Here is a 230,686-nt window from a genome sequence, read left to right as displayed (position 1 = left end):
CATTATCAGCTTTGGCAAAAACAAAATTTGCTATGGTAGAGCAGGTGAAACCGTCACCATCACTAATAAGCGCAGCGATGATGTGTGGATAGTAAAAAATAGCAAGCAAATAGTATTTGCCGTAAAGCCATCACAAGTAAAAGAGCAAACCAATGAACCAAAAGCATCTTAACCCCACCTTACCAAAAGGGCTTTCTACGCTAGACCAAATGCGTCGCAACCAATGCACTGCACGTAGGCTTAACGAGCAAGAAAGTTTGGATATTCTAAATGCTACCATAGCAGTATTGGCTTTGCAAGATTTTTTGCAAAAGCTAGAACGTACTAGCATGTACAAGCATGATATTAAAAAGAATGCCAAAGCCTTGTTTAAAAGCCTGGATAGTATTTCACTAGTAGCAGGTGCAGAGTTGCTAGGCAACGATGAAATTGAAGACTCGATGGCTGAAATTATTGCCAACAGGGTAGATTTTATCAATAGGCTTAGCCAGCTACACCCAGAGCAATGGCAAATTGCTAGCTACATATTACGCTGGGCCGAAAATCCCAACAGCTATTTTTTCAGAGCCATTTCTGCCCTATGCATTCAGCAAGATGCAGAAGATGCAAAAAACAAACCACAATGCTAGAAGATTTATATAAACCCAACTGCATACGCACCTACACAGGCTTATACATGAATGTATTTGACCCCACACCAGAAATGATTTGCATAGAAGATATTGCCCATGCACTTAGCCATCAATGTAGGTTTAGTGGGCATACTAAGCAGTTTTATTCTGTAGCGCAACATAGTTACCATGTAGCAGCATTAGTACCTAAATAGTTTGTGCTGCAAGCATTAATGCACGATGCAAGCGAGGCATATTTAATGGATATACCTACACCTATAAAAGCACATTTACCAGATTACAAAGCCATAGAAAATAATCTGATGAAAGTGATTGCTGCCAAGTTTGGCTTTGATTATCCACTAAGCAAAGCAGTAAAAGAAGCAGATACTTTAATGCTTAGGCACGAATGGGCTGCTATCATGCTAGGGCGCAAAGTTTTTCCTATATGGGAAAACCTTACTAGTGCTAAGGCTAAAAGTGTGTTTTTAGAGTGCTTTCACCTGATTGATTAATTTTTTCATTATGCACATTGTACCAGAGTTATCAAAAGAAGAAGAACAATTTGTAGCTTTAATATCCTCAATCATTATTTCATCAGCAAAAACTAAAGCACAAAGCCATGAACAAAACAGCCATTCGCTACCTGAGAATAAGCACCGACAAGCAGAGCCACTTCAGCATCAAGGGGCAGGATATGCGCACCTTAGAGTGGTGCCAGCGCAATAATGTAACCATTATAGATACGTTTATAGATAATGGCGAAAGCGCAAGAACGCTAGATAGACCAGATTTTAATAAGCTATTGGCATTTATAAAAAAGTACCACAAGCAGGTAGATTACCTAGTAGTACAAGAGTTTGACCGCTTTAGCCGCAACGCAGGCGAAGCAATGGTAATGATAAAAGACCTGCAAAAAACCTACAAAATACAAGTAGTAGGTGTAAATGAAGGCATCACGTTTGACTATAACACACCTGGTAGTTTGTTTCGCACAGGCTTGCAACTGCTACTTGCAGAAGATGATAATATACGTAGGGCTGGCAAAATAAACGCTGGTATTTACACAGCCAAAGTACGTGATGGGCGCTACATAGGTGCAGCACCATTTGGCTATACCAAGCAGCGCAATGCTAATAATGTACCTATTATGGTTATCAACCCACCACAGGCTGCTATTGTGCGCTACATCTTCAATGCTTTCTTGGCAGATACACCTATGCAAGTAATTGCGCAAACGGCTTTTAAAATGGGTATGCCACAGCGTAGCCACAGCATTATTCGCAAAATGCTTACCCGACATGCCTATACAGGTTTGCTTACGGTAAATGCCTACCAAAACAACCCTGCCAAAATAGTAGAAGCAGCCCACGAGCCTATTATTAGCCGCACACAATGGCTAGAGGTACAGGCAAAGCTGAGCAAAGGCACGGTAAAGCAATTGCTAAACGAGAATTTTCCGCTACGTGGCGTGTTAAAATGCCATTGTGGTAAAGCCGTAACCGGTGCAGCAAGTAGTGGTAAGTATGGGCGCAAGTTTAACTACTACAAATGCCACGGCCCTAAGCATTTAAACCTTAGTGCCACCAAAGCGCATGATCAGTTGCAACAAGTGTTTACTTATTTAAGCATACCAAAGCGCTTAATTACCGCTATTGTAAGCAAAGTAGAAATAGACCTAAAAGCCACCGAGCAAGAAGCCATAGTGCAGCAAAAGCAACTAAAAAAAGATTTAGAAAAGTGCTTGCAGCAAATAACTAGCGTAGAAGAAAAGTTTATTAATAACCAATTGAATAGCGATAGCTATAACCGTTGGCAAAAAGAACTAACCAACCAGCGCCTAGCCATCACAGCACAACTAGAAGCCCTAACCAATCAGCAAACACATTTATTTAATACCGTAAAAGACGAATTAATGAGCCTCAGCAACTTAAATAGCATATACAACCAAGCCAATTTACAGCAAAAACAACAGTTCATCAAGCTAGTGTTCGACAGCCGTTTATACTATTCTAACAATACCTATCGAACACCGTACTTACTACCAATCTTTACACATAACACATTGATACTAAAAGAAAAAGGGCTACTCATCATAGACGAGCAACCCTTTAAAAACGGTGAAAATTTGGGTGGTGGAGCTGAGGGGAGTCGAACCCCTGTCCAAACAAATCCGCCATAAGTCTTCTACATGCTTAGTTCATTATTAATTGTCGAGATAAAACCGGGAGTGAACAAACCAATTTCATCCTTAGCTGAATTCCCGATAGCTATCGGGACTATTTGCTTCAGTCACAGCCTTCTGAAACAGCATCCTGTGTTTAGTTTGAGTCGGCGGCGGAACTTGGTAACAGAACAACCTGTTCGGCGGCCCGAATGGTTACTTAATCACTGATTAAGCAGCCATGGCATACTGTGTATTGCCATTTGAGTTTTGAATATTCAGATTTAAGTGCTAATTATCCAACGCACTGCATGCTTATACCTACAAAGAACTTTGCTGTCGAAACCAGTACAGCCCCATTTAAACTAGACTTACCAAGTTTTAAAAACTTGGTAAGTCTAGTTTAAAATCAGTGGGCAAAAATAGGTACAAATTTCTTTCTACACTAATCAATCATTACCTACTTTCAACGCCTATAACATTTACTATGCCTGCAACTACCTATCAGCAATATTTACAAGCACACACAGCTACTTTACAAGCCTTACAAAAAACTAAAACAAAGTTTGCTTGGCTTAGGTTTATCACAGTTGTTTTCACAGCTATTGGTGCCTTCAAAGGCTTTGAAACTGACATATTATTTGGCATCATTGCAATTATCCTTGGCATTAGTATTTTTTTATTCTTTATTGCTAAAGATGTTGCCAATAACAAAGCCATCAATCATACCAAGACACTCATTGATATCAACCATCAAGAGTTGGCTATACTGAACCACCAATATCTTCACAGAGACTCTGGTGAGCAATTTGCGCAGCCTACCCATTCTTATACTAACGATTTAGACATATTTGGCAAAGCATCTTTATTTCAATACATCAATCGCTGCAATACCGAACAAGGCAAAGCACTATTAGCAGATAATTTACAAAAAGTCATTACCAAAAAAGCAATACAAAATAGGCAATCTGCTATTAAAGCACTGCAACAACAAACACAATGGCAGCAGCAGTTTGAAGCCATTAGTCTACAATCACCAATAACAATTAATACAGAACAGAAAATCAACCAATGGTTACAAACCGATGAACAACATTTACAAGCCGACTATTGGAAAATACTATTGCCATTGTATGGCATTTTTACCACTACTTGCGTGATACTTTATGCTATTGATATTCTATCAACAGCTATATTCTCAGGTATCCTTATACTGTGTTTGGTATTTGCTTTTGCGCAAAGTAAAAAAGTAATGGCATCATATACCTTACTTAACAATATTGTAAAAGAATTAACCGTAGCAGAACAATTAATTACCACCATAGAGCAATCGAATTTTGAAGTAGCTGCATTAAAAAGTTTACAATCACAGCTCAATATTAATAACATAAAAGCATCAAAAGCTATTAATGAATTGAAGCAAATTCTTAACCGCTTTGATGTAAGATTAAACGTGTATTTATTTCTTGCATTAAACACCTTATTCCTATGGGATATTTGGCAAATAAGAGCACTAAACAAATGGAAAGCAACTCATAAACAGCATGTAAAAACATGGTTTGAAGTGATTGCAGAGATGGAAGTAATCAATACGCTAGCAGTGCTAGCATTCAACCACCCAAATTGGTGTGTACCAACGATTACTGATACACATTTTATATTTAGCGCTAACAAACTTGGTCATCCACTGATTGTAGATGATAAGTGTATCACCAATAACTTTACAACAACTGGCTCAGCCAATATTACCCTTATTACAGGTAGTAATATGGCTGGCAAAAGTACTTTTTTGAGAAGTATTGGTTGTAACACCGTACTAGCATTAATGGGCAGTGTTGTATGCGCTGAAAGCTTTACTACATCACACATTCGCTTAATGAGTAGTATGCGCATTGCTGATAATTTAGCCGAAAACACCTCTACTTTTTATGCAGAATTAAAAAAGCTACAAAGCATTATTGAAGCTGTTAACAACCACGAAAAACTCTTTATTTTACTAGATGAAATTTTACGTGGTACCAACTCTTTAGATAGACATACAGGTAGTAAGGCATTAATACAACAACTTATCAAACAAAATGCTGTAGCCATACTAGCCACACACGATGTAGAACTAGCAAAAGAAGCAAATAATCATCCACAAAACATTACTAATTACCATTTTGATGTACAAGTAGCTAATGATGAATTGTACTTTGATTACAAACTGAAAGACGGCATTTGTAAAAGCCTAAATGCGTCTATTTTAATGCGCAAAATAGGTATTGATATGGAAGCTTAATTCAGGTGAGTCCTATCTCTTGCAAAAAATATTCAAAAATTATTGTATCCAAATCATTCTAGTTTAAAAAAAGTTACAATAAGTTGATTTAATGTTTTACACAGTATAAACTCACTTCACTAGCTCATTGGCATCTAGGCCGATATTCGTTAAAACTTCCGCTATCCTTGCTTTATCAGCTTCTTGCCTGTTTTGGCTTAACTTAAACACATGCTGTATATCAGTTAGCACTATCTCAAAAGCTACAATAGCTTTCATATTATCAGCTATATATTTTTCATCCATATGCTTTACTGCAGCAGGACTGTCGTTTGTGCCTTCAAAATGATTGGTCAATTTTACTAATACTTCATACAAACCTTTATCATCTAGAAATTTAATAATACCTTTTGCATGTACTGCTTTATAATTCCAAGTACTTGCTACGTGTTTATTGTTGTACCAACTAGCACTTATATAAGCATTTTCACCACTAAAAATAGCCAGTACATGTGGGTTTTCTGCAAAAGCAAGGGTATGATTTTGCTTGCGCATAGCATGAGCCAATAAAATTACTTCACCATCTCTTTCTTCCAGCAATATTGGTAAATGTGTAGCTACTGGCATATTATTTTCATCAATACCACAAAGCGTAATAAAAGGATGCGCTTTCATAAAAGCCAATACTTCTTGGTCGCTTTCAGCTTTAAAATGTTTAAGATGGTACATACACTAGCTTAGAATTTGTAGTTTAAATGAGTCAATCATCAAATAAAAAAGTTTCCATCAAAACTAATAATGCTTCAATGGAAACTTCAAAATTATTTACACAACAAAAAACTTACGCCGTCACTTCTATCATCTTTGTTTTAGGCACATTGGCATTGCGCATGGCAATATTTCTTACGGCAGTAGCAGTCACATCTCTAAATGCTTGTTGAGACAAGGTATCCGTACCAACCATTGCAGGCACGCCTGCATCGCCACCCTCTCTGATACTTTGTACCAAAGGCACTTGACCTAAAAATGGCAAGTCGTATTCGTCAGCTAAGCGCTTACCACCTTCCTTACCAAACAAATAATATTTATTATTTGGTAATTCTTCTGGTGTGAAGTAAGCCATATTTTCTACTAGCCCTATAATTGGCACATTTATTTGCGCTTGGGCAAACATCGCAATACCTTTTTTTGCGTCTGCAAGGGCTACAGCTTGTGGCGTAGTTACTATTACCACACCCGTCACAGGCACTGTCTGCATCAACGTGAGGTGAATATCACCTGTACCTGGCGGCATATCTATTACCAAATAATCTAATTCGCTCCAATCAACATCGGTTACAAATTGCTTAATGGCGCTGCTTGCCATTGGACCACGCCAAACCACGGCATTTCTTTCATCCACCAACAAGCCAATGCTCATCAATTTAATACCGTATTTTTCCAAAGGGATAATCACGCCTTTACCGTTTACGTCTTTCATCATGGGTCTTTCGCCACGTACACCAAACATAATTGGCACACTTGGCCCATAAATATCAGCATCCATCAAGCCTACACTCGCACCACCTTCTGCCAATGCTAAAGCCAAATTAGCCGATACCGTACTTTTACCTACACCACCTTTGCCACTTACTACTGCAATGATGTTTTTTACACCACCCAATACTTGTTGCGCATCTTTTCGATTGCTTGTTGTATTTGACGTAAAACTGACCGTCACAACCGCTTCCTTGTTCACCAATAATTTCACTGCATTCTCGCTTGCCTTACGCATCATGTCTTTCATTGGGCAAGCAGGTGTGGTTAAAATAATGGTAAAAGCTACATTGTTACCATCAATTTTGATATCCTTCACCATATTTAGCGTCACCAAATCTTTACCTAAATCCGGCTCTTGTACATTACTCAAAGCTTGTAGTATCGCTGCTTCTGTCATCACGCAAGTTTTTGTTAAAAAAGATAATAGGTAGCAAAATTAGCGGCTCACCGCTTTACTTTGTTGCGAAATGCAAAAGCTTATCAACAAAAATTGCCTAGCCCTGTTTTGTATTTTAGTAGAAACTTCCGTAATTTTATACCGCATGAAACAAAGTATACGCATCATTTTGTTGTTGGTTAGCCTTGCCACTATCACAACTATTAAAGCGCAGCAAACACAGCCATCAAAAGATTCTGTGATTCAACTATTTGGTGTGGTTATGACAGCCGATAGCTTACGTGGTGTACCTTCTGCGAGTGTGGTTGTTTTAGGTAAAGGTCGAGGTACCATTACAAATAACGATGGTATTTTCTCAATTGCGGTGCTTAAAGGCGACAGAATTATGTTTTCATCTATTGGCTTCAAAGAAAAAATCATCGATATTCCTACCAACCTTACCGACAATCAATATAGTGTCATTCAATTATTAGTAAACGATACCACTTATTTACCTGCCACGATTTTAAAACCAAGACCATCACGTGAACAGTTTGAGCGTGACTTCGTAAATACCCGTGTACCAGATGATGCCTACGAAATTGCACGACAAAATACCAACGAAGCTGCACGCAGAATTTTGCTTGCAACTTTACCTGCCGATGGTAAAGAAGCTGTAAATTACCAACTGCGTCAGCAAGCAACTAAGGCTTATTACGCAGGCCAAACTGCCCCAATGAATATTCTTAATCCATTTGCATGGGCAGATTTTATTAAAGCATGGAAAAGAGGAGACTTCAAGAGCAAACAATAATAGCAAAATTGTCAACAGCGTATTAGCCTGAGATGCTAATATTTTAAAGTAATATTTATTTATAAAAAATTTATACAACCAGATTTAGTACTCATATGCCGCTGTTCTATCACCACGCTATGATAGCCTGCTATATACATTTTTACTTATATATAATTTTACCTAAGCAAACCTATAAAGGACTTTTCTATACCTACTTAGTAAAAGATAAACCCTTACTTTAGAGTCATGATTCAACAATGGCTTAATTGGCGCACTATATTAGGATTAGTTGCGGTATTTATTATAAGTGGTACTATTTTGTACTCCCAATTCTTAGCCAAAAAAATAGCCATACAAGAGCGTAAAAATGTAGAAATATTGGTTGAGGCCCAACACACTATCCTAAATGCGTCAGATACTGCGAGCATTAACTTAGCCACAAAAATAGCTAGCGAAAATAAAAGTATTCCTATTATAGAAACCAACGAAAAAGATAGCCTTACTTATAACTATTTAAATCTCGATACCATAGCTATCAAGCAAGATAAAAATTATCTTGCCACAACATTAGAAACATTTAAAGCTTACGCACCACCTGTAATACTCGTTATAAAAGAAAAGCCATATACCGCTAATAAATACTATTATGGCGAAAGTCAATTACTGAAAGAAGTAAAATATTATCCCATAGTACAGCTTGTTATAGTAGCCTTATTTATCATCATTTTAGTAATGGCGCAACGAGCCAATTTTAAAAGTACACAAAATCAAATATGGGCAGGCCTGGCAAAAGAAACGGCTCACCAGTTAGGTACACCTGTAAGCAGTTTACAAGGCTGGATAGAAATGATGCGAGATATTGAAGGCAATGAAAAAATTGTACCTGAAATTGAAAAAGATGTACAACGTTTACTATTGATTACCGACCGTTTTGGTAAAATAGGTAGTATACCAAACCTTGAAGAAAAAAATATCATTGAGCAGGTGCAAAACATGATAGACTACATAAAAAAACGTGCTAGTGGCAAAGTAATATTTGAACTTGAAGCTTTTGATGAAACCAATATTCCTTCGCTTATTTGTCCGCCATTGTTCGATTGGGTGATTGAAAACTTGCTTAAAAATGCCCTTGATGCGATAGAAGGCAAAGGCAAAATAGCTGTTAGTATTAAAGATACTGCTTCACAAATAATTATAGATGTTTCAGATACAGGAAAAGGCATTACAAAAGCCAATATCGCCAAAGTATTTAAGCCAGGTTTTTCAACAAAAAAACGTGGTTGGGGTCTTGGTTTAACACTTACCAAACGCATTATAGAACAATATCATAAGGGACAAATATTTGTTCTACATAGCGAAGTGAACAAAGGCACGACTTTCAGAGTCATATTAAACAAATAATCTTTGAAAATAACGCAGATTGAATGACGTTACACTGATTTTTTCACTTCAGAATTCCTGCCAATAGAGTAATTGTAAATAATTCGTGAGCTGCAATTAAAGTAATTTCTGTATCATTGCTTCAGAATATAGCTTACAATGATTTTTCTCCGTCAGAATTTAGATTTATTAGCGCACCCCAGATACTAAGGCAATTTGTTTGCCATTGGTTGCAAAGTTATTTTATTGAATAACTTACTAACTACTAACGATTTCCAATTTTATATTTTACTCCTGATAGCTATCGGGATCACTTCTCACAATCCACGTTTATGAACACGCATACTTTATCTGAGCGTAGCTCTTATTATTTACATTTAGAAGAACAATTTGGTGCACACAATTACCACCCTTTACCAGTAGTGCTTGACCGTGGTGAGGGTGTCTTTTTGTACGATGTGGATGGCAAACGTTATTACGATTTTTTAAGTGGTTATTCTGCTGTCAATCAAGGGCATTGTCACCCGAAAATAATAGCCGCCTTAACCACACAAGCCAGTAAGCTAACCCTCACCAGCCGTGCTTTTCACAACAATTTACTAGGTGAATATTCAAAGTTTATTACGAGCTATTTTGGTTACGACAAAGTGCTGCCAATGAATACCGGCGTGGAAGGTGGTGAAACGGCCATTAAATTGGCAAGACGCTGGGCTTACGATAGAAAAGGTGTTCTAGAAAATCAAGCAAAAATCATTTTTGCGGAAGGAAATTTTTGGGGCAGAACACTTGCAGCCATTTCATCCTCTACCGACCCAAGTAGTTATAAGGGATTTGGGCCCTTTATGCCCGGTTTTGGTTTAGTTCCTTACAACGATATTGCTGCTTTAGAAGCTGCTTTACAAGACAGTAATGTGGCAGCATTTATGGTAGAACCTATACAAGGTGAAGCTGGTGTAGTATTGCCAGATGATGGTTATTTACAACAAGTGAGAGCACTTTGTACAAAATACAATGTGTTGTTTATTGCCGATGAAATTCAAACGGGGCTTTGTAGAACAGGTAAATTATTAGCCTGCGATTATGAAGCCGTAAGACCAGATATTTTAATATTGGGCAAAGCATTAAGCGGTGGAACCATGCCTGTAGCAGCCATACTTGCGGATGATGACATCATGCTAAATATTAAGCCAGGTGAACATGGTAGCACATACGGTGGTAATCCTTTGGCTTGTGCAGTTGCGATGGCTTCTTTGCAAGTATTAAAAGATGAACAAATGGCTGAAAACGCAACAGCTATGGGCATTTTATTAAGAGCGGAATTAGCAAAAATTCAATCGCCTTTAATAAAAACCATCAGAGGTAGAGGTTTATTAAATGCCATTGTAATTCAACATGAAAACCCGGAAGCAGCTTGGGATATTTGCCTTGCGATGAAAGACAATGGCTTGCTTGCAAAACCTACGCATGGAGATAAAATTCGCTTTGCGCCACCGTTAATTATTAATAAAGAGCAGGTGTTAGAAAGCGTAGAAATAATAGCTAAATCACTAAAAGGATTTTAAGTTGCTGCTGAAAGTTCGAAACGAGCTTACTGATAGCTATCGGTAGTGCGACGCAACAGAAACTCAATAGTAGTCAAAGCGCTGGCTGAATAGAAATAAAACAGTATTGGTTTGCCTTTTAAAAAGGCAAACCAATACCTAATTGAAAGGCATAATTTTTAATTTTTACACCATTCAATCTTGTATCCGTCCATTCAAAATTTCTGAAATCAGTCCAGCCATTGTTGGCTACTCTAGCCGGATCTTTGAGCTTGTAGGCAAAATCTACCCGTATTAAAAAGAAAGAAAAATCTAAGCGCACACCTGTACCCACGCCTATTGCTAAATCTCGTCCAAAGTTTTTGAGGCTTAAAGTAGCATCTGCATTATTGGGATCTTGCCGAATATTCCACACATTACCAATATCTGCAAATAAAGCACTGCCCACTTTTACACCAGCAATAGTGGCTAATAAAAAACGATATTCTGTATTGAATTCAAGGTTAAAATCGCCAAATCTATCCGTATAACCTGAGGTACTTGTATCTGCACTGAGCGAAGAACCAAGCCCTAACTGACGAAGTCCCCATGCCCGCATACTATTGGGGCCACCTACGAAATATTGTTTGAAAACAGGAATGGTTTGTCCATTTTTAGGCAAAGCAGCACCTACAAAAGCCCTCAAAGCCAACTCATCTTTGGTGTATTTTTTTAAGTAGCGATACTCGCCTTCAAGCTTTAAATATGAAAATATTTGATCGCTTATATTGGGTAAAAAACTTGTAAGCAAACCACTTTCCTCGGCAAATAATCTGATATTATGAATCTTAGATTTATCGTCGCCACTAAACAATATATTTTTTGCCAAACTTACCCCAACTACATTCCCATTTCTGAAGGAATTGCGCAAAAAAGGATTGTCCTTGAATAACTGAATTAACCCAGCCAAAGTATCTACCTTATACAATTCTATATTAGGAAAGCGAAACTGCGTAGAGACATTACCCTTGGTATAATCAAAGCCAAAATTGAGGTTCAACGAACGTAGTTGATAATAATCAATGCGATTGGTATAAGACCCTTGCGCACTGAAAATGGTTTTCTTATTATCAAGATTATTAATCTTATCGTTCAGCCATTTCCAGTTTTTAAATGGCTGAATAATTCTGGGGAAACTATAACTGTGAGATACTGTTAACTGTTGGGTTTGCACAAAAGGCTTTGGCGCAGCATTCGCTACTTGCTTATCAATATTGAACTCAAAGCCAAACCTTGCTTGTGTTATCGATTGTATGGCTTGTTTCCATACGTTTCTATTTTTATAAGTTAAATTAGTTGCTAGGCCCAATAAATTGCCCGAACCTATGTCACCAGTGTTTCTACTACCTTCAAAATCTATTCCCCAACTTTGTTTTGGTGCTGGCAATAAAAAAAAGTGAATATCAATACTGTCTGTATTTGGTCGCACAACGGCTTTTGCGTCTACTTGCTTCCAAGACCCAATTTGATTGAGTTTATTAATGCTTTTGTAATAGGCGTTTTCATCATATAATCCGCCACGAGACAAATAAGTGTGTTCGCGCAAAGGCCTAAATCCAAACTTGTCTTCATCAAAGCGCATAACGCCATTTTTATAAACAGACGTTTTGAAGTTTTTTCTTGCTATCAAGGAATCGGCATTGTAATACACATTTTTAATATCTGGGTAATAGTACAAATTACCTATATGATATTGCTTCAATTTTAGCGTATCATTGCTGTTTTTTAGCATTATTGTAAAGCGCCATTTGGGGTCTTCTTTACGAGCTTTGGCAGCTTCATTGATAAGTTGTACCTGCGCTAATGGATCGATTGAAAGCGTTAATAATTTAGTATCTAAAGTATCTGCAAGCGCATAAATATCTTCTCTATTTAAATTATAATACCCATTGCTTCGATATAAGTATGCCAATCTATCCAACTCATCACTTACTAATTGCTTGGAGTAAGGATTACCTTTTTTCAACAAACTATACGTTGCTTGTGCCAATGTAATATTTTGCAAGGTTGAGTCTATTGGCTTGTGTAAGGTATCTATCATGGCAAAGCCTACTGAATCGATTGTTATACGTTTACCCACATCTATCAAAAACTCAATATTGGTTCGCAATTGTACCATTGGTACACGCTTGCTTAAAATGCCGCTGATTCTTTCTTTTACATGAACAGAATCGATGGTTACCGAATCTTTAAACGTGGCATAGTAATAGCCTTGGGAGTTTAAATAGGCGTTCATGAATCCACGACTGCGGCTTATATTGGCGCTATCGTAAACGGGTGGCGTTTTTAAACGATATATAAAGCCAAATTGCTGTACTTTTCTAGCTTTCAAACTATCATCCCAATAATTATCAAGTTCTAATGTTAGCCGTTTTTTCTCATCTTTACCCACGTTATTTTTAAGCGATATTTTGTTTGAGAAAACAAAAGGTTTGTCTATAGGAAATTCTTTCACACTACTGCAAGCAGCAAATAGTAAGGTGATACCGACTAAACCAAGTATTTTTTGACGCGAAATGCTGTTGCTAACAAAAATCATAAATGATGCTAAGTAAGAATGAAGTCAAATATATTCAAAGTTTGTACCACAAAAAGCAAAGACAGCAAGAAGGCTTGTTTATTGCCGAAGGTCCGAAGCTAGTAAACGAACTGCTAACAAGTGATTTTACCATTAACACTATTTACGCTACTGAACAATGGCAAGCCAATAATTCAGCCAAACAGGTAGAAATTATTACCATCACTGAGCAAGAATTAGCCCGGATTAGTAACTTACAAAGCCCTAATCAGGTACTGGCAATTGTTAAACAACAAGTAGCCAATACTGCAGCAAATTTTTCAAACGGCCTTAGTTTGGTATTGGACGGTATTCAAGATCCAGGTAATTTAGGTACCATTATTCGCATTGCAGATTGGTTTGGTATCACACAAATTATTTGCAGTTTAGATACAGTGGAATTGTACAACCCTAAAGTGATTCAAAGTACTATGGGTAGTTTTTTACGTACCAAATTGTGGTATCAAGACCTTGCTACCACGCTTACAACAGCTCAAGTACCTGTATTTGGCGCCTTGCTTGCGGGCAAATCTATTTACCAAATACAAAAGCCAACAGCAGGTATTTTGGTAATAGGCAGCGAAGGCAATGGCATTAGTAATGACTTATTACCATTTATTTCTCACCCAGTAACCATCCCAAGAATTGGTGGCGCTGAAAGCCTCAATGCAGCAGTAGCAACAGGTATTATTGTATCGCATTTAATCGTCTAAACTGGGATTTGGAAGGAAGGATTTTTTGGATTTGCAGAATAATGCCATCAACGCTTAAATCCCTTTAATCAATTTAATCCTATCAAATCAAGGTTCAGACAGATAGCTTACCTAAACTGTATCGCTTTTACAGGCTTAATATTTTTTACGATGAGGGTTGGAATAATGAGCGCTAAAAAGCATACCACCGCAGCTACCAAACATACCGTGGCTACTTGCCACCAAATAATATGAATGGGCGCATACGCAACATAGTACAAGGCTTCGTCCATATGAATAAAATGCGTAGATTGTTGCAGCAAGCAAAGCCCCACCCCTATCAGTAAGCCCAAACCTATTCCTGCCAAAGAAATAAAACTAGCATAGTACAAAAATATCTCCTGAATAGCGGTATTGGTAGCGCCGATAGCTTTCAATATACCAATCATGCGGGTACGTTCTAGTACCAATATCAGCAGGCAAGTAACCAAATTGATAATGGCCACAATACCCATAATAATAAACACCACATACTTATTGGTGTCTTGCACATTTAGCCAATCGAAAATATTAGGATAGGTTTCTTTGATGGTTCTACTTAGCCATTCGGTAGGCAGTTGGTCTTTTAGTTGCGCATTAAACGCATTCATTTTTGAGTAATCGCTCATCAATATTTCATAACCACCTATTTGGTTGGGCTGCCAGTTGTTCAAACGTTGAATTAATCGCAAATCGCCAACAGCAAATATTTTATCATACTCTTCTATACCAGTGTTAAAAATACCTACTACCACTAGCTTTCTAGCAGCATTGGCAATACTTGCGTCTTGCGATATAAAATGAATTTTAATCGTATCGTTTACCGCTATTTGCAAGGCTTTAGCCATAGGCATAGAGACGATAATCTCCTTCGCATAGCTACTATCTCCAAAGTGTAGCCATCGACCTTGCTTTAAAAATTGACGAAACGTGACACTGTCGTAGTTTGCTTCCACACCTTTAAACAAGACGCCTTCTATTTCTTTATTTTTTTCTAGCACCGCACTTTTGGTGGCAAAAGCTTGCACAGATCTAAAGAAGAGTTGTTGGCTTATGATGCGTAACACGGTGTCATTTTTGTCGATAGGTGTTTCTTCGCTAATGAGATTTTTAGCATTAGAATAATGCTGTACCCTTACATGTCCCCAAAAACTAAATACCTTTTCGCTTACGGTTTTTTCAAAGCCATTTACAAAAGCCAAAGTCATAATCATAGCAGCCACACTTAAAGCCGTAGCAGCAATAGATAAGCGAATAATAAAGCGAGAAAAAGATTGCTGTTGGTTAAAAGCAATCCGCTTTGCAATAGTAATAGCAATACTCAAAATAGTGGGATTATTTAGTGGCTAAAACTACAAATGTTTTGGATGTTGTGGGTTGTAAAAAGCTACAAATAACACAACAGCCTGTTATGTAACATAACAGGCTGTTGTAAAAGCTTCATAGCATTAAGGTATTAACCTTTGTTTGCTTTGCGTATTTGGCGTTCAGCTCTTTTTATTGGATGCTTTACACCATCTTTTTTCAAATCTTTTGCGTCAGCCGCAACATCTTTTTTGTCAGCTTTTATTTCTTTGGTTTCTGCTTTTGCAGCTGCTTTATTGCCTGCTTTAAGATCAGCGGCACGTTCACGCTTCTCTTTACGTTCTGCACGAATGTCTTTACGTAAATCCTTCATGTCGGCTTTTTTGTCGGTAGAAGGTGTAGTCGTTTGCGCCATTGATGCTACACTTAACAAAAGGCCTGTGGCTGCGATTAAAATTACTTTTTTCATGGTTTGTTTGTTTTTTTTATTTGGTAATGTAGTAAAGACTCGGTGCTTTTCTTTAAGTTTAAATACGATAACATTTAGAAATAACGATAACATTTTTTTAGCAAAGTAAAATACGCCTAGGGTATAAAGCTAAGAATTGAAAAAAGTTAGGCTGTAGCAAAAATGACATAGAAATATTAGAAAAGACAATAGCTTGCTTAAGTTACAGTGAGTTAAAAGAGTTGCAACAACCTCTTGGCGACATAGAGAGAAACCATTTAGAAATAACCATTTATAATTTAATTGAAGGCTTTATGAAAATATTGTTATTGAGTTTTGTACTACTTATTGCGACTCTTATGGGCTTTTCACAAGATATAGCATCATTTGTGGGGAGCTATAAAAGTGGCAATGATGGTGGATTATATGTAAAAATATGTAGAACCAACATAGGTGATTATTTTCTAGAAATCGCTTCAAAGAAAATATATAGAACGCCAATTTATTGTGGCTTTCTTTTCAATGACAAGGGGAAGGTGTTTTGTATAATAAACACTGTAACAGCGTCCGAATTTCTCTCTAATTCATCCTACTATTCCAAGAAACCAAACGGATTCGATGGTTTACGACACGGTGAATTAAAAATTGAATTATCTCTAAAAGGTAAAAATTTAGTTTTAGATCCATGGTCAGGTGCAGGTTGTCGATTTTGTTACAGTTATACAAATGTGAGCAAACAAAATATGCCTGCCGCAACATTTGAACCCAAACCAGATGATATAGTTGGGCCTACTATTGTTTCAATCAAAAAAAACGGGTATTTCAAATCTATGCCTGATGATAGATACAAGACTTTTAACAGATATAGCATCGGTGAGAAAGCATACGTTTTTGATATGTGTGGAAATTATTTATTAGTGAGTATTAGGAATAAGAAAAAGATAAAAAAGTATGGCTGGATAAATATTGCTGACATAAAATATGAAAATCAATAACACCAAATTTGGTTGTTCTTAGTTCTAGTTTATTGATAACTAAAGATATAAAGACAAACATTGCTATCTTAAAGCCAAAAAGCGACCTTTTACCTTTATGCAAATTGACTTGGGCTCAAACGGCGACCGTTTACTTTCATGCAGATTTACTTGGACTCAAAAGGCGGCCGTTTACCTTCATGCAAATTGACTTAACCCCAAACGGCGACCGTTTACTTTCATGCAGATTTACTTGGACTCAAAAGGCAGCCGTTTGAGAAAGCATATTATCCTCTTCAATATAGAAGCAGGTATTTGGCACTAAAAAGAAGCAAAAATTTGAGACAAAGAATATATCTTGCATAGGTACTAGTTTAATAATATTAAACCTCCTAGTAACAAGTTGAAACATCATAAAGATTGGCCATTTTTAATAATACTTAAACAATAAGAAATCAACTAAGGAATTAATATGCTTGAAAATTATTACTTTGACACAGACAAGCAAAGATTCAAACCTTTAGATAGAATTTGTAGCTATTGCGGTAACGCAACAGTCAATAACGAAGATGAAAGTTTTTATTTTAAAATTTTCAAAGAAAAAAGTAGGCTTGATTTAATAGTCTATCGTAATGTAAAATACAGCGAAATAAATCTTGGTATTCCAAGGTGTACCTCATGTAAAGATTTACACAAAAAGATTGAAAGACAATCGATTCTAACTTTAATAGCTTTTCATTTGTTTTGTATTGGTTATATACTTGTTTCAATTTCTTACATAAATCGAATGCCCTTAGGTCTGATTGTGTTCAGCTGTATTATATATCTTATCTATTTTCTAATTATATCATATAGTAGTTTTTCATCTTCAAATTCTGATTTATTGAAACTTATTCAAATAGTTTTAAGTCTAAAATATAAAATTCTAAGCCCGTATGAAGCTTTAGATAAAAATGAATTTATTAAAAAATTATTAGAGAATGGATGGAAAGTTGAGAGTCCTAATCCTTGATTTTTTAAGTATTTCAAAAGAAATAATAATCTAGCTCTTAAATCAAATCTAGGTTGATAAACCATCCTCACCCTTTACTTTTACCAAATGAAACGCCTATTCTTTTGTAGCATATTATTGTGGTCTATTAGTGTATCAGCACAAACAAATACAGATAATGTTGTAATGCCCTGCATTAAAACGGTAAAACTATTTCAAGAAAATAACCAAGAAAGTCTGCCTATTATCAACCTTAATTCTACCGATTTATTGGAGCTGCATTTTGATGATATGGATGGCTATGTAAAAAACTATTACTACACCTTTACTTTGTGCAATGCTAATTGGGAACCTGCTGACTTGAGTGGTTTTGACTACTTAAAAGGCTACCAACAACAACGCTTGAATCAATACAGACCATCATCAATTGCACAAACCAATTATGTACATTACCAAGCCACGCTACCCGACAGAAATTGTATGCCTACCAAAAGCGGCAACTATTTACTGAAAGTTTTTTTAAACGGTGATACCACAGAACTTGCTTTTACCAAACGCTTGTATGTGCTTGATAGTCGTGCCAATGTGGGTGGGCAAATAATGGTGCCATTTGACAACCAGATAGGTAGAACGCACCAAAAAGTACAGTTTAGTGTAGATGTATCGCGGCTAAATGCGCAAAACCCCATGCAGCAACTCACCACTTGCATCATGCAAAACAATCGTACTGATAATATGCATTACAATGTGCCAATAGCTTTTGTACGTGGTAATTTGCTAGAATACGATGGCGAACATGGTGGTATTTTTGAAGCAGGTAAAGAGTACCGTTGGGTGGATTTACGAAGCTTTCGTTTTGAAAGCGAACGCATTGCAAGCATTGATAAAAATGTGCAACCCAATAACGTGCTTGTAAAACCCGATGGGCCAAGAATTGCACAGCGCTATTTGTATTACAAAGACTATAATGGCTGGATGAATATTGTAAGCACTGAAAATGTGAACAATTGGTGGCAGACAGATTATGCCAATGTTACCTTCACGTTTGTGCCTGAAGGTAACCAACCATATGCAGACAAAGAGCTATACCTATTGGGCGAATTAACCGATAACAAACTCAATAGCAATAGTGCGCTTGTGTACAACGCAACCAAAGGCGTGTACGAAAAAACACTCTACTTAAAGCAAGGCTATTACGATTATGCTTTTGTGGCTAAAGACAAAGCCACAAAAAAAACCGAAGCATCGTTTACAGAAGGCAACTATTGGGAAACAGAAAATGACTATACCATATTTGTATATTATCGCAGCTACAGCGCACGCCACGATGAATTAGTAGGCATTGCTACCGTTAATTCTAGAACTGGTAGAGTTGGGTATTAGTTTTTTCACCACATAGTCACAATAGAAAGTAATGCATTTTACAAATAAATTTATGTATGTATCTGTCTATTTGGTAAATCAAAAACAAGCAAGGTTTAGCTTTAAATTTTCTCACCTTATAGCTACAAAGGCTCAATAGAAAGTAATGTCCTTTACAAACATATTTATGTGTCTTTCTGTCTATTTGGTGATGGATAAAATCAATTACTTTCGTTGCAAATAATAGGATGAATATGAAGGTGAATACAATGGCAGAAATGATGGCTTCTGGACAAACACCAGATGTATTATTTTGGGTAGGCTGTGCTGGTAGTTTTGACCAAAGAGCCCAAAAAATAACCAAGGCATTTGCCACCATTTTAAATAAAGTGGGTATTAACTACGCCATTTTGGGCAAAGAAGAAGCTTGCACTGGCGACCCTGCGAGACGGGCTGGTAACGAGTTTTTGTTTCAAATGATGGCTTACCAAAACATACAAGTGTTGAATGGCTATGGCATTAAGAAAATTGTAACTACTTGCCCACACTGCTTTAATACACTTAAAAACGAGTACCCAGAATTAGGCGGACATTACGAGGTGATACACCACACCACTTTTTTACAACAATTGATTAATGAAGGTAAAGTAGTGTTACAAGGCGGTGGCACTTTTAAGGGTAAAAAAATATCGTACCACGATAGCTGCTACCTAGGTCGTGCCAATGATATATACGAAGCACCAAGACAAGTATTAGAAGCGTTAGACGCAGAATTGATAGAAATGAAACGTTGCCGTACCAATGGTTTGTGCTGTGGTGCTGGTGGTGCGCAAATGTTTAAAGAAGACGAACCTGGCGATAAAAGAATAAATATAGAACGAGCCGATGAAGCCTTAGCTACAGGCGCTAGTATTATTGCTGCTGCTTGCCCTTTTTGCAATACTATGATGAGCGACGGCGTTAAAAACCGAGAGAAAGAAAATGAGGTAGTGGTAATGGATGTCGCAGAATTGATAGCTGAAAGTTTGGGTTAACTAGTATTATCATTCAGACCTGTCAGGTTTTAAAACCTGACAGGTGTTGCAAACAAATAATGTATGAAACAATCCATCAACTGGAAGAAATTGGCAACTTGGTTTATAATACTATTGCCTATTTTATTATTGATAGATATAGGTTTTGATACCATAAAAGGCAAATTAATTTGGACTGAAATATGGGCAATGAAAAACTTGTTTTTTAAGGTAGCAGCGGCCTTGGTCGGTGCTTATTTCATTAGTACTTTTAATAGCGAACCAAAGAAAGACGATAGTCGATAGACTATTTACCATTGCCTGTTTGCCATGGACTATTGACTACTCACCATTGACTTTTCACAATTCACTTTTCACAACTATGAACTTAGATTTTCAACAATACTTACCAGCAGATTTTCACGATAATTCAAGAGTTTGGATTTACCAAAGTAGCCGTTTGTTTAGCATGAGCGAAGCTTTTGAAATAGAACCCATGCTCAACAGTTTTGTAGCGGATTGGAAAACGCATGGCACACCTGTGAAAGGCTATGCCAATTTATTTTTTGGGCAGTTTATAGTAATCATGGCCGATGAAACGGCTGCAGGTGTAAGTGGCTGTAGTACAGATAGTAGTGTACGATTGATAAAAGACATCGAACAACGCTTTAAGGTGGATATGTTTAACCGCCAAAACTTAGCTTTTATATTGAAAGACAAGGTTGAATTGCTGCCATTGGCACATTTAAATCACGCCATTACTAATGGGTTTATCAAACCAGAAACCTTGTATTTTAATAACCTTGTAGCTACAAAGCAAGAACTTGAAAGCAAATGGATTGCACCCGCTAATAACAGTTGGTTGGCCAGCAAATTTGCGATAGCAAGCCAAGGCTAGCAAAAGCCTCATTCAATTCAACAACATGCAAATATGCGATGCAACGGAAGCATCATTGTAGTAGAGCACAACTGTTGGTGACATTAAAAATCTACGCTTTCTTTTTCAGTTTATCTAAGGCAGCTTGGCGCTCTTTATCACTTAGGGCGCTTTTTTTGATGATTTTACTAAGCTGATAACTAATACTTAAACGATAATTTCGGGTGTTTGTACTGCTGTAATTTTCTATGTTAAAGTTGCTGCCGTAAGTGTAGGTGGTGTATTGTTGTGTGGTAAATGGATCGAAAATATTAAAGCTAACAATCACACGTTTATTAAAAAATTTACGCTGCACACCTAGATTCATGGTTATGTTGCTACGGCTGCGTCCTTGAGGGTCAGCATAACTATTATACCTGGTATTACCTTCAAATGTGAGCAAATTGGTAGGTGTAAAACTGTAGTTGAAACTGGTGTAAAAGCTGCCTCCGTCCTTGTATTTAAACAATTGTTTTTCGGCATCGCTATATTTATTAAATGTGTAACCTACACTTGCATTAACACGTAGTTTTTTTGTGAACGTGTAGCCACCCCAAATGCTCGCCTCATACTCTTGACGGTTAGCAATATTTTGGTAAGTGAGTTGCGTTTTGCCAGCATCTAATAAGGTGCGAATTAGATAAACCACATTTTTTACATTGTTATACCCAAGGGATGTATTGATGTAATATTTACCCTTAATTAAGCTAAGGTTCCAATCGAAATTATCAGCCAAAGAAGGCGACAAAAAAGGATTACCAAAACGAATATTGTATGGGTCGCTATAATCGATATTTGGATTGAGTTGCCCCAAATCTGGCCTACGAATACTTGCCCTATAAACCAATGCCGTATTGAATGTTCGGTTAAATTCTTTACGAATGGTAACGTTGGGCAACACATTCCAATATTTATTACCGACATCGGTTGAGTTGCCTTTGATGAAATTAAAATTAGTGGTGGTATTTTCTGCTTGGGCGCCTGCAATTATGCGCAACGATTGGTTAAACAGATAAGTAAATCCAAGACGGACTGTGAAAATGCCTTGCTTAAATCTAAAATCATTACTCAACAAATCGTTGGGTACAAAACTACTGTCTTGCTTACTGAAAAATTTAGTGTTCAAGCTATTATGGTAACTAGCAATTTGATAAGTAGCACCTGTGGTTAAGAAGAGTTTACCAGAATCTATTGGTTTATCGTATCCTAAACGAGCTTGTAACGATTTGCTATAAGAATTATAGAACTGCGATTGTGTAGAATCTACACCAGTTGGTTGGTAAAAAGGATCTAAAAACTGTTGAAAATAGTCTTTGCCATTATCATTTTTACCAAAGCCACCAATTACAGACACACGTAATATTTCTGCTGGATTAGCAGCTTTATGGGTATAACTAAATGTAAGATTATGATTATAGCCTGTACCATCACTACTATTTTCTCGGGTGCTAATTTTATAAGGCGTTAAAAAACGGTTGATATTGGTATATTGGGTATTAGAAATATTGTCAAAAAAATTGAGATTACCTTGATACACCAGATTTAATTGATTGAATTTATTAATTTCATAATCAAATTGTGATCGTACATTGGGTCTTAGATTTTTGGTTTTCCAATTGGTTTCGGTATTGAAATAATTGGTTGAATCGGCATATATATTTTGACGTTTTGAATAGCTATTACCTGCAAGTTCACTACCAGAAATACCTAATATATTATTGGTAGAAAACTTCTGATTACGATAACTTGCATTTGCGGCCAAACTCTCCTCGCCTCTAGTACCAGCGCTGATAGTTATTTTTCCAGTAAGACCAATTTTACCTTTTTTTGTAATAATATTAATAACGCCACCTTGTTCGGTGGCATATTGTGGTGGCGGATTGGTCATCAACTCAATTTTTTCAATGCTACTGGCTTGCAAACTTTCCAGTAAATCTTTCAATTGATCGGTTGTTAAATCGGTTGGCTTATCATCAATTAATATTTTAGGCTCTTTACCTTTTAAAAGTATTTTTCCATCAGGGTCATTACTAATTAAGGGCATGTTTTTTAAAATCTCTGCTGTAGAAGAGCCATTACTTAAAGCACTTTCACCCACATTATACGTAATTTTACCATCTGTATTTTCTATCAATGGTTTTTCTGAGTATACAATGATTTCTTCTAGATTAGATGAACTTGCTGACTTCATTTTTATATCCCCAAAATTAAAATCGTACCGCTCGCTACGAATATTGATACTATCTAAAATATTATTAGCAAAGCCAGTAGCAGAAATAGTGAGGCGATAATAGCCAAAAGCTAATTTTTCAAATTCAAAAGCGCCATTTTTATCGGCTACTTGCACCATCTTTTTAGTAGAATCTCCTTTATAGGACAGTATTAAAGTGGCAAATGCAATCGGTTTTTCATTTTGTATATCTACCACATTACCAATGATAAGACCTAAATCTTTTTTTGTACCGACCGTAGTATTTTGCACTGTTTGAGCTTTTAGATGCATAATTGATAGAACGGCGAACAAAACCAAAATAAATCTGTTCATTAAGCTTGCTTTGGTTTGAAAATATATTAAACTGTTTTTAATAGTCAATTTATTTTTTTGAACGGTAAAAATACTATTTTTAAAAGCCAATAATACGCAACAACACACCAAAACTAAATACACACATGCTTACATTGTATGGAATTCCTAACTGTAATACGGTTAAAAAAGCTATTGATTGGCTGAAAAAAAATGAGATTGAATTTCAGTTTCACGACTACAAAAAGAAAGGCATCGATGAAACAAAATTAAAAGAATGGATTGCCCAAATTGGCTGGGAGAAATTAGTTAATAAACGTGGCACCACTTGGAAAGGCCTAGACGAGACAATACAAAATTCTATTATAAGTGAAACAACGGCAATAGCATTAATGATGAGTAAAACAAGCGTAATTAAACGTCCACTTATTGAATCTAATAATACGATTGCGGCACTCGGCTACGACGAGAAAGAATACGAAAACGCCTTTTATGAGTAAAACTAAAAGTGCGGTTGCAATTGCAACCGCGCTTTTAGTTATTTTAATAATTCTTTTAGTTTTTGTTGTAATTCCTCGCCTCGCAAATCTTTACCAATAATTTTTCCGTCTGGCCCTATCAGCATATTTGCAGGAATGCTTTGAATACCATACAACTTAGCGACCGCATTACTCCAATATTGCAAATCGCTTACATGTGTCCACGTTAATTTATCGGCAGCAATGGCTTTCAACCAATTGTCTTTTGCTTGATCTAGCGACACACTTAGCACCGTGAAATTTTTATCTTTATACGTTTGATAAGCAGCTACTACATTAGGATTTTCCATCCTGCATGGTCTGCACCAGCTAGCCCAAAAATCTACCAATACATATTTGCCTTTAAACTGTGATAAACTCACAGGTTTGTTGGCCGTATCTGCTTGTGTAAAATCAACAGCCATCGAACCAATGGCACCAATTTTAGCCGTTGAAATAATACGTTCTAATTCTTTTGCATACACAATATTTTTAGCTGAAGGCAACAAACTATTGTATCTTTCTTCGAGTGCGTTTGCGTCGCCATATAACTTGTTTAGCTGAAATAATACAAAAGAACTTACCGCTGAACCTGGTTTAGTTTTCAAATAAGTATCTGTATAAACCATGAGTTTTGTGCGTGTTGAGTTAAACACATTAATCAGGCTATCACGCTTCTTTCCTTCCTTTTCTGCATTAATTGTACCAGCCAATTTGCCCAATTTTTCACTTAATGGCGTAAACCCTTTTACAAAACTAATATAATCTGAATGCAATTGAGAGCCAGTAACAGCCGCAGCTTTTAGGTTAGTAGCATCGCCATTTACCACAATATTATCATTATCCATGAAGAGTTCTACCCCTTCTTTATAGCCAATAAAACTAAGTTGGTACAAATCTGCACCATCTAATTTCCCTGCCAAAGTAAAGCTACCATTCTTAGCATAATCTTGCGACAAGGTATTGCCTTGATTAGTTTGTAAAAATACTAACGTACTATCTTTCAGGCCTTTAATATTGCCCTTTATGGCATAGTTTTTTTGTGCAATAACTGTTGCAGGCAATAGCAACGCAAATAATAATTTCTTCATTTTATTTCTTATGTCTTTTTTGTAAAACTTCTAATACCTCTTGCAATTTATAGCCTTTCGCTTTTAGCAACAGCAAATAATGAAACATTAAATCCGCTGCTTCCCCCAAAAATAACTCCTTGTTATCATCTTTTGCCTCAATTACCAATTCTACAGCCTCTTCACCTACTTTTTGCGCCACTTTATTAATGCCTTTACCAAGCATTTTAGCTGTATACGATTCATCGGGCGAAACCTTACTGCGCTGCTCAATTATTTGCTCTAAGTACAACAAAAAATCTTTCTGTTCATTGGTTTCGTTCCAGCAAGTATCTGCACCAGTGTGGCAAGTTGGCCCAATAGGATGCGCTTTTATTAACAAAGAATCCTTATCACAGTCTACAGCAATGCTTACCAAATTTAAAAAGTGACCACTTTGCTCGCCTTTTGTCCACAAACGTTGTTTGCTACGACTAAAAAACGTTACATGTTTGGTATTTTTAGTCACTTCCAAAGCTGCTTCATTCATAAAACCAAGCATTAACACTTTATAAGTGACCGCATCTTGCACGATTGCAGGCACCAAACCATCAGCGTATTTCTTAAAATCAATTATCATATAAATCAAGAATTAAAGGCAATTGCACCAATTACACGAATTGAGCTAACCACACGAATTATTTTTTCTTTTTGTAACAACTTCTGTACTAATATCAAACATCCTTCGCTTCAGGCGGTCGCACTTGTACGGTTGGATACTTTATTCATCTTTGTCTGAACCAAGATTTGGGAAGATTATTGGGATTCGGAGGATGAAATTTTCGGCAATAAGATCCTTCTTAATCAAATAAATCCTACAAAATCCAGGTTCAAACTATAATCTCACATTGATATCTCTCGCCTTCAAGTATTCTTTCAGGTCAGGTATTGCCACTTCTTTAAAGTGAAAAATACTTGCAGCTAATGCTGCGTCTGCCTTACCAGTTGTAAACACATCTACAAAATGAGGCATAGTACCACCACCACCACTTGCAATAATTGGCACGGGCAATACTTCACTCAACCTGCTTGTAATGTCAAGCGCAAAACCTTGTTTAGTGCCATCATGATTCATCGATGTCAATAAAATTTCACCTGCGCCTAAAGCCACCGCTTGCTTTGCCCAATCAATACATTTGGTATCAGTTTTTACTCTGCCACCGTTCAAATATACATACCACTCACCATCTAGTTCTTGTTTGGTGTCTATTGCAAGCACAACAAACTGACTACCAAACTCACGAGCCAAGTCTTTTATCAGTTGGGGATTTTTATAAGCAGCCGTATTAATGCTCACTTTATCAGCACCATTTTTTAACAAAACAGACGCATCTTCAACCGAGCTAACACCACCACCTACAGTAAAAGGTATGTTGATATTACGAGCTATGCGTCTTACTAATTCACTCAATGTTTTACGCTTTTCATTGGTAGCAGTAATATCCAAAAACACTAGTTCATCAGCACCTTGTTCAGCATAAAAAGCACCTAATTCTACTGGGTCGCCAGCGTCACGTATATTTTCAAAATTCACACCTTTCACCGTACGTCCATCACGTATATCAAGACAAGGAATGATTCTTTTTGTAAGCATTTATTATTTCTAATTTGAAATTTATGATTTGAAATTGGGTCTATTATTTTCGGTCTTTGAACTTTTGTCCTTTCACTTCTGATTGGTTTAAATAATTGATAAATCCAGCAATATTACATGCCAATTTATCATAAGCATTATATGTTTCTAAAAACTCATCTTCCGAAATATATAACTGATCTTTTGCCCGATACAGTTGTGACTTCACCACAAGAACCCTTTGATATACTTAGAAAATTAATAAATTCAAGCCTACTTGAACGTTCAAAGCCCTCTGCAATATTATCCATTACAGAACCAGCTGCGGCTTTAATTTGGTCTCTGAATCTAAAATCCTTGCTAAACCATTGGTTTGAAGAAAAAGTAAAAATTATATAAGAAAGTCTACGAGACTCTTTCCAAATTTCTAAATCTTCAAACTTAGTAATGGTTGCCATAATTTCAAATGAAAGATTTCAAATCAGAAATAGATATCCTATTCTCATAAATGGCTTTACCCACAATTACACCGCTACAACCTATTTCTTGCAAAACTTCTAAATCTTCTACACAAGAAACACCACCGCTTGCTATAAAATTTAACTCAGGAAACTTCGCAATAATATTTTTATACAGTTCATTGGAAGGCCCTTCAAGCTTGCCATCTTTATTGACATCGGTACAAAATATCTGCTGAACACCTTGCTGTACATAGCTTTCAATAAAATCATAAATCCATACATCGGTTGTTTCTAGCCAGCCACCAACAGCTATTTTCTCATCTTTTACATCTGCGCCCAATAAAAATTTATCCGCACCATATTGTTGTAACCAATTGACAAATGTGGCTTTATCTTTTACAGCAATACTACCAACAGTAGCTAAAGCAGCACCAGAGTTAAACACAATATCTACATCAAGATTGGTTTTAATGCCGCCACCAAAATCAATCGTCAATTTTGTTTTAGACGCGATTGTTTCTAAAACCTTCCAGTTTTTAACAGCACCTGCTTTTGCACCATCTAAATCTACCAAATGCAAGCGCTGTAAGCCTGCATCTTCAAACATTTTTGCTACTTCTAGCGGCTGTTCGTTATAGATTTTTTTTTGGGCATAATCACCCTGTGTTAAGCGCACACACTTACCATCAATTATATCTATAGCAGGAATAATAATCATTAGGGGGCTTTAGATTTTTAAGAAATTTTGTAAGATTTGTTCGCCTACAGTCGAAGACTTTTCCGCATGAAACTGAACACCGTAAAAATTGTTTTTATGAATGGCAGCACTATAAGGTTGTACATAGTTTGCTGTAGCAATACCATGTTCTGTTAAAGGCACATAATAACTGTGTACAAAATAGCAGAAGCTATTTTCATCAATGCCTTGCATTAGAGGCGATTTTAAATCATAAATATTGTTCCAACCAATCTTTGGTACTTTTAAATTATCCTCAGCATTTGGTTTAAACAATTTTACAGGTTCATCAAAAATGCCAAGGCAATCTGTATTATTTTCTTCAGAATATTTACATAACAATTGCATACCTACACAAATACCTAAAACAGGTTGTTTAAGCGTAGGTATTAACTGATGCAAGTTGCTTTCTTTCAAGCTATTCATGGCGCTATTTGCTTCGCCCACACCTGGAAAAATGACTTTGTCTGCTGCTAAAATTGCTTCGTGATTGGCGGTAACAGTTGCGTTTACCCCAATTCGTTCTAAGGCATACAACACACTTTGAATATTGCCTGCATTATATTTAATGATGACAGTATCCATTATTGTAAAATAGTTTGTAAAAATTCTTTAGTAACAGCTGCAACATCTGTTTTGCCTTCTAATGCTTTAATGTATGCTGAACCGATAATGGCACCATTAGCGTACTTACAAGCGCTCGTAAAAGTAGCTTTGTCTTTAATACCAAAACCTACCAAAACAGGGTTTTGTAAATTCATGCTTTGTAGGCGTTGTAAATATTGTTCTACAGCATGAAAGTCTTTCTCGTTACCTGTGGTTGATGATGAAGACACTGCATACAAAAAGCCTGTGCTTAAACTATCTAGTTTGCGTAATCTTTCTTCACTTGTTTCTGGTGTTACTAGAAAGATAAAGTCTAGCCCATTTTCTTTGATGATAGCACCGTATTCTGTTTCAAATTCGTACTCTGGTAAGTCTGGTAAAATCAAGCCATCTACACCTACTGCCGCTGCATCTTTACAAAACTGCTCAAAGCCATATTGCAAAACAGGATTCATATAACCCATTAAAATAACTGGTACTGTAATATTGGGTCGTAATTGTTGTAATTGCTGAAATAATACAGCTATGGTCATGCCATTTTCTAAAGCTACAGCACCACTAGCTTGTATTACAGGCCCATCTGCTAAAGGGTCGCTGTAAGGCATACCTAGTTCTATCAAATCTGCACCATTGCTTTGCAATGCTTGCATAATAGATAATGTGCTATCTAATTTTGGATAACCTGCTGTACAATAAACGTTTAGAACATTTTGTTTTTTGAGAGAAAACAAGGTTTTAATTCGGCTCATAATTTTTTGCTACTAAGGCAGAAAGGCAATAAGTTTCACTAAGATTTGTGCAGCTTTGTGTCTTTGTGCTTTTGTGGCTATTTATTTTTTGAAAAATGTTATATCAGTTCCGGTGTGCGACGCAACAGTAGCTAAATAGCATTATAACTGCTGGTTACATAAATTTCCAAGTCCCCCCTAGGGGGATTTAGGGAGCTACATCACTTTCATATAAGTAGCTAGGTCTTTGTCGCCACGGCCGCTTAAACAAATTACCACCGTATCTTTTGGTGTTAACTGCATTTGGTGCAATGCTGAAAAGGCGTGTGCCGTTTCAAGTGCAGGAATAATGCCTTCGGTTTTAGATACATGAAATGCTGCTGCCAATGCATCGTCATCGGTAACACTTAAAAATGTACCACGACCACTTTTGTACAAGTTAGCATGCATTGGACCAATACCAGGATAATCTAAACCCGCTGAAATACTGTGTGGCTCTACCACTTGCCCATCCTCGGTTTGCATTACCAAGCTTTTGCTACCATGCAGCACCCCTGGCTTACCGAGTTGCGATGTAGCAGCACTCATACCGCTATTGACACCATGACCAGCCGCTTCTACAGCCACTAATTGCACCGATAATTCATCTAGAAAATGATAAAATGCACCTGCTGCATTACTACCACCACCAACGCAAGCAATTACATGTGTTGGTAGTTCTGAGCCTGTTTTTTCTAATAATTGCGCTCTAATTTCTTTGCTGATAACGCTTTGAAAACGTGCCACCATATCTGGATATGGGTGCGGACCAACCACTGAACCAATGATATAATGCGTATCGTTAGGATTATTAATCCAATCTCTAATAGCTTCGTTGGTAGCGTCTTTTAAGGTTTTGCTCCCGCTTGTTGCAGGGATAACCGTTGCGCCTAACATGCGCATTCTTGCCACATTTGGTGCTTGGCGTTCAATATCTTTTTCGCCCATATACACAATGCATTCCATGCCTTTTAAAGCACAAACGGTTGCTGTGGCTACACCATGCTGACCAGCGCCTGTTTCGGCAATAATTCTGGTTTTGCCCAAGCGACGAGCTAATAATATTTGCCCAATGGTATTGTTAATTTTATGCGCACCAGTATGGCATAAATCTTCACGCTTTAGGTAAATGTTGGTGTTAAATTCTTCACTTAACCTTTCGGCATAAAACAGCGGTGTAGGACGACCTACATAATCTGTAAGTAGTTGTTGAAATTCTTCTTGAAAACTGTCTTCGTACATTATTTCTAAGTACTTAGCTTTCAATTCTTCTACATTTCTATGTAGCATTTCTGGTATATAAGCACCACCAAATTTGCCATAGTAACCTTGTGCATTGGGATTTTGAAATGATTCGTATACTGTTTCTTTCACTTCTAATGTTGCTTCACTTATCATATCGCTGCGAATTTTTATTACGTTTCATATTGTTTGGATTAGCAATTTTATGCCACCAAACTAATTATATTTTTATTAAATAATTGATGATTAAATGACACACTACCAGTTACAGTTTGCCTTACTGGTTTTAAAAACGTCTTTTTGAACTTATTTTTTACTGGCTGTTGTACTGCTGTGTTTGCTGGCTTGGTTGCTGCTTTTGTAGCTGTTGATTTAGGCGCTGTTTTCTTATACTTTGTGTAAATAGGTTTACTTGCAACTGCTGGCTTCCCCCTATAATTTTCGTCAAAAATATTGGGTTGAGACGAAAGGGATGGCGCATTTGCAGTCGCATTATTATTGCTAGAACTATTTATAGGGCTATTATTGGTCTGTGCAGGCGGTTCTTGATATACCAAACCACTACCGCTTGCCTGCTGACCACTAGTTGGTTCTGGAGGTACAGGCATTAAAATCATTGGATTATTTTTACTTGCAACATAAGCGCCTTGAATTTTCGGCGAACGCAAGTTGGCAGCCGTAGCTGGCGCAGGTACCGTATAATTTAGAGGCGGATACAAATCCTCAACAGATTTTGGCTGTTCAACTACTTTGGCTGTTGGTTCTGTTTCTTTCTTTTTAGGTACCCCATCTTCTAAATCATCTGGCGACATTGGTACTAATAAAATTGGCTTTTTTAAAGCAGGCTTATATACACCTTTAAACTTTGGCGAACGCAAATTTGACTTTTTATCGCCTACTGTATTATCATTTGAGGGCGAAGATGTAGTTGTATTGGCTACAGGTGGCGGTCCATACACTAATGGTTCTAGCTTAGCTGGCGACACATTAGTTGGCGGCGCAGACCATGAGCCCGTACCAGCTGGCGGCTCTTCGTATTTTAAAGGCTCGTTACTTGCTTTTGTAGCAGTAGTCGATAAAGAATTAGTAGCCGCAACAAACTGTGATTGTGCAGCAGATACTGTTATAGCAGGTTTAGCTACTGTATTAGATTTTGGTATATCCACAGGCTTTGATTCATCAATAGAAAGCGGTATTGCTGGCGCAGCGGTTGGTGTATTGTTAGCGCCTTGCACTACTGGCAGATTAAAAATAAACCCTTTTGGAATGGGTGCTTTGGTGGCTGGAACTTTTGTTTTCACAACTGGTTTTTCGTTGCCAGAATGTATTGTTTTTTTTGCAGCTATTTTCTTAACTGAAGTATCTTGTTGAGCTTTTGGAGCTTGTTGCAAGGGTTCTTGCTTGTTTGCACCTGACTTTTGGCTGTCTGTTGCTTTGGGTAAATACGTTACTGATTCTCCTTTTTTTGGCAATAAAGTACCAGTGATTATTTGCGATTGTGCATCTACAAATAACACACTGATGGTACAAAATATCAATAAAAAGAGTAGCTTCATTGCGTTTATAACGTATTATCCTTGTTTTAATTGCGATACAAATGTCCTTACTTTTTCCATATCCTTATAGCCAGGTGTAATTTCAAACTTACTATTAACATCTACAGCAAATAAATCTTTACCTACCTTGTTTTTACTGAAAGCTTGTAAAGCTGCCACATCTTCTGGTTGGATACCGCCACTAATAAAAAATGGCTTGTTAATATTCAAATCCATCAACGCTTCCCAATTAAATTTTTTTCCTGTTCCGCCATAACCTACGCCTTCGGTGTCAAACAAAAACATATCTACAACATCTTGAAAGTCTTTTATTTTCCACAAAATATTGTCATCATCCGACAATCGAAATGCTTTGATAACCGATACATAGTCAGAAATACGTTCGCAGGCTCTTGGACTTTCATCACCATGCAATTGTACGAGGTACAAACCACAGTCGTCCACTGTTTGCAAAATATCTTCTGTATTAGCATTTACAAACACACCAACTTTATTTATGTTGCTTTTTATTTTTTTAATACTTACCGCTGGCATATGCTTAAACACATACCTCGGGCTTTTAGGATAAAAAATAAACCCACAAAACTCTACACCTATTTCGCTTAACTGATGTATTTGATCTAAATCAGTCATACCGCATACTTTTATTCTCATGGCAGTTTTGTTTTCAGTTCATGCACAAAGTCGGCAAAAGCAATAGAAGGTTGGGGTTGCTTCATAAAATTCTCGCCAATTAAAAAGCCCCTAAAACCAGCTTGACGTAAAGTTACGATAGTATCGGTGCTGTTGATACCACTTTCTGCTACAGCTACTTTACTAGTAGGAATACTTTTTATCAGCTCTATAGAGGCATCAATATTCACTATAAAATCTTTTAAGTTGCGGTTGTTTACGCCTACCAAATCTACTTCATCGCAAATATGTGCTAGTTCTTGTTCGTTGTGTATTTCTAGCAATACTTCTAGGCCAATATTTTGGGCAAATGTGGCAAAATGCTGCACCTCTTTAGGCGTTAAGCAAGCTGCTATTAATAATACCACTGCTGCACCGTGGGCTTTGGCTTCTATAAATTGATACTCATCAATCATAAAATCTTTGCGTAGCAAAGGCACTTGATTAAAGGTTGCTTTTTGTAAATCTACTAAGCTACCACCAAAAAAATTAGTATCAGTTAATACAGAAATACCCGAAGCACCATATTGTGCATAAGCGGCCGTAACATCTTCTACAGTTGCCGTGGCGTTAATAATGCCTTTTGAGGGTGATTGTCTTTTATATTCTGCAATAATGCCTGTTTTGGCATCATCAAGCAAAAATTGCTTTAGCGATAGTACAGGTTTTGAGAATAACGGCATTTTTTCTAGCTCGGCAATACTTTTATTGGCTTTTGCTGCAGCCACTTCACCTTTTTTATAGGCAACTATTTTATCAAGAATATTCATAAATATTTTGTGTTCTTTTCTACTTGTTCAATATTATTTCGTTTTCAATGACAGTTTTCTAACGCATTACGTTTTCGCCAACTACACAATTTTAATTTTCTACACGCTCGCCAAAGCTTCTACACAGTTAAATGCTATTTCTATATACTCGCCAGACCTTCTACACAGTTAAAATTCATTTCTACACGCTCGCCAGAGCTTCTACATGGTCAAAATTCGTTTCTACACGCTCGCCAGAGCTTCTACATGGTCAAAACTTGCTCTACGAAGTCTCTGACTTTGTAGTTTCTATGTTCTTTATAGTCTGCGACTATTTATAATAATAAAACATCAATAATCCCTTTTCTCAAAGCATAATTTGCTGCGCTTGAATCTTGCTCTACGAAGTCTCTGACTTCGTAGTTTCTATGTTCTTTATAGTCTGCGACTATTTATAATAATGAAACATCAATAATCCCTTTTCTCAAAGCATAGTTTGCTGCGCTTGAATAAATATAATCCTCTGCATTTGCAACTATCCCAGCCCTCACAGGATTTCGATGAATGTAATTCAGTTTCGTTAAAGTAAAATCTTCTGTAAAACATTCTTCTGGATGGTTATCATTTGTCCAAATTTGGTAATTTTCATTACGACTATGTCTACTTGCATAAAACTTAAACTGGTGCAACATCCATAATCTTCTACTTTCTTTGTCACTTTCTATAATTTTCATCATAGAGCGATGGGTAAACTTTTTAAAATCTCTGACAATGTCACTTAGTGTATCTTGCTTTGTTGCTCTTGCTATCAAATGCACATGATTACTCATTATAACATAAGCATTTAACTCTAATCCTTTTTCCTTTATGCAATAGTTAAAAGATTCAACCAGAATATCCTTGTACTCTTTTCGTGTAAACAAATCTATCCAGCCACAAACCGTTAGTGTTAAAAAGTGCCTTGCTTGTGGGTTGCGTATCTGGTAACCGCCTTTGGCTACAATATCTTCCATTTTAATCTCTATTAAAACTTCAAATCATTCTAAATACTCTACGAAGTTTCTGACTTCGCAGTTTTTGTGTTCTTTATAGTCTGCAACTATGTTTAAGAAAGTCAGAAACTTAAAAGAACATAGAACATTCGAAGTCAGAGACTTCGAACAGCATAAAACAGCATAAGTAAAATTTTAATCTACATTAAAACTTCAAATCATCCTAAATGCTCTACGAAGTCTCTGACTTCGCAGTTTTTATGTTCTTTATAGTCTGCAACTATGTTTAAGAAAGTCAGAAACTTAAAAGAATTTAGGGCATTCGAAATCAGAGACTTCGAACAGCATAAAACAGCATAAGTAAAATTTTAATCTACATTAAAACTTCAAATCATCCTAAATGCTCTGCGAAGTCTCTGACTTCGCAGTTTTTATGTTCTTTGTAGTCTGTGATTATGTTTAAGAAAGTCAGAGACTTAAAAGAACATAGAGCATTCGAAGTCAGAGACTTCGAACAGCATAAAACGAGACTTCGAACAGCATAAAACAGCATAATTAAAATTTTACTGCAAGGCTATCAACGTTTGCAAACAATGGTAAGCCGCTTTACTTTCTAAGCTAATAACGGCTGCATTATAAGCATCATCATAGCTTGTAAAACGGCCTGTACAATACAAAGCCATCGCACTATTGGCCAATACCACTGCATTTTGGGCCCATGTACCTTGACCTTTAATAATGGTTTCGAATATTTTAGCAGCTTCTTCTACCGTATTGCCGCCATAAATATCTTGGGGCATTACCATGCGTTTGCCCAATTGCTGCGGCGTCTTGATGCTTTCACCTTCGTTAGTAATTACTTTAGTATCGTTGGTTAACGAAATTTCATCGTAGCCATCCAAGCTGTGAATAACTGTAAATGGCTTGCCCGTTTGTTGTAGCAAATAATTGTAAATGCGTGCCATTTCTAAATTGTACACACCTACTAGTTGATAACTCGGATTGGCAGGATTTACCATTGGCCCAAGCATGTTGAAAAAGGTACGCACACCCAAATTTTTACGGATTGTTCCTACTGCTTTTAACGCAGGGTGAAACAATGGTGCATGTAAAAAACAAATATTGGCCTCTTTTACTTCTTGTTGCAATTTGGCAATATCGTTTTTATGCTTGTACCCAAGTTGTTCCATGACATTACTTGCACCACTGATAGAGGATGCACCATAGTTACCATGTTTCGCTACTTTTTGGCCTGCACCAGCTACGATGAAACAACTTAGTGTAGAAATGTTGAAGGTATTTTTACCATCACCACCTGTACCTACTATATCCATCACTTTATAGTCGCCTAAATCTACTTTTACGCAAAGTTCTAACAAAGCATCTCTAAAGCCTTGTAACTCTTCTATGGTGATGCTGCGCATTAAATACACCGTCATAAAAGCTGTTACTTCATGTTCGTTGTATAAACTTCTACCTATGCCTAGCAATACATCTTTGGCTTGCTGATAACTAAGTGTTTTATGTTCGAATAAGTATTGTAGTATCTTTTTCATTGTCTTTTATAATCGCTTTCAGTAAAATATTTTAATGCAATACCTTCCTTTAAAATTTCATCAGCATCATGTCTGAATAACTGATAAACTTCTGCATTTTGATTTCTAAGTCTTGCAAGCCAAGTACAAATAATAGAGAATTGCTCCCCAACTGTTCCACCAATACCAAATTCTGTAATCATGTCATCAATAACATATGAACGGTTATTTTCTCTAAGAATTTGATAAACGTTTTGAATTCTCTCATTCCAAGACATAACTATAAGTTTAACCAATTTCTCATAATCTTTTCGCCATCTGGTGTTAATACACTTTCTGGATGAAATTGCACCCCTTGTACATCGTAGGTTTTGTGCTGCAATGCCATGATGAAATTATGTTCATCACGTGCAGTAACTTCTAGTTCTGAAGGAAAATCCTCATCGCTAACAACCCAACTATGATAACGACCAACAGTGAATTCGTTAGGAAAACCTGCGAATAAATTGTTTCGTGAACGGTGCGTAATGAATGGTGAATGATTGACTACTGACGACTCACTATTGACTAACTGTATTGGCGTTGCGATACCATGATATACCGAAGATAAATTGGTAAGCTTACCACCAAACGCCTGACCAATAGCTTGGTGCCCTAAACAAACACCCAAAATAGATTTGGTAGCCGCATATTGCTTAATGAGAGGCAATAGTAAACCTGCTTCTTCTGGAATGCCTGGTCCTGGCGATAAAATGATTTTATCGTATTGGTTCACATCTTCTAAAGCAATTTCATCGTTACGAAAAACAGCTACTTTTTGATGGGTAATTTTTTCTACCAAATGCACCAAGTTGTAGGTAAAAGAATCGTAATTATCAAAAACCAAAATTTTCATCATTGTTATTTTTAAAACCAAACGAATACTTGTTCATTGCTTCGCTTAGGTTGCCGATTAAAGATTAAACCGCCGCAGTGTGCGACGCAACAACAGCTACATAGCAGTACTGATGCTGGTTACATAAAACAATTATGCACCAATATCGTTGGCGAATTCAATAGCTTTTTTAAGTGCATTGAGTTTGTTATTGACTTCTTGCAACTCGCTTTCAGGATTAGAAGCAGCTACCACACCTGCACCTGCTTGGTAAAACAGTGTATTGTTTTTGCTTAAAAAAGTGCGAATCATAATAGCGTGATTGCAATTGCCATCAAAACCCATAAAGCCAATCCCGCCTCCATAATAGCTGCGATTGGTAGTTTCGAAACTGTCTATTAAATGCATGGCTTTGATTTTAGGCGCACCGCTTAAAGTGCCAGCAGGAAAGGTTTTCGCCAATAACTCAAAAGGATTGCTATTAGGGCGAACGGTTGCGTTTACCTCGCTTACCAAATGAATCACATGGCTATAATATTGCACCTCACGGTAGTGACTTACACGCACATCATCGCACACACGGCTAAGGTCGTTACGAGCCAAATCAACCAACATTACATGTTCTGCATTTTCTTTAGGGTCAAGCAATAGACGTTCTGCGGCTTCATGGTCGGTAGCATCGTTACCAGTGCGCTTAAATGTACCAGCAATTGGGTGAACAGTAGCTTTGCCATTGGCAATTACCAACTGACTTTCAGGCGAAGAACCCATTAATTTATAATCACCATAATCGAAGAAAAACAAGTAAGGCGAAGGATTGATATTGCGTAAAGCTCGGTACACATTAAATTCATCGCCTGTAAAACTTTGCTGAAAGCGGCGGCTCAATACAATCTGAAACACATCGCCTCTAAAGCAACTTTGAATGCCTTTTTTCACCATCTCAACATAAGCCTCGTTGGTAATATTGGACGTTTCTACACCGCTTACCGCAAAAGGATAAGTAGGTACATCTTTACTTTTAATCAAGCTTTCTACTACTTGCACATCGCTATCTAGGCCAACAATTTTGTTCTCGCACAAGTACAATTCATCTTTAAAATGATTGATAGCAATAACATACTGGTACAAGCGATAGCGCATTAAAGGAATGGCTGTATGTTGAGTATCGTGGGTGGTTAATTTTACAGAATCAAAAAATTGTACCGCATCGTAAGTGGTATAGCCATATAAGCCTTGGGCAAATTTGGCAGCTTTATCGACAGATTCAGACGCTTCAAAGCGGTTCATAAAATGCCAGAGATGCGTAGGCACTTCGTTAATTTTATTAATCAACATACGTTCTGGCTGCTGCGCTGGCAATTTAAATTCAATGCTTTTGGTATCGGTAATTTCTATACCTGCAATGGCATTAATCCCAATAAAACTGTAACTATTTTCTGCTACATGGTTATCGGTACTTTCTAGCAAAATGGTATCGCGAAATTTATCACGAACGCGCAAGAAAATACCTACTGGTGTATACACATCAGCAAGCATTTTTTTAACCTTGGTTTCTATTACTATCTTTTTCATTTGCCCTAGCCCCAAAGGGAATTATTATGTTTTGTTCTAAATATGTTTCCTTCTTAAATCTTTTTAATCAAAAAAATCTTACACAATCTTGGTTCAGACAACTACTAATGAAAAAAGCCCCAACATGCTGTCGGGGCTTTCTTTGAAATATATTTTTTCAAATCAGTAATGTTCATGACATTACAATACCCCTATTAGGTTTGTATGCCACCACCACTGATTATTTGAAGTTGTTTGTTTCATTTGAGATGCAAATATGGGTTGATGAATTGTAAGTGCCAAAAAAAGTTACAAAATCCCCTTCGTACTCGGTAAATAATTACTCAAAGGATCACGTTTTACAGCCATTTTAATGGCTTTGGCAAAAGCTTTAAAAATGGCTTCAATTTTATGATGTTCATTATCGCCTCTACATTCAATATTCAAATTGCATTTGGCGGCATCGCTGAACGATTTAAAAAAGTGACAAAACATTTCAGTTGGCATTTCACCAATTTTTTCTCGTTTAAATTCAGCGTCCCATACCAGCCAATTTCTACCACCGAAATCAATCAATACTTTCGCTTCGGCTTCATCCATTGGCAATGCAAAACCATAACGCTCCATGCCACGTTTGTCTGCCAAAGCTTTGGCAAAAGCTTCACCTAAAGCCAAGCCTGTATCTTCAATGGTGTGGTGTTCATCGATATGTAAATCGCCTTTGGTAACAATGTTTAAATCCATTTTGCCATGACGCGCAATTTGGTCTAGCATATGATCGAAAAAGCCCAAGCCTGTTTCTATATGCGCATTACCACTGCCATCTAAATTCAGTTCTACGCGTATTTTGGTTTCATTGGTGTTGCGTTCATGGATGACATGCCGCAGACCCAACTTGAGAAACTTATAAATCTCATCCCAATGGATGGATTCTAAAGCAATAGTCGCTTGCAAATCTTTTACGGCATCACTTATTTCTGCGCCACCAAGGTTAGGATCGTTGTTTAACCAAATGGCCTTGCAACCTAGATTTTTGGCCAATTGCACATCGGTAATTCTATCGCCAATAACATAGCTATTAGCAATATCGTAGGCATCATTGTTTAAGTATTTCGTTAGCATAGCAATACCTGGTTTACGCGTCGGTAAATTTTCGGCCGGTAAAGATTTGTCGATATACACAGCAGAAAACACAACACCTTCATTCTCGAAAGCCTGCATGATAAACTGCTGTATTGGCCAAAAAGTTTCTTCTGGAAAACTAGCAGTACCAAGCCCGTCCTGATTGGTAACCATTACCAGCTCGTACTCAAATTCTTTGGCAATACGAGCCATATACTGAAAGGCATTTGGGTAAAATTCTACTTTATCCCAACTATCAATTTGATAGGTAGGTGGCTTTTCTTTTATTAACGTACCGTCTCTGTCTATAAATAAAATTCGTTTCATAATAAGCTTAGGGGAACTATTTTGTGTAATGGTATTTACATTGTGCAATGTAAACATGTGTATCATCTACTTTATACACTAACCGATGTTCATCAGTAATTATTCTGCTCCAATAGCCTTTATATAAATGCTTTAAGCTTCTGGTTTACCAATGCCTTCAAAAGGATTTCTTTGGATATCTTTTATCAATTCGCCTATTCGAATAGCTATTTTCTTGTCTAGAGTTACCCATTCTTGATACTGTTGAAAGGCTAATACGTCGAAACAAATTAGCCTCATAATAAGTCGTTGGCATTAACTGTTACTAGATCTGATTGATTGTCAATACGGTGGATTGCATCAAGCAATTGCTGATGATTTTCTTTTGATTGCATGAGGTATTCTGTAGCATCTTCCTGCAAAGCATTAGATGTTTCCTCTTCTTCTCTCACGCTTATTAAAACCTGTTTACCTTGTACAAATGCCTTAAGTTTATGAAAGAATTCAAGTGTAAAATCATCATCGTGTAATGTTATTGTTGCTTCCATCACTTATAATTTTACTCAAAAATAGCAAATTAAATCTATTTCTTTTTTACGCCTCGCACAGCTTGAACTTCTGCGGGTGTAACAGCGCTCGCTTTATTGCCCCAACTAGCGCGAATAAAGGTTAATACATCTGCAATTTGCAGGTTGGATAATTCTTGATGCGGAGCCATATTATTGCTATAATATTCACCATCAATAGGTACTCTATCTGTCATACCTCTTAGCACAATTGATATAATTTTTTTCTTATCACCTACTACATCTGTGCTCTCGTACAACGGTGGATTTAAATGTGGTACACCACCTCCATCTGCTTGGTGGCAGCTTAAACACTCTTTTTGATAAACAACTTTACCTCTTTCTATAGACGTAGCTGCATTGTTGACTACCACTTTTGGTTGTGGCTTTTTCACCTGCGCCACTACACAAAATAAAACGGTTACTGAAAAGAAGCTGAGTAATAACACTTTTTTCATGTGTAATTTTTTAATGATTGGTATTACTTGAAATGCAATAATAAAATAAAAAAAGCTCCGTTGCGAACAAACCATGCAGTGTGCAACGCAACGAAACTTATTAATAATCTACAGCTGGTAACCAAAAATTATTTACCAGAATATACAATACGATAAATAGTACCTTTTGAATCGTCGCTTACATACAACGAACCGTCTGGACCTTGAGATAAACCACAAGGACGATGCTCGGCGCTGCGTGTTGAGGTTACCACTTCTTTACCTGAAAAACCATCAGCAAAAATTTCCCAATCACCATTTGGCTTACCATCTTTAAACGGCTGAAATACAATAAAATAGCCTTTTTGTGGCAATGGTGCACGATTCCAGCTGCCATGAAATGCAATAAAAGCGCCATTTTTATACTTTTCTGGAAACTGATTGCCTGTGTAAAATAAGATATCATTTGGTGCCATATGACCAGGATATGCCGCCACTGGATCTTGAAAAGCTGGGTCGGTTGATACTTTTTTGCCATCACCACCATATTCTGGTGCTACCATTTTTTTACCTATCAAATGGTTATAGTAGGTAAACGGCCAGCCGCAATTAGAACCTTGTTTTAATTCAAACATACATTCTGAAGGTAACTCTGCACTTGCAATACTATCATAAAATTGAGGCCAGTTTTGATACAATTGGTCACGACCATGTTGCATTACGAATAATGAATTGGTTTGGGTGTTCCAACGTAAACCAACCACATTACGTAAGCCTGTTGCATAGCGCACGCCATCGCTATAGGTTTGGTTAAGCTTATCGGCTTTAAATTTCCAAATACCGCCTGCAGAATCTAAAATTGGACAAGGCATCATACCTTTAGAACTATTGGTTCTATCTTTTTCTTGACAAGAATTTGAATAGGCACCAATATTTACATATATATTACCAGCATCGTCAAGCGCAACAGTTTTATTTTCGTGTTGGTGACGGTTTAATAAGCCAGTGATAACCACTTCGGGTGCATTTGGATTAATCACTTCGTTATTTGCATCAAGCTTATAGCGAAACACTTGTTCATCGCTGCAAGCATACAAATAACCATTTTTAATGGTGATACCAGTACCTGTGAATGTGCCGAAAGACTTTACAATTTCGCCCTTACCATTGGCATTTACTTTTAGTTCTAGTATACCTTTACCATCTACGAGCTTACTACTTTTTACGTAAACATTACCCTGTGGCGTAACGGTTAAATGTCTTGCTCTACCTACATTTTCTGCTACTGTTAATGCACCAAAGCCAGATGGCAATTTCAAGCCTGCATTGTCGGCGTCGGCAACTACAGTTGTATTGGGTTTTACCGCCTTAGTACTATCACCGCCGGAACAATTGGCAAATGATGCAGTAGCTGCAAGCAATAAAACACTAGTTACATACATTTTCATTTATTACTATTTTAGAGGTTAAAGTTATTGGTTTGAATGGCAACAAACAATACCGTTAATAACATGCAATAAAACACAAAACTGCCATCAACGGTTGGATTGATGGCAAAAAAAATTTAATCGCCCTATTTTACAGTAGTAGTTGTTATTGTTGAAATACTAACTGGCGCCTCATTGCCCATAGCTAATACAGTACCTGACATTTCAGTTTTTGTGGCATCTGCTTTTAAAATAGCAGTGGCTGCATCGTAAACACGCACCGAAGTGGTAGTTCCAGTGAGGTTTTGCTTTACATCCATTCCCATTTGTTGAACAGTGCCTTCTACTTTCATATTAGTGGTTGCAGTAACTTCAATTTCAGTGGCTGTTACTTTAGTAACTGTATAAATGGTATTTGTTTTTGAGCCATCATTGCTTATTTCCTCTGTCCATTTATAGCCTTCTTTAATATTTGCAGCACCAAGTGTTAAAAATACCATTTTCGCTAATTCAGCATTTGTAGGTAAGCCACTCATTCCAACATTAGCTTTCCCTTTTATTTTACCATCTTCTAAGGCAACATCTTCTTCTTTATTAAGATTTTTCATCAACTCTGCTGCCTGTGGGATAGATGCAACACTTTTATCATCACTACTAAATGTCATTTCCTGCCCCATCATACTACTGCTTCCAAACACTTTACGAAGCGTTACACCTGTATTTAGGGTATTTGCGTCAATAGATTTTGGCACTAAATCTACCATTAATGTAGTGGTTGCGGGTATTTCCATTTCTTGCCCCATCATATTTACTTTCGTAGATAGTTTGGAACTACTTTCAAGGTGTACTATTTTACCCAAAGGTATTTTGCTTACTTGGGCTTTAGCTACTATAGCAATTAACAGCGTTGCACTAACAATTATTTGTTTCATTTATATTTATTATTAATTAAAAAAAATTACCAGCTACCACTTGCGCCACCCCCGCCACTGTCGCCACCACCAAAACCACCAAAACCGCCACCACTGTCACCACCGCCATCACTCCAACCGCCACCACCGCCTCTTACACCACCAAGCATGCTACCAATGATGAACGGTGTAATAAAATCGCCACCACGTCCCCCACTACCGCCACCTCTACTAGACAACACAATAATAATGATAACAATGAGGATAATCCCCAAAATAGTACCACCGCCACCATTACCTTTTATTGCTTTTTTCTCCCTAGCTACATGGTATTCACCGGCTGCGGCTTTACTCAAATTATCAACTGCAGTATTCAAGCCATCAAAATAATTGCCTAGTTTAAAGTTGGGTTTTATATCATTGTCAATAATATCATTTGCCGTAATATCGGGTATAGCGCCTTCTAAACCGTAGCCAACTTCTATGCGTATTTTTCTATCTTCAATTGCTACTAAAACAAGTATACCATTTTTTGTTTTTTTATTTCCAATGCCCCATTCTCTAAAAGTAGCATTCGCAACATCCTCAATTGACTCGCCATTTAAAGATTTGACAGTAAGTATTGCAATCTGATTACTAGTACTATCATCTAATGCAATTAGCTTTCGCTCAAGTGTTTCCTGCTCTGTGGAAGATAAAATATTCGCGTTATCTACCACCAACCTTTGTGGAACAGGTTTAGGAATAAACTTTTGTGCCGAGGTATTGAACACGGCAATAACTACCAGTATAAAGAGAAGAATTTTTTTAATCATTATACGAATTAAAAATACATGACTCTAATTATGAACAATTTCACGAATTACACAAAAAAATCAGCAGAAATCAACTTTATCTGCGTCACCAGCGTTCCTATTAAATACCAAATACAATATCGTCAGGCAATTCGTTAACATCGTTTACCTTATCGTAAGGAAAATGTGTGGCTAAAGCATCACCTATTGAAAGCACCACTTCGCAAATACCTTCCACATAATCGCTACTATTAAAGTGGCTAATCATAGTTTTTACCTGTTCGTTCCAGAAAGTAGCCCCCGTTTTTTGATAAATACCAACATCGCCATATATAGCTAATTGACGATGAGACATCGCTATATAAACCAACACCGCATTTCGTTCTGCGGTGTTGTACATATTTAGTTCATCAAATATTTCTTTGGCACGGTCTATTGGGTTTACAAAACGGCATTTACTTTCTATAAAAATCCGCACCTCGCCACTTGTTTGTAGCTCGGCTGTTTTTACAGCGTTTACAATGCGTTCTTTCTGCTCAATAGTAAATAAATCTGCCGCCTTACGCTTAAAGAATTGAAACATGATGAGATTTTAAAATTTCACTTCAGGTGCTTTTTCGCTACCAGCTTCTGCTTGGAAATAAGATTTGTCTTTAAAGCCAAACCAGCCACTATAAATATTGTTGGGGAACGATTTAATTTTCGAATTGTAATCTTTTACAGTTTCGTTGTAATCGTTTCTAGCAATATTAATTCGGTTTTCAGTGCCTTCTAACTGTGCTTGCAAACCTCTAAACGCTTCGTTTGCTTTAAGGTTTGGATAGTTTTCTGTGATACTTAACAACTTGCCCAAAGCTTGTGAAATTTGTCCTTGTGCCTGTTGAAACTGTTGCAATTTCTCAGGGGTTAAATCACTTGCATTTACTTGCATTTGTGTTGCTTTTGCTCTTGCTTCTACCACATTGGTAAGGGTTGTTTGCTCAAAGTTTGCCTCGCCTTTTACAGTGTTTACAAGGTTTGGTATCAAATCACTTCTACGTTGATAAGCACTTTGTACCTTGCCCCATTTTTCGTTTACATTTTCTTGTAAGGCTGTAGCACTTTTTTGAAAATTAATAGATCCACAACCTACGCAGCCACCCAAAAGCAGTATAAAACCTAAAATACTAATTAAAACCAAGTTCGATGTTTTCATGATGTTTTAAAATTTTCGTGTTAAAGATATAGCAAACCAAATACCGATAAATTTTCAAGTCGTTCTGTCAGTAAAATATTTTTCATGATACAAACATAAGTACTGCTATGAAACTTTTCTTGCGTCGCACTCTTGCACGTTGAGTTCTCTTCTGAGCTTTTACCGAATCGAATATTGAACCATAAGAACAGATCGATACAAAGTTTCTTAAACAGATACCATATTTTCTAATCTCATATATCTCAAAATGTTACAGCCGCTAAAATGTTTATTTTGCAGCTATGCAACTACAACAAAACGTCTCGTTAAAGCCATACAACACCTTTGGCATCAATGTATTAGCAAAATATTTTGCTAGCTTTTCCAACATTGATGAATTGTCTGAATTATTAAGTCATCATACATCTCAAATCTCAAATCATAAATTGATACTCGGTGGCGGCAGCAATATTTTATTTACGCAAAACTTCGATGGTCTTGTATTAAAAAACGAACTCAAAGGCATTAGTTTAATAAATGAAGACGCAGATTATTATTACGTAAAAGCCGCTGCAGGCGAGGTATGGCAACAATTTGTGCAGCACTGCATTGCTAATAATTATGCAGGCATCGAAAACCTAAGCCTAATACCCGGTAATGTAGGCGCAAGCCCCATGCAAAATATTGGCGCTTATGGTGTAGAAATTAAAGACATCTTCCACAGTTTGGAGGCTTATCATATACAAGATCGAAAAATTGTAATATTTTCTTTAAACGATTGCCAATTTGGCTATCGAGAAAGTGTTTTTAAGCGACAATACAAAGGGCAGTTTGTCATTTTAAGCGTCACCTATAAACTGCATAAGCAACCAGTTTTCAATACAAGCTATGGCGCCATTAATGCTGAATTGGAACAAATGGGGGTGAAAGAATTGTCTATACAAACAATTTCACAAGCTATCATCAATATTCGAAGTAGCAAATTGCCAGACCCTAAAAAAATAGGTAACGCAGGCAGCTTTTTTAAAAACCCACAAATTTCTAAGTTTAGGCTACATGTAATGAAAGAAGATTATGAAAAAATTCCAGCTTATCCCGTAGATGATACCTACTTTAAAATCGCAGCAGGTTGGTTAATAGAGCAATGTGGCTGGAAAGGCTTTCGCAAGGGCGATGCAGGTTGTAATCCTCTACAGGCTTTGGTGTTAGTAAATTATGGCAACGCTACTGGCAAAGAAATATTTGATTTATCTACAGAAATCATCCAATCAGTAGAAGCCAAATTTGGTATTACACTAGAGAGAGAAGTGAATATTATGTAAACATACTCAACCCCAAAAAATAGTTTGTAAAAAAGCCCATACAGCAGCATACTATGTGGGCTTTGTTTATACTTACCAAGTTTCTAAAACTTGGTAAGTATAAACAAACTATTTAAAATCTTCCTCATTAAAATCATCATCATCGCTAAAGTTGATATTACCAAGATTTATCATACTACCCATTAAATCTTTGAATTCAATTTTACCGTCAATTGTCTTTTTACTAATTAATGAGTAAGACGCCAAACCATGCAGAACAAATTCCATCAGCAGTGCATTTTCTTTATCGTTAGCTGCATGGAAATGTTTTTTTACAAAACCATACAGTCCATCTACTTTGTACAAAGCTGCAATTTTATCAGCATCAGTCATGTCTAAAAATAAGTCTAAATGATTACCTGCATCAAACCAGCGTGTTATTTGCTTATATGGATTTTCAGGTTCTTTTTCTTCTACCGAGCGCTTGCCAGTTGAACGCTTTTTCTTGGCTTGTTCAGGGTTAGGAAAATATTGTACAAACTGCGTTCTGATGGCCTTTTCTAAGAGATTTACAGATACTTGGTAAGGTCCTTCTTGCTCACCTTCATACACCAATTCTATCTTACCCGTAATACTTGGTATAATGCCCATTAAATCACTAATCCACACTTGCGTATGCTTTTCGGCATGAATAATGGCACGTCGTTCTGCACTACTCACCGCATTCTCAAATGCAGCAATGGTCAACCTTGCACTTACACCACTTTTCTTATCTACATATTCGTTGGTTCTCGCTTCAAAGGCTATTTGTTCTATCAAACGCTTTACCAAGTCGCTCACATCTACTAAGTCTTTTTGGGCATCTAGCAGGTTGGCTTCTTGTTCGGTAATAGCTAAAGATGTTTCTAAAGTTTTAGGATAATGGGTTAAAATCTGACTTTCAATTCTGTCTTTAAGTGGCGTTACAATACTACCACGATTGGTATAATCTTCTGGATTGGCAGTAAATACAAACAAAATATCCAAAGGCATGCGCAACTTAAAGCCGCGTATCTGAATATCGCCTTCTTGTAGAATATTAAATAAGGCAACTTGTATTCTTGCTTGCAAATCGGGCAATTCGTTAATTACAAAAATGCAACGGTTACTTCGTGGAATAATACCGTAATGAATCACTCGTTCATCTGCAAAATTTAGTCTCAAGTTGGCAGCTTTTATTGGGTCAATATCACCAATTAAATCAGCCACACTTACATCAGGCGTAGCCAATTTTTCGCCATAGCGTTCACTGCGGTGAATCCATTCTATCGGTGTATCATCACCTTTTTCAGCTATCAAATCCTTGGCATATTTGCTCATTGGCTTCAACGGGTCATCGTTTATTTCGCTACCAGCAACTACAGGTATGTGTTCGTCTAGCAGGTCTACCATTTGCCTTGCCATACGTGTTTTTGCTTGCCCACGCAAGCCCAAAAACAAAATATTATGGCGGCTCAATAATGCCCTTTCTGTATCAGGGATTACGGTGTCTTCATAGCCTAGAATACCAGTGAATGCATTTTCTTTATGTTTTATTTTCTCAATTAAATTTTTACGAACTTCTTCTTTAATACTTAGTGATTTGTAACCACTTGCCTTTAATTTGCCTAAGGTGGTGATGTTTTTTATATTCATTGCTTGCTAATGTTGAAATAGATGTTCGTTATTGCTGTGTAAAAGCAATATTTGTTTATTTTCTTTATGTAAGATGAACGTTAAAACATACTAACAAAAAATAATTGCATTAGTTGTTTGCGGGGCAATGTAAAAGATAAACGCACAGCCACCAAAGTTGTAAGTTGCTAAAAGAGGAAAAAATGATTGAACTACACATTCCTAAAATAAAATCATAATAACAAACAAAAACTACTTTCTTAGTTCAATATCTTTACCAACTGCTATGCATCAAAATTCTAACCCTTGCTTACTAAGTTATAATATTTACAAAAAGCCAAAAACCACCCAATGGGTTACTTTTATTCATGGTGCAGGCGGCAGTTCTATTATTTGGTATAAACAAATTAAAGCCTTTCATGAACATTATAATATATTATTAATCGATTTAAGAGGTCATGGTAACTCAAAACAGCAACCCACTACCGATACACTGTCATTTAACGAAGTAGTTGAAGATATTATTAATGTTATCAATTATTTAAATATTCCAACCTCACATTTTGTAGGTATTTCTTTAGGCACCATTATCATCAGGCAATTGGCCGATATGCATCCAAGTCGTGTATATAGTTTAACCATGGCAGGGGCTATTATGCGATTAAATGTACGCTCTCAGATATTGATGCGCTTTGGGATGCTTTCAAAATCACTTATTCCTTATATGTGGCTATATCGATTTTTTGCTTTTATCATTATGCCTAGAAAGAATCATAAAACATCCAGGCAATTATTTATCCGAGAAGCTAAAAAACTTTCACAGCAAGAATTTATCAGATGGTTTCGTTTATCTGTTCAAGTAAACCCACTGTTAAGAAAACTACGCACCGCAAAAAATGCTATTCCCATGCTTTATTTAATGGGCAGTGAAGATGCCATGTTTCTACCTTCTATACAAAAGCTAGTGCTGCAAAACCCTAGTAATAGCTGTTTGATGATTGCAGCCAATTGTGGGCATGTTGTAAATATTGATAACCCTGATTTTTTCAATGAGCAATGCATTTCCTTTATTGGAAGTGTTATTAAATATGGTACAGCAAGCCTTAGCTAGTAAATGATGTTATCATGGGCAAACTTCTTATTACTTTAACACAAATTATTTGCCCATTCACCATATTCTAGGGATAGCGAGAACCCTAAATTTCCCCTTTTAAATAAGCTTGTAAAGCACAGTGATATACCGTTTGTTTAGGTTTTGCCTTAGCGCCATAAACCGCTTTTAAGTTTACATCTCTTACGACTTGCTTGGCAAAAGCAACCGCCTCTTTAAACTTATTGCGACTTTCCTTTTGCAAATCGCTTGGTACAATATGGCTCATATCTGGGTAAGCCGTTACTACGGTTTTATCACCATATTGTTTAAATACCAATTGCTTTCCCAATGTACCTTGAAGACTTTTACCAATAATATCTTTTGCAATTGCCATTATCAATAGTTTAAGAAATGCTAATATACTAAGTACCTGTGGTTAATATATCTCAGCTATATTCATCCTTCGTTAATCTTTCGTTATAAACGTATCCAATACATATCATTATAGCCTCGTATAGCCTTACTTAAAGCAAGGCTATATAGTTTTACAACCAAGTAGTATTTGGTAGACCATAAATCAATGCCAATAGGAATACATATATTTTAAAAAATGTATTAGCTTGCTTTTTTGCAATACACCATGTTATTGAAGGCTAACTCTTAATTTTCAACTTTAAATTATTGAATATGACACATCAACACATAATAACCACAACCGTTAACTATGTGAAAAAGACTTTGGCGGATGCAGAAGGTGGTCATGATTGGTGGCATATTTATAGAGTTTGGCAAGTGGCTAAGCAAATAGCAAAAGGTGAGAATGCTGATTTACTAATCGTAGAACTAGGTGCTTTGTTGCATGATATCGCAGACTCAAAATTTAATAATGGGGATGAAAACATTGGCCCTGCAAAAGCCCAAGCATTTTTAGAAACTCTGCCATTAGCACCAAATACTATTGACCATGTGGTACAAATAGTAGCCAATATTTCGTTTAAAGGTGGTAAAGAATTACAAAAATTCAGATCGATTGAATTAGACATTGTACAAGATGCAGACAGATTAGATGCCATTGGGGCTATTGGTATTGCCAGGGCTTTTAATTATGGAGGTTTCAAAAACAGACCTTTGTATGACCCAAATTTGCCCCCAAATTTAAATAAAACTAAGGAAGCCTACAAGCATAATAACGACCCTACTATTAATCATTTCTACGAAAAACTATTGTTACTAAAAGATAGAATGAATACCAAAACAGGTAAACAGCTAGCTCAAGAACGTCACCAATTTATGGAACAATATCTAACACAATTTTATAAAGAATGGGAAGGACAATAGTTTGGGGATTTATGATTGGAGATTTAGAATTATTAAAATAAGATGATATAGGGCAAGTAATATGTAAAAGCTGCCCATTACTTTATTAATTTGAGCCAAATTGAGCTTAAAATAATGAATCAGTTTACCTCCTAGAATCATGTAGCTAAACATTACTAAAATTGTTCCAAGCGCATTAAAACCAACAAAGGGTAATAAGATTTTCCAACCATCACTAAACTTTAATACACCATTAAGCAATACGCCAGCTACCATCCAAAATGGAATCTGTTGAGGATGAATAATACTACTTAATAAGCCTCTATAAACTGTATTATTACTTGTAGTTTTGGTACTTGCTTTTTTTTCCAACACCATCCAAAAACCCATGAACAAGACCATCGTATAAGAAATTACCTCTACAACATGATACCATCCAGTTTGTTTTTGTAACGCCTGCAAACTATACAATACAGCAGCACAATACAAGCTTTCAAAAAAAGCAATAGAAGCAAGCATTAACCATAAGAGTTTGTACTGTTTGCTTGTGTATAAATGTACTACCATCAAGTTGATATTACCGGGAAATAAATACCCATAAAAACCTACTAAAATACCGATGCTACTCATGCTTGTTGTACTTGTAATTTAAAAGCTTTTTCTAGCTGCTTGGTTTGCTTATAAGATTGATAAGACATATACGGCACGCCTTTTTGTTGATTCGCTTTGGCAGCATCAAACAACATTTTAAAATGCTGCATCAGTACTTTTTGTGCCTCAATAAAAGAAAAACCAGGATGATAAATATGCGCAGGCTCAGCACCTGCACCATTCAATTCTAAAATTGCAAAATTTTTTCCTTCCTTCAAATCATCAATACTTGCACAACGCAAATCGAATCTGCCAAAATAAAATCCTTCAATATTTTTACTAATTGTATCGATAGAAGTAGTTAATGCATCGTCAATAATATGGTTAAAGTTAATAAACATGGTACCAAGCACATGATTGCCATAAGGCACCAATATTCGTTCTTCCCCAAATGGCAATATTTCATTGAGGTTAATCAAAGACTCTTTTTTTAGTCTTAAATATTGCAGGAATGCACGGTTATTTTTACGAATTAATCCATCGATACTAGTAACACCATCACCTACTACCGATAATAATTTTTTGTAAGTAACAGATGTAACCTTGCCCTTTACGCTCTTAGGATGACGATAGTAAAATATACTCAATTCTACTGGATAATCAACATAAGATTGAATTAAAAAAGGAACTGGTGTTTGCGTTTTATAATCTATTAGTGCTTGTAAATGGTTTAGCTTCTTTACACGCCAGCCCCGCTCGCCTCTATCAGGTTTCGCAATTATTGGAAAATGAATTTTAGCAGCAATTAATTTGGCCTCAATAATGGTATAATCATCTTGCGGCTCAACCAAAATAGTGGAGGGATAATAATGACAGGGCATTAATTTAAAAATGCTCCACTTACTTTCAAAAAACATACCACCTGTTTCAATACTTGGATTTGAGGCGGAAAAGAAGAAAAGAGATCGTGCTTTTATAGCAAGATAAACATAATAAAAAGCTAGCGGGAAATACACTACCCACATAGGCCAATATTCCCAACTACCCAATTTAATGAAAAATATTTTTAGCCTAAATAGCATGCATTATAATGATTAAAAAGCCACAGATAATTGCTTGATGAGTAATTGTTGAGTGCTATTATTTGAGTTTGAAAAATCATGGTAATAGCAAGTAGTAGCATTATTATCTTGCACCAACAAAGTATAGCTAAGAGTTTTCATTGTAGGCGCACGATTAATAATAAAACCATCCTGTTCATCCTTTAACGACCTAAAAAAATCTAAAATAGAATGTTTGGAAAGGTTTGGTTGTGTAGCCCACCATTGTTGAAACGCAGCTTTACGTTGTTGCTTAGCCGCCGTATTATATAAAGTAGATGATGACCAAATATGTGGTGTAGTAATGGCTAACTGTTGACAATATTTTTGCACACCATCCCAAACCAATTCAAACAATTGCTGCTTCTGCCATACTACCAACGTGAAAGGCTCAACCCCAAGTAAATCTATCTGGTGCCACGCATTTACAGGTGCTTCTTCAAGTAATAGTGCCTTCACTATTAAACCCCTACTTAATCGATAAACTTTGGCTCTAAAATGATTCTCAAAACCACCATTTAATAATACGATTATATTACCAAAATGATTAGTACCAACCCAAGTACCGCCAGCAAGTCCATCGAAAGGTGCCATAATATCTATACCATCCGTATTGTAAATAGCTGGAGGTAACGCTGACTTACGCAGTGGGTTCTCATCACGCAAAGAAGCAAAATAATATTTGTTTTTATTAGGCAAAAAGGCAACTGTACACATATTATTATCTCTCTTTTAAGGCACTATTTTAATGTAGCTTTATAAGCAATTGTGGAATACGCCATACCAAAATTATCGTCCACTACATGTAACTGCATTTCTATTAAAGCTACTTTTATTAATGCTAAATGATGAATAGCATGTTCGGTATTGTACACTATTTCCCTAAAATAGGTAGTACTTATGCTAGGTATCGCGGCATCTCCAATTTCATCAACCACCATTGTTAGTAATTTATCTGGCAATACCATAACTTCTTGTATTGCTAGCAATGTTTCTAAGGCAAATTGTTTATCGTTTTCTAAAGCAAGATTCCTTTTTCTATTTACATAATCTACCCTACCTATTTGGTAGCCGTCTATAGCACATTGCAATAATTCTATGATATGCCTTGTGTGGCCACCAATACTTGCCTTACCTAAATGGTCAATTTTGTGCGTGTATTGCTCGTGCTCTAATGATTGCAGCAACTTAATAAGTGCTTGCAATTGTTGTGTTAATTGAATAAAAATCATAAGCTAGTAACAATGTGATTTAAACTAGAAAAACTGTTTATGAAGTATTACCTTTTAAAAAATTGATGATAGAGCTTTAAGCCTTGTTGTCTATGCAAAACCGCTATAACTAAACAGCATACCAGTACAACAATTGCAAGCATAAATAATTGTCCACCATCGCCTTTAGATACAATACCAATTACTGTTAGATGCGATAATATCGCTCCACTCATTAAACCGATACCTAAAAAAGCACCAATAAACGCAGTTGCAGGAATCAACAATAAAATACCAGTAAATAATTCTATAACACCAGTACCAATACGCCCCCATGGTTCCACACCTAATTTAGTAAATAGTTCAACAGATTCTGGATGACCAGTAAATTTAAAATATAAGGTTTGCAGTAAAATAATTGCGGCTGTAATGCGCAATAGCCAAGAAATAATTGTTGTGACTTTATTCATGGTAATAATTGTGGTTGAAATGATAAAAATAAGAAGTCTAAAAGGGGTTTGTTTATTTAAATTTAGCTGTCCAGTTAGCATCAGCTTTTGGCTTTAATGTGGCTTCGTCTTTATTCCATTTGGTAAGCGTATTATTTACCCAACTGTGATAAAACAAATACAATTTACCACCAACTATTTTAAAAGTTTCTGGGTCTATTTCTACTTTTTCATTAGTTGCCCCCATAGCATAAGCACACCAACCTCCATATTGCGGCTCATACTTCTTAGGATCTTTTACAAATAGCTCTTTATTGGCTGCACTAGAAAAATGGTAGGTAACACCTTCTACTGTTTCAGTAAATTGCTTATTGCCTTTTACAGCTTTGTTTTGTGTAAAATAGGCAACCGGGTCGTAGCCTTGGATGGCCACTCCTTTTTCTAGGTTAAATTGTTTGATCCTTGTGTCGGTTTGCGATTGCACATGTAGAGCAAATACGGTAGCTATTATAGCTATAACAATTGATTTCATTTTGTAATGGTTTATTTTGTTTGATAAGATTATTTATTGAGTAAAGGCCAAAGGCTATCGGCCTTTTTTATAAGGATGGACGTGTCTTTTATCCAATAATCTTTAACTTTTAAATTGTAGTTAAGGTATAATTTATTATTCACAATGGTCCAAGCATTTGGGTCAGTTGGGGCAAGGTGATTATCGCTGCAACCATAAGCGCAAAAACCACCATATTGAGGAGCATATCTTGAAGGTGCAAGTTTAAAACTATCTAAATTAGCTTTGCTTGCAAATTGCCACTTACTACCGCTCCATTCTGTTGTAAATGCATCGCTCCCAACAATAGCTTTATGCTGAGTAAAGTAGGCAACAACGTCATAGCCCTTGATCGCTATACCATCTGAGTTGTAAAACTTTGTCTGTTGTGCTTTGGTAATACTAATGGATGCTATCATAAAAACTAGTATCGCTAAAATCTGTTTCATTATTTTATTAATTTGCTACTAAGTACGATTTGGGCCAATAATCCTTACAATGTTTTATATTTTTATTTTATTAATACAAATCCCCTTTTAATTTAGGATTTTTGTAAGGATTGTTGCTTAATAACGTCCTTTAAAATTAATGTTATGGCTATTTATTACTTTTTACCCTTAAAAAGTACTTACAATGCTATTAGAGACACAAAAAATTTTATTACTAGTAGAACTAGATTCACTTTAGGCCTGTTTGTAAAATTATACATTCACTTAAAAAAACAATTAATGCCGCTATTTAAAAAGTCTGTATTAAGAATTTCAATAATAATTTTTGCTTGGGTAATATTTGCTCAAAGCTGTATGAAAATGCGTATTAGCGATAGTAAAGCTCAAGCCGAGTTTAAAGCCGCAAATATTCCATTACAATTGCATACAATTACCAGTAAAGGTTTCCAGCTACATTATGCACAAACAGGTAATGACACGCTACCGACCTTATTTTTTGTCCATGGTTCTCCAGGAAGTTGGGATGCTTTTAAAACTTATCTACAAGATACCGATCTTCTTAAAAAGTTTAGAATGGTATCAATCGATAGACCTGGCTTTGGGTATAGCGAATTTGGCAATGCTAAAAATCTTCAACAACAATCTGATATCATTAGCCCGCTATTACAGCAAATAAATAATGGGCGAGCAGTGTATATCGTAGGTCACTCACTCGGTGGACCTATGGCAGTAAAATTGGTAGCTGATAATCCCAATACTTTTGCTGGCATGGTACTACTTGCGGCAGCGCTCGATCCTGCACAAGAACCAAAAGAACCTTGGCGGGGATTTTTATTACATTCTTCACTGCAAATCATATTACCTGGTGCATTTAAACCAAGCAACGAAGAATTGTGGTATTTAAAAACTGATCTTATTCCTCTTACCAATCAATTTGCCAGTATTACTTGCCCCGTATGGATTATTCATGGTGACAAAGACAGTTTTGTACCTGTAGGTAATGTTACATATGCCAACAAAAAATTAGTATATGCAAAATTTGTAAAAACCATCATTTTACATAACGCACCACATTTTATTCCTTGGGCACCTTGGTACAAAGATGTAAAAAAAGTGTTGTTGGATATTAAGTAGTAATCACATACTATACTTGGTAAAAGGCTTTGATCGTATTTGCTATATAATCAATTTGCTCTGTCGTTAATTCTGGGTAAATAGGCAAGGACAAAATTTGATGCTGGAAGGCACTACAAATGGGTATTTCTTCTTCTTGGTACTTTAAATAATCGTAAGCAGGCAATAAGGGTAAGGGAGTTGGATAGTGAATAGCAGTTGCAATACCATTTTCTTTTAAATAATTCACCAAAGCATCTCTTTGCTCACATCGAATTACATATAAATGAAACGTGTGTTTGGTAAATTCTCTTATTGCAGGTAATATAATTTGCTTGATACCTGTAAGTACTTTTGTGTAATAAGTGGCATGGGCAATTCGTTGCTCTGTCCATAGGTGTAAATAAGGCAATTTAGCCAGTAATATTGCCGCCTGTAGGCCATCCATTCTTGAATTAATGCCTTCCATTTGATGGTTGTGTTTTACTAATGCACCATGCCTAGCATACATCCTACATTTTTCAGCAAGAACAGCATCATTTGTAAGTATACAGCCCGCATCACCATAAGCACCTAAATTTTTGCCCGGATAAAAACTAAATGCAGCAGCATGACCAAAAGTACCCGCAAGCTGTCCATTAAAAGCTGATAAATGCGCTTGCGCACAATCTTCAATAATAAATAAATGGTGCTTAGTTGCTAAGTTTTTTATGGCTAACATATTGCACATCTGCCCATGTAAGTGCACTGGTAAAATAGCTTTTGTTTTTGTTGTGATTTTCGCCTCTATTAATGTCTCATCGATAGCATAATAATCAGCATCGCAATCAATAAAAACAGGTGTTGCGCCAGTTTGGGAAATGGTTTCACTACTGCTTATCCAGCTATTTGATGCGGTAATTACTTCATCCCCATTGCCAATACCAAGCATTTTCATAATAATGTATAGGGCATCAGTACCATTTGCACAGCTAATACAATGTGTTACCCCATGCAATGCAGCAAAAGCCGCTTCAAATTGCTGTACATATTTTCCGCCTATAAATGCAGTTTCTGAAATTACAGATGCAATGGCTGCATCAATATCATGTTGAATAGACTGGTATTGCGCTTTTAAATCTACAAAAGGAATATGCATATCGTTAATAGTTGGCGATAATATTTTATACATACACGCTGCATAAAGCGAAGTATTTATACTTCTTTTAAAAACTTGGCAGGATTACCAGCATAAATACCAGGCTTTGTGATATTTTTTGTTACCACAGCACCTGCGCCTATTACCACATTATCACAAATAGATATGGGTAAAATGGTCGCATTACTCCCAATGGATACATGGTTACCAATGGTTGTGGTTTTCCATAATGACTTGTCGCCACTCGCAGGACTACCATTTGCAAAAAGGTCATTAATAAACATGACACCATGACCAATAAAACAATGTTTGCCAATAGTTACTAGCTCACAAATAAAACTGTGCGATTGAATTTTACAATAATCGCCTACTTTGACTTGCTTTTGAATTTCTACAAATGGTCCAATAAAACAATGATTACCAATATTACAGCCGTATAAATTAACAGGTTGAACAATTGTTACATTTTCGCCAAACTCTACATCCTTAATGGCGATGGTTAATTCTTTCAAAGGCATACACTAAGCTTTATTGGTAAATGTAGCTGCTTTGTAAATTTTATCAATAATCTCAACAGTTTTCATCGCTTCAAATGCTGTCGTGTACATAGGCGCTCCATTTTGCAATACATCAACCACATTTTCGTACACTTTATCATGGTTACTCATACTGCCTTCGTAAGTGCCGTAATTGTTAGCTGTATTGCCTTTTGGCAAATTCTCTATTGAAAAATCTTGGATATTTTGATACTCAAGCTCGTTCAAGTATTGGCCACCAATCTTCACTGTTCCTTTTTCTGCAAAAATGGTCAACGAGCCTTCCATGTTTTTTTGATAACTATTAACCGTATAATTAACGGTTCCAATTGCCCCATTATCAAATTCTAATGCAATTACGCCAGTATCTTCAAAGTCAATAATACCTTTATGTGCTAGATTTTTAGTGATGACTTTCACTTGCTTTACATCACCAATCATCCAATACAACAAGTCAATAAAGTGGCTGAATTGTGTAAATAATGTACCCCCATCAAGCGGCATTGTGCCTTTCCAAGAATTTTGGTAATAATCAGCATTTCTGTTCCAAAAGCAGCTAAGTTGTATGCTGTAAATACGACCCAACTGATGAGCATCGATTGCTTTTTTTACAGCAACTACAGGAGGATTATATCGATTTTGTTTAATGGCAAATAGGTGTTTGTTAGCTATTTTTGCGGCAGTAATCATGGCTTCGCAATCTGCAACGGTTATCGCCATAGGTTTTTCAACTAAGGCATGACAACCTGCTTGCAATACTTGAATAGCATGCATTGCGTGTAACCCATTAGGTGTACAAATAGCTACTACATCTACAGCATTTTCAGAAGAAAGTAAAACTGAAATATCTGTATAATAATGAGTATTGTAGTTTATTGCAAGGGCTTTCGCTTTGGCTTCCACATTGTCACAAACAGCCACTAAATTGCCAAAACGAACCATATGCTTTGCATGACGTTCAGCAATTCTTCCACAGCCAATAATAGCAAAGTTAATTTTAGTCATGGGCATATAAAACTAAGGCAAGCATCTGACACTTGGCAACATAAGCAGATTTAGGGTGCTATTTCGTCTAAAATCATATCAATAAACTCTCTTACAGCGCCTTCACCACCTTTCTTTTGCAGGTGAATAATGCCTTCAATAGCTTTTACTTTTTTTGTCGCATTGGCTGGGCAAGCCGCTACACCAACGGCTTTTAAGAGTTCAATACAATTTACATCATCGCCAATATAGGCTACTTCTTTAATGGTAATACCTTCTTTTTTGCAAATATCTAAAGCCGATTCTAATTTGCCACCAAAACCTTTGCCTTGGTATAAGTAATCCATCTTAAGCTTGGCGGCTCTGCGCTCAACCATTTTAGTATTTTCTGTAGTAACAATACCTATTTTGATACCTGCTTTTTGTATCAAATTGAAACCCATACCGTCATGAGTATTAAATTTTTTAAATTCGTCACCGTTTTCTGTGTAATACATCCCAGCATCAGTCATCACACCATCCACATCACTTAAAAAAACCTTAATATTTTTAAACATCTACAGTTTATATTACACAATTATTAATTATTTTAGACAGCTATCAAAGCTGCAGCTGGAAATTCCACTACCATTACTTGACCCAAAGTTCTTAACTGAACATACACTTTGCGTTTACCAGTACGCAACACTGTACCTTCTTGATCTTGAAACACACCATTATTTACGCGTACTTTTGTATCTTGTTTAAAGCCATCGGCTGAGACAATATTTATGGTAATATCTACTTCATCCAGGTAACGTTTAATGATGTCTATTTCTTCATTTTTAACAACGGCAGGCTTGCCTAGATAGTATACAAAATTTAATACACCATCTGTCATTGCTACTTTAGTGCGCTCTGTTATATAGTTAATATTTACAAACACATATGATTTGAAAAGTGGCTCATGCACTATTTTCTTTCTATCGCTCCATTGCTTTTGTACTTTTTGAATTGGGCACCAAACATCGATACCTTTTTTTAATAATGCCGTGTTTACCTTTTTCTCCCAACGCGGTTTTGTGTAAATAACAAACCATTTTTTTTCTTCTTGGGTTACGCATTCCATTGTTGCATCTGTTGTTTCCATAGTACCGTTTTAATTTTGTATCATATATAATCGGTAGCAAACTTTCCAAGAGTAGGGGTATTCTATTGGTTCGGCAATTTAAGGTAGTTTGGGGTTTAAAAAATAAAAATACCTTAAGTAGTCAGATATATTTTGTAAATAAGCGATTCGGTTATAGAAAAAAGCATTCACTTCGAGTGAATGCTTTTAAAAATGATACAAATATTAACTATTTAGTTATAGCCACTTGATTTTGTGCTGCAATCATATTGCTAACAATCTTAACTGTTTCGTTGATATACAAATCAGTTTTAATTCTTTTTAACCAATCTTGATATACATCTTGCTTGGTTTTGTATGGATTATTGTAAAACTTGTCATAATCGGGTTTTAAAACAGAAATGTCTAACGAATCTTTGAGCTTAATAAGATTATTAATATGGGTTGATGTGGCACGCAATTGTGCTTGAGCTGCTTTGTATTTATCTAATTGCAAATTAATTGGCGCGTCATTACTTTTTGCCAACTGCTCTACATTTGTTTTAATAAGATTAAATGTTGTATCAAATTGAAGCTTTTGTTTCTCAGCTTCAATAACACTTGCATAACCTGCATAAGGTTGAATGGGGGCTTTGTTAATTTCATCCCAAGGCAAAGCAGATTTATTTTCTTTCTCTCTGTATTTAGATAGTTCGTAAATATCTGGTAAAACTATGTCTGACTCAACACCTTTTAATTGCGTAGAACCGCCATTTACACGGTAGAATTTTTGAAAAGTTAATTTGACTGAACCAAACTCTGTCCGATCTGAGAAATAATCTAATCTTTTGCCCAATGGTACACTACGCTGTACAGTGCCTTTACCATAGGTAGAGGTACTACCTACGATAACACCACGCTTATAATCTTGTATTGCTGCTGCAAAAATTTCGCTGGCACTTGCGCTAAATTCATTTACCATTACAGCCAAAGGTCCATCATACAAAACATTTTGATCTCTATCATCCATCACCATACTTTTCCCATCTCTATCGCGTACTTGTACCACAGGACCTTCCTTAATAAATAAGCCTACCATTTGTATTACTTCGTATAAAGAACCTCCTCCGTTGTTACGCAAATCAATAACAATACCATCTACTTTTTCTTCTTTCAACTTTTCAACTTCTTTAGCCACATCTACACTACATCTTGCGCCTTTAGGGTCTTCAAAATTTGCATAGAAATCTGGTAATACAATATACCCAATTTTCTTATCACCGTTTTTAACCACTACGCTGCGAGCAAAGCCTTCATCTTGTACAATTTCATCCCTTAAAATAGATACTGTTTTAAAAGTACCATCAGCTTTTTTCAGTGCCAATTTTACCTCTGTACCTTTATTGCCACGAATTAATTTTACCGCATCTGTAACCTCATAACCAGAAATATCTACCATTTCATCTTTACCACCTTGACCCACTTTTACTATCACATCATTTACCATTATTTCACCGCTTTTAAAAGCAGGACCGCCTGGTACCAAACTCATAATTTTAATACTACCATCTTGTTGTTCTTGTAACTGCGCACCTATACCATAAAAACGACCACTCATTTGCTCGTCAAAGGCGCGCTTTTCTACTGGCGCAAAATAATCTGAGTGCGGATCCATCGCATTGGTAATAACGTTGATAAAAGTATTAAAGCGCTCATCTTCTGTAAACTTCACTTTAATACGATTATACGTCCTATCTAGAGCTCTTAACACACTTGTTCTAGCTTCCGCTTCTAACTGTGCGTCAGTTTTGTTACTGATACTATCAACTTTGCTTTTATTTCTATCTTCTTGCAAATTCGTAAAACGCTCTAATGTTAATAATTTTAAGCGCTTACGCCATCTGTCTTTACGTTCTGCATCTGTAGTTGGGTAGGCCAGTTTTTCTGGGTCTGTAACCAAGGTTTCATCTACCTTAAAATCAAAAGGCTTACTTAAAATATTTTTGTAAATAGCAACTACTTCAGCTGTTCTTTTATCGTAAATAGCATCAACAGCTGGTAAAAATTTTAATTCTGACGCAGCTTTAATTTCATCGTCAATATTTGTTTCATATTTTTTTAAAGCATCAATATCACTTTTTAAAAACAAGCTCTTGTCGCCATCTAGTTCTTCAATAAATTTCTTGAATACCTCTTTAGAAAAAGCATCATTTATAGGCTTAGGGCTATAATGTTGTTCCTGCAACAACTGACCAATAGCAGCCAATAACTTTTGTTTTTGTGTGGTAGGTACAGGATTAGGATTGATTCCTCTAAATGCAAAAAATGCCCCTGCAAACGCTAGTACTATAAAAAGCACCCAACCTTTTTTCTGTATCATAAAAGCAACTATTTTATTCATAACAATGCATCAAATGTAAACTAATAAAAGTTTAGGTTATTGATAAAGAAACGCTAAGATATAGCAATGGCAAATAGCTGACATGAACGAGTTATTTTAGATGATAAAAAAAACTTGACTGTTAAACAAAGCCAATCATCATTTACATTCGCTGCTATTAAAACCAATTAAGTATGGATGTAAAAATAGAAGCTAGCTGGAAGGAGATGCTAAAATCTGAGTTTACCAAACCGTATTTTTTGCAAATAGCCACCCATTTAAAAACGGAGAAACTAACAGGTGCAACCATTTTTCCACCAGGGCAACTGATATTTAATGCTTTTAATCATACCCCGTTTGATGCGGTAAAAGTGGTAATTCTTGGACAAGATCCTTATCACAATCCCGGCCAAGCAATGGGTTTAAGTTTTAGCGTACCAGATGGTGTAACACCCCCCCCATCTCTGGTAAATATTTACAAAGAATTGCATACAGATATTGGCATACCAATACCCAAAACTGGTAATATTTCCCCTTGGGCAAATCAAGGAGTATTATTATTAAACGCCATACTTACTGTAAGAGCAAATGAACCAGCCAGCCACTCAAAAATTGGTTGGATGCATTTTACAGACGCAGTGATTAAAAAAATATCTGACGAAAAAACAAACGTTGTATTTGTTTTGTGGGGCAAATTTGCCCAGGACAAGCAAGTACTTATCGATGCTACCAAACACTATATTCTTAAAGCAGCACATCCCTCGCCTTTAAGTGCACACAATGGTTTTTTGGGCTGTAAGCATTTTAGCAGAATTAATCAACTATTGATAAAAGATGGCTTAGACCCGATAGATTGGAATTTGAGTTCAACAATAACTAATTAAAATTATTTTATGGCTGCAAAAAAAGACAATATTTTTATAGAAATCTTTGCCCGCATTTGGGCTTTTTGGGGGCTTTTAAGCTTTACTGTCACTTTTCTAATTATTGTTATTCCGTCGCTAGCTACCAAACTGATCCCTAATCCAAAAGGTATGTATTGGTTTATAAAAGTATCAAAGTTTTGGGTTACTTTTTGGTTGTATATGGTAGGTTGCCCTATGAAAGTAGTAGGCAAACAAAACTTTAAAAAAGGCAAAACTTACATTATTACTTACAACCATAATGCTTTACTTGATGTACCACTGTCTGCACCTTTTGTGCCTGGGGCTAATCAAACCATTGCTAAAGATAGTTTTGCTAAAGTGCCAATATTCGGATGGTTTTATGCACGTGGGTCTGTATTGGTAAACAGAAAAAGCCTTGCAAGTAGAAAGAAAAGTTACGACTTAATGAAAGCAGCTTTGCAACAAACCTTTCATATGTGTATTTATCCTGAAGGTTCAAGAAATAAAACCAATAAGCCATTAGCACCTTTTCACGATGGGGCATTTAAATTGGCAGTAGATACACAAAACGAAATAATGCCATCTATCATTTTTGGTACTAAAGAGGCCATGCCTATCCACAAAACATTTTATTTATTACCAAAGAAATTGGAAATACATTTTTTACCACCTATTGCAGCAGGTACAGACGCAGATGCTTTGAAGCAACAAGTATTTGAAACCATGTGGAACTATTATGAAAGCAGGGCGTAAACAATTAATTCTTTTACAGCTTAGGTACGTGTAGTAAATACTTTTCTTGAAAATAGTCTTCGTTGAAGATATCGTAGATAGGGAGCATTTTCGGCCTTGTTAAGCTTTCAGAAATTTCTTGGTGCAAATCGCCACCTTTTAAACATATCAAGCCATTGGGCAATTCTGCTGTATGCCCTTTTCGAATTAATGGGCTTGCCCATTGCCACAATTCTTTTAAAGGCGCAACAGCCCTGCTCACAGCAAAATGAAATTTGCGCCCTTTAATATCTTCAGCCCTTGTGTGCTGTGTGGTGATATTGGTGATGCCTGCAGCCTCACAAACGCCCTCTACAACTTTAAGCTTTTTACCAATACTATCCACTAAGTGAAATGTTACTTCTGGGAAAAAAATAGCTAATGGCACGCCTGGAAAACCGCCACCACAACCAATATCTATAATTTCCATACCTTCTTTAAAATCAGCCACTGCAGCTATAGTAAGGCTGTGTAATACATGGTGTAAATAAATACTATCAATATCTTTACGAGACACCACATTGATCTTTTCATTCCACTCTTTATACAACCCTTCTAAAGCCTGAAACTGTTGTATTTGCTGTGGAGAAAAGTCTGCAAAGTATTTTAAAATTGTTTCCATTACCTATGATTGAAAGGATGCGATTGAAGTGATTTTATTATTTGGGTTGAATGTTGTCAAAAACGAATGATCGTAAATCACACCAATTATGGTTAACCAACTCTTTTAATTCCAAGTTTGTTTGGGCTTTTTCCATAAAGCAGGAACCGTAATTAAAAAGTAAAAAAACATCCAAATATCAAACAAAATAAAGAACGGCCACAAGTCTTTCTCGTTCAGTTTTTTCATAGTTTTATACAAAATAATGGCTTGTATTAATAGGCGCAAACCCATTACAGATAAAGCTAACCACCAAGTATGCATCACTACACTAGCTGCAAATAATGGATAAAACAATACCAAGCTAAGGGAATAAAGCCCCAACAAAAACTTATGAATGGGCTTGTAATATTTTGATGTGGTATAGTGGCGATACTTTTGGCGCATCCATTCGTTCCAAGTTTTTTTGGCTTCGCTTAATGTGTGTGATGCAGGGTCAATCATAATAGCGGTATTGTGTTTATTTGCCACTTTATTGATAAACAGGTCATCATCACCGCTTGGTATCATGTTCATAGATGAGAAGCCTTTATTGCGCATAAATACCTCTCTTTTATAACTCAAGTTTCTACCTACACCCATATATGGTATTCCTGCTAAGGCATAAGAAAAGTATTGTAACGCACTATGAAATGTCTCAAAACGAATTAACTTATTCAGCAAGCCTGGTTTTTTATGATACGCACCATAACCAAGCACCACTTCTGTATTCTCATGATAAGCTTGTTGTACATGGTCTACCCAAAATTCTGAGGCAGGTACACAATCAGCATCAGTTAAAATTAAAGTTTCGTATTTAGCGCTTTTGATACCCATTGATAATGGAAATTTTTTACCCATTATCAATTTCGCTTCTTGCGTTAGTTCAATATTTACCAAGTTTTTAAACGATTTTTTATATTCGTCTATCACATACTTGGTTTCATCGGTTGAATTATCGTTTACCACAATAATTTCGTGGGTAGTTTTATAATCTTGTACCAAAATACCAGGAAGATTTTTTGCCAAATTATCTGCTTCATCTCTTGCACAGATAATAACCGAGACGGGCTGCGAAATATTTGCTGTTTTTAAAGGTGGCTCATAAAAAGCCAAACGTCTGAAAAAGAATAAATAATAAAAAATCTGTACGGCAGCCACAACACAGAACACAATAAAAATAATCTGTCCTATTAAATAAAAATACGCACTCATGCTGCAAATGTAACATATCGTACATGCCTTTACCCTAGCATTGTGTGTATGTGGAAAAAAGGGAAGCAATTGGTTGATGGATTGCTGGTTATCGATTAATTGGTTTCTTGGTTCTTAAATCTAGCAACTAGAAACTGGTAGCTGGTTTTCTTTATTTTTGCCCGATGGCATCACTTGAGTTTATATTAGAACACACCGATAGCAACAGCAAAGCCAGGGCTGGCACAATTACTACCGACCATGGCAACATTAAAACGCCCATATTTATGCCCGTGGGTACTGTCGGCAGCGTAAAAGCTGTTAACCAACAGCAGCTTAAAAACGATGTCAATGCACAAATTATTCTTGGCAATACTTATCATTTATACCTTAGGCCAGGTACAGATGTATTAGAAGCCGCAGGCGGCCTGCATCAATTTAATGGTTGGCATAAACCGATATTAACAGACAGTGGTGGCTACCAAGTTTTCTCGCTTGCAGCAAATAGAAAAATTACAGAAGAAGGTGTCTTGTTTCAAAGCCATATTGATGGCAGTAAACATTTGTTTACACCAGAAAAAGTAATGGATATAGAACGCAGCATTGGTGCCGATATTATTATGGCATTTGACGAATGCCCGCCATATCCCAGCGATTATACCTATGCCAAAAAAAGCATGGAATTAACGCACCGTTGGCTAGACAGGTGTTTCAACCAAATCCATGAAACGCCTGATAAATATGGTTATACCCAAAACTTATTTCCTATTGTACAAGGTAGCACTTACAAAGATTTACGTACCGCATCTAGCGAATACATTGCTAGCAAAAATGCCGTAGGTAATGCAATTGGTGGCTTAAGTGTAGGAGAAAGCGAAGAGCTGATGTACGAGTTTTCGGCTTTGTGTTGTGATATTTTACCTGCTGATAAACCACGTTACTTAATGGGTGTGGGTACGCCTTGGAATATTTTAGAAAATATTGCGCTAGGCGTAGATATGTTTGACTGTGTAATGCCTACCCGTAATGGCAGAAATGGCATGTTATTCACCTCGAAGGGCATTATTAATATTAGGAACAAGAAATGGGCAACAGATTTTAGCCCAATTGATACTGGTTTTACCTGCGAAACAAGTAACTATTATTCTAAAGCGTATTTACGCCATCTGTTTGTGGCAGGTGAAATCTTGGCTTTGCAATTGGCAAGTATCCACAATCTAGCCTTTTATTTATGGCTTGTGGGAGAAGCAAGACAACACATTATCAATAACACCTTTAATAATTGGAAGAACGAGATGATTAAAATCTTAAAAACAAGGTTGTAAAATATTGCTAGAATGCGCTAGGGACGGGCTTTTTGTGGATAAGCAAAGAAGCCCATTTTTATTTATTCACGATACCAACTATTAGTTCTTTCAGATAAAAAGACCTGCTACTTTTACAATACTTACTAATCCGTTTACCTTTTAAGAACCATAATTCGTACATCCTTCTATAAGGATGTTTTTTTTGCCCATTATCACAGGAATTATTTTTAAGTTCAACTACTTTATAATCGAAGCTGTGAAGTCTATTAGTAACCATTCCATTTTTCACATTTCACTTTCGCAACACCAATTATCTTTGTTGCTACGTTTTCAACAATGAAGAAACTAGACTGGTACATACTTAAAAACTTTTTAACCACATTCTTTTTTGCCATTTTCTTATTTACGGTAATTGCTGTGGTTGTAGATGTGAGCGAAAAAACAGATGATTTCGTAAAATCTAAACTTGGTTTTATCAGAATTATTACCATGTACTATTATGGTTTTGTACCACATATCATCGCTTTGCTATTCCCTTTATTTGTATTTATTGCAGTTATATTTTTCACATCAAAAATGGCAGGTCGTAGCGAAGTAATTGCGATACTTGCGAGTGGTACAAGCTTTGCTCGCTTTTTACGTCCTTATTGGATGGGTGGTGTTATGTTGGCAACGTTATTGTTTTTTGCAAATAGATTCATTATCCCAAAAGCCAATCAAATTAGAGGAAGTTTTGAAGCAAGGTATATTGACAACAACAACTCATATAACGCGCTTGTGCGTGAACAAAACAACAATTTATACATCCGTGTAGATAGTTTTTCTTTTGCGGGCATTAATAATTATGATACACTAAGCAAGCGCGGTGGTCCATTTTTTATGCACCGCATTATCGGCAATAAACTTACCATTAATACACGAGCTGATAACTTACATTGGGATACTGCCACTAGAAAATGGATTCTTGAGAATGTGGTTGAACGTAAGTTAAATACGCTTGGCGAATCGGTAGTGATGGAACAAAAACGTGTAGTGAATTTTAACTTTAAACCGCTTGATTTAAGCCGAGACAAGTACACAAAAGATAAACTTACATCAGATGATTTAAGTAGGTTTATAAAATTAGAAGAACAGCGTGGTGCCGAAAATCTCAATGAACTAAAAATAGAATTATATAGACGCGATGCCACATGTATTACAGTGCTATTACTCACCTTGATTGGTGCCGTAGTGGCTGGTCGCAAAGTGAGAGGTGGTAGTGGTGGTCACTTAGCACTTGGGTTTATTATTGCAGCATTGTTTATAGTGGTCGGTCAGTTCTCAACTGTATTCTCTACAAAGGGTAACTTACCACCAGTTATTGCCGCTTGGATACCCAATACCATTTTTATGTTTGTAGCAATTTATTTGTACCAAAAAGCACCGAAATAATTGAGAAAAAAATACAAAAAAGGCAGGTTCACTAACCTGCCCTTAGAAAAATTGCTCTCAAAAAAATCTGTTTATAAAGTCTTTATTTTAATGCTTTTAAAACTTACAGCATCGCCATGGTCTTGCAGTAAAATATGACCTTGCTTTGCTTGGCCAAAATTTGGCCAAACATGGTATTTACTGATAGCAACTAGTTGCTTAAATTCTTCTGATCCGCGCACATAAGACAACACTTTTACACCATTTAAATAGTGTTCTACACGGTTGTCGGGATATACAATAATTCTACCGATATTCCACTCACCTATTTTATGTAAAAAACGTTTTTGTTTATTAGCGGTAATCAAATCGTAGAGAGAAGCAAGTGTGCGGTTACCATTTCTACCCAATTTCGCATCAGGATGCAACGAATCATCTAGTACTTGATACTCTAAACCAATAGCAGAACCAGTTGTTTTTTCAGCCAAGGTTACAAAATATTTTACACCACTATTTGCACCAGGTGTTAATCTAAAATTGAAAGATAAATCGAATGCTGTGTATTCTTTATCTGTTACAATATCACCGCCGTTATTGGCTTCTTTACCCTCTGAAGAGAGTACATTCAAGCAACCATCTGTAATTGTCCAGCCTTTTGCAGGGAAGGCTGAGCCTTTGGCACTTCTCCAACCTTTACTGGTTGTACCATCAAATAATAATTGCCAACCCTCTTTTTTTTCATATGTTGTTAAACTATTGTCAGTAAGATTGACAACATAAACGCGTTTATTGAAACTTGCAGGTTTTAAATTCTCTGTTTGTATAGTGATATTTTTAAAAAACACACGTTTATTTGCATGAGCTGCGTTATTAATAGCATGAACTTGCAAGCCGATAAAACCTGTTGCATCAAGTGTATCTACCACATACGAAGTTGCTATATTGTTGACCCAAGTTTTGGTCTCATTGCCAATGCACTCAATACGTAAATGATTGAATGTTCCGTTTTTAAATGCCTTTTTTGCAGATTCGTTTAAATCCATTGGGTACAGCCATTCACGTCTAGCTTCATCGTACACACCGCCAGTCCACGCTCTAGAAGATGGGTCAATTTCTATTTGCCTGCCATATACCCTGCCTTTTGCTGCGTCAAAGTGGCTACGTGTTTGCACACCAGAATTATTACTCGTGTCTTCAATCATCACATCCAATTCAATAATGCAATCGCCGTATTCTTTTTCAGTTGTTAAAAAAGTATTTCCGCTACCCATAACAGTTGTGCCTACTATCATACCATTATCTACAGTAAAAGTAGCAGTACCGCCTAATTGCTTCCAGCCAACTAAATCTTTACCATTAAACAAAGGTATTTTCCCTTTTTGTGCGAATAAACAAGAAGATAGTGTGACACTGATAATAAACAGCATAAGCTGTAACTTGAGATGTTGTTTTTCCATAGCAAACAATATTTAAACATCCAAATATAACGCTAACCAATTGTATTTTGTATTTTGCCACTGTCATAGTCTCAAATGCTTATATGCAAGATGTATTAGAACAATTAACGACGCTTCTCTCCCAAGAAAAAAAATTTGTAGCTACTGATGGTCAATTACTTAAAAGCAGTATTCTAACTGCTACAAAGCAATTAGAACCACATCTACTCACTTTGTTGTTATCGCAACCTACTATTAAAGCGTACTTTTTTCAAAAAGTATATGATATTTGGGTATTTGATACTATAAAATTTCAACAATATATCAATAATGAGTTATTCTATAAGGATAATGAAATCGAAACGGCATTTAAACCTAGAGAAAAGCTAATCATTCCGACTAACCATCCCACAACGAAAATAGTATTTAAGGGATTCAAAAAGTATGCTATAAGTGGTAGCTACATACCTGATATACTTTCTGCGAAAGATAATTTTATTATACGTGGTAATAATATTACGGTATTACGCAGCTTGCAAACAATGTATCGCAATCGCATAAAACTTATTTATATAGATCCGCCTTACAATACCGGCTCTGATGTTTTTTTATACAACGATACGTTCAACAGTAGTACATGGCTAACGTTTATGAAAAATAGGTTACTAATTGCTTGGCAATTATTAGCGAGTGATGGCAGTATATTTATTCAAGTTGACGATACTGAATTTGCCTATTTAAAAGTGCTATGTGATGAGATATTCGGCAGAGATAATTTTAAAGAACATATTGTACTAAAGTCAAGCACAGAGAGTGGTGTAAATGCTATTAACGTTAAACGCGGTGAACGCTTGTTTAAAGTAAAAGAACATATTTTATTTTATGCTAAATCACCATCGTTTCGGTTTAAACCTTTTTACGTAAAAGCTAGTTTTAATACCCATTACAAATACGAGGTAAAGCAGACCAATAACAGCTTAACAATAGAAGACATTAACAAGACTATCACCGAAAAATATCTGCAAGGAAAAAAAAAGAAAACCCTTACTGACATTGAATTACATAGTATTAAGTTAGCAGTAGAAACTTATGCATTACAACATGCTACAAACATCTATTCGTTAGAAAGAAACATCAAAAAAGCAGGTAAAAAGTTTAAAGCATTTGCTGCTGCCAACAAAGCAAAAGGTATAGTAGAAATTTTTGAAACTACGAATAAACAAATCGCTTTAGTATATGATGGTGGCATGCTCATACCGCTGCAAGAACGATTGGTTATTGAAAATGGCAAAACTTATTTTGGTGTTCTTGCTTCCGATTTATGGGTAGATATTAGCACCACCACGGCAAGTGAGGGAGGCGTTAGTTTTAACAATGGCAAAAAGCCCGAAAAGCTATTAAAGCGCATTATAGAAATGGCTACGGAACCTGGGGATATTGTTCTTGATTATTACTTGGGTAGTGGTACTACAGCCGCCGTAGCACATAAATTAAATAGGCGTTATATTGGGATAGAACAATTAAATTATGGTGACAACGACAGCCTTGTAAGACTACAAAACGTAATACATGGTGACGATACAGGCATTAGCAAAACCATAAACTGGCAAGGCGGAGGAAGTTTTATCTATTGCGAATTACAGCAGACTAATCAATTATGGGCAGAACAAATTGCTAAGGTTACTACCAAAAAAAGAACAACTGCTTTGATAAAACAACTCATTTCTAATCCTACTATTTTCGCAGATGCTAATGAGTTAGCGCAAAAACAAACACAACAGACTTTTTTGAATTTAGACTTAGCGTTGCAGAAAAAAATATTATTGCAGTTACTTGAGTCGGATGATAGTATTTATACCCTAAGTGGTGCTATACAATTATCACCTCAAGAACTTAAACTAAATCAACAATTTTATGATATGCTACCATAAAAACTGCTAATCTTTCATCGGTAAAAGATTAGCAGTTTGAAGAGATGTATTAACGCAAATTGGAAAGATTATTTTAAGAACCAATAGCCAGAAACATAGTGAATATATCTAAGGAACTTGAACTTCGAAAATTTTATTGATGCCATTTGAATATTTGTTATTAATACCGATACTATTTTTCAGGGTGTCGTTTTCATTTATTTGATTATCTACAGGTTTTGGATTTATAATTGTTGTCCACCATTTTCTTTTTGAATATTCTTCATTGGTTTTTTTGAAGTTCTCTTTTGTAAATAAATAAACGTTATTCATCATTGACGAAGCATTAGGAAAGCCTTTTTTTAATACATCATAGTCAGCATAACCAACAAAATCAGTATACGCATATTTAGATAACTCTGCTTTAGATACAAGTTTATTATCTACACAAACTGTGTTTCTGTCTTTTGTTAGCCAGTCATTCCATTGTGTTTTCGTTGGGACTTTCTTAATAATTTTTGGTGTAACAATAAAACTAATTCTTGCTTTTGCTTTTTGTTCAGATGTCATTTTTTGGTAAATACTAAATAACCATTCTCTATCCGCATCAGTTATACTATGACCTGCGTATGGGTTAAATTTTTCAACAAATGCATCATATTTCTCTAGTTCTTCAGGAGTGACACCAGATATAACACTTTTTTTCTCTTTCAAAACTGCTACTTCCTGCTTATTTTCTTTACTCACCAAATAAGTTTCAATACCTTTTAAAATATTGGTGGCAATTATTTGTTGATTCGAAAGATTCTTTAGCATCTTCAAATCTTCTTTGCTAGACACATAACCACATTCTATAAGCGTTGCAGGGCAGTTCGTCGCTTGAAGTACCCAAATACCAACTTTCTTCTGTACTACTTGACCTACTGCAAAACTGCTACTATTAAACACTGAATTAATACTTGAAGCCAATAACTTACAATCTTCCATGCCTGGCCTTTCTCTACTTGGAATTACTACTTCGTAGCCTCTAGCTGGGCTTGCTTTATAGCCATTTGAAGTTTTAATTGGAGCATCACTATTACAGTGCAAACTCACAAATAAATCTGCACCAAGTTTATTTACATAATCCACTCTTTGCGGTGGTGTTAAAAACACATCATTATCTCTCGTCAACACAATATTAATATTGGCATTGGCATTTTGCGCTTTTACCAATTTGGCGATGCTTAGTGCAATGTCTTTTTCAAAACTTTTGCCATCAATACCAGGTGCACCAGCATCAGTACCTCCATGGCCTGCATCTATCACTACAGTATAGGTTTTAGTCAGCTTACCTATAACAGTAGCATTAGAACCAGTAGTAGCAATACTTTCAGAGTTTGTTACCGCATCAACTACATTTTCTAAAGCACTAGCTACAGATAAGGTAATAGGCTTGATTTCTTTTTTTCTAAAGGCAAATAATAAGGTTATAACCACTAGCAAAGGCAGTACCACTAATCGTCTAGCATAGGAGAACCTTGGATTTTTGTTGTTGGTAAGCATGGCAATTCTTCGTTTTATTGGTGAATAAAAAAATGGATTGGTTAATGCAAAACGCTGTTGTGGATAAGCTGCCGCCAATAGCATCGTAGCCAATGCTGCAGTATCACCATTGTCTATAGCTTTATTATCTGCAATAAATTCATGGATGGTTTCTAACTCACGTTTTAGAAGCCAGAAAATAGGATTTGGCCAACCAACAATCAATACTATTTGCAACAACAATTTATCTGCACTATGTTTTTCGTACACATGTGTCAATTCATGCCTTAGCATTTGCTTGCCAGTACTTGTTGTTACATCAATATCAGTATGCCAAAAAATAAATTTAAAAAATGAGAAAGGCGTACCATTTGCCTGCGTTAATACTAAATATACATCGTCTAAATTTTCACAAGAATTAGTCTTTAAGAGCTTGTAAATTTTCACCATCGCTATCAACAACATGGTAAGTAACACACCTGACACTGCTATATACATGGTAACAATCAATGTTTCCCAAGTAAACTGAAAGCCTTTATCAGCAACGGTTTTCTCAAATTCAGAATTCGTGTCGGCTATTACTGAAAACAATTGAATAGGTATAGAAACAGCCTCTTTCGGTTTGTTAATGTCTATTTTTATCAAAGGCATTAACCAAGGTAAAATAGCAACACTCAACAAATAAAATCGATTGTACTGATGAAAGCGTTTGTTACGCAATATCAATGCGTAATACAACATCATTAAGGCGCTACAAAGCGATACTTGCAGAAAGTAGTAAGCAATTGACAGCATACAAACTATTTTTTAGATTTTTTAATTTCGTTTAAAAGCAATTCCAATTCTTTTACACTTAGCTTTTGCTGTTGCACCATAAAAGAAACCACATCGCTAAATGAACCTTCGAAATAGCTTTCTACCAAGGCGCCGATACTATTGCTAGAATACTCTTGCTTTGAAACCAAAGGATAGTATTGGTGCATACGACCAATCACATTAATGCCCACAAAACCTTTATCTACCAATATTTTTAAAATGGTAGCTACGGTGTTGCTATGTGGTTTGGGTTCAGGCTGAGCGTCAACTATGTCTTTTAAAAAAGCAGATTCTAATTTCCAAATGCTTTGCATAATCTGTTCTTCTGCTTTGGTGAGTGGCTTTGTCATTATAACTAAATCTTTAGTTGAACAAATGTAATAACTAATTTCTTAGTTTACCAACTATTTTTTTAGTTTTAATGAAAATAGTTTTCCAACTTACATTCAAACAAAAACGCCCAAAACCTTTCGGCTTTGGACGCGTGGTTAACTACAGGGGGTATTTAACGAATTTATAACAAATTTATACGATTGGTATCTCGACAATTATTTCACATCCCTTACCAATGTTGGTGTTAATCATACATTTACCAGAAAAAGCTTCCGCTCTTTTTTTAATATTACTTAGGCCAATACCTTTTCTAATATCTTTGAAATTAAAGCCCTTACCATTATCTGATACCCGCATGGTAAGTAAATTATGTATTAGTTCTAACGATACGTCAACTATAGTGGCTTCGGCATACTTTAGAATATTTTTAAAACTTTCCTGCAAAATCCTATAGAGATTTATTTGTACATCATGCTTAATAAGATTGTTTTCAGATATATTGCAATCGAAATTAATATTTAAGGCGTTATTTAAATTGACAGATGCAAACAAATCTTCGCACATTTCTTTTAAGTTACGTTCCTCAAAAGATGAAGGCACAAGCTGATGAGATAATTTTCTAAGTTCTAGAATGGCATTGCTAATATGCCCTTTGGTAATTTGGTAATATTGGTTAAAACTATCGTTACCATCTGATTTGTCTTTTGCAATGCCAAGGCTTAATAGTGCTCCTACAAGTATTTGGTTTACATTATCATGTAGTTCTGCACCGATATATCTACGTTCTAATTCTTGTGCAGCAATCATGGCATTTGTAATACGCATTTCCTCTGCTTTCTCGTAGCTGATATCCTGCATAGCGCCAATTATTCTGGTTGGCTTGCCTTCAGCATTGTATAGCACAAATGCTCGATCGTAAATATATTTATAATCGCCATCTGTACATCTAAATCTGTATTCAAGTTGTAGGTTCACCGTTTTATTGGCATTTAGTTCGTTTAATGCCGACACTACAACTTCCAAATCATCGGGATGAATTTTTTCCTGCCACCAGTTTACTACATTGTCAACTTCAGATTTTTGATATCCAAACATTTTTGTTACACCTTCATTATACAACATTTTATCGTTAATAATATCCCAATCCCAAATAGTATCGCTTGTAGCTTTTGCCAAAATTTCATAGCGTTCAATCGCTTTCAAGGTTATTTCTTCAGCTAATTTTCGCTCGGTAATATCGTGATGTTCAATAACTGCTAAAGTTTCTGAACTTTCAAATTTCATAACACGCATATAAAACCAACGCATCTGATTAGCAGAGTGGCATGGATATTCCAGATAAAACGACTCTATAGAACCATTTAATACATTTTGGATGCCTTCCAACGTTTGAAGAGCTATGGCATCTCCGTTATCGCTTTGTTTTTGACATATGGAAAAGTAATTACTACCAATACTATTTGCAACCGCAGGATCTACGCCATTTTCTAAAGCAAATTTTTCCCAAGGTTTATTAACGTTTATAATTGTACCAGCAGTATTAACGATAGCAATATGTGAACTAACAGAATCTATTACCCCACGATTAAACAGTTCGCTATCGATTAATGCTTTTTCTATTTTCTTCCGCTCGGTGATATCGTTAAAAACCAATACAGCCCCCGATATCTTACCATTACTATCAAATATGGGTGAACCACTATTGCTAATAATTAATTGTTTATTCTGTTTAGTATGTAATACGGTGTTATTCTCAAAATCTATGGTTCGCCCGTTTTTTAAAATACGACTTACCACATTCTCAAAATGTAAACCTGTACTTTCATTGACGATATTATATACGGTTTCTAATGCCAAGCCATTGGCTTCTTTATTAGTCCATTGGGTTAACTTTTCGGCCGCTGCGTTCATGTATAATATAACGCCACTTTTATCTGTCGCTATTAAACCTTCGCCGATGCTATTGATAGTAATTGTAAAATATTCTTTTTGTTGTTTCAAAGCTTCGTTAAGTTTTTTTCTAGAAATAACTTCCGTAATTAAAAGATAAAAAACACCAGACAACAACGCTATTGCAGTACCAATACTTATATAAGCTAATGTGTTGTAGAAAGAATTGGCTGCTATCAGATCTTGTTTAGATTTTGTGATATTCTGCTCTAAAATATGTCCATAAAGTTGTACGGTTGTATCACCCATGCGCATGGCTTCACTACTAGAGATGAGCAATTTTACCTCGCTATTTTTGTTGGCATCGCAAAGTAATTTTATCTGCGTTAGCAAGGTTACTTTACTTAATAACCAATTATTATATTTAATAAACTCAGATAAATTACTGCTATTATTGAAAGATTTGAACTGGCTGTAGATATTAGCAACAGAGTCAATAGATGTAATGTAATTTCCTAAAAATCGTTTATCACCAGAGATGATATAAGCTTTAATAGAAGATTCTGCAGTGATAAGTGTAAAGTTTAAATGTTCATATGCAACTTTTTCTTCTACTAACGCTAGGTGCGTTTTAAATTGACGTTCTAAAACAACATTTTGTTTTAGAAAATGGTATAACGATGTACCCAGGAGGATAATGGCGAAAAAAAGGACAAACAGCAAAACAACTTTTCTACTAAGCCAATTTACCACGTGTTTTAACTGTTTGTTCATTTTTTGGTTTTTCGTAATTGTTATAATGTTGGTACAACCTGTAATTTAATAATTGAGATATGCCTAATAATGGCAGGTATGGTAGTAAAGTCTAGATATTTATCTAATATATAATCTACACCCATACTTAAATATCGACTTCTCATACAATCATCGTTACAATTTTGTAATATAATGATATTTGTATCAGTATATTGTTTGATTTCTTTTACTAATTGTAGGGATAAATTATTAGGTAAATAACCGTCGAGCAATATAATGTCGGGTAGCGCCTGTTGTAAAATAGCCACTGCTTCTAGGTAACAAGTAGCTGATACTACTGACAAATTACTAACCGTGTCTAACAGTAGTTCTTCTATCCGTTCAATTATTGCTATCGAATTGTCAACTATTAATACCTGCATTATTATTATTTGATAGTGCAAAGAACTACCAGTAGCAGTAGGTATACAATAGCATTTTACACCTTACTATAATAGTAGTACCTGTAGTATTGGTGATAGTAGTATTACTACAAAAATGGTAACGGTGTAATGCAAAAGCTAATCGTAACCCTTTCTAAAGAGAATATATTTTGTGGGGCGAGATGTGTAGAATCAACGCTAACGGTCTTTTTTTCTATTTGATATGCCGTCAGCATAATTATTTTCGAAGCTAATCGAGCAGATAAATATGAAACTTAAAAGCTATTAAAGGGATGAACTAAAAGTCAGGACGGTTAATATGTATTTTACAATTCTATATCAGAAATAATTTGGTGTGCAATAGCATAACGTGTAAGCTCGGAGTTGGTAGTAAGTACTAATTTTTCTAATATGCGACTTCGATGTGTACTGATGGTTGTGAGGGCTAAAGAAAGTGATTCACTAATTTGTGTTATCGTTTTGCCATAAGCTAATAATTTAAAAATTTCAAACTCACGATTACTCAATAGCTCATGTGGTTTTTTATCCGTGCTTGTACTACTCAATAATTTTTCTGCTATTTCCGGAGTAATGTACTTTTTACCTAACAGCACACGTTGCACAGCCGTAATTAATTCATAAGGTGCAGCATTTTTGTTAAGATAGCCTGAAGCGCCCGCTTTGAGTATACGTACTGCATATAAATCTTCAGTGTAAATACTTAAAATTATGACTGGCAAATTTGGCTTACTAATTTTAATTTGTTCCAATGCTTCTAAGCCACTTCGACCAGGCATGTCCAAATCCGATATTACTAAATCAAAATCGTTTTTTATTACCTCTTGAACCAATGATTCGCCGTCGGACACCTCTGTAATATCAACGCTTGGATATTCATCTTTTAAAATTTGAATAAGTCCTAAGCGAATAAAACTATGATCATCAGCTAAAATTATTTTTTTCATGGCAAGTTAATTTTATCTTCTTGTAATCTATTTAATGGCAAGTTAATAACGATTGTTGTACCTGTGCCAATTTTAGAGGTTACTTCGCAAACACCGCCAAGCGCATGTACTCTTTCTCTCATACCCAATAATCCAAAAGATAATTTATTATGCAGCGCCTTTGGATCAAAACCCACACCGTTATCCTCTATCATCACCACCAAATTATCATCCAGCACGTTTAGTGATGTACTTACTTTAGTTGCTTTTGCGTAGCGTATAATATTGGTAAATGCTTCTTGATAGGCTCTGAAAATAGTGTTAGCAATAGCTTCATTTACTTGTAAATTTTCTTCGTTTGTTGTGAATGAAACAGGAATACCAGTATTGGTAATAAATTGGCGACGTAGCCATTGTATTGCATCTATTAAGCCATTATTATCTAATACACCTGTACGTAATTCATTCAATATGCGTCTTATAGATTGGTTGCTACCATCTAATAAAGTAATGACATTTTGCAATTTACTTTTTACCAGTGTCTGCGCTTCGGGTGTTTTTTTATCAATCCAAACAATATCCATTTTTATAGCTGTTAATTGTTGACCAAGCTCGTCGTGTATTTCTCTACCAATGCGTTTACGCTCCTCTTCACGTATGTTTTGTAAATGGCCAGCAAGCTGACGTAACTGCTCAGTAGTTTGTTTAATTTTTTCTTGTGCTTCTACAATCTCTGACATATCTATACCTACCCCCATTAAGCATTGCTCCCCCTCATAATCGATAGCAATACCTGTGAAGTAGTAAGGTATTTTTTCGTTGGTCTTCAGTAAAAAATTAGCTCTTACATTGTCTTCGCCTTTGGCAAAAACATTTTGTATTTTATCTGCCAATAATTGTTGTTCATCTTTATCAAATAGAGTCAGTGGACTAATATTTTTAATTTCAGCCGCATCATATTTGGTTACTTTTTCAAAATTTTTGTTCCACCGCAAAAACTTCCCTTTATTATTATATAAATAAAATACGCCAGGTAAGCTATTAATAATTTGATCAGATAAAATTTTCTCTTTTATAATCTCATCATTTGCCTTTTTTAATGATGTAAAATCTATCATCGAACCTACCATTTTGTAAGTTTTACCTGCCGTATTTTGCACAGCAAAAGCTCTGTCATAAACAAACAAAACATCACCATTTTGGGATACGCATCGGTATTCGTCATCCCATGTTTTATCGCCAGACTCTATCACCTTATAAATACCTTTTAATACCCGCTCTAAATCGTCCGGGTGTATATGTGTTGTCCAAGAAGTAATATCATGTGGCATACTGGCTGTATACCCAAATAGATTGTAAAAACTGCTATTCCACCATATGGTATTATTTTGCAAATTCCATTCCCAAATAACGTTATTGGTAGCTTTTGCCACTAGTTCAAAACGCTCATTCGCTTCTGCAATGGCTATTTCTGCATGTTTACGGGCAGATATATCGGTATAAAAAATAGTAAGTCCATCTTCAGAAGGATATAATTTTACAGAAAACCAAATATTCATTGGTTCGTAAAAACTATCTAGTTCTATTACTTTTTGTGTTTGCATTGCTTCGTGGTACTTGCTGTAAAAAACTGTACCTCGCATTTCTGGGTGCACGTCCCATATAACTTTACCTAATGTATTTGATCTACCTAAAGGATGAGTTGCAAGTGCAGCATCATTGATAAAAGTATAACGCCAATTTTTATCTAGCGACACCATCGCATCATTAATACGATTTAAAACCGTTTCTTTCTCTTTATTTAGTTTAGCAATCGTCTCTTCAGCAAGCTTACGCTCAGTAATATTAGTAGTTGTACCTATATAACCAACTATCTCACCTGCGGTATTTTTTTCAGGAATTGCTTGGCCAATAACCCATATGATACTGCCATCTTTTTTAACAAATCGATATTCAGATGTAGAAATTTTGACGTTGGCAGTTGCAGTAGCCCAGCCGCTTGCAAGCATTTCTTTGTCATCTTTATGTACATTTTCTAGCCAGCCATTGCCATTGGCTTCTTCTGCTAAAAGACCTGTCATTTGGCACCAGTAAGGGTTTACGTAAGTAGTTAATCCTTTTATATCGGTATGAAAAATGCCAACGGGTGCGCCCTCGGTTAATGTTTGATAACGTTTCTTACTTTCTTCAACTGCTTTTTCAGCCTCCTTCCGGAGCTTTTCTTTTTCAAATAATTCGAGCGCAAATGCCACATCGCCAGTAGCCTCTAACAATAAGTCAATTTCTGCTGTATCAAAAAAGTTCTTTTCCGATGCATAAAAAGTAAATGCACCTATTACCTTGCCGAAAGTAATAATAGGTAGCGACATAGATGCTGCATAACCCCTATCTAATGCTGCTTCACGCCATGGCAGCATATAAGGCTCATTTGCAATATCATTACAAACGAAATATTTACCATCTCGTAATGCTTTTCCAGTAGGGCCATTGCCCTCTGGCATATTAGCGTCTAAGGAAATAGGTGTTATTTTAGATAAATAACTTTGCTCCTCACCGTCGTGCATGACTGGCACTACAATTTTTGTAGCGTCGTCTATCATACCTATCCATGCCATTCTAAATTTTCCTAAATGCACTGCAATACTGCATGCCTCTTTAAACAAGGTTTTTTTATCAGTAGTACGAACAATCATTTGGTTGATTTGACTGATAAAAAAATATAACCTACTGGTTTTAACTAATTGTTGTGTGCGCTGCTCTACTTTGTTTTCTAATTCAGCATTTAGTTTTTTTAATGCCAACGCACTATCCTTCTTCGCCAATAAATCAATTCGCACTTTAATAATAAGCATTACCAATAGCACTACCACGCTAATAAATAAGATGGTGAAAACATTTGTTAATATGAGTGTTTCAGATTTTTTTCTGGCTTGTCTTTTTGCCAATAAGGTATTTTCTAAGGTATCAATATTGTCGATAATACGCCTTATACTGTCTGTATAAATCTTTCCATCACCGTTTTTAACAAGCATTGTAGCTGCAACTTGTCCATTAGTTCTGTAAGTTGAAACCAACAAATTGGAGAGGACAATACGCTTATTTACTAAATCCCTCAAAACACGTACTTTTTGCTGTTGCGTAGGGTTATCGCTAACAAGATCATTCAGAATTTGAAGATGTTGAAATATAGATGCTTGTGCTAGTTTAAGCGGTAGCAAATAAGCGGTATCGTTAGTAATAATAAAACCTCTAGCACTGGTTTCATTGTCTACTACTAGGGATAAAATTTTTTGAGAACTTGCTAAAGTTTCATGTGTATGTACTACCCAATCAGTTGCGGATCGCAATTGTTTAGACGAATAAAAAGTATAACCAACCACAATCACAAGTGTGGATAGTAGTAATATAATACCAATAATTAAAGCATTGTCTACACTAGGCTTTAGTTTTAATCTCATAACAAGATTTTTAGTTGGTTTGATAATACCTACACCTAAAAACTTGAAGATAATAAAAATTTGTTAAGTAATCCAAAAACGCATCAAGCCATTTAAATTTGAATATGCAACAACAAAAAATAGGCTATTTGATTAATAAAATAACTGCGAGAGAACGTTAGTTGGTGTATTGGTGGCTGGCTTTAAACCTAAAAATTTATTCATTTGATTTTGTAATAAAATGCCTGTCAGCTTTGTTTTTAAATTACTAAACAGAGAGGTTTGTTTGGCTGTATAATCGGTTTTATTACTTTGTAACAAAGGCATTATCTGTGCTTTTGCAGCTAAGAAAGTGCTAATTGCTGTAGTAACTCTTGGTTTCTGTTCAGCAGTCAAATTAAGGCTTGGTGTAAGTTTACCCATGATGCTAGTAGTTAATTTATTAGCATCAAAACCTACAGCCCCAGCTGCTGCTTTTGCTTTATCTAACATGCCGCTAAATTGTGCATGCGTTGTAGCAACTGCTAGTAAAATAGCAGAGGCAAGAATCATTTTTTTCATTTGTTGTATTATTTAGTTTTAGTCATTCGAAGTTAGCGTTTAAAAAGGCTATCAACAAATTCGTGTTTATCAAATACCAATAAGTCATCTATTTTTTCACCAACACCTATAAATTTTACAGGTATTTTAAATTGATTGGCAATAGCCAATACTACACCACCTTTTGCAGTACCATCTAGCTTGGTAATAGTAAGTGATGTAACATCTGTAGCTGCTGTAAAATGCCTCGCTTGTTCAATGGCATTTTGCCCAGTAGAACCGTCTAACACTAGCATTACTTCGTTTGGAGCAGTTGGTAATACTTTTTTTATTACCCGTTTAATCTTAGTCAATTCGTCCATTAAGTAGGCCTTATTGTGCAACCTACCTGCAGTATCAATAATTACAATATCGCTACCTTTTGCTACAGCACTTGTAACGGTGTCAAAAGCCACTGCGCTTGGGTCGCTGCCCATAGCTTGCTTTACAATAGACACACCTACCCTTTCGCTCCAAATGGTCAATTGGTCTACTGCCGCAGCTCTAAAAGTATCAGCAGCGCCCAATATCACATTATGACCAGCTTTTTTATAATTGTGGGCAAGCTTACCAATTGTAGTGGTTTTGCCTACACCATTTACCCCTACTACTAAAATTACATAAGGCTTTTGTCCCTCGGGTATTTCAAAGTTTTTATATGATGTGTTATCAGCATCTACTAATACTGCTTCAATTTCTTCTTGTAGCAAGGCATTTAATTCGCCGGTGCTTATATATTTATCTTTGGCTACTCTTGCTTCTATGCGTTTAATAATGGCTAGTGTAGTTTCAATACCTACATCCGCACCTACCAATGCTTCTTCCAAATTATCTAACACTTCCTCATCAATAGAAGCTTTACCTGCAATGGCTTTGGTTATTTTGGCAAAAAAACCTTCTTTGGTTTTCTGCAGTCCTTCGTCTAAGCTTTCTTTTTCTTTTTTGCCAAATAATTTATCGAAGAAACCCATATATCCGCTGTTTTATAATTGTTATTGCGGACGAAAGTACTTAAAGTTTTAGGATTGTTGTGGTGCATTTGTAGATGTACTGCTTTAAATATAGTTGTAACGCAGTATTATTTCTATGTCTACTGTTTAATCAATTGGTAGGTTACAAGTTTATTCTGCTTATTAAACAGGAGTATTTTACTTATTGTTCAGATTAAAACCGCAAATGTCACCTATTAAATAGATATTTTGTACTTAATAAACAGGTGTTTTACACCCATTAAACAGGCATAATACACCTATTAAACAGTCATGTTACACCTATTTATCACACAAATTACACCCAATAAATAGGCATAATACACCTATTAAATTAACATTTTGTACCTAATAAATAGGCATGTTATACCTATATACCACAGGAATTATACACAATAATTATAATTTAAGTACCTGATTTACCTACAATAGCCTTTGTAATCATGTCTGCATGTACCCTAGAATTTTCTATAAACCATTTATGCGTGTTCATGCCGCCACAAACCACACCTGCTAGATATACATTGGGCTGATTTGTTTCCATTGTTTCAGGGTTGTAAACAGGTTGTTTAATCGCATCATCACTTAGGGCTACACCTAAATTTTCGAGTACAGTAAAATTTGGTTGATAGCCCGTCATAGCCATTACAAAATCGTTATCAATAGTTACCAAGCCATCAGGCGTTTGTATGGTCACTGTTTTTTCTGTTATTGCTGTTATAGACGATTGAAAATAAGCTTTAATACTCCCTTCTTTGATGCGATTAATAATATCAGGCCTTGCCCAATATTTTACCCTTGTGCCTATTTCTTCATCACGAATCACCATAGTTACATCGGCGCTTTTACGCCAAGTTTCCAATGCCACATCTACTGATGAATTATTAGCGCCAACCACCACCAATTTTTGAAAGGCATAAAAATGTGGGTCTTTGTAATAATGTGTTACTTTAGGTAAATGCTCCCCGGTCACATTTAACAATACTGGTATATCATAAAAACCTGTAGAAATAATAATATTTGTAGCTTGATAAATGTTTTTCGAAGTCGTAATACTAAACCTACTATCAGGCAAACGTTCGGTGCTAGTCACGGCTTCAAATAACCTCACGTTGAGTTGGTGTAATTGCGTTACACGTCTATAATATTCCAAAGCCTCGGCCCTTGTGGGCTTTGCATTGAGGCTCATAAAAGGTACATTACCAATTTCTAATTTTTCTGGTGTAGAAAAAAAAGTCATGTTTAAAGGATAGTTGTATAAACTATTTGTTAAGCACCCTTTTTCTAATATCACATAACTTAAACCTGCTTGCTTGGCTGCAATACCGCAAGCCAATCCTATAGGCCCACCACCAATAATTGCTATATCAAATTGCGTCATAATTTTTGTGTTAGCGCTCGCGTAAAACGCAGATTTTGCAGAATTTCAAATATTTCTTCAAATACAAATGCATTATCTTGATTAAGGCAAATCAAATAGACATATTTTTAAATGCCTAAGAGAAATGTTTTTAAACAAAATCTTTAACAATGCAATTTAACAGCTATTCACTTGCTTTTTCTACCTTCATGTCAAAATTATGATTTGGTCAGGCATCAAACATAATTCGTAAGGCATCTAGTCTTATTCGTGTACATCTTAAAACCACTATACCCCTTGACTGAACACGAACTTATTAAAGGTTGTGTAAATGACAATGCGACTTGTCAGCGTATGCTATTTGACCAATACGCTGGCAAATTTATGTCTATATGTATGCGCTACGCAAATGATGCGATGGAGGCAGAAGATATGTTACAGGAAGGTTTTATTCGTATATTCAAACACATGCATCAATTTAAGTTTGAAGGTTCTTTCGAGGGCTGGATGCGCCGCGTTGTGGTAAATGTTGCTTTGAAGCATTTACAAAAAAAACGGATCCATTTTGCAGAAATAAAAGACGATAGTAACAACGACCCACAACTACCATCCTATGCGTATAGTAGTTTAGGGCAAGAAGAATTAATGAAATTAATTAATGCACTACCTGACGGCTACAGAATAGTATTTAATTTAAATGTGATAGAAGGTTATAGCCACGAAGAAATAGCCGACATGCTTGGTATTCAAGCTAGTACAAGCCGTAGCCAACTAGTAAAAGCAAGAAAAATGCTACAAAGCCAAATTTTACAATTAGAAAAAATTGCAGTGTAATGCAGAACGAGATAAATTTTGATGACTTTGTGAAGGACATGCTTCACAACCACAAAAGCCCGGTACCCAATGGCTTGTGGGATAAAATTGTGGCTGAGAAAGAAACCAAAAAGCCCATCGTATATTGGTGGACCGATAAGCGGTGGTACATGGTAGCAGCAGCCTGCCTGATACTGATTTGCGGCACTTGCTTCTACATTAACAACAAAAACAAAACAGAAGAAGTTGCCACGAAAAGCCAAATACCAAGCAAACAACTCAACCATAACCCATCTCAACCACTAAAAACAAACACTATAGATAACAACGCTACATTAAATGAAAATAACGACAACAACGAAAATGCAAGCCTAAATACTGTAACAAACAATACTTATGATGATAATAATAATTGCAACAATGCAAGCAACATTATTTCAAATAAAGTGCGTAATATAGATATCAAGGCATTAAACAACAAGCGCACTAAAAAGCCTGGCATCGTAACTGACAAAAATGGTTATTTTTCTAATAGGATAGGTCAACAAGAACAATTACCATTCACACAAACCGATGCTTTAACGCAGGATAATTCAGAGCATTTAGTATCAAAATTTGAACAAGCCAATACCATCTCATTATCAAAATTATTTAACTATCATACAAAAGATATCACGTCACTAAAGTTAAATAACCAAAATAAAATTTTTGGTTTAGACTGCCCAAATTACAAACCTGCTACTTGGTATTTAGAAGCCTATGGTTCAGCTGATTATACTATGAAACATGTATTTGCGTATGGCGTTAGTAATAATTATTTGAAACGTATAGACAGTACAACCAAAATGAATGGTGGCTTTACATTTGGTTTAAGAGTAAGCAAAACCATAAGCGATAATTTTTTACTAAAGTCGGGCATTCAATATACACAACGCAACGAGCAGTTTAGCAGTAAATCAGACAGTATTATTACTACTACAAGCGTGGTTACCGTTCGTACCATTGTGCGGGGTGGCGGCCTTAGCGATACAACTGTAAGAGACACTGCAACAGTTCAGCAAATTGGCTATAGAAAACGCATTACTAATAATCATTACAAAAGCTTAGAAATACCATTGTTATTAAGCTATGAAAATGGTAATGAACAATGGCATTATGCAATCAATGGCGGAATTATTGCCAATCTTACATCTTGGTATCAAGGCGAAACCTTAGATACGTCCTTTCAACTAGTGCCACTTGGTGCAAAAAACGCCAATGGTTTTTATAAAAGCAATTTAAACCTGAGTTTATATGCAGGTGTGAGTATTATTCGCAATATCAGCGAGCGCTTAGATATGTTTGCGGAACCATATTTTAGATATGGTATTTCGAACACCAATACTTCTGTGGCGGGTTACAATCAGCGCTTTAATGCAGCAGGTTTAACATTCGGTATACGTTTTAAACTTAACAATAAAGGCAGCGGTGTAGGTAATTAATGCATCATCTACACAAACCATTCATACATAGTATTTGCAAAACTGATAGCAATAACGATTGCAAAAAAGAAGTTAACATGAAACCATTTCTCAAATATATTGTCGTCTCACTAACAGTTGTAATCGCCTTTTGCGCTTGCAACAAAGCTATATCAGACGAATTTGTATCATACGCCAACAACCCACTTAACGATACAACTTGGTCTAATGTGGCTTACACTTCAACTGTTCTCAATAAGATCATTTTTCCAGAAATAACCAAGGGTACAACTGTAATAGACAGTTTTGATTGTTTAGGGGATAGTAAATTAATTTTTGGCGATAGTTTACAAATCCTTGTTCCAGCTAATAGTTGCATGACTATCAATGGCAGCCCAATTACAAACAACGGCAGTAAGATAACAGCAGAAATAAGTTGGCTTAAAAATAAAGGTGATTTTATTAAATATGCAATGCCTACTACCAACGTTTTTTCACTGCTAGAAGCAAGTAATTATTGCGATATTAGACTAACAAAAGATGGTCAAGAAGTAGCAATAGTGCCAAATGCGCAAGTAAAGATTAGATGTAAAGACACTACTGCCAATAGTAACATGAAGTTTTTTGTTGGCAATGCTATTCAGTATGCAAGAGATAGTGTATTTGCATGGTCACCATCAAGCGATGGTAAAATAGCGCTTTTACAAGATAACAGTACAGGTAAAATTTGGGGTTATGAATTTACCACAAGTAGAATTAGATGGTTTGGTGCGGCCAATTACGCAGACAGTAGTGTACCAAAAACCAAATTAAATATAATTCTACCGCCTAATTTCACTAATAAAAATACAGTTGTTTATGCAGTCTTAAAAAATACACAAACAATTATTAGCTTATTAAGTAACCCTGATAACAGAACTTTTTTCACGTTGAATATTCCAGTAAATACTGAATTTACTTTGGTGGCTGTTTCAAAAATTAATGACGATTATTATTTTGATAGTAGAATTATTAAAAATGCAAGTGCCAACCCTATTGGCCTTCTACCTTACAAAAAACCATTACCTGATATTTTGGAAATTATCAACAAGTTGTAAATAAAAAATATTCAAATTTCAAAAGCGGCAGTCACAACACAGTGAACTGCCGTTTTTATTGTATTAAAGTAACTACTAGTAATTAGAGAAAGTTCTACTTCTATTAATTTTCAAATCGCGTAAAATACCTGACTTAGGGCTTAGGGTAATGTTAAATGAACGATATAACCCTATTGGGCTTACATTAATAGCTAGTTGCCAGCAGTGCATTTCTCTAGTTACAAACATGCTAAACTGTTGCAGGCTGCTCGTTTTAAAATCATAGTAGCCATTACCCCCTACCTTCCATTTTTCAGTTAAGCTAAAATCGCCTGAGAAGTTGACACTGCTATACACTTGTGTTACATATTGATAATTAGCTGCAAATGTTTTGGTATAATTGAGTGAGTAACTAAGGTTTAAACTCCATGGGATATTAAAATCGGTAAACTCTGCCGGATTGCTGCGTGCATATTGCAACTGACGCTGCTGCTCATCAGGTGTTAAAAACGGGTCTACTGGAATGCGTTCGCTATCTTTTTTGCCGTCTTTTGGCTTGCTTTTAAACTGTGTTGATAACGCAATATTACCCGATGTAAGTCTACCTAAACTTGGTTTGCTTGCTGCCCAAGTATATATATTTCTTCTAAAGCCAGTTGAATCTACTTGGTAGGGATCTAAGGTAAACCCACCCGTAATATTTACAACGCTGAACAAAGTAGTACGGGCATAAAACTGAAAAGGTGCTAGCTTAAAACTATCTGCCAACAAGTTATAGGATGAATTAAAACCAAAACCATCAATGAGTTTTACTTTTTTAGTAGCTTTCGGTTTTGTAGAATCTGACCGATCTCTGACTTTCATTTCCAGTAAATTATCTATACCAAAACTAATACTACCTGCATTGGTGCCTCCGAAGCCACTAGAACCAAATTGAGATAAACGCGCAGTGTGCCCAAATGTATCAACCTGTGTTGTATAAAAGAATTTGCTAGACAAATCTGGCGTATATGTAAAGCCGATGGTTGGTCTTATCTCGTGCCTAATGGCTACGATATTTTTCGATTTTTTAAATTGATACGTTCCAAATATTCTCGTGTTGGCACTCACCCCAAAACTCATTTGCGAAGAGCGATACAAGCCTTTTACCATAGACGTATCAAGGCGCTTATTCGAATTGTTCCAGTTTAAAATCGTTTTTTGGGCATACCAGTTTTCAGAATATGAAACACTAGGACTAATGGTAACTGGTCCTAAAGCTGGTAATGCTATGCTAATGGGAATATTATGTGTAGCTGCCCATCTTGTTGTATCCAATAGCTTTTTGAGTGTTACACCTGCAGTATCGTAGTAAGAAATTTGGTTGCTAAATGAGCCGCTATAGCCAATGCCCAATTTCTCGTACCATTTGCTAGCACCCACACTTTCTTTCTTTTGAAAAGGATAAAAGGTATTAACGTTGAATCCAATATTTGGCAAACTCAAATTTACCAAACGTGTTCTATTGTTTTGGTTATGATTGGCCGAAATAGAGAGATTGGCTTTGCCTCTAAAATCTTTACTATAGTTGATGGTAGAACTTAATTGGTTTTGAAAGTTCAAGTAAGGATTATTTAGCACTGTTTGATTATACTTACTGCTGGCAAAGTTCACGCTTGCAGAAAAATTGGTTCCTGGTCGTACACGCGCATCTTGCGAGTGCTGCCAGTTAATACTGTACGATTTGGTACTGTTAAATTCATCTGCGGGAAAGCTAGAAGCGCTATAACCATAGCTTCTATTCAATGCTTTGGTATTTTGAAATGTAATATTTAAGCCACCGTTAAAGCGATAGCGCTTTTGGTATTTCGGGCTCACATTCAAACTCCAGCCACCATAGCTGTATAAATTTGCCCTTGTAACCACATCTATATATTCATTAATCACTTTATAATAACCCAAGCCTTCTAACCCCAAACCATAATCTTCGCTGACGTTAAAAGCAGGAGGCAAGATACCAGAATGCCTGCCTTGCACCAAGGGATAAATACCAAAAGGAATACCAATGGGTATGGGAACACCTTCAAATTCGGGTGCTGCAGGCCCACTTACCGCTAGCTTATTGCTAATCATTTTTATTCGGCGTGAGCTAATGGAAAAGTGCGGCGTATCGAGGTTACAAGTGGTAAAGCGGTTTCTATAACCATAATATTCCGTAGCACTCACTTTTTTAGACACATCAGAATGCACAAACATTTCGCCTTGTTGTACATAGGTATTTTTAGTAAGCCCTTTAAACGTTTTTAGGCTAAATAATATAGAATCGCTAATGGTTGTCATATCAGCCTGCTTCAAGTTGGGCTTGCTGTAAGGATTGCCTGTGGTATCTCTTGCACCATAAGCTTTTACCATTTGGCCAGTTTGGTCGTACTGTATCGTAGCGGCATCAAGCGATACATCTTTATTACTCACATTGGCTTTACCATATAAAATGAACTCTTTGGTAGGTATTATTAACACACCAGAATCTGATGCTTTGTACTTGATAGGTGCGTCTAACGAGTCTTTTGAGATGGTTAATGTATCAATGGTATGAATGCTATCCGCTTGCGCTTTTGCGGCGCTATCTATGGCAGATAATTTTTTAGTAGTATCAACTGTTTTCGGTAATGCAGTGCCAATTGGTTTTCTTCTATTTTTGGGTACGGTATCTAATATGCTTCTTGATTCTGAAAAATGAAATTTATTAGCTACACTTGCACTTACATGCATTGTTAAAATAAACAAACCAACCAAGGCCACAATAGCCCAAACCTTTTTTTCGTTAATTTTACCTTGTTTGTTCATATAAGATGATGGCAAAAATAGGTGCTGAAATGTAAATGACCTCTTAATTAAAATGCTTTAACTTTTTAGATATGATTGTAAGAAAATATGCTGCGTTGTTTTTGTTAAGCTTTCTAACCATTATTTGTACTTCCTTCACTACGTATGCACCCAATTTACAAAAATCTCGTTTACGAAAAATAGTGATTGACCCTGGTCATGGCGGTGCGGATAGTGGTGCGCCTGGCAAATATTCTTACGAAAAAAATATAGCTTTAGCTATTTCTTTAAAGCTAGAAGAATTACTGCGTGACCAAATGCCAGAAGTAGAATTAGTGGTAACACGTAGAAGTGATATTTTCCACTCGCCAGTAACCAAGGCTAATATTGCCAACCAAGCCAAGGGCGATTTGTTTGTATGCATTCACTGCAATAGTGCCGATCCAACACGCCACAGCGAGTTTATAGGCTATGAAACTGTAACCGTAGGCAAAGGCAAAAAGAAACACAAAGTTCAGAAAAAGCAATACCATACGTATTACACGCCCAACCCCGCCAAAGGCACAGAAACCTATATTTGGGGAGCGCATAAAAACGATGATAAGCAACTAGCCATGCGAGAGAATCAGAGTTTGTACTTAGATAGTACGTCTGCCCAAAGCGTGCGAGAATTTACCAAAGGCTCGGTAGAAGAAATGACAGCCATCAATCTAAGAACAAGATTGTACTTTGATAGAAGCAAATCATTAGCCGAAACCATTGAAGAAGAACTAGAAAAAGCAGGCCGCGTAAATAGACAAGCCCTACAACGCCAAAAAGGCATTTGGGTATTACAAGCCGTAGCCATGCCCGCTGTATTAGTAGAGACAGGCTATATCAGCAACCCAGAAGAGGAAGATTACCTCAACAGCAAAGAAGGCCAAGAAACCATCGCACAATCTATTGTAAACGCTATTAAACGCTACAAATACTCTTTAGATAATAAAACCATAGGTACGTCTACAGGTAAATAATATAGAACCTTATGTTGGGGATATTCTCGTTTTCTCAACTATCTGTCCGCTTTTTATTCTAAAAGGTTATTGCATATATAGAAGAATAATATATCTTCTCACAAGGTCGCCGTTTCGGTCCAAGTAAAATTGCAAGAGGCTAGAAGGTCGCCGCTTGGGTTTAAGTAAATTTGCACGAGGCTAGAAGGTCGCCGTTTGGGTTCAAGTAAATTTGCATGAGGCTAGAAGGCCGCCGTTTGGGTCCAAGTAAAATTGCATGAGGCTAGAAGGCCGCCGTTTGGGTCCAAGTAAAATTGCATGAGGCTAGAAGGCCGCCGTTTGGGTTAATAAATTTTGAGTTAGATATTGTTAGTACGTCAGAGATACATTTTATCTGTTGTTCGAGATGCCCTTTGAGATACTTCGCAAAAGGAAAAATAATAACATCGATTTAGTGGAAATTAAAATAGTTTAATTAAATGCTTATTTCTGAATGCAATACTTTCAATTAATTTTTCATCTATTTCAATTAAAGTAGACAAATTAGTCCCACACCAAGGGCAATATTTAATTGCTATATCAATAACAGTGTGAATTCCTGTTTTATTTTCTTCATCAATATTTCTAGACTGTAAGAAAAATATATAATTAAATGGCTTATAAGGGCTTTTAAATGGAATTACTGCTAAGCCTCTTTTGCCTGCTGTTTCTATTTTAGATTCTAAAATTTCGCAGCAAATATTTTTGTTAGACATATTTTTATTTTTTCTCTTTTCGAGATGCTCACTTGCGGCTTCTCGCACTAAAGATAAAGCAGATATCTGTCTGATACTCGTAACTAAACATCAAAAAATAGTTTACTCAAAACCATCCCTATTTAATTACTACCGCTAATCATTTATGTAAATAAAAAATCCCAGCTACAGACGTAGCCGGGATACTTGATACCCCATAAACCCAAAACCAAGTGAGTTTATTGTTTCAGTATTTGCTGTGTGGCAATGATGCCATATGAAATATCTGTAACCGTTATAATGTATGCGCCGTTCATTAAACCGCCTGTATTAAAGTTAGCTGTCACGCTAGCCCCAGCCGCACTTGGCATCACAGTTTGGGTTTGAATGATTCGGCCTGCTAGGTCTATAATTCTTACCGTTGTAGGTGTGGTAGACGCCGCTTTAAAAGCAACGTTTAAACTACCACCCACAGGATTTGGATAAATACTCAAATTACTTGCGATGATTTGGTTAATGGTTTGCACCGCTTCAGATTTGCAAGTGCCAATACCGCTCACTGTTAGTTTTACAATATAAGTACCAGGTGTAAAAGTGACAGAAGGATTGACCAAAGTAGAGGTAGCGCCATTACCAAAATCCCACAAATAACTCATATTGCCAGCCGCTATGGTGCTTGAGCTGATAAAGGTGGTGCTACTGCCACTACCAGTATTGTACAGTACCGTAAAGCTAGCTGAAGGCTTAGCCCCTACTACAATATGTAGCGCACTCGCATCACTTTCGCAACCATTCGCATCTTTTACTTTTAGTTGTACATCTCTTTCGCCATAAGTACCATACACCTTGGTAACATTTGCAGTGGTAGCGGTACTACCATCGCCCAATTGCCATAAGTAAGTAAATGGTGCAGTGCCGCCGCTAGTAGTATTGGTAAATACAAACTGATTATCGGTAATACATTGGTTCGTATTATTTGCGGTAAAGCTTGCCGTAAACTTACATGGTGAACTAACCGCAATAACTGTAACCACCATGCTTACACTTGATGCACCGCAGTTATTACTTGTTGTATAAGTAATCGTGGTAATGCCAGGCGCAATAGCCGTAACCACACCTGTGGCAGCATCTACAGTGGCGATAGCCATGTTGCTACTTGTAAATACGCCGTTAGGTGTAGCACTCGCAAATGTATAAGTACTGCCCACTTGCATATTGCTAAGACCAACAATGGCCGCAGGAGGTTCGGGTGCATTGCCTACTGAAAGTATTAATGTTGCAGCGCTATCGCAGCCAGCCGCATTGGTAAGATGCACCACAAAGCTACCAGCACTAGTAAACACCGTATTGTTCCAAGTATAGGGCAATGATGCGCCGCAGATATTTACAGTAGTAATAGAACTAGTCGGTATTTTTTCAGTGATGATTAACGTAGCTACACTATCGCAACCTGCTGCATTGGTAAGATGTGTTACATAAGTACCAGCAGTAGTATAGCTATTACCATTAAACCAATAGAAACTACCAGCGCAAATAGCTGCATAAGTAGTAGAGTTTGTAACCGTTTTTGCAGTGAGTACCAATGTAGCCACACTATCGCAACCCGCAGCATTGGTAAGGTGTGCAGTATAATTACCTATTGCTGAACAAGTAATGCCATTCCAAGTAATAGGTAAGCTACTTGCACATATGGCCATATTAGTGGTAGATGTTGTAATGGCTTTGGTAGTTAATATCAGCGTAGCAATACTATCGCAACCTACCGCATTTGTCAATATTACCGTATAAGTGCCAGCAGCATTGTAACTAATACCATTAAATACATAGCTACTGCCTGCACACATACTAGCAGTGGTGGTAGAAGTAGACACCGCTTTTACCGTAACAAGCGCAGTTTTAGTACTTACACCACAAGCATTAACGGCTGTAAGTGTTACTGTAAAATTACCAGAAGCCGTATAGTTGTGTGTAGGATTATTACCACTAGCGGTAGCAGAACCATCACCAAAATTCCAAACATACACAGGGGTATTGCCTGTCGTAGCATTGGTAAATATGAAGGCATTATTGGTAAAACACTGTGTTGCAGTATTAACCGTAAAGTCTGCCTTAGGTGCAGTACAAGGCGCACCAATATTAGATACTGCAATGGTTACAGGCACGGTGGTAAAGGCAGTGCCACAACTATTGCTAACTGTATATTGAATAGTAGTAGTACCAGCCGTAATACCAGTAAGTAAGCCACTTGCATTTATCATTGCCACGCTACTATTGGCGCTTGACCAAATACCGCCTGGGGTAGCGCTTGTTAGTTGAGAGGTAACGCCAACCATAATCGCCGTCGTACCATTAATAGCCAATGGCTGATCAGGCAGGTCGGTAATGGTTACTTGTTGTGAAGTAGCGCTACTGCCACATGCATTGGTTACAGTAAGTGTAGCAGTATACGTGCCAGTAACAAGATAGCTATGCGCTACTGAATTGTTAGATGTGCCAGCAGCACCATCACCAAAAGCCCAATCGTAGATGACATTAGGGTCGGTATTAGTACTCGTGAACATCACTTTATTAGTAGCCAAACATTGTGTAGCAGAATTAACTGTAAAGTTTGCATTTGGCAAAACGCAATAATTACTATCAGCGCCTACTTTAATTACTTTGGTTACGGTATCGCTGCAACCAAAATTGCCGGTAGCAATTAATTTAATGGTATAGGTACCTGGTGTAAATGTAACACTAGGGTTTACCAAAGTAGAGCTAGTGCCATTTCCAAAATCCCAATAGTAATTTAGCCAACCACCACTAATGGTAGATGCGCTGATGAAGGTATAACTATTGCCATTACCAGTATTCGTAATAATATTGAAAGAAGCAGCAGGTTTTGCACCGATATAAATTTGTTTGGTATTGGCGTGGCTTACACAGCCTTTTGCATCAGTCACTACAAGCGTAACATCGTGTTCGCCAGAAGCGGCATAAGTATGTGTTACATCTTTAGTATAAGCTAAATTACCATCATTTAAATCCCACAAGTAAGTAAATGGTGCTGTACCACCTGTACTTGTATTGGTAAGTACGTATTGGTTACTTGTAACACATTGTGCCAATTTGTTTACAGCAAAATCTGCTTTCAACGTACAGTTTTGAGAACAGATATTGATAACAGGTAAAGTGATGTGCGTTTGATTAAAGCTACAAGCACTTAAAGGATTGGTATTGTCTATAATTTCCTGACCATTGGTAACACCGTCACCATCGCAGTCTAAGGCATTCCATGCAGCACTAGGTGTTAAAGTTCTAGATGTAGGCACAAAAGAACATGGGTCAGCGGCATCCGTACCATCCATGATTTCTTGACCATTGGTAACACCGTCACCATCACAGTCTAAGGTATTCCACGCAGCACTAGCAGCTAAGGTTTTATGCGCTTGTACAAATGAGCAGCCATCAGTAGGGTTAGTACCATCAATTAATTCTTGGCCGTTCGTAACGCCATCACCATCGCAGTCTAAGGCTTTCCATGCGCTGCTTTGAGGCAAACTAAATGATGCAGGATTAAATGAGCAAGCATCTTTAGGGTTGGTGCCATCTATCAATTCTTGACCATTGGTAACGCCATCCCCATCGCAGTCGCCATTTTTCCAATCGCTTGAAACAGGTAAAATTTGGTGAGCCGCATTATAAGAGCAACCATCAAAAGGGTTCGTTCCATCCAATACTTCTTGGGTATCTGGAACGCCATCTCCATCTGAGTCATTTGGTGATACCACTTTAATGGTATCTGTTACCGTATTACAAGTTGAAGGTGTTAAGGCATCGCATAATTGATAAACGATAGGATAATTACCTAAATCGATACCTGCAGCAACGGTTACTTCACCTGTAGTGGTGTTAAGTGCTATGCCAGTGGGCCATATACCTACTGGTGCTATGGTTGCATTGCCGCTTGTACCAAGCGTCGCTTGATTACCATTTACGATATCATTTGCTACAATATTTACAATAGCTGTACCACCAGTTTTAGTAACTGTGCCAGTTTCGCTTACTGGCGTTACTACGGCTGTAACAATCACCGTATCTACCACTGTTGCGCAGTTGTTAGGTGTTAAGGTATCGCATAACTGATAGGTAATTGGATAGGTTCTTGGTGTTACGCCTCCCAACACCGTAATAGCGCCCGTTGCTGTATTTAAAGTGATGCCAGTAGGCCAAGTATTTACCACACTAATACTGCTATTATTGGTAGTTGCAGTAACGCCATTTACCACATCGTTATTTCTAATATTGGTAATAGCAATACCACCAGTGGCTGGCACAGTTCCTTTTTCAGTAATAGGTGTTACCTGCGGTGTTACTTTGATCGTATCAACTACCGTAGCACAAGTGGTAGGTGATAGTTTATCGCACAATTGGTAAACCACAGGATAGTTACCTGGCGCCGTGCCAGTGGCTACTATAACAGCACCAGTTGTGGTATTTAAGCTAATGCCAGAAGGCCATACACCTGATGGTGAGATAGTCGCATTGCCACCAGACCCCAAAATAGCAGTGCTACCATTCATAATATCGTTGCTAGCAATATTATTAATAGCTGTACCACCTGCTGTGGTAACTGTACCATTTTCACTGAGTGGTGTTACACATGAAGTCACAACAACTGACATAGTATCCGTACAGCCTACTGAGAAAATGAAATAGTAAGTACCAAGGGTAGCATTGGTAAATGTGGCTGTGGCAATATTGTTATTCGTATTAGATAAAGTAGCACCACTTGGGTTATTACTTTGTGCAATCCATGCGCCATTACTTGCGGGTGATGTACCAGTTAAAGTAATATTACCATTTAAACAAGCTACTACATCTGCGCCAGCATTAGGTCTTGCATTTACCACCACCGTTGGCGATTGTAAAGTGGTACCACAAGAAGCACTAGTGCCTGTAACGGTGTAATTACCAACATTAGCGGCACTATAAACTTGTGCAACAGCCCCGTTTACCGCCACACCATCTTTGTACCATTGGTAGCTATCAAAGCCAGATTGTGCGGTTAAAGTAGTAGGCAAACAGCTAGCATTAGTTGCCGTTGCAGCGGGTGGTGGTAAGGCATTACTTATAGAAGAAATAAATGCACTCATCGAATACCCTGCGCCACTTTCTATAAGCGCCACATTCATACGAGCGGTTGATGTAAATCGGATATTTTCTGGGTTACCCAATTGAGAGTTGGTATAACGTATTATATAAAAACCAGTTGTACCAATGGCAGTTCTATTGGCAGTAATAGATTCTAAGCTAGTGCTTCCGTTAAAATAAACTTTAGCGGTATCGCTTTGCACCAATACATACCCAAAATAAGGAAACGCAGCATTGTTGCCATTAATATTATTTAAAAAGCGATCGGTTTGTACATCAAAAGAACCAGAACAACCATTTACAGGTGGCTGCACAATCATATCAATTTCACAACCATCTGCAGAGCCAGAATAAACAGCCACAGGATTATTCGTAGTAATATAACTGGTTGAATAAGGTGTAGTACCATCGCCATTGGCAATGGTTACAAAATCACCTGCATTGGTCAATGTATAATTCGTAGTGGCGTTGGTAGAAGGGACTTTTACCGTAACGGTGGTATTGGCTTGAGAGGCTACAATAGTAGTGCGCTCATAACCAGCATTACCATTAGACCTTACTACCACATAAATATTACCCAATCTATTAACAGGTATTACTTGGCTTTGCACGCCATCAGCGCAGCCAGAACTTCCATCAGATCTTGCGCCCGCATTACATACAATGGATTTGGTGGCAGTTACCAAACTACCTAAAGCCGTTTGAAACAAGTAACTCTGACCAGCATTTAACGTGGTTAAAACTGTGCCATTTACAGACACCACCGTATTATCTGCAATAGCTAACACGCTATAAAGTGGTGCGCTATTTTCGCCAGCAGCACCAGTAACATTGACATTGGCATAATACCCTACTCTAAAAGCTGTTCCAATCCCTTCATCGCCCAAACTAGTAAAGGCGGTATTCCCTTTTTGCACTGTTGGATCTAAATCGCCAGGGCTACTACCATTGATGGTGTATTTATCTGATGCAATATTACGCACTTGCACCCCTACAGGCACACTAGCAGTAATCTTTAAGCCTTTCCCATTTAGTATGGTTTTTGAAGGATTGGCAATAGCATCTCTATCTGCAAAACGAAAACGGAGTGGTGTACCAGCAACAGTTGTAAGTGAGCTGGTATAAATAGTACCATCGCTACCAGCGATGGTAACGGCTACAGGCGTTGTACTTAACGTAGTCACTACTAATTCGTTGTAGCGATTAAAATAATTCCATGGGCTTGGTGCTATATAGTGCGTAGTGGTGTACTGTGCTAATGAAACGCTTGAACTGATTAACAGTATCAATAGCAAGTAATAATTGCGAAGTTTCATAAAATTGGTTTTAGGATATGGGCTTTACGCATGTCTTACATACGCAAAAAATGGGGATATCTTGGGGTTTTCACAAAGTGCTTTTATGAGCAATATCTTCATTATGAGGATTGCTGCACTTGTAAGTGATGTACAAATTTTGCTGCACTTTTATTAATACGTGCAATCAGATAAGCAATGTGCAATCGTTTTGTAATATTCACAACGATAAAAGTTGTTAGAAGAATGATGGCGAGTAGATTGGTAATCATGGTTTTGGATTTTAAAAAAGGATTATTAGGAATGTTTAACAAAGCTATGGCACATCTACAACTACCAAGTAGTAGTATGAGACTGTCTACATTTGAACAAACTACTACAAAACGTGGCTACTTGTTTATGCATTAACCCTAGCTCTTACAAAAGCGTGCCACAAATATGGGCAACAAAAAAGCCATTGACTCTTCGTCAATGGCTTTTGAAACTATTACAAAATGGCGGTTACCATTTATCTACTTCTTCTATAGAATTGGCAGAAGGTACTGCACTCACAATGGGTTCAGTTACAGTAACTGTTGGGGTTACAATTTCAGCATTTTCAGCTATATAACCACCTTCATTGTCTTCTGGATATTCATGATTAAAGGCATCAAAGTCAAAATCAGGCATCAAATCCGTTTTCACATATTCAACAGCCTCGTTTAATGCTTTGATAAATTTGTTGAAATCTTCTTTGTATACAAAAATTTTATGTCTGTCGTAGCCATCACTATCAAAACGTTTACGACTTTCAGTAATCGTTAGGTAAAAATCATTACCTCTTGTTTCTCTTACATCAAAAAAGTAAGTTCTTCTTTTACCTGCTCTTATGCGTTTACTATAAACACTTTCTTTCTGCTTGTCGTTGTTCTCGTACGCCACTGTTAAAATAAGTTTTTGTTGTGCGAATGTTGTGAGTTACAAATATAGTATTGTTTGTGAATTACAAAAATTTTGCTCCATGCAATGAAAAAGATGCGTTTAATCTTCTACAACCATTGCCATTACTACATCGTCATCGCTATTGGCAGTAAGCTGCAAGCGATACAATTCGGCATAATACCCTTCTTTTTGCATTAATTCATCATGCGTGCCTTGCTCAAGAATACGCCCTTCGTCTAATACCACAATTTTATCGAATCTAAACGTAGAAAAGATGCGGTGTGTGATAATGATAGCCGTTTTCTGCTGTAAATATTGGTATAAATTGGTCACAATTTCATTTTCTGTTTTGGCATCTACCGCACTTAAACAATCGTCAAATACCACAATTTCAGGATTTTTAATCAACCCTCTAGCAATAGCTATGCGTTGTTTTTGCCCGCCACTTAAAGTAACGCCTCGCTCACCTATCATCGTTTCGTATTGCTTCTCAAATCCTAAAATTTCCTTATGTACACTGGCAAATTTAGCTGCCGATTCGATGACTTCTTGCGGCGCTTTTGCAGGCAAACCAAAACTGATATTATTAGCAACCGTATCGCTAAACAAAAACACATCTTGCGGCACATAACTTACCTGTTCCCTTAATTGGTGCAAATTAATAGTTGCCAAAGCTTGACCATTGATGGTAATACCACCGTCGTTTGGATTGTAAAAGCGCAATAATAACTGGGCTAATGTACTTTTTCCACTACCAGTTTTACCAATCACCAATATTTTCTCACCTTCTTTAATGGTAAGGCTAAAGTTTTTGATGGCTGTAATGCCCGTGTGGTCATAGGTAAAAGTGACATTATCAAAAACAATATCGCCATTCAAAGTGTCTGCCTGCCTTGGTGCTTGGTCTACAATATTGGGTTTCGTATCTAAAAACTCGTTCAGTCTTTTTTGCGATGCCGCGGCACGTTGAATCATGCTAGCCGTCCACCCAATTGCACTAAATGGAAAAGTAAGCAAGTTTACATACACCACAAATTCTGTAATAGTACCTGCTGTTACGGTATAACTTTTTTGTAAGCCAGCAGCTATTCTTACTGTTTCAGTTGAATGGTACCAACCACCAATAGCAATGGTTAATAATGTACTAATGCCAATTAGCAAGGCCATGGTAGGAAAATAAACCGCTTCCAATTTGGCAAGACTAATCGCACTTTGCTTATATTTCTCACTATTGGTATCAAAAAAGCGCAGCATGGCTTTTTCTTGCACAAATGATTTAATCACTCTAATACCCGAATAGCTTTCCTGCGCCGTAGTGGTTAGGTCGGATAGTAAGCCTTGAATGGCCGTACTTTTCTTGTGAATCATGGTATTTACCGAGTAAATCGCAATGGCTAGAATGGGCAATGGCGCTAGAACGTATAAAGTTAGTTTTTCATTAGCACGCCACATAAAGAATACACAAAACGCAATGGTAGATGTTAAATTAATCACATACATCAACGCAGGGCCTGTATACATACGCACACGGCTTACATCCTCAGCTATCCGGTTCATCAAATCACCCGTACTGTGTACTTTGTAAAAGCTCACATCCAGTTTTTGGTAATGTTTGTAAATATCATTTTTTTGGTCAAACTCAATATGGCGACTCATCACAATAATGGTTTGACGCATTAAAAACATAAAAAAGCCGCCCAACAATGCCAATACCAATAAGGTAATGCCACTTAAAATAATCATATTACCAAACGAAATCTCTCGACCTTCAACTTCTCTAATCAGTTTTTGCACCAGCAAATCGTAGCTCACGTTATGCGCATGTGGTACAGCCTTGGTATTACCATTTTGTAGATTAATTACCTGTGTTACCCTATCAATAACATAACCAGACACTTGCGGCGCCAAAATGCGGAAGTAGTTAGAGAAAAGAATAAACAAAATGCCTAAAAATAAGCGGGTTTTGTACCGCCATAAATATTTGTTAACTGCTGCTAAATGCTTCAAGGGGTAGTTTTTGGCAAAGGTAATTGTTGCCAGCTAGCAATTAGGCAGGCATATTTGCGAAATTGTAAATTAATATACAATTGGTAGGTTTCACGCAAAGCCACAAAGAAGGCAAAGGGCGCAACGGTTTTCTTTGCTATATACCAAATGTGCTATTGAAGACAAGTAAAAGAAGCGCCAAAGTAGTCAAGTTTCGCATTAAATTAATACACAATAACAAACGCTTTTTTCGCCAAATCTGGGTTGTTCATTTCATACACTCCCCATACACTATCCATACTTCGGGTATACCTCGGCTATACCTCGGCTTGGGCTAGGGATTATTACAAATAATATACAACTTATTAAACATACATTAGTAGTTAATAGACCTATTCCAAGCTTTTAATAATATGTCGATTAGCTTATTCATATATTGTTGTAACGATATTTTAAACCATCTAAAGTTGCCGCATGCTATAGTAGGTGTAGAATGATCTAACGTATTTTCAATAATACACAATACTACATTAATCAATTACAGGTAGTAGTTTTTAAGATTGGTTGGGGATGTTTAATTGATAATGCATCTATCTTAATCTTTGATATAATATTTAAAAAGTGCCACACTACTGTTCATTTACAAGTGCATGGTAGAGATTAGCAGTGGCTTGCTCGTCTTTAAATATTTGTTGGTAGGTTTTCAGCGCATTTTCAGACATTAATTGCCGCTCAATGGCATCGGCACTCATCCATTTGGTTAACAATTCTACACAGCCAGCCACATTATCATTTTCAACAAATCCACAATGGCCATCCAGTATCTCTTGATAAATATTTATTTTATTGGTAATTAACACAGGCTTCTCGCATGCCATAGCCTCCACCACCGAGATGCCAAAACTCTCGTGGTGACTGGGTGATATAAAGCTTTCACACCCGTAGAAAGCGCCCCATTTGACAGCACCTGACAGCATACCAGCAAAATAAATATTGTCTACCAAACAAGCCGATTGCGCCACACGTTTTAAGAGTAGCTGTCCATACTTGGTATCAATACCTGGACCAGCAATGACGAGTTTAGGTAAATTTTTGCGCTGTGCCCAAAACTTATTATATACCAAATCATAGGCATCAAGCAATTCCTCAATGCCTTTTTTAATATCTATTCTTCCAAGAAATAAGAGATATCGGGTGTCAGCAAGATTTGGATGCTGTAACAAAAAAGCGTTCGTCGGTTCTTTTTTGGGCGGTTCTGGTACGCCTAAGCCGATATCCAACACTTTTTTAGGTTTATAGCCCCAAAAAGTTTTACTAGAAGCCAGCATTTCTTCTTTAGAAGTGTATAAAACGCATGCCGCCTCATTGATCACCTGTTTTTGCACCAGCTGCCAATAAATAAAATTTCGAATGGCTTTAAGTAGTCTTTTTTTGCTTTTCTGAAAGTAGGGATCCAGCATACCATGCGGCATTACAAATAGTTTGGGTACGCTTTTATTGCCTTTGGCGTATTTTTTAATAACTTTCAGCAAAGCATAATCTTGGTAGAGCCAAATACCATGTAGCATAACAATATCATAGTCTAAAATATGGTTTTCTAGCCATGGCTTGTACAAAGCAGAATAGCGCCAAAACTGAGACGAGGGTCCTAACGTAACAAGATTGGCTGCCACATAGAAATCTACATTTTGGGGATCTACCGTTACGATAGTGCTACTAATATTAAAACGATTCAAATGCTTTGAATAGGTATTAACGGCATGAGATACGCCCCCGAGTTTAGGGTTCATGCTTGAAATACAGTGTAAAACTCTCATAAATAGGTATAGGGTTGTAGTTATTAGGATTGCTATTTCTATTCTTATGAAAGCACACATTAGAATGATAAAACTAATTTACGCAATATGAAACACAAATTAAATTTCCATTAAATTAAACTATTTTCATACAGTTAAACCCATCCCACTGTCGATTAATATTAGGGTATAGTGATACAAAATCTGGTAATTAATAAAACAATCCCACTGTAGAAACAGTGTGAAATTTGATATTATGAAACAAACCTCCTTCTGAGGAATGTATCACGTTTAAGCTATTGATAGCTAATATTTTAAAATAACTGATTAGTAAATAATTATTCTTTGTAAAAAAACTTATATAGGTGTTGTCTTGCAAGTTCATTCAATGAAAAGCAGAAAAACGCGCATGAACAACCATATTTTCATATTTATGGCTAGGAATGCTTGGTTATTTTTAATTAGCTGTAAAGGAATGAATAGTTATAGAGCTGTCAGCTTTTGTTGCGCTAGTAGGCTAGTTGTATGCAAGCGTATTTAGGGCTACACAACAAATATTATCTTGAGCCACTCAAAGCATATAAATAGACCTACCGACAGCGTGCCTCAAAAAGCAGACGCTGCAATTAAACAGTAGTGAGGGGCTAGTGAGCTAGATTTCTTGACTCCATTAGCTATCTCTATAGCGCCCATTATAGATACCCTAAAGGCAGTTGAAAAAACAACGCTATACAAACCAATCATAAAATAACAACATACACTACCTTAAACAATATTGCCACTATTTTACAATTTGGCTTAGTTTTATGCATGCTTCAAAAGTCAACGGTGCAATTGTTGCGCTTGCCATTTTCTTATTTTTTAATGCCATTGTATTGGTTTGCTCTGTCTTTTGTACCAAATATCAATTGGTGTAGGGCGGCGCTTATTTTTGGCTTGCTACATCTTTTGCTCTACCCTGCTAGCAATGGCTATAATAGTTATATGGATAGAGATGAAGCCAGTATTGGCGGCGTAGAAAAGCCCATGCCACCTACCAAACAACTATTTTGGGTAAGTATGGGTATGGATGTGCTTGGCATGGCCTTAGCATTTTGTATTTCCCTTCCCTTTTTTGTGGCATATAGTTGTTATATCCTTTGTTCAAGATTGTATAGCTATAGAGGTATTCGCTTAAAACAATACCCCATTATTGGGTTTGCAACGGTGATTATTAACCAAGGGGCACTCACTTTTTTTATGGTTTATCATGGCGCAAGTAGTGATCTCACAACTACCATGCCTTGGCAACCTGCATTAGCAGCTGCTTTTTTAATTGGCGGCTTCTACCCTATTACACAAGTGTACCAGCATCGGCAAGATGCCGACGACGGCGTTACCACTATTAGTATTTTATTAGGTATTAGGGGTACATTTTTATTTTGTGGCGCCATGTATGGCATTGTGGCGGGGTTATTGTTAAGTTATTTTTCAAGTATTCATCAATTAGCTGTTTTTGCCCTGCTACTCATCTTTTTTACGCCAATTATCGTTTATGTGAGTAAATGGCTAAATATGGTGTGGCAAGATGCCACAAAAGCCGATTTTAAACATACCATGCAGTTAAATTGGCTAGCTAGTACTTGTACCAATTTGGCTTTTATTACACTTTTAATGATGCACCAACTTTGACAAATATTGTTTCTATAGCAACAGCAGTACCGAGTTATCAGCACCAACAGGAAAGCATTTTGCAGTTTATGCAAAACATGTATGGGTTAGATGCGGAAGGTAAACGCAAATTGGCATTTTTGTACCACCAAAGCCATATTCGTACGCGGTATTCCTGTGTAGCAGACTATGGTGCACCAAAAGCAGATTGGACCTTTATACCACCAACAGAAGACATTGATTTTCCGAGTATTGATGTGCGCATGCAACGCTATCAGGCGGCAGCGTTGCCATTATCGGTAAATGCCATTACCCAATGCATTGAAGGTATTATTACGCCTCAAGATATCACGCATTTAATTACGGTTAGTTGTACAGGTATGAGTGCACCCGGCCTGGACCTACAAGTGGCTGAAGCCATGCAATTATCGCCTAATATTTTCCGTACTTCAGTGAACTTTATGGGTTGTTATGCCGCCATTCATGGGTTAAAATTAGCCAAAATGATTTGCGATAGTACCACCACCAAAGCCAATGTGGTTGTGGTTTGTACCGAATTGTGTACACTACATTTTCAAAAAGCATTTACACCTGACAATGCCGCTAGCAGCTTGTTATTTGCAGATGGCAGTGCAGCAGTTCTATTGTCAAATACCATTACAACAGATAAGCACTTAACGCTACAAAACTTTTATTCACAAATTGCCTATCAGGGTAAAAAAGATATGGCTTGGGAAATCAGTAGCAATGGCTTTTTAATGACGCTTAGTGGCTATATACCACAATTAATAGAGCAGGATATTGAAACATTATTACACAATGCTTTGCAGCAAAATCACCTCAAAAAAGATAATATCACGCATTGGTGTGTGCATCCCGGTGGAAGAAAAATTGTAGATGTGATAGAACAAAAATTACAGCTAGCAGCAAGCGACCTACAATATTCAAGACAGGTATTAAGAGATTATGGCAACATGAGTAGCCCTACTATATTATTCGTATTAAAAGCCATGATGGATGAGCCAATAGCAACAGGCGCTACTATTTTTGGCGTCGCTTTTGGCCCTGGCCTTACCATGGAAACTTTTATCGCAACAAAATCATGACATTTATACAACGTTCCTATCAACCTGAATTACTAGACGCACCAGATATTCCTTTTGCAGACATAAAAAGGAATATGCAAGAACTGAATACCATCAATACTTTGCTTGGGGGGCATGCCATTACTGTAAAAGGAATTGCGCAATTAATTGGCAACCTGAAAGAAATTCATGTGTGTGAAATAGGCTGTGGCGGGGGTGATAATTTAATCGCCATCAATAATTACTGCCAACAACACCACATTAAAGTGCATTTTGCTGGTATTGATATCAAGCAGGCTTGTATTGACTTTGCTGCTACCAAAACGGCCTTACAATTCAACACGGATTGGATTGTAAGCGATTATGAACTGGTTTATTTTGACAGTAAACCTGATATTATTTTTTCAAGTTTATTCTGCCATCATTTTACTGATGAACAGTTGATTACACAGCTACAATGGATGCAAGCAAATAGTAAGCTAGGTTTTTTTATCAATGATTTACAGCGTAATAGCATCGCCTATTATGCCATCAAAGCCATTACCAGTCTATTTTCTAAATCTTACCTCGTAAAAAATGATGCGCCATTAAGTGTATTAAGAGGTTTTACCAAGCAAGAGTGGATCCGCTTGTTTGCCAAAGCGGGGTTTAGAACTTTTAGCATTAGCTGGCAATGGGCATTTCGTTATTTAATCATTTACCAACACTAATGGACTCAATTACCAAATACGATGTGGCCATTATTGGTGGCGGCCTTGCAGGCTTAACATTAGCTATCCAATGTGCTAGAGCGGGGTTTATTACGGCACTTTACGAAAAAGAGCACTACCCGTTCCATAGGGTTTGCGGGGAGTATATTAGCTTAGAAAGTAAGGATTTTTTAAAAAATATGGGGGTGGATATTGAAGCGTTACAATTACCCATCATTAATACCTTGCATATTACAGATAGCTACGGTCATTTATACCATTTTACACTCCCGCTTGGTGGTTTTGGCATCAGTCGATTTATGCTAGATGATATTTTGTACCAGCAAGCGCAACAAGCAGGTGTGCATATTTTTACAGCAACCAAAGTACAAAATGTGGTGTTTAACAACCAACAGTTTGCCATTAGTACCAGCCATCACCAACACAAAGCCACCGTTGCTGTGGGTAGTTTTGGCAAGCGCAGTAATCTAGATGTAAAACTACAACGCCCCTTTATTAACCAAAATAAAGGTCGGCTACACAACTATATTGGCATTAAGTACCATATTAAACATGCGCATCCAGTAGATACCATTGCCTTGCACAATTTTAAAAATGGGTACTGTGGTATTTCTAAAATTGAGGGCGATACTTATTGCCTTTGCTACTTAACCACTGCTGATAATTTAAAAGCTAATGATGGGTCTATTAAGCAAATGGAAGCCACTGTTTTACAAAAAAATCCTAAGCTAAAAGACATATTAACCCAAGCTGAATTTTTATACGAAGCGCCACTAGCCATTTCGCAAATCAGTTTCAGCCCTAAGGCTACAGTAGAAAATCACATGCTGATGGTAGGTGATGCGGCTGGCTTGATCACGCCGCTCTGTGGCAATGGGATGAGTATGGCCTTGCATGGCAGCAAATTAGCCTTTACCCAAATACAAGCTTATTTGCAAAAAGATATTTCAAGAAAAGACATGGAAGAAAATTTTACCAACGAATGGAAAGCACATTTTGGTAAACGCTTATGGATAGGGCGCATGGTACAAAGGCTATTTGGTGGCAATTATGTAACGTATTTGTTTCTAAAAACCATGCAACAAAGTAAGTGGCTGTCTACCAAATTGATTAAAGCCACGCATGGCCAGCCATTTTAATACCCACCACTTCCAAATTAATTTTTAAGCCAAATTTTATGCTACAAATTAGTTTGTTATCAAAATATCTGTATATTAGTTGTCTAAAAAAACAACTAATATGAAAAAAATTCTTGCCACAGTGTTAGCATTTGCTTGCTTTGCTACTGTATCTTTTGCACAACCAAAAAAGGCTGAAAAAGCTAAACCAGAAGCGAAAAAAGAAGCTGCTGCACCAGCAAAGAAAGAGGCCGCTAAAACAGCCGCCGCTCCTGCCCCCAAAAAAACAGTAGTAGCACCAACTGCTAAACCTGCAATGCCTGCAGCACCTGCTAAAAAAGAAGCTGCTACCAAACTAAAAGCAGATGGCACGCCTGATAAACGCTTTAAAGACAATAAAGCAGCAGCACCAGCTGCGCCTGCTGGTCCTCTTAAAAAAGATGGTACACCAGATATGCGTTATAAAGTAAACAAAGAAGCCGCTAAAAAGAAAGCGTAGTTTTTACCTTAATACTGTTTTAAAGCCCGCAATTATTGCGGGTTTTTTATTGTCTGCGCCCTAGAAAAATTAACAGCCTCAGCATAAATTGTTGAAAAGCTTGTGTTTTAGCTGTGGTTTTACCTAGTAATTTAACTATTTTTACCGCCAAATTACAACCGACATACTATGACTATTGAACACTTTAAAACACTTACCCACGCTGAAAAATTGTCTGAAATAAAATACCACGGTACTTTATTGGGTAGCTATGATAGACCAAATGAAGAAGGCGGCAGTAAAGTGCCTGGCGATATTTTTGAATTACACGATTTTTGGGTATATCTAAGTGATGAAGAAGATATGGTAATACCAACCAGAAGAAACCCATTGCCACCAGTAGAAGAAGCTTAATACCAAACAGCAATAACGGATAAAAGCACTTAAACGAACCTAAGTTTAGGTGCTTTTCTTTTTAAGAAAGAAAATAACGAGCATTGCCACAAACATAACAATGGTAAAGCCGCTAATAACCGTTTGGATAGTCATGTGCCGAAAATTTAAACCTTACTATACTAAAAGCTTGCCATACTAATATAGGATAAATATATTGACAAAAATTTAAGATAGCATTACCGTTTCATCATTTCCAAACAACAACTGCAATTTTGGTAAACACCTAAGTCAAATGCATCATTTTCCTAATGATACTGCTACTAAAAAAGCGCCGCCACTGATACATTTCAGTATACAGCGCCATATTTCGCTGAGATAAACCCAATGCTAGGCTGAGTTTCGACCAGCATTGATAATACCAAAGCTACAACGCATGGCCAATTTTTCGTAAGTGGCTTTTATGGGCGCATTGGTAATTAATCCTTCTTCTAATTGGCGCACTTTGGTAATGGCGTATTGCTGTATGGTTACCAATGGCAACACAATGCGTTCACGCATTTGTACCGATAATTGGTCAACAGGAAAATCTTCCATCAATGTTGTATTACCAGATAATTTTAACAGGTATTTTTTGGTGAGTTCATACTCATCGTGCACCATATTCCAAATTTCACCATATTGTTTGTGGTCTTTTAAAAAGGCGGTTAATGGGAAAAAGCATTTTTGCATGGCCATTTCACAATTGTCTAGCAAGGTTTTGAAGAATAGTGATTTACGATAGAGCGATACTAATTCGTCCCACTTATCTTCTGCTTCTATTTGTTGCATGGCTGTACCTACCCCATAGTAGCCTGTTACATTTTGTTTTAATTGGCTCCAAGCACCTACAAATGGGATGGCTCTGAGGTCTTTTAAGCTGAGTTTGGTACCACCGCCGCGCTTAGCTGGGCGGCTTCCAATATTGGTTTGTGCATAAAATCGCAAAGCACTCGCATGGCTTAAATAGTCAGCAAAATAGGGGTGTTCTTTTAGTTGGATATAGCTTTGAAAGCTTTTCTCGGCAAGTGATTTTACCAAAGCCTCCGATTTTTCAGAGATGGTAATTTCATTGGCCGCAGTGATATTATTGCTTAAGCCAGCATTCAGTAATTGCTCCATGTTAAATTGGGCAGTATCTACTGTACCAAAATTGCTACTTACTGTTTGCCCTTGGATGGTCAATTGAATTTCTTTATTGGCAATATTTTTACCCATAGAAGCGTAGAACTGGTGCGTTTTACCACCACCGCGCGCTGGCGGACCACCACGACCATCGAAAAACACCACATCAATGTTGTATTTTTTAGATATGGCAGAAAGTTCTTCTTTGGCTTTATAAATACTCCAGTTGGCCATTAAATAACCACCATCTTTTGTACCGTCGCTAAAGCCTACCATAATGGTTTGCTTATTGCCACGCCGTTGTAAATGCTGGCTATACAAAGGATGCTCGTACAAGGTTTTCATAATGTCGGCTGCAGCTTGTAAGTCATCAATGGTTTCAAACAATGGCACAATATCTACACTTAATGCATCCGCTTTCCAACCGCCCATCAACAATAAGCCATATACTTCTATCACGTTCAGAGCGCTATTACATTGGCTGATGATATAGCGGTTACAACCTTCTTCACCATTGGCTTTTTGAATGTCTTTAATGGTACTCACTACTTTTAGTGTGTCTATATGTACACTATCTGTTAACACACTGCTGTCAGGTTGTTCGGTAATGGCAAATAATGCATCTATTTTTTCGGCCTCACTTAAGCTAGCATAATTGCTAGGCAATATATTGGTTTTCTTCGCCAAAATATCTATGACTTCAACATGAATTTTACTATCCTGACGGATATCTAAAGAAGCAAAATGCAACCCAAACACTTGTACTTTATTGATGAAGTTTTCAGCCCACTCAATAAATAAGTTATTATGCTCATAAATTAACAAGTGGCGTACTTTTTCCATCACGTCTAAAATGTCTTTTTTAGTAAGCGTGGATTGGTAGCCTGGAACAATTAAATGATCGTATAAGGTTTTTTCTAAATTATTCAACAAGACATCGACACCTCTAAATGTTAAGCGACGTTTTAATCTGCGCACATCTAAATAGTAACATCGAATAATACCAATACGTAAGGCATCGGCTACTTGTGCCGTAATCTCTGCCGTTACAAAAGGATTGCCATCTCTATCGCCCCCTGGCCAAAAGCCCATCTTGATGACAGGATTTTCGGCAGGTATCATGCCCGGATAAGTGCGTTTGAGATTGCTAATAATTTTACCTGTAGCTGGGTAAAAAATATTTTCTAAATACCACAACAAACTCATCGCTTCATCGTATGGTGTGGGCTTGGCTTTTTGGAAAAATGGGGTACGACCTAGCTGTTGTAGATAGGTATAAATATTGGTTTCGTCGTTGGTATTAACCGCTTTAGAAATATCGTTGATGATGCCCAAAACCGCACCTGTATAAAACTGTGTGGGATGCGCTGTGAGTACCAACTGAATATTAAAGTCTTGTAGTTTTTTTGCAAGCGCTTCTTCTGCGCCACGTTCTTGGTCTACCAAAAACTCAAGGTTTTTAAGCGTCCCCTTGCCATTCATATCGTTGACTTGCGTAAAAGCAGCGTCTTCAAGGGCGTCAAACAATACCACTTGGCGCTCGATGTATTGCACAAAACGAAATAATTGGTCAGCCTTTTCTTCGTCTTTTACAAAACTGGTTTGCTTCGCAAAAAATTCGTCGATAATTTCAACTGGGCTTTGCTTTTTGTTATAGCCTTCTTCGCAATTTACTAATAAGAGCGAAGCGAGAATACCTGTTTTTTCAATTCGATGAAAGGGCAATGAGCCGAATAAGCTATTGTACAGCTGAAATTTAATACCTACTAGGTTTTTAAACGGTTGCAGTCCTGATGCACTGTGCATAGAAATAGTGTTTAATCTTGGTTTTAATAATAATGGCTGCAATAATCGAGGCTATAAAAATAATAAAAATTATTGACGATTATTGTATAATCTCTTACCTTAGCAGCGTTTACATGAAAAAACAGCAAAAAATATCGTTTTTCTTTAGAGCAATTGCAACAATTGCTACCACATCTATTGTTACTACGACGATCCGTTAAAGCGGATTGAAAATTGTCATATCACCCCATGGGCTTAACGCTGTTACATCTTACAAGAATATACCTTTTCGCAACACTCATTTTTCAAAAAAATATTGAATGAAAGTTATAAAATTTGGCGGCTCGTCTGTAGCCAATGCAGAGAACATCAAAAAAGTAGTCAATATTATTAATCAACCGCAATACCAATCTACCATAGTCGTTGTTTCGGCTTTAGGTGGGGTAACAGATTTACTTATTTCAGTTGGTACTGATGCTGCAAATGCCAAAGAGCAATACAAAGAAACCCTGCTTAACCTTGAGAAAAGACATATAGAAACGGTTCAAGCATTGTTACCAATTAATAATCAAAGTGCTTGCATTAGCAGTGTTAAACAAAGCTTTAACGAACTTGAAGATATTTGCGAAGGGGTTTTTCGCTTGGGCGAATTATCTGGCCGCACCAAAGACCGCATCATCAGTTTTGGCGAACTGTTATCTTCAAAAATTATCTACTTTTATATACAGTCAACTGGTAGTAAAATAGGTTGGATTGATAGTAGAAAAGCCATTAAAACCAATAGCAATTTTGGTTTTGCAGCGGTTGATTTTGCAGCTACTACCGAAAGTATTAAAGCAATTGTTGCTGCATCAAGCAATACCCTATTCATAGCGCCAGGTTTTATAGCAAGCGATAGCAATGGTTTTACCACAACCTTAGGCCGTGGTGGTAGCGATTATACCGCTTCGATATATGCAGCGGCTGTACATGCAGAAGCGGTAGAAATTTGGACAGATGTCACTGGTATGATGACGGCTGACCCTCGTTGGGTAGCCAATGCAAGAACGATTCCTCACACATCTTACAGAGAAGCCATGGAATTATCCCATTTTGGCGCTAAGGTTATCTATCCACCTACGATTCAGCCTGCCATGGATCAAAATATTCCGATTTGGATAAAAAATACATTTGCTCCAAGTGAAGCCGGTACTTTAATTGAGAATAAACCATCAGAAGAAGGCGAGATAATTACAGGTATTTCTAGCATTAATCAAATAGCGCTATTAAGCCTAGAAGGTAGTGGCATGGTGGGCATCCCAGGTTTTTCTAAAAGGTTGTTTGAAGCTTTGGCCAATGAACAAGTGAACGTGATTTTAATTACCCAAAGTTCATCGGAGCATTCAATTTGTGTAGCGGTAAATACTGTTGATGTAGCAAAAGCCAAAGCCGCTGTAGACAATGCTTTCGAGATAGAATTAATGAGCAAAAAAGTAGAGCCCCTTAAGGTTGAAAAAGAACTCTCTATTATTGCTTTGGTGGGAGATAAAATGAAAAGTCACCCTGGTATTGCAGGCAGGATGTTTAGTGCCTTGGGTAGAAATGGTATTAATATCCGTGCTATTGCACAAGGTTCTTCTGAACGCAATATTTCGGCAGTGGTATCATTCAATGATATCAAAAAAGCAGTCAATGTTTTACATGAGGCTTTCTTTGAAACGTCACACAAACAACTAAATGTATTTATTTGCGGCGCAGGTAATGTTGGTGGTAAATTAATAGATCAAATACAACAACAGCAAGCGTATCTGTTACAAAACTTAAACTTACAAGTACGTGTTACAGGTATTGCAACTAGCAAAAAAATGTTGTTTGTAGATAATGGTAACGAAATAGATGTAAGCCATTGGAAAGATGCTTTGGTTAACGCTGAAACGATGAGTTTGCAAGGCTTTGTAGATGGTATTATTGCCAAAAACTTACGTAACAGCGTATTTGTAGACGTGACTGCCAATGCTGAAGTGGCAGGTGTTTATGCGCAATTGTTATCAAAAAGTATTGCCGTAGTGGCCTGTAATAAAATTGCTGCTTCAAGTGTATATACCAACTATCAACATTTAAAATCTTTAGCTAAAGAATACAACGTACCCTATTTGTTCGAAACCAATGTGGGCGCAGGTTTGCCAGTCATTGGCACTTTGAATGATTTAATTAAAAGTGGCGATAGAATTAATAAAATACAAGCGGTTTTATCAGGTACTTTAAATTTTGTTTTTAATAATTACGATGGCACCAAACCATTTGCACAGGTGGTAAAACAAGCACAAGATGAAGGCTATACCGAACCAGATCCACGTTTAGATTTAGGTGGCACTGATGTGATGCGTAAGATTATGATTTTGGCAAGAGAAGCTGGCAACAAAATGGAAATGGAAGACATTACCAACAATGGTTTTTTACCAGCAGCATGTTTTGAAGGTAGCGTTGCTGATTTTTATATAGCGATGGAAAAACATGAAGCACATTTTAAGGCTTTGTATGATGCAGCCGCTGCAAAAAATTGCAAGCTAAAATTTGTGGCTCAGTTTGAGAATGGCAAAGCTTCTGTGGGCTTGCAACACATCCCTTCTAACAGCGATTTCTATCACTTGTATGGCAAAGACAATATTGTATTATTTTACACCCAACGATACCCTGAGCAACCAATGGTGGTAAAAGGTGCAGGTGCTGGTGCAGATGTTACAGCAAGTGGCGTTTTTGCAGATATTATGAGAGTAACCGCCCCCTAATCCCCAAAGGGGGGACATAAAAACCTAACAAATGAGAACATTTATAAAGTATTACGAACCTTCTTTGAACCCCCTTTCGGGGGGAAAGGGGGCTGTCTCTGTTCTATCACCTGCCACTGTAGCTAATGTGGTTTGTGGCTTCGATATATTGGGATTTGCGCTCAACAATCCTACTGATGAATTTACCGTTTCATTAAGCGATGAAGTGGGCGTACATATCATCAACGACGATGATTTTAACTTGCCAACCAATCCTGAGATAAATGTATCTGGTGCGGCTTTGCTGGCAATGTTAGAGGAATGCCCTGATGTTAAAGGCTTTACAGTCATCAGTAAGAAAGTGGTCAAACCAGGTAGCGGTATAGGTTCTAGTGCGGCTAGTGCTGCTGGGCCTGTCGTGGCCGCTAATATATTGTTGGGAAATCGCTTTTCAAAAAGCGATTTGGTTCGTTTTGCGATGTTTGGCGAAAAGGTAGCAAGCGGTGTCAAACATGCCGATAATATTGCACCTGCCATTTACGGTGGCGTTACCTTAATTCGTTCAATTTTCCCATTAGATATTATCAGTATTGATGCGCCGCCTTTACACGTAACGGTGGTACATCCTCAAATAGAAGTTCGCACAGCCGATGCGCGCCAAATTTTAAAGCAACATGTGTTGCTAAAAGATGCCATTAAACAATGGGGCAATATTGCAGGCTTGGTAGCTGGTCTTATACAGCAGGATTACGATTTAATCGGTCGTAGTTTAGAAGATGTTATCATAGAACCTGTTCGTAGCATTTTAATTCCTGGTTTTAACGAAGTAAAACAAAAATGCAAAGATGCAGGTGCACTAGGTGGTGGTATTAGTGGCAGCGGCCCTTCTATTTTTATGTTGAGTAAAGATGCCGAAACCGCTAAAGCAGTTGAAGAGGTAATGAAAGATGTCTATAACCGCATTGGTCTAGATTATCAAACCCATTTAACCACCATCAATCAAGAAGGGGTTAAGCAAGTCGTCTAAACTTAGATTTTGTAGGATTTATAGGATTTTAAAGATAATTTTTGTGTGACCAGCTTTTGAACAACTATTTAGCATCGTTCCGCCTGAGGCGGACACTTGTACGGTTAGATACCTTATTAAACATAGAACGATACACTAACCCAAGGCTTCAGCCTTGGGACAAAACATAAAATACAACTTGGCTTTAGACAAAAAAAATAAATGGAGAAAAACTTTGGCTAAAGCCAAGAACTTTTGAGATACTAACCCTAGCTTAAAAGCTAGGGTTAAAAATAAGAACACTTAACCCAAGGCTTTAGCCTTGGGACAAAGACAAAATAGAATTGGCTTTAGCCAAAGTGAGTTAAAACACAAGACATGTCATACATCAAAATATGGATACATGCGGTATGGGGAACAAAAAACAGAATGCCCTTATTAAGGCAACCTGTTTTAGAAAAAGTATGCACACACATCACCAACAATGCAAAGGAAAAAGGTATTTACATTGATAGAATTAATGGCTACGATGAACATATACATGTTCTTATGCTATTAAAATCTGATTTTAGTATTTCAAAACAAATGCAATTATTGAAAGGTGAAAGTGCTTATTGGATTAATAAAACCGGTCTTCTAAAAAAACAATTTGAATGGGCTGATAAGTATTTCGCAGCATCAGTAAGTAATGATAAAATTGATGTTGTGAGAGCCTATATTGACAATCAACAAACACATCATCTCAAGCAAACATTTACAGAAGAATATAAAAACTTTTTAAGCAGACTTGGTTACAAAGAAGACTTCGGCTAAAGCCACTGCAACAAATTACTAGCACCCAGGCTAAAGCCAAGGGTTAATTAATACAGCACATGAATTACTACAGTTTAAACCACCAATCACCCAAAGTCAATTTTGCAGAAGCTGCCTTGCGTGGCCAAGCACCCGATAAAGGTTTATATTTCCCAGAAAGCATCCCTACCCTACCTGCTGATTTTATTCAAAATATCAAGCAATACAGCAAGGAAGAAATCGGCTTTACTGTCATGAAGCCTTATGTTGGTGATAGCATTCCTGATGATGTGTTGCAAGAGATTATAAACCAAACCATCAATTTCGATTTTCCTTTGGTGCAAGTGACTGACGCCATTGCTTCGCTGGAACTATTTCATGGCCCAACACTCGCTTTTAAGGACGTTGGTGCAAGATTCATGAGCCGTTGTTTGGGCTATTTCAACCGCAATGCTTACCACCATACTACCGTATTGGTAGCCACTTCAGGCGATACAGGGGGTGCTGTAGCCAATGGCTTTTTAGGCGTTGATGGTATTGATGTGGTGATTTTATACCCATCGGGCAAAGTGAGCAAAATTCAAGAATTACAGTTGACTACTTTGGGTAAAAACATTAAAGCCATTGAAGTAAAAGGTACTTTTGACGATTGCCAAGCCATGGTAAAGCAAGTATTTGCTGATGAACAACTGAACCATAAACTATCTCTTACCTCTGCCAATTCGATTAATGTAGCTAGATGGCTACCACAACAACTGTATTACTTTTTTGCTTACCAACAATGGCAGCACGAACAAGCACCTGTTATTTGTGTACCAAGTGGCAACTTTGGTAATATTTGCGCAGGTGTTTTAGCACATATTTCTGGCTTACCTGTACAACATTTTATTGCGGCTTGCAACGCCAACGATGTTGTGCCTAACTATATGAACACACAGGTGTACGAGCCAAAACCTGCTGTAGCCACCCTTTCTAACGCTATGGATGTAGGTCATCCCAGCAATTTTATTCGTATTTTAGAATTGTTTCACCAGCAGTTTAGTGAGCTAAAAACGGCTTTTAGTAGTGTAAGTATCAGCGATACCATAACAGCCCAAACTATTACAAACGTTTATCAACAATTCAACTATACTTTAGACCCGCATGGTGCAGTTGCTTATTACGCATTGGAACAATATCTTAAAAATTCCCCTTCTGGGGCTAGGGGTATGATTTTAGAAACGGCTCACCCTATTAAATTTCCTGATACGGTAGAACAAGCTACAGGCATTGCACCTGAATATCCTGAACAAGTAAAACACTTATTGAGCCAAGAAAAACTAAGTGTAGTAATGGATGCAAAGTTTGAGGACTTAAAAGAATGGTTGATGAGTAGATAGTATTATTTAATGTAGAGAATCAAAAAATAACACAAATAGCAGTAGAATTAAATATTTTCAAGCTGTATTACTTATTTCTGCTGCTAATGTTTTAAAAATAGATTTGACTGTGAAGTTGTCGAAAAATGGATGGAATGGAGATTTCAGTCCTCTATCATTAAACCGCGAAATATTGATTAATAAGTCATCGTTGTCAAAAATTATAATAACTCTTGTACCCCACTTCCATAAACTTGCCCTCTTATAAAATCTAAAAATTTGTCCTTCAGGTGCTGGTAGCTGCACATTAAAACGTTTCTCTAAAATTTCAACTATCAGTCTACGATTAGCATTTCTATCACTTCCATGAAAACGTTCTAATCTATTATAATTAGCTAAAGCATACAGTGTTAATAAGCTTATTAAAAATACTGGCAACCATATTATCCAAGGCATTCTAAACTTTTCACCGCCTTCGTTAATGGCTTTTAATTTTAAAAAAACAGGAAAAATAATGCCTAATGAAATAACAAAAACAGAAAAGAGGAGATAGAATACCTGACCAAGCATTTGATCAAAGCCCACATGGATCATCTTAAGTTTATTAGAGCGAATTGACTTCTCAATATCAATTTGTACACTTTCCATACATCGTTTTATAATTACGCATACGTTTGAAATGAAATAACACATCTACATGAAATGCATATCGCATCCATTTTTGACTGGGTTAACGGTATTTTCAACGCCATTACTCTATTGCCAATAACTTTAAACAAGTAGGATTACCAGTTTCAAATTGGTTAACAAACGTTAATAAACCAGTGGTTTTATCTCTTTTGAAAATGATAACATTGTCAGAATTTTGATTAGCCACTAGTAAATAATGACCTGTAGGGTCGATGGTAAAATTACGAGGGGTTTTGCCTCTTGTTGGCTCTAAACCAATATATGTCAATGTGCCGTTGATGGCATCTACACTGTAAATAACAATATTGTTGTAGTTACCACGGTTGGTAGCATACAAAAATTTACCATCGGGCGAAAAATGAATATCTGCACTGCCTTTATCTAGGTTATTACTAGTATCGGTACTGATGGTTTGTACGTTTTGGATGCCGTTTTGATAGTTAAAAACATCTATCGTACCGCTTAATTCATTAATCACATAGAGCAACTTCAGCGATGGATGAAAAGCCGTATGTCTAGGACCATTGCCTACTACCGAGAAAATCACAGAATCGGCAGCAGCTGTAAATGGTGTACTTCTATTAGCGTTGTTAAAGTTATAAATATTGATCCTGTCATTACCCAAATCGTTGGTGAATAAAAGTTTTTCGTCAGGCGAAAAAATAGCCATGTGGGCATGCGGTTCTTTTTGGCGCTGCACGTTGACGCTGCTACCTGTATGCTGAAACAATTGCTTTAGCGTATCAATAGCACCATCTTTTTTAAGGTTTAAAACACTGACGCTACCGCTGCCATAGTTGGCCGTAACCAACCATTTATTCGCTTTATCAACACTTACATAACAAGGCCCATCACCTCCCACTAAAACTTGATTGAGCAAGGTAAGCTTGCCCGATTTTTTATTAAACCGAAAAGCACTTGCAGACCCAGGGCGTACTTTGGAGGCTTCATTGGCGCTATAGAGATATTTACCTTTGGCTCCAATCGCTAGATAAGAGGGATTGTCTGATGCAATTTTGCTGACAAATTGTACGCTGCCATTAACGGTATTGAATGTATACACACTGATGCCTTCGTTTTTACCTGTGGTATAACCACCTACAAATAAATAATAAGACGATTGGCTAAAAACGGTAGTAACAATGAACAATAAAAGCGAGGTTACAATAATACGCATGGCAATAGCAATTTTTATTTGTGATTTAATGATTTGAATGAGAGCGATGATTGTTAGCTTGATTGACGTCGCAGAAAAAAATCATTATCCTCATTCAAATCATTACAATCAGCGGTTATCCCATATTGTGAAACACCTTATTCACATCTTCATCTTGTTCAAGGCGCTCAATTAATTTACTAATATCTTCTGCTTGTTCGTCGGTAACAGGTACGGTAGTAGTAGGTATCCATTCTAGCTCAGCGCTCAATGGTGTAATACCTTTATCTTCAAGTGCTTTTTGTAGGTTACCAAAGTCGGTAAATGCACAGCGCAATACCAATACTTCGCTACCATCATCATTGGTACTTTCGCCCAATTCATCTAAGCCATGGTCTATTAATTCAAGTTCTAATTCATCCATATCTAAACCAGCAGGCGCCAATTTAAAACTACCTACTTTTTTAAACTGAAAACTTACGCTACCAGTATTACCCATTGCACCACCACCTTTGTTAAAATGGCTTTTTACGTTGGCCACTGTACGTACGTGATTGTCAGTAGCAGTTTCTACAAGCAATGCCACACCATGTGGTGCATAGCCTTCGTACAAAATCTCTTCGTAGTTAGCCGTATCTTTACCCATGGCACGTTTAATTGCCGCTTCTACACGGTCTTTAGGCATACCTACGCTTCTCGCATTTTGGTAACATCTACGCAAAGCAGGGTTGGTGGCAGGATCCGGGCCACTCGCTTTTACAGCGATCACAATTTCTTTACCAATACGGGTAAACTGTTTTGCCATCCTATCCCAACGGGCAAACATGGTGGCCTTTCTAACTTCAAAAATCCTTCCCATAAATTATTATCTATTTTGACGTCTGAAATATTTTGGTAACCAGCAACAGGGTGTCTATTGAACGTCTGTTGCGTCGCACACTTGTACGCTTGTAGCAATATGCAGCAAAGCGGCGGCAAAAATAACAGTTGTATGCCAATAAAAAACTTTCTTTAAACAAGCGTGCCACACCATGATGGTGTGGCACGCTAAACACAAATATTTTATAACTAAGCTTGTTGCGCTTTCCGCAGCTTGCTATTGTTTTTACTGTACAAGAAGTAAATTAAAATACCCAATATTAACCAAGCACCAGACAACTGGATTGCATGGATATTTAATTGAGACATTAAGAATACATTGATGCAGATTCCAAGTACGGCAATGAGTGGCAAAGCTGGCACTTTAAAGTTTCTTTGTAATCCTGGTTCTTTTACTCTTAACAACCATACAGCTGCACAAACCATAGTAAAGGCAAACAAAGTACCAAAACTTGTCATATCTGCTAATGTTGAAATAGGTGTAAAACCTGCTACAAATGCTACAATCGCACCAATAAGAATATTGCTTTTGTAAGGTGTTTTATTTTTTGGATGTAAATCGCTAAACAATTTTGGAATTAAACCATCCTTGCTCATACCCATAAAAATTCTTGATTGACCAAGCATCATTACCATCATTACAGAAATTAAACCGGCAGTGGCAGCTATAGTAATAATAAAAACAGCCCAAGGCATACCAGCTAGGTCGAAGGCCGCCGCTACTGGCGCTTTAATGGCATCAGGATATTTACCTAATGGATTAAAATCGGTATATTTCATCATACCAGTTAATACCAAGGATACCAAAATGTATAGAACTGTACATACTAAAAGCGACATGATAATGGCAAAAGGCACATCTTTTTTAGGATTAATAGCTTCACCAGCTTGTGTAGATACCGCATCGAAACCTACATAGGCAAAGAAAATAGCCGCCGCACCAGAAATTACCCCAGCCCAACCATAGGCATCATGTACTTCGCCATTGTTTACCACTTTAGCTACAGGCGGGATAAAGGGCGTCCAATTAGAGACATGTACATAAAAAGCACCTGCGATAATCACAAAAATGACCGCTGATACTTTTAAAATAACAATCAAATTATTGGCCTTTGCCGCTTCTTTAGTACCTTTTACCAATAACGCAGTAATTAAAAGCACAATAACTGTAGCTGGCAAATTCATTGAAAAGCCAGAACCCGTATAGCTTCCAGGATCTTGGGTAAGATATTTAGGTAATTCTAAATGAAATAAGTGTAATAATTTATTAAAGTAACCTGACCAGCTTACAGCAACAGTCATGGAACCCATGGCATATTCTAATATTAGTCCCCAACCTATTACCCATGCAAATATTTCACCAATCGTACCGTAGGCATAAGCATAAGCAGAACCTTCTACAGGAATCATACTGGCAAATTCAGAATAACAAAGTGCCGCAAACACACAGGCAATACCAGCGATTACAAAAGAAAGTGCTAAAGCAGGACCTGCATGAAAATAGGCGCCCGTTCCTGTAAGTACGAAAATACCACCACCAATAATGGCACCAATGCCAATGGCTGTTAGGCTCCACTTACCAAGAACCCGCTTCATTTCACTTTTTTTCATATCCTCTTCAAAAGCACTAAGAGGTTTTTTAAGGAATAAACTCATAAAAGATTAGTTAAATTTTCGTGATTTTTATTTTCGGCAAAATAGGCAATTCTCCCTTTCGGCAAACATTTCTTTTATGATGGGTAAAGATATTTTTTTAGTTACTTCAACTTTTTAGCGAGAAAATAGCAGAAATATGCCTGAAAAGTCAACAATCACAATACTTACTGTACAAAACCGTTATCATTTAGGGATGTAGTGGCGCTTATCATTTCAAATTAAAAAAATAGCGATGGCAGTTACTGTAAGTTCTATTAAAACTAGTCAGGATATTTACTACACCTACTACGAAAGTCCCGTAGGCCTATTAAAGATTGGTGGCACAGATACGTATATCAATGAATTAAGTTTTGTTGATAGCAGACAACAACTATCGCACGGTGAGCCAGGTATCAGCGATGTGATCCATTACTGTACGGAACAATTGATTGAATTTTTTCAAGGCCGCCGACGATCATTTGATATTCCTATCCATCAAGATGGTACTGATTTTCAAATACGGGTATGGAACGAACTTTTAAGCATCAAATTTGGCAAAACAATTAGCTATTTAGACCTTGCCAAGCAACTTGGCGACCCTAAATGTATCAGGGCTGCAGCCACTACCAATGGTAAAAATAATATTGCCATCATCGTACCTTGTCATAGGGTAATAGGTACAGATAAAAGCTTAACAGGCTACAGCGGCGGCCTTTGGCGTAAAAAATGGTTGCTTCAACACGAATTCAGACTACAAAACGGTATTCAAACCCTATTTTAGAAGTAAGTCTCATACGGAAAATTACGATTCTAAATACTCGTTACCGCTGACAATTTTAGTATACATACTAGAAAGTGATAGAAAAATATTTTGGAAATACTTCGCATACCCTACATTTGCAGCGGCAGGCCTTACACGACCAGCTCCTGTTGAACCTCCCCAGGGTAGGAATACAGCAAGGATAGACGGTTGTAGCGGTGCGATGTGAGTAGTCTGCCATTTTTTTTCCTCTTAATCCCCAAAGGGGCGGTTGAAGCTAGCATTAGATTTCCACTTTCAAGCTCAAATACTATTACATGAAATTTTTTATTGACACAGCAAACCTTGCTCAAATTAAAGAAGCAAACGATCTTGGCATATTAGATGGCGTAACTACCAATCCATCATTAATGGCAAAAGAAGGTATTAAAGGTGTAGAAGCACAAATGCAACACTATAAAACGATTTGCGACTTAGTAGATGGCGATATTAGCGCGGAAGTATTATCTACTACTTACGATGAAATGGTAGCTGAAGGTAAATTACTAGCTGCTATTCACCCAAATATTGTGGTAAAAATACCGATGATAAAAGATGGTATTAAAGCCATTAAATACTTTACAGATAATGGCATTAAAACCAACTGCACATTAATTTTCAGTGCTGGTCAAGCTATTTTAGCAGCTAAAGCGGGTGCTACTTATATTTCACCATTTATCGGTCGTATTGACGATAGCGGTTGGGATGGTATTCAATTAATCCAACAAATTTCTAATATCTACACCATGCAAGGATTTGAATCTCAAATCTTAGCAGCGTCTATTCGCAGTGCCAATCATATTATCCAATGCGCAGAAGCTGGTGCAGATGTGTGTACTTGCCCATTAGAACCAATTTTGGGGCTGTTAAAACATCCTTTAACGGATATCGGTTTGGCTAAATTTTTAGAAGACGCTAAAAAGAATAGCTAAAAAATATTTAGACTAGACTTCCCAAGTTGTATAAACTTGGGAAGTCTATAAAAAATGCATTCGAATCATCGAATGCATTTTTTATTGTGTAAATCATGTGTAAATCATATGAGTTAGGCTTCTTCTCCAAGCCTTGGCCTTAATCTTGCTTTGGCTTTGTTAAACACTTGATTCCCTTTATCGATGCCCGCTCTTAATTTCTTTTGTTCTTCATAGGGCATTTGAACAATGGTTTGACATTCTACGGTACAACAACCATCATAGGCTTTCGCACAGTCGCTACATTGTATAAACAATAAATGACAGCCGTCATTGGCGCAGTTGGTGTGCGTATCAGCAGGCTTGCCACATTGGTGACATTTTGCAATCACATCTTCAGTAATACGCTCCCCTAGTCGATTGTCAAACACAAAGTTTTTACCAATAAATTTACTTTCAATGCCTTCTTTTTTTATTTGCTGGGCATAATTAATAATGCCGCCTTCTAAGTGAAATACATTTTTAAAGCCTTTGTGCAACATGTAGGCGCTCGCTTTTTCGCAACGAATACCGCCAGTACAATACATGATAATATTTTTATCTTCATTACCTTTCATCATATCTACCGCCATTGGCAGTTGTTCTCTAAAGGTATCAGATGGAATTTCTAATGCTCTATCAAAATGCCCTACTTCATACTCGTAATGGTTGCGCATATCAATCACCACGGTATCGGGGCTTTCTAATAATTGGTTCATTTCCTTGGCATTCACATACTTACCCTTGGTATTCATATTAAAATTAGGGTCTGCAATACCATCTGCCACTATTTTTTCCCGCACTTTAATTTTCAATACCCAAAAGCTTTTACCATCATCATCTACAGCAATATTTAATCGCAAACCATTTAGTGGCTCTATACTATATAAAAATGTTTTGAAGGCTTCAAAATTATTGGATGGTACGCTTATTTGGGCATTAATGCCTTCATGTGCTACAAAGATTCGCCCAAACACCGATAATTCATCTAGGTGTTTGTACAAATAATCTCTAAATGCTTTGGGATCGTCGATGTGGAAATAATTGTAAAAACTAAGGGTAGTTCTTGGTTCAGTTTCTTGCAACATCAGTTGCTTCAACTCTTCGTTGTTGATACGATTGTATAAAGCTGCCATACATAAAATTTTATAAACCTGCTTGCAGGGCAGGTAAAATTTGCACAGCAAAAATAAAGAAAAAAATCACCACATAGTCACAAAGACACATAGCTTACCTCAAAAGAAAATAACATATAGTAAATTAAAATTACTTTTATTTAAGGATTAATGAAGCTTTTCTTTGTGTCTATCTCCCTATGTGGTAAAATCGTTTAATTACCTCTTCTGCCAAATAATGGCAATGCCACACGAATGCCTGTTGCAGTAGTACCTGCTGCATCAAAGCTTTTAATAGCATCTACTCTTATAACCTTAAAGATATTTTCGATTCCAAAAAACGCCTCGTAATAATGGCTATTTTGATTGATATATAAACCATTACCGCCCATTACAAAAAACCAATTCCATTTGCGTAAGAGTGGGATTTTATTGGTAATCAAGCCGTTTAAATGGTACTCAACATGTGCTTCGCCATAAGTTTTAGCAGTATTGCTGTATTGGTAATACGGCATTAGTTGAAAGCTGCTTAAATAGGTATTTGCCAAAACGGTTTCATTGCCTAAAAAATGGTTATAGTCTATTACTGACAATTTATTGGCATTAATAAAGCCACCTGTAGCTAAACGATAGCTGAATCTACCACCCAGTTTAAAATCTAAATTGTCTGATATAGAGAATTTCCATTTGGTATAATCAACATCACTACCAAATATCGTAGCCAATCCTTTGGTGATATTAAGGTTAAAAGTGGGGTATTTTGATCCAAGCGCTATTTTTCTATCGGGCAGCTCAATGTATTTTGCGCCTGGACGCCAAGTAATATTGACACTTGCAGTAAAAGCCTGATGTGCCGTGATATTACTACTAACTATATTGGTAGGATAATTAGGTGTAAATGCCTTACCTTTTAAACTATCAATGGTGTTTTCTAGCGGTTTTCGGTCTTGAAATTGGGCAGACAAACCAACCGTAAAGCCATCGCCTAAACCTTTGCTATAGCTAATTTTTGCAAAAGCTGCTTCATATATTTTAATATGATTGTGTTGCCAATAATAGGCGGCCAAAGTGTTATTAATGGGGTCTATCGGATTGGCGTTATCCATCTGAAACACTTTTTGCCCAGCGCTAAAGGAAATATTATTGAGGTACTTTTTACCAAAATTATAATCGGTATTCACGTAAGCATTGGCATGTTTATTCGAAAAGCCATATCTCAACACCGGCTCAATAGCTAGATTTTTTCGGCCTTCAAATTGCTTATTGTACTTAATATTATACTCAAAATACCTACCCTCTACTGGATTGTACAATACACCTGCCAAATTAATTAAAGGACTCAGCGTAAGATTTTCTTTTTTGCGTTCTTTACTAAAATTCATGCCCGTAAATAATAACTTATTACTCGTTATTTTATTACGAACCCTGTCTAAACTATCTACATATTTAGGATCTTTTCGCACTTGTTCAAGGCTGTCTTTCTTTTTGTAATCCCTAACCTCCGCTTCCAACAAAGGCACGGGCCTAATACTATCCCAATAGGCCATTGGTTTCTTATTGGCACTATCAAGTATTTTCAAAATGGTGTTGTCAAAAAATTTCTTTTTGAATTGGGGTTCTAGTTCAAAATTTTCATAGACCTGTAAAAAGCTACCAAAAAAATCAAAGCCAAAAATTTTACCAGCAGGTTGTATAAGTTGTTGTTTTATCACCCAAGTATCTTTCATGGGCACATATAGTTGCTCTAATACGAGGGTATCTAATAACTGCATTTGCTGTTCTTTCAAGATACTAAGCTGTACACTTTGCAAGCGCCATTCGTTTTCAATAATAGTAATGTACCCCGAAAAAAGTGGCTCGTACTTGCGTTTGGGTATTACTTTAATACGACTAATTTCTTTGCCATTTTCGTAAAAAGTACCTTCAAAATGGTATTTATAAAAATTTAAGGCATTATCTGCAATCGGCGAAATAAAGCCACGCGGATTTAACCCTCGTCCAATGGGTACAATATTGCTATACAAAGAAATAATAGATGGACTAGCAAAGCCAAAACCACTGCTATTGCCGCTTACTTTGGTAGATAGCACTTCAATCTTGCGGTCTTTACCGTTTTTTGCATATTTAGCCAAGGTTTCAGATAAAAAAATCATTTTGCGCTTACTGGTATCGCCGTCTTCAAAGTCTACTTTTTCGCCCATAAAGTTTTTAGGATAATTGCGCAATTGCAGCTGACCTTTAATGTATACTTGGCATTCAAACTTTTGATTTTCGTTGTCGTAATCGCTGCGTTTTTTTATGGCTTTTCTAATGATGGCGTAGGCAGGATCTTCGGCACCAGTTTTAACCACCACTTCCGATAGCTGGTATTGCTGTTCTGCCAAAACAAAAGCCAGTTCTACGTCAGCGGTGAGGGTTACTGTTTGTGCTACTGATTGGTAGCCCACATGCTGGCATACCAATGTGTATTTACCATTCGGCAAATTGATACTAAACAAGCCCTTGGCATTGGCAGTGGTGGCTTTGGCGGTGCCTTTTACTAATATGGAACTATAAGGTAAGGCATTGCCTTTGGTGTCCTTTACCGAACCCGTAATTGTGCTTGCCCACATATAATAAGGTACCAACAGAAATAGCAGTGAGAAACTTTGTTTCATAAATAATGGTTAACACGAATATACCTTGTAATTGCTTAGCAGATTGTTACACAAATATTAAAATGCGGTACTTGATAGGACAGAATCATTACACCAAATTGGCGTTGATAGGGATCAAACAGCAATACTCAAATAACAAAAAAGCGCTACAAAATTGCAGCGCTTGGTATCGGTATCTAATTTTTAGGATTAACTTCTGCTCAGTTGGTTGCTGGCATCTTTTTCAGATAATTTATTATTGAGGTAAATGCCATAAGCGGTACCCGCTAAAAATGTCACCACACCAATTAATAAAAAAACGATGAATAAAATACTGATATCAAAATCAATAGCCAGAAGACCTGTGAGACTAAAAAGAGATGATTGTTTTCTAATAGTGATAGCTTTTGTAGAAAAATGCTTGCTTGTAAAATTTGGAAAACGCATACAATGTCTTTTTTACTTTTTAAACGAAAAATGGTTGATTTTAGTATGGTCTAGCTGAAATCAGCTTAAATCATAGGTGGATCTTGATTCGGTTTTAAGTAAGTTAGACTTTAAAAAACATTGTTTATCGTTGGATATGGACTTATTTAAATAGCTGTAAACGAAATTGTTATCAAATTATGTGTTATCTCAAAGGTAGTAGATAAAATTATTGTAGGGATTATGGCAACAACAAAAACTAAAATTTTAATCGAATTTTAAGGTTGGTTTTATTAAATTAGGATATTTTTAACGTGTAATTTATACACAATAGTCCATCATCCTCTGTTTTGCCATCCGATTGCTGCACTTAAACTTAGATATATACATATGAAAAAAACACTACTTTTTCTACTAATTATGATTAGTAATTGGGGCTTTGCTCAAAGTAATCACACTGTAAATTTTACTGGTTCAAGTTCGGATTTTAACGGATCTGAGAAGTATAGTGCGCAAGGAAGTGGGCAAAATACTGATTACTATATAACTTTTGATGGAAGTAATTTATATATTGGGGCATTTAGAACCAGTGGTAGTACTTTTGGGTCTACAGATAATTTAGCTATATATATTGATACTGATCCAAATGCAACACCTACAAGTGGAACTGGAACTAGTATTGGGCAAACATACAACGGTGTTTCTGTTTCTCTTCCTTTTTCTGCCAACTATAATGTACATGCGGAACAAAGTTATCAGGAAGCTAGAAGTTTTGGATCATCTTGGGCTAGTACCATTACTGGACCGACATATTATACAACTACTACATCGCGAGAGGTTAAGATACCTTTTAGTAGTATCGGTAGTCCAAATTCTATATATCTTACCATGTGGATGGGGTATATGAATGGTTTTTATTCTAATGCCCCTGGTACAAACATATCTGCAGTTCAAAATCCCACAATTACTAATTATTTTGGTGGGATAGGTCTTAGTAGTGCAGGTTGTATACCTAAAAACATTACCAATACTCCAATAACTGACATTTTAACAAATGGTAACCCAGCAGCAGGTGCAACATATGGTAAAGTATCAATTTCAAGTGGTACAAACACAGCGGCAGGTAATTTTAGTGTTGCATCTGGTGGCTCAATATCAATTACAAGCGGAACACTTACATTAGGTTCTAACACGCTTACTATGGGTGCTGGTAGTACTATTGATAATAGTGGTGGAACATTTGTAACAACAGGAAGTACTTTAAGTAGTTCGGGAGATATAACTTTCTCTGGTACAAGTGCTATAACGCTAAATACTATCTCTCTTACTACTGGTTCAACTGTAAATGTTGCAACCAATACCACAATAAGTACAAATTTTACACTTGGAAGTGGTGCCACGTATAATTTTAGTTTTACAGGAGACAAAACATTTACTACTGCTGGCATTACTACAACAGGCAGTAATATATTAAACTTACTGAACGGCGGTAGTAGCCCTAACTCAAAATTTATTACAACATCAGCACTCTCAATTGGTACAGGTACAACATTTAGTTTAGGAACTAGCGCATTACCATTGCAAGTGAATAGCGACGTTACTTTAAATGGTACAGGTAATCTTACTTTAGGCAGCAATGTGGGTGGAGATATATACTTAACAGGTAATTGGTCAAGAGCCTCAGGCGTAATTACTTTTAATAGTAGAGCCGTAACATTTAATGGCACTGGAACACAAACAATATCCGCAGGTACGCCGCCAAACAATTTTGATTATTTAGCAATAAATAATTCGGGGGGTAATGTACAATTGTTAAATGCAGTAAGTATAGCTAATGATTTACAGTTGTTTACAGGTACGTTAGATTTAAATCAACAAACACTTACACTTAATAATTTTAGTGCGAATATTCAGCTAGGTACTGGAAGTAATACAGCAAGTACAGAGTCTATAATAAGCACTGGTGGAACTGGCACTATAACTATCCCTACTACTAAAACAACGACTATTACAAAAAATGGTAACACAGGTACACCTACTTTCACTTTTGGCAATAATGTATTAGTGGATGTTATAGGCACATTTAACCCAAGTAATATTACAACAATTACTTTTGCAAGTGGTTCAACTCTAAGATTGAGTGGTGGAACCGTATCAAATAACTCACCTTCTTATAGCTCTGGGGCTAATTTAATTTATAACGGATTTGGAAATGCATCAGGTTTTAACCCAAGCAATGTAGGCTTAGAATGGCCAGCATCAAATAGTCCAACAAATATTACTTTGTCTAGTGAATCTAATTCTTTCATTGCTTTAGCATCATCAAGAACAATCACAGGAAATTTTACTTTAGGTACTGGAACTGCTTTAAAAGGTAATAGTACAACACTAACACTTTCTGGCGGTACTAATATTTCACCAACCACATTCTCGAATAGTGGTACTATGTATGGAGAATATAGTTCATCATTACTAAATTTAACCTTCTCGGGTTATACACAACTAAGTGGTACAACAGGTTATCTAGATGCTAAAGCCTACACAATAAGCGGTACTTTAGATTGTGCAAATATTGGACTAAATACTAACTCTAATACTGGAGGAAATGGAAGTGTAACAATTAGTAGTACAGGTACTTTAAAAACAACAAATGTGAATGGATTATATGATGGCACTACAAATAATACTACTATAAGATTTAGTAGTAGTTTGATGAATGCTCCAACTATAAATCCTACTTCAACAGTAGAATATAATGCGGCCTCGGGTAATCAAGTTATTTCACCACTTACATACGGTAATTTAATTCTAAGTGGTGCGGGTTCCAGAACTTTAGGTGGCAGTATAACCGTTACAATAGGTACACTAGCTGTACCTACTGGCATTACTTTAAATACAAATACAAGCTCAAATGTAATTACTGGCATGGTAAATATACAAAGTGGCGCAACCTTTGCCGTAGCACAACCAGGTGGTATTAATGGTGCAGTTTCTAATTCAAGTAGTTCAACTTTTTCTACAAGTGCTAACTATACTTTTAATGGTACTAGTAGCCAAGTATTTGGCGCTGCATTACCAATTACGGTAAATAATTTAACTATTAGCAACGGTAATGCCTCATTGGCTTTAAACGGTAACCAAACAATTACTGGTGCGTTAACTTTAAGTGGTGGTACTAAGCTTGTAATTGGAAGCAATACTTTAACCTTAAACGGTACATTTAGCGGTGATGCAAGCAACTGCTTAAAAACCACTACTGCTTCTAATATATCAATTGGTGGTAGCAGTGCGGTAGGTACATTGTACTTTGACGCTGCAAACAATGCTTTAAACAACTTAGCCATAAACAACAGCTATACTAGCGGCGCAGCTATTACACTAGGCAATGCCCTAAATGTAAGCGGTGTAATTACACCAACTGCTGGTCAGTTAGCCGCAGGCAATAATTTAACACTACTTTCCACTACTAATACTGGTGGCGGTGCAATTGGTGCAGCGACTGGCAACACATTTACAACTAACTATATTACAGGCAGTGTTACAGTACAACGCTATACGCAAGCACAACGTGGCTACCGCACAATTGCCAACCCTTTTAATTCTGCACAAGCACTTAGCCAGTTGACCAACACCATACGCATCACGGGTTTAACTGCTACTAATGGTACTTATGGTGTAAATACTGGTAATCCTTCTGCGTTCTATTACGACCCTACTAAACCTGCTGGTACTTCAAGCGTATTGCAACCAATTACTAGTGCTACAGATGCAAGTCATTGGCCAGTAGGTAGTGCATTATATGTATTTATTCGTGGTAATGGTATGGAAGGCTCTGGTGGCCCAGGATCTGGTAATTATAGTGGCGGTATTAGCCCTGTAACATTAAGCATGTCTGGCGGTACCATTAATCAAGGCAGTATAACAGTCAACCTACCATCTTATACTAGTGCTTCCGCAGATAATTACAACCTTATCGGTAACCCATATCCTTGTCCTGTCAACCTTAAAAATGTAGTTAATATTAGTGGATTTGGAAACGTATACGTTTATGATCCATTAGGCAATACAGGTTTATCTGATAAGTATACCATTCGCGGTGGTTTTCATGTCTACTCAACGAACAGCGATATTATCATTCCAACTTTAGGTGGTTTTTACATTCAGAGTACCGGAACCACACCTACAAGTATTACTTTTAATGAAAGTGATAAAACGACATCTTTAACACCTACTTACACCACTTTTGGAGTAGGTACTACAACACCACATATCCGTTTATCAATCAGCACGACCAATGGCAACGTTGATGACTTGAAATTTGGCTTTAATGCTAACTCTACAGCAATGGCTAAGGATTTTTATGATGCCCCTAAATTGAGCAATAGTTTATTTGATTTTTATAGCTTGTCATCAGATAAACAACGTTTGGCTATAGATTATAGAAACAGCAATACATTAGATAGCATCATTCCATTAGGTATTTCCACCAATATACAGGGTAATTATACACTAAACTTAGCCGAATTATCTGGATTGCCAAACATACAATTAGTATTACGAGACAAACTTTTAAAAACCGAAACCCCATTAAGCCAAGTAGGTGATAGCTATAGCTTTACGATTACAGCCGATACAGCTACAAAAGGTGATAATCGATTTGAGCTAGGCTTGCTAAGTACTACTGTACTGCCTGTAACCATTACAGATATAACAGCGCAATTACAAACCAATAAAACAGTAGCCGTTAATTGGACAAGTGCAACAGAAGTCAACCTTGCTAATTATAATATACAACGCAGTTTAGATGGTACCAACTTTAGCACCATAGGCAAAGTAGCGGCTAAGGGTGCAGGTGCATACAACTATATCGATGACCTTTCATCTATTAATACACAAGCTACAACCCTGTATTATCGCCTAGAAGCAGTAGACAACAATGGTAGCAAATCCTATAGCAAAGTGGTTAATTGTCAATTGGCGGCTACTAGTACATCCATCAATATTTATCCAAATCCTGTACAATCAATTTTACATGCCCAAATAACCGCCACCAATGCAGGTACAGTAAAAATAAGTGTAATAGATGCACAAGGGAAAGTAGTTGCTACGCAAAAAACAACAGTAGTAATAGGCATTAATTCAATAGCAGTGCCAGTTGCACCATTAACAGCAGGTAATTATATGCTAGAAATAGAGAGTGCAAATGGCAAACAACAACAACGTTTTGTAAAGGAATGAGGAAATTGAAAAGTAAATATTGAGCCTAAAATAGATAAAGAACTAGGGGTTAACAATTTTATTAGCTAATCCTTAGTTTAAAATCAAGAATTATCCCCCCCCTAATATATAAAACAAAAAAACTTAACCATGAAAAAACATACCGTATATATTCACCTTGGAATATTTATATGCATTCTAATGCCTCTTGCACTTTTAGCTCAATCCTCACCTGTTCAGGGTGGTGAAGTCGATGCGCCAATTGATGGTGGTTTATCCTTATTGGTGATGGCAGGTGCAGGCTACGGCATTAAAAAGCTGAAAGAACGCAAAGGAGCCGCCAAATAAGAGGAAGAACGTGTAGAAAAATAATAGTTAACAGTCACTTTTTATATCCAGCCATGCCAACCTTTTAAAGGTTGGCATGGCTGTTTTTGGTCAGTGGTACCTAGCCATGTTACAATACCAATCGCCCCAACCCCGAACACATATTAGCAAGTTTCACAGTATCTATGCAAGAAAATCATAACTAGAGGTACATTCTATTAACTTCATTGCGCAAAAAAAGCCATCTGCTGTATTATAACATGGTTTAGAACCTTGATAAATGACAATACTACTACAAGCTATCAATTATCTTTTCTAAACATCCATCGATAGCTTGTAGTAGTATGTTTAGCTATGCACAACAGATAGCACTAACATTAATAGACTTGATTAGAAATAGTTTTGAATTTGATTGCTAGTACCAAAGGTTGAGCATTTGAATTATCCTTAATAAAAAACTATCACTATCATGAAAACATCCTTCATTTTTAAATCGCATAGCGATTATTTTTTGTCTTAGCTAGTTACTAGACGCGCTTTTGGCGCATCCATTCAGTATGACTTGATTGGTTCTATTGGTAGCTAATCGCCATCCTTGGCGTCTATTTATCGGTGCCAGATGTTTATGGCATGCGCTTACATGGGTGGCTTTAAGCATTATTCCCAACATCCTAAAACACTAGATTATGAAAAATCTCGCTTTGCTTGTTTTGTTATTGGTTTCTTTTAAAGCCATTTCACAAGTAACAATCAGCGTGCAACCATCAACTGCGCCTCAAACAGTATGTGTAGGTACGGCTGCGACATCGCTTAGTATCACAGCATCAGGTACTGGATTAACTTATCAATGGTATAGTAACACCGTCAATAATAACACAGGTGGCACTATTATTAATGGCGCTACCAGTAATGCTTATACACCGTCTACAGCAACGGCTGGCACTTTGTATTATTATGCTATTGTTGTAAGTACCGATCTTTCAACGGCAACTAGCCAGGTATCTGGGGCTGTCACTGTTAATGCCTTGCCAACTGCAACATTTACTACTTCGCCATCTGTTGCGTGTTCAGGCTTTCCAGTTCAGTTTAATGGGGCTTCGGCTTGTGCTTCAAACGGTGCACTTAACTTTTCAGGATCAGCTTCTTCGGCACTAAGATCAACCATAACTACACAAATTGATAATATTACCATGGAGGTTTGGGCAAAATGGTCTGGTGGTGTTAATAGCAACAGAGATAATCAAATGATCTTTTATAATGGGCATACTGGTAATGGTGGCTATGGTATTTTAATGGACGCAAATGGTAATTTACAAATATTAATTGGCGGCCTGTCTTATTTGGGCTCATCGCAAAATCTTACCCCAGGGGTATGGTCGCATATTGCCATTGTACGAAATTCGGGTACCTGGTCTTTATATGTAAATGGAGTGCAATATTCAGTGTCGAATAATACCACAACACCAAGATCTCCTACTGTTGCTGGGGGCAATCAAACAATGGTTGGGGTAGACCAAAGTGGTACTGGCCATTTATTTTATGGGGCAATAGATGAAGTGACATTTTGGACAGTTGCGAGAAGTTCGGCTAATATTCAAGCTGATATGACCGCCAGTAGTGTAAGCCCTCAAAGCGGTCTATTGGCTTATTGGAACTTTAATGAGGGTACAGGCACTACCGCAAATGATGGTAGTGGTAATGCCTATGGTTTAACCTTAACTGGCACCAATTGGTTAACTGCAGGTGCGCCTACGGGCGCTACTTATGCTTGGGATTTTGGCGGTGGTGCATCCGCTAATTTGGGTAGTACTGCATACACTTACTCCACTTCTGGCACAAAAAATATTTCTTTAGCAGTAACCGATTTAACCACAGGCTGTGTTTCGAGTACGACCAATGCTATTATAGTAAATCTGTCGCCAACAGCCAACATTAGCGGTACGGCAACAGCCTGTAATACCGTTAGTTTAACCGCAAGTGGCGGTGCTACTTATGCCTGGAGCGGTGGCAATTCAACCAATACAGCTACCAATACATTTAGTACATCTAATACTTATACTGTTACCGTTACCGATGCCATTGGTTGTACAGCAACGGCAAGCCAAGCAGTAACTGTTAATCCATTACCTACTGCACCCATTAACGGGCCAGTAGCTAGTACTGCTGCGTTTGTTACTTCTGGATTGAGCTTGCCTTATAGCGTAGCAAAAGACGCTAGTGGTAACCTATATGTTGCAAACTATGGTACAAATAGTATAAGCAAAGTAAATACAAGCGGTTCCGTTACAAGTTTTGTATCTTCTGGTCTAAATCGTCCTTCGGCTCTGGCATTTGATGTTTCTGGAAATTTATTTGTAGCAAATTATTTTGGTAATAGTATTAGTAAAGTAAGTAAAAGTGGCGTTGTTACAAGTTTTGCTAGTTCCGGCATGTCAAGCCCATCTAGCTTAGCATTTGATGGTTCTGGCAATTTATATGTAGCAAATTTTAATGGTAATAGTATAATTAAGGTTAGTACAAATGGTACTGTTACGAGTTTTGTTTCTTCTGGATTAAATCGTCCTTCGGCTTTGGCATTTGATAGTTCTGGCAATTTATACGTTGCAAATTATAATGGCAATAGTATTAGTCAAGTTAGTGCCAATGGTACGGTTACAAGTTTTGTAAGCGCTGGCTTATCAAGCCCTGCCGGGCTTGCATTTGATAGTTTTGGCAATTTATACGTTTCTAACTACGGTAATAGTACCATTAGTAAGGTAAGTAAAGAAGGGACAGTTACAAACTTTGCTATAACTGGCCTCAACCGTCCAAGGGGCATTTTATATGATAATACCGCTAACTTATTTTATGTTGCCAACTATTCTGGTAGCAGCGTTTCTAAAATTACACCACCAGCCAATTATGTGCCATCCGTGTGTAATACTGGAACTGTTACTTTAATAGCAACTCCGAATACCAATGAAACCATAGATTGGTATTCGGCGGCATCTGGTGGCTCCGTTTTACTTTCTGGTTCAAATAGTTTTACAACCCCAACCTTATCTACCACTACCACTTATTATGCAGAAGCAAGAAACACTATTACTGGTTGTGTTTCTGCCACTAGAACCGCCTTAACTGCCACTGTGAATAATTGTCCCATCACTTGGATGGGCGGCACGAGTTCTGACTTCAACGATCCTAGTAACTGGAGCAGCGGTACGGTACCTAATGTAGTGAATGATTTTATTGTAGCAAGCAGTGCGAATAACCCTATCATTACTGGTACATATGCAGTAAATAATTTCACTATTAATTCGGGTGCAAGCCTTACGGTCACAGGCACGATAAAAATAGCCGGTAGCGTGACCAATAATGGCACATTAACAGCCACATCGGGCACTGTAGAATTTAATGGCAGCACAGCGCAAACAATACCAGCTAATACTTTTAGCAGTAATACAGTACAAAATCTTACTATTAATAATACGGCTGGCGTAACATTAGGCGGTACGCTCAACCTAACTGGTGTGTTAACGCCAACGGCAGGGACACTTACTACGGGCGGTTTTTTAACTTTAACATCTACAACTATTAGTGGTGGTGGTGCCATTGGGCAAGGCAATAGTAGTGGCGGTTATATTAGTGGGACAGTCAATGTACAACGCTTCACCCAAGCACAGCGAGGCTACCGCACCATTGCCAATCCTTTTACAACCGCACAGTCGCTGAACCAATTGACCAATATTATCCGGGTAACTGGCTTAACAACTGCCACAGGTACTGGTACTTATGCAGTAAGTAGCGGTAATCCGTCGGCTTTCTATTACGATCCTACCAAACCTGCTGGCACATCTAGTGTGTTGCAACCCATTAGAGATGCCAATTCTACAGCCTATTGGCCAGTAGGTAGTGCACTCTATGTGTTTGTAAGGGGCAATGGTATGGAGGGTGCTGGCGGTCCAGGCGTGGGCAATTACAGCAGTGGTACTATCAGCCCAGTTACTTTGGGTATGGCTGGGGGTAGTATTAATCAAGGTCCTGTTACTGTAAACTTAACTTATGGGGATGGCACTACCGATAATTTTAACTTGATTGGTAACCCTTACCCTTGTCCTATCAATCTTAAAAACGTAACTGGAATAAGTAGTTTTGGAACCGTATATGTATATGATCCTGTAGCCAATACAGGCTTGACAGACTCATATACCATGCGTGGTGGCTTCCATAGTTATAGTAATGATGGTTCTACTGATATTATCATCCCAAGTCTTGGTGGCTTTTATATAAAAGCAACTGGTACAGGGCAAAGTATCACATTCAACGAGAGCGATAAAGCCACAGCCACAACACCTACCTATACTATTTTTGGTAATAACCAACCAACACCACGCATCCGGTTAGCTATTGGCACAGTAAATGGCAATGTAGATGATTTGAAATTTGGCTTTAATGCCAATTCCACTGCGTTAGCACACGACTTTTTCGATGCCCCTAAATTGAGTAATAGTTTATTCGATTTTTATAGCTTGTCAGCAGACAAACAACGTTTATCCATTGATTATAGAAATAGTGCCCAACTCGATAGCATTATTCCATTAGGTATTGCTACTAGTGTTACAGGTACGTATGCACTTCGTTTGGCCGAACTTTCTGGCTTACCAAACACACAAGTAGTATTAATAGACAAATACTTAAAAACAAAAACGGTTCTAAGCCAAGTGGGTGATAGCTACAGCTTTATTATTACAGCAGATACCGCTACCAAAAGTGAGAATCGATTTGAAATAAGCTTATTAAGTACCACAGTATTACCTGTAACTATTACAGATATTACCGCACAATTACAAAACAACAAAACAGTAGCCGTTCGCTGGACAAGTGCGACAGAAGTTAACTTGGCTAGTTATAACCTGCAACGCAGCCTTGATGGTAGCAACTTTAACACAGTCAATAAACTAACTGCAACAGGTTCTGGTAACTATATTTATAACGATGATTTATCATTTCTCCATCCTTTACCTTCAACTGTTTACTACCGCCTACAAAGTGTAGATAACAATGCCAACAGCACTTATAGCAAAGTGGTAAGTTGTTCGTTGTTCAATAGTGATAAGCAGGCATTAACCATTTATCCAAACCCAGTACAAGCCACTTTATTGGCACAAGTAACAGTAGCCAAAGCAGGTGCTGTACAATTACGGGTACTAGATGCACAAGGCAAGGTAGTAACAACACAAAAAACACAATTACCAACAGGTACCACATCGATATCTATACCAATTACGCAATTAACTGTTGGTAATTATGTATTAGAAATACAAACGGCAGAAGGGAAACAAATACAACGTTTTGTGAAGGAATAATTTAAGTAAAAGGTGGGTTGTGAATAGCGAACCTACAACTCTAATCCTCGGACGTAAAACACAAACTACCAAACAAATAACCCTTATTGGCTATACCTAAAAAACAAGACTATGAAAAAACAGACCCTTTTTATTTACTTAGCAATGTTTGTTAGTATTTTAATGCCGCTGGTAGCTTTGGCACAAGTTGAAGGGACTGATCCTGATGCGCCAATCGATGGTGGTTTATCCTTATTGGTTATGGCAGGCGCAGGCTATGGCATTAAAAAGCTGAAGGAAAAAAGGGTTAAACAAGAAAAATAAAGTTGGTAGATGCTACAAGGCGCAGTTTATTAATAAGAAGGTTCTGTATCTTGCGTATTTAGTCTACTTAATGAAATATAGCTATGATAATAGTGAAGGACATACAAGCGCTTTGGCATCAAACGCCTGTAGTAGCCAGAAAATTTTTAATAAAAGGGTTCCTGCTATTATTATTATGGCAGATAATCAATATAGGCTACCTAGAGCCACATAGAATCTTTGACGGTACCATCACCAATTTTACAACAGTAACCATCGTAAAAGTTTTAGAGCAGTTTTATACTACAGGCAGTTTTACTTATCAAGCATTAAGCCATGATGCTCGTGTGTTATATAATGGACAATCTGTATTTCGAATTTCAGATGCTTGCAATGCCTTATCTGTATTCGTAGATTTTGCCATATTTATTATTGTTTATCCAAATAGTGTAGGGCGGAAGATAAACTTTATCGTTTTAGGGGCTATCAGTATTTTTTTAATGAATGTCTTGAGATGTGTATTATTAGCTACGTTGTATATCTCACACAGTACATCGGTTAATGTGATGCACCATTATGTCTTCAGCACAATTGTGTACGCTTTTGTATTATTTTTATGGATAATTTTTACTCGAAAAAAATCTGTTACCGCAGATGCAGCAATATAGACAACCATTCTTGGCTCTTTTGGGTATTACAGTCGTGATCACCGTGACTGATTTAGCCATTAAAGGCGGTCTTTTTAATACCACACTATTAAGCGAACCATTAAAAAATAGCATTCAGATAGTTTTACTCGGTTTAGTATTTATCATAGGTAGATGGGGATTACAAGATAAAGAACGACTGCTGAGATACCAATGGTATCAAATACTTTATATCCTTTCAATCTTAGTTTGTATAATAGCGGCTATTGTAGATTATGCTTTATATGATGTATTGCATTTTACAGAACACCACTCACTTAAGCTGCTAAAGCATGTATTGATGAGTCCTATTTTTTACCTCGCATTTATCTTTATAGATAAATTAGTACCTACAAAACAATAAATTGTAGAAATTTAGATCAGTAGCTTTCAGTTTCGCTGTTATTTTTTACCAAATATCACAAAAGTACATAATAAAGGAGCGCCCAACCACTAAAAAAAGCGTTAGGGTTGAGGGGGTTGATGGCTTCTCGGTATTTAGTAATAAAACAATCTCATGAGAAGCATGAAGCCATCCAAACTTTGTGCCTATGTTTGTTTTATTACGCAAATAGAAATGAGATGGCTTATTAACTCTCAAAAAATGAAGCAACTTTAAGCAGACGATAATGCCAGTTTTAGTTTTTTTTTCTGGTATAGCTCCCTGTTAATGCACCAAAACCTGCTATTAAGCCACCCACTAGGCCAGTGATAACAATCAACAATGTAGTATTGCCTTTTAAGGGTAAAATATTAGCCACTTTGGTAGATAAAATATGTTCATTAGGTACATCTTTTACAATAGCTAATAGGCACCACAACACGAACACTGCAAGAAAACCAGCAGCAAAAGCTTTAAAAGGCTTTTGGGAAATGACCATAGCTACAATGATAGCACAAAAAACAAAGCTATACCAAGGTAAAAATGTAAAAAGACCAACTGCATAGCTTAATAAAGCCGTTACAATAATGGCAAGTATAAATTTCATAATATAATTAGTTTGGAGTTTTAAGTCGTTGATTATAGGTTTGATGTTGTGAGTTTTATGTCCCTTTTTGATCTTCCTTTTTCAGTATTGAGCTTTCTTTTTTTACCTTTATGCGTTACTAAAAGTCATATGCCACTTTACACGATTATTTGTAGCTACTTCTACTTTTTTGATAAATAATAAAGGATAATATTTGCCTGCAGCCCAGTAGTCGATAAAAGTGTCGTAATATTTACTGCCAAGGTTGCCGCTTTGTCCGCCTGGATATAAGCCATAAGCTTCTATTGTATCGGTTAAATGTACAATCATGCGCCAGCTTGGGCCGTGGTCTGGCTTGGTAGCGTTAATACTATAACTACCTCCACCATTGATAACGTGCAATCTACTCAAAGCATCTATTTTAGTAAAGTGTGCTACTTTGGTATCTTTAAAATTTCCCCAAACCAACATATTGTCTTTATCCAAAGTTACGGCCAATTTTACAACCCGTTTAAATGCATCTAATGCCACATCAGCCATGGTTTCTTTTACATTTGGCGTGTTAATATTATCAGCAAATGCATAATTGCCTTTACCCTTAATTAAGGCTTCAAGCAAGGTACTTTCGTAGGGTCTTCGCAATGGTAATGTACTTAATGCATATTCATCATTATACACCAATGTCATTGTAGTATCCCACCAATTTTTAAAAATAGTAGCAGCTTTTGACTCAGGTGTGTTTTTTAAATCCCAAGATGTCACCAAATCAAAATACTGTTTTTCTTCGGGGCTCAATTTTGATACATTTATTAGAGGTAACATTACTGGTATTGCTTCTTGTGCCAGCATATTATCATTATTCGTCTGCATTAATTGCATATCACCAACCGTAATATTTTGCATGGCTGCCAATTTTTTATTGATAATTAAACCCCGATAGATAGGAAAATTACCTGCTTCACCTAAATAGTAAGGATAGGTTCTATCAACTGCCATTTGGTTGGCACTACTTACAAAACCTCTCGCTGGATTATACATTTGTGGATTTTCTGCGTTGGGGATGGTACCTTGCCACAAATAACTACTATCGGTTCCTGGCATTACAAACTCCCCTTGGTGTGGCCATTTGGCTACAAAAGCACCTTGCTGACGAATGGCAATATCACCTGTTTTAGATGCAAATACAAAGTTTTGGCCTGGGCATTGATAAGTTGATATCGCATCTATATAATCCTGATAATTCTTGGCTCTATCTAATTTGTAAAATGTTCGTAGTTCGTTACTAGCGTCGTGTGCTTTCCATTTTACCGCATAACATTTATCTGTTTTATTAATGGCTGGATAATGTTTATCATACATCACTGGCCCAAACACTGTCATAGCGATGGTTTCAACATCATCTGTCTTACCTTTCACCTTAATAATTTCCTTTCTAAATTCAGTTTTTTTCCAAGCACCATTGAACCAATAGTCTTGCATGGTACTATCTTTAAATTGAATTTCGTAAAAGTCTTTAACGTCTCTGCCAGCATTGGTAACACCCCAAGCACAATTATCATTAAAACCTATAATTACAGCAGGCGAGCCAGGAAAAGAGGCACCATAAGTACTGTGTGATGGTGTGGTTATTTGAACCTCATACCATAGAGAAGGCAGGTTTAGACCCAAATGGGGATCGTTGCACAAAATAGGTCTGCCACTTTTGGTTTTACTACCAGCCACAGCCCAGTTATTACTACCATTGTCTTTATCTGGAACTACAGGTAAATTAACTTTAAACGAATCGCTATGGCCAATATATAAGCTATCATAGCTCGCAGGCAATTTTACATTAATACTCGGCTTCTGAAAAGTGGTACCTTTAGGTACAATTGGGTCTAGCGAATCCATAGCATCTGGAAACAGTTGGCGATAGGTTTCAATACCAAAAAAGTTTTTTGTATTGGTATGTAAAAAATCGTCTTCACCACCACCTGCAAGGTCAAAACTCATCAGTTTTAAAAACAAAGCCGATTTTAGGTTTGTCCAAGGTTCTGGTTTATAATTCATCAATTTATACTCAAAAGGAATATCAGTAGGCTTCAACTGATTAATATAACTATTAATACCAGCCGTATAGGCGTCCATCATAGTTTTGGTTTCTGCATCTGCTTCCATGGCTTTCAAACTATTTTCAGCGCCATACAGCAACCCCAATCTGCGCAAATATTTATCAGTGGGTAATTTGCTTTCATCAGTGATTTCACTCAATCTACCAGCAGCGATATAGGTTTGAAATTCCATTTGCCATAACCTAAATTTGGCATGTAAAAAACCTTGTACAAAGTAGGCATCTGCATCATTGTCAGCATAAATATGAGGCACCAATCGGTCGTCAAAATATACCTCAGTTGTATTTTTAATACCTTCTATATTAATATTATCATTAAACGACACATTTGTTGGTTCTGCATTTTGCCAAAAGCCTGTTTGTGGTGAGAGAAAATACCCCAAGCGTGGCGACTTGGTTTTGCCCAAAGGCAATTGCACATTCAATATTGTGACAAAAAAAAACGTTACCAAAGCAGAGATTGTAAAGGGTATGTAGCGCATAGCAATCAATTAAGGCGCTGAAAATACAAAAAAGCCAATTAGAAAAACAAGAAAACTATAAAAACAAAAATCCCCAACAACTTGCGTTATTGGGGATTTTTAAACTATGTAAGTAAGTACTAAAATTATTTAATTTCAACTTCAGCACCTGCTTCTTTCAATTTAGCAGCGATTTCATCAGCTTCTGCTTTAGATACACCTTCTTTAACTGCTTTAGGAGCGCCATCAACTAAATCTTTCGCTTCTTTCAAACCTAAGCCAGAAAGATCTTTAACGATTTTAACAACACCTAATTTGCTTGCACCAGCGTTAACTAAGATAACGTCAAATGCAGTTTTTTCTTCTACTACTTCAGCAGCAGCAGCAGCAGGACCTGCTACAACAGCAGCAGCAGCTGGTTCGATACCGTACTCAGTTTTTAAAATGTTTGCTAACTCTTGTACGTCTTTTACGGTTAAGCTTACTAAACTTTCAGCTAAGGCTTTAATGTCTGCCATAATGTTTAATTTTTTCCGGCTTCATGTTCGTTATTAGCGAATCCGACGGAGGTTTAAAAAAATTTAAAAATGCCGTTTTGTAAAACCATCTGGCCAGGTAAATATAAAATTTTTTGTCAAAACTATTCTGCCGCTGCAACTTCTGTTGTAGCTTCCGCTTTGCCTTCGTGGTGGTGCAATAAAGCAGCCAATACACGTTTAGCAGGGCTTTGTAATAAACCAATCACTTCACCAATTAATTCATTTTTAGTTTTAATACTAGTCAATGCAGTTAATTGATTATCGCCTACAAACACATCACCATTGATATAAGCAGCTTTTAAAACTGGCTTTTCACCTTTGGTATCCTTGCGGAAAGAAGAGATAATTAAAGCTGGTTCTTTAGGATTTTCAGAAAACATCAATGCGGTTACTTTATGCAAACTGTCATAGACACCTGCATATTTTTCTGCATCTAAGCCTTCTAAAGCTTTTTTAATTAAAGTGTTTTTTGCCACTTTCATTTCTACCTGTTTGTTAAAACAAGTACGGCGTAATTGACCAACTTGTGCAACAGTTAAGGCTTCTGTATCAGTAACATAAAAGTTACTATATTGACTGAATTTCTCTTTAAGAACTTCAATCACTTCATTTTTTTCTTGTTTAGTCATAACTAATTTTTATTGGAAACCCGGGTCACTTTATAGCTGTTGCCAGCAATAATCACCAGGATTAGTTTGATAATGATTTAATGTCTAATGAAATACCAGGCCCCATTGAACTAGCCATGCTTGCAGCTTTGAGGTAAGTTCCTTTAGATGTAGCAGGTTTTAATTTAATGATCGCATTAATTAATTCAGCACTGTTTTCGGCCAATTTCTCAGGTGAGAAAGAAATACGACCAATTGATGCGTGTACGATACCAGCTTTGTCTACTTTAAAAGCAATTTTACCACCTTTAACCTCGTTTACAGCGGCAGCAACATCATTAGTTACAGTACCAGTTTTAGGGTTTGGCATTAAGTTACGTGGACCTAACACTTTACCTAATTTACCAATTTTAGGCATTACTGATGGCGTAGCAATGATTACATCAACATCTGTCCAACCACCTTCAATTTTTTGGATAAATTCATCCAAACCAACAAAATCAGCACCTGCCTCTTTTGCAGCAGCTTCTTTATCTGGTGTACAAAGTACCAATACTCTTTTAGTTTTACCAGTACCGTGAGGCAATGAAACCGTACCACGTACTTGTTGGTCAGCTTTTTTTGGATCTACACCTAAACGTAGGTGAATGTCTACAGAGCTATCAAATTTAGTGCAGTTTGTATCTTTTACTAGTGTTGTTGCTTCCTTCAGGGTGTAATTTTTATTTTTATCCACCTTTGTATTGGCAACCTTTCTTTTTTTAGTCAATGACATTTTTTGAATGATTTATAAGGTGAATAATTAATTTTTTTCCCAAGGTGCTTGTCCTTCAACAGTTACACCCATACTGCGAGCAGTACCAGCTACCATTTTCATAGCGCTTTCAAGTGTAAAACAGTTTAAGTCAGGCATTTTGTCTTTCGCAATAACTTCTACTTGTTCCCAAGTTACTTTACCAACTTTGCTACGGTTAGGTTCTTTGCTACCTTGACCCACAGCTAGTTTAGCAGCTTCTAATAATTGGATAGATGCAGGGGCAGTTTTGATAACAAAGTCGAAGGATTTGTCAGTATAAACTGTAATTAAAACAGGAACAATTTTTCCTTGTTTGTCTTGAGTTCTAGCATTAAACTGCTTACAGAACTCCATAATGTTTACACCCTTAGAACCGAGTGCAGGACCTACTGGAGGTGCAGGATTGGCTTGACCGCCTTTCACTTGCAACTTTACGTAGCCAGAGATTTCTTTTGCCATTTTGTTTACGATTTAATTGGTTTTAGCGTTTTCACAATTATGTAAAAACTCCCAAGATCAATCATTCTTTTTTATCTAAAGAACTTTTTGGGATTGCAAAAGTAAGAGAATCTCACAAAATAGCAACAAGATTTTTTTGGTACCCTTTTTTAGAATATCAAGATAAGGGCTTCACTTCACTCAATGCGCTAAAAATGTAATGTAAGCCTGTCTTAATTTCAAGGCATTGAAAACGTTTTCTTCGTTTGGCAATTTTCTTAAATACTCTGCCGTCTTCTGTAGCAAAAAGGGCATCGTCTGGCAAAGTAGTGATAGATACAAACCCTATTTTTTGTGTGGTATTATACCGCCGCAAAACCAACATCAATTCAGTTTCGCCATTGGCAGTTGCGGCAGGATTGAGCATACTTTTTTGCAAAGCCTGTACAATGTCTTGGGGGAAAACATTGCGTTGAACAAAGTCAATTAATAAGCGACTGTAATTGGCTTTCCATTCTTTACCATGCGGTTCAACCCTATTTCTAAATTGTTCAAACGTCAATAAATGGGCTAATTCGTGCAATAAGGTAATCAAAAATTCATACTTATTTAGATTCCCATTAATACTTATTCGGTGGTTATCGCCTAACATACCAGAATGTCGATAATCACCCAACACGCTCTTACGCTTTTTGGTAACCGTTAGGTGCACTTTATAATGATGTATAAATTGTACAACAGGCTCAAAAGTGTTATCAGGCAGATAGTTTGCCAACGCCTGCATGGGATGTTCAGTTGTTGGCATTAGGCTTTTTATTCAACTGTAAAGCAATCTTTACCTCAAGTACTGTGTATACCAAATATAGAAACATACCTGTATAAACAGCGTATACGCTTTTATTGCCACTGGCCTTATTTACATACAATAAGATAGCTGCGCCAATTACAAGTAATTTTACAATCATTCCTACCATTACACTATTAATAAATGCCTTTGGGTTGGCGCTTTTAACAGATGCTTGGTGCATAAATAAAGTAAACATAGAGATGGCAAATAATAGCAAATTGGCACCCAAAATAACCCAATGATTTATTTTCATTGCATCGAGTTGTGCACCAAAAGCCAATGCCAATATTGTTACCAGCACAAATAGTATTAAAATTGATTTTTCTTTTACAAATGCCATTATTCAGGATCTTTATTAGTCGTATTATCTTTTATTATTTTATAGAGCATCCCAATAATAAATGTCAAAGGCAGTAGCCAAGTAAATATAGGTTTAAGCTGCCCCATTTTACCATCCAACCAAATGCCTATATACACAGTGATGGCAGTACCCACAGCAAATTGTGCAGATAGGCCAGCGTATTCTTGGAGGATATTTTTACTATTATTCTCTTTCATTATTCTTTAGTGGCTTCTGCATTTGGCATGGTGTAAATGGTAGTATCCAATTTATCAGGCGTATCACCGTTTAAAATTTTCTTAATGTTATTAAGATATTGGTCTTTGTACTTAATACTTTGCTCTAAAGAATCGGTTCTAATTTTTAACAATTGTAATTCTGTTTTACTTTGTCTACTACCATAGCCAGGTATATAATATTTTAATGGTGTAAAAACAATTAGGGCAATGGTAAAACTAATAAGCAGTACAAAAATGGTACTCATAGCAATATAAACACTTAAGCGACTGAGTTTAAACGTCACCACTTCTTCATAGGTATCATCGTTCATAACCACTAGCCTGTAGCGGTTTTGAAGGCGCTGTAATGTGGAGCTTGTATCTAACTTTGACATAATAAGAGTCGTAAAAGTAAGTATCAATTGCAGAAACAAAGCCTTTAACTGCAAAACTTCTTCATTTTAAATTTGTGGCTGTATTATTACAACGTTTTATTGTTCAAACGAATGGGTAATATGAGTAATTATTTAACTGATATAGAACATTGTCTTCGAGTTTTAGAAAATGGCGGGCTGATACTTTATCCAACCGATACCATTTGGGGCATTGGTTGCGATGCCACTAACGAAGCTGCGGTTGCAAAAATCTACACCTTAAAACAACAAAAAGATAGCTCTAAAATGATTGTGTTGGTGGCTACTGAAAGAGATGTGATGCAATACATCAGCACACTAGATTTGGAAGTATTTAATTTCCTTAAAACTTGCACCAAGCCTACCACTGTTATCTATAATGGTGCTGTAGGCATTGCAGATAATTTGATAGGCAATGATGGTAGCTTGGCCATCAGAATTTGTAACGATGAATTTTGCAAGCATTTGCTAAAGCGCTTTAAAAAGCCAATTGTAAGTACGTCTGCTCATATTACTGGCACTACTACCCCACTTATTTTTAAAGACATCGACCACCAAATCATTAGGGATGTAGACTATGTTGTAAACCACCGACAAGACGATAAAACCGCAGTGGAACCATCGTCAATTATACAATGGCTACCGGACCAAAAACCTAATGTATTACGTTATTAACAGCGGTTGTGCAAAAGCAAGTGGAGAAATTTCTAAAAATGTTAATTAGCTTGTAATCAAGAGCTTACGGTAATAAAACGAATAAATAATCAAGAAAGGCATCAGTTTGTACAACTTTTAGGATAATTAAGTGTAGATTAACGTAAACAAAACACTATAATGGCACGCATTATTCTAGAAATCCCTGATGAAAAACTAAAACCTTTTCTTCAAACCATCGTCAATCTTGGTTTAGACAATCATGCAATTGACTCAAAAATCAACGAGCGTCAATCGTTTAAAAAGCTCATCAATTACCCATCACAGTTGCTACTAACAGATTGGGAGTTCTTTAGTAATGAGTTGGAATACGAATAAATTCTTCAACCCACCAAAGGTTATCAACAGACTAAGCCAATACATTTGCAGCATGCAGAAATTCTTAGTTATTCAAACTGCTTTTATAGGTGATGTGGTGCTTGCGACGGGATTGTTAGAGAAATTGCACAGTTGCTACGCTGATGCAGAGATTGATATTTTAGTACGGAATGGAAATGATGCATTATTCAACAACCATCCATTTATTAATGAGGTATTGGTTTGGCAAAAAAAGAAACAGAAATACAAACATCTGCTACAAATCCTAAAAAAAATTCGCAGTAAACGCTATGATGTAGTCATCAATGTACAACGCTTTGCTGCCACTGGTTTTTTAACCGCTTTTTCAAATGCTAAACTCACTATTGGCTTTGATAAAAATCCCTTTAGTTTTTTATTTACAAAAAAAATACAACACCATTTTAGCACTGATCGTAAAGATGCGCTTCATGAAATTGAACGTAATCATTTATTAATCGCCCCATTTACGGATGATATGGCTAGTAAGCCAAAACTCTATCCCTCTAAAGCAGATGAAGCCAGAGTAGCGGCTTTTAAACAGCATCCCTACCTTGTAATAGCACCTACATCGGTGTGGTTTACCAAGCAATTTCCTACTGAAAAATGGATTGCTTTTATCAATACCTTACCCAAACATTATAATGTTTACCTTATTGGTGCACCAATTGACCAACAAGCTTGCGATGCCATACAAGCAGCTTGTACCAATACCAAGGTTACCAACCTTGCAGGACAATTGCAATTTCTACAATCGGCAGCCCTACAGCGAGACGCCGTGATGAATTTTGTGAATGATTCTGCACCGATGCACTTTGCATCTGCGGTAAATGCACCTACCACAGCTATTTACTGTAGCACATTACCAAGTTTTGGTTATGGCCCATTAAGCGATACAAGCTACATTGTGGAAGTTGAAGAAAAACTAGCTTGCAGACCATGCGGCATTCATGGCAAAAAAACTTGCCCCCTTGGCCATTATAATTGTGCTAATAAGATTGATAATAAGCAACTGTTGTCTTGTTTATAATACAATTTATGAGTACTGTAAAAGAATTCAATAAATTTGTACAAGTCATTTGAATGATACGTCAAATTATCACACCAACAAGTAATACTTACACGCTTACAATACCAAATGAGTTGGTAGGCAAACAAATAGAAGTGTTAGTATTCGAATTAGAAACTAGTAAACATACTGTGGTAACAAATGAGATAGCAGAATTAGATAATTTCTATAATGCTATTAAGCTCGATTTCAGCGACTTCAAATTTGATAGAGATGCCGCAAACGAACGATAATTATTTTATTGATAGCAATATTTGTCTTTATTTGATAAGTGAAGACTTGTACAAAAAAGAAATTGCTAAAAATCTCTTATTACCTAATTCCTCGTTTATAAGCATACAAGTTCTATCTGAAAACATCAATGTGCTCATAAAAAAATTTAAACAGCTAAGCATTGATGCGATTACTAAACACATCAACCTATTAATCAAATACAACAATGTTGTAACAATAAAGCCTTCAGATATTACATCAGCCATTTTAATAAAACAAAATACCAGTTTCAGTGTATGATAGTTTAGTTATTGCAACTGCCTTAAAAGCACAGTGTAAAATCTTATATACTGAAGATATGCAACATAATCTTGTTATTAATAACCTTCTTACTATTATTAATCCTTTCGTTCAATAAGTAGCAATATTAATAGCGTTACACTTAATTATAAGCGCAATCAGTCGCCTTCCTACCCTGCTTATCCCTCGCTTCACTTACATTTGCAGTTTCAAATAACATAGTTAGTGGTCGATATACCTTGTACAGATAAAGAATTATTTCTCTTAAAAAAAATAGCAAGTGCTGCTGAAGAATTGTCCGTAGAAGCCTATTTAATTGGTGGCTTTGTGCGTGACAAAATCATTGGTAGACCTACCAAAGATGCCGATATTGTGTGCATGGGTGATGGTATTGCACTAGCATATAAAGTAGCAGAACGTTTTAATCCTAAACCAACGGTTGCCTTCTTTAAAACCTTCGGTACAGCTCAAATCAAAATCAAAGATTTTGAGATTGAATTTGTAGGCGCTCGTAAAGAAAGCTATAACTATAATAGCCGTAAGCCAGAAGTAATGCCCGGCAGTTTAGAAGACGATCAAAACCGCAGAGATTTTACCATCAATGCATTGGCCATTAGTTTAAACAAAGAGAATTTTGGTAAACTCATCGATCCTTTTGGTGGCTTGTTACATATTGAACAACAAAACATTCAAACACCACTCGATCCGCTACAAACCTTTAGCGACGATCCTTTGCGTATGATGAGGGCCATTCGTTTTGCCACGCAATTGGGCTTTACCATTCATGCCGAAACCTTTCAGGCGATAATTGATAATGCGCGCCGTATAAAGATAGTTTCGCAAGAACGCATTACCGATGAGCTGAATAAAATTATGCTAGCACCCAAGCCCTCTATTGGGCTTGATTTGCTCAGTAAAAGTGGCTTACTTAACATCATTTTTCCACAAATGATGACATTGCATGGCGCAGAAAATGTAGAAGGCTTGGGGCATAAAGACAATTTCTACCATACCCTTCAAGTGATAGATAATATCTGCGAAACCACTGATGATTTATGGCTACGATGGGCAGCTTTATTGCATGATATTGGCAAACCTGCTACCAAGCGTTTCGAGCCTGGTCATGGTTTTACCTTTCATGGCCACGAGGTAGTTGGTGCAAGAATGGTTCCTAAAATTTTTACGCAATTAAAGCTACCGCTGAATGAGAAAATGCGCTTTGTACAAAAGCTGGTGGAGTTGCATTTACGCCCAATAAGTCTCACCAAAGAAAATATTACAGACAGCGCCATTCGGCGTTTATTATTTGACGCTGGTGAAGATATAGAAGCCCTAATGTTACTCTGCAATGCCGATATTACTAGTAAAAACAAAGCCAAGGTAAAACGCTATTTGCAAAACTTTGAGATGGTGCGTCTACGCTTGCAAGAGGTAGAAGCAAGCGACCATATTCGTAATTGGCAGCCACCAGTAAGCGGCGAATTAATTATGCAAACTTTTGGCTTAAACCCTAGCAGAGAAGTAGGCATTATTAAAGACGCTATTCGTAATGGCATTTTAGATGGCTTAATTGCCAATACCTACGAAGCAGCTTTTAACTTTATGCTAGAAAAAGGTGCTGAACTTGGTTTAAAACCTATTAATGCGTCCTAGATTTTTCAAGTTTTTAAGACTTGGAAAACCTAAAATACTATTTTCGTTCACCAGCATGAGAACATCTATTGAACTTCGTACAGCCTGTACTGAATTTACGAAGTAGCTACACTGCAACTGTTGTCTCACTGCTTAACATTAATATATAGAACCGAGAACTTAACAAATATGAAGCAGAGAATTTATTTAGATAACGCCGCTACTACACCCTTAGAGCCAGAAGTGCTTGATGCGATGATGCCATATTTTACGACCCATTTTGGTAATCCATCTAGTATTTACAGCTATGGTAGAGAAAGCCGCATGGCGATAGAAAATGCACGTAAATCGGTCGCTAAAATTCTCAATGCGCATCCTGCTGAAATATTTTTCACATCTGGCGGTACCGAAAGCAGTAATGCAGCCATTACAGGCGCCGTGCGCTTTTTAGGTTGCAAGCATATCATTTCATCGGTGATAGAACACCACGCTACCACACATACAGTAGAGCATTTACACAAAACAGGCGAAGCCAAATTGAGTTATGTAAATGTGCTACCAAACGGGCATATAGACCTTAAACATCTTGAAAACCTGTTGGCCGAAAGCGAAGACAAATGTTTGGTGACATTAATGCATGCCAATAATGAAATTGGCAATATGATTGACCTACATAAAGTTGGTAATATTTGCAAGCAGTACAACGCCATTTTTCATAGCGATACGGTACAAACGGTAGGCCATTTTCCATTTGACCTACGCAATACACCTGTGCACTTTATTACAGGTGCTGGCCATAAATTTCATGGCCCTAAAGGCGTGGGCATGTTGTACATTAATGAAAACGTAAAAATTGAACCCTTTATACACGGCGGCTCGCAAGAGCGTAATATGCGTGCAGGTACTGAAAACTTGTATGGTATAGTGGGCTTTGCCAAAGCACTAGAACTAGCCACTAAACACTACGAAGCAGATAGTACTTACATAAAACATTTAAAGGCTTACATGATGGAAGCTTTGAAAAAGCATATTCCAGAAGTAGATTTTAATGGTGACCCATTGGGTGAAAGTTTATATGCGGTATTGAGTGTAAGTGTGCCAAAATCTGAAATGAGTGAAATGTTATTGTTTAACCTTGACATCAATGGCATTTGCGCAAGCGGCGGTAGTGCTTGTACTAGTGGTGCAGACCAAGGGTCGCATGTGATTCGTGCCATAAACAACAATCCCGACCGCGTAACCGTTCGCTTTTCATTTAGCAAACACAACACTACTGATGAAATTGATACAGTAGTAGAGCAATTGAAAAAAATGATATAATCGATTTAAAAATAACGCTATCGTAAGGGCTTAACATCTGTTGAGCCTTTGTTGTTATATGACTAGTTGCATAGACAACTTATCAATTAATAATATTTCGCAGTAATGTTATCATTGGTCGGGAGTATTCAGCCTCAACTTTACGGCGACAAGCTTCAACTTTGTAGCGACCACCTTCAACTTTATGGCGCCCAATCGCAACTTTACAACGACCACCTTCAACTTTACAGCGACAAGCTTCAACTTTACGGCGACCAACTTCAACTTTGCAGCATCCAGCTTCAACTTTATGGCGACCAACTAACACTTTAAAGCGTTGAAGAGCTAAATGTCCATTATTTAAAAATTAGTGGCGCAGTTAAACCTAATAAACCTTAGGGACTTAGTCAATATCATGTCAAAATGTATCAAAAGTCACCAAATAACAATTACCCTTACAATAGCTTGCACCCTCAATTAAACAAACTATTATGGCACAGCACACAATTGAAACACAATGGATGGGTAAAATGCAGTTTAATGCCCTTGTAAATGGTCATACCATCATCATGGATGCACCAGAACGTGTAGGTGGAGAAGACAATGGCCCCATCCCAAAACCATTTATTCTCACTGCTTTATCTGGCTGTACAGGTATGGATATTGTAGGCCTCTTATATAAACAAGCCCAAGAAATAGACAATTTGAACATTATTGTTACTGGCGAATTGAGTAAGCAAGCGCCCATAGCCTATGTTGCCATGCACATTATATACGACTTTAAAGGTCCAGAAGCCAATAGCCTAGCGGCACTAGAAGCGGTAACTTTATCGCAAGAAAAATACTGTGGCGTAAGTCATATGCTTAAAAAAGCGCTACCAATTACTTGGCAAGTATTGTATAATGGTACAAGCATTTTTAACAACCAACCGTTAACAATAAGCGAAAACTATTTGTAACAAATGTTACAGCACTAACCATTTTATCAACTTAGCTTGCATGCAAATAAAAATTTAACGTATGAAAAAGAATATGAGTTCAACAGATAGTGGGATTCGCATTGCAGTAGCAGTGCTATTTGCTATCTTATTTTCAACAGGCATAGTTACAGGGGTATTAGGTACTATATTGTTAATAGTAGGTGGCATATTGGTTGCAACAAGTGTCGTAAGTTTTTGTCCACTATATCGTTTACTAGGTATCAATACTTGTTCAGTAAAAAAATAATCAGCATGTTGTTTAAAAACCTTTGTTTAGCTACCATTTTTAGTATTGCCATATTAAGCAGTTGCCATAGCCAAAGCACAACCAATGTTGATGTCGTTAATTTTGAGCAAGCCATTACAAAAGGCAATATGCAATTGTTAGATGTAAGAACACCAGCAGAGTATCAATCTGGTCACCTTAGCAACGCTTTATTAGCCGATTGGAACAATGAAGCGGAATTTAAAAGACGTACAGCAGCTTTAGACAAAAGCAAACCAGTATACACTTATTGTTTAAGTGGCGTGCGCAGCGCTGCTGCTACCCAATGGTTAAGGCAACAGGGCTTTACGGCTTATCATTTAACAGGCGGCATTAACGCTTGGAAAAAAGCTGGCAGACCAGTGGAACAAGCCACTGCTGTAACACAAATAACCAAGGCAGACTACGAAGCCATGATACCAAGGGATAAAACCGTATTGGTAGATATTAGTGCTGTTTGGTGCCCACCATGTAAAGTAATGGCACCCATCATCGATTCATTGGCGCAGGCAAATAGTGGCAAGCTAGTATTGGTAAAAATTGATGGCGGTAATCAAACGGAGCTTTGTAAAATATTAAACGTTAATGCCTTTCCTACCTTAATTATTTACAAGCAAGGCAAACTTGTGTGGCAAAAAGAAGGCCTTGTAAGTGCAAAAGAGATTGACAAACAACTGCAATAAATATCAACCATTAGGAGGTTTCAAAGTGTAACTTTTGATACCAAAGTACTGATGTTGCGTTGCTATTTTTACCTCATCAATTAGAGAAAACATGAAACAAATACTTTTTAGCAATTGGCATTTAATGCGTTTTATAAGGCTTGGCTTGGGCATTGCCATTATTGTACAAGCAATCGCTAATAGAGATACTTTGTTTATCTTTTTGGGCACAGCCTTTACAGCCATGGCTATTTTTAATTATGGTTGCTGCGGCACATCGGGTTGTTATGCGCCTATAAAAAAACAAGACAATACTAATACCCAAATCAGCTATGAAGAAGTGGTTAACAAATAATAAATATTACTTCATTGGTGCAATGATTAGCAGCCTTTGTGGCTTTTGTTACTGGAAATTTATTGGCTGTGCATCTGGTACTTGTGCCATTACTTCTAAGCCTGTCAATAGTAGTTTATATGGCGCTATGATGGGTGCATTGGTTGCTAGTATGTTTAAAAAAGAGGAAAAGCAAACACCTGCTTAACAATTTAGAATCTCATAAATAGTAAGCGATGACATTCAACGAAATGATACAATCTGACAAGCCTGTTTTGGTAGATTTTTTTGCCGAATGGTGTGGTCCTTGCAAAACGATGGCACCAATTTTAAAAGATGTGAAACAAGCCATTGGCGAAGCTGCCACGATTATAAAAATTGATGTAGATAAAAATCCTGGCACAGCACAAGCCTACCAAATTCAAGGCGTACCCACTTTAATTTTATTTAAAAATGGGAAGCCATTATGGCGACAAAGCGGAGTAGTACCTAAAAACAGTTTGGTTAATCTTATTCAACAACACCTTTAATACAACTTTAATGAACTTTTTTAAACAACTATTTGGTTTAGGTACAGATACAAACCTAACCGAACTGATAACAAATGGTGCCTTTTTGGTAGATGTGAGAACTGCAAGCGAATTTGCAAGTGGCAGTGTAAAAGGCGCCATTAATATTCCTTTAGATACGATTAGCCATCAATTAACTAAGTTTAACAACAAGCAACATATTATTGTGTTTTGCCAAAGCGGCATGCGAAGTAGCCAAGCAGCTACAATATTAAAGCAACATGGCTATACCAATGTAACCAATGGTGGCTCGTGGCGAAGTGTGAGCCAGCATGCACAATAAATATTGGGGATATATATCAAATAAAATTACCGCTGTATACGTCAGTATTCAAGCGGTTTTTTATATTTAATGCGGTGTTGAATAAAATTATGTTAGTGGCAGTGGTAATCGCAGTCATACAATTACATTTGCGGTTGCAACAATAATATGCAACAGAAACCATCATCAATCCCTTTACTATTTCATAGATACTTAGCGATGCTGCTGTATGCATGTTTTTTTATTGTTCAATTTTCAGCGAATTATAACTACCCTAACCAATCCCATTCTCTATTTTCTACAAATTACTTTGCCAACAACTATAACCATTTAACAGCAGTTGCAAAGGCAGATAAAAGTAAGGACCGAAAAGTCAATATTCGGCTAAATAAGCGTTTTGCGCCAGCCTCGGTACTTTATTGTGAAGCCATTTTTTCTATTCGCAATACCGCCTATACTTTAATAAAAAAAGAGGCGACTATTTACGTAGCCCCATATTTACCAGCACTGCACTTACACATAAAAGTGCTGCGTGGCCCGCCACTTATTGTTGCATGACACACCAGAAAAACATTTTCTCATTATAAATACTAGATATGGCCACTTTCCATTTTAGAAGGTGCTACCTGCTGATTGCACTCATTATAGCAATACCAGCTTCGTGCCTATTTGCACAACAGCACCTCTCTTTACAAAATCTTATCGACACCGCTAGAAAAAACCTACCGCTTTTACAACAAAAACAAGCATTCATTAATGCATCAAAGGCAAGCATTACCGATATCAAGCATTCATTTTTACCACAAGTAAAATTTAGCGATCAGTTGAATATGGGGTCTGATAATTCTATTGCAGGTAGTTATTTACCCCTCGGTATTACACCGTCTACTTCCGCTGGTGTGAGAAGTGACAACAATTTTCAACCCGCAACTGGTAATATTGGGGTACTATATAGTGAGTACGAGCTAGCTAATTTTGGGTTAAATAGTGCGAGATTAAGTAATGCGCAAACATTGGTCAATTTTAGTGAGGCAGACTTAGAAAGAGAAGCCTACTTACTTGAATTAAACATCGCCAAATTATACTTAAATATTCAAAAAGAGCAATACAGACTCAATGCAGATGGGCAAAACATTGAACGTTACCAAAGTATTTTTAATGTGATTAGGGCATTAACCTTAAGCGGTTTAAAAGCAGGTTCGGACTCATCGTTGGCAAAGGCAGAATTGTCGAAAACACGTATTAGCTATAACCAAACTTTGGGTAGCATCAACCAATTAAAACAGCAATTAGCTTATCTCACAGGTATTTCAGCTAATCATTTAACCATAGATACCTTAGCAAATAATGCGTTCATCAGCCAACCAAACAATACCAGTGTTAGTATTGATACAGTAAATAATCCCCTAATAGATTATTACGCCAAAAAGAAAGCGATCTATGTTTCAAACGACCTACTTATTAAAAAAAGTTATTTACCAAAAATAATTTTAGCAGGTAGTACTTGGGCAAGAGGTTCGAGTATTCAGTATAACGATCAATACAAATCTTTGGTAACGGGTTTGGGCTATCAACGATTCAATTATGCAGTGGGTGTTGCTGTGACCTACAACCTGTTTAATAATTTGTATAAGAAAGACAAATTAGCGATTAATCGTTATCAAACACAAGCCAGCGATTTCGAGTTGCAACAGCAAAAATTAGCCATCAATTCTTTATCGTTACAAGCAGATAATGCGTTGCAAACCACCCAAGCCAATTTACAAGAACTACCCATACAATTGCAATCGGCACAAGCCACATTTGCCCAAAAAACGGCACAGTACAAAGCAGGCTTAATCTCCTTAATTGACCTCACCAACGCGTCATTTGTACTCTATCGTTCTCAAACAGATTACATAGAAACCTTAAGCGATTGGTATTTGGCGCAATTAGACAAAGCAGCCGCAACAGGAAATTTGAACCAATTTATTCAAACTATTAAATAATATTTATGGTACGCACAGCATTACAACGGCCCATCACCATATTGGTGATTTTCATTGGCTTGTTGCTTTTCTCGGTAATGGCCATACGAACCATACCCATTGATATCTTCCCCAAATTAAACTCGCCTACTATCTATGTAATTGAGCAATATGGCGGCATGAGTGCCAAGCAGATGGAAGGCTTTTTTAGTACCCGCATGCAAGACCAATTTTTGTATGTAAACGGTATTAAAAATATTGAGAGTAAAAATATTCAAGGCTTATCGCTCGTAAAGCTGAGCTTTTATGAAAGCACAGATATGGCAGAAGCAACTGCACAAGTGGCCTTGCAATCCAATAGAATGTTGGCTTTTTTCCCACCAGGTTCTTTACCACCCACGGTTATCCGTTTTGACGCTTCTTCTTTACCAGTTGGCGAGCTTGTTTTTAGCAGTAAAACCAAATCATTAGAAGAAATGTTTGACTTAGCGCTAACCAGAGTAAGACCACTGTTTGCAACAGTTCCAGGGCTTTCTGCGGCACCGGCTTTTGGTTCTAATGCGAGATCTATTTTAATCAATGTTGACCCCCAAAAACTTAGTACATATAACCTTTCTGCGGATGAAGTAGTAGATGCCATTGCAAAAAATAATGCCATTACACCTTCTGGAAATTTAAGAGTGGATAGTACGATGTTTGTTACATCTATTAATTCGTTGGAAGATAAAGTTCAACAGTTTGAAACGATTCCAATCAAAAGCAATGGCGCCTCTTCTATTTTTGTAAGCGATGTTGCCAAAGTAGCCGATGCGGCAGATGTTACCGTAAGCTATGCGTTGGTCAATGGCAAGCGTTCGGTATATATTCCGGTGGTAAAAACAGCCGATGCTTCTACTTGGGACGTTGTACAAAATTTGAGGCAAAAACTGCCCGAAATGCAAAGCTTATTACCCGATGATGTAAAAATTAGTTACGAATTTGACCAATCAGTTTTTGTGATTAATTCAGCCAAAAGTTTAATGACGGAAGGGATTTTAGGGGCTATTTTAACAGGCTTAATGGTATTATTATTTCTGCAAGATTGGCGAAGCAGCGTTGTAGTAATTGTAACCATTCCAATTGCTGTGATGAGCGCCGTTTTCTTTTTGAAATTAGCTGGGCAAACGATTAATATCATGACCCTTAGTGGCTTGGCCTTAGCGATTGGTGTACTAGTAGATCAGGCAACCGTAACAATAGAAAATATTCACCAACATTTAGAAATGGGCAAGTCTAAAAAACAAGCTATTCTTGATGCCTGTTCGGAGATTTCATTTCCATTGCTACTTATTTTACTATGTATTCTTGCCGTATTTGCGCCAGCATTTATCATGAGCGGTGTACCTAAAGCTATGTTCTTACCACTATCGTTATCTATTGCCTTTGCTATGATTGTATCATTTATTGCGGCACAAACGCTGGTACCCGTAATAGCCAATTGGTTATTAAAAGAACATATGTTTGCGTATCATCACGAGCAGCTGCATGCGCACGCAGGTTTGGCTTTAGATCACCAAGAAGTAGTAGAAATCAACCAACATCACCAACAAGATGCAGCTCATCCAGAAGAAAATGGCTTCTTCCAAAAACTGAAAATTGGTTTAGCGAATTTGCTAGAAAATTGGATGCCAAAGCGCAAATTAATAGTATTGGCATACTTGGTACTTGCCTTTGCTGCAGCAGGATTTTGCTTTGTTTGGATTGGGAAAGATTTATTGCCTAAGACCAATAATGGGCAATTACAATTGCGCATTCGTGAGCCAGACGGTACGCGTTTAGAAGTAACAGAACGCACCACAAAGTCTGTCTTAGATATTATTGATTCTACAGTACAACATCATATCGCTATTACATCAGCGTATGTAGGTTTGGTACCAAGTAATTTTGGAACTAGCAACTTATATATTTTCAATAGCGGCACCCACGAGTCTGTTATTCAAGTTAATTTAGAAGAAGACTATAAAGTGAAGATGGAGGATTTAAAAGAAACAATTCGCCATAATATTTCAGCCGCATTTCCCAATATCCATATCTCCTTCGAGCCAATAGAATTGACTGAAAAGATTATGGCGCAAGGCGCTTCTACACCAATAGAAGTAAGAATTGCTGGTAAAAATATTACGGATATTAAAAACTATTCGGCGAAGCTACTCAGCAAATTAAAAGGCATTGATTTTTTAAGAGATGTACAAATAGCACAGCCTTTAAATTTTCCAACTATTAATATCAATGTTGACAGACAAAAGCTAGCAATGATGGGGCTTTCATTAGACAATGTTTCTAGAAGCATTACTGCAACTACTTCATCTAGCCGTTATACAAGTAAGAATTTCTGGCTAGACAGTAAAACTTCCTACACCTATCAAACACAGGTACAAGTACCCGAATACCTGATGAACTCGATAGAAACATTACAAGAAACGCCCTTGGTAAAAGGTCAAGCCAGACCAATTTTGTCAGATATTGCAATTTTATCGGTTGATAGTATTCCTGGTGAATATGATCGTAGTGGTCCAAGGCGTTTTATAACCATTAGTGCTAATATTCATAAAAAAGATTTAGGTACTGCCACAGATGCGGTAGAAAAAGCCATCAAGGAAGTTGGTAACCCACCACAAGGCTTAATTGCAGAAGTAAAAGGCATGTCCTCTTTATTGGTAGAAACATTGGGGTCCTTACAAAATGGGTTATTAGCTGCAGTTGTTGTGATTTTATTGTTATTAGCTGCCAGTTATCAATCATTCAAACTTGCGCTTACAGTGCTGTCGACTATTCCAGCGGTTTTGTTTGGCGCTATAGCCTTGTTATTAGCTACAGGTTCTACTTTAAACCTACAATCTTATATGGGTATTATCATGTCGGTAGGTGTATCTGTGGCAAATGCCTTATTAATTGTTACCAATGCAGAGACATTAAGATTAGAATACCAAGATGCATTTAAAGCTGCAACTGTAGCCGCTAGTGTGCGCTTAAGACCCATTTTAATGACTAGTTTAGCAATGATAGCAGGGATGATACCTATGGCTAGTGGCCTTGGCGAAGCGGGTGACCAGTCCGCACCATTGGGTAGAGCTGTTATCGGAGGACTCATCGCTTCTACATTTGCGGCTTTGTTTATTGTACCATTGGTATACGGTTGGGTACAACAAAAAACAGCCTATACATCTGTATCATTATTACCTGAAGACGCTAAATAAGATAGTATTACTATATATCAGTAAAAATATCATTCATAATTTCTTTAAAAATTACACATGAAATACCAACAAATAATATTTATGATGGTGGTTGTTTTAATAACAGCATGTTCATCTAAAAAAGAAGAAAAGAAGGCAGAAGTCAACACGGCTCCTATCAATTACGCATTAGCCACCGTAGAAAAAGGTGGCGTGGCAACAACTATTAAATTACCAGCACAGTTGGTGGCTTACCAGGAAGTGAGCATTTTTCCAAAAGTAAATGGTTATGTAAAAAATGTGTTGGTAGATATTGGGGCAAAAGTATCGCAGGGTAGTTTGCTGATGACCTTAGAAGCGCCTGAATTAGAACAAGCTGCTTTGCAAGCCAAAGAAAAATATACCAGAAGCAAGGCTGATTTTTCAATCGATAAAGAAAGATTTTTACGCCTGATGGAAGCTGCTAAAACTGAAGGTGCTATTTCACCTTTAGACATTTCTACTACGAAAGCAAAAATGGATGCCGACAGCGCCTTATCTAATGCAGAAAAAGCCAATTGGCAAATGCAACAAACCATGCTCGCTTACCTAAAAGTGACTGCACCATTTACAGGTGTTATTACAGAACGAAATGTACATCCAGGCGCATTGGTAAGTGCGACGGTAAAAGACAAGCCGATGTTAGAATTAAAACAAGTAGAACACCTCCGTTTGCAAGTAGACATACCAGAAAGTATGGCTGCCAATCTAAAAAATAAAGACACGGTATCATTTTACGTAAGTGCCTTTCCAGGCAAAAAAATGACCGGTTTTATTACTAGAAAGGCAGACAATATCAATACACAATATCGCAACGAAAGAATGGAAATTGATGTAATGAACAAAGATGGCTTGTTAAGCCCAGGAATGTTTGCAAATGTAGAATTGTATGCTCATGGCAACGTCAATGCGCTGTTTGTTCCTAAATCGGCGGTGGTCACTTCTACCGAAAGAAAATATGTTTTAGTGATGAAAAACGGCAAGATTAGCAAAGTTGATGTTGCAACGGGCAATGCAACAGCCGACAAAATAGAAATTTTTGGTACCATTCAGGCGGGTGATAAAGTAATTGCTACCGCTAATGATGAGATTAAAGAAAGCAAATAATTCAAAAATTGTATTTTTTTGAATTTAAAGCACCTGTCCTCAATTTTTTGGACAGGTGTTTTTATATTGAAAATGTTGGGCTGTTATAAGTGTATAAGCAAATTGGCTATGATAACTATTGAAATTATATATATAATGCACATGCGAAAGTAGTACCCTTTTAAACAAATCCAAAATTTTAGACAAAATATAGATACACATTTTTGGCAACATTTTAATTCATTAGTGCACTTATAAAACAATTAATTCAATACTATCATTGATAAAGCATTAACTATTTCTAATAATTATATACTTAAGCATGAAATTGCAATATGTCGTTATTCATTAGGTTCAAAATGGGTAAAATTAATTTACAATTAACTTTCGAATAACAATTTGGTAATAATTTATTAACGATGATTACTTAAACGCGTAGTGCTGCCTCATCTAATTTCGCCAAAAAGCAAATAATTGTACTCAAAGGCATTCATATTTTCAATACTGATTCTCTTTAGGGTATTTGTGATACCAGTATTATATGCTTCTTCTGTAGAGCGCTTCGAATCTATTGGATACACTTTTGAGAATGTTCGCATCCATAAACGCAGACACGCTTTCGTTATTTATTCACTATATATAAATAACAAGATAAACGCATTTATTACTAGGAATCGTAAAAGATTCATATTAACTAGTTTTATATCTGGAACGCAAAATTTTTTGCAAGTACTAAATTTCACATTAGTACATTTCACACCACCCTTACTTCATACATTCAAAGTACCACTGTATATCCGACATCGGGTATTCCGAATTTAATTCTCCACTCTCTAATAGCCTATTTTATAAGTTTTAACTTTAAAGTTATAATTAGGTAGGTTTTCATTATTAATAGTTGGGCTACCCCAAAACTCTTTTCATTCCTTTCAAATGCATTTTTTTATGAAACAATTGTATAAGTTGTTTACAATAGTGGTATGTGTACTATTGTTCACTTCATCACAAACATTTTCACAAACTTTAAAATTAATAACAGGTAAGGTTTTAGATATGCAAACTAAGACACCAATTGAAGGTGCAAGTATTGCGATTAAAAATCAGAAAACTGGCGCAATAACCGATGCCAATGGTAATTTTAGCATTAAAGCACCGGCCAATGCTACTGTCGTTGTTGCATCAATCGGTTATAAACCTTTATCACAAAACCTTAATGGGCAATCAGAAATAACACTTTTAATTGTTCAAGATACGAAATCTTTAAACGAAGTGGTAGTAACCGCTTTGGGTATTGGCAAACAATCTAAAGCGTTGGGCTATGCAGTTCAGTCTGTAACCAGCAAACAGGTTACGCAAGCACAAGACCCTAATTTAATAAATAATCTTGCAGGTAAAGTAGCAGGTGTTCAAATTACCAACGGAGGGGCTGGCGTTGGTTCCACATCTCGTATTGTAATAAGGGGCGAAAATTCATTTAATAGTTCTAACCAGCCATTATTTGTAGTTGACGGTGTTCCAATTAATAACGAAACATTTTTTAATAATGCAATTGAGAATGCTTCTACGCAAGGTACTTGGGCTGAGGTTGACTGGGGTAATGGTGCTTCTGAAATAAACCCAAATGATATTGCAAAAATTACTGTGTTAAAAGGCTCTACAGCCGCAGCATTATATGGATCACGTGCTGCAAATGGCGCTGTGGTATTAACTACAAAAAAAGGTACGAAAGCCAACGGCAATAGTAATGGAATTAGTTTTAATTCTACTACAAGTTTTGAATCGCCGTTAAAATTACCACGTTTACAAAATCAATATGGGGCTGGTGTTAATGCTTATCCGCTTTCTGGCACCCCCAATACCTATTCATTTGCCAACGGTGGTGGTTCTAGTGAAAATAATATTCCAAACTGGGGTTTAAAGTTTGACCCGACTTTATTAGTACCGCAGTTTGATAGCCCAATATCAGGTTCCAATCTATTGGCAGGCGACTTAATTGGACGTAGTACGAATCCAGGTTTAACAGTAACCCCGACCCCGTGGATAGGTCATGCCGATCATTTTAAAAAGTTTTTACAGACAGGCATTACCACACAAAACAATATCGGTTTTGGCGGTGTGAGTGATAATGGTAGCTACCATTTTTCTATTAGCAATTTATATAACAAGGGTATCCTACCAGGTACCGATTTAAGACGCAACAGTATTGCTTTGCGCGCCGACCATCGTTACAATAGTAAATTAAGCTCCGACTTTTTTGTAAATTTAATTAACAGTAATAGTAGTAATCGTCCAAATATTGGGTATGGTTCGGAAAGTGTAATGTATACATTTTTTGGCGTATATGGAATGCCAATAAATGTTGATATTAACTCATTAAAAAAAGAATGGCAAACTGGTAGAGACAATCTCAACCAATTTCGCTATTGGAACAACCACGATAATCCATATGTAACGCTTTACGATAACACCAATAGTTTTAACAAGAATAGAATATTAGGTAATGCCTCTTTAAAATATGCGATTAACTCACAATGGAATGTCATGCTCAGAACTGGTTCTGATATTTATAACGATCATAGAGAAGGACACCGTGCTTTTACAACTGTTCGTTTCCCATTAGGTGGTTTTAGAACAGATGATGTTAATTATTTTGAAAATAACACAGATGTATTGGTAAGCTATACCAAAAAGCGAAGTACTGTTTTCAATGCGAAAGCATCCATTGGCGCCAATCGTTTTATGCAAAACATTACATATACAAGAGATATTTCCAATTCATTGATTACACCAGGCTTATATAATTTCTCTAATGCGCAAACCGAGCTGCCTACTTTGTATCAGAAATATAATAAAGTAATCAATAGTGTGTACGCTTTTGCAGATTTTGACTACAAAAATTTATTATTTCTAGATGTAACTGGCCGCAACGACCAGTCTAGCACCTTACCTTCAGGCAATAATTCTTTCTTTTACCCTTCTGCTTCTTTAAGTGGCATTATTTCTGATATGGTACAATTGCCGAAAGCCATTTCCTATCTTAAAGCGAGGGTATCAATTGCCAAAGTAGGTAGAGATGCCGATCCATATTCAATCAATAACACCTACACAACCAATACACCTTTTAATAATTATCCTCTTACTACCGGTAATAATGTATTGGCAAATAATAATTTAAAGCCATCATCTACAAATACTGCAGAAGCAGGTATAGAAGTTAGATTTTTAGATAACCGTTTAGGTATTGATGCAACGGTATATCAATCTGATACTAAAGACGAAGTGGTACAATTACCAATTCCAGTATCGTCTGGTTATACCAACACTTATATTAATGGCGGTAAAATAAAAAATAAGGGCATTGAAATTATGGTAACCGCAGCGCCATTCCGTTCGAAAAGAGCAGACGGGTTTAACTGGGATCTAAATATTAACTTCAGTCACAATGTAGGTACTGTCGTGTCTTTGCCAGATGGTATCAATACTTATGTGTATGCGCAAGTAACCCAATATGATCGTTATTATAGAGCGATCCAATATGATGCCAAAGTTGGTCAGCGTTTGGGCAATATGTACGGTAACGCTTATGTAAGAGATCCTCAAGGAAATATTGTTTATGTGAATGGTGTTCCTCAATTCACTTCTAGCCAAAATACTTTATTAGGGAATTATAACCCTGATTTTATTATCGGTTTCTCTAACAATTTAACGTACAAAAATTTCAATATGAGTTTTGTATGGGATTGGCATCAAGGTGGTAAATTCTATTCTTATACTTCATTAGGCATTTTGGCTGGTGGTATGTCTGTAGAAACATTACCTGGTCGAGAAACTGGCATTATTGGCAAAGGGGTTGTATTAGATGCGGGATCAGGCAAATACACGCCTAACACTGTAAAAGTAGATGCTGCCACATATTACAACGCCTATTACAATGCCTCTAATAACGAAGCATTTATGTACGATGCCTCTTACCTGAAATTAAGAGAAGTTAGGTTGGGCTATACTTTTAAAAATGTGTTTGGTAAAGCATCTACATCTGATTTAAATCTATCATTAATTGCAAGAAATATATTGGAGTTTACGCAGAATAAAGATGTGGATCCAGAAACATTGGCTTTACGTGGTCAACAAATTTTACCTGGTACAGAATTTTTAAGCTTACCATCCACTAAAAGCATTGGCTTTTCCTTAGGTCTTAATTTTTAATGCAACCTTTTAATTACAACAGTTATGAAAAAAAATATTCGCTTGCTAATTTTTATAATAGCAGCAGGTTTTACGGTGACTTCTTGCTCAAAACAATTGCAAGACACCAATGTAAATCCTAATAGTTTAGAAAACCCTGATGCAACTACTTTATTATCTAATACAATTGTAACGGAGTTTTACAATAACGCCAGTATTGCATGGACTTTAGGTAATGGATACAACCAATATATGACTTATAGCCAGTCGTATTATGACCAACCAACTCGCTACTCGCCAGTTACCAACGAGCCTTATTGGATTGCAATGTATGAAGCTGCACGGGATGCTAATACACTTTATAGCCTTGGACAAACACAAAATAATCCATTATTACAAGCTGCAGCCCTAACCCTTCGTTCTTATGCATTTGCGCAGCTAACTGAATTGTGGGGCGATATTCCTTTTTCGCAAGCATTAAAAGGTAATACTGGAAATTATACACCAGCTTATGATAACCAACAAATCGTTTATACAGATGGTCAATTGGGTATCTTAACTAGCTTGAAAAGAGCAGATAGTCTGTTAAAAGCCAATCCAAATGGATTTATTAGTGGCGATATGTTATACAATTCAAATACCATATCTTGGAGGAGGCTTATTAATGCTTTACGTTTACGCTATTTGCTGCGTACATCGGGCAAAATGGATGTCTCAATGGAAATGCAAGCCATCGTAACTGATGGAACAATAATGCAAAATGCAGCACAGAGTGGTACTTTAGCGCTTCCCAATGTTACACCATATAATTTCGTAAGCCTTACTGAACGCTCTGGTGATTTCGCAGTAAAATATATGAACAGCAGTTTGTATAATGCATTTGTTACTACCAACGATTCTATGCGTATTGCTTCTTATTTTACTTATAATGCTAATACACCTGCTAGCACCCCATTTAGCTTCTCTAATTTTGGCGGCTTACCATTAGTAGTAGATGCAACAACAGTCCAAGTTAATCAAGCCTCCAATTTCAATGGTAGTTTTACGAAGGGTACCAATGCCAATTTGATTAAAGCAAGAATTATGACATATGCCGAACAAGAATTTGTATTGGCAGAAGCGGCGTTAAAAGGTTATTTACCTGGTGGTAATTCAGTTGCAGCGGCTTATTATAACATGGGTGTTGCTGGCGCCTACAGCGAAATAGGGCTTAGTAGTGCAGCTTCTTATTTAACTAATACTGCAGTTGTATTTGATAATACTTCAACTACCAACGCTTTAAACCAAATTATTACGCAAAAATGGATAGCGAATATTAACAATGGCTTTGAAGGTTGGATTGAATACAAACGTACTGGATTACCAGCTTTACAAACTGGTGGTTCGGCCAATTTAAATAATGGTTCTATTGCTTCTAGATTTTTATATCCTACATCAGAAAAATCTATCAATAGCCAGAATTATACTTCCGAAATTCAAAAAATGGGAGGAACTGAAAATACAACATATAGACCTTGGTGGTAATAACAATTTTAAAAAAATCGAAGGCGGATGTCAACTCGCCTTCGATTTTTTTAAATTATGATACCCTGGTTCTAACCTAAACATTCACATCATTTTGGCAAATATTTATTGCCATTACCATCCTATTTTCTGTTCATGAAAAAAATTAAGGCAACCCATATTGAAATCATTTATGTCGTTCATCAAGCAGACAGTAGCTTCCTAAAAATGAATCCTGTTCTTAAACGATATCATTTTGAATTACAAACTTTACCTATAAACGAATTTGAAAGATTATATGGTGAGGCATTTAACTTAGGTCCAATAAAAGATAGATGTCAAAATATGCCAATTACTATCCCTCAATATAAAAATGATGACGAACGTACGTTTTATATCAGCAAAGAGTTTTACCAAAAAATGATGTATCACTATGGTGTTAGCTGCAATTTTTTTGAAACGGGTTATGTGGTATTTTTAAAAGCCGCAAAAACGTCTTTCGTCGAATCTGCGAGTGATTTTTTAACTGTACTGCTATTTGCAGAGGATTTAAATAAAAAAATAATTAAACTTGAATATTATTTACGATTGATTCGGTATGGTTTCTTTGAGTTTGATACATCATTTGCCCATATAGTTCAAACGGCAAAAATAATTCCACTAAAGTTAAATCCATCTTTTACACCTGCCACTATCAATAAAATACCTTATCAGGAAAAAGACAATAATTTGTTATCTGCCTTGTTAAGAGCAGAGTCTGGCATTGCAGAATATATAAATATTGCATTGCAATCTTTTGATCAAACGCTCCACATCGAGAACATAAAAATTAGGTTTGTACAGCTAATGCAATGTCTAGAAATGTGTCTTAATAATTTTATTTATGAATCTACCTCGCAAATCATTGCACAACATACTTCAATCTTATTATCGAGAGATAAAGAACAAAGAAATACTATTTACAATGAAGTAATTGAGTTTTATGAGATTAAGAAAAATATTCTTATAGGTAATTCAGCATCATATAATAACAATATTTCTTTTCAAAACATATTAAAAACGAAAGTTGAAACGCTTGAAAATATGTCAAGAGATATCCTGAAAAAACTAATCCGGCTCAACATAAAAGAAAAAGAGCAGTTTATGTACGAACTTTCATTAAAAGCCTCACAAATACATCAAAAGATGTAAATTATTTTGCTTATTGGCAGTGTATTTTTACAATATTCCTGAACGATAATTTACACATGAGTACTCAAAAAACCTTTTTATACGTTTACTCACTAGAATTTTACAAGTATTTACTCATTAGATTCAAGTGGTAATATATCCCAGATAAAAAATTAGATGCATTTCGTTCTGTTAAGTGACTTATAGCGCCTAGATTTTCAATTGTACATCATTGTCGTTAAATCTCGTCCAAGTTTACTTATATTAAAATTACTGCATTTAACAATGATTCTTCTTTAGAAAAGTTTGATAGCTAGTCCCCTTGTTAGACGATAATTTTTAAAGTCTATTTAAGCAGAGTATCCTGCAATTGCTTAGAGATATGTCATGCGTTTGACAACTTATTGTGAGTAAGCATTTTACATTTTTTCCACTCCCTTTACAGAAATTTATCGGATGGTACTTAATTATGTTTCAATATTTTCTTTTTTGTTGCGAGATGTATTTCAATAGTACAAAATGAGCATTTAGCATATCTAAGATTTATTTGAGAGTATATAATTCATCAAATCATTGTCTTTCCTAAATGCAAAATGTCTATATTAATTTTGAGCCATCAATGATATAAAAGGCTTCTAGGAGTAAAACGAAGCAATATGTAACAAATGTTACCACCTAGCTTTTTATGCAAGAGTAAGTTTGTACCCTTAAGGGTAAAGCATACCATCTTTTTCTGCTTCAAACAAATTAATTACCATGGCGAAAATAATCGTATTAGGCGCAGGTGTTGCTGGACATACTGCTGCATCATACCTACAAAAAAATTTAGGTAAAGAACATCAAATAACCGTTGTTTCGCCGAGTGTCAATTACCAATGGATCCCTTCCAATATTTGGGTAGGTGTTGGTAGAATGACTGCTGATGAAATAAAGTTTGATTTACGACCTCTTTATAAAAAATGGGGCATCAAATTTTTACAAGCAAAAGCAATTAATTTTTTCCCTGAAGGTGATAATAAAACAGATAATGGCTATGTAGAAATAGAATTTACTTCCAAAGAACAAAAAGGTGAAAAGCAAACGGTTGAATACGATTTCTTAATTAACGCTACAGGCCCTAAGTTAAATTTTGAAGCGACAGAAGGATTATTACCTGGTACAGGCAATATCGCTTCTGTATGTACTTTTTCTCATGCTACTGAAGCCTGGCATTTGTTACAAGAAAAATTAGACAATATGCAAAAAGGTCAAAAGCAAACTTTTGTAATTGGCACAGGACACCCCACAGCTACTTGTCAAGGTGCAGCTTTTGAATATATTTTAAATGTTGATTTTGAAATTAAAAGACGTGGTTTAGCAAAGCTGGCAGAAGTAATTTGGATTACTAATGAATACGAATTGGGCGATTTTGGTATGGGAGGTGCCTTTATTAAAAAAGGCGGTTTTATATCTAACACAAAACTTTTTGCCGAATCTTATTTTGTAGAAAGGAACATCAATTGGATTAAAAGAGCTGGTGTTAAAAAAATTGACGACCAAAAAATTTATTACGAAAACCTAAATGGTGAATATTTAGAACAACCTTACGATTTTGCTATGCTTATTCCAGGTTTTGCAGGGCATGGATTTAAGGCTTTTAACAAAACTGGGGCTGACATCACAGACAAATTATTTGCACCGAATGGCTTAATGAAAGTAGATGCAGATTATACACCAAAATCCTTTGAAGATTGGTCTATACATGATTGGCCACAAACCTATCAAAACCCTAGTTTTCCCAATATTTTTGCACCTGGCATCGCATTTGCCCCGCCACACGCTATCTCAAAACCTATGACCAGTAAAAATGGTACACCCATCTTTGCAACAGCACCTCGTACTGGTATGCCTTCAGGTGTTATGGGGAAAGTAACGGCTGACAATATTGTTGAATGGATTAAAACAGGAAGTCCTACCATCAAACACAAAGCTTCAATGGGTAAAATGGGAGCAGCTTGTATTGTATCGGCAGGTTATGGCATGAGTAAAGGTACTGCTGCTACGATGACGGTAAGCCCAGTTGTACCCGATTGGGAGAAATATCCAGAATGGGGTCGAGACATAAAAACAACCATGGGCGAACCTGGTTTAGCAGGACATTGGTTAAAATGGTTGATGCACTACATGTTTTTATACAAAGCTAAAGGCAAACCATTTTGGTGGTTAATTCCAGAGTAATCAATTCATAATAAACCATATATCATCATGGAAAATAGATTAATCATCAGTAAATATTCTGATCAGTTTTATCCACCTACGCCCACTAATTTTACATTGTTTCTAAGGCATTTTATTCCCTTTCAAATATTCCGTTTTTTAATCCTAAACTTCAAAATTATTAAAATAGTGGTTAAAGGTCACTCTTAGATATTTTTCTGCATAACATCACAAATAATAATTTTATGGACGTAGAAATTCTCAGCAGAATCCAGTTTGCATTCACCGTTAGCTTTCACTATATCTATCCGCCATTAAGCATTGGCCTTGGTGTCATGCTAGTAGCTATGGAGGGCTTGTATTTAAAAACAGGAGATAAGATTTATGAAACCATGACAAGGTTTTGGATTAAAATCTTTTCCCTCATTTTCGGTATTGGTGTAGCCACAGGCATTGTAATGGAATTTGAATTTGGCACCAATTGGGCAACCTATTCTCGATATGTGGGCGATATTTTTGGCAGTGCTTTAGCAGCCGAAGGCATTTTTGCATTTGCACTAGAAAGCGGCTTTTTGGGCTTATTATTATTTGGCTGGAATCGTGTATCGCCAAGGGTACATTTTTTCGCAACCATTATGGTAGCCTTAGGCTCTATGTTTTCAGCCATTTGGATTGTGGTAGCAAATTCTTGGCAACAAACACCCGCAGGTTATCATATTGTGGGTGAAGGCATGAAAGCAAGAGCAGAAATTACCGACTTCTGGGCCATGGTATTTAATCCATCATCAATAGAAAGATTGTCGCATGTATTAGTAGGTGCTTTTTTAGCAGGCTCTTTTTTAGTATTAAGCGTTCATGCCTATTATTTGGTAAAAAATAGACATATTGCTATTTCTCGTAAAGCCTTTAAAATCGCTTTAGTGGTAGCCACTATTTCTGGTCTGTTACAACTATTTACTGGTCACCACGCGGCTACTGGTGTAGCTGTAAACCAACCAGCGAAGCTTGCAGCTTTTGAAGGCCACTACGACAGTATGAAAGCTGCCGATATGTATTTGCTAGGTTATGTGAATCAAAAAGAGCAAACAGTTACAGGCCTAAAAATTCCTGGGGGCCTGAGTTTTTTACTGTATCAAAATTTTAAAAAACCAGTTAAAGGTTTAAATGCGTTTGCGGTAACCGATAGACCAAAGCCAATTAACGCCATCTTTCAAATCTATCATTTAATGGTGTTGATTGGTATGACTATGATTGGGTTAACATTACTTGCCATGTTTTTATGGTGGAAGGGTAAATTGTTTGAATATAAGTGGTTAATGACCATCTTTTCCTTCTCAGTTATTCTACCACAATTAGGCAATCAGCTAGGTTGGTTTTCTGCCGAAATGGGTAGGCAGCCTTGGGTAGTGTATGGCTTACTTAGAACTAGCGATGCATTGTCAAAGGCGGTAAAAGCAGACCAAGTAATTTTTTCACTCTTCTTATTTACATTCATTTATACACTATTATTTGTGCTGTTTATTTACTTGTTAAATAAAAAAATAAAACATGGTTTTGATGAAAATAAACCAGAAGAAATCCCCGACTATTCTAAACGTAATAACCCTATACTAAACTAATTAATATGCCTACATTTTTGGGATTAGATTATCCAACACTCTGGTTTTTAGTAGTGGGTGCTGTATTTACAGGCTACGCCATTTTAGATGGTTTCGATTTAGGAGCCGGCGCTTTGCATTTATTTTTTAAAAAAGAAGAAAGTAGACGCATTGCATTGAACGCAATTGGCCCTGTTTGGGATGGTAATGAAGTATGGCTAGTTATTGGCGGTGGTGCCTTATTTTCAGGTTTTCCAGAAGTTTATGCTACGATGTTTTCAGCATTTTATATCCCGTTCATCCTGTTTTTAACTGTACTAATTTTTAGAGCTATCGCTATTGAATTTAGAAGCAAGGAAAAAATGTTGTGGTGGCGAAAAACTTGGGATATTATCTACTCATTTTCGAGTGCGTTAATTGCAATTCTGCTAGGTGTAGTTTTAGGTAATGTGATGCAAGGAATACCCATTGATAAAAACTTTGAATACCAAGGTGGTTTTTTCAACTTGTTAAATCCCTATGCTATCATTACAGGTATTACAACACTTGCATTATTTATGATGCATGGTGCTACTTATTTAATCATGAAAACCGAAAGTAGGTTGCACACCAAGTTGAAAATCTTGGCAAAAAATACTAGCCGCTTTTTTGTCATTACCTATGTTACTTTAACAATGGCTACTTTAATTTATTTGCCACAAACAGCCGACAAGTTTAGAGCCCATCCTCTATTATTTTTTGTGCCATTATTTACTATACTCACCATCATCAATACACGTAGATTATTAGAAAAAGGGGTGTATTTCAAAGCTTTTTTGTCATCCGCTTTAACATCAGCTTTATTGTTGGTTACCGTTACTATTAATATTTTTCCAAATATTGTTGTATCTACCATTAATCCCACTTACAATATCACCATTTACAATGGTTGTTCATCTCAAAAGTCTTTAAGCATTATGCTTATTATTGCTGCAATCGGCGTTCCATTAGTTGCAGCTTATACAATATTTGTTTTTTGGACTTTTAGAGGTAAAGTAAAAATGGACGATATGAGTTATTGATATTAATTTATTTTAACCCGTAGATATTTTGTTCCAAAATTGGCTATACAAATGCAGTGCTTTTTGATTTGTAACATTTGTAACCAACTTGAATTCTAGATTCAGCCAAATTTGTTCAAATCATTAATTGACCTATGGAAATATTGGGGTTTTTATTAGCGGCGTTAATAGGCATATCACTTGGACTTATCGGTGGTGGTGGTTCTATTCTTACAGTTCCAATATTAGTATACATATTAGGCATTAACCCTGTGCTCGCCACTTCTTATTCTTTGTTTATTGTGGGTACCACTTCAATGGTAGGTGCAATTAATAATTATAGGAAAGGCTTTGTAAGTATCAAAACGTCTTTTCTATTTGGCTCATCCTCTATTTCTACTGTTTTCTTAACCAGAAAATTACTCGTTCCAAAAATTCCAACCATACTTATTACAATAGCACATTATCAAATAACACAATCAATGGCTATTATGGTTCTGTTTGCAATGCTAATGTTGCTAGCATCTACCGCAATGATAAAGGAAGGCAAAATGAATTCTGCTTCTAAGGATGAAACAAAGCTTGATTCAATACCTATATTTAAATTATTTATATATGGCGTTTTAATAGGTATGGCTACAGGCTTTTTGGGTGCGGGTGGTGGTTTTCTCCTAATTCCTGCATTGGTACTTATATTCAAATTGCCGATGAAAAACGCTATAGGCACTTCTCTATTAATAATTGCCTTAAACTCATTAATTGGTTTTACTGGTGATATAGGACATGTAAGAATTAATTGGAACTTTCTGATTCTTATTACTAGTATAGCGATAATTGGAATATTTATTGGTGGTTTAATAGCCAAAAAAATAAATGGGAATAAACTAAAAAAAGCATTTGGATGGTTTGTTCTAATAATGAGCTTCTACATTCTTCTAAAAGAACTATTGTTTGCATAAATGCTTTTTACTGGTTTTTAGATTAAATTGAACTAACCAATATCTATAACTATTTTTTTGATTATAAACATAATACTATATGCACGTTGAACAAATTTATACTGGATGCTTAGCACAAGGTGCTTATTATATTTCATCAAATGGCGAGGCCGCCATCATAGATCCATTGCGTGAACCCGCACCTTACATCAAACGACTTGAAAAAGACAATGTTAGACTGAAATATGTTTTTGAAACGCATTTTCATGCCGATTTTGTAAGTGGTCATATAGATTTAAGTCATCAAACAGGTGCAGCAATAGTGTACGGTCCAATGGCTAATCCAGATTTTGAAGCGATTATTGCAAAAGATAATCAAATATTAACAATCGGAGATATCAGTATTCAAGTATTACACACGCCAGGACATACTTTAGAAAGTACTACCTATTTACTTAAAGATGAAAATGGGAAAGATTATTGCATTTTTAGTGGCGACACATTATTTTTAGGCGATGTAGGTCGCCCAGATTTAGCACAAAAAGCTGCTAACATGACACAGGATGATTTAGCTGGCTTGCTATATGAAAGTTTAATGACTAAAATAATGCCGCTCGCCGATGATGTAATTGTATATCCGGCCCATGGCGCAGGTAGTGCTTGCGGAAAAAATATGATGAAGGAAACCATAGATACTTTAGGCAATCAAAAGCAAGTAAACTATGCCCTTAAACAGCCCAATAAGTCAGCATTTATAACCGCCGTTACACAAGGATTACTTCCCCCACCAAGTTATTTTGGATTAAACGTAGCCATGAATAAACATGGTTACGCAAGCTTTGAGAGTATTCTAAACAAAGGGATGCAAGCTTTAACACCAGATGAATTTGAAGCCATCGCAGAAAATACTGAAGCGCTCATATTAGATACAAGAGCTGCGGTAGATTTTTATCAAGGTTTTATTCCGCAGTCTATTAATATAGGCTTAAATGGCGATTTCGCTCCTTGGGTAGGCACTTTAATTGTAAACGTACAACAACCCATTTTATTAGTTACAGCAGTAGGAGCGGAAGAGGAATCCGTAACAAGATTAAGCCGAGTGGGATTTGATAATATACTAGGTCATTTACATAACGGCTTTAAAGCATGGCGTTCTGCTGCTAAAAATGTAGATGCTGTAGAACGTATATCAGCAGAACAATTTGCCAAAGAAGTTACTACAGAAACTGATTATGTCATTGACATAAGAAAAGAAACTGAATATATAGTAGGACATGTTGAAAAAGCTTACAACAAACCACTCGATGATATTAATGAATGGATAAGTGATATCGATCCTAAAGTACATTTTTATATGCATTGTGGGAGTGGCTACCGTAGTATGATTGCAGCCTCAATATTACATGCAAGGGGCTATCGAAACTTTACTGAAGTTGCTGGAGGTTTTAAGGCAATTAGTAACACAGGCTTACCCATAGCAGATTTTGTATGCTAAACTAAATTATTAAAGGCTCAAGCCAAGTTAAATGAACATCATATTACAGCATTTCATAAGTAACATTTATTAGTTACCTATAGTTATTAATAACAAATTATTACTGATGACTACCAACATCTGGAACGAACGATATAGCAAATCTGAGTACATCTATGGCGAGATGCCCAATGTATTTTTAGCAGAACAGTTGAGCAAATTACCTGCAGGCAATATTATTTTCCCTTGTGAAGGCGAAGGTAGAAATGCCGTTTATGCAGCAACCAAAGGCTGGCATGTAAAAGCATTTGATAGCAGCGAAGCAGGTAAAGCAAAAGCAATGCAATTGTGCGCCAAGCATAGGATTGTAATAGATTATACCATTTCAGATGCTACTCAAATAGACTATCCTCAAAATAGTGCAGATGTTGTCGTGTTTATTTTTGCGCATTTTCCACCAGCAGTGAGAAAACAAATACATCAAAAAGCCATTACTTGGTTAAAGCCAGGCGGTAAGGTGATTATGGAAGCATTCAATCCGCAACAATTAGATTATAGTTCAGGCGGTCCTAAAGACTTGTCAATGCTATATACCTCAGAAATGTTATCAGATGATTTTAAAAGCGTAAAAATAGATACATTACAATCTTTAGAAACCAATCTTGATGAAGGCGCTTTTCACCAAGGCAAAGCTGCTGTAATACAATTGGTGGCTACTAAATTGTAATCTAATACTGGCTATTTAACAAGAAATAAATATTTAGCCAGTTTGTTGAAAGTGACAAATGTTACCATCTACCCGGTTTAGTTCAGGCAGTTTTGCACTAAACAAGAAAGGTGATGAAACAACTACAACATTCAATGATGAAAGCACTGCTGATATTGGTATCAAGTGTTTTTACAACCACCATTGCGGCACAATCTACAAAGCAACTAACATTAGATGAAGCCATTAGTAGTGCCTTAAGTAACAACAAAGCGGTACAATTAGCCAAAATGGATGAAACCATTGCTACTGCTAATTATCAACAAACTGAAGCTATTTATTTACCACAGGTTGGGTTGAGTTACACAGCATTTAGCACCAACAATCCTTTAAATGCCTTTGGTTTTAAACTGCAACAAAAAAGCATTGCACAAAACGACTTTAATCCCGATTTACTCAATCATCCTGGTGCTACACCAGATTTTACCACTAAGTTAGAAGTACAACAACCCATAATTAATCTGGACGCTGTGTACATGCGTAAAGGAGCTGCTAAGCAAATAGAAGTGTACCAATACAAAACGCAACGCACCAAAGAATACATAACCTTTGAAGTGCAAAAAGCCTACTTACAACTACAACTAGCATACGATGCAGTGACAGTACTAGAAGATGCATTAGCAACAACTAAAGCCTTATATACGTTTACAGAAAATCATTTTAAACAAGGTCTAATTCAAAAGTCAGACTTATTAAATGTACAAGTACAAGTAGCTGGTTTAGAAAATAATTTAGCAAAAGCAAACAGCAATATTGGTAATGCGTCAGATTATTTAAGTGCATTAATGGGGCAACCTTTGGGTACACTTTATACAGCAACTAAAACTGTATTTACTACTATAACTAAAGATTCCATCGCTAATACAAGAGCCGATTTTATGGCCATGCAAAAGGCCATTGATGCGAGTAATTTAATGATACAATCTAGCAAAATGAGCCATTTACCTAAGCTGAATGGATTTGGTGACTATCAGCTAAACGATAGTAGAATGTTAGGTTTTGGTGCAGGTGCATATTTAGTGGGTGCACAATTATCTTGGAATATTTTTCAGGGTCATAAAACAAAAAATACTATTGCTGCACAAACACTAGAACGTAATAAACTAGCAGCACAATTAGCACAGCAAAAGGAACAAAGTAATGTTGAATTGAGTAAAGCAAAAAGAGATATTATCGATGCTCAAAGTGAAATAACCAAACAGAAAATAGCTATAGAACAGTCTGCAGAAGCCTTGCGCATCTTGCAAAACCGTTACGAGCAGGGGTTAGTAAATACCACCGATGTAATGATGGCGACCACACAATTATCACAACAAAAATTTGGTTTAGCACAAGCCATTTTCAACCAAAATTTAAGCAAAGCATATACCCAATTATTAACTAGTTCTGTCACTAAATAATTCTAATTAACATGATATTTCAACAACAAAAATCTGCAACAATTTTAGTAGTTCTTGGCATCGCCTTGTTAACGGCTTGTTCAAGTAAAGAGAAAACTGCAACCGAAACTAATATTGGCCCAGCCATCAATGTTACTTTGGCTACACCATCTGGCAACAATGGAAACACCGTTAATATCAGCGGGCAAGTTGAGTCATCGCAAACGGCTAATATTAGCACAAGGGTAATGGGTTACATCACTTCGTTACAAGTAAAAGTAGGTGATAAAGTAAGAAAAGACCAATTAATTGCAACCATTAGCAACCAAGATATTTTAGCAAAAAGGGCACAAACCGATGCAGCTATTGCCGAGGCAGAAGCTACTTTAAAAAATGCTCAAAAAGATTATGACCGATTCACCGCTTTGTACAAACAACAAAGTGCTTCGGCAAAAGAATTGGATAATGTAACGCTACAATACAATGCAGTTAAAGCAAGAGTAGAAGCAGCTAAGCAAATGCGTAATGAGGTAAATGCAATGTTGAGCTATACCACATTAACAGCACCCTTCAGCGGTACAGTAACACAAAAAATGGTGGATGCTGGTAGCATGGCTAATCCTGGAATGCCAATTGTTAGCATTGAACAAGCAGGTACATATCAAATAAGTGCAGCCGTACCAGAAGCAGAAATCAACCAAATAAACCAAGGACAATTGGTAGAGGTAACTATTCAGTCTGCTAATAAAACGTTTAAAGGCAGTGTCACACAAATCAACCAATCATCTCAGTTTACTGGTAGTCAATACATTATTAAAGTGAGCATCCCAGACAATGAAAAAGCTGGTTTGTATGCTGGCATGTACGCAACCATTGTACTGACTAATACCAATAAAATACCTACTACCAATAGTAATACGGTTTTAGTGCCGTTATCTAGTATTGAAAATAAAAATCAGTTAACAGGTATGTATACAGTAAGTGCAAATCATACGGCCTTACTACGTTGGGTACGCTTGGGTAAAACTTTTGGCGATAAAGTAGAAGTACTAAGTGGCTTGGCTAATAACGAAACCTTTATAACAAGTGCAGATGGCAAACTATACAATGGTGTGGCAGTGAAAGAAAAGAAGTGAATGGTGAATAGTCAATGGTCAAATAGAAAAATTAATTAAACCTACGCCAAACTAGCCCCACCGTTGGAGGGGGTGGAAGGCTATTAATACAACATTATGGAAAAAGGATTTTCAGGCAATATAGCAAAGGCATTTTTGCAGTCGAAATTAACAATACTGTTAATGGGTGCATTCTTGCTGATAGGTGCATACAGTACCTACTTGATACCAAGGGAAGAAGAGCCACAAATTCAAGTACCAATGGCAGATATTTTTATCGGCTATCCTGGTGCTGAACCAAAAGACGTAGAAACCAAAGTGGCAGCACCATTAGAAAAAATAATTTCAAATGTAAAGGGTGTTGAGTATGTGTATTCAACCTCAATGAAAGGTCAGGCAATGCTGATAGTGCAGTTTTACGTGGGTGAAGATGTAGAACGTTCTCTGGTAAAATTGTACAGTGAATTGATGAAGAATATGGATAAAATGCCGCAAGGGGTTACACTGCCATTAATTAAAACTAGAGCAATAGATGATGTGCCAGTATTGGGTCTAACACTGTGGAGCGAGAAATACGATGACTATCAGTTGAAACAAATTGGGCAAGAATTAACCAATGAGGTAAAGAAGATAAACGATGTATCTGACATTAACATTTTAGGTGGCAGAAGTAAAGAAGTAAAGATAATGTTAGATAAGAACAAGATGGGAGAAAACCATGTTGACTTTTTGTCTATCAGTAAACAAATACAAGGGGCTAATGTGCAAATGCAAGGTGGAAATTTATTACAAAAAGATACCGCATTTTCAGTAGAAACAGGCAACTTTTTAACCACAGCAGATGACATAGCTAATTTAGTTGTTGGAACCAATCAGCAGCAACCAGTGTACCTGAAACAAGTAGCCAAAGTAGAAGAAGCACCAGAAACGGCAAACCAATATGTATTGTTTGGTTATGGTAAAGCAGACACAGCAAAAGCGAATGCATACAAGTCTAGCTACGCAGCGGTGACCTTATCTATTGGTAAAAAGAAAGGTGCAGATGCAATGAAATTATCTGAACAGATTTTGTCAAAAGTGGAGCATTTAAAATCTCAGTTACTACCAAATGATATACATCTAACGGTTACAAGAAATTATGGCGAAACCGCATCGGATAAAGTATCTGAACTATTGTTTCACCTATTTATTTCTATAGTAGTTGTTACGTTGTTTGTAATGCTAGCTATGGGCTGGCGTGGCGGTTTGGTGGTATTTTTATCGGTACCAGTAACATTTGCATTGACACTGTTTAGTTACTACATGATGCATTATACACTCAATCGTATTACCTTATTTGCACTGGTATTTATTACTGGTATTGTGGTAGATGATTCCATCATTATTGCAGAGAACATGCACAGGCATTTTAAAATGAAAAAGATGCCGCCATTGCAAGCTGCTATCTATGCCATTAACGAGGTAGGCAACCCAACTATCTTGGCTACATTCACAGTAGTAGCAGCGGTTTTACCAATGGCATTTGTATCTGGCATGATGGGACCTTATATGAGTCCAATGCCTATTGGTGCTTCCATTGCAATGATGCTGTCATTAATTGTAGCCTTAACGTTAACACCTTATCTAGGCTATATCTTTTTACGTGAAAAAGAAAAAAAAGGAATCCACCATGAATCAAGTAAACCACTTTCCTTGGAGACATCTGGTATTTATAAAATATACAGTAGCGCAATAAAACCCATGTTAGAAACTCGCTGGAAACGCTGGACCTTTATATTAAGCATTATAGTTATTTTATTGGGTTCATTATCTATGTTTTATACCAAAGCCGTAGCTGTAAAAATGTTACCTTTTGATAACAAGAATGAGTTTCAGGTGGTGATTGATATGCCTGAAGGCACAACTTTAGAAAAAACACAAGCAGTTGCTAAAGACATTGCTGAGTATGTTGCTATGCAACCAATGGTGGTCAATTATCAAGCTTATATTGGCACATCTGCTCCGATTAGTTTTAATGGCTTGGTACGTCACTACGATTTAAGAAAGGGCGAAAACGTCGCAGATATTCAGGTGAATTTGGTTGATAAAAAAGACAGAAGTATTCAAAGTCATGGTATTGCAAAACAAATGCGTGGGCCAATACAGGCCATTGCTAAAAGGTACAATGCCAATGTAAAAATTGTAGAAGTGCCGCCAGGGCCACCTGTACTATCAACCTTAGTGGCAGAAGTGTATGGTCCTGATTATAATGCGCAAATAAAGATCGCTAATCAAGTGAAGATGATGTTTAATAATACTAAAGATGTGGTAGATGCAGATTGGATGGTTGAAGATAATCAACCTGAATACCATATTTCCGTAGATAAAGAAAAAGCCATGCGCTATGGTGTCGCTGCAACACAGGTTACTGCCACTATTAACGTTGCTTTATCTGGAATGACGGTTGGCTATGTATATCAACCAACAGCTTACAATCAAGCAGGTATAAAGCTGCAGTTAAGCGATGCAGATAAGACTAATATTGACGATATATTAGACCTGAAAATTACTGGCGCGCAAGGTAACAGTGTACCAATACGAGATATAGTAAGTGTAAATAAGCAAATTAAACAAAAAAGCATTTATCGTAAAAACCAAAAAGAAGTAGTTTATGTATTAGCCGATATGGCTGGTAATCTAGAAAGTCCTTCCTATGCAATTGCTAATATTTCCGACAGCTTAAAAAACATCCAAGTACCTAAAGGTTTTACACTAAAGGAAGAATATACGCACCAACCAGCATTAGAAGATAATTATACTTTAAAATGGGATGGTGAATGGCAAATTACGTACGAGGTTTTTAGAGATTTAGGTATTGCTTTCGCTGTGGTAATTATTATGATTTACATATTGATTGTAGGTTGGTTTCAAAACTTTACAGTACCCTTAGTGATGCTTGCGGCTATACCATTATCATTAGTTGGTATTGTGTTAGGTCATTGGTTAATGGGTGCATATTTTACAGCTACATCTATGATTGGTTTTATTGCCCTTGCAGGTGTAATGGTGCGTAACTCAGTATTGCTGATTGACTTTATTAATATCCGTTTACGTGAAGGTGTACCTTTAAAGCAAGCTATTATTGAAGCAGGTGCTGTGCGTACCACACCTATTTTATTAACCGCTGGCGCAGTGGCTTTAGGTGCTATCATTATTTTATTCGACCCTATTTTCCAAGGTCTCGCAATTTCATTAATGGGCGGAACTATTACATCAACCTTTTTAACCTTGTTGGTAGTGCCATTATTATACTACAAAATGATGCGTAAACAATATCCTGACAACAAAAAATAAAATCAAGATTATGAAACTATTAATCATCACTTGTTTAAAAGAAAGCTTCAATGCTGCAAGCAACTTGCTTAAACAATCTCATATTCAAGCTTTTAGTGCCACCGATGTAACGGGTTTTAAAAATAACCAAGCTGTAGATTTGGCTGCTGCTTGGTTTGCCGCTGGAGACGAAAAATTTGATTCTATGTTCATCTTCAGTTTTACTACCCAAGAAAATGCAGCAGCAGGCTTAATTGCCATTAAGCAGTATAATGCAGAAAATGACACTGATTTTCCTATAAGAGCTTTTATTGTACCCGTAGATGCAGCAAGTTATTAATCTAAAAAATAAAAAATTAACCCATGAGAGAAAGAATTATTCGTGCTGTTGCTGGCACATTTGTATTAACTAGTATTGTTTTAACCTATTTTATAAACGTTAATTGGCTTTGTCTAGGCGTGTTTGTAGGTGTTAATTTATTACAATCTTCTTTTTCCAAATTTTGCCCATTAGAAAAAATATTAGATGCTGCTGGTGTTGAAAGCAATGTTACCAAAAAAGGATGCTGCTAGCATTAAACTACAATACTCAATTTTATTAAGTAATTTTAACGCCTAATAAATAAATTAGGCGTTAAAACTATTTGCACGTATGAATGAAACTTTTGAACCTGCATTACTACAAGAAATAGAAACATTTGGCGAATTGCGTACGTTTAAAGAAGGCGATATTATTATGGATTATGGCAAATACATTCTTATGATGCCTTTAGTAGTAAAAGGAACTGTAAAAGTGTTACGCATGGACGATTCGGGTAAAGAACTCCTACTCTATTATTTATCTAGCAACGAAAGTTGCTCTATGGCTTATAGCTGCTGTGTAGAAGCCAAAAAGAGCGAGGTAAAAGCTATTGCAGAAGACGATGTAGAACTCATTGCCATTCCTCATATTAAACTAGATGAATGGTTGTGCAAATACCCTAGTTGGAAAAATTATATCATGCGTAGCTTTAACGATCGCTTTTTGGAATTATTAAGATCTATAGAAAGTATTGCATTTCACAAATTAGACGAACGTTTAATAGCTTACTTGAAAGAAAAGCAACGTCTTACAGGTTCTCGTGTTATCAAAGCCTCACACTATCTAATTGCAGATGAGTTAGCAACTTCAAGAGTTGTCGTCTCTCGCTTGCTAAAACAACTGGAAAATGAAGGCAAACTACTCTTGTACCGGAATGAGATTAAGCTACTTAATAGCTTTTAGCCATTTTTATGATATTTATGGGGCAGCAAGACTAGCCCACACACTAACTTCTTATTAAAAACGTTAGGTATTGTGATCGTTACCAACTATCGCTCATATCATCAACAAACAAGAGGTTATGACATTAAATATTCGCCTATTCTGTTTTAGCATTTGCATTTGTATTTCTACAATCTGTTTTGGACAAGGCAATGCTTTGGGTTTACATGTAAGTACCACTGAATATGTAGGCGGACTTAACAACAACAATTTTGGCGATCTCTATCAATTTAAATTTTTTGCACCAGGTGCTGGCATATCATTACAGCAGCGGCTTAACGCTTCTTTCAATTTGGTTGAATCAGCTTTTTACGATAAGGTACAGTACAAAACCCCAGATAAAACCCTTGGTGTAGATGCTGATTTTTTTACCCTTAATTTAAAATTGAAATACAAATTTAATAATGGGTATTTGTTAAGCGAGAAAGCCTTTTTTGCGCCTTTTTTAACGCTTGGTGCTGGCGGCACCTATATCAGCTCTATTAATTCTGGCACGTTTCAAGCGCCTTTTGCAGTTAATGAATTTAGAACAGACTTTGCAGGAGGAGCAGGCGCGGTTATTCGATTTAGCGAAAAGTTTTACCTAGAATATGCCGCTACTTTTCACCAACCAGTATACGATGGTTGGGATGGCGTTACACAGGGCAATAGAGGCATGTATTTACAACACAGCCTTGGCTTAATATTTACCTTAAAACAACATGAGAAAAAAGATAGCGATGGCGATGGCGTAAAAGATAGTAGAGACAATTGTCCAGAAACACCTGCTGGCACGAAAGTAGATTTTTGGGGCTGCCCTGTAGGACTAAAGAGTAATGACGATGATAGCGATGGCGTAAGAAACCGCTACGATGAATGCCCTAATACACCAAGAGGTACGCCTGTAAACGATAGAGGCTGCCCCGTAACGCCTCCGGTAGTAAGAAGTAATGACGATGATGGCGATGGTGTAAAAAACCGTTACGACGAATGCCCTAATACACCACCGGGTACAAAAGTTGACGAAAAAGGCTGTCCTGAAAAAGTGTATACAAATGATTATAGCACAACTACCACTGCGCCGCCTGTAGATGGCGACGATGACGGTGACGGTGTACCTAATAGTAGAGATATGTGTCCTAGAACGCCCAGAGGTCAAGCAGTGAACTATTATGGCTGCCCAGCGGCCGATAATGGCGATAATGATGGTGACGGCGTACCTAATAGTATAGACAAATGCCCTTATACTTATGGCAGTAGCAGTAACTTCGGGTGTCCTGAAGTCCGTGAAGAAAGCAAGAAACGCCTAGACTTTGCCACCCATGGTATTTATTTTGAAACAGGTAAAGCCACCATTAAACCACTATCCTATGCCGTTCTAAACGATATTGTAACCATTCTGCAAGAATATAAAGATTACCATGTGCGTCTTGCAGGTCATACTGATGCCATAGGTAGCGATGCCAATAATTTTCAACTATCTGATGCAAGGGTGATCTCGGTAAAAAACTATTTTGTGAGCAAAGGTGTAGATGCTTACCGCTTTGAAACCCGCGGCTTTGGCGAAACTAGACCCGTAGCTAGCAACGCCACTGTAGAAGGCCGCGCTGAAAATAGACGCGTAGAGATACAATTGTTTTTAAAATGATAAAGTCTTATACAGGCATAGCTATTTAAAAGGAAACATCCTTAATTCCGAGCTATACCCGAAGTATACCCGAAGTATGGATAGTGTATGAGGAGTGTATGAAATGACTTATGTGATTTTGCAGAGAATGCATATAATAAAGGTGGCATATTTTGCAATATTTGTCTTATCAGAAATACATTTTTCGTAATTAATTTTCATGTTAATATTTATTTGCTTAGTGTATTTCCTATTTTGAAATAGATAACAGCGCTAATGCCAAATAATTAATACAAGGATAGATGCAAGTATGTTATCACATATATTTTTTAACACATGTTATAAATATTTACTAAATAGTTTGTCAGGTAAAAAATAGCCTATCATTTGACTTGATTTAAATTAGCAGTAAACTATCGATAAACCATTATTTACTGGTGTCCACCTTTTCTTCTGCCTTCCAAAAACTTCTGTCTACGTATTTCTTGAACAGGTACATTGTTTATTTTACTCTCTAGCCAACCAATAATATCTAAATACATAAAACTCCTGCTTTCTAAAGGATTACCTTCTAGCTTTTTTAATTTTTCTTTTAGGGTAACAAAAGCAGGTATCAGTTTTTTGGGAGATAAAGAGAAAGATTTACGAATGAACTTAAATACTTCTTCTTCAACGATGCTCAAATTATTCATTTTAGCCATGAATCGATAGACTGATTTAATTAAATATTCAAGTAAGGCATCATTACCTAGTTCATAATGCGCTATTAGGTGCAGCAAACGTGCATAGCACTGTAAATCCGTTCTTAGATTAACTTTCCAATGGATGATTTTATTTAAGTATTCGATGGCTTTTTCATTATCACCACTACCAAAATATAAGCAAGCTATTTTGTAGTAAAACACCAATACTCTGTGCTTATCCAAATGCAATTCATAGGCTTTTAGTTGTTCGTTGATATACGGTACTAGTGCTAGGCCTTCTGTAAAAGTACCTTCAAGAAAGTGCTTATTTATTTTGCTAATATGCAAATACACAAAGGTTTGTATGGCTGCATTATGTGTATTTTTAGCCGCATCAGATTGTGCAAATTGCTCAAAACGTTGCAGATCTATCTCAAATTTATCAATATTATTAAGGTTAAAATGTGCACTTAATAAATTGTGCATACCCCGTATATATTGGCCTGCTTCTATCGTTTGCATAAAGGGAACTTCTTCAAACAACTCTACCCATTTTTTGGTGTAGCGGTAATACATTAATAAATCTTGTAGAATAAAACCATACCAACAATAAGCTTGGTACAAATACAATTTCTCATAAAAGCCCATTTCTTCTATGCGATAAACTGGTAAATTGGTTTCAAAAAAAGATTGAATAGCATGAACATCTTTTTTATCGCGTGCATGGCCATGTTGGATATACCAACCATACATCTGCAAGGCTAGATTAGATAATTTACCTATTAAGCTTAAATGTTGGTTAATGGTATCGCTTTCGGCACTTAAAGCCTCTGCCCTATTACCGATGCTTCGGGTAATGTGAAGTGCTTCAATTTTCTTCTCAAAAATCACAGCCTGCAACTGAAACGTAATTTGGTTGTGTTGCTTCGCAATCTCTTTTATTTTGTCTAAAACCTTTAAACTTTGAAAATACAAGCCTTTATTATAAAGTATTTTGGCAAAATCCATTTGCTCATGCAACTGAATATCAATGTTGTCATCATCTTTTAATAAGCGTAAGCTGCTCAATATTTGCTTATACAAATGCGCTTTGGCGTTAGATAATTGTTGTTTAGAAATTGCAGGTATTTTTTTCAGAAGAGCCGTTTCGTCGTAATCGGCAAGCTTATCTAAAGCATCAAATAGTTGAATAATTTTCAAATTATCATCAGCCGAATTGCGTTGTACATATAGCTTAAAATTACGCTTTTCGCCCTTTTCAAGCGACTTTACAAGTTGAAATAAGTTGTCTGTACTTCTGTTAGGCATCGTAATTAAATTTAGCTAAAATCCTTACCAGTATTCACTTTCGCAAGAATTACCATTATTTATACCCTGTAAAATAGAACCAAGTTTGGCAGATTTTATAAAGTATTGCAAGGTAAGTTCGTATGCTATTGCTTGTAAAACTTCAATAGATAAAGTTTTTTTACTAAAAAAATTATCGTTCCATGTCACAAGAACATGTATACATTTTTGATACTACCCTACGCGATGGCGAACAAGTGCCAGGCTGTAAGTTAAACACGAAAGAGAAAATTGCGTTGGCATTAGCCCTTGAAGAATTAGGTGTAGATATCATTGAAGCAGGTTTTCCGATGTCTTCTCCCGGCGATTTTGAAAGTGTGAATGAGATTTCTAAAATAGTTAAAAACGCTTCTATTTGTGGGCTTACCCGTGCTGTACAAAAAGACATTGAGGTAGCTGCAGAAGCATTAAAATATGCTAAAAGACCTCGTATTCACACAGGTATTGGTGCATCTGATATTCACATCAAACACAAGTTCAACACTAGCAGAGAAGATATTTTAGCCCGTGCCAAACAAGCGGTTATTTGGAGTAAAAACTATGTAGACGATGTAGAGTTTTACGCTGAAGATGCAGGCCGTGCCGATATTGCTTTTCTTGCCAAATTAGTAGAAACAGTGATTACTGCTGGCGCAACGGTTGTCAATATTCCTGATACTACGGGTTATTGTTTACCACATCAGTATGCAGCAATTATTTCATATCTTAGAAACAATGTGCCAAATATTGACAAAGCGATTTTAAGCTGTCACTGCCACAACGATTTAGGTTTGGCTACTGCCAATTCTATTGCAGGTGTCATCGCTGGTGCGCGTCAAATTGAGTGTACTATCAATGGCCTTGGCGAACGTGCTGGCAACACGGCTTTAGAGGAAGTGGTAATGATTTTGAAACAACACCAATTGGGTTTAAACACCAATGTAGTTAGCAAAAAACTACACCCCCTTAGCCGTTTGGTAAGCGAAACGATGCGTATGCAAGTGCAGCCGAATAAAGCCATTGTTGGTGCCAATGCCTTCTCACATTCAAGCGGTATTCACCAAGATGGTTTCTTAAAAGAAGCCACTACTTACGAGATTATGAACCCAGCAGAAGTTGGTGCAGATACTTCAAAGATTGTATTAACCGCTCGCAGCGGTCGCAGTGCTTTAGCGTTTCGTTTTCACAAGTTAGGCTATCAATTTACCCGTAACGATGTAGATACTTTGTACGAGCAATTTTTGCAAATAGCCGATAGCAAAAAAGAAGTTTTAGATGAAGATTTACATAAAATGGCTGAAAGTAAAGTCACTGTGGAAGTGTAACATTGGTGTAAGGCACACAGATTTTGCATTATATCATATTTATACAACTAGCAGCCGTCTTATTGTTAAACATAGTTACATTACATACCCTTTCGCTTAATCTTTTTATCAACATAAATTATGACTCAAGCATTAAACATTATCGAACAAGCACAACATAGCTATCTTAAAATACACCAAGGTTTAAGTATTGAACAATTAAACAATATTCCTGAAGGTTTTAAAAACAACCTAATTTGGAATTATGCACATATTGTTTCGGCATTACAAATGTTATGTTATGGTCGTTCAGGCTTGTCACTTCGAGTTGACGATACGTTTGTACACACTTACAAAGTAGGTACAAAGCCAGAAGGCTTTGTTGATGAAACAACCTATGCAATTTATCAAACCTATGCAGCAGAAAGTATTGCGAAGCTAAAAGAAGACTATGCGAGCGGTTATTTTGCGCAGTTTAAGCCATTCACCACAAGTACTGGTTTTGAAATCAACGATGTTGAAACCGCAATTATGTATGTAATACAGCATCATGGTATGCATTTAGGTTATTCAATGGCAATAAAAAAATTGGTGCTTTAATGTCATTTACAAACATGAAAAAAAATATTGCAGTTATATTAGGTGATGGTATTGGTCCGGAAGTGACCCAACAATCCATAAAAGTATTAAACGCAGTGGCCGAATATTATGGTCACGATTTTAATTATAAATTTTGTTTGATGGGTGCCGATGCGATAGACAAAACAGGCAACCCATTACCTGATGAAACAATAGAAGTGTGCCTAGAAAGCGATGCTATTTTGTTTGGTGCTATTGGTGATCCAAAATACGATAATGATCCTAATGCTAAAGTACGTCCAGAACAAGGCTTATTGAAGATTAGAAAAGTGTTACAACTGTATGGCAATATTCGTCCTACAACTATCTATCCATCGCTACAACACTTATCACCACTCAATCCCAAGCATTTAGAAGATGTGGATTTGGTAATTTATCGGGAGTTAACAGGTGGTATTTATTTTGGTAAAAAAGAAACAAGTGCTGATGGCAATTCGGCTACAGATACTTGTACTTATAGCGTAGAAGAAATAGAACGCATAGCGCATTTGGCATTTAAAGCAGCACAAATTCGTCGTAAAAAGTTAACCTTAATAGATAAAGCCAATGTGTTAGAAACATCACGGTTGTGGCGTAAAGTGGTGCAAGGTTTAGCCATACAATACACTGATGTTACTGTTGATTATATGTTTGTAGATAATGCGGCCATGCAAATGATTCTAAACCCAAAACAGTTTGATGTGATATTAACAGAAAATATGTTTGGCGATATCATCAGCGATGAAGCAAGTGTACTAAATGGTTCACTAGGTTTAGCGCCTTCGGCTTCAGTAGGTAATATCACGGCCTTGTTTGAGCCTATTCATGGTTCCTACCCACAAGCTGCAGGTAAAGACATCGCTAACCCAATTGGTTGTATTTTATCGGCCGCCATGATGCTCGATTATTTCGGTTTGCACAAAGAAGCCAATAAAGTTCGTGCAGCTGTTTCATGGACGCTTGATAACAAATTTGTAACTAAAGATATTGACCCAATCAACTTTTATTTTACTTCAACCTTGGGCGAATTAATAGCTGATTATGTTGGTAATAAAATTGTAGGTGAAGTCAATCAAGAAAATATTTTGTTGCGTAAGTCAACAGTGATATAAGTCTGAACGAAGATGTTATAGCATTATTCCGATTAACAAATGGATTGTGAAGTACATTTTATGAAACTAGCAGAAGAATATCAATGTAGCTGTTGTTGCGTCGCACACTGGAGCAATTGAAACTTTGAATCAGCATCGTCTGAACAATGATTAAAGAAAAAAATAGCAGTTCTGGGAACATTAAAAACATCAAAAAATATGAGTTACTATAACGAAAATACCATCATATATCACAACGGTGCATTTGTAAAAGCAGCAGATGCAAAAATTGATTTGTATAGCCAATCTTTACACTATGGGTATTCTGTTTTTGAAGGCATTCGGTCTTACAAAACAGTGGATGGTAGTACCAAAATATTTAAGCCAGTTGAACATTTTCAACGTCTACAAGCTTCTGCCGAAGCCTTGAATATGCCTTACAAATGGACGGTTGAAGAATTAATTGAGGTAACTTACAAAGTATTAGCTGACAATAATTTGGGTGATGCTTACATCAGACCATTGGTGTATGCACCTGCCAATATGAGTTTTAACCTAAACACTGAGTCGTACTTAACCATACAGGCATGGCAAATGGCACCTTTTTTAGGAGACAAATTATTGCGCGTCATGACGTCTTCTTTTCAACGTCCAAATCCTAAAGGGTTCACAATGACAGCAAAAGCGGGTGGCCATTACGTAAACTCAATTATGGCAAGCCAAGAAGCAAAAGCAAAGGGTTTTGATGAAGCCTTATTAACAGACATTGAAGGCTTTGCCGCTGAAGCACCTGGTGCCAATGTGTTTTATGAAAAAGACGGCAAATTATTTACACCGAGTTTAGGCAATATTTTACCTGGCATTACAAGAGCTACGGTATTTGAAATATGCGGTGAATTAAATATTGAAGTGATTGAAAAAAAGTGCACCGTTGCTGAAATGTATGGTGCAGATGCAGCCTTTTTCTGTGGCACTGCTGCTGAAGTAATAGGTATTGAAAGTATCGACAATAATGCATTTGCAAAAGATTGGAACGAAACAATAAGCAGAGACATTCAACTAGCATATAAAAACTTGGTTATAGAAAATAAAAAAGTGGCATTGAATGAGCTGTTGGGTGTTGAGTGATAGGAACACTGATAACGCAGATTGAACGAATTAAAGCGGATTATTAATTGTTTTTGAAAGCACTTTGCTAAAGCCATAGAGGATTTTATAACTAACCCAAGGCTTAAGACTTGGGTTAAAATCAAACAAAAAGATTGGCTTTAGCCAAAGTGACATATAACTGGAAAGCTGATGATGTAATAGGGGACTTTTAGAATAAAAACTGACGTTCAATAAAGTATCAAACCGTTGCAGTGTGCGACGCAACGATGCCAAATTGAAAAACAAAAGCTGATAACAAAAGAAAATTACAGATACAATGGGCGAATTAAATAAATACTCGAAAACACTTACACAAGATGAAACACAACCTGCTGCGCAGGCCATGCTTTATGGTATTGGCTTAACAGATGATGATATGAAAAAAGCACAGGTAGGTATTGCAAGTATGGGCTACGACGGTAATACTTGTAATATGCACTTGAACGACCTAGCTAAAGTGGTAAAAGAGGGTGTTTGGAAAAATGATTTAGTGGGTTTGATTTTTAACACCATTGGCATTAGCGATGGTATGAGTAATGGTACAGATGGTATGCGTTATAGCCTAGTAAGCCGCGATTTAATTGCTGATAGTATTGAAAGTATGTGTGGTGGTTTTTATTACGATGGCTTAATTACGATACCGGGTTGTGATAAAAATATGCCTGGGGCTATTATGGCAATGGGGCGTTTAAATCGCCCATCAATTATGGTATACGGTGGTACCATTGCTGCTGGCCATTACAAAGGCGAAGAATTGAATATTATTTCAGCTTTTGAGGCTTTGGGTAAAAAATTAGCTGGAAATATAACACCTGAAGATTTTAAAGAAGTGATTAAACACAGTTGCCCAGGTGCTGGTGCTTGCGGTGGTATGTACACTGCAAATACCATGGCTTCAGCCATAGAAGCAATGGGCATGAGTTTACCATATTCATCATCTAGCCCTGCAGTAAGTGAGGCCAAAAGAAACGAATGTTTAGATGCAGGCAGAGCGATAAAAGTATTGCTTGAAAAAGACATTAAGCCAAGAGATATCATGACTAAAAAAGCATTTGAAAATGCGATTAGAACCATCATGATTTTTGGCGGTAGTACCAATGCTGTGTTACACATGATTGCGATGGCAAAAAGTGTAAACGTAGACATTACTTTGAACGATTTTCAACGTATTAGCGATAGCACACCTGTATTGGCTGATTTTAAACCAAGCGGTAAATATTTATGGCAAGACTTACCACAACATGGCGGTGTACCCGCAGTTATGAAATACTTACTGAACAAAGGTTTGCTGCACGGTGATTGCTTAACAGTAACTGGTAAAACGATTGCAGAAAACCTTGCAGATATTGCGCCAATTAATTTTGAATCACAGAAAATTATTTACCCACTTGAACAGCCGCTAAAAGTAACTGGTCATTTACAAATTTTATACGGCAACCTTGCTGAAAAAGGTAGTGTTGCTAAAATTAGCGGTAAAGAAGGTGAACGTTTTAAAGGGCCTGCTAGAGTATTTGAAGGTGAGAAAGATTTAGTAGCAGGCATTGCAAATGGCCGTGTACAAAAAGGCGATGTGGTAGTAATTAGATATGAAGGTCCAAAAGGTGCACCAGGTATGCCAGAAATGTTAAAACCAACATCTGCCATTATGGGTGCAGGTTTGGGTAAAGATGTGGCTTTAATTACTGACGGTAGATTTAGTGGTGGCTCACATGGCTTTGTGGTTGGTCACATTACACCTGAAGCATTTGATGGCGGTACTATTGCTTTAGTAAAAGACGATGATATTATAGAACTAGATGCAGTGAATAACAAAATTGTATTGAAAGTTTCTGACGAAGAATTAGCACAACGTAAAGCAGCATGGCAGCAACCAGCTTTAAAAGTTACAAAAGGTGTGTTATTTAAATATGCAAGAACCGTAAAAGATGCTAGTGAAGGTTGTGTAACGGATGAAGCTTAGGTAATTTTATAATGTGATAATATGCCAATGTGCTAGTTAAAAAGATTAAATAAACCTTGACTTCACAAACAAAGCTTGATTCACAAACTGTGACATTAAAATAATTAAACAATAAAATTTCCATCATGGAAACATTAGAACTAACAGAACAAATAATAACAGCACCAGCTACACAAAGTATCAGCGGTTCTAAAGCCGTGCTTGAAGCATTTATAGCCGAAGGGGTTGATACTATTTTTGGTTACCCAGGCGGTGCTATTATGCCTATATATGATGCTTTGTACGACTATCATGACCAATTGAAACACATTCTGGTTCGTCACGAACAAGGTGGTATTCATGCGGGCCAAGGTTATGCACGTAGTTCTGGAAAAGTAGGTGTTGTATTTGCTACAAGTGGCCCTGGCGCTACCAACTTAGTTACAGGCCTTGCGGATGCTATGATTGATAGCACACCATTGGTTTGTGTTACTGGTCAAGTGTTTGCACATTTGTTAGGTACTGATGCTTTTCAAGAGGTAGATGTGGTAAATATTACGACACCTGTTACCAAATGGAACTATCAAATTACAGATGCCAATGAAATTCCGCATGTACTAGCCAAAGCTTTTTATATTGCTAGAACTGGTAGACCAGGCCCTGTATTGATAGACATTACTAAAAATGCACAACTTCAAATGTTTGATTATGCTGGTTACACGCCTTGCCATCACATTCGTAGTTACCGCCCCAAACCAATTATTCGTAAAGAATATATTGAAAGAGCAGCTGAACTAATTAACAGTGCAAAAAAACCTTTCGTGATTTTTGGTCAAGGTGTTATTTTGGGTAAAGCTGAGAAAGAATTTAAAGCCTTTATAGAAAAAGGTGGTTTGCCTGCTGCATGGACTGTCTTGGGCTTAAGTGCTTTACCTACAGATCATCCTTTAAATGTTGGTATGCTTGGTATGCATGGTAATTATGGCCCTAACGTATTAACCAACGAATGCGATGTGTTAATTGCAGTAGGTATGCGTTTCGATGACCGTGTAACTGGTCGCCTAGATAAATATGCCAAGCAAGCGAAAGTGATTCATTTAGATATTGACCCTGCTGAAATAGATAAAAACGTAAAAACTGCTGTACCTGTTTGGGGCGATTGTAAAGAAACATTACCGATGCTTACCAAACTTATTGAAGCCAAACGACATACAGAATGGTTAGCTAAGTTTAACGAATACAAACAGAAAGAAATTGATGTTGTCATCAGCAAAGAAATGCATCCTACAAGTGATGAAATGACCATGGCTGAAGTCGTAAATATATTAAACGAATTGACTAATGGTGATGCCATTATTGTAACAGATGTTGGTCAGCACCAAATGGTTGCTTGCCGTTATGCCAAGTTCAACCAATCTAAAAGCAATATTACTTCGGGTGGTGCAGGTACGATGGGTTTTGGTTTGCCAGCAGCTATTGGCGCTAAGTTTGGTGCGCCAGAACGTACAGTTGTTGCTATTATTGGTGATGGTGGCATTCAAATGACCATCCAAGAATTTGGTACCATTATGCAAACGGGCATCAACGTAAAAGTGCTGATTTTAAACAACCAATTTTTAGGAATGGTGCGTCAGTGGCAGCAATTATTCCACGATAAGCGCTACTCTTTCGTTGACATTCAAAGTCCTAACTATGTAATGGTAGCCAAAGCTTACGATATAGAAGGTGCAAAAATTAGCCACCGTGCCGATTTACGCAATGCCTTAAAAACCATGCTTGAGCACAATGGTTCATACATGCTTGAAGTAATGGTAGCTAAGGAAGATAATGTTTTTCCAATGGTACCACAAGGTAGAGGCGTATCAGAAATTGTATTATCTAGAGATCAAGTGTAGTAAATTTTTTTGTGATCGGCATTCGTTTTTCAATTAAACATTGTTGCGTCGCACACTTGTACTTCCAGGTTCATTTTTCAACAATAAAAGCCTATAAAAGCCCAAAACAATGACATCATCAATAACAACAAAATGGAATGCGGGTCTTTACGACACAAAGCATGATTTTGTTTTCAAATACGGCGAAGATTTGGTAGATATGCTACAGCCGCAAGCAGGCGAACGCATACTAGATTTAGGTTGTGGTACTGGTCATTTAACCAATATCATCGCCAAAGCAGGTGCTACGGCAATAGGCATTGATAGCTCAATAGAAATGATTGCTCAAGCAAAAGCTAGTTATCCTCCTATTGAATTTTTAGTACGTAATGCGGCAGATTTTTTCTTTGATAACAGCTTTGATGCCATTTTCTCTAATGCTGTATTGCATTGGGTTCCTGAGAAAGAAAAAGCCATTGATTGTATGTACCGCAATTTGAAACGCACAGGGCGCTTAGTAATAGAAATGGGCGGCAAAAGAAATGTTGAGAAAATCTTAACTGCCTTTAATGCTGCGTTAGCCAAACATGGTTTTGCCCAAAATGCTACAATTATTAACAACTATTTTCCTTCGGTAGATGAGTATTCATTCTTGCTTGAAAAAAGAGGATTTAAAGTGACTTATGCAGCGCACTATAGCAGAGAAACAGAGCTTAAAGACACAAACAACGGTATTAAAGATTGGATTAAAATGTTTCGTAATGAGGCGCTAAAAGGCATCCCGAATGAAGTGGTTGAACTTATTTTAGAAGACACACAAGAAGCATTAAGACAAACCCATTTTAGAAATGGCAAGTGGTATGCTGATTATAAAAGATTACGCATTGTGGCTATTAAGTAGATGCCTCTGCCCCTAAATGGGTGATTAACAATAATATTAAAAAACTTAAACCAATGGCAGATATTAAAAATACTTACAGTACTATAAACACCCTTTCAGGGGTTGGGGGTAAACAAGAATTTACCATTACTGTATACACAGAAAACCAAGTAGGTTTATTAAACCGGATTGCTATTATTTTTTCTCGGAGAAAAATTAATATCGAAAGTTTAAACACATCGCCATCTGAAGCCGAAGGTATTCACCGCTTTACGATTGTGATTAGTGAATATGAAGATGTGGTGCGCAAATTGTGCCGCCAAATAGAAAAACAAGTAGAGGTATTAAAAGCTTATTTTAATACGAATGAAGAAATTGTATGGCAAGAACTTGCCTTATACAAAGTACCTACAGATATTATTACTGAGAAAGTAAAAGTAGAGCGTTTGCTACGTGAGTTTGGTGCAAGAGCGGTAGTAATTCGTAAAGACTATACCATTTTTGAAACCACAGGTCACCGTGAAGAAACCGAAGGTTTAATAGAAGCATTAGCGCCTTATGGCTTAATAGAATTTGTGCGAAGTGCAAGGGTTGCTATTATTAAAGCAAGTAATGGCTTTCACGAAAAATTAAAAGAATTTGAAGCCTACCAACCTGCAGAAGAATTGGTAGAAAATGAATACTTAAACCAAGGTGAAGAAGTGTTTACGATGTAATGTCTGAACTAGGATTTGGGATGATTTTAAGGATTAAAATGATTACTAAACGAATAGCTAAAAATCCTGAAAATCAACAAAATCCTTCAAAATCATGGTTCAGACAAAATCCCAGTTCAGAAAAGCACAAAGCGTACAAGTGTGCGACGCAACGAAGCTTAATAGAAATACAATAGCTGGTACACAAAAATTTTTATACTAACATAAAACATCCTCAATAAACAACAGAGGGCTAAACAACAAAACGATGGCAAATTATTTCAACACATTGTCACTAAGAGAGAAACTAAACCAATTAGGTGTTTGCGAGTTTTTGGATAACAGCCATTTTGCCGATGGCGTAACTGTATTAAAAGGTAAAAAATTAGTGATTGTAGGCTGTGGTGCTCAAGGTTTAAACCAAGGTTTAAACTTGCGAGATTCGGGCTTAGATGTATCGTATACGTTGCGCAAAGAGGCAATTGAACAAAAACGAGCTTCTTGGAAAAGTGCTACTGAAAATGGCTTCACAGTAGGTAGCTATGAGGAATTAATTCCTACGGCTGACTTGGTAATAAACTTAACGCCAGATAAACAACATACGGCTGTGGTAAGCGCTATTATGCCTTTGATGAAACATGGTGCTACCCTATCTTACTCACATGGTTTTAATATTGTGGAAGAAGGTATGCAAATTCGTAAAGACCTTACCGTAATTATGGTGGCGCCAAAATGCCCAGGTAGTGAGGTTAGAGCTGAATATGTTCGTGGTTTTGGTGTTCCTACATTGATTGCAGTGCACCCAGAAAACGACCCAGAAGGTAAAGGTTGGGAACAAGCAAAAGCTTATGCTGCAGGTACTGGTGGCCATAAAGCTGGTGTGTTAAAATCATCTTTTGTTGCTGAAGTAAAAAGCGATTTGATGGGTGAGCAAACGATTTTATGTGGCTTGTTGCAGACTGGTTCTATTCTTTCTTTCGATAAAATGATTGAAAAAGGGATTGATGCAGGTTATGCTTCTAAATTAATTCAATATGGCTGGGAAGTAATTACAGAAGCTTTAAAACAAGGCGGTATTACTGCTATGATGGATCGTTTAAGCAATCCTGCTAAAATTAAAGCGTTTGAACTAAGCGAAGAGTTGAAAGACATCATGCGTCCATTGTTCCAAAAACACCAAGACGATATCATGAGCGGTCGTTTCTCTAAAACCATGATGGAAGACTGGGCTAATGATGATAAAAACTTATTGACTTGGAGAGCTGCCACTGGCGAAACAGCATTTGAAAAAACACCTGCCGCTGATGTAAAAATTAGTGAGCAAGCATTTTTTGATAATGGTTTGTTGATGGTTGCCTTTGTACGTTCTGGTGTTGAGTTGGCATTTGAAACCATGGTACAAAGTGGTATTAAGGCCGAAAGTGCTTACTACGAATCGTTGCATGAAACACCATTGATTGCAAACACTATTGCACGTAAAAAATTGTTCGAAATGAACCGTGTCATTTCTGATACAGCAGAATATGGTTGTTATTTGTTTGACCATGCTTGCAAGCCATTGTTAGCCGACTTTATGAAAAAAATTGATACCGATGTAATTGGCAAAAACTACAATGACGGTAAGGACAATGGTGTAGATAATAAAGAAATTATCGCAGTCAACAAAGCCATACGCGCTCATCAAATTGAGGCCGTAGGTGAGGTATTGCGCAGCGCAATGACAGCAATGAAGGCGATTAAAACGGTTTAGTCCCTACTCTCTAAATGGGAATTAAACTGGATATAAATGATGACTTGGGTTCTTCTAGCCCCTAAAAGGGGCTGGGGCTTGAGAAATGATTAAACAATCTCAACGGGCTCTTTCATAGCCATAAAGTAGCCCGCAACAGGAATACAAGCCACCATCAATAATTTTAAAAAACTGTATTCTGGTGCCAATCCACAAATAGCTTTGACAGCATAACGGCAAGTAAAATATGCTTGAAGCAAATAGAGGTAGTACCAATGAAAAATTTGATTTAGTTCCATGATAAATAGTTGTGATTCAAATATATAAAATTATAAATCATGATTACTTTTTTAAAAAATAGTTTTAACGATAATCTATAGTGACATCAAAGTGAGAGAAACGGAAATATGAAATTACAATTTTCACAAATTAGCTAAATTTACACACTATTTAGTTGTATTATCTAATAAAATAGACTAAAACTTTGAAACAATCTAGCGAATAAACCATTTTATTGAATTATCTTTGATGGCTAACGACTGCTTGTTGAGAAAACCAAACAAACAATATTAACAGCTTACTTTATAATCTTTATTGGAATGGCAAGTACAACAGGTTTATATGACCCAGCTTTTGAACACGATGCGTGTGGTATTGGGTTTGTTGCAAACATCAAAGGCAACAAATCGCATCAAATTATTTCTGATGCACTCACCATTTTAGAAAACATGGAACACCGTGGCGCTTGCGGTTGTGAAAGCAATACGGGGGACGGCGCAGGTATCATGATTCAAACAACACATGAGTTTTTCTTCGACGAATTGGTGAAAACTGGTGTGCATTTACCTGCATATGGAAAGTATGGTGTGGGTGTATTATTTTTCCCTAAAGACATGCGCTTAAAGGAAGAGTGCCGTGATATTTTTAACCGCGCTGCTGAGAAATTAGGTTTCGAAATTTTAGCTTATAGAAAAGTACCTGTTAATACGTTTGACATTGGCCCAACCGCACTATCGGTAGAACCAGAAATGGAACAAGTATTTATTGCTTGCCCAGATCATGTGCGTGATGTAGAAACTTTTGAAAGAAAATTATATGTGCTTCGCAACTATGCAAGCCATACCATTAACAATACAATTAAGAAAGATGAAGTTGGTTTCTACATAGCGTCTTTATCTTATAAAACAGTGGTATATAAAGGTCAGCTAACTAGCCACCAAGTGCGTAGTTATTTCCCCGATTTAAGCGATAAAAGAATGGTGAGTGCCTATGGTTTGGTACACTCTCGTTTTGCTACTAACACTTTTCCTTCATGGAAATTGGCGCAGCCTTTTCGTTACATTGCACACAACGGTGAAATTAATACCGTACAAGGCAACGTTAATTGGTTTAAAACAAGTGAGCGTCATTTCTTCTCTCCTTATTTTACAAAAGAAGAAATGGATATGCTATCGCCTATCATTTTTGAAGGTCAATCAGATAGTGCTTGTTTAGACAATGTGATAGAATTATTAACGCTTTGTGGCCGTTCATTACCACATGTTATGATGATGCTAATTCCAGAAGCTTGGGATAATGCAGAAAAAATGGATCCTATTAAAAAAGCATTCTACGAGTTTCATGCAACATTCCAAGAACCATGGGATGGTCCAGCTTCTATTTCATTTACCGATGGCAAAATTATTGGTGCTACATTAGATAGAAATGGCTTACGCCCTTCCAGATATTGCGTTACCAATGATGACCGTGTAATTATGGCATCAGAAACGGGTGCTTTACCAGTAGACCCAACTACGATTATAGAAAATGGCCGTTTACAACCAGGTAAAATGTTTGTGGTAGATATGGAGCAAGGAAAAATCATTAGCGATAGTGATTTGAAAGCTAAAATTTGCTCACAAAAACCTTATGGTGAGTGGCTGAATAAATATAAAATCAACCTAGAAGAATTACCTGGACCTCGTGTAACCTTCACACATTTAGAACACGATCAAGTATTTAAATACCAAAAAGCATTTGGCTACTCAACTGAAGATTTAGAAACCATCATTGCCCCAATGGCGTTGGATGCAAAAGAACCAATTGGTTCGATGGGTACAGATGCTCCTTTGGCAGTATTGAGCCAACAACCACAACATTTAAGCAGTTATTTCAAGCAATTATTTGCACAAGTTACCAATCCACCAATAGATCCAATTCGTGAACGTTTGGTAATGAGCTTAGCGTCTTTTGCTGGTAATAATGGTAACCTATTAGTGGAAGATCCTTTGGCTTGTCATAGTGTAGCACTAAAACAACCAGTATTGTCTAACTACGAACTTGAAAAAATTAGAAGTATTGATACTGGCTTATTTCAAGCGAAAACCTTACAGATGTACTTTAGAGCAGATGAAAAAGACGGCTCTTTAGAAAGAGGCTTAGCAAGGCTTTGCCGCTACGCAACAGATGCAGTTGAAGATGGGTTTGACGTTATTGTTTTAACAGATAGAGCGATTGATAGTAAACACGCACCAATACCTTCTTTATTGGCTACTGCTGCTGTTCACCACCATTTAATTCGCAAGGGTTATAGAGGTCAAGTGGGCTTAATTGTTGAAGCTGGTGACGTTTGGGAAGTACATCATTTTGCCTGCTTACTTGCATTTGGGGCTACTGCCATTAACCCTTACTTAGCCTTATCTACCATTAGAGACATGAAGTTGACCAATAAATTGGATACAACTTTAGATCCAGACCATTTAAAGAAAAATTACATCAAAGCTGTATGTGATGGCTTGTTGAAAGTATTTTCAAAAATGGGTATTTCTACCTTACAGTCTTACCAAGGCGCACAAATATTCGAGATTGTAGGTATAAATAAACAAGTGGTTGATAGATATTTTACAGGTGCTACTTCTCGTATTGAAGGGATGGGCTTAGATGAAATTGCAAAAGAGACATTGGCCAAACACCAATTTGCATTTAGCAAAAAAGAAATTCCAGTAGAAAGATTACCTGTGGGTGGCATGTATCAATGGAAACGTAAAGGTGAGTTTCATTTGTTTAACCCAACTACTATCCATTTGTTGCAACAATCTACGAGCACTAATGATTATGCGACTTTCAAAAAATATTCAAAATCTGTTAACGACCAAGAACAAAAAGCTTGCACGCTCAGAAGCTTATTAGAATTTAAACATTTACGTCCATCGATAGATATTAGTGAGGTAGAACCTGCAGAGAACATTTACAAGCGCTTTGCAACAGGTGCAATGAGCTTTGGTTCGATATCGCATGAAGCGCACAGTACATTGGCTATTGCGATGAACCGCCTTGGCGGTAAAAGTAATACAGGTGAAGGTGGCGAAGATGAAATTCGTTTTACACCATTACCAAATGGCGATAGCATGCGCAGCGCTATTAAGCAAGTAGCAAGTGCAAGATTTGGTGTTACTAGCTTATATCTTACTGAAGCAGATGAATTACAAATTAAAATGGCACAAGGTGCTAAACCGGGTGAAGGTGGTCAATTACCAGGCCATAAAGTAGATGATTGGATTGGTCGTGTTCGTCACTCAACACCAGGGGTAGGTTTAATTTCCCCACCACCACACCACGATATTTATTCTATTGAAGATTTAGCACAGTTAATCTCTGATCTTAAAAATGCCAACCGCAAAGCCAGAATTAGTGTGAAACTTGTTTCAAAAGCAGGTGTAGGCACTATTGCGGCTGGTGTGGCAAAAGCAAAAGCTGACGTGGTACTGATTGCAGGTTTTGATGGTGGTACTGGCGCTAGCCCTGTCAGTTCTATTAAACATGCAGGCTTACCATGGGAATTAGGTTTGGCAGAAAGCCATCAAACATTGGTTAAAAACAAACTCCGCAGCCGTGTGGTATTGCAAGCCGATGGTCAAATGAAAACTGGTAGAGACATTGCGATTGCGGCTTTACTAGGTGCAGAAGAATGGGGCGTTGCCACTGCTGCATTAGTAGTTGAAGGCTGTATTATGATGCGTAAATGCCACTTGAATACTTGCCCTGTAGGTGTGGCCACACAAGATCCTGAATTGCGTAAGCGTTTTAAAGGCGATCCAGAACATGTAATCAACTTCTTCAAATTTATGGTTGAAGAGTTGAGAGAAATTATGGCTGAATTGGGCTTTAGAACTGTGAATGAAATGATTGGTCAAGTAGAGTATTTACAGCAAAAAGAGAACATTACTCATTGGAAATACAAGCACCTAGATTTGTCGCCAATTTTATACAAAGAACCAGCGAATGAATTTGTAGGTTTATACAATACAGAAGAACAAGACCATGGCTTAAGCGATGTACTAGACTGGAAATTGCTCGAAGCAGCTAAAGGTGCTTTAAACAATCAAGAAAAAGCAACAGGCTCGTTTAGTATTAAAAATACAGATAGAACGGTTGGTACTATTTTATCTAATGAAATTACCAAACGTTACCGCTCATTAGGTTTAGCGCCAGATACTATACACTTTAAGTTTACAGGTACTGCGGGTCAAAGTTTTGGTGCATTTAATACCAAAGGTGTAACGCTTGAATTAGAAGGTGATGCAAATGACTATTTTGGTAAAGGTTTAAGCGGTGCTAAATTGATTGTATATCCTTCTAAAAAAGCAACATTCACGCCTGAAGACAATATCATTATTGGCAATGTGGCTATGTATGGTGCTACTGATGGTGATGTATTTATAAGAGGTAAAGCAGGCGAACGTTTTGCAGTGCGTAACTCTGGTGGTCGTGTGGTAGTAGAAGGTGTAGGTGACCATGGTTGCGAATACATGACTGGTGGCCGTGTAGTAATACTAGGCGATACTGGTAGAAATTTTGCCGCAGGTATGAGTGGTGGTATTGCTTATGTGTACGATGTAAAAGGCACATTTGCTAGCAACTGTAATATGGAAATGATTGACTTAGATCCTGTGTCTGCTGAGGATATTGATGAACTAAAAGGCTTTATTAGCAAGCATTACGACAACACAGGTAGTACAGTAGCCAAATTTGTATTAGACGATTTTGATAATCAGTTGAAAAACTTTGTCAAAGTTTTCCCAAGAGATTACAAGAAAGTATTGCAAGAAAAAGCAGCTGGCCAAAAGCAAGAGGCATAAGCCGCGAAAAGTACTTAACGCACAAGTGTGCGACGCAACGAAGTTTAATGGATGTACCAAAGCTGGTAACCAAAAAACTTTAAACGAATAACTTATAACGCATAACAAAATGGGTAAACCAACAGGATTTTTAGAGTTCACAAGAACCTTACCTTCTAAGCGTTCGGTTGAAGAACGCAAGCAAGATTATAAAGAATTTGTGCATCAATATTCTCAGGAAGAACTTGGTAAACAATCGGCTCGCTGCATGAATTGCGGTGTACCTTTTTGCCATAATGGCTGTCCTTTGGGCAATGTGATTCCTGAATTTAATGATGCGGTGTACGATGGTAACTTTAAAGAAGCCTACGATATATTGGTAAGTACGAACAATTTCCCTGAATTTACCGGTAGAATATGCCCTGCGCCTTGCGAAAGTGCTTGTGTGCTTGGTATTAATCAACCGCCTGTGGCTATTGAAGAAATTGAAAGACACATTATAGAGATAGCCTTTAAAGAAGGGTTTGTAGTACCTCGTAAACCCAACTTACGTACGGGTAAAAAAGTGGCGGTTATAGGTAGTGGCCCAGCTGGCTTGGCTGCTGCAGCGCAATTAAACTATGCTGGTCATACAGTAACAGTATTTGAAAGAGATGATGCGCCCGGTGGTTTGCTACGCTATGGTATACCAGATTTTAAGCTAGAGAAAAACGTGATTGACAGACGTATTGCGGTAATGGAAGAAGAAGGTATTACATTTAAATGCCACGCTAATGTGGGCGTAAATGTACATATAGGCGACTTATTACGTGAATACAATGCAATTGTACTTGCAGGTGGTAGTACCGTACCTAGAGATTTACCTGTACCAGGTAGAGAATTGAAAGGTGTATACTATGCCATGCAATTTTTAAAACAAAACAATAAAACAGTTGCTGGTAAAGATCCTCATGCACATGCTAGCATTGAAAGTAACATTTTTCAAGAAGCGCTTAGAGCAACTGGCAAAAATGTAGTTGTAATAGGTGGTGGCGATACTGGTAGCGACTGTGTGGGTACAAGTAACCGTCATGGGGCAAAATCTGTAACGCAGTTTGAATTGATGCCAAAACCATCTGCAACAAGAACACCAAATATGCCTTGGCCTTCGTATCCAATGGTTTTAAAAACCACTTCGTCGCATGAAGAAGGTGCTGACAGACATTGGGCTGTAAATACGAAAGCATTTATTGGCGACGAAAATGGCAACCTAAAAGCTTTACGCATTGTAGACTTAGAATGGAAAATAACGGCTGATGGCAGACCTGCACAGTTTGTAGAAATTGCTGGCAGCGAAAGAGAAATACCTTGCGAATTAGCCTTACTAGCAATGGGCTTTTTGCATCCACAAAAGCAGGGTTTGCTAGAGCAACTAGACGTAGAACTAGACGAACGTGGCAATGTAAAAGCAACCGAAAAGGCTTACCAAACCAATATTGCTAAGGTGTTTACCGCAGGCGATATGAGACGTGGACAGAGCCTAGTGGTTTGGGCCATTAGCGAAGGCCGTGAATGTGCTAGAAAAGTAGATGAATTTTTGATGGGTAGTTCTATTTTAGAAACCAAAGACCATAGCATATTAGAAGGCATGATTTAATAGGTAATTAAAATATTACTTTAATATTGATACTGCCATCTATTGAAAAATAGGTGGCAGCATTGTTTATATTTGTATTCATAACACTAAAATAGTTACCATGGGCTTAGTTTATGCAGATTTGCAATTAATTAATACCGTAGATATTGCTTTGGCTAAAAGAAATATTATAGGCGAAGAAGAAATAAAAACCATACATGTTAGTGCTTTGGTAGATTCTGGTGCGTATAATATGTGCATTAATGAAACCATACAATCGCAACTACAACTGCCATTTGTAGAAAAGCGAACAGGTCAGTTAGCCAATGGCGATATAAAAACCTACGATTTAGTAGGCCCTGTAACTGTTAAATTTAAAAACCGAACAACTATTTGCAATGCACTTGTTTTGCCAGGCAATAACGAAGTATTATTAGGTGCAATACCAATGGAGGACATGGATGTAATTATAGATCCGAAAAGGCAGTCATTAGAAGTGCATCCAGACCATCCTTATTTTGCACAAATGAAATTGAAGTAAAGGTGGTTGAATTTAGTGGCTACATTGCCATAAAATATCATATTAATGCCTATGTGAAGCCCCCCCGCAGATGCCGCGGACGATTTTACTATCGCAAAAAAGCTTCCGCCGATGTGGCGGACGGTTTTACAACCGCAGAAAAGCTTCCGCCGATGTGGCGGACGGTTTTACAACCGCAGAAAAGCTTCCGCCGATGCGGCGGACGCTTTTACCACCGCAGAAAAGCTTGCGCCGATGCGGCGGACGCTTTTATAATTCAAACGAAAGTATTATTATTGATATATTTATCTTTACAACAGCTGCAAAAAATACAATTGGAAATAAATATTATAAGTTCCGCTTATCTTGATGTTCCATAAAGGTATCCCAAATTGAAAATAAAAAGGATTTTTCAAGATCATCAACCAATCACCTCTCAATCATCTCCCGCAACTTCGCCTTCACTTCCTTTTCCCATTCTTCCTTCAAGATACTCAACACAATACTATCTCTTCTACCACCATTAGGCAAAGGTAAATGGCTACGCAAAATACCTTCAACGGTGCAGCCAATGGCTTTCATAGCGGCAATACTGCGTGCATTATTGGCATCGGCTCTAAATTCTACACGTTCTATACCCAAGGTTTCAAATGCAAATTGTAGCAATAAATACTTGCAATGACGGTTTAAGCCCGTGCGTTGAAATGACTTGCCATACCATGTGTAGCCTAATTGTAGGGCATTATTGGCTAGTTGCACATCGTAAAAACGCGTACTACCTGCGTATTGTTGCGTTCTTTTATCAAACACAATAAATGGATATTCTTTTTGAGCAGCTTTAGCTGCTAAAGCAGTGTTGATATACCCTTTCAGGTTTGCTTTGCCAGCAACAGGCACTAGCGAGTATTGCCAAATATCTGGTTCTTGTTCTGCATAATATAGCAGGTTTTGCCAATCATTGGCTTGTAAAGGGCGCAATAACACGCAGTCATCTTCTAGTAAGTAATCGGTTTCAAAGTCAAGCACTGTTGGCATTTTAATAGCTATTTATTTGACTAATATTGTCATATTCGCAACGTAATTTGACCAAATAATTTGATATTGCATTCTTAAATTATCATCAACCATGTGTGGAATAGTAGGATACATCGGCCCAAGAGAAGCATACCCAGTAGTAATAAAAGGTTTAAAACGTTTAGAATACCGCGGCTACGATAGCACCGGTGTGGCTTTAATAGATAATGGCAAACTGAACGTATATAAGAAAAAAGGTAAAGTTGCCGAACTTGAAGAAAATGTCATTGGTGCCGATTTGCATTCTCATATAGGCATTGGCCACACTCGCTGGGCTACACACGGCGAGCCAAGCGATAGAAATGCGCACCCACATGTAAGCAATAGTGGTCAGTTTGCCATGCTACACAACGGTATTATAGAAAACTATGTACCCATCAAAAACGACCTTCTAAAAAAGGGCTACACCTTTAAAAGTGATACTGACACAGAAGTATTACTCAACTTTATTGAAGACATTAAGAAGAACAATAACTGTACGCTTGAAGAAGCGCTGCGCATCGCTTTAAAACGTATTGTGGGTGCCTACTGTATTTTATTGATAGACGAAAAAGATCCCGATACCATTATTGCGGCGCGTAAGGGCAGTCCTTTAGTAATTGGGATTGGAAAAGGGGAACATTTTTTGGCTAGCGATGCCTCGCCTATTATCGAATATACCAAAGAAGTGGTGTATGTGAATGATTATGAAATAGCCATTGTTCGTGCAGATGAATTGATTTTAAAAAATCTAGGCAACGAGAAACAAACACCATTTATACAACAACTGGACATGGAATTAGCTGCCATAGAAAAAGGCGGTTATGACCATTTTATGTTGAAGGAAATCAATGAACAACCAGAAACCATATTCGACTGCTTGCGAGGTAGATTAATAGCCACAACAGGCCAAATCATCATGAGTGGCATAGATAATAATATTGATATACTGGTAAACGCACAACGTATAGTAATAGTAGCTTGTGGCACTAGCTGGCACGCTGGCTTGGTAGCAGAATACTTTTTTGAAGAATTGTGCAGAATTCCTGTAGAGGTTGAATACGCTAGTGAATTTAGATATCGCAACCCTATCATCAGCAAAGGCGATGTGATTATTGCCATTTCTCAAAGTGGTGAAACTGCCGACACCTTAGTCGCACTAGAAAATGCCAAAGAACAAGGCGCGTTTATTTTTGGTGTGGTAAATGCCGTTGGCAGTAGTATTGCACGCTTGAGTCATGCTGGTGCTTATACACATAGCGGGCCTGAAATAGGTGTGGCTAGTACCAAAGCTTTTACTGGCCAGTTGGCGGTATTAATGATGATGGGTTTAAAAATTGCTTACGCAAAAGGTACGATAGACCATAACAGATATGTAGAACTAATGAAATCGCTAGAATCTGTGCCAGAAAAGGTAAAAGAGATTTTAGCCAATGTTGATACCATTAAAGCCATTGCAGAGAAATATAAAGACGCCAAAGACTTCTTATTTCTTGGCAGAGGTTATAATTTCCCAGTAGCTTTAGAAGGTGCTTTGAAGCTAAAAGAAGTATCTTATATCCATGCAGAGGGCTATCCTGCGGCAGAAATGAAACATGGCCCTATTGCCTTGGTGGATGAAAACTTACCAGTTGTTTTCGCAGCTACAAAAGATAGATATTATGAGAAAATAGTAAGTAATGTGCAAGAAATTAAAGCCCGTAAAGGCAAGGTAATTGCAGTAGCATCTATGGGCGATGAAGTAATACCAAACATGGCCAATGATACCATGTTTGTATCAGATATTGACGAAGTGATAGCACCAATTTTAAGTGTTGTACCATTACAATTGTTAAGCTACTTTATAGGTATCGCCAAAGGTTTTGATGTAGATAAGCCACGCAATTTGGCAAAAAGTGTAACGGTTGAATAAGTTGTCTGAACCTGGATTTGGTAGGATTATTTAGATTTTTAGGAAGATAATTCTACCAAATTTTTAAAAACAATCACCTAATCCCTTTAATCATTCAAAATTCCGGTTCTGACGATTATGCCACAAAACATCATTAAAAAAACCCTAGTTACTGAGCTTGGTTACGGCTTCATTCCTGCTGAATATTTACAGCCAAATGAAGACGAATATAAGCTGCGTAACATGCAGAATAAAAGCGGTATCAATTACCGTCGCTTAACAGCTTATGAAATTGAAGCATTGGTACGTAATAGAAATACCAGTGATGATTGGAATAATATTTATGTATCAGAAGCTTTTAACCCCGAACTGGTAAGAAACTGCAAGTTTTATGGGCTTGTGCGCATAGGCAAGTTAGAGCCATTTTATCTCAGCTTTAGCGATATGAAAGTAGCTGTTGGCTTGTATAATAGCACTATTATCAGTTCAGATTTTGGTGATAATGTATGCGTTGATAATGTCAACTATCTCAGCCATTTTATTATTGGCAATGAAGTTATCATCATAAATGTGAATGAGTTGGTAACCACCAATCACGCCAAATTTGGTAACGGTATTGTAAAAGAAGGTGAGAAAGAATCTGTTCGGATTCAACTAGAAGTATGCAACGAAAATGGTGGCAGAAGCATTATGCCTTTTAACCGCATGTTGCCAGGTGATGCTTATTTGTGGAGCAAGTATAGAGATGATGCTGCCTTGCTAGAAAAATTTAAACAATTTACAGAAGCCAAATACAATAATAAACGCGGCTATTATGGTAAAATTGGAAGCCGTACGGTGATTAAAAACAGTGGTATCATTAAAGACTGTTGGATAGGTGAAGATGCCTATATAAAAGGCGCCAATAAACTTAAAAATCTTACCATCAACTCGGGTGAAAATGGTAAAACCCAAATAGGCGAAGGCGTTGAAATGGTAAACGGTATTATTGGTTTTGGTTGTAGAATTTTCTATGGTGTAAAAGCAGTGCGTTTTGTAATGGCTTCGTTCTCGCAGTTAAAATATGGCGCACGATTAATTAACTCTTATCTTGGAAATAATGCTACTATTTCTTGTTGCGAAGTGTTGAACTCGCTTATTTTTCCTGCACACGAGCAACATCACAATAATTCTTTTTTATGTGCTGCATTAATAATGGGGCAAAGCAATATTGCTGCTGGAGCCACCATTGGCAGTAACCATAATAGTCGTGCCGCCGACGGTGAAATTATCGCTGGTAGAGGGTTTTGGCCGGGCTTATGTGTTAGTTTAAAACACAACAGCAAGTTTGCTTCTTTTACCATACTAGCCAAAGGCGACTACCCTGCTGAACTTAATATTCCAATACCATTTGCGCTAGTAGGCAATGATGTTACCAATAATCAACTTACGGTAATGCCAGGCTATTGGTTTATGTACAATATGTATGCGCTTGAGCGTAACAGTTGGAAATATGTAGACAGAGACCAACGTTTTGAGAAGATTCAAAAGATAGACTATCATTATTTAGCACCTGATACCCTGAATGAAATGGTAGATGCCTTGGCTATTATAGAAGAAGCTGTAGGTAAAGCCTATCTTACAAAACAGCAGGCGAATTTTACAAAAGAAGCTGCCATAGCTGCGGGTAACAAATTGTTGCAAAACAATGAAACAGATACTATTAACGAGCTAGAAGTAGTATTAACAGGTATTGAAAATTCGAAGCGTAAAGTTGTACTTAATAAAAGTTTACAAGCTTATCAATTATTTCAAGAACTTATCAGTTACTACGCAGCTATTCAATTAATGGCAGCTATTTCACAACAGCAAATTCAATCGTTCAGGGCTTTACAAGCCATTATTCCTAGCCATTTAGAAAGAACACAGTGGCTAAATATTGGTGGGCAATTAATACCTACTACTGATGTAGATCACTTAAAAAATAGCATTAAAAGTGGCGATATATTTGGTTGGGATGCTGTACATAAATGGTATAAACAACAAGGTCGAAAATACGAAACACAAAAATTACACCATGCATTGGCTTGTTTTGCAGAGGTAAAACAAATAAATTTCGAAACATTTACTTCCACTCAATTAACCGAATTATTACAAGCAGCTATCACTACTAAAGAATGGATGGTAAAAGGTATTTATACCGCTAGAGCTAAAGATTACGAGAATCCATTTAAAAAAATGGTGTATGATACCAACGAAGAAATGAACCAAGTTATAGGCAAGCTGGAAGACAATAGCTTTATTAAACAGCAAAACGCTGCATTAATAGATTTTAAAAAAGAAGTTGCAGAAATTAGCAAATGTTTGCTACATGAATAACAATACATTTATACAAACAGCTTCTTAATGGCGTCAAGATAGTTACGACCTACCTTGTGGTTGGTATTATTTTGAAGCACCACATAGTAGCCATTGGCGTCTTTAAAAACCTCTTTTACATAATTGATATTAATAATGGCAGATCGATGTATGCGAGTAAAAATGGTGGGGTTTAGCTTTTGTTCCAACGTACCGATACCATAACTGCTTAAATAACTTTTTTGCAATGTATGCAACTTGGTATAATCACCTTCCGCCTCTAACCAAACAATATCGTTTACGGGTAGCGACACCATTCGATTGCCACTATCTACCAAAACTTTTTCTGGATAAGCTGTATAATTTGATTGTAAATTATCACTTAAATTTTTAATACCATCCATATTTTTTGTTGTATTTAGCAAAACCTTATTCACTGCTTGTTCAAAGCGTTGTTTAGTAAATGGCTTTAATAAATAATCTACCGCATTGTTATCAAAAGCTTTTAATGCATAGTTGTCAAAAGCAGTAGAAAAAATAATCTGTGGTACATGAATAATTTTTTGCAAAACCTGAAAGCCACTTAAGCCTGGCATTTGGATATCTAAAAATATCAAATCGGGTTCTAGGCTATTAATCGTATTTACCGCATCCAATCCATTATTACACTCTTTAATAATTAGTAATTGTGGAAAATCTTCCATGTATTGGCGTATCAATAAACGTGCGTCGTCTTCGTCATCTATAAGAACCACTTTTTTTATATCTGCCATACTATAAAGGTATATTAAAAGAGAATTTTAATCCTGATGGCTGGTTGTGTTCAATAGCAATTTTTTCTCCATAAAGCTTTTCTAAACGCATATTGGTATTGCGTAAGCCAATGCCTTTTTGAAATAGTTGGCTATTTAATGCACCATCATAACCCACACCTGTATCACTTATACAAATATGTATTTTGCCATCTATTTTTTGGATAGAAATAGTAATACATCCGCCATCCATACTTGGTGCGATGCCATGTTTAATAGCATTCTCAGTTATGGGCTGCAGTAACATGGGTGGCACTTTTGTTTGCAGTAATGTATCGTCAATATTATAAACTATTTGCAGCCTTTTTTTCAAGCGTTCCTGTTCTAAATCCAACGTCACTTTTGTAAAATCAAGTTCTTGTTGTAGCGAAATAAATTCGTGTTCGCTGGCTTGTAGACTATACCTAAAAGTATCCGCTAGTTTAGCAATCAGTTCCCTAGTATGTTCCATTTCTTTAGGAACTGACGCACTTATCGAGTTAAGGGTGTTAAATAAAAAATGTGGTTGAATTTGTGCCTTTAAGGCATTCACCTCACTGTTGTAAGCTGCTTGTAATAACTGCTTTTCCTTCTCTTTTTGCTGTTGCGTTTGCAAATAAAAATCATACACATGAAATACTGAAAACTGTAAGCAATAAACCAATCCCGGAATATAGACATCCCACCATTTGCCATCGCCTCTTAAATAACCGCTACCACGTAAATCTTGTATCAAACGGTAACTAAAAAACCAGCAAGCTACCCAAATTGGCCCTGTGAAAAGATGCATTAGAATTTTAGAAATGAGACTTTTTTTCTTTAATTGTACAAAATACAACCACCATAAAGGCATGGTTAACAAGGCTTTCAGCAATAAATAATCAATAATTGCCTCTCGCCAAATATTAGCATTGCCACTACTCGTAAAATAAATTGCAAGCCAATATTGGCAAGCAAAAATGGCATATACAAAATAAAATAATAATAACTGCCAAACTTTAATTCCCCAAAAAAGCTGTTTTTTTAAAATGGATAGCTGCATAACAGTTACAATATGTATAATACAAATATGGTGAAATTTTATTGCTAATACATTTTGTTCCGATAAACTGCATTAACGTCCGATAAATAGCATTCGTGCTTCCAACGACGCTAGATGCATTTTACAGATTACACAGAAATAAACTTATAATCCAAACCGATGTTTGTACTCTAAACATACCATTATGCGCTTATTTATTGTATTAGCTATTATCCAAATGACATTTTTTATTGCCTCTGCACAAACAATTAAAGGCACTATTTTAAACAACAAAAAAGAACCCATTGTAAATGCAACTGTTAGTTTGTTAAATACAAAAGACTCTTCGTTAATAAAAACGAGTATTAGTGATATAAACGGACAATTTATTGTTACACTAGCGTCAGAAAAACCAGTGATAGTTTATGTTTCTGCTATTAGCTATCAAACACAATATAAACTCGTAACAGATAGCACAAATATATTATTCATCTTGAATGCGTTACCTAGCCAGTTACAAACTGTTGTGGTATCATCCAAAAAACCAATAATAGATGTAAAACCAGATAAGATTGTTTTTAATGTTGAAAACGCCATCAACTCAGTAGGCAGTACTGGTTTTGATTTACTACGCAAGAGTCCAGGTGTTGAGATTGATAACAACGACAATATTTCGTTATTGGGCAGCGGCGTTGCTATTTATATTGATGGAAAACCGTCGCCCTTAACTGGCAAAGAGTTAGCTGATTTTTTGCGTAGCGTACAGAGCGTTAATGTAGAAGCTATTGAATTAATCAAAAATCCATCCGCCAAATATGATGCCGCTGGTACTGGTGGTATCATCAATATTAAGCTAAAGAAAAATAAAAACTATGGCGCAAACGGTAACATAAATTTAGGGTATGGCATTGGTATTTTTGGTAAATACAACACGGCATTGAATCTGAACTATCGTAATAAATCGGTTAATTTATTTAGTACTTATAGCAATACTTGGGGTAATAATGAAAGTTATATTAACCTATATAGAGAGCAAGCAGATAGTATTTATAACCAAAAAAGCACCAATGACAGTCGCTATAAAGGCCAAAATATAAAAGCAGGTATTGACTATTTTATCAACCAGAAAAATACGATTGGTTTTTTGGCAACAGTATTTTCAGACGACGAAATAGGTAAAAATAATGCCATAACACCCATTTCGAACCTCACTTCAAAAATACCAAGCAGAACACTGATTGCTAATAATTCAAGTAGTGATAATAAGCTAAATTCAAATTTCAATATCAACCATCATTACACAGATACGACCGGACGAGAACTGAATACAGATATAGATTATGGCATATTTAGCGGCAATAATAATACACTACAACCCAACCAATATGTAACACCAGACCTACAAACCATTTTACAAGAAAAGGATTACAATATTGCAACAAAAAGAACTATCAATCTCTTTACTGTAAAAAGCGACTACGAACAAAATTTTAAAGGTGGCAAGCTAGGATTTGGCATCAAAACAGCTTTGGTAACTACCAAAAACAGCTTCAACTTTTCAAATATCATTAACGGACAAAGTATAATAGACAATAATTTAAGTAACAATTTCACTTTAACCGAAAACATCAATGCGGCCTATATCAATTATCAAAAAAAGTTAAAAAAATGGGATGTGCAACTAGGGCTTCGTGCGGAACAAACAAATACTAATGGAAAACTTGCAAGCACCAGTATAGTACAAAATAGCAACGTAAAAAGAAGCTATTTAGATTTTTTTCCAAGCTTTGGCACATCTTTTCAAGTGACACAAAACAACAGTCTATCGCTTAATTACAGTCGCCGAATTAATAGACCAGGTTACCAAAGTCTAAATCCATTTGAAAGTAAATTAGACGAATTGAGTTATCAAAAAGGCAACCCGTTTTTACAACCAGAATACACCAATAGTTTCAGCTTAACACATACTTACAAATACACTCTAAATACAACAATAAGCTATAGCAAAACATATGATTTTTCAGCCGAAATAACTGATACCACCGAGGGTAATAAAAATTATATACAGCAACGCAATGCAGGCACGCAACAAAATATTTCCCTCAATATCAGCTATCCATTTACCATTATAAAAGGATGGAATGTGTACGCCAACATTAGTGCGAGTAGATTGATAAATAAAGTGAATTTAGGCGTGGGCAAAGTGAGTGACATCGCCGTTAATTCGTATAGCATTTACAATCAGCATACCATAAGCTTGCCCAACAAGTATACGATTGAAGTTTCTGGATTTTATAATTCGCCATCCATTTGGGGTGGCACGTTTTTAAACAAAGCATTTTGGGGGATTGATGCAGGGGTGCAAAAGCGTTTTTGGCAAGATAAAGCCACGTTGAAACTTACCATTAGTGATATTTTTAAAAGTATGCATTGGCAAGGAACTAGTAATTTTTCAGGCTTGTACATGGATGCAAGTGGTGGCTGGGAAAGCCGACAACTTAAGTTGAATATGAGCTATCGTTTTGGGCGTACAGAAATAAAAAAGCAAAGAGAAAGAACGACTGGAAGTGCTGATGAAAGTAAAAGACTCTAAATGTTGATAATCAAAATAGGCTACCAAAATTGGTAGCCTATTTTATATGTCTAATTATACACCTATGAATTTTTGAAAATCATCATTAGCTAATTAAGCCCGCAAAGTATTTTACAGTACGAACCAATTGGCTTACATAGCTCATTTCGTTATCGTACCAGCTTACTACTTTTACCAATTGTGTATCGCCTACAGTAATTACTTTAGTTTGTGTAGCATCAAACAAGCTACCGTAAGAAATACCAATAACATCGCTGCTCACAATCTCATCTTCTGTATAGCCAAAACTTTCGTTGCTAGCGGCTTTCATTACTGCATTTACTTCATCAACGGTTACTTTTTTATCTAAAACAGCCGTTAATTCTGTTACAGAACCAGTAATTACTGGTACACGTTGAGCGCTACCATCTAGTAAGCCTTTTAATTCTGGCAATACCAAACCAATTGCTTTTGCAGCACCAGTACTATTAGGTACAATATTAGCAGCAGCAGCACGTGCGCGGCGTAAATCACCTTTAGCGTGTGGCGCATCTAACGTATTTTGGTCGTTCGTATAAGCATGGATAGTCGTCATGCTACCTGCTTTAATAGAAAATGCGTTGTTTAAAGCTTGTGCCATTGGCGCCAAGCAGTTGGTAGTACAAGATGCACCGCTAATAACTGTTTCGCTACCATCTAAAATGCTGTGGTTGACGTTGAAAACAACCGTTTTCATTTCGCCGGTTGCTGGTGCAGAAATGACTACACGTTTAGCACCTGCAGCAATATGCAATTCAGCTTTTGCTTTATCTGTAAAGAAACCAGTACTTTCAATTACTACATCCACACCATGTTGACCCCAAGGAATTTGTGCGGGATCACGTTGTGCATAAATTTTTACTTCGTGACCATTTACAATAATAGAACTATCTGTAGCAGTTACTTCTGCGTTAAAACGACCTTGTGCGCTATCATATTTTAATAAATGCGCTAATACAGCAGGACTTGTTAAATCGTTGATGGCTACAACATCAATGCCTTCCATATTAAATATTTGACGATATACCAAACGGCCAATACGTCCGAAACCATTAATAGCAACTTTTACCATGACTCTTATTTTTATTTGATTGAAATACGATTTTTCGTTAACGGTTGCGAAGGTAAAGTATTGGACTATAATATTTGTACACTAAATTGAAACATTACTACCACAAGCGTTTGAAGTGCTACTATTTTCCTATTTGTGCTAATATTTTTCAGCATTTAGTAACCATTCAATAACACACCGTTAAGCCATATAGGGCTACGGTTTTTGGGTTACCAGCTTTTGTAGTACTATGATACTCCTGTTCCGTCGTACTCTACCGATAGCTATCGGTATGTACGTTCTGTTCGCTATGCTGCAATTGTCTGAACGAGGATTTTGCAAGATTAGTAGGAATAAACAGATTGCAACAAATCATTAAAATTTCCTAAATCTAGTTTCAGACAAATACATTTGCAGCCTTAAAACGCACACAATGCCCATTAATACTGTCATTTTTGATATGGATGGCTTACTCATAGACAGCGAACCGTTATGGAATGAAGCTGCCATAGAAGTATTTGCCACCTTTGGCGCTACCCTTACCAATGAACTTTGCAACACCACTACTGGCTTACGTACTAGAGAGTTTATCCAATGGTGGTTTGCCTATTTCAACATCAATCACATAGAAACAAAAACCGCTGAAACCCTCATTTTTGATAGCATTTTACAAAAGGTAGCAGCTAAAGGCACCATCATGCCAGGTGTACATCACATTATTAACTTTTTTCACGAAAAAGGGTTTAAAATTGGTATTGCTACTTCATCACCACAGTCGTTAATAGATTTGGTAGTAAGGCTCACAGGTATTGGTCCATACATTCATGCCACTTCATCAGCCGAAGATTTACCATATGGCAAGCCACACCCACAAGTGTACCTTGATTGCGCACAAAAACTAAAGGCCAACCCAACCAATTGCTTAGCGTTTGAAGACAGTTTTAACGGTCTGATTGCAGCAAAAGCTGCTAGAATGAAATGTGTAGTAGTGCCACATGGCAGCGTACAGAAAGAGGATAAATGGGGCGCTGCAGATTTAAAACTATCATCGCTACAAAACTTTGGCGAGTTACATTTTGATATGCTGAACCGATAACTGTCATCCAAAGCGATAAGCGAAGGAACTAACCAAATATTAATTAAATGGTTCGTGCCTCAGCATGACAACCAACCTTTCAACTTCTTGCATGGTATTAAAACTATGCAATACAATTCTCAACCGCTCTTTGCCTTTTGGTACAGTTGGGTATAGTATTGGTCTAATATCAAAGCCTGCATCTTGTAATTTATTGGCTAATAGTTTTACAGCATCATTGCTAGGTACTATCACCGCTTGAATTGGCGTATGTGACACCAACTTTTCATAAGCTATTGGCGCAGCCTGAAAATAACTAATCAGTGTTTGTAGGTGCAATCTTTCAGCCACCATTTCTGGAAAAATTTGGTAGCTTTTTTCTATTGCAGCTACTGCATGTGGTGGCAAAGCCGTTGAATAAATAAAGCTTCTTGCAAAATTGATCAAATAATCCCTCAACAAGCTAGAACCTAACACCACCGCACCGTGACAGCCACAGGCTTTGCCAAATGTATGCACCCTTGCAAATACATTTGCCTGCAAACCTAAATCCTGTACCAAGCCCTCACCTTTTGCCCCAATAACGCCTGTTGCATGGGCTTCGTCAACAATTAGGTTCGCTTTGTATTGCTGGCAAAGGGCTACTATTTCTGGCAAAGGACACCTATCGCCATCCATACTAAATACCGACTCTGTAACCACGAAAACGGTACCGCTTGCTTGCTGCAAACGCCTTTCTAAATCGGCAATATCATTATGCAAAAAAGCAAAAGATTGGGCTGCCGATAGCTTGATACCATCACGAATAGAAGCATGGCTTAGAAAATCATATATTATTGTATCGCCTTTTTGTGCGATACTCGAAAGCAAGCCAATATTGGCATCGTAACCGGAATTAAATATTAAGGCAGCGCCGCTTTGATGAAAGGTTGCAATTTGTGCTTCTACCTTTTCTATTAGTTCATAATTACCAGCCAATAAACGAGAACCTGTGGAGCCCAAATCGGTCGACGGTCGACGGTCAACGGTCAACAGCTTTGCGAGCCCCAAATAATCATTACTGCAAAAATCAATCTTGCCACTTGGTAAGCGCAAGGTTCTAAACGCATTTTGCTGCCTGCGCTCATCCAATTTCTTTTGTAAAAATGTTTCGTTCATATTTGCAATGGTAAATATCTTCTTAATCTATTTAACAGCAAAACCTTGACGCACACAGAAGACGTAAAGAATATTCTAGGTTTACAATTACCAACCGATCCTCGTTGGGTAGATTTGGCTTCGCTAGATTTAGAAGCCATCTTAACTGACCATGCTTACTGCGAGCAAAAGGCCGCCCTTACTTGCATTTCGTACATTCAACGTTACTCGCATTTAGAAAAATTAGTGGCAGACCTTGCGCCTATTGTTACTGAAGAATGGGGGCATTTTAGATTGGTATTAAACGAACTAAAAAAGCGTAACCTACAACTTGGCAAGCAACGCAGAGATGAATATGCTAATCAATTAATTAAGTTTCAAAAAAATGGTGGCCGTGAAGAAGATAGACTGCTAGACCAATTGCTGACCATGGCCATGATAGAAGCGAGAAGCTGTGAGCGTTTTAAGCGCTTGAGCGAAGGCTTGAACGATGAGTACATGCGTAACTTTTACCGCCGTTTTATGGAAAGTGAAGCGGGCCATTACACCTTATTTATAGAACTCGCAGAAACCTATATTGACAAAGAAAAAGTACGTAAGCGCTGGAAAGAATGGTTGGATTATGAAGTTGAAGTGATGAAAGAATTAGAAGTAAGGGGTGATAGAATACATTAGTGAAAGGTCAATAGTCAATAGTCAATAGTCAATGATTCAGATTTCAATAATTATGTTGCGTGAATTGCAAAAATCACCTCTGAGTTTTCACTATTGATAATTCACTTTCCACCAAAAAATGCTAACTCATGGCTAAAATCTAAATAAGGATGTAGTTCTTGTAACGCTTTAGCTTTTTGTAATTGCCCTTTTAAAAACTGTTGGTGCTGATTGGAAGTTGGGTTAAATGGCTTGTGATTACGAGCTATTACCAGCTTTTTAATTTCTTCCATTAGCTGCTGTGTGTCCTTGTTCATGCAGCTTTCGGCAAAATGCTCTAACACAAATTGGGTGGCGGCATAATTAGGATGCGCTAAATCAATATCAAAAAAACGGTAGTCGCGTAATACATCTACCACCAACTCGTAGGCAGGAAAATAATGCAGCTTGTCAAACTTATTTACCAAGTGATGTACCGCTTCTATCAACCTTGCTTTGCTGCGGTTATTATCTACCACTCCATCACGCAAATGCCTGACTGGGCTGATTGTAAACAATACTTTTACATCTGGATTGAACTGAAATAACTGGTATAAAACGGTATCTAAAGCCACAATGGTTTCTTCGATGGTTGACAAATGCTTTTGAAAAGTTTGTGCAGGTGCTTTGTGACAATTAGCCACAGGCACCAAACCATCTACCAATTTATACACAAATGAAGATCCCAATGTAATGATTAACCAATCGGCTTCTTTTAAAAACTGATGGGCTGTTTGTTGCGATTGATTGATGTGTGCGAGTACTTCATCTTTATCAATGCCAGAAAAGCGACTATGGTGTTGCCAACTGTGCCAAGCTTCGTTTAAATATACCAAATCATCTGCGGTGTATTGCCTATTTTGTATGTACGACGTGAGGCTATTGCACACACTTATCGGGTCGAACAGAATACCATTGGGGTTTTGTAATATTCGAAACTTTACATCCATTAAATAATTACCAATATGCTCGGTAAAGCACGAACCAATGAGCAATAACTTATCGTGGTAAGAAATACTTGGTTGTAATGGTTTAATAGTAATGTTAGCTTGAAATTGCACGATGGTGATTTTGAGTTTTGTGTTTTTGGTTCTTAGTTTTAGTTGATTGAAACGATTGGCGGCTGCTTCTCAGCCATTTTTATGTGCCGCTTTATCATTTCTTAATACCGCTCAGTCATTTCTAGATGCCCCTTAACCATTTTTGAGTGAACCTATATCATTTTTTTATGACCCTTAGCCATTTTAGATGCCGCTCAGTCATTTCTTGGTGACGCTTAGCCATTTCTGAGAGAATTTATATCATTTTTTTATACTAATTAATCATTGCTTTTGCGGTTTTACCTTTTTTAGCGGTTTATTCATTTTTTAACTTTGGCTAAAGCCATTGATATGTTGTGACTTTGCCCCAAGGTTAAAACCTTGGGTTAGTTTAAGCACAAATACCCATTTGCTTTAACTATTTATTGAATAATCCTGCAAATCAATACAATCTTACAAAATCCTAGTTCAGACAAGCATACGCTACGATAAAAGCCCCACAACGTTCTAAACGCTCCAGTGTGCGACGCAACAGACGATAAAAAGCACTACAAAAGCTGGTTACCAAAAAGAAAAAAGACGCATTAGAGGCGGCTTACATTCTATTTTTCATGGCTTCATACAAAATAATGCCTGTAGCCACAGATACGTTAAACGAATCGAACTTGGTAACCATTGGTATGGTAAAATATTCGTCGGCAGCTTTGGCTAAATAAGGCTGTACACCTTTCTCCTCGTTACCCATAATAATACAGCATGCCTCGGTGAGCGGTAGGTCGAACACTTTTTTATCGGCTTTCATATCGCTGGTAAACACCAAAATGCCATGTTCGTGCAAGGTATCTACGGCTTTTAGTAAGCTATTAACACGAATAATATTCATGTGTTCTAATGCGCCTGCGCTACTTTTCATGGCTTCTTCGTTCAATGCGCCCACACCTTTATCGGGTATAATAAGCGCTTGAGAGCCGCAGCAATGGGCACTACGAGCAATAGCGCCAATATTGCGCACATCGGTAATTCCATCGAGCATTACAAACAAAGGCACTTCGCCTTTGGCTTGCACCTCGTCTAGCACGGTTTCAAGATCTTTATACTCAACCAATGCAGCCAACGCAATAACGCCTTGGTGATTGGCTTTGGTCATGTAGTTCAACTTTTCAGCAGGCACCATTTGCATAGGTACTTTGTACTCGTTACTTAGCGCTCGTATAGCACTCATTACTTCGCCATTAGCATTTTTTTGTACCAATATTTTATCGATGGCTCTACCACTGCGCAAAGCTTCTATTAATGGTTGACGACCTATGATTAAGGACTCTTGTTTTGACATTTTTATTACACTAATTTTTAATTAAGTTTCACACAAAGAACGCTAAGAATACCAAGCTACAAAGACATTTTGATGAGCAAAATACTTTGTGCCCTTTGCCTCCTTTGTAGCTTCGTGTGAAATTTTACAAATTGACCTTCCCTTGCAGTAATAGCAATTGTAACTTTTGCAAAGCCAAAATTGACAAGGTATCGGTAATAGTTCCATTATCTATCATTGTGAATACGTCATCTAAAGGTAGCTTCTTTAATACCAATTGCTCGGTTTCTTCAGGCTCGGCTTGGTGTTGGGTTAAGCCTGTGGCTAGAAAATATTCAGCATATTCATCACTTACCGAATTAGACAAATAGCTACTACCAAGTTGTAGCCAATTATCGGCTTTTAGGCCTGTTTCCTCTAACAATTCTCGTTTGGCCGTTTCTAGCGAATCTGTATGTTCAGGGCAACCGCCTTCAGGAATTTCCCAACTGTAAATATTAATAGGAAAGCGATACTGACCTACTAAATATGTATTTCTATCAGCATCTACCGCTACCACACCTATCGCTTTGTTTTTAAAATGCACCTTGCCATAAATACCTTTACCACCGCTTGGGTTAATGACGTTGTGGTGAATTACCTGTATCCAAGGATTGTCGTAAGCCACCGTTGCATCTACAATTTGCCAAGGATTTACCGATTCGTCAACCGCCATAGACTCGTTTTTTGGCAAAAGTACCCGCATTGTACCTTACTGCAAACCATAATTATCACAAATAGTAACGGTACATCCACCGTTAACACATTATTTTTGCGCCAGAATAACAAGCTCATTTGCTCGCAGAAATCGCAAAAAATCGCAGAATTTTCTGTGGATTCTGTTTATTAGGCGAGCTATAATGACTAAAAACTAAATTCAAAAACACAATAATTTATTAAGTAGTAAAGCAATCATTTCAATCATTCAAATCATTTAACCACTGTTCATGTCGATAGTAAAAATTGGTACCGTACAAACGACTTGTACCGCTAGCAAAGCCGAAAACTTGGCAAAAGCCATTGAGCAAATTCGAGTAGCTGCTGCCAAAGGCGCACAAATTGTTTGTTTGCAAGAGTTATTTACCTCATTATATTTCTGCGATGTAGAAGACCACGATAATTTTTTACTGGCAGAAGCTATTCCCGGCCCTTCAACCGATGCTTTAAGCCCTGTGGCTAAGAAATTAGGTGTGGTAATTATTGCCTCTTTGTTCGAGAAAAGAGCCCAAGGCCTATACCACAATACTACCGCAGTTATTGATGCTGATGGTGCGTACTTGGGTAAATATCGTAAAATGCATATACCTGATGATCCAGGGTTTTACGAGAAATTTTACTTTACACCTGGCGATACTGGCTACAGAATATTTGAAACCAAATATGCCAAAATTGGTGTACTCATCTGTTGGGATCAATGGTATCCTGAAGCGGCAAGAATTACCGCTTTAATGGGTGCAGAAATCCTCTTCTACCCTACTGCTATTGGTTGGGCCACTACACAAAACGAGGAAACAAACGTAGAGCAATACAATGCTTGGCAAACCATTCAGCGCAGCCATGCTGTGGCCAATGGTGTACCTGTGGTAAGTGTAAACCGTGTGGGTTTTGAGGCTGATATGCAATTCTGGGGCGGCAGTTTTATTTGTAATCCTTTTGGCACATTGCTATACAAAGCATCGCATGAAGCCGAAGAAACTGTGGTTACAGAAGTTAACCTTGAAAAATCTGATTACTACCGCACACACTGGCCGTTTTTACGTGACAGACGCATAGATAGCTACGAACCAATTTTAAAAAGATTTATAGATTAATTAGAGGCAAAGAGTAGTGAGGCAAGGAGGCAGAAAGTTGGAAGCATTTATGTAACCGGCTTTTGTTTTTCAATGTGACATCGTTGCGTCGCACACTTGTACGTTTAGTTCTTTTTTCATCATTTACCGAAGCGAAATTTTCATGCAGATATCTCTTACACAAACGCCAGCCGCTCAGGGGTTTTATTTTCCAGCAGAGTGGCATCCTCATGTGGCTACATGGCTTAGTTGGCCGCATAAAGAAGAAAGCTGGCCGGGCAAAATAGACACTGTTTATCAGCCTTATGCCAAGTTTATTAAAGCTGTGAGCGAGGGCGAAAAAGTATGCATCAACGTGTACAACGAAGCCATGCAAGCCTTTGCCACACAGTATTTGGTAGCAGAAGGTGTAGACATGGGCCAAATTCAGTTTTTCCACCATCCTACCAACGATGCTTGGTGTAGAGACCACGGCCCTGCTTTTTTAATTAACCCAAATACTCAGCAAAAAGTAATTGTTGACTGGGATTACAATGCTTGGGGCGGTAAATATCCACCACACGATTTGGATGATGTAATACCAACTTTAATAGGTGAAAAATTGGGCTTACCAATATTCAATCCTGGCATTATTATGGAAGGCGGTTCAGTAGAATTTAATGGTGCAGGTACGGTATTAACTACCACAGCTTGTTTATTAAACCCAAATAGAAACCCGCACTTAACCAAAGAACAAATAGAACAATATTTAAAAAATTTTTATGGTGTCAACCAAGTATTGTGGCTAGGCGATGGTATTGTAGGTGACGATACCGATGGCCACATTGACGACATTACACGTTTTGTAAATGAAGATACTGTAGTGACGGTGGTAGAAGATAATCCAGAGGATGACAATTACCATTTGCTACAAGAAAATTTAGCGCAGCTAAAAACCATGCATTTGCTAGATGGTAGACCGTTAAAAGTGGTAGCATTGCCGATGCCAAAAGCCGTTGAATGGGAAGGTCAAAGATTGCCTGCATCGTATGCTAATTTTTACATAGCAAATGCTGCAGTAATTGTACCTACTTATAGAGACGAAGTGAACGATGCTAAGGCTTTAGAGATATTATCAGCATTATTTACAGATAGAAAAGTAATAGGTATAGATAGTACAGATGTTATTTGGGGGCTTGGTAGTTGGCATTGTTTAAGCCAACAAGAACCAGCGCTTTAGATAGGAACACTAATAACATTGGTTGAATGGATTAGCACAGATTAAAATCATTTTTTAATTCAAATTATTCCAAATCATAAATCTCATCCCGATAGCTATCGGGACATAAATTCAAAACAATATGTCAAACAAAATTTGGTTCATCACAGGTGTTTCTTCAGGTATTGGTAGGCATCTTGCCGAGCAAGCGGCTTTGGCAGGAAACACAGTTATTGGTACAGTGCGCAAGCAAGCGCAAGTGGAAGAGATTGACAACCTTGTTAGCGGCAAAACATTTGGCTATGTGCTAGATGTAAACGACCACCCAAAAGTTACAGATGTTATTAACGAAGTAGCTAATAAATATGGCAAAATAGATGTATTGGTAAACAATGCAGGCTATGGTTTATTTGGTGGTATTGAAGAAGTTTCTATGCAAGAAGCGCGTGATCAAATGGAGACTAATTTCTTTGGTGCGTTAGCTGTTACACAAGCAGTATTGCCGATTATGCGTGCGCAAAAAAGCGGGCATATTTTTCAAATATCGTCTATTGCTGGTCTCACAGGTACGCCTGGATTAGGTATTTACAATGCTAGCAAGCATGCGCTAGAAGGCTTTAGCGAAGCGCTTTCACACGAACTTGAAGCCTTAAACATAAAAGTTACGCTAGTAGAACCTGGTCCTTTTAGAACACTTTGGGCGGGCGCTTCTATGAAATTTAGCGAACAAGAAATTGCCGATTATCGTAATACACGTGTTGGTCGTACCAAACAATTAATGGAAGCGCGCAACGGTGTACAACCTGGCGATCCAGTTAAAGCGGCTTTAGCAATCATTCAAATTGCCGAAACCGCCAATCCACCCCTTCGCTTGGCTTTGGGTAAAATTGCCATTGGTGCTATTCAAGGTAAAATTGACTTACTTACTAGAGAATTGAACGAGTGGAAAGAACTTTCTGCTGGTGCAGATTTTGAATAATGTAATGTTACATCGTCAAAAAGACATTCCAAGTTTCAGAAACTTGGAATGTCTTTTTTATTTGTTACCATCGATAGTACTACTATTTAGCTTTTCTTGCTTCGCACTACCGATAGCTATCGGTATGTACGCTTTGTTCGCTGCGCAGCTTTATCCACCAAGTATTGCCATCTGCCAATGTTTTTATTGCACCAATAACACACATTCGCTTTGTGGCTTATGCAGTAACATCTATTTTTGCGCCTCAAATCACAAATCACCATATTCATGCAAAGAGATACTTTGGTATTCGACCTTATCAACCAAGAATTGCAACGCCAGCGTCATGGTATTGAATTAATAGCCAGTGAAAACTTCACTTCGCTACAAGTAATACAAGCTACAGGTAGCTGCTTAACCAACAAATATGCAGAAGGTTATCCTGGCAGACGTTACTACGCAGGTTGCGAAATTGTAGACCAAACAGAACAATTGGCCATTGATAGGTTGAAACAAATATTTAATATTGAATATGCAAACGTGCAGCCACACAGTGGAGCGCAAGCTAATGCGGCAATTGCTCTAGCTGTTTTACAGCCTGGCGATAGAACTTTGGGTTTAGATTTAAGCATGGGCGGTCACTTAACTCACGGTAGTTCGGTAAATTATAGCGGTAAAACCTATGAAGCGCATTTTTATGGTGTGGTAAAAGAAACTGGTCTGGTAGATTACGAAATGCTAGAGAAGCAAGCTCGTGAATTAAAACCAAAATTAATTATTTGCGGCGCAAGTGCTTATAGTCGCGATTGGGATTACAAACGCATTCGTGCTGTAGCAGATGAAATTGGCGCATTGGTTTGGGCTGATATTGCGCACCCCGCTGGTTTAATTGCGAAAGGTTTATTAAGTAGTCCTTTTGAATATTGCCATATTGTATCATCAACTACACATAAAACTTTACGTGGTCCTCGTGGTGGTGTGATTATGATGGGTAAAGATTTTGAAAATCCATTTGGTCAAAAAGATCCAAAAGGCAATATCAGAATGATGAGCAGCTTGCTTGATTTAGCAGTTTTTCCAGGTACGCAGGGTGGACCACTAGAACATGTGATTGCTGCAAAAGCCATTGCTTTCGGCGAAATTTTAACTGACGAATTTTTGGTGTATCAACAACAAGTTCAAAAAAATGCCCAAGCAATGGCTAAAGCATTTATGGATAAAGAATATGGCCTTGTAAGTGGCGGTACTGATAACCATTTAATGCTAATTGATTTGCGCAACAAAAACATTAGCGGTAAAAAAGCTGAACAAGCATTGGTAAAAGCCGATATTACTGCCAATAAAAACATGGTACCGTTTGATGATAAAAGTGCATTCATCACCAGTGGTATTCGTTTTGGTGTACCAGCCATTACTACTCGTGGTATGAAGGAAGAGCATATGGGCTTTGTAGTAGATTCTATTGATAAAATATTAATGAACGCTGATGATGAAGTCGTTATTGCAAGTGTTAAAAAGCAAGTGAACGAATTTATGACACAGTTTCCTTTATATCCAGAACTGTAACCCCGGCTTTAAAGGATGTTTATAAAATAACTTATTGTCAAAGCACTCTTTAAGTTTGGGTTCAAACATTAGCATTATGATACAACGCATTCAATCTATTTGGCTTTTATTGGCGGCAGCTTGTGGTTTTACTACCTTGATAGCTTCTTTTTATATTGGCAGTAGCGGTACTTTACCTGTTGAACATTTTACAGCAAAGGACAATTTACTGCTGCTCGTTTTTACAGTTATTGCGGCTACTTTATCAGTGGTAACCATTTTTTTATACAAAAACAGACCTTTACAGATAAAATTAGGTTTTGCTGCCTTAGCTTTAAGTATTATCAATATCACTTTATTTTTTGTTGGTATTAAAAAATACACCTCGGGCGGTATTGCTCTAGAATCTGTTGCTGCTTTTATTGTACCTGTGTTTATCATTTTGGCCATACGTGCCATTTGGAAAGATGAACGATTGGTAAAAAGTACTGATAGACTTAGATAATTTTATAGTTTGGAATTCGACATCACTAGACAAAACTCCAAACACGAAACTTCAAATCATTTTTATGCTATCAATCAGTAATAGAGGTAAAGACATGCCGGCTTCGCCGATAAGAAAATTAGTACCATTCGCAGAAGCTGCAAAAAAACGCGGCACCAAAGTGTATCATCTTAATATTGGTCAGCCCGATATTGAAACCCCAAAAATGGTGCTCGATGCTGTACGTAACAGCGATTTTAAAGTGCTAGAATACAGTCACAGCGCAGGTAATGAGAGCTATCGCAGAAAACTAGTTGGCTATTACGAAAGTGTTGGTATTCATGTTAATCACCAACAAATTATCATTACCACAGGTGGTAGCGAAGCTATTTTATTTGGCTTCATGGCTTGCCTCGATGCAGGTGACGAGGTCATTATTCCCGAACCATTTTATGCCAACTACAATGGCTTTGCCGTGGCCGCAGGCGTTAAAGTAGTGCCTATTACTTCACAAATTGAAAATGGTTTTGCCTTACCACCTATCGAAGCTTTTGAAGCTAAAATAACTGCCAAAACCAAGGCTATTGTTATCTGCAATCCTAACAATCCTACAGGTTATTTATACAGTGCTCAAGAAATGGAGCAATTGAAAGCAATTATCTTAAAGCATAACCTGTATCTCTTTAGCGACGAGGCTTACAGAGAATTTTGCTACGATGGCGTTAATACTTCTGCTATGCACTTGCAAGGTGTAGATGACCATGTGGTGATTATGGATACCATTAGCAAACGTTATAGTGCTTGCGGTGGCCGTATTGGTGCTTTGATTACTAAAAACCAAGCTGTTTTAGATGCAGCAATGAAATTTGCACAAGCACGATTAAGCCCACCAAGTTTTGCGCAAATTGCTGGCGAAGCTGCGATCGATTTACCAACCAATTATTTTGATACAACGAAGGCCGAATACAAAAGCCGCCGAGATATAATTGTGCAACGCCTTAATGCTATGGATGGTGTTTTTTGTCCCAATCCTGGTGGCGCTTTTTATGCCATAGCCAAGTTACCTATCGATGATGCGGATATGTTCTGCCAATGGCTACTAGAAGAATTTAGCTATAATCAAGTCACCGTCATGTTAGCGCCTGCTACAGGTTTTTACAGCACGCCAGGTCTTGGCAAGCAAGAAGTGCGGTTAGCGTACGTACTTAACAAAACAGATATAGACGCTGCTATGGATTGCCTTGAAGCTGCTTTAAAAGCTTATCCTCGTAAAACAAATTAATAATACTTCCACATAAAACAAAAATCCCTGCACTTTCATTTTGCAGGGATTTTTTATGTCACCAACTTTTGTGCAACTATTTAGCGTTTGTTGCGTCGCACACTTTTACGTTCTGTGCGCTCTGGGGCTTTTATCGAAACTAGGCTATTTCACAAAAAATGTAAGGACAAAGAGCTTTACTAATTAACCACTAATCGTATTATTCATGTATAAATATTAAAATACTTGTATATATTCTGTAAAAATCTCCGCTATCTGTGAGTAAACACCACCCTACCTAATAATCGTGACACTACCACTCAGTATACCACGACCATTTTTGGGGTTGATGATGTAATAGTACGTGCCTACTGGCAATGGTACGCCGTTTAGCTTACCATCCCAAGCAT

General features: G+C 37.0%; 197 protein-coding genes, 2 other RNA genes and 1 pseudogene (1 of these 200 cut by a window edge). 107 read left to right on the top strand and 93 right to left on the bottom strand.

From position 1 onward, the window contains the following. The 6 genes in view from ACFOW1_RS01540 to ACFOW1_RS01515 are tightly spaced (at most 10 nt apart) and all read left to right on the top strand, a layout consistent with a single transcriptional unit that may run on beyond the window. Positions 1-172, top strand: partial view of a hypothetical protein gene (locus ACFOW1_RS01540; protein WP_379011790.1) — the 3' portion only. It extends 32 nt beyond the left edge of the window; 172 of the gene's 204 nt are visible here — the last part of the coding sequence; the start codon falls outside the window, past its left edge; it ends in the stop codon at positions 170-172. After that, a complete protein-coding gene (locus ACFOW1_RS01535; RefSeq protein WP_379011788.1) occupies positions 153-629 on the top strand; it encodes a hypothetical protein in 477 nt (158 codons plus the stop codon). The genes ACFOW1_RS01540 and ACFOW1_RS01535 overlap by 20 nt, the downstream gene beginning before the upstream one ends. Continuing rightward, a complete protein-coding gene (locus tag ACFOW1_RS01530) occupies positions 623-826 on the top strand; it encodes a hypothetical protein (protein WP_379011787.1) in 204 nt (67 codons plus the stop codon). The genes ACFOW1_RS01535 and ACFOW1_RS01530 overlap by 7 nt, the downstream gene beginning before the upstream one ends. A gap of 3 nt (positions 827-829) precedes the next feature. After that, the gene (locus tag ACFOW1_RS01525; protein WP_379011785.1) at positions 830-1,126 is read left to right on the top strand and encodes a hypothetical protein; all 297 of its coding nucleotides are present in this window, start codon (positions 830-832) and stop codon (positions 1,124-1,126) included. Between the two features lie 10 nt (positions 1,127-1,136). Further along, positions 1,137-1,340 (top strand): hypothetical protein, encoded by a 204-nt coding sequence (locus tag ACFOW1_RS01520; protein ID WP_379012369.1) that lies wholly within the window; start codon positions 1,137-1,139, stop codon positions 1,338-1,340. Further along, a complete protein-coding gene (locus ACFOW1_RS01515) occupies positions 1,249-2,793 on the top strand; it encodes a recombinase family protein (protein ID WP_379012368.1) in 1,545 nt (514 codons plus the stop codon). Before ACFOW1_RS01520 ends, ACFOW1_RS01515 begins: the two co-directional genes overlap by 92 nt. Here ACFOW1_RS01515 and ssrA read toward each other — a convergent pair. Further along, positions 2,745-3,133: a transfer-messenger RNA gene (ssrA, locus tag ACFOW1_RS01510) on the bottom strand. The genes ACFOW1_RS01515 and ssrA overlap by 49 nt on opposite strands. Before the next feature lie 129 nt (positions 3,134-3,262). Here ssrA and ACFOW1_RS01505 point away from each other — a divergent pair. After that, on the top strand, positions 3,263-5,056 hold the full coding sequence (locus ACFOW1_RS01505; protein ID WP_379011784.1) for a MutS-related protein: 1,794 nt from the start codon (positions 3,263-3,265) through the stop codon (positions 5,054-5,056). Positions 5,057-5,167: 111 nt separating this feature from the next. Here ACFOW1_RS01505 and ACFOW1_RS01500 read toward each other — a convergent pair whose 3' ends face one another. Together ACFOW1_RS01500 and ACFOW1_RS01495 are read right to left on the bottom strand one after the other, a co-directional pair. Next, positions 5,168-5,764, bottom strand: a complete 597-nt coding sequence (locus ACFOW1_RS01500) for an FMN-binding negative transcriptional regulator (protein WP_379011782.1) — start codon at positions 5,762-5,764, stop codon at positions 5,168-5,170. 112 nt (positions 5,765-5,876) lie between these two features. Next, complete coding sequence (locus ACFOW1_RS01495; RefSeq protein ID WP_379011781.1) at positions 5,877-6,971, bottom strand: Mrp/NBP35 family ATP-binding protein; 1,095 nt, start codon at positions 6,969-6,971, stop codon at positions 5,877-5,879. Positions 6,972-7,116: 145 nt separating this feature from the next. Here ACFOW1_RS01495 and ACFOW1_RS01490 point away from each other — a divergent pair, with 145 nt between their 5' ends. The 3 genes from ACFOW1_RS01490 (at position 7,117) to rocD (ending at position 10,688) form a co-directional block, all read left to right on the top strand. Then, positions 7,117-7,764, top strand: a complete 648-nt coding sequence (locus tag ACFOW1_RS01490) for a carboxypeptidase-like regulatory domain-containing protein (protein WP_379011779.1) — start codon at positions 7,117-7,119, stop codon at positions 7,762-7,764. 228 nt (positions 7,765-7,992) lie between these two features. Further along, complete coding sequence (locus ACFOW1_RS01485; protein WP_379011778.1) at positions 7,993-9,147, top strand: sensor histidine kinase; 1,155 nt, start codon at positions 7,993-7,995, stop codon at positions 9,145-9,147. Positions 9,148-9,458: 311 nt separating this feature from the next. After that, positions 9,459-10,688: an ornithine--oxo-acid transaminase gene (gene rocD, locus ACFOW1_RS01480; RefSeq protein WP_379011776.1), complete on the top strand. Its 1,230-nt coding sequence runs from the start codon at positions 9,459-9,461 to the stop codon at positions 10,686-10,688. Between the two features lie 118 nt (positions 10,689-10,806). On the opposite strand, the gene ACFOW1_RS01475 is transcribed toward rocD, so the two are convergent. Further along, positions 10,807-13,245 (bottom strand): BamA/TamA family outer membrane protein, encoded by a 2,439-nt coding sequence (locus ACFOW1_RS01475; protein WP_379011775.1) that lies wholly within the window; start codon positions 13,243-13,245, stop codon positions 10,807-10,809. Between the two features lie 2 nt (positions 13,246-13,247). On the opposite strand from ACFOW1_RS01475, the gene ACFOW1_RS01470 reads away from it, so the two are divergent. After that, entirely contained in the window at positions 13,248-13,976 is a 729-nt protein-coding gene (locus ACFOW1_RS01470; RefSeq protein WP_379011773.1) for a TrmH family RNA methyltransferase, read from the top strand. Between the two features lie 107 nt (positions 13,977-14,083). Here ACFOW1_RS01470 and ACFOW1_RS01465 read toward each other — a convergent pair whose 3' ends face one another. Together ACFOW1_RS01465 and ACFOW1_RS01460 are read right to left on the bottom strand one after the other, a co-directional pair. Next, positions 14,084-15,319, bottom strand: a complete 1,236-nt coding sequence (locus tag ACFOW1_RS01465) for an ABC transporter permease (RefSeq protein ID WP_379011770.1) — start codon at positions 15,317-15,319, stop codon at positions 14,084-14,086. A 131-nt stretch (positions 15,320-15,450) separates the two neighbouring features. After that, positions 15,451-15,768 carry a hypothetical protein gene (locus ACFOW1_RS01460; protein WP_379011769.1) on the bottom strand — a complete coding sequence of 106 codons (318 nt, stop codon included), beginning with the start codon at positions 15,766-15,768 and terminating at the stop codon, positions 15,451-15,453. 221 nt (positions 15,769-15,989) lie between these two features. On the opposite strand from ACFOW1_RS01460, the gene ACFOW1_RS01455 reads away from it, so the two are divergent. The 6 genes from ACFOW1_RS01455 (at position 15,990) to ACFOW1_RS01430 (ending at position 20,985) form a co-directional block, all read left to right on the top strand. Next, positions 15,990-16,742 carry a hypothetical protein gene (locus ACFOW1_RS01455; protein ID WP_379011766.1) on the top strand — a complete coding sequence of 251 codons (753 nt, stop codon included), beginning with the start codon at positions 15,990-15,992 and terminating at the stop codon, positions 16,740-16,742. Positions 16,743-17,193: 451 nt separating this feature from the next. After that, a complete protein-coding gene (locus ACFOW1_RS01450) occupies positions 17,194-17,733 on the top strand; it encodes a hypothetical protein (protein ID WP_379011765.1) in 540 nt (179 codons plus the stop codon). Positions 17,734-17,820: 87 nt separating this feature from the next. After that, positions 17,821-19,095 carry a type IX secretion system plug protein gene (locus ACFOW1_RS01445; protein ID WP_379011763.1) on the top strand — a complete coding sequence of 425 codons (1,275 nt, stop codon included), beginning with the start codon at positions 17,821-17,823 and terminating at the stop codon, positions 19,093-19,095. Between the two features lie 233 nt (positions 19,096-19,328). Next, positions 19,329-20,108 (top strand): (Fe-S)-binding protein, encoded by a 780-nt coding sequence (locus ACFOW1_RS01440; protein WP_379011761.1) that lies wholly within the window; start codon positions 19,329-19,331, stop codon positions 20,106-20,108. 63 nt (positions 20,109-20,171) lie between these two features. Further along, positions 20,172-20,393: a hypothetical protein gene (locus ACFOW1_RS01435; protein WP_379011759.1), complete on the top strand. Its 222-nt coding sequence runs from the start codon at positions 20,172-20,174 to the stop codon at positions 20,391-20,393. 76 nt (positions 20,394-20,469) lie between these two features. After that, entirely contained in the window at positions 20,470-20,985 is a 516-nt protein-coding gene (locus ACFOW1_RS01430; RefSeq protein ID WP_379011756.1) for a hypothetical protein, read from the top strand. A gap of 91 nt (positions 20,986-21,076) precedes the next feature. Here the strand turns inward: ACFOW1_RS01430 and ACFOW1_RS01425 are convergent, their stop codons facing one another. Further along, on the bottom strand, positions 21,077-23,548 hold the full coding sequence (locus ACFOW1_RS01425; protein WP_379011755.1) for an outer membrane beta-barrel protein: 2,472 nt from the start codon (positions 23,546-23,548) through the stop codon (positions 21,077-21,079). A gap of 125 nt (positions 23,549-23,673) precedes the next feature. Here ACFOW1_RS01425 and ACFOW1_RS01420 point away from each other — a divergent pair, with 125 nt between their 5' ends. Continuing rightward, the gene (locus ACFOW1_RS01420; protein ID WP_379011753.1) at positions 23,674-24,027 is read left to right on the top strand and encodes an ArsC family reductase; all 354 of its coding nucleotides are present in this window, start codon (positions 23,674-23,676) and stop codon (positions 24,025-24,027) included. Positions 24,028-24,065: 38 nt separating this feature from the next. On the opposite strand, the gene ACFOW1_RS01415 is transcribed toward ACFOW1_RS01420, so the two are convergent. From ACFOW1_RS01415 to ACFOW1_RS01295, 25 genes and pseudogenes are all read right to left on the bottom strand, one after another. Then, positions 24,066-25,136, bottom strand: coding sequence for a redoxin domain-containing protein (locus ACFOW1_RS01415; protein ID WP_379011751.1), 1,071 nt, complete (start codon positions 25,134-25,136; stop codon positions 24,066-24,068). A gap of 1 nt (position 25,137) precedes the next feature. Further along, positions 25,138-25,734, bottom strand: coding sequence for a bifunctional phosphoribosyl-AMP cyclohydrolase/phosphoribosyl-ATP diphosphatase HisIE (hisIE, locus tag ACFOW1_RS01410; RefSeq protein ID WP_379011749.1), 597 nt, complete (start codon positions 25,732-25,734; stop codon positions 25,138-25,140). Between the two features lie 255 nt (positions 25,735-25,989). Next, the gene (hisF, locus tag ACFOW1_RS01405; RefSeq protein ID WP_379011747.1) at positions 25,990-26,748 is read right to left on the bottom strand and encodes an imidazole glycerol phosphate synthase subunit HisF; all 759 of its coding nucleotides are present in this window, start codon (positions 26,746-26,748) and stop codon (positions 25,990-25,992) included. 155 nt (positions 26,749-26,903) lie between these two features. After that, positions 26,904-27,185: a four helix bundle protein gene (locus ACFOW1_RS01400; RefSeq protein WP_379011744.1), complete on the bottom strand. Its 282-nt coding sequence runs from the start codon at positions 27,183-27,185 to the stop codon at positions 26,904-26,906. 4 nt (positions 27,186-27,189) lie between these two features. Continuing rightward, entirely contained in the window at positions 27,190-27,906 is a 717-nt protein-coding gene (gene hisA, locus ACFOW1_RS01395) for a 1-(5-phosphoribosyl)-5-[(5-phosphoribosylamino)methylideneamino]imidazole-4-carboxamide isomerase (protein WP_379011742.1), read from the bottom strand. Positions 27,907-27,915: 9 nt separating this feature from the next. Further along, positions 27,916-28,509: an imidazole glycerol phosphate synthase subunit HisH gene (gene hisH / locus ACFOW1_RS01390; protein ID WP_379011740.1), complete on the bottom strand. Its 594-nt coding sequence runs from the start codon at positions 28,507-28,509 to the stop codon at positions 27,916-27,918. Then, a complete protein-coding gene (trpA, locus tag ACFOW1_RS01385) occupies positions 28,509-29,279 on the bottom strand; it encodes a tryptophan synthase subunit alpha (protein WP_379011737.1) in 771 nt (256 codons plus the stop codon). Before trpA ends, hisH begins: the two co-directional genes overlap by 1 nt. A gap of 195 nt (positions 29,280-29,474) precedes the next feature. Beyond that, positions 29,475-30,695 carry a tryptophan synthase subunit beta gene (gene trpB, locus ACFOW1_RS01380; RefSeq protein ID WP_379011733.1) on the bottom strand — a complete coding sequence of 407 codons (1,221 nt, stop codon included), beginning with the start codon at positions 30,693-30,695 and terminating at the stop codon, positions 29,475-29,477. Between the two features lie 47 nt (positions 30,696-30,742). Then, on the bottom strand, positions 30,743-32,095 hold the full coding sequence (locus ACFOW1_RS01375) for a hypothetical protein (protein ID WP_379011732.1): 1,353 nt from the start codon (positions 32,093-32,095) through the stop codon (positions 30,743-30,745). A 15-nt stretch (positions 32,096-32,110) separates the two neighbouring features. After that, a complete protein-coding gene (locus tag ACFOW1_RS01370; RefSeq protein ID WP_379011730.1) occupies positions 32,111-32,749 on the bottom strand; it encodes a phosphoribosylanthranilate isomerase in 639 nt (212 codons plus the stop codon). Beyond that, positions 32,746-33,537, bottom strand: coding sequence for an indole-3-glycerol phosphate synthase TrpC (trpC, locus tag ACFOW1_RS01365; RefSeq protein ID WP_379011727.1), 792 nt, complete (start codon positions 33,535-33,537; stop codon positions 32,746-32,748). The genes ACFOW1_RS01370 and trpC overlap by 4 nt, the downstream gene beginning before the upstream one ends. A 431-nt stretch (positions 33,538-33,968) precedes the next feature. Continuing rightward, entirely contained in the window at positions 33,969-34,529 is a 561-nt protein-coding gene (locus tag ACFOW1_RS01360; protein WP_379011726.1) for an REP-associated tyrosine transposase, read from the bottom strand. 542 nt (positions 34,530-35,071) lie between these two features. After that, positions 35,072-36,064: an anthranilate phosphoribosyltransferase gene (trpD, locus tag ACFOW1_RS01355; protein WP_379011725.1), complete on the bottom strand. Its 993-nt coding sequence runs from the start codon at positions 36,062-36,064 to the stop codon at positions 35,072-35,074. Next, positions 36,061-36,321, bottom strand: coding sequence for a hypothetical protein (locus ACFOW1_RS01350; RefSeq protein WP_379011724.1), 261 nt, complete (start codon positions 36,319-36,321; stop codon positions 36,061-36,063). Before ACFOW1_RS01350 ends, trpD begins: the two co-directional genes overlap by 4 nt. A gap of 2 nt (positions 36,322-36,323) precedes the next feature. Then, positions 36,324-36,938 carry an anthranilate synthase component II gene (locus tag ACFOW1_RS01345; protein ID WP_379012367.1) on the bottom strand — a complete coding sequence of 205 codons (615 nt, stop codon included), beginning with the start codon at positions 36,936-36,938 and terminating at the stop codon, positions 36,324-36,326. Positions 36,939-37,070: 132 nt separating this feature from the next. Then, positions 37,071-38,492, bottom strand: a complete 1,422-nt coding sequence (locus tag ACFOW1_RS01340; protein ID WP_379011722.1) for an anthranilate synthase component I family protein — start codon at positions 38,490-38,492, stop codon at positions 37,071-37,073. A 288-nt stretch (positions 38,493-38,780) separates the two neighbouring features. Further along, on the bottom strand, positions 38,781-39,920 hold the full coding sequence (hisB, locus tag ACFOW1_RS01335) for a bifunctional histidinol-phosphatase/imidazoleglycerol-phosphate dehydratase HisB (RefSeq protein ID WP_379011720.1): 1,140 nt from the start codon (positions 39,918-39,920) through the stop codon (positions 38,781-38,783). 16 nt (positions 39,921-39,936) lie between these two features. Further along, a pseudogene (locus tag ACFOW1_RS01330) lies at positions 39,937-40,199 on the bottom strand (Txe/YoeB family addiction module toxin). Beyond that, positions 40,196-40,447 carry a hypothetical protein gene (locus ACFOW1_RS01325; RefSeq protein WP_379011718.1) on the bottom strand — a complete coding sequence of 84 codons (252 nt, stop codon included), beginning with the start codon at positions 40,445-40,447 and terminating at the stop codon, positions 40,196-40,198. The pseudogene ACFOW1_RS01330 and the gene ACFOW1_RS01325 overlap by 4 nt, the downstream one beginning before the upstream one ends. A 35-nt stretch (positions 40,448-40,482) precedes the next feature. Next, positions 40,483-40,923 (bottom strand): c-type cytochrome, encoded by a 441-nt coding sequence (locus tag ACFOW1_RS01320; RefSeq protein WP_379011715.1) that lies wholly within the window; start codon positions 40,921-40,923, stop codon positions 40,483-40,485. Between the two features lie 128 nt (positions 40,924-41,051). Further along, positions 41,052-42,350: a PQQ-dependent sugar dehydrogenase gene (locus ACFOW1_RS01315; RefSeq protein WP_379011713.1), complete on the bottom strand. Its 1,299-nt coding sequence runs from the start codon at positions 42,348-42,350 to the stop codon at positions 41,052-41,054. Between the two features lie 125 nt (positions 42,351-42,475). Next, positions 42,476-43,261: a hypothetical protein gene (locus ACFOW1_RS01310; protein ID WP_379011710.1), complete on the bottom strand. Its 786-nt coding sequence runs from the start codon at positions 43,259-43,261 to the stop codon at positions 42,476-42,478. A 26-nt stretch (positions 43,262-43,287) separates the two neighbouring features. Beyond that, positions 43,288-44,055, bottom strand: coding sequence for a TPM domain-containing protein (locus ACFOW1_RS01305; protein ID WP_379011708.1), 768 nt, complete (start codon positions 44,053-44,055; stop codon positions 43,288-43,290). 100 nt (positions 44,056-44,155) lie between these two features. After that, the gene (locus ACFOW1_RS01300; protein ID WP_379011706.1) at positions 44,156-44,617 is read right to left on the bottom strand and encodes a TPM domain-containing protein; all 462 of its coding nucleotides are present in this window, start codon (positions 44,615-44,617) and stop codon (positions 44,156-44,158) included. Positions 44,618-44,626: 9 nt separating this feature from the next. Next, positions 44,627-45,229: a LemA family protein gene (locus tag ACFOW1_RS01295; RefSeq protein WP_379011705.1), complete on the bottom strand. Its 603-nt coding sequence runs from the start codon at positions 45,227-45,229 to the stop codon at positions 44,627-44,629. 281 nt (positions 45,230-45,510) lie between these two features. Here ACFOW1_RS01295 and murB point away from each other — a divergent pair, with 281 nt between their 5' ends. Then, the gene (gene murB / locus ACFOW1_RS01290) at positions 45,511-46,530 is read left to right on the top strand and encodes a UDP-N-acetylmuramate dehydrogenase (protein WP_379011703.1); all 1,020 of its coding nucleotides are present in this window, start codon (positions 45,511-45,513) and stop codon (positions 46,528-46,530) included. 108 nt (positions 46,531-46,638) lie between these two features. Here the strand turns inward: murB and ACFOW1_RS01285 are convergent, their stop codons facing one another. Continuing rightward, positions 46,639-48,183 carry a magnesium chelatase gene (locus ACFOW1_RS01285; protein ID WP_379011701.1) on the bottom strand — a complete coding sequence of 515 codons (1,545 nt, stop codon included), beginning with the start codon at positions 48,181-48,183 and terminating at the stop codon, positions 46,639-46,641. A 265-nt stretch (positions 48,184-48,448) separates the two neighbouring features. Between ACFOW1_RS01285 and ACFOW1_RS01280 the strand changes: the two genes are divergently transcribed. After that, on the top strand, positions 48,449-49,273 hold the full coding sequence (locus ACFOW1_RS01280) for an alpha/beta fold hydrolase (protein ID WP_379011698.1): 825 nt from the start codon (positions 48,449-48,451) through the stop codon (positions 49,271-49,273). 85 nt (positions 49,274-49,358) lie between these two features. Here ACFOW1_RS01280 and ACFOW1_RS01275 read toward each other — a convergent pair whose 3' ends face one another. Then, positions 49,359-49,649 (bottom strand): hypothetical protein, encoded by a 291-nt coding sequence (locus tag ACFOW1_RS01275; RefSeq protein ID WP_379011696.1) that lies wholly within the window; start codon positions 49,647-49,649, stop codon positions 49,359-49,361. A gap of 293 nt (positions 49,650-49,942) precedes the next feature. Here ACFOW1_RS01275 and ACFOW1_RS01270 point away from each other — a divergent pair, with 293 nt between their 5' ends. Further along, positions 49,943-50,593 (top strand): HD domain-containing protein, encoded by a 651-nt coding sequence (locus tag ACFOW1_RS01270; RefSeq protein WP_379011694.1) that lies wholly within the window; start codon positions 49,943-49,945, stop codon positions 50,591-50,593. A 9-nt stretch (positions 50,594-50,602) separates the two neighbouring features. Here the strand turns inward: ACFOW1_RS01270 and ACFOW1_RS01265 are convergent, their stop codons facing one another. From ACFOW1_RS01265 to ACFOW1_RS01235, 7 genes are read right to left on the bottom strand one after another with little or no spacing between them, the layout of a single operon-like run. Next, entirely contained in the window at positions 50,603-51,202 is a 600-nt protein-coding gene (locus ACFOW1_RS01265) for a LysE family transporter (protein WP_379011693.1), read from the bottom strand. After that, the gene (locus ACFOW1_RS01260; RefSeq protein ID WP_379011692.1) at positions 51,199-52,245 is read right to left on the bottom strand and encodes a hypothetical protein; all 1,047 of its coding nucleotides are present in this window, start codon (positions 52,243-52,245) and stop codon (positions 51,199-51,201) included. Before ACFOW1_RS01260 ends, ACFOW1_RS01265 begins: the two co-directional genes overlap by 4 nt. Positions 52,246-52,257: 12 nt before the next feature. Further along, positions 52,258-52,980 carry an NRDE family protein gene (locus tag ACFOW1_RS01255; RefSeq protein ID WP_379011690.1) on the bottom strand — a complete coding sequence of 241 codons (723 nt, stop codon included), beginning with the start codon at positions 52,978-52,980 and terminating at the stop codon, positions 52,258-52,260. A gap of 23 nt (positions 52,981-53,003) precedes the next feature. Continuing rightward, the gene (locus ACFOW1_RS01250; RefSeq protein WP_379011687.1) at positions 53,004-53,495 is read right to left on the bottom strand and encodes a hypothetical protein; all 492 of its coding nucleotides are present in this window, start codon (positions 53,493-53,495) and stop codon (positions 53,004-53,006) included. Between the two features lie 47 nt (positions 53,496-53,542). Beyond that, positions 53,543-53,944, bottom strand: a complete 402-nt coding sequence (locus ACFOW1_RS01245) for a DoxX family protein (protein WP_379011685.1) — start codon at positions 53,942-53,944, stop codon at positions 53,543-53,545. A gap of 52 nt (positions 53,945-53,996) precedes the next feature. Then, positions 53,997-54,455, bottom strand: a complete 459-nt coding sequence (locus ACFOW1_RS01240; RefSeq protein ID WP_379011682.1) for a YHS domain-containing (seleno)protein — start codon at positions 54,453-54,455, stop codon at positions 53,997-53,999. Between the two features lie 29 nt (positions 54,456-54,484). Beyond that, complete coding sequence (locus ACFOW1_RS01235; RefSeq protein WP_379011681.1) at positions 54,485-54,922, bottom strand: YHS domain-containing (seleno)protein; 438 nt, start codon at positions 54,920-54,922, stop codon at positions 54,485-54,487. A gap of 144 nt (positions 54,923-55,066) precedes the next feature. Between ACFOW1_RS01235 and ACFOW1_RS01230 the strand changes: the two genes are divergently transcribed. Further along, positions 55,067-56,056, top strand: a complete 990-nt coding sequence (locus ACFOW1_RS01230; protein ID WP_379011680.1) for an alpha/beta fold hydrolase — start codon at positions 55,067-55,069, stop codon at positions 56,054-56,056. A 10-nt stretch (positions 56,057-56,066) separates the two neighbouring features. On the opposite strand, the gene ACFOW1_RS01225 is transcribed toward ACFOW1_RS01230, so the two are convergent. The 6 genes from ACFOW1_RS01225 to ACFOW1_RS01200 form a co-directional block, all read right to left on the bottom strand. Continuing rightward, complete coding sequence (locus ACFOW1_RS01225) at positions 56,067-57,206, bottom strand: DegT/DnrJ/EryC1/StrS family aminotransferase (protein WP_379011679.1); 1,140 nt, start codon at positions 57,204-57,206, stop codon at positions 56,067-56,069. Positions 57,207-57,229: 23 nt separating this feature from the next. Next, positions 57,230-57,691, bottom strand: a complete 462-nt coding sequence (locus ACFOW1_RS01220) for an acyltransferase (protein WP_379011677.1) — start codon at positions 57,689-57,691, stop codon at positions 57,230-57,232. A gap of 3 nt (positions 57,692-57,694) precedes the next feature. Then, on the bottom strand, positions 57,695-58,714 hold the full coding sequence (locus tag ACFOW1_RS01215) for a Gfo/Idh/MocA family protein (protein WP_379011676.1): 1,020 nt from the start codon (positions 58,712-58,714) through the stop codon (positions 57,695-57,697). Between the two features lie 50 nt (positions 58,715-58,764). Then, the gene (locus ACFOW1_RS01210) at positions 58,765-59,250 is read right to left on the bottom strand and encodes a KdsC family phosphatase (protein ID WP_379011674.1); all 486 of its coding nucleotides are present in this window, start codon (positions 59,248-59,250) and stop codon (positions 58,765-58,767) included. 32 nt (positions 59,251-59,282) lie between these two features. Beyond that, positions 59,283-59,822: a UpxY family transcription antiterminator gene (locus ACFOW1_RS01205; RefSeq protein ID WP_379011672.1), complete on the bottom strand. Its 540-nt coding sequence runs from the start codon at positions 59,820-59,822 to the stop codon at positions 59,283-59,285. A gap of 208 nt (positions 59,823-60,030) precedes the next feature. Further along, on the bottom strand, positions 60,031-62,160 hold the full coding sequence (locus tag ACFOW1_RS01200; RefSeq protein ID WP_379011670.1) for a carboxy terminal-processing peptidase: 2,130 nt from the start codon (positions 62,158-62,160) through the stop codon (positions 60,031-60,033). A gap of 194 nt (positions 62,161-62,354) precedes the next feature. On the opposite strand from ACFOW1_RS01200, the gene ung reads away from it, so the two are divergent. Further along, positions 62,355-63,044, top strand: coding sequence for a uracil-DNA glycosylase (ung, locus tag ACFOW1_RS01195; protein WP_379011669.1), 690 nt, complete (start codon positions 62,355-62,357; stop codon positions 63,042-63,044). A 9-nt stretch (positions 63,045-63,053) separates the two neighbouring features. Then, positions 63,054-63,800 carry a lysophospholipid acyltransferase family protein gene (locus ACFOW1_RS01190; RefSeq protein ID WP_379011668.1) on the top strand — a complete coding sequence of 249 codons (747 nt, stop codon included), beginning with the start codon at positions 63,054-63,056 and terminating at the stop codon, positions 63,798-63,800. Positions 63,801-63,813: 13 nt separating this feature from the next. Here ACFOW1_RS01190 and rsmG read toward each other — a convergent pair whose 3' ends face one another. After that, the gene (rsmG, locus tag ACFOW1_RS01185; RefSeq protein ID WP_379011667.1) at positions 63,814-64,440 is read right to left on the bottom strand and encodes a 16S rRNA (guanine(527)-N(7))-methyltransferase RsmG; all 627 of its coding nucleotides are present in this window, start codon (positions 64,438-64,440) and stop codon (positions 63,814-63,816) included. Between the two features lie 105 nt (positions 64,441-64,545). Next, positions 64,546-65,673 (bottom strand): glycosyltransferase, encoded by a 1,128-nt coding sequence (locus tag ACFOW1_RS01180; RefSeq protein WP_379011666.1) that lies wholly within the window; start codon positions 65,671-65,673, stop codon positions 64,546-64,548. 164 nt (positions 65,674-65,837) lie between these two features. Between ACFOW1_RS01180 and tgt the strand changes: the two genes are divergently transcribed. Then, positions 65,838-66,977: a tRNA guanosine(34) transglycosylase Tgt gene (tgt, locus tag ACFOW1_RS01175; protein WP_379011665.1), complete on the top strand. Its 1,140-nt coding sequence runs from the start codon at positions 65,838-65,840 to the stop codon at positions 66,975-66,977. Positions 66,978-67,295: 318 nt separating this feature from the next. Then, positions 67,296-68,390, top strand: a complete 1,095-nt coding sequence (locus tag ACFOW1_RS01170; protein ID WP_379011663.1) for an LptF/LptG family permease — start codon at positions 67,296-67,298, stop codon at positions 68,388-68,390. A 71-nt stretch (positions 68,391-68,461) separates the two neighbouring features. On the opposite strand, the gene ACFOW1_RS01165 is transcribed toward ACFOW1_RS01170, so the two are convergent. After that, positions 68,462-69,826, bottom strand: coding sequence for a 3-keto-disaccharide hydrolase (locus tag ACFOW1_RS01165; RefSeq protein ID WP_379011660.1), 1,365 nt, complete (start codon positions 69,824-69,826; stop codon positions 68,462-68,464). Positions 69,827-69,909: 83 nt separating this feature from the next. On the opposite strand from ACFOW1_RS01165, the gene ACFOW1_RS01160 reads away from it, so the two are divergent. Continuing rightward, on the top strand, positions 69,910-71,736 hold the full coding sequence (locus tag ACFOW1_RS01160) for a DNA methyltransferase (protein WP_379011659.1): 1,827 nt from the start codon (positions 69,910-69,912) through the stop codon (positions 71,734-71,736). Positions 71,737-71,844: 108 nt separating this feature from the next. On the opposite strand, the gene ACFOW1_RS01155 is transcribed toward ACFOW1_RS01160, so the two are convergent. The 9 genes from ACFOW1_RS01155 to ACFOW1_RS01115 all read right to left on the bottom strand — a co-directional run bounded on the left by ACFOW1_RS01155 (position 71,845) and on the right by ACFOW1_RS01115 (position 84,786). After that, on the bottom strand, positions 71,845-74,034 hold the full coding sequence (locus tag ACFOW1_RS01155) for an N-acetylmuramoyl-L-alanine amidase (protein ID WP_379011658.1): 2,190 nt from the start codon (positions 74,032-74,034) through the stop codon (positions 71,845-71,847). A gap of 5 nt (positions 74,035-74,039) precedes the next feature. Next, the gene (locus tag ACFOW1_RS01150; RefSeq protein ID WP_379011655.1) at positions 74,040-74,405 is read right to left on the bottom strand and encodes a BlaI/MecI/CopY family transcriptional regulator; all 366 of its coding nucleotides are present in this window, start codon (positions 74,403-74,405) and stop codon (positions 74,040-74,042) included. Between the two features lie 175 nt (positions 74,406-74,580). After that, positions 74,581-77,052 carry a PAS domain S-box protein gene (locus tag ACFOW1_RS01145; protein ID WP_379011654.1) on the bottom strand — a complete coding sequence of 824 codons (2,472 nt, stop codon included), beginning with the start codon at positions 77,050-77,052 and terminating at the stop codon, positions 74,581-74,583. Between the two features lie 20 nt (positions 77,053-77,072). Further along, positions 77,073-77,456 carry a response regulator gene (locus ACFOW1_RS01140; RefSeq protein WP_379011653.1) on the bottom strand — a complete coding sequence of 128 codons (384 nt, stop codon included), beginning with the start codon at positions 77,454-77,456 and terminating at the stop codon, positions 77,073-77,075. Positions 77,457-77,782: 326 nt separating this feature from the next. After that, positions 77,783-78,421: a response regulator gene (locus ACFOW1_RS01135; RefSeq protein ID WP_379011650.1), complete on the bottom strand. Its 639-nt coding sequence runs from the start codon at positions 78,419-78,421 to the stop codon at positions 77,783-77,785. Beyond that, positions 78,418-81,858, bottom strand: coding sequence for a PAS domain S-box protein (locus tag ACFOW1_RS01130; protein WP_379011649.1), 3,441 nt, complete (start codon positions 81,856-81,858; stop codon positions 78,418-78,420). The genes ACFOW1_RS01135 and ACFOW1_RS01130 overlap by 4 nt, the downstream gene beginning before the upstream one ends. A 132-nt stretch (positions 81,859-81,990) precedes the next feature. Beyond that, positions 81,991-82,398, bottom strand: coding sequence for a hypothetical protein (locus ACFOW1_RS01125; protein ID WP_379011648.1), 408 nt, complete (start codon positions 82,396-82,398; stop codon positions 81,991-81,993). Positions 82,399-82,430: 32 nt separating this feature from the next. Further along, on the bottom strand, positions 82,431-83,387 hold the full coding sequence (gene ftsY, locus ACFOW1_RS01120; RefSeq protein ID WP_379011647.1) for a signal recognition particle-docking protein FtsY: 957 nt from the start codon (positions 83,385-83,387) through the stop codon (positions 82,431-82,433). Positions 83,388-83,811: 424 nt separating this feature from the next. Beyond that, positions 83,812-84,786: a YpdA family putative bacillithiol disulfide reductase gene (locus tag ACFOW1_RS01115; RefSeq protein ID WP_379011646.1), complete on the bottom strand. Its 975-nt coding sequence runs from the start codon at positions 84,784-84,786 to the stop codon at positions 83,812-83,814. 276 nt (positions 84,787-85,062) lie between these two features. On the opposite strand from ACFOW1_RS01115, the gene ACFOW1_RS01110 reads away from it, so the two are divergent. The 3 genes from ACFOW1_RS01110 (at position 85,063) to ACFOW1_RS01100 (ending at position 88,135) form a co-directional block, all read left to right on the top strand. Next, on the top strand, positions 85,063-85,599 hold the full coding sequence (locus ACFOW1_RS01110) for an RNA polymerase sigma factor (protein ID WP_379011645.1): 537 nt from the start codon (positions 85,063-85,065) through the stop codon (positions 85,597-85,599). Further along, the gene (locus ACFOW1_RS01105) at positions 85,599-87,059 is read left to right on the top strand and encodes a hypothetical protein (protein ID WP_379011643.1); all 1,461 of its coding nucleotides are present in this window, start codon (positions 85,599-85,601) and stop codon (positions 87,057-87,059) included. The genes ACFOW1_RS01110 and ACFOW1_RS01105 overlap by 1 nt, the downstream gene beginning before the upstream one ends. 77 nt (positions 87,060-87,136) lie before the next feature. After that, on the top strand, positions 87,137-88,135 hold the full coding sequence (locus ACFOW1_RS01100) for a hypothetical protein (RefSeq protein ID WP_379011641.1): 999 nt from the start codon (positions 87,137-87,139) through the stop codon (positions 88,133-88,135). A gap of 75 nt (positions 88,136-88,210) precedes the next feature. On the opposite strand, the gene ACFOW1_RS01095 is transcribed toward ACFOW1_RS01100, so the two are convergent. Further along, positions 88,211-90,940, bottom strand: a complete 2,730-nt coding sequence (locus tag ACFOW1_RS01095; RefSeq protein ID WP_379011639.1) for a putative LPS assembly protein LptD — start codon at positions 90,938-90,940, stop codon at positions 88,211-88,213. A 71-nt stretch (positions 90,941-91,011) separates the two neighbouring features. Between ACFOW1_RS01095 and ACFOW1_RS01090 the strand changes: the two genes are divergently transcribed. Continuing rightward, entirely contained in the window at positions 91,012-91,932 is a 921-nt protein-coding gene (locus tag ACFOW1_RS01090) for an N-acetylmuramoyl-L-alanine amidase family protein (protein WP_379011637.1), read from the top strand. Positions 91,933-92,372: 440 nt separating this feature from the next. Here the strand turns inward: ACFOW1_RS01090 and ACFOW1_RS01085 are convergent, their stop codons facing one another. The 5 genes from ACFOW1_RS01085 to ACFOW1_RS01065 all read right to left on the bottom strand — a co-directional run bounded on the left by ACFOW1_RS01085 (position 92,373) and on the right by ACFOW1_RS01065 (position 103,770). Then, entirely contained in the window at positions 92,373-92,666 is a 294-nt protein-coding gene (locus ACFOW1_RS01085) for a hypothetical protein (RefSeq protein ID WP_379011636.1), read from the bottom strand. Between the two features lie 218 nt (positions 92,667-92,884). Further along, positions 92,885-99,094 (bottom strand): PKD domain-containing protein, encoded by a 6,210-nt coding sequence (locus ACFOW1_RS01080; protein ID WP_379011635.1) that lies wholly within the window; start codon positions 99,092-99,094, stop codon positions 92,885-92,887. A gap of 480 nt (positions 99,095-99,574) precedes the next feature. Continuing rightward, a complete protein-coding gene (locus ACFOW1_RS01075) occupies positions 99,575-99,994 on the bottom strand; it encodes a DUF3276 family protein (protein ID WP_379011633.1) in 420 nt (139 codons plus the stop codon). 99 nt (positions 99,995-100,093) lie between these two features. Further along, positions 100,094-102,001: an ABC transporter ATP-binding protein gene (locus tag ACFOW1_RS01070; RefSeq protein ID WP_379011630.1), complete on the bottom strand. Its 1,908-nt coding sequence runs from the start codon at positions 101,999-102,001 to the stop codon at positions 100,094-100,096. 608 nt (positions 102,002-102,609) lie between these two features. Beyond that, a complete protein-coding gene (locus ACFOW1_RS01065) occupies positions 102,610-103,770 on the bottom strand; it encodes a glycosyltransferase (RefSeq protein WP_379011629.1) in 1,161 nt (386 codons plus the stop codon). Between the two features lie 816 nt (positions 103,771-104,586). Between ACFOW1_RS01065 and ACFOW1_RS01060 the strand changes: the two genes are divergently transcribed. The 6 genes from ACFOW1_RS01060 to ACFOW1_RS01035 all read left to right on the top strand — a co-directional run bounded on the left by ACFOW1_RS01060 (position 104,587) and on the right by ACFOW1_RS01035 (position 109,231). Continuing rightward, positions 104,587-105,447 carry a UbiA family prenyltransferase gene (locus ACFOW1_RS01060; protein ID WP_379011627.1) on the top strand — a complete coding sequence of 287 codons (861 nt, stop codon included), beginning with the start codon at positions 104,587-104,589 and terminating at the stop codon, positions 105,445-105,447. After that, the gene (locus tag ACFOW1_RS01055; RefSeq protein ID WP_379011625.1) at positions 105,444-106,532 is read left to right on the top strand and encodes a type III polyketide synthase; all 1,089 of its coding nucleotides are present in this window, start codon (positions 105,444-105,446) and stop codon (positions 106,530-106,532) included. Before ACFOW1_RS01060 ends, ACFOW1_RS01055 begins: the two co-directional genes overlap by 4 nt. Next, entirely contained in the window at positions 106,529-107,221 is a 693-nt protein-coding gene (locus tag ACFOW1_RS01050; RefSeq protein WP_379011623.1) for a methyltransferase domain-containing protein, read from the top strand. Before ACFOW1_RS01055 ends, ACFOW1_RS01050 begins: the two co-directional genes overlap by 4 nt. Continuing rightward, positions 107,221-108,360 carry an NAD(P)/FAD-dependent oxidoreductase gene (locus ACFOW1_RS01045; RefSeq protein WP_379011622.1) on the top strand — a complete coding sequence of 380 codons (1,140 nt, stop codon included), beginning with the start codon at positions 107,221-107,223 and terminating at the stop codon, positions 108,358-108,360. Before ACFOW1_RS01050 ends, ACFOW1_RS01045 begins: the two co-directional genes overlap by 1 nt. A gap of 100 nt (positions 108,361-108,460) precedes the next feature. Continuing rightward, on the top strand, positions 108,461-108,838 hold the full coding sequence (locus ACFOW1_RS01040) for a hypothetical protein (RefSeq protein WP_379011621.1): 378 nt from the start codon (positions 108,461-108,463) through the stop codon (positions 108,836-108,838). 168 nt (positions 108,839-109,006) lie between these two features. Further along, the gene (locus ACFOW1_RS01035; RefSeq protein WP_379011618.1) at positions 109,007-109,231 is read left to right on the top strand and encodes a hypothetical protein; all 225 of its coding nucleotides are present in this window, start codon (positions 109,007-109,009) and stop codon (positions 109,229-109,231) included. Positions 109,232-109,600: 369 nt separating this feature from the next. On the opposite strand, the gene ACFOW1_RS01030 is transcribed toward ACFOW1_RS01035, so the two are convergent. Further along, positions 109,601-112,180 (bottom strand): phosphoenolpyruvate carboxylase, encoded by a 2,580-nt coding sequence (locus ACFOW1_RS01030; RefSeq protein WP_379011616.1) that lies wholly within the window; start codon positions 112,178-112,180, stop codon positions 109,601-109,603. Positions 112,181-112,479: 299 nt separating this feature from the next. On the opposite strand from ACFOW1_RS01030, the gene thrA reads away from it, so the two are divergent. The 4 genes from thrA to thrC all read left to right on the top strand — a co-directional run bounded on the left by thrA (position 112,480) and on the right by thrC (position 118,083). Continuing rightward, the gene (gene thrA / locus ACFOW1_RS01025) at positions 112,480-114,927 is read left to right on the top strand and encodes a bifunctional aspartate kinase/homoserine dehydrogenase I (RefSeq protein WP_379011614.1); all 2,448 of its coding nucleotides are present in this window, start codon (positions 112,480-112,482) and stop codon (positions 114,925-114,927) included. A 31-nt stretch (positions 114,928-114,958) separates the two neighbouring features. Next, positions 114,959-115,933, top strand: coding sequence for a homoserine kinase (locus ACFOW1_RS01020; RefSeq protein WP_379011611.1), 975 nt, complete (start codon positions 114,959-114,961; stop codon positions 115,931-115,933). 357 nt (positions 115,934-116,290) lie between these two features. Next, positions 116,291-116,725, top strand: a complete 435-nt coding sequence (gene tnpA / locus ACFOW1_RS01015; RefSeq protein ID WP_379011610.1) for an IS200/IS605 family transposase — start codon at positions 116,291-116,293, stop codon at positions 116,723-116,725. A gap of 59 nt (positions 116,726-116,784) precedes the next feature. Beyond that, positions 116,785-118,083 (top strand): threonine synthase, encoded by a 1,299-nt coding sequence (thrC, locus tag ACFOW1_RS01010; protein WP_379011609.1) that lies wholly within the window; start codon positions 116,785-116,787, stop codon positions 118,081-118,083. 57 nt (positions 118,084-118,140) lie between these two features. On the opposite strand, the gene ACFOW1_RS01005 is transcribed toward thrC, so the two are convergent. The 4 genes from ACFOW1_RS01005 to ACFOW1_RS00990 all read right to left on the bottom strand — a co-directional run bounded on the left by ACFOW1_RS01005 (position 118,141) and on the right by ACFOW1_RS00990 (position 122,443). Beyond that, positions 118,141-118,710, bottom strand: coding sequence for a hypothetical protein (locus ACFOW1_RS01005; RefSeq protein WP_379011607.1), 570 nt, complete (start codon positions 118,708-118,710; stop codon positions 118,141-118,143). A gap of 103 nt (positions 118,711-118,813) precedes the next feature. Further along, on the bottom strand, positions 118,814-119,929 hold the full coding sequence (locus ACFOW1_RS01000; RefSeq protein WP_379011605.1) for a lactonase family protein: 1,116 nt from the start codon (positions 119,927-119,929) through the stop codon (positions 118,814-118,816). 115 nt (positions 119,930-120,044) lie between these two features. After that, positions 120,045-120,767, bottom strand: a complete 723-nt coding sequence (locus ACFOW1_RS00995; protein WP_379011602.1) for a YebC/PmpR family DNA-binding transcriptional regulator — start codon at positions 120,765-120,767, stop codon at positions 120,045-120,047. Positions 120,768-120,976: 209 nt separating this feature from the next. Beyond that, a complete protein-coding gene (locus ACFOW1_RS00990; RefSeq protein WP_379011601.1) occupies positions 120,977-122,443 on the bottom strand; it encodes an amino acid permease in 1,467 nt (488 codons plus the stop codon). Positions 122,444-122,675: 232 nt separating this feature from the next. On the opposite strand from ACFOW1_RS00990, the gene ACFOW1_RS00985 reads away from it, so the two are divergent. The 3 genes from ACFOW1_RS00985 to fsa all read left to right on the top strand — a co-directional run bounded on the left by ACFOW1_RS00985 (position 122,676) and on the right by fsa (position 124,153). Beyond that, positions 122,676-123,203 carry a methylated-DNA--[protein]-cysteine S-methyltransferase gene (locus ACFOW1_RS00985; protein WP_379011600.1) on the top strand — a complete coding sequence of 176 codons (528 nt, stop codon included), beginning with the start codon at positions 122,676-122,678 and terminating at the stop codon, positions 123,201-123,203. Between the two features lie 122 nt (positions 123,204-123,325). Next, an RNA gene (gene ffs, locus ACFOW1_RS00980) (signal recognition particle sRNA small type) lies at positions 123,326-123,425 on the top strand. A gap of 74 nt (positions 123,426-123,499) precedes the next feature. Further along, complete coding sequence (gene fsa, locus ACFOW1_RS00975; RefSeq protein WP_379011598.1) at positions 123,500-124,153, top strand: fructose-6-phosphate aldolase; 654 nt, start codon at positions 123,500-123,502, stop codon at positions 124,151-124,153. Between the two features lie 113 nt (positions 124,154-124,266). On the opposite strand, the gene trhO is transcribed toward fsa, so the two are convergent. The 3 genes from trhO to ACFOW1_RS00960 all read right to left on the bottom strand — a co-directional run bounded on the left by trhO (position 124,267) and on the right by ACFOW1_RS00960 (position 128,369). Next, complete coding sequence (gene trhO / locus ACFOW1_RS00970; RefSeq protein ID WP_379011597.1) at positions 124,267-125,307, bottom strand: oxygen-dependent tRNA uridine(34) hydroxylase TrhO; 1,041 nt, start codon at positions 125,305-125,307, stop codon at positions 124,267-124,269. 194 nt (positions 125,308-125,501) lie between these two features. Then, the gene (locus tag ACFOW1_RS00965) at positions 125,502-127,943 is read right to left on the bottom strand and encodes a DUF5686 and carboxypeptidase regulatory-like domain-containing protein (RefSeq protein ID WP_379011596.1); all 2,442 of its coding nucleotides are present in this window, start codon (positions 127,941-127,943) and stop codon (positions 125,502-125,504) included. Positions 127,944-128,132: 189 nt separating this feature from the next. Then, positions 128,133-128,369, bottom strand: coding sequence for a hypothetical protein (locus tag ACFOW1_RS00960; RefSeq protein ID WP_379011595.1), 237 nt, complete (start codon positions 128,367-128,369; stop codon positions 128,133-128,135). Between the two features lie 369 nt (positions 128,370-128,738). Between ACFOW1_RS00960 and ACFOW1_RS00955 the strand changes: the two genes are divergently transcribed. From ACFOW1_RS00955 to ACFOW1_RS00930, 6 genes are all read left to right on the top strand, one after another. Continuing rightward, entirely contained in the window at positions 128,739-133,586 is a 4,848-nt protein-coding gene (locus ACFOW1_RS00955) for a beta strand repeat-containing protein (protein WP_379011594.1), read from the top strand. A 129-nt stretch (positions 133,587-133,715) separates the two neighbouring features. Beyond that, on the top strand, positions 133,716-133,913 hold the full coding sequence (locus ACFOW1_RS00950) for a PID-CTERM protein-sorting domain-containing protein (RefSeq protein ID WP_379011591.1): 198 nt from the start codon (positions 133,716-133,718) through the stop codon (positions 133,911-133,913). A 665-nt stretch (positions 133,914-134,578) separates the two neighbouring features. After that, positions 134,579-139,237, top strand: a complete 4,659-nt coding sequence (locus ACFOW1_RS00945; protein ID WP_379011589.1) for a virginiamycin B lyase family protein — start codon at positions 134,579-134,581, stop codon at positions 139,235-139,237. A 111-nt stretch (positions 139,238-139,348) separates the two neighbouring features. Further along, entirely contained in the window at positions 139,349-139,540 is a 192-nt protein-coding gene (locus ACFOW1_RS00940; RefSeq protein ID WP_379011588.1) for a PID-CTERM protein-sorting domain-containing protein, read from the top strand. A gap of 83 nt (positions 139,541-139,623) precedes the next feature. Beyond that, a complete protein-coding gene (locus ACFOW1_RS00935) occupies positions 139,624-140,187 on the top strand; it encodes a hypothetical protein (RefSeq protein WP_379011585.1) in 564 nt (187 codons plus the stop codon). Beyond that, a complete protein-coding gene (locus tag ACFOW1_RS00930; protein ID WP_379011584.1) occupies positions 140,174-140,569 on the top strand; it encodes a hypothetical protein in 396 nt (131 codons plus the stop codon). Before ACFOW1_RS00935 ends, ACFOW1_RS00930 begins: the two co-directional genes overlap by 14 nt. A gap of 274 nt (positions 140,570-140,843) precedes the next feature. Here ACFOW1_RS00930 and ACFOW1_RS00925 read toward each other — a convergent pair whose 3' ends face one another. The 10 genes from ACFOW1_RS00925 to ACFOW1_RS00880 form a co-directional block, all read right to left on the bottom strand. Beyond that, positions 140,844-141,194 carry a hypothetical protein gene (locus ACFOW1_RS00925; protein ID WP_379011583.1) on the bottom strand — a complete coding sequence of 117 codons (351 nt, stop codon included), beginning with the start codon at positions 141,192-141,194 and terminating at the stop codon, positions 140,844-140,846. 108 nt (positions 141,195-141,302) lie between these two features. Beyond that, positions 141,303-143,765 (bottom strand): penicillin acylase family protein, encoded by a 2,463-nt coding sequence (locus ACFOW1_RS00920; RefSeq protein WP_379011581.1) that lies wholly within the window; start codon positions 143,763-143,765, stop codon positions 141,303-141,305. Positions 143,766-143,890: 125 nt separating this feature from the next. Beyond that, positions 143,891-144,262 (bottom strand): 50S ribosomal protein L7/L12, encoded by a 372-nt coding sequence (gene rplL, locus ACFOW1_RS00915; protein ID WP_379011579.1) that lies wholly within the window; start codon positions 144,260-144,262, stop codon positions 143,891-143,893. 122 nt (positions 144,263-144,384) lie between these two features. Further along, complete coding sequence (rplJ, locus tag ACFOW1_RS00910) at positions 144,385-144,912, bottom strand: 50S ribosomal protein L10 (RefSeq protein ID WP_379011578.1); 528 nt, start codon at positions 144,910-144,912, stop codon at positions 144,385-144,387. 61 nt (positions 144,913-144,973) lie between these two features. Further along, complete coding sequence (gene rplA / locus ACFOW1_RS00905) at positions 144,974-145,666, bottom strand: 50S ribosomal protein L1 (RefSeq protein ID WP_379011576.1); 693 nt, start codon at positions 145,664-145,666, stop codon at positions 144,974-144,976. Between the two features lie 27 nt (positions 145,667-145,693). Continuing rightward, positions 145,694-146,146, bottom strand: coding sequence for a 50S ribosomal protein L11 (gene rplK / locus ACFOW1_RS00900; protein ID WP_379011574.1), 453 nt, complete (start codon positions 146,144-146,146; stop codon positions 145,694-145,696). A gap of 157 nt (positions 146,147-146,303) precedes the next feature. Continuing rightward, positions 146,304-146,930: a SprT-like domain-containing protein gene (locus ACFOW1_RS00895; RefSeq protein ID WP_379011573.1), complete on the bottom strand. Its 627-nt coding sequence runs from the start codon at positions 146,928-146,930 to the stop codon at positions 146,304-146,306. After that, on the bottom strand, positions 146,917-147,312 hold the full coding sequence (locus ACFOW1_RS00890; RefSeq protein ID WP_379011572.1) for a hypothetical protein: 396 nt from the start codon (positions 147,310-147,312) through the stop codon (positions 146,917-146,919). Before ACFOW1_RS00890 ends, ACFOW1_RS00895 begins: the two co-directional genes overlap by 14 nt. Further along, positions 147,312-147,530 carry an AtpZ/AtpI family protein gene (locus tag ACFOW1_RS00885; RefSeq protein ID WP_379011571.1) on the bottom strand — a complete coding sequence of 73 codons (219 nt, stop codon included), beginning with the start codon at positions 147,528-147,530 and terminating at the stop codon, positions 147,312-147,314. The genes ACFOW1_RS00890 and ACFOW1_RS00885 overlap by 1 nt, the downstream gene beginning before the upstream one ends. Further along, the gene (locus ACFOW1_RS00880) at positions 147,530-147,925 is read right to left on the bottom strand and encodes a hypothetical protein (protein WP_379011570.1); all 396 of its coding nucleotides are present in this window, start codon (positions 147,923-147,925) and stop codon (positions 147,530-147,532) included. The genes ACFOW1_RS00885 and ACFOW1_RS00880 overlap by 1 nt, the downstream gene beginning before the upstream one ends. Positions 147,926-148,045: 120 nt before the next feature. On the opposite strand from ACFOW1_RS00880, the gene ACFOW1_RS00875 reads away from it, so the two are divergent. The 33 genes from ACFOW1_RS00875 (at position 148,046) to ACFOW1_RS00715 (ending at position 186,491) form a co-directional block, all read left to right on the top strand. Continuing rightward, complete coding sequence (locus ACFOW1_RS00875; protein WP_379011569.1) at positions 148,046-148,618, top strand: L-threonylcarbamoyladenylate synthase; 573 nt, start codon at positions 148,046-148,048, stop codon at positions 148,616-148,618. Positions 148,619-148,777: 159 nt separating this feature from the next. Further along, positions 148,778-148,975, top strand: a complete 198-nt coding sequence (locus ACFOW1_RS00870; RefSeq protein ID WP_379011568.1) for a hypothetical protein — start codon at positions 148,778-148,780, stop codon at positions 148,973-148,975. Positions 148,976-149,027: 52 nt separating this feature from the next. Next, a complete protein-coding gene (locus ACFOW1_RS00865; protein WP_379011567.1) occupies positions 149,028-150,023 on the top strand; it encodes a glycosyltransferase family 9 protein in 996 nt (331 codons plus the stop codon). Positions 150,024-150,076: 53 nt separating this feature from the next. Beyond that, complete coding sequence (locus ACFOW1_RS00860; protein WP_379011566.1) at positions 150,077-150,295, top strand: hypothetical protein; 219 nt, start codon at positions 150,077-150,079, stop codon at positions 150,293-150,295. After that, positions 150,276-150,575 carry a hypothetical protein gene (locus tag ACFOW1_RS00855; RefSeq protein WP_379011564.1) on the top strand — a complete coding sequence of 100 codons (300 nt, stop codon included), beginning with the start codon at positions 150,276-150,278 and terminating at the stop codon, positions 150,573-150,575. The genes ACFOW1_RS00860 and ACFOW1_RS00855 overlap by 20 nt, the downstream gene beginning before the upstream one ends. 225 nt (positions 150,576-150,800) lie before the next feature. Continuing rightward, positions 150,801-152,228: a CCA tRNA nucleotidyltransferase gene (locus tag ACFOW1_RS00850; RefSeq protein ID WP_379011563.1), complete on the top strand. Its 1,428-nt coding sequence runs from the start codon at positions 150,801-150,803 to the stop codon at positions 152,226-152,228. 168 nt (positions 152,229-152,396) lie between these two features. Then, entirely contained in the window at positions 152,397-153,527 is a 1,131-nt protein-coding gene (locus ACFOW1_RS00845) for a cysteine desulfurase family protein (protein ID WP_379011561.1), read from the top strand. 470 nt (positions 153,528-153,997) lie between these two features. Next, complete coding sequence (locus ACFOW1_RS00840; RefSeq protein WP_379011560.1) at positions 153,998-154,465, top strand: OsmC family protein; 468 nt, start codon at positions 153,998-154,000, stop codon at positions 154,463-154,465. 61 nt (positions 154,466-154,526) lie between these two features. After that, a complete protein-coding gene (locus ACFOW1_RS00835) occupies positions 154,527-154,733 on the top strand; it encodes a YgaP family membrane protein (protein WP_379011559.1) in 207 nt (68 codons plus the stop codon). A gap of 5 nt (positions 154,734-154,738) precedes the next feature. Continuing rightward, entirely contained in the window at positions 154,739-155,434 is a 696-nt protein-coding gene (locus tag ACFOW1_RS00830; protein ID WP_379011557.1) for a thioredoxin domain-containing protein, read from the top strand. A gap of 91 nt (positions 155,435-155,525) precedes the next feature. Then, a complete protein-coding gene (locus ACFOW1_RS00825) occupies positions 155,526-155,768 on the top strand; it encodes a hypothetical protein (RefSeq protein WP_379011556.1) in 243 nt (80 codons plus the stop codon). Then, complete coding sequence (locus tag ACFOW1_RS00820; protein ID WP_379011555.1) at positions 155,746-155,955, top strand: DUF6132 family protein; 210 nt, start codon at positions 155,746-155,748, stop codon at positions 155,953-155,955. Before ACFOW1_RS00825 ends, ACFOW1_RS00820 begins: the two co-directional genes overlap by 23 nt. Positions 155,956-155,983: 28 nt before the next feature. Continuing rightward, positions 155,984-156,277 carry a thioredoxin gene (gene trxA / locus ACFOW1_RS00815; RefSeq protein ID WP_379011553.1) on the top strand — a complete coding sequence of 98 codons (294 nt, stop codon included), beginning with the start codon at positions 155,984-155,986 and terminating at the stop codon, positions 156,275-156,277. Between the two features lie 10 nt (positions 156,278-156,287). Next, positions 156,288-156,599, top strand: a complete 312-nt coding sequence (locus ACFOW1_RS00810) for a rhodanese-like domain-containing protein (protein WP_379011552.1) — start codon at positions 156,288-156,290, stop codon at positions 156,597-156,599. Between the two features lie 575 nt (positions 156,600-157,174). After that, positions 157,175-158,566 (top strand): TolC family protein, encoded by a 1,392-nt coding sequence (locus ACFOW1_RS00805; RefSeq protein ID WP_379011551.1) that lies wholly within the window; start codon positions 157,175-157,177, stop codon positions 158,564-158,566. A 5-nt stretch (positions 158,567-158,571) separates the two neighbouring features. After that, positions 158,572-161,781 (top strand): efflux RND transporter permease subunit, encoded by a 3,210-nt coding sequence (locus ACFOW1_RS00800; RefSeq protein ID WP_379011550.1) that lies wholly within the window; start codon positions 158,572-158,574, stop codon positions 161,779-161,781. Positions 161,782-161,838: 57 nt separating this feature from the next. Beyond that, positions 161,839-162,906 carry an efflux RND transporter periplasmic adaptor subunit gene (locus ACFOW1_RS00795; RefSeq protein ID WP_379011547.1) on the top strand — a complete coding sequence of 356 codons (1,068 nt, stop codon included), beginning with the start codon at positions 161,839-161,841 and terminating at the stop codon, positions 162,904-162,906. A gap of 924 nt (positions 162,907-163,830) precedes the next feature. Beyond that, positions 163,831-167,091 (top strand): SusC/RagA family TonB-linked outer membrane protein, encoded by a 3,261-nt coding sequence (locus ACFOW1_RS00790; RefSeq protein WP_379011546.1) that lies wholly within the window; start codon positions 163,831-163,833, stop codon positions 167,089-167,091. A 24-nt stretch (positions 167,092-167,115) separates the two neighbouring features. After that, entirely contained in the window at positions 167,116-168,594 is a 1,479-nt protein-coding gene (locus tag ACFOW1_RS00785) for a SusD/RagB family nutrient-binding outer membrane lipoprotein (protein ID WP_379011545.1), read from the top strand. A gap of 135 nt (positions 168,595-168,729) precedes the next feature. Beyond that, positions 168,730-169,764, top strand: coding sequence for a hypothetical protein (locus ACFOW1_RS00780; protein ID WP_379011544.1), 1,035 nt, complete (start codon positions 168,730-168,732; stop codon positions 169,762-169,764). 735 nt (positions 169,765-170,499) lie between these two features. Next, positions 170,500-171,960 carry an NAD(P)/FAD-dependent oxidoreductase gene (locus ACFOW1_RS00775; RefSeq protein ID WP_379011542.1) on the top strand — a complete coding sequence of 487 codons (1,461 nt, stop codon included), beginning with the start codon at positions 170,500-170,502 and terminating at the stop codon, positions 171,958-171,960. Between the two features lie 224 nt (positions 171,961-172,184). Further along, complete coding sequence (locus ACFOW1_RS00770) at positions 172,185-173,558, top strand: cytochrome ubiquinol oxidase subunit I (protein WP_379011541.1); 1,374 nt, start codon at positions 172,185-172,187, stop codon at positions 173,556-173,558. Positions 173,559-173,563: 5 nt separating this feature from the next. Further along, positions 173,564-174,598 (top strand): cytochrome d ubiquinol oxidase subunit II, encoded by a 1,035-nt coding sequence (gene cydB, locus ACFOW1_RS00765; RefSeq protein WP_379011539.1) that lies wholly within the window; start codon positions 173,564-173,566, stop codon positions 174,596-174,598. 134 nt (positions 174,599-174,732) lie between these two features. Next, on the top strand, positions 174,733-175,536 hold the full coding sequence (locus tag ACFOW1_RS00760; protein ID WP_379011537.1) for a sulfite exporter TauE/SafE family protein: 804 nt from the start codon (positions 174,733-174,735) through the stop codon (positions 175,534-175,536). A gap of 79 nt (positions 175,537-175,615) precedes the next feature. After that, positions 175,616-177,010: an MBL fold metallo-hydrolase gene (locus ACFOW1_RS00755; RefSeq protein ID WP_379011536.1), complete on the top strand. Its 1,395-nt coding sequence runs from the start codon at positions 175,616-175,618 to the stop codon at positions 177,008-177,010. Between the two features lie 106 nt (positions 177,011-177,116). After that, positions 177,117-177,716 carry a class I SAM-dependent methyltransferase gene (locus ACFOW1_RS00750; protein ID WP_379011535.1) on the top strand — a complete coding sequence of 200 codons (600 nt, stop codon included), beginning with the start codon at positions 177,117-177,119 and terminating at the stop codon, positions 177,714-177,716. Between the two features lie 113 nt (positions 177,717-177,829). Continuing rightward, positions 177,830-179,155: a TolC family protein gene (locus tag ACFOW1_RS00745; protein WP_379011532.1), complete on the top strand. Its 1,326-nt coding sequence runs from the start codon at positions 177,830-177,832 to the stop codon at positions 179,153-179,155. Between the two features lie 11 nt (positions 179,156-179,166). Continuing rightward, complete coding sequence (locus tag ACFOW1_RS00740; protein WP_379011531.1) at positions 179,167-180,270, top strand: efflux RND transporter periplasmic adaptor subunit; 1,104 nt, start codon at positions 179,167-179,169, stop codon at positions 180,268-180,270. Between the two features lie 96 nt (positions 180,271-180,366). Continuing rightward, a complete protein-coding gene (locus ACFOW1_RS00735; RefSeq protein WP_379011530.1) occupies positions 180,367-183,582 on the top strand; it encodes an efflux RND transporter permease subunit in 3,216 nt (1,071 codons plus the stop codon). A 10-nt stretch (positions 183,583-183,592) separates the two neighbouring features. Continuing rightward, the gene (locus ACFOW1_RS00730) at positions 183,593-183,901 is read left to right on the top strand and encodes a hypothetical protein (RefSeq protein WP_379011528.1); all 309 of its coding nucleotides are present in this window, start codon (positions 183,593-183,595) and stop codon (positions 183,899-183,901) included. Positions 183,902-183,924: 23 nt separating this feature from the next. After that, complete coding sequence (locus tag ACFOW1_RS00725) at positions 183,925-184,134, top strand: YgaP family membrane protein (protein WP_379011526.1); 210 nt, start codon at positions 183,925-183,927, stop codon at positions 184,132-184,134. A 79-nt stretch (positions 184,135-184,213) separates the two neighbouring features. After that, positions 184,214-184,825, top strand: a complete 612-nt coding sequence (locus ACFOW1_RS00720; RefSeq protein ID WP_379011525.1) for a Crp/Fnr family transcriptional regulator — start codon at positions 184,214-184,216, stop codon at positions 184,823-184,825. 118 nt (positions 184,826-184,943) lie between these two features. After that, a complete protein-coding gene (locus tag ACFOW1_RS00715) occupies positions 184,944-186,491 on the top strand; it encodes a thrombospondin type 3 repeat-containing protein (RefSeq protein WP_379011523.1) in 1,548 nt (515 codons plus the stop codon). 410 nt (positions 186,492-186,901) lie between these two features. Here ACFOW1_RS00715 and ACFOW1_RS00710 read toward each other — a convergent pair whose 3' ends face one another. After that, entirely contained in the window at positions 186,902-188,461 is a 1,560-nt protein-coding gene (locus ACFOW1_RS00710; RefSeq protein WP_379011522.1) for a hypothetical protein, read from the bottom strand. Positions 188,462-188,643: 182 nt separating this feature from the next. Between ACFOW1_RS00710 and ACFOW1_RS00705 the strand changes: the two genes are divergently transcribed. The 9 genes from ACFOW1_RS00705 (at position 188,644) to ilvC (ending at position 199,779) form a co-directional block, all read left to right on the top strand. Further along, positions 188,644-189,804: a 2-isopropylmalate synthase gene (locus ACFOW1_RS00705; protein WP_379011520.1), complete on the top strand. Its 1,161-nt coding sequence runs from the start codon at positions 188,644-188,646 to the stop codon at positions 189,802-189,804. A gap of 120 nt (positions 189,805-189,924) precedes the next feature. Continuing rightward, positions 189,925-190,383: a DinB family protein gene (locus ACFOW1_RS00700; RefSeq protein WP_379011518.1), complete on the top strand. Its 459-nt coding sequence runs from the start codon at positions 189,925-189,927 to the stop codon at positions 190,381-190,383. 14 nt (positions 190,384-190,397) lie between these two features. After that, the gene (leuB, locus tag ACFOW1_RS00695) at positions 190,398-191,513 is read left to right on the top strand and encodes a 3-isopropylmalate dehydrogenase (protein WP_379011517.1); all 1,116 of its coding nucleotides are present in this window, start codon (positions 190,398-190,400) and stop codon (positions 191,511-191,513) included. A gap of 198 nt (positions 191,514-191,711) precedes the next feature. Beyond that, complete coding sequence (locus tag ACFOW1_RS00690; RefSeq protein WP_379011514.1) at positions 191,712-192,620, top strand: branched-chain amino acid transaminase; 909 nt, start codon at positions 191,712-191,714, stop codon at positions 192,618-192,620. Between the two features lie 298 nt (positions 192,621-192,918). Beyond that, positions 192,919-194,601: a dihydroxy-acid dehydratase gene (gene ilvD / locus ACFOW1_RS00685; protein ID WP_379011513.1), complete on the top strand. Its 1,683-nt coding sequence runs from the start codon at positions 192,919-192,921 to the stop codon at positions 194,599-194,601. A gap of 125 nt (positions 194,602-194,726) precedes the next feature. Continuing rightward, on the top strand, positions 194,727-196,475 hold the full coding sequence (gene ilvB / locus ACFOW1_RS00680; protein ID WP_379011512.1) for a biosynthetic-type acetolactate synthase large subunit: 1,749 nt from the start codon (positions 194,727-194,729) through the stop codon (positions 196,473-196,475). A gap of 109 nt (positions 196,476-196,584) precedes the next feature. Continuing rightward, on the top strand, positions 196,585-197,355 hold the full coding sequence (locus ACFOW1_RS00675) for a class I SAM-dependent methyltransferase (protein WP_379011509.1): 771 nt from the start codon (positions 196,585-196,587) through the stop codon (positions 197,353-197,355). Between the two features lie 53 nt (positions 197,356-197,408). Next, a complete protein-coding gene (gene ilvN / locus ACFOW1_RS00670; RefSeq protein ID WP_379011507.1) occupies positions 197,409-198,050 on the top strand; it encodes an acetolactate synthase small subunit in 642 nt (213 codons plus the stop codon). Positions 198,051-198,297: 247 nt separating this feature from the next. Continuing rightward, complete coding sequence (gene ilvC / locus ACFOW1_RS00665) at positions 198,298-199,779, top strand: ketol-acid reductoisomerase (protein ID WP_379011505.1); 1,482 nt, start codon at positions 198,298-198,300, stop codon at positions 199,777-199,779. Positions 199,780-199,868: 89 nt separating this feature from the next. On the opposite strand, the gene ACFOW1_RS00660 is transcribed toward ilvC, so the two are convergent. Further along, positions 199,869-200,057 (bottom strand): hypothetical protein, encoded by a 189-nt coding sequence (locus tag ACFOW1_RS00660; RefSeq protein ID WP_379011502.1) that lies wholly within the window; start codon positions 200,055-200,057, stop codon positions 199,869-199,871. Between the two features lie 300 nt (positions 200,058-200,357). On the opposite strand from ACFOW1_RS00660, the gene gltB reads away from it, so the two are divergent. From gltB to ACFOW1_RS00640, 4 genes are all read left to right on the top strand, one after another. Then, positions 200,358-204,875, top strand: coding sequence for a glutamate synthase large subunit (gene gltB / locus ACFOW1_RS00655; RefSeq protein ID WP_379011500.1), 4,518 nt, complete (start codon positions 200,358-200,360; stop codon positions 204,873-204,875). A 109-nt stretch (positions 204,876-204,984) separates the two neighbouring features. Then, positions 204,985-206,490 (top strand): glutamate synthase subunit beta, encoded by a 1,506-nt coding sequence (locus ACFOW1_RS00650; RefSeq protein WP_379011498.1) that lies wholly within the window; start codon positions 204,985-204,987, stop codon positions 206,488-206,490. Between the two features lie 100 nt (positions 206,491-206,590). After that, on the top strand, positions 206,591-207,010 hold the full coding sequence (locus ACFOW1_RS00645) for a clan AA aspartic protease (RefSeq protein ID WP_379011497.1): 420 nt from the start codon (positions 206,591-206,593) through the stop codon (positions 207,008-207,010). A gap of 2 nt (positions 207,011-207,012) precedes the next feature. Continuing rightward, positions 207,013-207,369: a hypothetical protein gene (locus tag ACFOW1_RS00640; RefSeq protein ID WP_379011495.1), complete on the top strand. Its 357-nt coding sequence runs from the start codon at positions 207,013-207,015 to the stop codon at positions 207,367-207,369. Between the two features lie 49 nt (positions 207,370-207,418). Here the strand turns inward: ACFOW1_RS00640 and ACFOW1_RS00635 are convergent, their stop codons facing one another. Further along, positions 207,419-208,024 carry a GNAT family N-acetyltransferase gene (locus tag ACFOW1_RS00635; RefSeq protein WP_379011494.1) on the bottom strand — a complete coding sequence of 202 codons (606 nt, stop codon included), beginning with the start codon at positions 208,022-208,024 and terminating at the stop codon, positions 207,419-207,421. 91 nt (positions 208,025-208,115) lie between these two features. On the opposite strand from ACFOW1_RS00635, the gene glmS reads away from it, so the two are divergent. Together glmS and ACFOW1_RS00625 are read left to right on the top strand one after the other, a co-directional pair. Beyond that, positions 208,116-209,954: a glutamine--fructose-6-phosphate transaminase (isomerizing) gene (glmS, locus tag ACFOW1_RS00630; RefSeq protein WP_379011493.1), complete on the top strand. Its 1,839-nt coding sequence runs from the start codon at positions 208,116-208,118 to the stop codon at positions 209,952-209,954. A gap of 117 nt (positions 209,955-210,071) precedes the next feature. Continuing rightward, on the top strand, positions 210,072-212,291 hold the full coding sequence (locus ACFOW1_RS00625; protein WP_379011490.1) for a DUF4954 family protein: 2,220 nt from the start codon (positions 210,072-210,074) through the stop codon (positions 212,289-212,291). A gap of 8 nt (positions 212,292-212,299) precedes the next feature. Here ACFOW1_RS00625 and ACFOW1_RS00620 read toward each other — a convergent pair whose 3' ends face one another. Then, entirely contained in the window at positions 212,300-213,043 is a 744-nt protein-coding gene (locus tag ACFOW1_RS00620) for a LytR/AlgR family response regulator transcription factor (RefSeq protein ID WP_379011487.1), read from the bottom strand. Between the two features lies 1 nt (position 213,044). Further along, positions 213,045-214,103: a sensor histidine kinase gene (locus ACFOW1_RS00615; RefSeq protein ID WP_379011486.1), complete on the bottom strand. Its 1,059-nt coding sequence runs from the start codon at positions 214,101-214,103 to the stop codon at positions 213,045-213,047. A 184-nt stretch (positions 214,104-214,287) separates the two neighbouring features. Between ACFOW1_RS00615 and ACFOW1_RS00610 the strand changes: the two genes are divergently transcribed. Next, on the top strand, positions 214,288-216,675 hold the full coding sequence (locus tag ACFOW1_RS00610) for a TonB-dependent receptor domain-containing protein (protein ID WP_379011483.1): 2,388 nt from the start codon (positions 214,288-214,290) through the stop codon (positions 216,673-216,675). A gap of 85 nt (positions 216,676-216,760) precedes the next feature. On the opposite strand, the gene gap is transcribed toward ACFOW1_RS00610, so the two are convergent. Next, complete coding sequence (gene gap, locus ACFOW1_RS00605; protein WP_379011482.1) at positions 216,761-217,765, bottom strand: type I glyceraldehyde-3-phosphate dehydrogenase; 1,005 nt, start codon at positions 217,763-217,765, stop codon at positions 216,761-216,763. Between the two features lie 412 nt (positions 217,766-218,177). Here gap and hxpB point away from each other — a divergent pair, with 412 nt between their 5' ends. After that, the gene (gene hxpB, locus ACFOW1_RS00600) at positions 218,178-218,840 is read left to right on the top strand and encodes a hexitol phosphatase HxpB (RefSeq protein ID WP_379011480.1); all 663 of its coding nucleotides are present in this window, start codon (positions 218,178-218,180) and stop codon (positions 218,838-218,840) included. A 39-nt stretch (positions 218,841-218,879) separates the two neighbouring features. Here hxpB and ACFOW1_RS00595 read toward each other — a convergent pair whose 3' ends face one another. Next, entirely contained in the window at positions 218,880-219,977 is a 1,098-nt protein-coding gene (locus ACFOW1_RS00595) for an aminotransferase class I/II-fold pyridoxal phosphate-dependent enzyme (RefSeq protein ID WP_379011478.1), read from the bottom strand. A gap of 45 nt (positions 219,978-220,022) precedes the next feature. On the opposite strand from ACFOW1_RS00595, the gene miaE reads away from it, so the two are divergent. Continuing rightward, positions 220,023-220,631 carry a tRNA-(ms[2]io[6]A)-hydroxylase gene (gene miaE / locus ACFOW1_RS00590; protein ID WP_379011477.1) on the top strand — a complete coding sequence of 203 codons (609 nt, stop codon included), beginning with the start codon at positions 220,023-220,025 and terminating at the stop codon, positions 220,629-220,631. Positions 220,632-220,732: 101 nt separating this feature from the next. On the opposite strand, the gene ACFOW1_RS00585 is transcribed toward miaE, so the two are convergent. From ACFOW1_RS00585 to ACFOW1_RS00575, 3 genes are all read right to left on the bottom strand, one after another. Continuing rightward, positions 220,733-221,710: a GSCFA domain-containing protein gene (locus ACFOW1_RS00585; protein ID WP_379011475.1), complete on the bottom strand. Its 978-nt coding sequence runs from the start codon at positions 221,708-221,710 to the stop codon at positions 220,733-220,735. A gap of 574 nt (positions 221,711-222,284) precedes the next feature. Then, on the bottom strand, positions 222,285-223,022 hold the full coding sequence (gene rlmB / locus ACFOW1_RS00580; protein ID WP_379011473.1) for a 23S rRNA (guanosine(2251)-2'-O)-methyltransferase RlmB: 738 nt from the start codon (positions 223,020-223,022) through the stop codon (positions 222,285-222,287). Between the two features lie 124 nt (positions 223,023-223,146). Next, complete coding sequence (locus tag ACFOW1_RS00575) at positions 223,147-223,716, bottom strand: NUDIX domain-containing protein (protein WP_379011471.1); 570 nt, start codon at positions 223,714-223,716, stop codon at positions 223,147-223,149. Between the two features lie 271 nt (positions 223,717-223,987). Between ACFOW1_RS00575 and ACFOW1_RS00570 the strand changes: the two genes are divergently transcribed. The 6 genes from ACFOW1_RS00570 to ACFOW1_RS00545 all read left to right on the top strand — a co-directional run bounded on the left by ACFOW1_RS00570 (position 223,988) and on the right by ACFOW1_RS00545 (position 230,297). Further along, on the top strand, positions 223,988-224,851 hold the full coding sequence (locus ACFOW1_RS00570; RefSeq protein ID WP_379011470.1) for a carbon-nitrogen hydrolase: 864 nt from the start codon (positions 223,988-223,990) through the stop codon (positions 224,849-224,851). Positions 224,852-224,993: 142 nt separating this feature from the next. Next, positions 224,994-226,049 carry an agmatine deiminase family protein gene (locus ACFOW1_RS00565; RefSeq protein WP_379011468.1) on the top strand — a complete coding sequence of 352 codons (1,056 nt, stop codon included), beginning with the start codon at positions 224,994-224,996 and terminating at the stop codon, positions 226,047-226,049. Positions 226,050-226,170: 121 nt separating this feature from the next. Continuing rightward, entirely contained in the window at positions 226,171-227,007 is an 837-nt protein-coding gene (locus ACFOW1_RS00560) for an oxidoreductase (RefSeq protein ID WP_379011467.1), read from the top strand. A 267-nt stretch (positions 227,008-227,274) separates the two neighbouring features. Next, the gene (locus tag ACFOW1_RS00555) at positions 227,275-228,552 is read left to right on the top strand and encodes a serine hydroxymethyltransferase (protein ID WP_379011466.1); all 1,278 of its coding nucleotides are present in this window, start codon (positions 227,275-227,277) and stop codon (positions 228,550-228,552) included. Between the two features lie 76 nt (positions 228,553-228,628). Further along, on the top strand, positions 228,629-229,036 hold the full coding sequence (locus tag ACFOW1_RS00550; protein ID WP_379011465.1) for a DUF4293 domain-containing protein: 408 nt from the start codon (positions 228,629-228,631) through the stop codon (positions 229,034-229,036). A gap of 64 nt (positions 229,037-229,100) precedes the next feature. Continuing rightward, the gene (locus ACFOW1_RS00545) at positions 229,101-230,297 is read left to right on the top strand and encodes a pyridoxal phosphate-dependent aminotransferase (RefSeq protein ID WP_379011462.1); all 1,197 of its coding nucleotides are present in this window, start codon (positions 229,101-229,103) and stop codon (positions 230,295-230,297) included. The last annotated feature ends 389 nt before the right edge of the window (positions 230,298-230,686 follow it).

The sequence above is a fragment of the Parasediminibacterium paludis genome (genome assembly GCF_042651445.1).
Taxonomy (GTDB): domain Bacteria; phylum Bacteroidota; class Bacteroidia; order Chitinophagales; family Chitinophagaceae; genus Parasediminibacterium; species Parasediminibacterium paludis.
The sequence above is the reverse complement of the archived record's forward strand: the minus strand, read 5'-3'. Positions and strand labels throughout refer to the sequence as shown.

What these genes read in the sequence shown, in the direction of transcription:
- ACFOW1_RS01535 (WP_379011788.1), top strand. Translation starts at nt 153, where the DNA reads ATGAACCAAAAGCATCTTAACCCCACCTTACCAAAAGGGCTTTCTACG.
- ACFOW1_RS01530 (WP_379011787.1), top strand. Translation starts at nt 623, where the DNA reads ATGCTAGAAGATTTATATAAACCCAACTGCATACGCACCTACACAGGC.
- ACFOW1_RS01520 (WP_379012369.1), top strand. Translation starts at nt 1,137, where the DNA reads ATGCACATTGTACCAGAGTTATCAAAAGAAGAAGAACAATTTGTAGCT.
- ACFOW1_RS01505 (WP_379011784.1), top strand. Translation starts at nt 3,263, where the DNA reads ATGCCTGCAACTACCTATCAGCAATATTTACAAGCACACACAGCTACT.
- ACFOW1_RS01500 (WP_379011782.1), bottom strand. Translation starts at nt 5,764, where the DNA reads ATGTACCATCTTAAACATTTTAAAGCTGAAAGCGACCAAGAAGTATTG.
- ACFOW1_RS01495 (WP_379011781.1), bottom strand. Translation starts at nt 6,971, where the DNA reads ATGACAGAAGCAGCGATACTACAAGCTTTGAGTAATGTACAAGAGCCG.
- ACFOW1_RS01490 (WP_379011779.1), top strand. Translation starts at nt 7,117, where the DNA reads ATGAAACAAAGTATACGCATCATTTTGTTGTTGGTTAGCCTTGCCACT.
- ACFOW1_RS01485 (WP_379011778.1), top strand. Translation starts at nt 7,993, where the DNA reads ATGATTCAACAATGGCTTAATTGGCGCACTATATTAGGATTAGTTGCG.
- rocD (WP_379011776.1), top strand. Translation starts at nt 9,459, where the DNA reads ATGAACACGCATACTTTATCTGAGCGTAGCTCTTATTATTTACATTTA.
- ACFOW1_RS01475 (WP_379011775.1), bottom strand. Translation starts at nt 13,245, where the DNA reads ATGATTTTTGTTAGCAACAGCATTTCGCGTCAAAAAATACTTGGTTTA.
- ACFOW1_RS01470 (WP_379011773.1), top strand. Translation starts at nt 13,248, where the DNA reads ATGATGCTAAGTAAGAATGAAGTCAAATATATTCAAAGTTTGTACCAC.
- ACFOW1_RS01460 (WP_379011769.1), bottom strand. Translation starts at nt 15,768, where the DNA reads ATGAAAAAAGTAATTTTAATCGCAGCCACAGGCCTTTTGTTAAGTGTA.
- ACFOW1_RS01450 (WP_379011765.1), top strand. Translation starts at nt 17,194, where the DNA reads ATGCTTGAAAATTATTACTTTGACACAGACAAGCAAAGATTCAAACCT.
- ACFOW1_RS01445 (WP_379011763.1), top strand. Translation starts at nt 17,821, where the DNA reads ATGAAACGCCTATTCTTTTGTAGCATATTATTGTGGTCTATTAGTGTA.
- ACFOW1_RS01440 (WP_379011761.1), top strand. Translation starts at nt 19,329, where the DNA reads ATGAAGGTGAATACAATGGCAGAAATGATGGCTTCTGGACAAACACCA.
- ACFOW1_RS01435 (WP_379011759.1), top strand. Translation starts at nt 20,172, where the DNA reads ATGAAACAATCCATCAACTGGAAGAAATTGGCAACTTGGTTTATAATA.
- ACFOW1_RS01430 (WP_379011756.1), top strand. Translation starts at nt 20,470, where the DNA reads ATGAACTTAGATTTTCAACAATACTTACCAGCAGATTTTCACGATAAT.
- ACFOW1_RS01425 (WP_379011755.1), bottom strand. Translation starts at nt 23,548, where the DNA reads ATGAACAGATTTATTTTGGTTTTGTTCGCCGTTCTATCAATTATGCAT.
- ACFOW1_RS01420 (WP_379011753.1), top strand. Translation starts at nt 23,674, where the DNA reads ATGCTTACATTGTATGGAATTCCTAACTGTAATACGGTTAAAAAAGCT.
- ACFOW1_RS01415 (WP_379011751.1), bottom strand. Translation starts at nt 25,136, where the DNA reads ATGAAGAAATTATTATTTGCGTTGCTATTGCCTGCAACAGTTATTGCA.
- hisIE (WP_379011749.1), bottom strand. Translation starts at nt 25,734, where the DNA reads ATGATAATTGATTTTAAGAAATACGCTGATGGTTTGGTGCCTGCAATC.
- hisF (WP_379011747.1), bottom strand. Translation starts at nt 26,748, where the DNA reads ATGCTTACAAAAAGAATCATTCCTTGTCTTGATATACGTGATGGACGT.
- ACFOW1_RS01400 (WP_379011744.1), bottom strand. Translation starts at nt 27,185, where the DNA reads ATGGCAACCATTACTAAGTTTGAAGATTTAGAAATTTGGAAAGAGTCT.
- hisA (WP_379011742.1), bottom strand. Translation starts at nt 27,906, where the DNA reads ATGATTATTATTCCTGCTATAGATATAATTGATGGTAAGTGTGTGCGC.
- hisH (WP_379011740.1), bottom strand. Translation starts at nt 28,509, where the DNA reads ATGGATACTGTCATCATTAAATATAATGCAGGCAATATTCAAAGTGTG.
- trpA (WP_379011737.1), bottom strand. Translation starts at nt 29,279, where the DNA reads ATGAGCCGAATTAAAACCTTGTTTTCTCTCAAAAAACAAAATGTTCTA.
- trpB (WP_379011733.1), bottom strand. Translation starts at nt 30,695, where the DNA reads ATGATAAGTGAAGCAACATTAGAAGTGAAAGAAACAGTATACGAATCA.
- ACFOW1_RS01375 (WP_379011732.1), bottom strand. Translation starts at nt 32,095, where the DNA reads ATGAAGCTACTCTTTTTATTGATATTTTGTACCATCAGTGTGTTATTT.
- ACFOW1_RS01370 (WP_379011730.1), bottom strand. Translation starts at nt 32,749, where the DNA reads ATGAGAATAAAAGTATGCGGTATGACTGATTTAGATCAAATACATCAG.
- trpC (WP_379011727.1), bottom strand. Translation starts at nt 33,537, where the DNA reads ATGAATATTCTTGATAAAATAGTTGCCTATAAAAAAGGTGAAGTGGCT.
- ACFOW1_RS01360 (WP_379011726.1), bottom strand. Translation starts at nt 34,529, where the DNA reads ATGGAAGATATTGTAGCCAAAGGCGGTTACCAGATACGCAACCCACAA.
- trpD (WP_379011725.1), bottom strand. Translation starts at nt 36,064, where the DNA reads ATGAAAAAGATACTACAATACTTATTCGAACATAAAACACTTAGTTAT.
- ACFOW1_RS01350 (WP_379011724.1), bottom strand. Translation starts at nt 36,321, where the DNA reads ATGTCTTGGAATGAGAGAATTCAAAACGTTTATCAAATTCTTAGAGAA.
- ACFOW1_RS01345 (WP_379012367.1), bottom strand. Translation starts at nt 36,938, where the DNA reads ATGAAAATTTTGGTTTTTGATAATTACGATTCTTTTACCTACAACTTG.
- ACFOW1_RS01340 (WP_379011722.1), bottom strand. Translation starts at nt 38,492, where the DNA reads ATGAAAAAGATAGTAATAGAAACCAAGGTTAAAAAAATGCTTGCTGAT.
- hisB (WP_379011720.1), bottom strand. Translation starts at nt 39,920, where the DNA reads ATGAAACGAATTTTATTTATAGACAGAGACGGTACGTTAATAAAAGAA.
- ACFOW1_RS01325 (WP_379011718.1), bottom strand. Translation starts at nt 40,447, where the DNA reads ATGGAAGCAACAATAACATTACACGATGATGATTTTACACTTGAATTC.
- ACFOW1_RS01320 (WP_379011715.1), bottom strand. Translation starts at nt 40,923, where the DNA reads ATGAAAAAAGTGTTATTACTCAGCTTCTTTTCAGTAACCGTTTTATTT.
- ACFOW1_RS01315 (WP_379011713.1), bottom strand. Translation starts at nt 42,350, where the DNA reads ATGAAAATGTATGTAACTAGTGTTTTATTGCTTGCAGCTACTGCATCA.
- ACFOW1_RS01310 (WP_379011710.1), bottom strand. Translation starts at nt 43,261, where the DNA reads ATGAAACAAATAATTGTTAGTGCAACGCTGTTAATTGCTATAGTAGCT.
- ACFOW1_RS01305 (WP_379011708.1), bottom strand. Translation starts at nt 44,055, where the DNA reads ATGATTAAAAAAATTCTTCTCTTTATACTGGTAGTTATTGCCGTGTTC.
- ACFOW1_RS01300 (WP_379011706.1), bottom strand. Translation starts at nt 44,617, where the DNA reads ATGTTTCAATTCTTTAAGCGTAAGGCGGCAGATTTATTTACTATTGAG.
- ACFOW1_RS01295 (WP_379011705.1), bottom strand. Translation starts at nt 45,229, where the DNA reads ATGAAAACATCGAACTTGGTTTTAATTAGTATTTTAGGTTTTATACTG.
- murB (WP_379011703.1), top strand. Translation starts at nt 45,511, where the DNA reads ATGCAACTACAACAAAACGTCTCGTTAAAGCCATACAACACCTTTGGC.
- ACFOW1_RS01285 (WP_379011701.1), bottom strand. Translation starts at nt 48,183, where the DNA reads ATGAATATAAAAAACATCACCACCTTAGGCAAATTAAAGGCAAGTGGT.
- ACFOW1_RS01280 (WP_379011698.1), top strand. Translation starts at nt 48,449, where the DNA reads ATGCATCAAAATTCTAACCCTTGCTTACTAAGTTATAATATTTACAAA.
- ACFOW1_RS01275 (WP_379011696.1), bottom strand. Translation starts at nt 49,649, where the DNA reads ATGGCAATTGCAAAAGATATTATTGGTAAAAGTCTTCAAGGTACATTG.
- ACFOW1_RS01270 (WP_379011694.1), top strand. Translation starts at nt 49,943, where the DNA reads ATGACACATCAACACATAATAACCACAACCGTTAACTATGTGAAAAAG.
- ACFOW1_RS01265 (WP_379011693.1), bottom strand. Translation starts at nt 51,202, where the DNA reads ATGAGTAGCATCGGTATTTTAGTAGGTTTTTATGGGTATTTATTTCCC.
- ACFOW1_RS01260 (WP_379011692.1), bottom strand. Translation starts at nt 52,245, where the DNA reads ATGCTATTTAGGCTAAAAATATTTTTCATTAAATTGGGTAGTTGGGAA.
- ACFOW1_RS01255 (WP_379011690.1), bottom strand. Translation starts at nt 52,980, where the DNA reads ATGTGTACAGTTGCCTTTTTGCCTAATAAAAACAAATATTATTTTGCT.
- ACFOW1_RS01250 (WP_379011687.1), bottom strand. Translation starts at nt 53,495, where the DNA reads ATGATTTTTATTCAATTAACACAACAATTGCAAGCACTTATTAAGTTG.
- ACFOW1_RS01245 (WP_379011685.1), bottom strand. Translation starts at nt 53,944, where the DNA reads ATGAATAAAGTCACAACAATTATTTCTTGGCTATTGCGCATTACAGCC.
- ACFOW1_RS01240 (WP_379011682.1), bottom strand. Translation starts at nt 54,455, where the DNA reads ATGAAATCAATTGTTATAGCTATAATAGCTACCGTATTTGCTCTACAT.
- ACFOW1_RS01235 (WP_379011681.1), bottom strand. Translation starts at nt 54,922, where the DNA reads ATGAAACAGATTTTAGCGATACTAGTTTTTATGATAGCATCCATTAGT.
- ACFOW1_RS01230 (WP_379011680.1), top strand. Translation starts at nt 55,067, where the DNA reads ATGGCTATTTATTACTTTTTACCCTTAAAAAGTACTTACAATGCTATT.
- ACFOW1_RS01225 (WP_379011679.1), bottom strand. Translation starts at nt 57,206, where the DNA reads ATGTATAAAATATTATCGCCAACTATTAACGATATGCATATTCCTTTT.
- ACFOW1_RS01220 (WP_379011677.1), bottom strand. Translation starts at nt 57,691, where the DNA reads ATGCCTTTGAAAGAATTAACCATCGCCATTAAGGATGTAGAGTTTGGC.
- ACFOW1_RS01215 (WP_379011676.1), bottom strand. Translation starts at nt 58,714, where the DNA reads ATGACTAAAATTAACTTTGCTATTATTGGCTGTGGAAGAATTGCTGAA.
- ACFOW1_RS01210 (WP_379011674.1), bottom strand. Translation starts at nt 59,250, where the DNA reads ATGTTTAAAAATATTAAGGTTTTTTTAAGTGATGTGGATGGTGTGATG.
- ACFOW1_RS01205 (WP_379011672.1), bottom strand. Translation starts at nt 59,822, where the DNA reads ATGGAAACAACAGATGCAACAATGGAATGCGTAACCCAAGAAGAAAAA.
- ACFOW1_RS01200 (WP_379011670.1), bottom strand. Translation starts at nt 62,160, where the DNA reads ATGATACAGAAAAAAGGTTGGGTGCTTTTTATAGTACTAGCGTTTGCA.
- ung (WP_379011669.1), top strand. Translation starts at nt 62,355, where the DNA reads ATGGATGTAAAAATAGAAGCTAGCTGGAAGGAGATGCTAAAATCTGAG.
- ACFOW1_RS01190 (WP_379011668.1), top strand. Translation starts at nt 63,054, where the DNA reads ATGGCTGCAAAAAAAGACAATATTTTTATAGAAATCTTTGCCCGCATT.
- rsmG (WP_379011667.1), bottom strand. Translation starts at nt 64,440, where the DNA reads ATGGAAACAATTTTAAAATACTTTGCAGACTTTTCTCCACAGCAAATA.
- ACFOW1_RS01180 (WP_379011666.1), bottom strand. Translation starts at nt 65,673, where the DNA reads ATGAGTGCGTATTTTTATTTAATAGGACAGATTATTTTTATTGTGTTC.
- tgt (WP_379011665.1), top strand. Translation starts at nt 65,838, where the DNA reads ATGGCATCACTTGAGTTTATATTAGAACACACCGATAGCAACAGCAAA.
- ACFOW1_RS01170 (WP_379011663.1), top strand. Translation starts at nt 67,296, where the DNA reads ATGAAGAAACTAGACTGGTACATACTTAAAAACTTTTTAACCACATTC.
- ACFOW1_RS01165 (WP_379011660.1), bottom strand. Translation starts at nt 69,826, where the DNA reads ATGGAAAAACAACATCTCAAGTTACAGCTTATGCTGTTTATTATCAGT.
- ACFOW1_RS01160 (WP_379011659.1), top strand. Translation starts at nt 69,910, where the DNA reads ATGCAAGATGTATTAGAACAATTAACGACGCTTCTCTCCCAAGAAAAA.
- ACFOW1_RS01155 (WP_379011658.1), bottom strand. Translation starts at nt 74,034, where the DNA reads ATGCTGTCAATTGCTTACTACTTTCTGCAAGTATCGCTTTGTAGCGCC.
- ACFOW1_RS01150 (WP_379011655.1), bottom strand. Translation starts at nt 74,405, where the DNA reads ATGACAAAGCCACTCACCAAAGCAGAAGAACAGATTATGCAAAGCATT.
- ACFOW1_RS01145 (WP_379011654.1), bottom strand. Translation starts at nt 77,052, where the DNA reads ATGAACAAACAGTTAAAACACGTGGTAAATTGGCTTAGTAGAAAAGTT.
- ACFOW1_RS01140 (WP_379011653.1), bottom strand. Translation starts at nt 77,456, where the DNA reads ATGCAGGTATTAATAGTTGACAATTCGATAGCAATAATTGAACGGATA.
- ACFOW1_RS01135 (WP_379011650.1), bottom strand. Translation starts at nt 78,421, where the DNA reads ATGAAAAAAATAATTTTAGCTGATGATCATAGTTTTATTCGCTTAGGA.
- ACFOW1_RS01130 (WP_379011649.1), bottom strand. Translation starts at nt 81,858, where the DNA reads ATGAGATTAAAACTAAAGCCTAGTGTAGACAATGCTTTAATTATTGGT.
- ACFOW1_RS01125 (WP_379011648.1), bottom strand. Translation starts at nt 82,398, where the DNA reads ATGAAAAAAATGATTCTTGCCTCTGCTATTTTACTAGCAGTTGCTACA.
- ftsY (WP_379011647.1), bottom strand. Translation starts at nt 83,387, where the DNA reads ATGGGTTTCTTCGATAAATTATTTGGCAAAAAAGAAAAAGAAAGCTTA.
- ACFOW1_RS01115 (WP_379011646.1), bottom strand. Translation starts at nt 84,786, where the DNA reads ATGACGCAATTTGATATAGCAATTATTGGTGGTGGGCCTATAGGATTG.
- ACFOW1_RS01105 (WP_379011643.1), top strand. Translation starts at nt 85,599, where the DNA reads ATGCAGAACGAGATAAATTTTGATGACTTTGTGAAGGACATGCTTCAC.
- ACFOW1_RS01100 (WP_379011641.1), top strand. Translation starts at nt 87,137, where the DNA reads ATGAAACCATTTCTCAAATATATTGTCGTCTCACTAACAGTTGTAATC.
- ACFOW1_RS01095 (WP_379011639.1), bottom strand. Translation starts at nt 90,940, where the DNA reads ATGAACAAACAAGGTAAAATTAACGAAAAAAAGGTTTGGGCTATTGTG.
- ACFOW1_RS01090 (WP_379011637.1), top strand. Translation starts at nt 91,012, where the DNA reads ATGATTGTAAGAAAATATGCTGCGTTGTTTTTGTTAAGCTTTCTAACC.
- ACFOW1_RS01085 (WP_379011636.1), bottom strand. Translation starts at nt 92,666, where the DNA reads ATGTCTAACAAAAATATTTGCTGCGAAATTTTAGAATCTAAAATAGAA.
- ACFOW1_RS01080 (WP_379011635.1), bottom strand. Translation starts at nt 99,094, where the DNA reads ATGAAACTTCGCAATTATTACTTGCTATTGATACTGTTAATCAGTTCA.
- ACFOW1_RS01065 (WP_379011629.1), bottom strand. Translation starts at nt 103,770, where the DNA reads ATGAACCCTAAACTCGGGGGCGTATCTCATGCCGTTAATACCTATTCA.
- ACFOW1_RS01060 (WP_379011627.1), top strand. Translation starts at nt 104,587, where the DNA reads ATGCTTCAAAAGTCAACGGTGCAATTGTTGCGCTTGCCATTTTCTTAT.
- ACFOW1_RS01050 (WP_379011623.1), top strand. Translation starts at nt 106,529, where the DNA reads ATGACATTTATACAACGTTCCTATCAACCTGAATTACTAGACGCACCA.
- ACFOW1_RS01045 (WP_379011622.1), top strand. Translation starts at nt 107,221, where the DNA reads ATGGACTCAATTACCAAATACGATGTGGCCATTATTGGTGGCGGCCTT.
- ACFOW1_RS01040 (WP_379011621.1), top strand. Translation starts at nt 108,461, where the DNA reads ATGAAAAAAATTCTTGCCACAGTGTTAGCATTTGCTTGCTTTGCTACT.
- ACFOW1_RS01035 (WP_379011618.1), top strand. Translation starts at nt 109,007, where the DNA reads ATGACTATTGAACACTTTAAAACACTTACCCACGCTGAAAAATTGTCT.
- ACFOW1_RS01030 (WP_379011616.1), bottom strand. Translation starts at nt 112,180, where the DNA reads ATGCACAGTGCATCAGGACTGCAACCGTTTAAAAACCTAGTAGGTATT.
- thrA (WP_379011614.1), top strand. Translation starts at nt 112,480, where the DNA reads ATGAAAGTTATAAAATTTGGCGGCTCGTCTGTAGCCAATGCAGAGAAC.
- ACFOW1_RS01020 (WP_379011611.1), top strand. Translation starts at nt 114,959, where the DNA reads ATGAGAACATTTATAAAGTATTACGAACCTTCTTTGAACCCCCTTTCG.
- tnpA (WP_379011610.1), top strand. Translation starts at nt 116,291, where the DNA reads ATGTCATACATCAAAATATGGATACATGCGGTATGGGGAACAAAAAAC.
- thrC (WP_379011609.1), top strand. Translation starts at nt 116,785, where the DNA reads ATGAATTACTACAGTTTAAACCACCAATCACCCAAAGTCAATTTTGCA.
- ACFOW1_RS01005 (WP_379011607.1), bottom strand. Translation starts at nt 118,710, where the DNA reads ATGGAAAGTGTACAAATTGATATTGAGAAGTCAATTCGCTCTAATAAA.
- ACFOW1_RS01000 (WP_379011605.1), bottom strand. Translation starts at nt 119,929, where the DNA reads ATGCGTATTATTGTAACCTCGCTTTTATTGTTCATTGTTACTACCGTT.
- ACFOW1_RS00995 (WP_379011602.1), bottom strand. Translation starts at nt 120,767, where the DNA reads ATGGGAAGGATTTTTGAAGTTAGAAAGGCCACCATGTTTGCCCGTTGG.
- ACFOW1_RS00990 (WP_379011601.1), bottom strand. Translation starts at nt 122,443, where the DNA reads ATGAGTTTATTCCTTAAAAAACCTCTTAGTGCTTTTGAAGAGGATATG.
- ACFOW1_RS00985 (WP_379011600.1), top strand. Translation starts at nt 122,676, where the DNA reads ATGGCAGTTACTGTAAGTTCTATTAAAACTAGTCAGGATATTTACTAC.
- fsa (WP_379011598.1), top strand. Translation starts at nt 123,500, where the DNA reads ATGAAATTTTTTATTGACACAGCAAACCTTGCTCAAATTAAAGAAGCA.
- trhO (WP_379011597.1), bottom strand. Translation starts at nt 125,307, where the DNA reads ATGGCAGCTTTATACAATCGTATCAACAACGAAGAGTTGAAGCAACTG.
- ACFOW1_RS00965 (WP_379011596.1), bottom strand. Translation starts at nt 127,943, where the DNA reads ATGAAACAAAGTTTCTCACTGCTATTTCTGTTGGTACCTTATTATATG.
- ACFOW1_RS00960 (WP_379011595.1), bottom strand. Translation starts at nt 128,369, where the DNA reads ATGCGTTTTCCAAATTTTACAAGCAAGCATTTTTCTACAAAAGCTATC.
- ACFOW1_RS00955 (WP_379011594.1), top strand. Translation starts at nt 128,739, where the DNA reads ATGAAAAAAACACTACTTTTTCTACTAATTATGATTAGTAATTGGGGC.
- ACFOW1_RS00950 (WP_379011591.1), top strand. Translation starts at nt 133,716, where the DNA reads ATGAAAAAACATACCGTATATATTCACCTTGGAATATTTATATGCATT.
- ACFOW1_RS00945 (WP_379011589.1), top strand. Translation starts at nt 134,579, where the DNA reads ATGAAAAATCTCGCTTTGCTTGTTTTGTTATTGGTTTCTTTTAAAGCC.
- ACFOW1_RS00940 (WP_379011588.1), top strand. Translation starts at nt 139,349, where the DNA reads ATGAAAAAACAGACCCTTTTTATTTACTTAGCAATGTTTGTTAGTATT.
- ACFOW1_RS00935 (WP_379011585.1), top strand. Translation starts at nt 139,624, where the DNA reads ATGATAATAGTGAAGGACATACAAGCGCTTTGGCATCAAACGCCTGTA.
- ACFOW1_RS00930 (WP_379011584.1), top strand. Translation starts at nt 140,174, where the DNA reads ATGCAGCAATATAGACAACCATTCTTGGCTCTTTTGGGTATTACAGTC.
- ACFOW1_RS00925 (WP_379011583.1), bottom strand. Translation starts at nt 141,194, where the DNA reads ATGAAATTTATACTTGCCATTATTGTAACGGCTTTATTAAGCTATGCA.
- ACFOW1_RS00920 (WP_379011581.1), bottom strand. Translation starts at nt 143,765, where the DNA reads ATGCGCTACATACCCTTTACAATCTCTGCTTTGGTAACGTTTTTTTTT.
- rplL (WP_379011579.1), bottom strand. Translation starts at nt 144,262, where the DNA reads ATGGCAGACATTAAAGCCTTAGCTGAAAGTTTAGTAAGCTTAACCGTA.
- rplJ (WP_379011578.1), bottom strand. Translation starts at nt 144,912, where the DNA reads ATGACTAAACAAGAAAAAAATGAAGTGATTGAAGTTCTTAAAGAGAAA.
- rplA (WP_379011576.1), bottom strand. Translation starts at nt 145,666, where the DNA reads ATGTCATTGACTAAAAAAAGAAAGGTTGCCAATACAAAGGTGGATAAA.
- rplK (WP_379011574.1), bottom strand. Translation starts at nt 146,146, where the DNA reads ATGGCAAAAGAAATCTCTGGCTACGTAAAGTTGCAAGTGAAAGGCGGT.
- ACFOW1_RS00895 (WP_379011573.1), bottom strand. Translation starts at nt 146,930, where the DNA reads ATGCCAACAACTGAACATCCCATGCAGGCGTTGGCAAACTATCTGCCT.
- ACFOW1_RS00890 (WP_379011572.1), bottom strand. Translation starts at nt 147,312, where the DNA reads ATGGCATTTGTAAAAGAAAAATCAATTTTAATACTATTTGTGCTGGTA.
- ACFOW1_RS00885 (WP_379011571.1), bottom strand. Translation starts at nt 147,530, where the DNA reads ATGAAAGAGAATAATAGTAAAAATATCCTCCAAGAATACGCTGGCCTA.
- ACFOW1_RS00880 (WP_379011570.1), bottom strand. Translation starts at nt 147,925, where the DNA reads ATGTCAAAGTTAGATACAAGCTCCACATTACAGCGCCTTCAAAACCGC.
- ACFOW1_RS00875 (WP_379011569.1), top strand. Translation starts at nt 148,046, where the DNA reads ATGAGTAATTATTTAACTGATATAGAACATTGTCTTCGAGTTTTAGAA.
- ACFOW1_RS00870 (WP_379011568.1), top strand. Translation starts at nt 148,778, where the DNA reads ATGGCACGCATTATTCTAGAAATCCCTGATGAAAAACTAAAACCTTTT.
- ACFOW1_RS00865 (WP_379011567.1), top strand. Translation starts at nt 149,028, where the DNA reads ATGCAGAAATTCTTAGTTATTCAAACTGCTTTTATAGGTGATGTGGTG.
- ACFOW1_RS00860 (WP_379011566.1), top strand. Translation starts at nt 150,077, where the DNA reads ATGATACGTCAAATTATCACACCAACAAGTAATACTTACACGCTTACA.
- ACFOW1_RS00855 (WP_379011564.1), top strand. Translation starts at nt 150,276, where the DNA reads ATGCCGCAAACGAACGATAATTATTTTATTGATAGCAATATTTGTCTT.
- ACFOW1_RS00845 (WP_379011561.1), top strand. Translation starts at nt 152,397, where the DNA reads ATGAAGCAGAGAATTTATTTAGATAACGCCGCTACTACACCCTTAGAG.
- ACFOW1_RS00840 (WP_379011560.1), top strand. Translation starts at nt 153,998, where the DNA reads ATGGCACAGCACACAATTGAAACACAATGGATGGGTAAAATGCAGTTT.
- ACFOW1_RS00835 (WP_379011559.1), top strand. Translation starts at nt 154,527, where the DNA reads ATGAAAAAGAATATGAGTTCAACAGATAGTGGGATTCGCATTGCAGTA.
- ACFOW1_RS00830 (WP_379011557.1), top strand. Translation starts at nt 154,739, where the DNA reads ATGTTGTTTAAAAACCTTTGTTTAGCTACCATTTTTAGTATTGCCATA.
- ACFOW1_RS00825 (WP_379011556.1), top strand. Translation starts at nt 155,526, where the DNA reads ATGAAACAAATACTTTTTAGCAATTGGCATTTAATGCGTTTTATAAGG.
- ACFOW1_RS00820 (WP_379011555.1), top strand. Translation starts at nt 155,746, where the DNA reads ATGAAGAAGTGGTTAACAAATAATAAATATTACTTCATTGGTGCAATG.
- trxA (WP_379011553.1), top strand. Translation starts at nt 155,984, where the DNA reads ATGACATTCAACGAAATGATACAATCTGACAAGCCTGTTTTGGTAGAT.
- ACFOW1_RS00810 (WP_379011552.1), top strand. Translation starts at nt 156,288, where the DNA reads ATGAACTTTTTTAAACAACTATTTGGTTTAGGTACAGATACAAACCTA.
- ACFOW1_RS00805 (WP_379011551.1), top strand. Translation starts at nt 157,175, where the DNA reads ATGGCCACTTTCCATTTTAGAAGGTGCTACCTGCTGATTGCACTCATT.
- ACFOW1_RS00800 (WP_379011550.1), top strand. Translation starts at nt 158,572, where the DNA reads ATGGTACGCACAGCATTACAACGGCCCATCACCATATTGGTGATTTTC.
- ACFOW1_RS00795 (WP_379011547.1), top strand. Translation starts at nt 161,839, where the DNA reads ATGAAATACCAACAAATAATATTTATGATGGTGGTTGTTTTAATAACA.
- ACFOW1_RS00790 (WP_379011546.1), top strand. Translation starts at nt 163,831, where the DNA reads ATGAAACAATTGTATAAGTTGTTTACAATAGTGGTATGTGTACTATTG.
- ACFOW1_RS00785 (WP_379011545.1), top strand. Translation starts at nt 167,116, where the DNA reads ATGAAAAAAAATATTCGCTTGCTAATTTTTATAATAGCAGCAGGTTTT.
- ACFOW1_RS00780 (WP_379011544.1), top strand. Translation starts at nt 168,730, where the DNA reads ATGAAAAAAATTAAGGCAACCCATATTGAAATCATTTATGTCGTTCAT.
- ACFOW1_RS00775 (WP_379011542.1), top strand. Translation starts at nt 170,500, where the DNA reads ATGGCGAAAATAATCGTATTAGGCGCAGGTGTTGCTGGACATACTGCT.
- ACFOW1_RS00770 (WP_379011541.1), top strand. Translation starts at nt 172,185, where the DNA reads ATGGACGTAGAAATTCTCAGCAGAATCCAGTTTGCATTCACCGTTAGC.
- cydB (WP_379011539.1), top strand. Translation starts at nt 173,564, where the DNA reads ATGCCTACATTTTTGGGATTAGATTATCCAACACTCTGGTTTTTAGTA.
- ACFOW1_RS00760 (WP_379011537.1), top strand. Translation starts at nt 174,733, where the DNA reads ATGGAAATATTGGGGTTTTTATTAGCGGCGTTAATAGGCATATCACTT.
- ACFOW1_RS00755 (WP_379011536.1), top strand. Translation starts at nt 175,616, where the DNA reads ATGCACGTTGAACAAATTTATACTGGATGCTTAGCACAAGGTGCTTAT.
- ACFOW1_RS00750 (WP_379011535.1), top strand. Translation starts at nt 177,117, where the DNA reads ATGACTACCAACATCTGGAACGAACGATATAGCAAATCTGAGTACATC.
- ACFOW1_RS00745 (WP_379011532.1), top strand. Translation starts at nt 177,830, where the DNA reads ATGAAACAACTACAACATTCAATGATGAAAGCACTGCTGATATTGGTA.
- ACFOW1_RS00740 (WP_379011531.1), top strand. Translation starts at nt 179,167, where the DNA reads ATGATATTTCAACAACAAAAATCTGCAACAATTTTAGTAGTTCTTGGC.
- ACFOW1_RS00735 (WP_379011530.1), top strand. Translation starts at nt 180,367, where the DNA reads ATGGAAAAAGGATTTTCAGGCAATATAGCAAAGGCATTTTTGCAGTCG.
- ACFOW1_RS00730 (WP_379011528.1), top strand. Translation starts at nt 183,593, where the DNA reads ATGAAACTATTAATCATCACTTGTTTAAAAGAAAGCTTCAATGCTGCA.
- ACFOW1_RS00725 (WP_379011526.1), top strand. Translation starts at nt 183,925, where the DNA reads ATGAGAGAAAGAATTATTCGTGCTGTTGCTGGCACATTTGTATTAACT.
- ACFOW1_RS00720 (WP_379011525.1), top strand. Translation starts at nt 184,214, where the DNA reads ATGAATGAAACTTTTGAACCTGCATTACTACAAGAAATAGAAACATTT.
- ACFOW1_RS00715 (WP_379011523.1), top strand. Translation starts at nt 184,944, where the DNA reads ATGACATTAAATATTCGCCTATTCTGTTTTAGCATTTGCATTTGTATT.
- ACFOW1_RS00710 (WP_379011522.1), bottom strand. Translation starts at nt 188,461, where the DNA reads ATGCCTAACAGAAGTACAGACAACTTATTTCAACTTGTAAAGTCGCTT.
- ACFOW1_RS00705 (WP_379011520.1), top strand. Translation starts at nt 188,644, where the DNA reads ATGTCACAAGAACATGTATACATTTTTGATACTACCCTACGCGATGGC.
- ACFOW1_RS00700 (WP_379011518.1), top strand. Translation starts at nt 189,925, where the DNA reads ATGACTCAAGCATTAAACATTATCGAACAAGCACAACATAGCTATCTT.
- leuB (WP_379011517.1), top strand. Translation starts at nt 190,398, where the DNA reads ATGAAAAAAAATATTGCAGTTATATTAGGTGATGGTATTGGTCCGGAA.
- ACFOW1_RS00690 (WP_379011514.1), top strand. Translation starts at nt 191,712, where the DNA reads ATGAGTTACTATAACGAAAATACCATCATATATCACAACGGTGCATTT.
- ilvD (WP_379011513.1), top strand. Translation starts at nt 192,919, where the DNA reads ATGGGCGAATTAAATAAATACTCGAAAACACTTACACAAGATGAAACA.
- ilvB (WP_379011512.1), top strand. Translation starts at nt 194,727, where the DNA reads ATGGAAACATTAGAACTAACAGAACAAATAATAACAGCACCAGCTACA.
- ACFOW1_RS00675 (WP_379011509.1), top strand. Translation starts at nt 196,585, where the DNA reads ATGACATCATCAATAACAACAAAATGGAATGCGGGTCTTTACGACACA.
- ilvN (WP_379011507.1), top strand. Translation starts at nt 197,409, where the DNA reads ATGGCAGATATTAAAAATACTTACAGTACTATAAACACCCTTTCAGGG.
- ilvC (WP_379011505.1), top strand. Translation starts at nt 198,298, where the DNA reads ATGGCAAATTATTTCAACACATTGTCACTAAGAGAGAAACTAAACCAA.
- ACFOW1_RS00660 (WP_379011502.1), bottom strand. Translation starts at nt 200,057, where the DNA reads ATGGAACTAAATCAAATTTTTCATTGGTACTACCTCTATTTGCTTCAA.
- gltB (WP_379011500.1), top strand. Translation starts at nt 200,358, where the DNA reads ATGGCAAGTACAACAGGTTTATATGACCCAGCTTTTGAACACGATGCG.
- ACFOW1_RS00650 (WP_379011498.1), top strand. Translation starts at nt 204,985, where the DNA reads ATGGGTAAACCAACAGGATTTTTAGAGTTCACAAGAACCTTACCTTCT.
- ACFOW1_RS00645 (WP_379011497.1), top strand. Translation starts at nt 206,591, where the DNA reads ATGGGCTTAGTTTATGCAGATTTGCAATTAATTAATACCGTAGATATT.
- ACFOW1_RS00635 (WP_379011494.1), bottom strand. Translation starts at nt 208,024, where the DNA reads ATGCCAACAGTGCTTGACTTTGAAACCGATTACTTACTAGAAGATGAC.
- glmS (WP_379011493.1), top strand. Translation starts at nt 208,116, where the DNA reads ATGTGTGGAATAGTAGGATACATCGGCCCAAGAGAAGCATACCCAGTA.
- ACFOW1_RS00625 (WP_379011490.1), top strand. Translation starts at nt 210,072, where the DNA reads ATGCCACAAAACATCATTAAAAAAACCCTAGTTACTGAGCTTGGTTAC.
- ACFOW1_RS00620 (WP_379011487.1), bottom strand. Translation starts at nt 213,043, where the DNA reads ATGGCAGATATAAAAAAAGTGGTTCTTATAGATGACGAAGACGACGCA.
- ACFOW1_RS00615 (WP_379011486.1), bottom strand. Translation starts at nt 214,103, where the DNA reads ATGCAGCTATCCATTTTAAAAAAACAGCTTTTTTGGGGAATTAAAGTT.
- ACFOW1_RS00610 (WP_379011483.1), top strand. Translation starts at nt 214,288, where the DNA reads ATGCGCTTATTTATTGTATTAGCTATTATCCAAATGACATTTTTTATT.
- gap (WP_379011482.1), bottom strand. Translation starts at nt 217,765, where the DNA reads ATGGTAAAAGTTGCTATTAATGGTTTCGGACGTATTGGCCGTTTGGTA.
- hxpB (WP_379011480.1), top strand. Translation starts at nt 218,178, where the DNA reads ATGCCCATTAATACTGTCATTTTTGATATGGATGGCTTACTCATAGAC.
- ACFOW1_RS00595 (WP_379011478.1), bottom strand. Translation starts at nt 219,977, where the DNA reads ATGAACGAAACATTTTTACAAAAGAAATTGGATGAGCGCAGGCAGCAA.
- rlmB (WP_379011473.1), bottom strand. Translation starts at nt 223,022, where the DNA reads ATGTCAAAACAAGAGTCCTTAATCATAGGTCGTCAACCATTAATAGAA.
- ACFOW1_RS00575 (WP_379011471.1), bottom strand. Translation starts at nt 223,716, where the DNA reads ATGGCGGTTGACGAATCGGTAAATCCTTGGCAAATTGTAGATGCAACG.
- ACFOW1_RS00570 (WP_379011470.1), top strand. Translation starts at nt 223,988, where the DNA reads ATGTCGATAGTAAAAATTGGTACCGTACAAACGACTTGTACCGCTAGC.
- ACFOW1_RS00565 (WP_379011468.1), top strand. Translation starts at nt 224,994, where the DNA reads ATGCAGATATCTCTTACACAAACGCCAGCCGCTCAGGGGTTTTATTTT.
- ACFOW1_RS00560 (WP_379011467.1), top strand. Translation starts at nt 226,171, where the DNA reads ATGTCAAACAAAATTTGGTTCATCACAGGTGTTTCTTCAGGTATTGGT.
- ACFOW1_RS00555 (WP_379011466.1), top strand. Translation starts at nt 227,275, where the DNA reads ATGCAAAGAGATACTTTGGTATTCGACCTTATCAACCAAGAATTGCAA.
- ACFOW1_RS00550 (WP_379011465.1), top strand. Translation starts at nt 228,629, where the DNA reads ATGATACAACGCATTCAATCTATTTGGCTTTTATTGGCGGCAGCTTGT.
- ACFOW1_RS00545 (WP_379011462.1), top strand. Translation starts at nt 229,101, where the DNA reads ATGCTATCAATCAGTAATAGAGGTAAAGACATGCCGGCTTCGCCGATA.